Annotated in this window: 144 protein-coding genes, 6 pseudogenes and 1 riboswitch; of the genes and pseudogenes, 84 read left to right on the top strand and 66 right to left on the bottom strand. The window is 67.2% G+C overall.

Translation table 11 applies throughout. From position 1 onward, the window contains the following. The 16 genes and pseudogenes from RZ1_RS13445 to RZ1_RS13370 form a co-directional block, all read left to right on the top strand. Positions 1-639, top strand: a pseudogene (locus RZ1_RS13445) (insoluble domain protein); the annotation flags it as partial. A gap of 103 nt (positions 640-742) precedes the next feature. Then, positions 743-1,858: a DUF8176 domain-containing protein gene (locus RZ1_RS13440; RefSeq protein WP_072812546.1), complete on the top strand. Its 1,116-nt coding sequence runs from the start codon at positions 743-745 to the stop codon at positions 1,856-1,858. Further along, entirely contained in the window at positions 1,855-2,628 is a 774-nt protein-coding gene (locus RZ1_RS13435; RefSeq protein ID WP_072812545.1) for a hypothetical protein, read from the top strand. The genes RZ1_RS13440 and RZ1_RS13435 overlap by 4 nt, the downstream gene beginning before the upstream one ends. After that, positions 2,625-3,197: a hypothetical protein gene (locus RZ1_RS13430; protein WP_072812544.1), complete on the top strand. Its 573-nt coding sequence runs from the start codon at positions 2,625-2,627 to the stop codon at positions 3,195-3,197. Before RZ1_RS13435 ends, RZ1_RS13430 begins: the two co-directional genes overlap by 4 nt. A gap of 28 nt (positions 3,198-3,225) precedes the next feature. Beyond that, positions 3,226-3,519: a hypothetical protein gene (locus RZ1_RS13425; RefSeq protein WP_072812542.1), complete on the top strand. Its 294-nt coding sequence runs from the start codon at positions 3,226-3,228 to the stop codon at positions 3,517-3,519. A gap of 13 nt (positions 3,520-3,532) precedes the next feature. Further along, positions 3,533-3,916: a hypothetical protein gene (locus tag RZ1_RS13420; protein WP_072812541.1), complete on the top strand. Its 384-nt coding sequence runs from the start codon at positions 3,533-3,535 to the stop codon at positions 3,914-3,916. Continuing rightward, complete coding sequence (locus RZ1_RS13415; protein ID WP_083583674.1) at positions 3,913-4,521, top strand: DUF8175 domain-containg protein; 609 nt, start codon at positions 3,913-3,915, stop codon at positions 4,519-4,521. The genes RZ1_RS13420 and RZ1_RS13415 overlap by 4 nt, the downstream gene beginning before the upstream one ends. Then, positions 4,518-5,363 carry a DUF8175 domain-containg protein gene (locus RZ1_RS13410; RefSeq protein WP_072812536.1) on the top strand — a complete coding sequence of 282 codons (846 nt, stop codon included), beginning with the start codon at positions 4,518-4,520 and terminating at the stop codon, positions 5,361-5,363. Before RZ1_RS13415 ends, RZ1_RS13410 begins: the two co-directional genes overlap by 4 nt. Before the next feature lie 269 nt (positions 5,364-5,632). Beyond that, positions 5,633-6,910 carry a hypothetical protein gene (locus RZ1_RS13405; protein ID WP_244899330.1) on the top strand — a complete coding sequence of 426 codons (1,278 nt, stop codon included), beginning with the start codon at positions 5,633-5,635 and terminating at the stop codon, positions 6,908-6,910. Continuing rightward, positions 6,907-8,412, top strand: coding sequence for an SCO6880 family protein (locus RZ1_RS13400; RefSeq protein ID WP_072812534.1), 1,506 nt, complete (start codon positions 6,907-6,909; stop codon positions 8,410-8,412). The genes RZ1_RS13405 and RZ1_RS13400 overlap by 4 nt, the downstream gene beginning before the upstream one ends. 19 nt (positions 8,413-8,431) lie before the next feature. Further along, positions 8,432-10,192, top strand: coding sequence for a putative type IV secretion/conjugal transfer ATPase (locus tag RZ1_RS13395; RefSeq protein ID WP_072812532.1), 1,761 nt, complete (start codon positions 8,432-8,434; stop codon positions 10,190-10,192). Next, complete coding sequence (locus RZ1_RS13390) at positions 10,189-10,503, top strand: hypothetical protein (RefSeq protein WP_072812530.1); 315 nt, start codon at positions 10,189-10,191, stop codon at positions 10,501-10,503. The genes RZ1_RS13395 and RZ1_RS13390 overlap by 4 nt, the downstream gene beginning before the upstream one ends. Further along, complete coding sequence (locus RZ1_RS13385; RefSeq protein ID WP_072812529.1) at positions 10,500-12,131, top strand: M23 family metallopeptidase; 1,632 nt, start codon at positions 10,500-10,502, stop codon at positions 12,129-12,131. Before RZ1_RS13390 ends, RZ1_RS13385 begins: the two co-directional genes overlap by 4 nt. A gap of 14 nt (positions 12,132-12,145) precedes the next feature. Next, positions 12,146-12,694, top strand: a complete 549-nt coding sequence (locus RZ1_RS13380; protein ID WP_072812527.1) for a hypothetical protein — start codon at positions 12,146-12,148, stop codon at positions 12,692-12,694. A 15-nt stretch (positions 12,695-12,709) separates the two neighbouring features. Continuing rightward, positions 12,710-14,779 (top strand): type IV secretory system conjugative DNA transfer family protein, encoded by a 2,070-nt coding sequence (locus tag RZ1_RS13375; RefSeq protein ID WP_072812525.1) that lies wholly within the window; start codon positions 12,710-12,712, stop codon positions 14,777-14,779. 2 nt (positions 14,780-14,781) lie between these two features. Next, positions 14,782-15,360, top strand: a complete 579-nt coding sequence (locus RZ1_RS13370; RefSeq protein WP_072812523.1) for a DUF4913 domain-containing protein — start codon at positions 14,782-14,784, stop codon at positions 15,358-15,360. 287 nt (positions 15,361-15,647) lie between these two features. On the opposite strand, the gene RZ1_RS30945 is transcribed toward RZ1_RS13370, so the two are convergent. From RZ1_RS30945 to mobF, 4 genes and pseudogenes are all read right to left on the bottom strand, one after another. Then, positions 15,648-16,148: a hypothetical protein gene (locus RZ1_RS30945; RefSeq protein ID WP_238072146.1), complete on the bottom strand. Its 501-nt coding sequence runs from the start codon at positions 16,146-16,148 to the stop codon at positions 15,648-15,650. Positions 16,149-16,181: 33 nt separating this feature from the next. Continuing rightward, positions 16,182-16,277: pseudogene (locus tag RZ1_RS31860) on the bottom strand (DUF2510 domain-containing protein); the annotation flags it as partial. 136 nt (positions 16,278-16,413) lie between these two features. After that, a complete protein-coding gene (locus tag RZ1_RS13355; protein WP_072812521.1) occupies positions 16,414-17,529 on the bottom strand; it encodes a hypothetical protein in 1,116 nt (371 codons plus the stop codon). A 48-nt stretch (positions 17,530-17,577) separates the two neighbouring features. Beyond that, positions 17,578-21,855, bottom strand: a complete 4,278-nt coding sequence (gene mobF / locus RZ1_RS13350) for a MobF family relaxase (RefSeq protein WP_083583673.1) — start codon at positions 21,853-21,855, stop codon at positions 17,578-17,580. Between the two features lie 247 nt (positions 21,856-22,102). Between mobF and RZ1_RS13345 the strand changes: the two genes are divergently transcribed. The 5 genes from RZ1_RS13345 (at position 22,103) to RZ1_RS13325 (ending at position 28,337) form a co-directional block, all read left to right on the top strand. After that, on the top strand, positions 22,103-22,666 hold the full coding sequence (locus RZ1_RS13345) for a hypothetical protein (protein ID WP_072812519.1): 564 nt from the start codon (positions 22,103-22,105) through the stop codon (positions 22,664-22,666). 10 nt (positions 22,667-22,676) lie between these two features. After that, a complete protein-coding gene (locus RZ1_RS13340) occupies positions 22,677-23,246 on the top strand; it encodes an HNH endonuclease (protein ID WP_072812517.1) in 570 nt (189 codons plus the stop codon). A gap of 194 nt (positions 23,247-23,440) precedes the next feature. Then, positions 23,441-24,091 (top strand): DNA methyltransferase family protein, encoded by a 651-nt coding sequence (locus tag RZ1_RS13335; RefSeq protein ID WP_072812515.1) that lies wholly within the window; start codon positions 23,441-23,443, stop codon positions 24,089-24,091. Beyond that, the gene (locus tag RZ1_RS13330; protein WP_072812513.1) at positions 24,088-25,755 is read left to right on the top strand and encodes an Eco57I restriction-modification methylase domain-containing protein; all 1,668 of its coding nucleotides are present in this window, start codon (positions 24,088-24,090) and stop codon (positions 25,753-25,755) included. The genes RZ1_RS13335 and RZ1_RS13330 overlap by 4 nt, the downstream gene beginning before the upstream one ends. Beyond that, positions 25,752-28,337 carry a DEAD/DEAH box helicase family protein gene (locus tag RZ1_RS13325; RefSeq protein ID WP_072812511.1) on the top strand — a complete coding sequence of 862 codons (2,586 nt, stop codon included), beginning with the start codon at positions 25,752-25,754 and terminating at the stop codon, positions 28,335-28,337. The genes RZ1_RS13330 and RZ1_RS13325 overlap by 4 nt, the downstream gene beginning before the upstream one ends. A gap of 141 nt (positions 28,338-28,478) precedes the next feature. Here RZ1_RS13325 and RZ1_RS13320 read toward each other — a convergent pair whose 3' ends face one another. The 3 genes from RZ1_RS13320 to RZ1_RS13310 all read right to left on the bottom strand — a co-directional run bounded on the left by RZ1_RS13320 (position 28,479) and on the right by RZ1_RS13310 (position 32,627). Then, positions 28,479-29,561, bottom strand: coding sequence for a PDDEXK family nuclease (locus RZ1_RS13320; protein WP_238072130.1), 1,083 nt, complete (start codon positions 29,559-29,561; stop codon positions 28,479-28,481). 237 nt (positions 29,562-29,798) lie between these two features. After that, on the bottom strand, positions 29,799-31,475 hold the full coding sequence (locus RZ1_RS13315; RefSeq protein WP_139281839.1) for a hypothetical protein: 1,677 nt from the start codon (positions 31,473-31,475) through the stop codon (positions 29,799-29,801). Positions 31,476-31,532: 57 nt separating this feature from the next. Continuing rightward, a complete protein-coding gene (locus RZ1_RS13310; RefSeq protein ID WP_139281838.1) occupies positions 31,533-32,627 on the bottom strand; it encodes a hypothetical protein in 1,095 nt (364 codons plus the stop codon). A 626-nt stretch (positions 32,628-33,253) separates the two neighbouring features. Between RZ1_RS13310 and RZ1_RS13295 the strand changes: the two genes are divergently transcribed. After that, a complete protein-coding gene (locus RZ1_RS13295) occupies positions 33,254-33,886 on the top strand; it encodes an HNH endonuclease (protein ID WP_072812501.1) in 633 nt (210 codons plus the stop codon). Positions 33,887-33,985: 99 nt separating this feature from the next. Here RZ1_RS13295 and RZ1_RS13290 read toward each other — a convergent pair whose 3' ends face one another. After that, positions 33,986-34,552 carry a hypothetical protein gene (locus RZ1_RS13290; RefSeq protein ID WP_169917947.1) on the bottom strand — a complete coding sequence of 189 codons (567 nt, stop codon included), beginning with the start codon at positions 34,550-34,552 and terminating at the stop codon, positions 33,986-33,988. Positions 34,553-35,131: 579 nt separating this feature from the next. Between RZ1_RS13290 and RZ1_RS13285 the strand changes: the two genes are divergently transcribed. The 3 genes from RZ1_RS13285 (at position 35,132) to RZ1_RS30530 (ending at position 36,421) form a co-directional block, all read left to right on the top strand. After that, positions 35,132-35,935 carry a DUF8548 family protein gene (locus RZ1_RS13285; protein ID WP_238072131.1) on the top strand — a complete coding sequence of 268 codons (804 nt, stop codon included), beginning with the start codon at positions 35,132-35,134 and terminating at the stop codon, positions 35,933-35,935. A gap of 4 nt (positions 35,936-35,939) precedes the next feature. Continuing rightward, on the top strand, positions 35,940-36,173 hold the full coding sequence (locus tag RZ1_RS13280) for a hypothetical protein (protein WP_072812498.1): 234 nt from the start codon (positions 35,940-35,942) through the stop codon (positions 36,171-36,173). 77 nt (positions 36,174-36,250) lie between these two features. Then, the gene (locus tag RZ1_RS30530; RefSeq protein ID WP_169917945.1) at positions 36,251-36,421 is read left to right on the top strand and encodes a hypothetical protein; all 171 of its coding nucleotides are present in this window, start codon (positions 36,251-36,253) and stop codon (positions 36,419-36,421) included. A 138-nt stretch (positions 36,422-36,559) separates the two neighbouring features. Here RZ1_RS30530 and RZ1_RS13275 read toward each other — a convergent pair whose 3' ends face one another. The 7 genes from RZ1_RS13275 to RZ1_RS13240 all read right to left on the bottom strand — a co-directional run bounded on the left by RZ1_RS13275 (position 36,560) and on the right by RZ1_RS13240 (position 50,715). Then, the gene (locus tag RZ1_RS13275) at positions 36,560-37,558 is read right to left on the bottom strand and encodes a DUF4192 domain-containing protein (RefSeq protein WP_072812496.1); all 999 of its coding nucleotides are present in this window, start codon (positions 37,556-37,558) and stop codon (positions 36,560-36,562) included. 368 nt (positions 37,559-37,926) lie between these two features. Then, on the bottom strand, positions 37,927-38,505 hold the full coding sequence (locus RZ1_RS13270; protein WP_139281836.1) for a hypothetical protein: 579 nt from the start codon (positions 38,503-38,505) through the stop codon (positions 37,927-37,929). 811 nt (positions 38,506-39,316) lie between these two features. Next, positions 39,317-40,264 carry a Fic/DOC family protein gene (locus tag RZ1_RS13260; protein ID WP_072812490.1) on the bottom strand — a complete coding sequence of 316 codons (948 nt, stop codon included), beginning with the start codon at positions 40,262-40,264 and terminating at the stop codon, positions 39,317-39,319. Between the two features lies 1 nt (position 40,265). Then, a complete protein-coding gene (locus tag RZ1_RS13255) occupies positions 40,266-40,454 on the bottom strand; it encodes a hypothetical protein (RefSeq protein WP_072812488.1) in 189 nt (62 codons plus the stop codon). A gap of 83 nt (positions 40,455-40,537) precedes the next feature. Further along, positions 40,538-49,615 carry a helicase-like domain-containing protein gene (locus tag RZ1_RS13250; RefSeq protein ID WP_072812486.1) on the bottom strand — a complete coding sequence of 3,026 codons (9,078 nt, stop codon included), beginning with the start codon at positions 49,613-49,615 and terminating at the stop codon, positions 40,538-40,540. 95 nt (positions 49,616-49,710) lie between these two features. Next, positions 49,711-50,343, bottom strand: coding sequence for a hypothetical protein (locus tag RZ1_RS13245; RefSeq protein WP_029547294.1), 633 nt, complete (start codon positions 50,341-50,343; stop codon positions 49,711-49,713). A gap of 183 nt (positions 50,344-50,526) precedes the next feature. Next, the gene (locus RZ1_RS13240; RefSeq protein WP_037202561.1) at positions 50,527-50,715 is read right to left on the bottom strand and encodes a hypothetical protein; all 189 of its coding nucleotides are present in this window, start codon (positions 50,713-50,715) and stop codon (positions 50,527-50,529) included. A 194-nt stretch (positions 50,716-50,909) separates the two neighbouring features. On the opposite strand from RZ1_RS13240, the gene RZ1_RS13235 reads away from it, so the two are divergent. Further along, positions 50,910-51,101: a hypothetical protein gene (locus tag RZ1_RS13235; protein ID WP_029547292.1), complete on the top strand. Its 192-nt coding sequence runs from the start codon at positions 50,910-50,912 to the stop codon at positions 51,099-51,101. A 36-nt stretch (positions 51,102-51,137) separates the two neighbouring features. Further along, positions 51,138-51,761, top strand: coding sequence for a Fic family protein (locus tag RZ1_RS13230; protein ID WP_072812484.1), 624 nt, complete (start codon positions 51,138-51,140; stop codon positions 51,759-51,761). A gap of 831 nt (positions 51,762-52,592) precedes the next feature. Here the strand turns inward: RZ1_RS13230 and RZ1_RS13225 are convergent. Next, positions 52,593-52,919: a hypothetical protein gene (locus tag RZ1_RS13225; protein ID WP_139281835.1), complete on the bottom strand. Its 327-nt coding sequence runs from the start codon at positions 52,917-52,919 to the stop codon at positions 52,593-52,595. Positions 52,920-53,035: 116 nt separating this feature from the next. Next, on the bottom strand, positions 53,036-53,500 hold the full coding sequence (locus RZ1_RS13220) for a hypothetical protein (protein WP_072812481.1): 465 nt from the start codon (positions 53,498-53,500) through the stop codon (positions 53,036-53,038). 526 nt (positions 53,501-54,026) lie between these two features. Between RZ1_RS13220 and RZ1_RS13215 the strand changes: the two genes are divergently transcribed. Continuing rightward, positions 54,027-55,013 carry an NYN domain-containing protein gene (locus RZ1_RS13215; protein ID WP_072812480.1) on the top strand — a complete coding sequence of 329 codons (987 nt, stop codon included), beginning with the start codon at positions 54,027-54,029 and terminating at the stop codon, positions 55,011-55,013. A 1,373-nt stretch (positions 55,014-56,386) separates the two neighbouring features. Here RZ1_RS13215 and RZ1_RS13205 read toward each other — a convergent pair. Further along, positions 56,387-59,767, bottom strand: a complete 3,381-nt coding sequence (locus tag RZ1_RS13205) for a DEAD/DEAH box helicase (protein ID WP_072812476.1) — start codon at positions 59,765-59,767, stop codon at positions 56,387-56,389. Between the two features lie 488 nt (positions 59,768-60,255). Continuing rightward, positions 60,256-60,376, top strand: a riboswitch (SAM riboswitch). 31 nt (positions 60,377-60,407) lie between these two features. Here RZ1_RS13205 and RZ1_RS13195 point away from each other — a divergent pair. Both RZ1_RS13195 and RZ1_RS13190 read left to right on the top strand, forming a co-directional pair. Further along, on the top strand, positions 60,408-60,866 hold the full coding sequence (locus RZ1_RS13195) for a mandelate racemase/muconate lactonizing protein (protein WP_072812475.1): 459 nt from the start codon (positions 60,408-60,410) through the stop codon (positions 60,864-60,866). Positions 60,867-61,062: 196 nt separating this feature from the next. Beyond that, positions 61,063-62,940, top strand: coding sequence for a hypothetical protein (locus RZ1_RS13190; protein WP_139281834.1), 1,878 nt, complete (start codon positions 61,063-61,065; stop codon positions 62,938-62,940). Positions 62,941-63,159: 219 nt separating this feature from the next. Here the strand turns inward: RZ1_RS13190 and RZ1_RS13185 are convergent, their stop codons facing one another. Together RZ1_RS13185 and RZ1_RS13180 are read right to left on the bottom strand one after the other, a co-directional pair. After that, positions 63,160-63,906 carry a CBS domain-containing protein gene (locus RZ1_RS13185; protein ID WP_072812471.1) on the bottom strand — a complete coding sequence of 249 codons (747 nt, stop codon included), beginning with the start codon at positions 63,904-63,906 and terminating at the stop codon, positions 63,160-63,162. Between the two features lie 216 nt (positions 63,907-64,122). Next, the gene (locus RZ1_RS13180) at positions 64,123-65,136 is read right to left on the bottom strand and encodes an HNH endonuclease (protein WP_072812469.1); all 1,014 of its coding nucleotides are present in this window, start codon (positions 65,134-65,136) and stop codon (positions 64,123-64,125) included. Positions 65,137-65,167: 31 nt separating this feature from the next. Here RZ1_RS13180 and RZ1_RS13175 point away from each other — a divergent pair, with 31 nt between their 5' ends. The 3 genes from RZ1_RS13175 to RZ1_RS31330 all read left to right on the top strand — a co-directional run bounded on the left by RZ1_RS13175 (position 65,168) and on the right by RZ1_RS31330 (position 68,143). After that, positions 65,168-65,470 (top strand): nucleoside triphosphate pyrophosphohydrolase, encoded by a 303-nt coding sequence (locus tag RZ1_RS13175; RefSeq protein ID WP_072812468.1) that lies wholly within the window; start codon positions 65,168-65,170, stop codon positions 65,468-65,470. Positions 65,471-65,626: 156 nt separating this feature from the next. After that, positions 65,627-67,195: a DUF4236 domain-containing protein gene (locus RZ1_RS13170; RefSeq protein ID WP_072812466.1), complete on the top strand. Its 1,569-nt coding sequence runs from the start codon at positions 65,627-65,629 to the stop codon at positions 67,193-67,195. 339 nt (positions 67,196-67,534) lie between these two features. Then, positions 67,535-68,143: a hypothetical protein gene (locus RZ1_RS31330; protein WP_238072308.1), complete on the top strand. Its 609-nt coding sequence runs from the start codon at positions 67,535-67,537 to the stop codon at positions 68,141-68,143. A gap of 307 nt (positions 68,144-68,450) precedes the next feature. On the opposite strand, the gene RZ1_RS30525 is transcribed toward RZ1_RS31330, so the two are convergent. From RZ1_RS30525 to RZ1_RS13150, 4 genes are all read right to left on the bottom strand, one after another. Beyond that, on the bottom strand, positions 68,451-69,365 hold the full coding sequence (locus RZ1_RS30525) for a hypothetical protein (protein WP_169917943.1): 915 nt from the start codon (positions 69,363-69,365) through the stop codon (positions 68,451-68,453). 1 nt (position 69,366) lies between these two features. Further along, positions 69,367-70,074 (bottom strand): hypothetical protein, encoded by a 708-nt coding sequence (locus RZ1_RS31325; RefSeq protein ID WP_238072232.1) that lies wholly within the window; start codon positions 70,072-70,074, stop codon positions 69,367-69,369. 330 nt (positions 70,075-70,404) lie between these two features. After that, positions 70,405-70,539 carry a DUF294 nucleotidyltransferase-like/CBS domain-containing protein gene (locus RZ1_RS31320; protein WP_238072231.1) on the bottom strand — a complete coding sequence of 45 codons (135 nt, stop codon included), beginning with the start codon at positions 70,537-70,539 and terminating at the stop codon, positions 70,405-70,407. A 45-nt stretch (positions 70,540-70,584) separates the two neighbouring features. Further along, entirely contained in the window at positions 70,585-70,764 is a 180-nt protein-coding gene (locus RZ1_RS13150) for a hypothetical protein (RefSeq protein ID WP_029540249.1), read from the bottom strand. A gap of 544 nt (positions 70,765-71,308) precedes the next feature. Between RZ1_RS13150 and RZ1_RS13145 the strand changes: the two genes are divergently transcribed. Together RZ1_RS13145 and RZ1_RS13140 are read left to right on the top strand one after the other, a co-directional pair. Next, positions 71,309-71,800 carry a hypothetical protein gene (locus RZ1_RS13145; RefSeq protein ID WP_072812463.1) on the top strand — a complete coding sequence of 164 codons (492 nt, stop codon included), beginning with the start codon at positions 71,309-71,311 and terminating at the stop codon, positions 71,798-71,800. Between the two features lie 203 nt (positions 71,801-72,003). Next, positions 72,004-73,140, top strand: a complete 1,137-nt coding sequence (locus tag RZ1_RS13140) for a hypothetical protein (protein ID WP_139281833.1) — start codon at positions 72,004-72,006, stop codon at positions 73,138-73,140. A gap of 443 nt (positions 73,141-73,583) precedes the next feature. Here the strand turns inward: RZ1_RS13140 and RZ1_RS30855 are convergent, their stop codons facing one another. The 3 genes and pseudogenes from RZ1_RS30855 to RZ1_RS13125 form a co-directional block, all read right to left on the bottom strand. Next, complete coding sequence (locus RZ1_RS30855; protein ID WP_174565205.1) at positions 73,584-73,805, bottom strand: hypothetical protein; 222 nt, start codon at positions 73,803-73,805, stop codon at positions 73,584-73,586. Between the two features lie 124 nt (positions 73,806-73,929). Further along, positions 73,930-74,388 (bottom strand): annotated as a pseudogene (locus tag RZ1_RS13130) (ATP-binding protein); the annotation flags it as partial. Between the two features lie 711 nt (positions 74,389-75,099). Then, a complete protein-coding gene (locus RZ1_RS13125; protein ID WP_072812458.1) occupies positions 75,100-76,908 on the bottom strand; it encodes a hypothetical protein in 1,809 nt (602 codons plus the stop codon). Between the two features lie 876 nt (positions 76,909-77,784). On the opposite strand from RZ1_RS13125, the gene RZ1_RS13120 reads away from it, so the two are divergent. From RZ1_RS13120 to RZ1_RS13110, 5 genes are all read left to right on the top strand, one after another. Further along, on the top strand, positions 77,785-78,492 hold the full coding sequence (locus RZ1_RS13120) for a site-specific integrase (RefSeq protein ID WP_445009301.1): 708 nt from the start codon (positions 77,785-77,787) through the stop codon (positions 78,490-78,492). Further along, a complete protein-coding gene (locus RZ1_RS31315) occupies positions 78,489-79,004 on the top strand; it encodes a hypothetical protein (protein WP_238071897.1) in 516 nt (171 codons plus the stop codon). The genes RZ1_RS13120 and RZ1_RS31315 overlap by 4 nt, the downstream gene beginning before the upstream one ends. Next, positions 78,995-79,309, top strand: coding sequence for a hypothetical protein (locus RZ1_RS31310; protein WP_238071898.1), 315 nt, complete (start codon positions 78,995-78,997; stop codon positions 79,307-79,309). The genes RZ1_RS31315 and RZ1_RS31310 overlap by 10 nt, the downstream gene beginning before the upstream one ends. A gap of 1,039 nt (positions 79,310-80,348) precedes the next feature. Continuing rightward, the gene (locus tag RZ1_RS30010; RefSeq protein ID WP_139281832.1) at positions 80,349-80,768 is read left to right on the top strand and encodes a hypothetical protein; all 420 of its coding nucleotides are present in this window, start codon (positions 80,349-80,351) and stop codon (positions 80,766-80,768) included. 578 nt (positions 80,769-81,346) lie between these two features. After that, on the top strand, positions 81,347-82,486 hold the full coding sequence (locus RZ1_RS13110; RefSeq protein ID WP_072812456.1) for a TerD family protein: 1,140 nt from the start codon (positions 81,347-81,349) through the stop codon (positions 82,484-82,486). Positions 82,487-82,656: 170 nt separating this feature from the next. Here the strand turns inward: RZ1_RS13110 and RZ1_RS13105 are convergent, their stop codons facing one another. The 8 genes from RZ1_RS13105 to RZ1_RS13070 form a co-directional block, all read right to left on the bottom strand. Continuing rightward, positions 82,657-83,769: a DUF475 domain-containing protein gene (locus RZ1_RS13105; RefSeq protein ID WP_072812454.1), complete on the bottom strand. Its 1,113-nt coding sequence runs from the start codon at positions 83,767-83,769 to the stop codon at positions 82,657-82,659. A 111-nt stretch (positions 83,770-83,880) separates the two neighbouring features. Next, positions 83,881-84,456: a TerD family protein gene (locus RZ1_RS13100; protein WP_072812452.1), complete on the bottom strand. Its 576-nt coding sequence runs from the start codon at positions 84,454-84,456 to the stop codon at positions 83,881-83,883. 338 nt (positions 84,457-84,794) lie between these two features. Continuing rightward, positions 84,795-85,928 carry an IS630 family transposase gene (locus RZ1_RS13095; protein WP_218020462.1) on the bottom strand — a complete coding sequence of 378 codons (1,134 nt, stop codon included), beginning with the start codon at positions 85,926-85,928 and terminating at the stop codon, positions 84,795-84,797. Between the two features lie 335 nt (positions 85,929-86,263). Then, positions 86,264-86,527 (bottom strand): hypothetical protein, encoded by a 264-nt coding sequence (locus RZ1_RS13090; protein ID WP_072812449.1) that lies wholly within the window; start codon positions 86,525-86,527, stop codon positions 86,264-86,266. A 39-nt stretch (positions 86,528-86,566) separates the two neighbouring features. Further along, positions 86,567-86,788, bottom strand: coding sequence for a hypothetical protein (locus RZ1_RS30005; RefSeq protein WP_072812447.1), 222 nt, complete (start codon positions 86,786-86,788; stop codon positions 86,567-86,569). Further along, on the bottom strand, positions 86,789-87,733 hold the full coding sequence (locus tag RZ1_RS13080) for a hypothetical protein (protein ID WP_139281831.1): 945 nt from the start codon (positions 87,731-87,733) through the stop codon (positions 86,789-86,791). After that, positions 87,726-91,694, bottom strand: coding sequence for an FtsK/SpoIIIE domain-containing protein (locus RZ1_RS13075; RefSeq protein WP_072812444.1), 3,969 nt, complete (start codon positions 91,692-91,694; stop codon positions 87,726-87,728). The genes RZ1_RS13080 and RZ1_RS13075 overlap by 8 nt, the downstream gene beginning before the upstream one ends. A gap of 444 nt (positions 91,695-92,138) precedes the next feature. Next, complete coding sequence (locus tag RZ1_RS13070) at positions 92,139-92,675, bottom strand: hypothetical protein (RefSeq protein WP_072812442.1); 537 nt, start codon at positions 92,673-92,675, stop codon at positions 92,139-92,141. 906 nt (positions 92,676-93,581) lie between these two features. Here RZ1_RS13070 and RZ1_RS30000 point away from each other — a divergent pair. The 8 genes from RZ1_RS30000 to RZ1_RS13030 all read left to right on the top strand — a co-directional run bounded on the left by RZ1_RS30000 (position 93,582) and on the right by RZ1_RS13030 (position 101,897). Beyond that, entirely contained in the window at positions 93,582-93,875 is a 294-nt protein-coding gene (locus RZ1_RS30000; protein ID WP_139281829.1) for a hypothetical protein, read from the top strand. 258 nt (positions 93,876-94,133) lie between these two features. Beyond that, the gene (locus RZ1_RS13065) at positions 94,134-94,724 is read left to right on the top strand and encodes a DNA-binding response regulator (protein WP_238071903.1); all 591 of its coding nucleotides are present in this window, start codon (positions 94,134-94,136) and stop codon (positions 94,722-94,724) included. Next, positions 94,721-95,908 (top strand): sensor histidine kinase, encoded by a 1,188-nt coding sequence (locus RZ1_RS13060; RefSeq protein WP_072812440.1) that lies wholly within the window; start codon positions 94,721-94,723, stop codon positions 95,906-95,908. Before RZ1_RS13065 ends, RZ1_RS13060 begins: the two co-directional genes overlap by 4 nt. A 47-nt stretch (positions 95,909-95,955) precedes the next feature. Continuing rightward, entirely contained in the window at positions 95,956-96,945 is a 990-nt protein-coding gene (locus RZ1_RS13055) for a DUF8320 family protein (RefSeq protein ID WP_238071900.1), read from the top strand. Between the two features lie 249 nt (positions 96,946-97,194). Further along, on the top strand, positions 97,195-97,575 hold the full coding sequence (locus RZ1_RS29995) for a LuxR C-terminal-related transcriptional regulator (protein WP_238071901.1): 381 nt from the start codon (positions 97,195-97,197) through the stop codon (positions 97,573-97,575). 1,145 nt (positions 97,576-98,720) lie between these two features. Continuing rightward, entirely contained in the window at positions 98,721-100,295 is a 1,575-nt protein-coding gene (locus RZ1_RS13040) for a hypothetical protein (protein WP_139281827.1), read from the top strand. Positions 100,296-100,689: 394 nt separating this feature from the next. After that, entirely contained in the window at positions 100,690-101,538 is an 849-nt protein-coding gene (locus RZ1_RS13035) for a cutinase family protein (protein ID WP_072812436.1), read from the top strand. 179 nt (positions 101,539-101,717) lie between these two features. Then, positions 101,718-101,897 carry a hypothetical protein gene (locus tag RZ1_RS13030; protein WP_139281826.1) on the top strand — a complete coding sequence of 60 codons (180 nt, stop codon included), beginning with the start codon at positions 101,718-101,720 and terminating at the stop codon, positions 101,895-101,897. Between the two features lie 132 nt (positions 101,898-102,029). Here the strand turns inward: RZ1_RS13030 and RZ1_RS13025 are convergent, their stop codons facing one another. Both RZ1_RS13025 and RZ1_RS13020 read right to left on the bottom strand, forming a co-directional pair. Next, on the bottom strand, positions 102,030-103,049 hold the full coding sequence (locus RZ1_RS13025) for a hypothetical protein (protein ID WP_072812433.1): 1,020 nt from the start codon (positions 103,047-103,049) through the stop codon (positions 102,030-102,032). Positions 103,050-103,055: 6 nt separating this feature from the next. Then, on the bottom strand, positions 103,056-104,222 hold the full coding sequence (locus tag RZ1_RS13020; RefSeq protein WP_072636212.1) for a site-specific integrase: 1,167 nt from the start codon (positions 104,220-104,222) through the stop codon (positions 103,056-103,058). Positions 104,223-105,019: 797 nt separating this feature from the next. Here RZ1_RS13020 and RZ1_RS13010 point away from each other — a divergent pair. The 4 genes from RZ1_RS13010 to RZ1_RS12995 all read left to right on the top strand — a co-directional run bounded on the left by RZ1_RS13010 (position 105,020) and on the right by RZ1_RS12995 (position 109,681). Beyond that, positions 105,020-105,727, top strand: a complete 708-nt coding sequence (locus tag RZ1_RS13010) for a TnsA-like heteromeric transposase endonuclease subunit (RefSeq protein WP_003942661.1) — start codon at positions 105,020-105,022, stop codon at positions 105,725-105,727. 168 nt (positions 105,728-105,895) lie between these two features. Then, complete coding sequence (locus RZ1_RS13005; protein ID WP_228802182.1) at positions 105,896-107,788, top strand: TnsB C-terminal domain-containing protein; 1,893 nt, start codon at positions 105,896-105,898, stop codon at positions 107,786-107,788. After that, a complete protein-coding gene (locus RZ1_RS13000) occupies positions 107,785-108,849 on the top strand; it encodes an ATP-binding protein (RefSeq protein ID WP_174565203.1) in 1,065 nt (354 codons plus the stop codon). The genes RZ1_RS13005 and RZ1_RS13000 overlap by 4 nt, the downstream gene beginning before the upstream one ends. Beyond that, complete coding sequence (locus RZ1_RS12995; RefSeq protein ID WP_003942649.1) at positions 108,818-109,681, top strand: TniQ family protein; 864 nt, start codon at positions 108,818-108,820, stop codon at positions 109,679-109,681. Before RZ1_RS13000 ends, RZ1_RS12995 begins: the two co-directional genes overlap by 32 nt. Positions 109,682-109,858: 177 nt before the next feature. Here RZ1_RS12995 and RZ1_RS12990 read toward each other — a convergent pair whose 3' ends face one another. Beyond that, positions 109,859-110,875 (bottom strand): S1C family serine protease, encoded by a 1,017-nt coding sequence (locus RZ1_RS12990; RefSeq protein ID WP_072812429.1) that lies wholly within the window; start codon positions 110,873-110,875, stop codon positions 109,859-109,861. 788 nt (positions 110,876-111,663) lie between these two features. Between RZ1_RS12990 and RZ1_RS12985 the strand changes: the two genes are divergently transcribed. From RZ1_RS12985 to RZ1_RS12935, 11 genes and pseudogenes are all read left to right on the top strand, one after another. Then, positions 111,664-112,167: a YflT domain-containing protein gene (locus RZ1_RS12985; protein WP_005203454.1), complete on the top strand. Its 504-nt coding sequence runs from the start codon at positions 111,664-111,666 to the stop codon at positions 112,165-112,167. A gap of 3 nt (positions 112,168-112,170) precedes the next feature. Continuing rightward, positions 112,171-114,051: a molecular chaperone DnaK gene (gene dnaK / locus RZ1_RS12980; RefSeq protein ID WP_072812428.1), complete on the top strand. Its 1,881-nt coding sequence runs from the start codon at positions 112,171-112,173 to the stop codon at positions 114,049-114,051. A gap of 8 nt (positions 114,052-114,059) precedes the next feature. Then, positions 114,060-114,584, top strand: a complete 525-nt coding sequence (locus RZ1_RS12975) for a nucleotide exchange factor GrpE (protein ID WP_072812426.1) — start codon at positions 114,060-114,062, stop codon at positions 114,582-114,584. A gap of 6 nt (positions 114,585-114,590) precedes the next feature. Continuing rightward, positions 114,591-115,529, top strand: a complete 939-nt coding sequence (locus RZ1_RS12970; RefSeq protein ID WP_072812424.1) for a DnaJ C-terminal domain-containing protein — start codon at positions 114,591-114,593, stop codon at positions 115,527-115,529. Then, the gene (locus RZ1_RS12965) at positions 115,526-115,855 is read left to right on the top strand and encodes a chaperone modulator CbpM (RefSeq protein ID WP_005259200.1); all 330 of its coding nucleotides are present in this window, start codon (positions 115,526-115,528) and stop codon (positions 115,853-115,855) included. Before RZ1_RS12970 ends, RZ1_RS12965 begins: the two co-directional genes overlap by 4 nt. Further along, a complete protein-coding gene (gene clpB, locus RZ1_RS12960) occupies positions 115,837-118,467 on the top strand; it encodes an ATP-dependent chaperone ClpB (protein WP_072812422.1) in 2,631 nt (876 codons plus the stop codon). Before RZ1_RS12965 ends, clpB begins: the two co-directional genes overlap by 19 nt. A 14-nt stretch (positions 118,468-118,481) precedes the next feature. Beyond that, complete coding sequence (trxA, locus tag RZ1_RS12955; RefSeq protein WP_072812421.1) at positions 118,482-118,934, top strand: thioredoxin; 453 nt, start codon at positions 118,482-118,484, stop codon at positions 118,932-118,934. Further along, entirely contained in the window at positions 118,931-119,197 is a 267-nt protein-coding gene (locus RZ1_RS12950; RefSeq protein WP_005180064.1) for a UBP-type zinc finger domain-containing protein, read from the top strand. Before trxA ends, RZ1_RS12950 begins: the two co-directional genes overlap by 4 nt. Then, complete coding sequence (locus RZ1_RS12945; protein WP_072812419.1) at positions 119,175-120,902, top strand: FAD-dependent oxidoreductase; 1,728 nt, start codon at positions 119,175-119,177, stop codon at positions 120,900-120,902. Before RZ1_RS12950 ends, RZ1_RS12945 begins: the two co-directional genes overlap by 23 nt. Before the next feature lie 13 nt (positions 120,903-120,915). Continuing rightward, a complete protein-coding gene (locus RZ1_RS12940) occupies positions 120,916-121,356 on the top strand; it encodes a DUF1931 family protein (protein ID WP_174565206.1) in 441 nt (146 codons plus the stop codon). Between the two features lie 195 nt (positions 121,357-121,551). Further along, positions 121,552-122,201, top strand: a pseudogene (locus RZ1_RS12935) (PAS and ANTAR domain-containing protein). A 129-nt stretch (positions 122,202-122,330) separates the two neighbouring features. Here the strand turns inward: RZ1_RS12935 and RZ1_RS12930 are convergent. After that, positions 122,331-123,427 (bottom strand): annotated as a pseudogene (locus tag RZ1_RS12930) (hypothetical protein). A gap of 1,003 nt (positions 123,428-124,430) precedes the next feature. Between RZ1_RS12930 and RZ1_RS12925 the strand changes: the two are divergent. From RZ1_RS12925 to RZ1_RS12885, 9 genes are all read left to right on the top strand, one after another. Further along, positions 124,431-125,006: a TlpA disulfide reductase family protein gene (locus RZ1_RS12925; protein WP_003939272.1), complete on the top strand. Its 576-nt coding sequence runs from the start codon at positions 124,431-124,433 to the stop codon at positions 125,004-125,006. Then, a complete protein-coding gene (locus RZ1_RS12920; protein WP_010596783.1) occupies positions 125,003-125,821 on the top strand; it encodes a cytochrome c biogenesis CcdA family protein in 819 nt (272 codons plus the stop codon). Before RZ1_RS12925 ends, RZ1_RS12920 begins: the two co-directional genes overlap by 4 nt. Next, the gene (resB, locus tag RZ1_RS12915; RefSeq protein WP_072812415.1) at positions 125,818-127,443 is read left to right on the top strand and encodes a cytochrome c biogenesis protein ResB; all 1,626 of its coding nucleotides are present in this window, start codon (positions 125,818-125,820) and stop codon (positions 127,441-127,443) included. The genes RZ1_RS12920 and resB overlap by 4 nt, the downstream gene beginning before the upstream one ends. A 4-nt stretch (positions 127,444-127,447) precedes the next feature. After that, positions 127,448-128,407 carry a c-type cytochrome biogenesis protein CcsB gene (gene ccsB, locus RZ1_RS12910; RefSeq protein WP_003939275.1) on the top strand — a complete coding sequence of 320 codons (960 nt, stop codon included), beginning with the start codon at positions 127,448-127,450 and terminating at the stop codon, positions 128,405-128,407. A 435-nt stretch (positions 128,408-128,842) separates the two neighbouring features. Continuing rightward, complete coding sequence (locus tag RZ1_RS12905) at positions 128,843-129,226, top strand: hypothetical protein (RefSeq protein ID WP_139281825.1); 384 nt, start codon at positions 128,843-128,845, stop codon at positions 129,224-129,226. A gap of 235 nt (positions 129,227-129,461) precedes the next feature. Continuing rightward, positions 129,462-130,184: a M23 family metallopeptidase gene (locus RZ1_RS12900; protein ID WP_100055653.1), complete on the top strand. Its 723-nt coding sequence runs from the start codon at positions 129,462-129,464 to the stop codon at positions 130,182-130,184. A 255-nt stretch (positions 130,185-130,439) separates the two neighbouring features. Next, the gene (locus RZ1_RS12895; protein ID WP_072636214.1) at positions 130,440-131,144 is read left to right on the top strand and encodes a thioredoxin-like domain-containing protein; all 705 of its coding nucleotides are present in this window, start codon (positions 130,440-130,442) and stop codon (positions 131,142-131,144) included. Next, complete coding sequence (locus tag RZ1_RS12890; RefSeq protein ID WP_010596787.1) at positions 131,144-131,875, top strand: DUF305 domain-containing protein; 732 nt, start codon at positions 131,144-131,146, stop codon at positions 131,873-131,875. Before RZ1_RS12895 ends, RZ1_RS12890 begins: the two co-directional genes overlap by 1 nt. Positions 131,876-131,952: 77 nt before the next feature. Further along, positions 131,953-132,204 carry a DUF4229 domain-containing protein gene (locus RZ1_RS12885; RefSeq protein WP_231386050.1) on the top strand — a complete coding sequence of 84 codons (252 nt, stop codon included), beginning with the start codon at positions 131,953-131,955 and terminating at the stop codon, positions 132,202-132,204. 20 nt (positions 132,205-132,224) lie between these two features. Here RZ1_RS12885 and RZ1_RS12880 read toward each other — a convergent pair whose 3' ends face one another. The 3 genes from RZ1_RS12880 to RZ1_RS12870 all read right to left on the bottom strand — a co-directional run bounded on the left by RZ1_RS12880 (position 132,225) and on the right by RZ1_RS12870 (position 135,093). Then, positions 132,225-133,460: an Nramp family divalent metal transporter gene (locus RZ1_RS12880; RefSeq protein WP_072812409.1), complete on the bottom strand. Its 1,236-nt coding sequence runs from the start codon at positions 133,458-133,460 to the stop codon at positions 132,225-132,227. Positions 133,461-133,552: 92 nt separating this feature from the next. Further along, positions 133,553-134,476, bottom strand: a complete 924-nt coding sequence (locus tag RZ1_RS12875; protein WP_003939281.1) for a cytochrome c oxidase assembly protein — start codon at positions 134,474-134,476, stop codon at positions 133,553-133,555. Positions 134,477-134,520: 44 nt separating this feature from the next. Beyond that, positions 134,521-135,093, bottom strand: a complete 573-nt coding sequence (locus RZ1_RS12870) for a copper resistance CopC family protein (RefSeq protein WP_244899329.1) — start codon at positions 135,091-135,093, stop codon at positions 134,521-134,523. Between the two features lie 174 nt (positions 135,094-135,267). Here RZ1_RS12870 and RZ1_RS12865 point away from each other — a divergent pair, with 174 nt between their 5' ends. Beyond that, a complete protein-coding gene (locus RZ1_RS12865) occupies positions 135,268-135,927 on the top strand; it encodes a DsbA family protein (RefSeq protein WP_003939283.1) in 660 nt (219 codons plus the stop codon). Then, positions 135,924-136,562: a vitamin K epoxide reductase family protein gene (locus RZ1_RS12860; RefSeq protein ID WP_072812405.1), complete on the top strand. Its 639-nt coding sequence runs from the start codon at positions 135,924-135,926 to the stop codon at positions 136,560-136,562. Before RZ1_RS12865 ends, RZ1_RS12860 begins: the two co-directional genes overlap by 4 nt. Positions 136,563-136,632: 70 nt before the next feature. Here the strand turns inward: RZ1_RS12860 and RZ1_RS12855 are convergent, their stop codons facing one another. The 7 genes from RZ1_RS12855 to RZ1_RS12825 all read right to left on the bottom strand — a co-directional run bounded on the left by RZ1_RS12855 (position 136,633) and on the right by RZ1_RS12825 (position 144,137). Then, positions 136,633-137,253, bottom strand: coding sequence for an Rv2732c family membrane protein (locus RZ1_RS12855; protein WP_003939285.1), 621 nt, complete (start codon positions 137,251-137,253; stop codon positions 136,633-136,635). Positions 137,254-137,301: 48 nt separating this feature from the next. Further along, entirely contained in the window at positions 137,302-137,835 is a 534-nt protein-coding gene (locus RZ1_RS12850; RefSeq protein ID WP_072812403.1) for a hypothetical protein, read from the bottom strand. 28 nt (positions 137,836-137,863) lie between these two features. Then, positions 137,864-139,630: an aa3-type cytochrome oxidase subunit I gene (gene ctaD / locus RZ1_RS12845; RefSeq protein ID WP_003939287.1), complete on the bottom strand. Its 1,767-nt coding sequence runs from the start codon at positions 139,628-139,630 to the stop codon at positions 137,864-137,866. Between the two features lie 110 nt (positions 139,631-139,740). Next, complete coding sequence (locus RZ1_RS12840; protein WP_003939288.1) at positions 139,741-140,688, bottom strand: M56 family metallopeptidase; 948 nt, start codon at positions 140,686-140,688, stop codon at positions 139,741-139,743. Beyond that, positions 140,685-141,047 (bottom strand): BlaI/MecI/CopY family transcriptional regulator, encoded by a 363-nt coding sequence (locus RZ1_RS12835; protein ID WP_003939289.1) that lies wholly within the window; start codon positions 141,045-141,047, stop codon positions 140,685-140,687. Before RZ1_RS12835 ends, RZ1_RS12840 begins: the two co-directional genes overlap by 4 nt. Positions 141,048-141,084: 37 nt before the next feature. Further along, the gene (locus tag RZ1_RS12830; protein WP_072812556.1) at positions 141,085-142,011 is read right to left on the bottom strand and encodes a M23 family metallopeptidase; all 927 of its coding nucleotides are present in this window, start codon (positions 142,009-142,011) and stop codon (positions 141,085-141,087) included. 134 nt (positions 142,012-142,145) lie between these two features. Beyond that, positions 142,146-144,137, bottom strand: a complete 1,992-nt coding sequence (locus tag RZ1_RS12825) for a bifunctional copper resistance protein CopD/cytochrome c oxidase assembly protein (protein WP_072812401.1) — start codon at positions 144,135-144,137, stop codon at positions 142,146-142,148. A 209-nt stretch (positions 144,138-144,346) separates the two neighbouring features. Here RZ1_RS12825 and RZ1_RS12820 point away from each other — a divergent pair, with 209 nt between their 5' ends. Both RZ1_RS12820 and RZ1_RS29990 read left to right on the top strand, forming a co-directional pair. Continuing rightward, positions 144,347-145,276 carry a cation diffusion facilitator family transporter gene (locus tag RZ1_RS12820; protein ID WP_003939292.1) on the top strand — a complete coding sequence of 310 codons (930 nt, stop codon included), beginning with the start codon at positions 144,347-144,349 and terminating at the stop codon, positions 145,274-145,276. 16 nt (positions 145,277-145,292) lie between these two features. After that, on the top strand, positions 145,293-145,595 hold the full coding sequence (locus tag RZ1_RS29990) for a hypothetical protein (RefSeq protein WP_139281824.1): 303 nt from the start codon (positions 145,293-145,295) through the stop codon (positions 145,593-145,595). Positions 145,596-145,769: 174 nt separating this feature from the next. Here the strand turns inward: RZ1_RS29990 and RZ1_RS12815 are convergent, their stop codons facing one another. The 5 genes from RZ1_RS12815 to RZ1_RS12795 form a co-directional block, all read right to left on the bottom strand. Next, positions 145,770-146,216: a Rieske (2Fe-2S) protein gene (locus tag RZ1_RS12815; protein ID WP_003939293.1), complete on the bottom strand. Its 447-nt coding sequence runs from the start codon at positions 146,214-146,216 to the stop codon at positions 145,770-145,772. A gap of 46 nt (positions 146,217-146,262) precedes the next feature. Then, entirely contained in the window at positions 146,263-147,528 is a 1,266-nt protein-coding gene (locus RZ1_RS12810; RefSeq protein ID WP_072812399.1) for a ZIP family metal transporter, read from the bottom strand. Next, a complete protein-coding gene (locus tag RZ1_RS12805; RefSeq protein ID WP_238072399.1) occupies positions 147,525-148,622 on the bottom strand; it encodes a multicopper oxidase domain-containing protein in 1,098 nt (365 codons plus the stop codon). Before RZ1_RS12805 ends, RZ1_RS12810 begins: the two co-directional genes overlap by 4 nt. A 304-nt stretch (positions 148,623-148,926) precedes the next feature. Next, positions 148,927-150,420 carry a multicopper oxidase family protein gene (locus RZ1_RS12800; RefSeq protein WP_072812397.1) on the bottom strand — a complete coding sequence of 498 codons (1,494 nt, stop codon included), beginning with the start codon at positions 150,418-150,420 and terminating at the stop codon, positions 148,927-148,929. Between the two features lie 15 nt (positions 150,421-150,435). Then, positions 150,436-150,717 carry an SHOCT domain-containing protein gene (locus tag RZ1_RS12795; protein WP_072812395.1) on the bottom strand — a complete coding sequence of 94 codons (282 nt, stop codon included), beginning with the start codon at positions 150,715-150,717 and terminating at the stop codon, positions 150,436-150,438. Between the two features lie 211 nt (positions 150,718-150,928). On the opposite strand from RZ1_RS12795, the gene RZ1_RS12790 reads away from it, so the two are divergent. Beyond that, the gene (locus RZ1_RS12790; protein ID WP_010596926.1) at positions 150,929-151,258 is read left to right on the top strand and encodes a cupin domain-containing protein; all 330 of its coding nucleotides are present in this window, start codon (positions 150,929-150,931) and stop codon (positions 151,256-151,258) included. 153 nt (positions 151,259-151,411) lie between these two features. On the opposite strand, the pseudogene RZ1_RS31855 reads toward RZ1_RS12790, so the two are convergent. Then, positions 151,412-151,567, bottom strand: a pseudogene (locus tag RZ1_RS31855) (DUF3703 domain-containing protein); the annotation flags it as partial. A 185-nt stretch (positions 151,568-151,752) separates the two neighbouring features. Here RZ1_RS31855 and RZ1_RS12780 point away from each other — a divergent pair. The 5 genes from RZ1_RS12780 to RZ1_RS12760 all read left to right on the top strand — a co-directional run bounded on the left by RZ1_RS12780 (position 151,753) and on the right by RZ1_RS12760 (position 155,906). Further along, positions 151,753-152,136 (top strand): ArsR/SmtB family transcription factor, encoded by a 384-nt coding sequence (locus RZ1_RS12780; RefSeq protein ID WP_072812393.1) that lies wholly within the window; start codon positions 151,753-151,755, stop codon positions 152,134-152,136. Beyond that, on the top strand, positions 152,133-154,085 hold the full coding sequence (locus RZ1_RS12775; protein ID WP_072636216.1) for a heavy metal translocating P-type ATPase: 1,953 nt from the start codon (positions 152,133-152,135) through the stop codon (positions 154,083-154,085). Before RZ1_RS12780 ends, RZ1_RS12775 begins: the two co-directional genes overlap by 4 nt. Positions 154,086-154,128: 43 nt before the next feature. Further along, on the top strand, positions 154,129-154,644 hold the full coding sequence (lspA, locus tag RZ1_RS12770; protein ID WP_072812391.1) for a signal peptidase II: 516 nt from the start codon (positions 154,129-154,131) through the stop codon (positions 154,642-154,644). Next, positions 154,641-154,988 (top strand): DUF3703 domain-containing protein, encoded by a 348-nt coding sequence (locus tag RZ1_RS12765; protein WP_072812389.1) that lies wholly within the window; start codon positions 154,641-154,643, stop codon positions 154,986-154,988. Before lspA ends, RZ1_RS12765 begins: the two co-directional genes overlap by 4 nt. Positions 154,989-155,375: 387 nt before the next feature. Beyond that, the gene (locus RZ1_RS12760) at positions 155,376-155,906 is read left to right on the top strand and encodes a DinB family protein (protein ID WP_072812552.1); all 531 of its coding nucleotides are present in this window, start codon (positions 155,376-155,378) and stop codon (positions 155,904-155,906) included. Positions 155,907-156,567: 661 nt separating this feature from the next. On the opposite strand, the gene RZ1_RS30520 is transcribed toward RZ1_RS12760, so the two are convergent. Together RZ1_RS30520 and RZ1_RS12750 are read right to left on the bottom strand one after the other, a co-directional pair. Then, positions 156,568-156,711 carry a hypothetical protein gene (locus RZ1_RS30520; protein WP_169917939.1) on the bottom strand — a complete coding sequence of 48 codons (144 nt, stop codon included), beginning with the start codon at positions 156,709-156,711 and terminating at the stop codon, positions 156,568-156,570. Between the two features lie 233 nt (positions 156,712-156,944). Further along, on the bottom strand, positions 156,945-157,280 hold the full coding sequence (locus tag RZ1_RS12750; protein ID WP_072812387.1) for a hypothetical protein: 336 nt from the start codon (positions 157,278-157,280) through the stop codon (positions 156,945-156,947). Positions 157,281-157,834: 554 nt separating this feature from the next. On the opposite strand from RZ1_RS12750, the gene RZ1_RS12745 reads away from it, so the two are divergent. Continuing rightward, on the top strand, positions 157,835-158,320 hold the full coding sequence (locus tag RZ1_RS12745; RefSeq protein WP_072812385.1) for a hypothetical protein: 486 nt from the start codon (positions 157,835-157,837) through the stop codon (positions 158,318-158,320). A gap of 339 nt (positions 158,321-158,659) precedes the next feature. Here the strand turns inward: RZ1_RS12745 and RZ1_RS12740 are convergent, their stop codons facing one another. The 4 genes from RZ1_RS12740 to RZ1_RS12725 form a co-directional block, all read right to left on the bottom strand. After that, positions 158,660-159,520 carry a coiled-coil domain-containing protein gene (locus RZ1_RS12740; RefSeq protein ID WP_072812384.1) on the bottom strand — a complete coding sequence of 287 codons (861 nt, stop codon included), beginning with the start codon at positions 159,518-159,520 and terminating at the stop codon, positions 158,660-158,662. Positions 159,521-159,708: 188 nt separating this feature from the next. Then, entirely contained in the window at positions 159,709-160,020 is a 312-nt protein-coding gene (locus RZ1_RS12735) for a hypothetical protein (RefSeq protein WP_072812550.1), read from the bottom strand. Positions 160,021-160,160: 140 nt separating this feature from the next. After that, positions 160,161-160,682 (bottom strand): hypothetical protein, encoded by a 522-nt coding sequence (locus RZ1_RS12730; protein ID WP_072812382.1) that lies wholly within the window; start codon positions 160,680-160,682, stop codon positions 160,161-160,163. 911 nt (positions 160,683-161,593) lie between these two features. Next, complete coding sequence (locus RZ1_RS12725; RefSeq protein ID WP_072812380.1) at positions 161,594-161,776, bottom strand: hypothetical protein; 183 nt, start codon at positions 161,774-161,776, stop codon at positions 161,594-161,596. 570 nt (positions 161,777-162,346) lie between these two features. Here RZ1_RS12725 and RZ1_RS31295 point away from each other — a divergent pair. Then, entirely contained in the window at positions 162,347-162,601 is a 255-nt protein-coding gene (locus tag RZ1_RS31295) for a hypothetical protein (RefSeq protein WP_139281823.1), read from the top strand. Positions 162,602-163,083: 482 nt separating this feature from the next. Here RZ1_RS31295 and RZ1_RS12710 read toward each other — a convergent pair whose 3' ends face one another. From RZ1_RS12710 to RZ1_RS12690, 5 genes are all read right to left on the bottom strand, one after another. Continuing rightward, the gene (locus RZ1_RS12710; protein WP_072812375.1) at positions 163,084-163,881 is read right to left on the bottom strand and encodes a hypothetical protein; all 798 of its coding nucleotides are present in this window, start codon (positions 163,879-163,881) and stop codon (positions 163,084-163,086) included. 889 nt (positions 163,882-164,770) lie between these two features. Further along, the gene (locus RZ1_RS12705) at positions 164,771-165,583 is read right to left on the bottom strand and encodes a TIGR04255 family protein (protein ID WP_083583667.1); all 813 of its coding nucleotides are present in this window, start codon (positions 165,581-165,583) and stop codon (positions 164,771-164,773) included. A gap of 357 nt (positions 165,584-165,940) precedes the next feature. Further along, positions 165,941-167,011, bottom strand: coding sequence for a DUF2637 domain-containing protein (locus RZ1_RS12700; protein WP_238072226.1), 1,071 nt, complete (start codon positions 167,009-167,011; stop codon positions 165,941-165,943). 133 nt (positions 167,012-167,144) lie between these two features. Then, positions 167,145-167,297 (bottom strand): hypothetical protein, encoded by a 153-nt coding sequence (locus RZ1_RS31290; protein WP_006933579.1) that lies wholly within the window; start codon positions 167,295-167,297, stop codon positions 167,145-167,147. A gap of 149 nt (positions 167,298-167,446) precedes the next feature. Continuing rightward, positions 167,447-168,229 carry a ParA family protein gene (locus RZ1_RS12690; RefSeq protein ID WP_072812370.1) on the bottom strand — a complete coding sequence of 261 codons (783 nt, stop codon included), beginning with the start codon at positions 168,227-168,229 and terminating at the stop codon, positions 167,447-167,449. Between the last annotated feature and the right edge of the window lie 17 nt (positions 168,230-168,246).

Genomic DNA, 168,246 nt, shown 5'->3' with positions numbered 1-168,246 from the left:
TTCTACACCTCGGTCGGCGTGGATGCCAGCCGTGCCGATCGGGTCGCTGCTGCGCAGATCGGTGCGACGGTGGCCGGTGCTGCGGCGGGCGCTGCGGCCGGGGCGGTTCCCGGCGCGCTGATCGGCGGCACCATCGGCGGTATCGCCGGGGCTGCGGCCGGTGGTGTGGTGCCGCTGCCGATCCCGGTGCTGCCCGCGGTGACCACCGGCGTGGCCGGGACCGCGGCGGGCGCCGCGATCGGCGCTGCGGTCGGCGCGGTCCCCGGCGCGGTGGTCGGCGGGGTGGCCGGTCTGGCGGCCGGGACCGCCTTCGGTGCCGGGGACGACGAGGGCCAGCCCATCGAGGTGCAGCTGCCGGATGTGCACCAGGAGGCGCTCACCGAGCAGGCCGATGCCACGGTCGAGCAGTGGCGCTCCTCCGGTCCGGTTGGGCAGGCCGCGGCCGACGCCGTGCGCAGCGTCGTGACCACCGCTCCGCAGGTCGATTCGCAGGTCCGCGAGTGGGTGAAGGTCCAGCCCGGTGGCGAAGGTGTCGTCGCGGGAGCGGACACCGTGCTGACCACGTTCTTCGACGGTTCGCTCGGCACTGCCGCCGAGATGATCTCGACCGCGGCCGCGGACGGCATCAACCCGGCCTGACCTGCCCGAACATCTCGCCGGTGGGGGCGGGTAGCTCCGCCCCCACCACCCGACGACGGAGGACACATTGTCGACCGGCAATCGAGGACAACTCTTCCCGGACGTGACCGAGCGGTACGGGCCGGAGCCGACTGCGAGCGACGAACGAGAGACCGGATCGGTGCGCATTCCGATCCCGGACGAGACCCTCGACGCCGCGGGGGTGCCGGCATCGGACCTCCACCCGGTCGATGCGGCCTGCGTCCCCGAACAGCCTGCTACCGACGACGAGTCGGTCATCCAGACCGACCTCGAACCGATCGTCGCTGCCGAACCCGCAGCCGAGATCTACCCGGCCCCGGTCCATCCTGCCGATCACTCAGCCCACGGCCCTGCCGGATACGACGATCAGACCCCGGCCGACGACGAGCACGGCGGGGCCGGATACGGCGATACGGCGACCGAGGTCGACCCCTATGCAGGCGCCCCGGAGTGGGTCCGCGCCCACATTCCCCGTGGCCCGCTGATGATCCCCGAACGCACCCGTGGGGGATTGAAGTCCGCGATCGGCCGTGCCCGACCTGCTCGCCCGACCCCTGCTCGCCCGACCCCTGCCGCAGCTCCGGCTGCGGCTCCGGTCGAGGTCGTCGAGGAGACGACCACCCAGCCGGTCACCGACAGCGCCTCTGCGGCCGCGACCGCCCGCCCCGATCGATCCCGCACCTGGATGCTCGGCGGCGGCGGTGTCGCGGTGCTGGCGGTGGTCTCCGCGGCGGTGGTCACCGCGACGGTCGGCACCACCGACGAACCGCAGGTGCCGCCGCTGCCCTCGCCGACGGCGGTGTCCTCGTCCACCACCTCGACGTCGACGGTCGCGGCTCCGGCGTGGTGCGCCCCGGTCACCGAGCCCGGCCGGGTCGTCGGCAACGGTCCCGGTGGCCGCGATTCCGGCCCTGCGGTGATCCAGGCGTTCGAGTACGCCTACTACGTCGAGCGGGACGGCAAGGCCGTCGCGGAGCTGATGGTCCTGCCGGGCACCGATATTCAGTCGTTCATCGACGCCGTTCCGGTCGGGACCGAGCACTGCGTGAGCGTGCTGCCGACCGAGGACCCGAACCGCTGGTCGGTCGATGTGCTGCTGAAGTTCCCGCCCGTGGGAGACGAAGGCATCCACAAGCAGTGGATCACCACCCTGCCCGCCGACGGCGGGTTGAAGATCGCGAACGTGGAGAACCGATGAACAACGTTGTTGCTTTTCGTCGTAGCCCGACAATCGAGCAGCCCGAAGACCTCTCGGCCATCGTGGTGGCCGGCTCCGGCGCAGCGGCGGCGACCACCACCTGCTTCGGCCTGGCCACCGCCCTGCGCCTGGGCCTGGGCGCCGACGTCGCCGCGATCGACGGCACCTTCGGCGGCGGGAACCTGCTCGACCGGGTCGGCGTCGAACCGATCGACTCGGCGCGGGCGATCCGCCAGCTCGGCTCGCGCATGGCTCTCAGCAGCGCCGGGGCCGTGGTCGTCGGCCACGGCGACGCCACGGACACGGCGCTGGTGGACAGCCTGCTCGCCGACCGGCATCTCGCCCGCATCCACGACGTCGGTACCGCGTTGCGCTCGCGGCGTCTGGCCCCGTTGCTCGAGGCCGGGGCCGCGATCGTGATCGTCGCCCCGCCCCGCTCGGAACCGCTGGCCCGGATGCGCGACGGTCTCGAATGGCTCATCGGCACCTACGGCCACGGCGTGCTTTCGCGCACGGTGGTGTCGATCTCGCACCAGATGCCGCACCGCCTGGTGGATCTGGCCCCGATCCGAGAGCACCTGGCCCCACGGGTCGCCGGATTTGTCGAAGTGCCCTTCGATGCGGCCTTGGCGCGGCCGGGCACCGTCGATCACCGCCGCCTGTCGGCCGGGTCGATCGACGCCTGGACCGACGTGCTCGACGCGTTGGGCCGCATCGAGGCCGGCGACCGCGACACCGATCACCAGGCCGGGGCGGGGGAGCCGGCATGAGCACCCGCGAACGCACCAGCGTCGAGGTGAGGGTCGATCCGTACCCGGTGGCTGCGCCCGGACCGGCGGTGTGGCTGCTCGGTGCGCACGGCGGGGCCGGGGTCTCCACTCTCGCCCGGTACTGGGACTTCGCCGAGGATGCTCGGCATCAGTGGCCGTGCGGTGACGCCCGGGAAGCCGAATCGCCGTGTGTGGTGGTGGTCTGCCGCGAAACCATCCAGGGCCTGTCCAGCGCCCACGACCTGATCCTCGAGCACCGCCACCGCGGGTTGGTGTGCGAGCTGCTCGGCCTGGTCACCGTCGCGAACGCGCCCGGTCAGCCCCCGAAGGAGGTGCGTCAGCTGCGCTCGATCGTCACCGGCGCGGTGGCTGCGCACTGGGCGATCGGCTGGCATCGCTTCCTGGCCTCGGCGGCCCGGTCGAGCCTGCCCACCTGGCGCGCCCTCGACGGCGTGCCGATTCGAACCAAGGGAGCCGTGATCGCAGTTCCCGAGGACGTGATCGCTGCCGGCGTCGGCATCGTCACGGCACTCCAATCCGCCCTGCCGACCTTGTGGTCGGGGCAGTAGCCAGCACCTTCGAGCAAAGGACATTTGCATGTTCCAGACAGTCGTGGACACCGCGATTCTCGCGCAAGGCGCCGTGAATTTCGACATCAACCCGGAGGTGCCGCCGGGCGCGAACGGCCTGCTCAAGCTGCTGAACTGGCTGCTGTGGGGCGTCACGCTCGCGTGCGTGGCCGCCCTGATCTTCTCGGGCGGGAAGTTCGCGTGGGAGAAGTGGCAGCACGGATCCGGGGACTCACCGAAGATGCTCGTCGGTGCCCTCGTCGGCGCGATCGTCGCCATCTCCGCCAACCAGATCCTCAGCGCCGTCACCAGCGCGGCATAAGGCGGGGTCAGCGATGCAGGTGTCCGCACAGGGCGTGGTCAGCCCGCCCCCCGACGTCCTCGACGGGTTCCAGACCCTCCTGGGGTACGCGGCCGGGATCGTCTTTCTCCTGTGTGTGGCCAAGGTGATCTTCGTCGGCGCACGCCTGGCGTGGGACCACAAGCACGGGGCCGGCCTCGAATCCCCCACCGCTGCCGAGTTCCTGGCAGCGAACATCGGCGCGATCCTCGCCGGCGGTGTGGCCGCCACCCTCGCCACGATCCTGCTGGCCACCGCCCAGGGGCCCCAGGCCCACCAGCTCGGAGGCGGCCATTCCCCGACCGTGATCGAGCAGCTCGAACAGATGCAGCAACAGCAGCAACAGCAGCAATCCGGCAACGAGGAGAACGAACGATGATGCGTCGGGGGGCGCGGGCCGCGGTGGTCGCGGTGGCGCTGGTGGCTACCAGCTGCGGGGGATCGGACACAGGCGAGAGCCCGGTGTCGCTGACCGATCCGCCGCAGATCACTCGGTGGGTGACCGTCGGTGGCATCGAGGTGCCGATCGGCACCACCGACGGACCTCGAGGCGGTGAGTGGGAGCCCTTCGCCGGGTTCAGCCACACCCCGCAGGGCGCGGCCCTGGCGGCGATCACCCAGTCGGTGCAGCTGGCCACCGCGTCCGATCGCACCTGGCCGACGATCCTGGCCGGGGTGGCCGCCCCCGGCGAAGGCCGCGACCTGTACGCCGCCCACCGGGCGCTGGTGGAGTTTTCGGGCACCGATCCGGAGATGGTGCCGACCATCGTCGGCTACACCATCGGTGACTACAGCGACACCGCCGCCACCGTCGACGTCGTGCAGCGGTTCTCCGACGACTCGCTCGCCTCGGCGACCACCCAGGTGGTGTGGATCGACGGGGACTGGCGACTGAACCTGCCCAGCGACGATACCGCCGCCACCATCACCGCTCTCGACGGCGTGCCGTCGGAGCTGGTCGATCTCGAGGAGACCCGCAAGTGAACGAGCAGAACACCACCGACTCGACCAACGAGAAGAACACTCCCTCACTCGAATCCGAGAACGAGCGAGCATCGGCGGCGACCAAACTCACCATCGGCTTGGCGGCGGTGGCCGTCATCGTCGTCGTCGGCGTCGTGGTCAGCCTCGTGATGGTCTTCCGAGGTGATGACGCCGAACCGTTGGTCTCTCTCGAGCCGACCACCGGAGGCGCTACCACCTCTCAGGTCGAGGACGGACAGTTCGAACCGGAACCCATCTTCGACAAAGCCAACCGCGTCATCTACGTACCGCTCGAACCCCACGGGGTGATCCTGTCCGACACCCTCACCAGCGGAAACCGGCCCGCCGATCAGGCACCGAGTGGAGTGATGCTCCAACGCATCCACGGCAACATGGACCTGCCGTTCTCGACCTCCGACGGCCCCACCGGATTCACCGACAACGGTGTCGCCACCGGATTCTCCCGCACAGCCCAGGGAGCGGCGTTGGCCGCTGCTCATTACGGCGGTTACTTCGCCTCGGGCGCAGACCGAACGGACATGCTCGTGGAAGCCGGTCTGCTGTCGGACCCGAATGGTGAGGTGGCTAAGGCCAGTCTTGGCATCCCAGACAGTTCGCCGGCCTCGGCGTTGCCGATGGTCAAAGTCCTGTTCAATCCGGACCTGACACTCGTGCAATTCGGACGCCCCGTACAGAAGAGCGACGGTTCGACCGTGATCTCCTACTCGAAACTTCCTCTGGTCTGGCGTGACGGGGCCGGATGGGTTCTCAAGATCGATCCGGTGGGAATGGGAGAGGGCACCGAACCCATCGACGCGGCCGGGTGGTCGTCGTGGTGGTGAAGCACTTACTACGCAGTGCTGTCGTCACGCTCCTGACTCTGTTCGTTGCTCTCTCAGTCGCCACCACGGCATCTGCGCAGGAAACCGACTCGACCGAGGGCACCTCGGGCGGGACAGTCGAGGACTACGTAGACGATTCCGCCCCCAGCGGCACGGAAGTCGTCACCGATCTGGTCGCGTGCGCACTACCCAGTGCTGCTGCGATGTCGGATCTGACCTCATGGGCTAATGACGCTCTCGGAGTCAATCTCCCGACCTGTAAAGAGGGCGTGAGCGGCGCTCTAGATGCAGGGTCTCTCAAAGTCCAGAACAAGCTCGACGAGATAGCTGCGGGCGCGGTCGAGAAGACTGCGTTGTGGATCGGCAATGCGGGTGTCGCGGTGTTGAAGTTCGCGCTGGGATGGTGGATCACCGGCACCGAGATGGACGGGGACACCTTCCAAAAGACCGTGGCCACGGTCAACGACTACACCTTCTACATCCAGGTCGCCGCCTTGTCGTTGTCGCTGATCCTGCTCGGCGGGCGTCTGGCGCTGGCCCGATCGGGGGCGATCCGCGACACCTCGGAAGAGGGCCTGAAACAACTGGCCCGCGCTGCGGTGCTCGCCGGGGGAGCAACGACGATGATCGTGCTCGGCACCCGTCTGGCCGATCAGGTGTCGGCCTGGTTCATGGACAGTGCGGTCGGCTCCGATCCGTCCCGCCTGGCCGAAGCGATGGTGACGATCCAGCTCTATGCGGGTCCGGCCGGTGTCGGTTTGCTGTTCTTGATCGGCCTCATCGGGATGCTCGGCGGGTTGGTGATGGCGTTTTTGATGCTGCTGCGCACCGGCATCCTGGTGCTCATGGCGGCGGCACTGCCCATCGCGGGTGCGGCCGGGGGCACCAAGGTCGGCAGCCAGGCATTCGAGAAGATGCTGGCCTGGACGATCGCGTTCCTGCTGGTCAAACCGGTCGGGGCGTTCGTGATCGGGGTCTCGGCGATCCTGTTCCTCGAGGTCACCCCCACCATCACCGATCCCGAGAACGGGGACGGGTTCATGGCCCTGTCCGGGGTCATCACCTTGTGCGCCGCCGCCCTGGTGCTCCCGGCGCTGATGCGGCTGATCGTCCCGAACGTCGGCGCACTCGGTGGCGGCGGCAGCGGCATGGCAGCCGCGGCCGGTGCGGCGGCGGTCGGCGCGAAGGTCGGCGGGATGCTCGCCACCGGCGGTGCCAGTGGCGCAGCGTCCGGAGCGGCGACCACGTCGTCGACGTCGACGAGCATGGGCACCCCGCCCAGCGGCGCCCAGACCGGCGGCGCACCATCCGGTTTCGGTGCGGCAGGCGGGGGACCGGCCGGCAACCAGCAGGGCACCCCCTCCGGTGGCGGTGCCGGCGCGGCTCCGCAGGGCAACCAGCAGGGCACCCCCAGCGGCGGCGGGAATGGTCAGCCCGGCGGCAACACCTCCGGCACTCCCGGCGGCGGATCCTCCGGTGATGCGGCCGCGGCCGCGGTGGCGTCCGGTGCCGGTCAGCAGTTCCACCGAGGGGGCTTCGAGCAGTGAGCGAGGAGAAGACCTACAACACCTACGGCAACTGGCGCCGGCCTCGGGAGACCGGCCTGCTCGGGGCCACCTTCGGCACCTCGATCGCCGCGATCGCGGCTGCGGCCCTGGTCATCATCACGGGTCTGTTCTTCGGCCTGAAGGTCACCGTGCTGCTGGCGGTCCCGGTGATCGTGTGCTTCATCCCCCTGGTCATCTCCCGCGACGGGCGGTCCGGTTACGAAAGGGCACTGATGCGAGTCCAGTTCTGGCGGGCACGCCGTCGCGGTGAGCACACCTACGCCTCGGGCACGTTCTCCCGCGTTCCCGGGCGTGCGTACCGGCTTCCCGGGGTGCTCGCCGACACCGACCTGTACGAGGGCATCGACTCCGACGGGCGCACCTTCGGGATGATCCACATGCCCAGCCGGGGTGCCTACACGGTCGTGTTCGACGCCTACCCGCAGGGCGCCGAGGCCGTCGATCAGGACGTGATCGATCACTATGTCGGCAACTGGGCGCAGTTCCTGTCCGCGGCGGGGGAGACCTCGGACATCCTCGCGGTGGTCACCACCGTCGAAACCCTGCCCGAGACCGGCATCGAGCTGTACGAGACGGTCCACCAGAACACCCGCGCCGACGCCCCGCCGCTGGCCCGCGACGCGGCCTACCAGCTCGCCACCGGACTGACCACGGGCGGTATCCGCCTGGCAGCCCGCATTGCGATCACCTTCGAGGCCAAGACCACCGAACGCAGGCAGGACCCCTCCGAGCAGGCCGTCGAGCTCGGCCGCCGGCTGCCCGCGCTGACCGCGGCGGCGGCGCGGGCCGGTGTGCCGTGCTCGCCGATGGATGCCGACGAGGTCATGGCGTTCGTGCGCCGCTCCTACGATCCGGCCTCGCTCGTCGATGTCGAGGCCGGCCTGCACTCCGGCGACGGCACCGGCTTGAGCTGGGAGGACTGCGGTCCGCGCACCGCCCTGGAAAGCCCGGACGGCGGCAAGTACGTCCACGACGGCGCGGTGTCGGTGACCTGGGAGATGCGCGAAGCCCCCAAGGGCGCGGTCACCGAACGGGTGCTGCAAAGGTTGCTGGCGCCGAACGATGCGGTGCCGCTCAAGCGGGTGTCGGTGCTCTACCGGCCGCATTCGGCCGGCGATGCCACCGACATCGCCGACCGCGACTACCGCAACGCGATGGCCGAGGCCCACGGCGGCTCGCTCAAGAACGGCTCGATCGCCTCGGCGAAGTCGCAGATCGAGGTCGCCGCCACCTCGCAAGCCCGCATGGAGCAGGCCCGCGGTGCGGGCATGGTGCGCTTCGGGGTGCTCATCACCGTCACCGAACCGGCCGGCAGCGCCGATGTGCCGAAGATCGACGCCCTCATCGAAGACCTCTCGCGCCAGAGCCGGCTGACGATCCGCCGCTCCTGGTGCTGGCAGGCCGCCGCGTTCGCGGCCTGCCTCGGTGTCGGGGTCATCGCCCCGGACCACACCACCATTCCCAGCTTCCTCAGCAACTGACACGCAAAGGGCTATAGGCATGAGTGCACGCAACGCCACGAGATCGTCGCGGCTGCTCACAGCGGAGAAGATCGCCAAGACTCTGCTGTCGGACGACGAGCTCTCCCGCCTCGAAGAGCAGGCCGCCACCGCAACCGGACTCAAGAAGGCATGGAAGAAAAGCCTGGTCACCCGCCAGTACAGTCGCCGGGCGACGGTGGAGCGGTTGACCCGAATCAACACCGACGGCTTCGACCGCCAGGTCGCCGATCTCGACGCCCGCGGGTTCGACGGCCCCGGCGGGGGCCGGATGTCCACGGTGATGCCCCCGGTCGAATACCGCGGCACGAGTGTGCAGGTCGCCGGGATCTATCCGTGGATCGTCGGCGCGAAGGCCCCGCTGCTGGGCACCCCGCTGGGCCGGCACCTGACCACCGGAGCCGCCGTCGGTTTCGATCCGCTCTACGCCTGGAAGATGAAGGCGATCACCGCCCCGTCCTGCTTCATCTGCGCCCTCAACGGCTTCGGCAAATCCACCCTGCTGCGCCGCATCGCCCTCGGCGACATCGCCCGCGGCACGCTCGTGCTCGTGCCCGGCGACGTCAAGCCGGACCTGCGGGTGCTCGCCGAGCAGGTCGGCGGGCAGGTCAGCGAGGTCGGCTACGGCACCGGCGCGATCAACCCGCTGGGCCGCGGCCCGATCGGCGACGCAATCGAACAGCTCCCCGCAGGCTCCCTGGAGCGGGAAAAGGCCGAGTTCGCGCTGCACGCCCGCCAGCTCAACATGATCTGCGCGCTGCTCGAGATCGTCCGCCGCGGCCCGCTGCAGGACTTCGAGGAAACCCTGCTCGCCTCGGCGATCCGGCTGCTCTACGCCCCGGGCTCGACGTTCGACAACAATCATGCGGCCCGGATCGAGGACCTGCTGACGCTGATCGCCTCCGGCCCCGACGAGCTGAGGGACGATGCGGTGGCCGACACCGCCGAGGAATACCGCGGTCAGATCAAACCGCTGCTGCGCTCGCTGCGCGCGTTGGTCAAGGGCCGGTTCGGAGAGACCTTCAACCGGCACAGCACCGTGCGGATCGATATCACCAAGCCGATGGTGGACCTGGACATGTCCTCCGTCCCGCCGGGGGACGAGCTGATGCGGGCCGCCGTGCTGCTCGCCGGGTGGAACGAGGCGTTCGCGGCGGTGGAGGCGGCGCACATCCTGGCCGACAACCAGGTGCCCGGCGCGAAGTCGATCGCGGCGCACATCATCTTGGACGAGGTCTGGCAGGTGATCCAGACCGGCAGCTCGGCGGTGGCCCGCCTGGACGCGGTGCAGCGGTTGCAGCGGTCGATGGGTGTGGCGCTGACGCTGGTCACCCACTCGCTGGCGGACTTCGAGAAGGTCGGCGCGCTGGGCATGATCGAACGCTCCCGCGCCCGGATCATCGGCCCGGTCCCCGAAGCCGAACTCGACCGCCTCGCTCACTTCATGACGTTCTCGCAGGCCGAACGCGCGATGGTCACCGGCTGGGCCAACGACACCACCAACTCGGTGGAGGAGAAGAAGACACTGCGCCAAGCCCGACGCAAGGCGCTGGCCTCGGCTGACGGTGCTCCCGGCGTGGCGGACAGCACGCGCACCGCGGCCGGTGTCGGGCATTTCCTGCTCAAGCTCGGCGAAGGCGCGACACCGGGCACCCCGTTCAAGGTGTGGGTGCCCCAGGCGGAGAAGGACTCCGGGATTCACGACACCGATGCCCGTCTGCGGGCCGCCGACGAGGACCGGGGCACGGAGTTCGCAGCATGAGCCGGCGTGGCCGTCCCGGCCGCCGCCGGTACACCCTGGTCGATGACCTCACCCGTGAGGCCGCGATCGAGGCGGTCCTTCAGCGCATGCAGGCCGGGGACAGCTTCACCGCCGCGACGCGAGCCGCCGCGGCGCAGCTGGAGGTGGCCGAGACGACGGTGCGGGGCTGGGTCAACCGCTCCGGCCGCCGTCCCCGCCGCACCCCGCAGCAAGTCGCCGCCCTGGAGGCGGAGCTGGCGTTGGCGCAGGAGCTGAACCGGGCGTTGGTGCGCAAGCACGCAGCCCTCGCCGAGGATCTGAGTCTGCGGTGACCGACAAGGGGGGCACCGGGCTGATCGCGCTGATCCTGGCGCTTACGCTCATTCCGTTCTTCCTGCTCCTCGTGCTGGTGATGGGGATCCAGGACGAACAAGACCGCGAGAACGGCACGACCTGCCTCGGCCCCGGTTCGGGTGTGGGGTCGGGGGACCGGCTCGCACCGACCGGCTCGTTCCTCAAACCGGTCGATCCCTCCGCCGTCACCCTCACCTCCGGGTTCGGTGAGCGGTGGGGGACCCAGCATCAGGGCATCGACCTGGCCGGCGCCGTCGGCACCCCCATCTACGCCTCCGCGGACGCGGTGGTGCGCCATGCCGGCCCCGCCAGCGGGTTCGGGCAGTGGGTGGTGCTCGACCACACCCGCGGCGGGCAGTTGGTGTCCACCGTGTACGGGCACATCGACACCTACACCGTCGAAGTCGGTGAGCAGGTCCGCGCCGGTCAGCAGATCGCGACCCTCGGCAACCGGGGGGAATCGACCGGACCGCACCTGCACTGGGAACTCTGGCCCGGCGGCTGGGGCACCGAAGCGGTGGATCCGCTGCCGTACTACGAAGCCGCCCCCGCCCCGGGACAGTCCTCGGCCGGGCCGACCACGCCGGTGCCGCCGGCCCCGCCGCGGGGGAATCTGGCGCAGCCGTTGCCGCCGTCGGCCGGCTCCGAGCAGGGCCTGCAGGTCGATGCGAAAAAGGTCGCTCGCGCAGCCCACCTGAAGTTCGGCGACCGGATCGGGGGTATCGGCGGCTGGCGCCCAGGCGGCGGTGACGCCACCGACCACACCGAAGGCCGGGCCATCGATGTGATGATCCCGAACCACCGCTCCGGCGACGGGGTGGCGCTCGGGGACGAGATCACCGACTACATCCTGGCCAACGCGGAGTTCTTCGACGTCGAATACGTGATCTGGCGGCAGACCTACTACCCCGTCGGCGGTGCCCCCAGCCTGATGGAGGACCGCGGCAGCGAAACCCAGAACCACTACGACCACGTGCACATCAGTGTCCGGGGGCAGGGCACCGACGAGAGGTTGGTGTCGTGGGGAGCGCTGCCCGGCGGCCGCGGCAACGCCACCGCCGCGGCCGCCGACTGCCTCATCTCCGGTGAGGGACTGGGCGACCGGCTCGCCGACGGCACGGTGCCGGACGAGTTCGCGCCGTGGCTCGAGCGGGCCGGGTCGATCTGCCCGCAGATCACGCCGTCGTTGCTCGCCGCCCAGCTCGCCGCCGAGAACGGCTTCCGCCACGGCACCGACGCTCCGGTGTCGGTGACCGGGGCGAGGGGACCGGCGCAGTTCATGCCCGGCACGTGGGCGTCCTACGGCCGGGACTACGACGGCGACGGGAAGGTCGATGTGAACAGCATCGGCGATGCGGTCATGGCCCAGGGCCATTACATGTGCACCCTCGCGGCCACCGTCGACGGCGCGATCGCAGACGGGGTGGTCTCCGCACCGAACGGGCGCACCGAGCTGTATCTGGCCGGCTACAACGCCGGCGAAGGCGCGGTCCTGGCCTCCGGGGGCTTCCCGACCGGGCACACCGACTACGTGGTGCAGACCCGCCCCTACGCCGACAAGATCATCGCCGCCGAACCGCAGTACCGGGCGATGAGCAACCAGTGAAAAGAGGTACGCCCGTGAGGATCACACGCATCACCGTCGCGGCGGTGTGCACCGCGGCCGCCGTCGCGTTGGCCGGCTGCGGCAGCGACACCACCCGCGACCAGCACGTTCATGAGGGCAGCGACGACCACCAGGTGATCGAGCCGCTCTCGCCCCAGCAGACGGGCGCCGACCAGACCGCGATCACGGCCATGGGGATGATCCTGTCCTGGCAGCCCGCGATCGACGAGAGCAAGGCCGACGCGCTGATCCGGGCCACGGCGTATCTCGGTGGGGACCTGCTCGCCGTCGCCGAATCCGGCACCCGCGCCGAGGTACGCCCGGACCCGGACTGGCAGCAGTGGGCGGCGTCGAAGGACGCGGTGGCCGCGACCTGTGTGCGGGCCGACTCGACCCCGGCCGCACCGGCCGGGATGCGCACCGTGGTCATCGATCTCACCTGCACCCAGACGGTGCTGCACGCGAGCGGGCGCAGCACCCGCCTGACCGCGCAGACCTGGCGCACCACCACCGTCCGCACCGACGACGGGTGGCGCCTGACCGACTACCGATTCCAGCAGTAGAAGGGGCGCACGACCATGGCACAGACGCGACGCGACCGGCCCCGTACCTCCTCGGGCGCCGACGAGGTGATCCTCACCGCGTTCCCTGCTCTGGTGGTGGTGGCGTATCTGCCGACGATCGCCTACAACACCGGCGGGGGCCACGATCCCACCTGGAATCCGATCGGCCTGCTGTTCGCTCTGGCGCTGGGGGCGACGAGCTGGCCGGCCGGGGCGACGACCGTCCTGATTCTCGAGGTGGTGCTGGTCGCGGCGGTCGCCGGGGCCGGGTGGTGGGCGCTGCGCCGGTTCGGGGTGCTCGAAACGGTCGAGGGCACCCGCTTCGAGAAGCAGATCGATCGTCTCGCCCGCACGATGGTCGATCCGCGGGAGGTCGACGAGGCCGACCCGACGTACCTCGCGGCCAGTACCGACCGGCTCGCCCCGGCGATCCCGACAGACCATCCCGGCTACCTCGGTATCCCCCTCGGTGACACCGTGGTCGGGGGTCGCACCCTGCGGATGACCTGGGAATTCGTGGCGATCGCGTTCGCCGGCGCCCGGATGGGCAAGTCGGCGAGCTTCGCGATCCCGGCGATCTGCCACGCCCCCGGGGCGGCGCTGGTGGCGTCCAACCGGGGTGACGTGTACTCGCACACCGTCGGCCTCCGCCGCCAGAGCGGGCGGGTGTGGGTGTTCGACCTGCAAGGGGTGAGCACCGGTAACCGGCAGCAGCGGGCGAGCTTCTGGTTCGATCCGCTGCGCAATGTCACCGACCTGCCGTCTGCTGCGGCGGTGTGCGGTTACTTCATCTCCGCCGCCACCGATCCCGGTGCCCGAGTCGATGCCTACTTCGACGGCAACGCCCGCGACCTGTTCGCCTCCTACCTGCTCGCCGCCGCCCTGGCCGGCGGGGACATCCGGCACGTGGTCGAGTGGCTGACCCACACCCAATCGCAGATCCCCCCGGCGGTGCTCGAGCAGCACGGCTACCCGGAACTCGCCCGCACGATGCGCGGCAAGCAGGCCGTCAACGCCAAACAGCGCGACGGCTTCTACGACATGGCCCGGCGCTTTTTGTCCCCGCTGGACGAACCTCGCTACGCCGAAGCGGTCCTGCCGAACCGCCGGGTGGTCATCGGCACCGATGGGTCCGGCCAGGTCACCATCAGCGACGGTGAGCACGTCCACGACCTGCCGGAGTTCCTCGCCGACGAGTTCGTCGCCCGCACCGACACGATGTATGCGCTGTCCAAGGACGGTCCCGGCTCGTCCTCGGCGATCTCGAGTGCCCTGGTCGGGCAGATCCTCACCTGCGCCGAGGAATACTCCGAGCAGCAGGACTCCGAACGGATGCCGCTCCCGCTGACGGCGGTGCTCGACGAGGCCGCCAACATCTGCAAGCTCGAAGACCTGCCCCGCTGGTACTCACACTTCGGCGGCCGCGGCATCATCCTCATCACCTTCTTCCAGTCCCCCTCCCAGGGCGAGAAGGTCTGGGGCCGCGAAGCGTTCAAAGCCATGGTCGATGCGTGCAGCGTGATCTGGTACGGCGGCAACGTCGAAGACGACGCATTCCTGTCCGGCCTGGTCGATGCCGTCGGCACCCACTACGTCGACACCGAATCCCGCAGTCGCCCCGCCGGCTTCTTCTCCAGCAGTCAGGCCAGCGTGTCGAGCAGCTGGCAGAAGGAAACCATCTTCGAAAAGCGGGACCTTCGAGCACTGCCGAAAACCCGCGCCCTCGTCACGATCGGTGGCTCCACCCCGATCCTGGTCCGCAAAGCGTTCTGGGGTGGCTCCCCGTTCGCCGAGAAGATCCGCCAGTCCAAGCAGGAAAGCAAGCAGCTCGGCCCCGCCCAGCAAAAAGCCCTGCCCGTCGGGGAATCCGATCGGCCGGTCACCGACCGTTCACCGATGACCTTCGCGGACGGCTTCGAGTACGGAGTACCGGAACAGCCGGCTGCAGGCCGTCGTCCACCGCGACGCGCAGGGGAGGACGACCAGTACGACACGCCGGAACAGGCACCCGTGGCTGACGAGCCGGTCGTGGAGCCCTCCCGCACAGCTGCCCTGTTCACATCCGAGTTCATGTCGAAGGAATAAGCATGGTGAATCTGCCCCGAACGACCGACGATCGATGGGATACCGGCAACGACGCCGGAGACGGAGACGAAGCCGACACGACCGAGCAACCGGCCGTCCCGGAGCCCTCGACGCAGCCTCAGCACACGATCGTCCCGGAGCCCTCGACGCAGCCTCAGCACACGATCGTCCCGGAGTCCTCGCAGCCTGCGACCCATCCGGAGCAGGAGAAGAAGCAGCCGAAGTACACGAACGTCATCGACTGGGTGAACGGATTCTTCCTGCCGGTGATCCGCCGCCGGATCAGCGACAACGACGGTGGATTGTCCTGGGACCCGCGGTGGTGGGCCTACCCGGAGGTCGTCGCCCGCCTGACCGCGCTGCACCAAGCCTGGGAAGAAGCACGGATGTCGGACTCGATGTCCGCGATGTCCTCGTGGTGGATCCAGCACCTCGAACCACATCTGAGGGTCATCCTCGACGGCGACACCGGACCGATGGCCAACGCCAAATCCGATCGCAGCTTCATGGGCTGGCCCGCCATGCCCGCCGACCCGGTTCCGCCCGAGCTGGTCGACAAGATCATCAGCCAGCACGACTAGGAGACAGCAGTGATCCGAGCGACGACACGACGATCCTCGGCCGCGCCGGGCCGGGACGAGGCATTGGAAGGAGTGGCATGAAACTGGCCCTGTCCAAGGGGCCGTCGGCAAGTGGGGGGTCGCGGCAGGTGAGGGTGCCGTCGTCGGCGCGGTCCCGCAGACGGCCTTACCCCCGCTCGGTGGGGACACTCCTCGTTGTCGGCGTGTGACTGCGTGTCGGGGGCTGCAGGTCAGTTCCGATGCGGCCGGTACCGCCGCCAGAGTGCATGGGGCTGTGAGCGAGCGTGTTACTTCCTGCGGGTTTGTTTGGCGACAGTCAGTCCCGTCAGACACAACACTGCCGACGACAGCGCGGTCAGCCACAGTCCCCATCCAACCTGCGCTCCGATGGTCCGGTCGAACACCTCCGTGGTGGCCGAGGTGACGTTCATGATGTTCGGGATGGAGATCACCAGGCAAATGACCCCGGCGCCGACGCCGATCCATCGGTCTCCGATGCGCGAGATTCCGCCGCGGGACAGGATCGAGAACATCGCGATCATGGACACAATGCCCAGGACCAAGGTGACCGCCCCGTCACCGCTGATGCCGTTCTTGGACATGGCCATGAAACTCACCCACGGTCCGATGCTTCCGATCACGATACCCACGCTTGCTGCCAGAGCACCGATCAGATTCGGCATGTAGTTCGTCGTGGACGTCGACGCGGCCGGGGCTGCGGATGGTGCGATCGGATTGCTCGTCGTCGCTATGACCGGGGTCGCTATGACCGGGCCGGTGTTCCCCATGGCGTCCACGGGGCTAGTAGTGCTCGGGGCGGGCGCAGCAGTTGTCTTCTCGGTCCAGTTCCGCCCATCCCACCACCGGAGTTGGGCGGGGGTTGCGGGGTCCGGATACCAACCGGGAGTGGGATTCATCAGGCATCGATCTTTCGTTCTGGTTTTGTACGCAGATCGTGCGCGAGTTACCTCACCGTTACGTCCGTAACCAGGCGTAACGGACACCCGAGGCGATGAGCACGGTCCGACTACCCCCTATCGGGACGGGAACAGGTCAGTACGAGAGTGTCGCTTCCTGGCTGTGTTCGACACCATTGTCGGGAACGAACGCGGTCTCGTTGGTGTGGTCGGGTCGTCGTTCGGTGTTGAGCATCTCGGTCACCGACCGGGGGTGGCTGCTCATCGCAGCACCGATCGCATCGAGCAGTTCCTGACTGAGCTGGTTCAGATTGACGGGTGACAGGGGAGGGGCGACTTCGTCGTCACCGTTGATCGGGCCGACCGCGGTGGCCAGACCTCGGCCGGCGGACTCGAGCACCGCTCCGATCTTGCCCAGATCCCCGCGGTTCGTGGGTGCGGGTTCTTCGACCCGTTCGAGCTGGTCGGATACATCCGCTTCGTGGCCTTCGACCACCGGTTCGGTGCGTGTATCAGGGCCGCTGAACGCGGGCGAACTGTCCGCGGCCTTGTCGAAGTTCATCTCTACGGTGTCGGCGTCGGCGGCGCGGGCGAAGGATTCGGTCACCGATTCCGGCACTTCCGAGGCCCGTTCAACCGAGAGGTGCTGTTCGGACAGTTCGGCGAGCTTGTCGAACGACGGCACACTCCTGGCGGCGACGTAACTCAACGCGAGAGCTGCGGCTGCGTCGAAGGCTCGATTGTCGCTGTCCCGGTCGGCGGCTTCTTTCTCGGCCATGCGCCGCTGGATCTCCTCCGGGGGCATCTGCACCTGTACATACCGCTGCTGTTCTTGGCGGTACTGCTGTGCTCGCAGCGCTTCGAGTCGCGCAGCATTCTCCTGCGCCAACTGCTCCCACCTGCGGGTGTTCTGCGACTGCGCGCCCAGGTGTCGAGTGGTGGCTGCCGCTGCCAGAACCTGGATGGTGGTCTGCTGCGCGGGCTGTCCACGGAACGCACCGAGAACGTCGCGCATCGACTTCGGTGTGGGTGCCGGCCGGCCCTGAGCGCGTCGATTCTCCGCTGCACGGAGAAAACCCACGAGGTCGACAACGTCCTGGGTGGCCTGCGCCCTGGCCGGCCTGCGCTGCGGCACCGCCGGCACACCGGCCGGGGCCGCGGTCTCCGAGGACGGCGGAATCGAGGCGTCGGTGGGGTGGGCCGACCGTCCGCGGTTGCGCAGAAACCGTCGCTTCTGGTCGTTGTCCGCCATCGTTGTTCTCCTTGTGCCATTCGGGGTCGGGGGTCGTAGCCGGCGGGCTTACAGTTCCCGTTCTGGACCGGTGTCGTGTTCGAGCGGGTCGCGGTCGATAGGGGCGTTCGCCGACGAGTCCGCCTGGGTCTGTCGCGTCGGGTTGCCGGTGGTGTAGTCGGTTCCGCCGGCGTTGCGGCGGGCGAGTTCGGCGTCGATCTGACCGAGGATGGTGCGTTCGGTGGCAATCGATTCTTCGAGTCGGGTGATGCGGTCGGTGATCCGGCCGAGGGCCTGGTCGTCGGTGGCGCGGGCGCGGGCCTTGGCAGCTTCGGCAGCCCGGTAGTGCTGGGCGCCGCGTTCGATCACGGCCCAGCGACGCTCGAGTGGTGCCACCTGTTCGGCTGCGGCCACGGCGGCGCGAGCGGCATCGATCTGCTGTTCGGTGGCCTGCGGGGAACGAGTCAGCGCGTCGAGGCGGGCGCGGGCAGCACGCACCGCCGCGATGTTGCGTTCGTCGATCTCGACCTGCGCCAGGGACCGCTCGACGGCTCCGAGAGCGGACGCCTCGCCTCGTGCCCGGTCGAGCTCGTCCTTCGCTAACGACAGCAACATCGCGTCTTCGGTGAGCCGGCCCCGGCTGAGCGCCCGTGCCGAATTCAGTTCGGCGTCGGTGTAGCGGGCGTACGGACCGACCACCTCGTCGGTGGCCGGGGCGGGCCGGTTCAGTCGCTCGATGTTCGCCGCGATCGTCGTCTTGCGTGCCTCACGCAGATACGCCATCGGGTCGTTCTCGTCGACGGGGGCGTCGGCCAGCACCCGCGAGATCGCGATCTCCCGCACCGTGGACTCCCACAGTCGCACCCGACGAGGGTCCGTTCCCCGCTGGCCGACGGCGACGATCCACGGGGCGCTACGTTCGAGTGCGGCGGTGGTGTAGGAGTCGATGAACGCGTGCATCTGCTGCTCGCACGAGCGGGCGTAGGCGGCGAGGATCGGATCGGTGTCGGCCGCGGCCTCGGTCAGCGCGGGCACGCGGTAGGCGGCCACCGCGTCGGTGCGGCGGCGCGGCAGCCGCGCTCCGTCCTCGGCATCGATGCGCTCTTTCAGGGCGCGGGCGATGACCCGGCCGGGGGAGTTGCGGTCGGTGTCGATCCGCCCGGCCTTGCCTTCGGCGCTCATCACCGACGCTGCCTGGCGCAGCAGGGCCTCGGTGTCCCAGCCGAACGTTTCCGACCGGGCGACGTAGGTGACGATCTGATCCCACCCGCCGAGGCCGTGCACCCAGCCGAACTGCTCGTCGGTGAGAATCCGGCTGAGCAGCTGTTCGGTGTAGTCCTCGTACAGCTCCCCGAGGGCCAGCATGTAGCTGTTGGTGATCGTCGACCAGGACGCGGCCTTGCGCTGTTCGTCCTCGATCATCTGATGCACGGTGCGCTGCGAGCCGTCGCGAGCGATGATCTTCGCCAGCAACCCCATCGCACCGGGATGCTCGTCGGGGTGATGTTCGAAGTCCCAGTCGGGCAGCTCGTCGTGGGCGGCGTAGACGATGTTGGTGTGCTTGCCGCGGCTGAGCGCCACGTACAGCGACTGGCGATCCATGTTCGCCCCGGCGAGCACGTGGCAGCTTCCCACCGTCATGCCCTGCGAGCGGTGCACGGTGGTCGCGTAGCCGAGTTGCACGTTGTCGGTGATGTAGTCGGCGGCGACGGTGACCTGCCCGCCGCTGATGTTGTTGCGCAGCCGCAGCGAGCCGTCGGCGCCGATTGCGGCCACGGTCCACAGGTCGCCGTTCTTCACCCGACCGGCCTTCTTGCCGTCGGAGTCCTTCACGACGTACTTGGAATTGTTCTTCCGTGTGACCACCACGTCCCCGACCGCGGCCTCGAGACCGTCCGCGAGGACGATGCCGGGGCCGGTGACGGTGCCGCCTGCGCGGTAGTAGGCGGCGGCCTTCTCGTTGAGCTGGCGCACCAGATCGTTGGTCGGGGCGACCATCAACGCGACCTGGCCGGCCTCGACATCGGCGACGTAGGCGTCGAAGACCAGATCGGCCAGCTCGTGCGCCATGCCCTGCCGGATGCGATTGTTCTGCTCGTACCACTCGAGCACCGTCACATCGCCCTTGCGCAATTGCAGGCTCGCCTCGGCCTCACCAACGGTGGCGAAACGGTGGACCTTGCGCAGGAACGGGGCGTTGGTGCGATCGGCCAGATCCCGCAACACACCACCGGCCTCGACGGAGGCGAGCTGCTGCGGATCGCCCAGCAAACGCACCACCGCCCCGGCGTCGGTGGCGATGCGCGTCAGGTCCGCCAGGTCGCGGGCCGAGGCCATGCCCGCCTCGTCCACCAGCAGAAGATCACCCCTGCCGATGCCGGTCGGGATGCCGACGCGGTGGCGGGTGAGCACGTCGGCGATGGTGCGTCCCTCCACCGAAATTTCCTCACCGAGCACTTCGGCGGCCCGGGCCGACGGCCCCAGGGCGAGGACGTTTCCGTTGACCGCTTCCCAGGCGCGGGCGATCACGGTGGCCGCGGTGGTCTTGCCGGCGCCGGCCGCCCCGACCGCCACGGCCACACGCGTGCGGGCGGTGAGGAAGTGGGTGATCATCGCGAGCTGATCGGCACCGAGCTCGTGCCCGTTCGCCTGCTCGATCCGGCGCAACGTGCGGCGGATGATCCGGTCATCCACGGTGTGTTCGTCGCCGGTGTCGGCCTGCTGGCGCATGAAGTCCTCGGCGTCGAGAACCGATTGAGCGGTGTAGCGCATCTGCGCGCGATCGACCAGCAGACTGCGCCGCCGCCCCCGCTCGATGCGGTCGCTGATCCGCTCGGGCAGGTGGTATTCCTCGACGTCGATGGGCAGGCAGTAGTCGCGCAGGGCGAGTTCGAGTGCATCATCGTGAATGGCGCGCAGCTGCTCGTCGTCGGCGAAACTGAACTCTCGCAGTCGTCTCTCGATCTCGGCGGTCACCGAGAACACCGTCCACGACCCGACCTTGTGCGAGAGCGTCTCGACGACCTCGTCGACGAGGGCCGGCACCTGTTGCGGAGTCAACACCGGTCGGCGGTCACGTTCACCGCGGACAGATTCGACTAGCTCTGCGGGATTGTTCCCGGCGAGAATCGCCTCGGCCCGCTCACGCCATTCGGCCCGCAACTCGGCCAGGGAACGTGGGGGATTCTTCGCGTTGCGGGTGTCGAGGGTGGCCTGTTGCGCGTGGGCGTACTGCACCTTCTTCGGTGGATTCTTGCCGTAGCGGGTCTTGTAGTCGCGGGCCAGTTCTTCCTGGCGTGCCTCGATCGCGGCGCGGCGGGAGAACTCCTCGATCAGGGACGGTGGGATGCCGTCGACCTCGTAGACCGGTTGCTTGCCGACCGGTGTATCCGCTCTCGGGGCGAAGGTGACACCGAGCGTGCGGGCCACCAGATCGGCCACGCGGGTGTTGTACTTCTCCGACGCCGCGACGTTCGCCTTGTAGAGAATCGACCCGTCGATGGTGGTCCATCGGCCTTCGGCATAGACACGATTGAGCACCGCGCTGTGGGTGTGCAGGTTCGGGTCCGCAGCGCGATTGTCGAAGTGATCGAACCGGGCGATCAACAGCCCTTCGGCCTTGACCTTGCGCTCACCGCCCTTCCCGCGGCGGGTGTAGATCACCTGATCTTCGATCCACTCCAACGCTTCGTCCACGGCCTGCTTGTGCGCTTCTTCGACCGCGGCCTTGACCTGCGCGTCGCCGAGGCCCCACAGCAACGAGATGGACTTCATCGGGGTGAACACCAGGTCGTAGCCGGCCACCGGCTGACGCGCCTTGTTGTACTGCTCGGTGATGAACTGCCACACCTGTTCGTCGCTGAGCAGGTCCGCCTTCTCACCGTTTTCGCGGCCTAGGTGCTTGCGGGCGGTGGCGAACTGGATGTCCTTCTTCGCCTCGGTGGTCGGGTACTCGCCGTGCTGCGCCTTGTACGCGCTGCACAGGTCCTCGACGTCGTTGACGTACTCCTGGCTGTTCTCGAACCACGAAAACGCCCGCCCGAGGGCGGTCTCCCTGGACCAGTTCAGGTGCACTTCGGCCGACGCTCCGGGGCCGGGCCTGGTGTCCAAGGCGTTCGGGGTGCGGGCCGCACCGAACACCGACCGCATCGCAGATTCGGTGACCTCGGTGCCGACCTCGACACCGACCTTCTCGGCCAATTTGCCGCACCAGATGCCGGGCGGAGTGCCCTTCGCGACGTAGTAATCGACCGCATCGGGCTTGCGGGACTCGGTGGCGTCGCCCTTGGCGACATGCTTGGTGAGATAGACATAGCCGTCCCCAGCATTGAGCTTGTGGACGGTCATCACGGCGCCGATTATGCCACGTCGCACCTTTAGTGCATAAGGTGTGTAGAGCTCTTTTTGGCGAACGGAGTTCGGTCCGAGGTCTGACAGGACCTCGATGGTCCTGTCAGACCTCGGAGCTGCGTATGTTGGGCGAGTGGGCGTCAATCTTTGCCGGTGTGGTGACCGGATCTGGACGTCGATGGAGCGTCCTAGATTCCGAGCGTCGGCCGCCCCGCGACCGGCGCGAGCCGCTACACTCCGGCCCATGGCCTCGACGTCCCACTCGGCATCTCGCCGCTCACTTCGTCCGCACACGACGCCGAACGTTCGGGAAAACGCCCGCCGTCAACGGGAGCGACTGCTCGCCCGTCAGGCGGAACTCGAAACGCTGGCCGGCCCCATCCACGAAGCGACCGACAAGCTGTCCAAGCTCGAAGCAACGGTCGCCTCTCGGGCACAGGCTCCGCTGAAGAAGATCGAACGGCTCGAGCAGACCCGGGATCGTCGCATCAAGAAGATCCAAGAGCAGTACGCGGCGAAGATCGCCGAGATCCAACGGCAGATGGAAGCCGGCACGGAGACGTTGACTCCGCAGGAGCGCGAGCAGGAATCATCGCTGCTGCGCGAGTACGCGGAAGCGATCGTGACGTTCAGTCGCAGCGCCTCGGCGTCGGAGCTGGCACCGTTGCTCGGCGTGAGCACCCGCGAGGCGAAGAAGCTCATCATGCAAGCCAAGGCAGATCTCGGTGTCGCCGATGCCGCCGAGTCGGCTGCATCCTCGTCCGAAGACAAGCAGGACGACAAGCAGACGGCGCCTGCGGCGTCATGATGCTGCGGTCATGACTGACGATGTGGAACCCGCGCTCGACATCGGGTTCCCGGATCTCGACGTCGAGTTCGTCGCTGATGAGTCGGAAGATCGAACGCGGCGGGTCCGAGTGGTGGACAACTCGCTCCGCCCGTCGAAGGCGAACATCGCGGCGTTCTGGTCGAAGGTCGTCAAGTCCCCGACGTGTTGGTACTGGGTCGGTGCGATCAGTGCGCCCGACGGGTACGGCCGGTTCAACTTCCAACGACAGAACCGACAACGCACGATGCTCGCGCATCGCTTCTCGGTGGAGCTGGTGCATGGGCCTCTGGCGCCGGATGTGGTCTGCGAGCACAAGTGCAATGAGCCGCTGTGTGTGCGCGTCGGGCCTGAGCATCTGGTGGAGTCCACGCACAGCGAGAACGTGCGCTACGCGATCGCTCTCGGCCGGCTGGCCGGTCATGCACTATTCGACGGACAGGGACGCACGCGCTACGAGCGGTCTCTCGCCATCCGTGAGGCGTTGCGGGACGGGTATGACGCAGAAGCACTGCTCCACGCGAAGATCAATCCGGGGGATTCGCAAGGAACCTTGTTCTGATGGGCCGGCATCGATAGGTGTTGGCGAGGACTCCGGAACGAACTCAACACCTTGCATGCTGATGCGCGCCACCTGCGGTAGGTCGCTGTTGTCTGCTAGCACGCACCGAACTCATCAGGTTTATCGGGCGAGTTCCGCCCTCTCTGGACGGGCGCTTAATCTGACGGAGACGAACATGAAATGAGGAACGCCCAATGAACCTGCGCGACGCAGAGAGCCTGGTCAAGTCCAAGCAACGCGTCATCGACCACGGCGAGGTCTTCACCCCTGCCTGGATGGTGGAGGACATGCTTGACCTCGTTAAGGCGGAGTCCGAGCGCATCGATTCGCGCGTGCTGGAACCTGCCTGCGGGGCTGGCAACTTCCTCATTCCTGTCCTCGCTCGCAAACTCGCCACCGTGCAGGCTCGGCACGGTAAGAGTGATTTCGAGAAGCGCCACTACGCGCTGTTCGCCCTCATGTGCACCTACGGCATCGAACTGCTCGCCGATAACGCCGAAGAGTGTCGGGGCAACCTAGCCGAAATCTTTAGCGCCTTCCTCGGCGTCGAGGACGAAGACGAGTGGGCTCGGGCCGCCCGCGTCGTGCTCGCTGTCAACATCGTGCAGGGCGACGCCCTGACGATGACCCTGCCAAGCGGACGCCCGATCACGTTCCCCGAATGGGGCTACCTCGGAAAGGGCAAGTTTCAGCGCCGCGACTTCCGCTACGACGATCTGACCCAGCGCGCCGCATATGAGGCGGAGGGATCGCTGTTCCAGGACCTTGGACAGGACCTTTTCACTCCGGCCAAGACATATCCGACGATGACGGTTCGCGACATCGCTGAAGTGAGCACCACGTGAGCCAGGCACCCTTCACCTTGCGTGGACACAACCCCGACGTCCTGACCTGCATCGCGAACCTCTCCAATGATGAGGTATTCACCCCACCGGAGATGGCGAACACCATCCTCGACCTCCTTGCGGAGACGTGGGCCGATGCCAACAACGGCGCAAACATCTGGGCGAACCCGAACGTCACATTCCTGGACCCGTTCACCAAGTCTGGAGTCTTTCTTCGGGAGATCGCTCGCAGACTTATCGGAGGTCTCGCCCTCGTCATTCCAGACTTGGCTGAGCGCGTCGACCATATCCTCACTCGGCAGCTCTATGGCATCGGTATCACCCAGCTCACCGCGCTCCTGGCTCGCCGCAGCGTCTACTGCTCCAAGTTCGCCAATGGCCCGCACTCCGTCGCCAAATCCTTTACCACCGAGGACGGCAACATCTGGTTCGAGCGCACCGAACACACCTGGGGAGGCGGCAAACGGGAGTTCCGTGCCGACCCGCTTACCGGCGAGGAGATCACCGTCCAGACCAACCGTAGATGCGTCTACTGCGGCGCTGGCGAAGACGACTACGCACGTGGCGACGATCTCGAGACCCACGCTTACGCGTTCATCCACACCGACAACATCACCGCTCGCATTGCCGAGCTGTTCGGAGACACCATGCAGTTCGACGTCATCATCGGCAACCCGCCTTACCAGCTCAGCGACGGTGGGCACGGCACAAGTGCGGCACCGATCTACCAGTTGTTCGTCGAGCAAGCAAAGAAATTGGAACCGCGTTTCCTGTCGATGATCGTTCCGTCACGCTGGTTCGCCGGCGGCAAAGGGCTCGATGAGTTCAGGGAGTCCATGATCAACGATGACCGCATACGGGCAATCAACGACTACCTCAGCGCGTCCGACGTATTCCCAGGAGTCGGACTCAAGGGCGGAGTTTGCTACTTCCTCTGGGACCGCGACCACCCCGGGCTCTGTAAAGTCACGACTCACTTCAAGGACTGGCCTACAACAACCGCAACGCGTCCGCTCCTCGAACCGGGTGCGGATGTCTTCATCCGCTTCAACGAAGGTCTGTCCATTCTCCGCAAGGTCATCGCAGTCGAGACCGGGCAGGATCAATCCCTCGCCCTCCCGGAGGGAAGGCGATTCGATCAACTCGTCAGTTCCCGAAAGCCGTTCGGGCTGGAAACGACGTTCAAGGGCAAGGCGACCAAGCGCCCCGGAGACCTACGGATTCACCAGAACGGCGGTACCGGATGGGTCGGCAGGGAGTCGCTACCGAATGGTTCCCATCTCATCGACAAGTGGAAGCTTTTTGTGGGGTACGCGGCTCCAGGGACCGGCAACAAGGACACCTATCCTCACAGGATCATTAGTACGCCGTTCCTAGGGGAACCCGGAAGCGTCTCTTCGGAAACCTACCTCTGTATCGGCCCCTTCGGCTCAAAGGCCGAGGCCGAAAGCGCCCTGTCGTACCTTCGCTGCCGACTAACGCGCCTCCTTATCCTCCTCAACAAGTCGAGTCAGCACGTCACGCGCAAGGTCTACAGCTTCGTCCCAATGCAAGAGTGGACGCAGCAGTGGACGGACGACGATCTCTACACCTACTACGGCCTCTCCGAGGACGAAATCGCGTTCGTCGAGCAGGTAGTTCGTCCGATGGACGCCGTCGAATGACAAGGGACATCGACGAGCTCCTCCCTGCAAAGCCATCTGCACGCCTTCGCATTTACGCCTGGACGCCCAATGATCCGCCTGCGGGGTATGCAGGGCTCGTCAAGGTCGGGCAGACGACGAAGGCGGATGTGAACACTCGTATCCGCGAGTCCCAGGGGCAAATGCAGCAGGCATACACTCTGCACGTCGACGAGCCCGCCGATCGAGACGACGGCACCACTTTTCGTGACTCCGATGTGCGCCAGCGCCTCATCGAGAAGGGCTTCGATAACCCGATCTTCGGGTCGGCACGCGAATGGATGCGTTGCACTCCCAACGATGTGCGCATCGCTATCACCGAGCTGCGCACCGGCAAGAAGTTCATCGGCACGCATCATGAGACGTTCCCAATGCGCCCTGAGCAGGCCCACGCCGTCGAACGAACCCGTGAGTACTACGAGTCGCTCTGGGGCGAAAACCCGAAAGCAGTGCCGCGGTTCTTGTGGAACGCGAAGATGCGCTTCGGCAAGACCTTCGCCGCCTACCAACTCGCCAAGCGTCTTGCTGCCCAACGCATCCTGGTCGTCACGTTCAAACCTGCCGTCGAGGACGCATGGCAGGCCGACCTGAAGTCCCATGTCGACTTCCAGGGTTGGCAGTACCTCTCCGCAGCAGCAGGCGCAGATCCCCACGCGGCAAATCGAGATCAACCGCTGGTGTACTTCGGTTCATTCCAGGATCTCCTCGGCCGTGACAAGGCGACCGGAATGATCAAGTCCAAGAACGAATGGGTACACACCACCAACTGGGACCTGGTGATCTTCGACGAATATCACTTCGGTGCCTGGCGTGAATCCGCCAAGGAACTGTTCGAGGGTGAAGACGAGAAGGTCGCGAAGAGGGAACTCGCCGCCGAGTACAACGACGGCCTTGTTGCCTTCGACGAGGAACTCGACGAGTTGGGCAACAACGAGGACGACTTCCTCCCAATTACCACCCGCGCCTATTTGTACCTGTCGGGCACCCCCTTCAAGGCCCTGGCAACCGGTGAGTTCATCGAGGAGCAGATCTTCAACTGGACTTACACTGATGAGCAGCGTGCTAAGTTCGACTACGCCGTCAACCACCCCGACGAGTGGAACCCGTACGGGGCTCTGCCCGAGATGCGGCTGTTCACGTACCAGATGCCCGACGAGCTGATCGCCGTTGCGAACCAGGGTGAGTTCGACGAGTTCGACCTCAACGCTTTCTTCGAGGCCACCAGCACTGGAGCGAACGCCGAGTTCGTCCACAAGACCGATGTCCAGAAGTGGCTCGACATCATCCGGGGCGCATACCTTCCCACTCAGATCGACGCAATGCGGATGGGCACCCGCCCGCCCTTCCCCTACTCCGATGCTCGCCTGCTGCCCTACCTCCAGCACTCGTTCTGGTTCCTCCCCACCGTCGCCTCCTGCGAGGCGATGGCGAACCTGCTGGCAGAGCGGCAGAATGTGTTCTGGCACGACTACCAGGTCCTCGTAGTCGCCGGCCCACAAGCAGGGATCGGACTTGAGGCCTTGCCACCGGTACGCGCGGCCATCCGCGACGGACACGACACCAAAACCATCACCCTGTCGTGCGGGAAACTCACCACCGGGGTCACGGTGAAGCAATGGTCCGCGATCCTGATGCTGCGCAATCTCAACTCCCCGGAAACGTACTTCCAGGCAGCGTTCAGGGTGCAGTCACCGTGGTCGATCAAGAACCCCAACGGTGACGACCCGAGCAAGGAGGATGTACTCAAGCCGGTGTGTTTCGTGTTCGACTTCGCCCCAACCCGCGCGTTGCGCCAGATTTCTGACTACGGGGTGGGGCTCTCGCCGGAAACCTCGAACCCTGAGCAGGCCGTCGAGGAGCTGGTGAAGTTCCTGCCGGTACTCGCCTACGACGGCTCGAACATGACCCAGGTCGATGCGGGCGGCATCCTCGATATCGCGATGGCGGGGACATCGGCGACATTGTTGGCCCGCAAGTGGGAGTCTGCGATCCTGGTCAACGTCGACAACGAGACCCTGCGCCGCATTATGAACAACCAGGCGGCAATGGACGCGGTGATGAACATCGAAGGGTTCCGGGCCTTGGGTTCGGAGATCTTCGAGACCGTCGTCAACAAGAGTGACGCCGTCAAGCAAGCCAAGAAGGAGCGGGGTGAGGATCTCACTCCGAAAGAGAAGCGGGAACTCACAGCGGAGGAGAAGGAGTACAAGTCCAAGCGGAAGCAGATTCAGGAAAAACTGGTCAAGTTCGCCACTCGCATTCCGGCGTTCATGTACCTCACCGACTTCCGTGAGAACACGCTCCAAGACGTCATCACCAAACTGGAGCCTGACTTGTTCAAGGCCGTCACTGGTTTGAGCGTGGCTGACTTTCACCTACTGGTCAACCTCGGCGTCTTTAATGCCACTCATATGAACCAGGCCGTATTCGCCTTCCGCCGCTACGAAGACGCCTCCCTGTCGTACACCGGTATCGATTCTCATCCGGGCCTGCGCCACTACGGTCTGTACGACACCGTCGTTGCTGCCGATGAGGAACCTTGCCGCTCGATAGACGGAAGTTGACATATGAGCGCCTATCGGCGGTGAACGCCCGGAGGCGTTATCGAGGGGGTAATCCCGTTTCGGTCTGGTCCTCTGACGCTCCTCGATGTTCGGTCACAGAGCTGCCCGGGACCGGACCGACTATCGGGAACCTGCCAGGGCCTACGGCGTCGGAGGTTCGGTCTCTGCCTGCTTGGCGATCTCATACAAGGTGCGGCCGTTGTACCGCCACACGTCGCCACCGGGGATGGCATCCATGTGGATGGTGGTGGCACGTTCGACGATATGACGGGCAAGTCCGGTGGGGGTCCAGGTCGAATCCGCCGGGTCGCCGGTCCATTGCAGTGGGCGTTCTCGGTTTCGGACCCACGTCGCATATCCCCGGTCCGGATTTTCGGCGATCCACTGCTCGACCTTCTCCACGGTAGGAAGATTGACCACGCCGCGCAGGCTCAACTCGAGCCGTGCCCCTTCGGGAATCACTTCGTTGTCGTGCAGGATGTAGGTGGAACGGGCTCGCATTTTTCGTTCGGCGATCTTGGTGACGACGGTGTCTGCACTGGCGGTCCCGGGAGTCAGGATCCGGACGGCGGGGTCGTCTGTTGGATACAGCCGGCGGAACACCACGCAGGGAAGTCCGTTCGCTGTGTCCGAGGGTTGCAGGAACACATTGATCGTCCGCATCTCGATACTCAGATTCGGAGTCAGATCACTGAGCCACTTGACCGTGGTGTAGGTCTGAGCGGTGAAATCCTCGGCGAGCAGGACAATTTTGGGGATGGTGAGGACATCATCGTCCCATTCTCCTTCGACGTGCCTGTCGAGTAGGTCCTCGGCCTCGGCGGCGGAAACCGCAGTCGCATAAGTGCCAGTTCGGTTGAGATAGTCGGCGTGGACCTCGGCGAGGGTGTGCTTGTCGAAGCCCGCCACCAGCGCCGCATACGTGATGGCCTGCAAATGAATCCGCGAGTCGCTGCCGCGTTTGAGTTCGACGACTACGAGCTGCCCCGAGCTGTCGAGCCCGAGGATGTCGAGGCGCTCTTTGGCCGAGTCCCCGAACTGTGAGGACCACTTGTCGTATTGCGTGGTCACGATTCTGATGTCACCACCGAGGACCTGCGGATTGTCGACTACCCATTGTTCGAGGTGCACGGTCTCAAGGAGCCCTTGAGTCGCCAATCCACTCGGGGTCATCGGCGTCGTCGTCTGCCCGTTCACCATGAACATGTGGATGTCCGAATCCATGATGAACAGTGTGCACTACAGGCTCGGGCACCGTATCGACTTGACTTCCACGTGCGGGACGAAGGGTGTTCGTCGCGCCGTGCCGGCCGGACGGCCTCCAAGGTCACCGGAATCGATGACAGCAACAGCACATGCGAGAACGTCGCTACTGTCACCGGGTTACGGTGTGGTGGCGCCGGAGATGGCCACCGAGTAGTTGCTGTCCGGGGAAGACCGTGTGATTCCACTCGCGGCTCGTTAACTACTTTGCTGGTCGGACAGTTCTCCGAGAACATCGGCCAACATCGAATGCTTCGACAGGCGCGTGATCAGCTCGTCCGCACCGGTGGCGCCGCCGGTTTGGTAGCCCCGGACGTACGTGTCGTGAGGCCCCATATAGCGCCGTAGGTGCCGTGGGGCACGATCGACGGCGTCCTCCGACGGCTCCTTCTCCGGTCCGAGATGCCGGATGTGCGCGGTCACCGCGTGTGGCCGCGGTGGGATGCTGCGGCCGTGGGCGACATCCGTGACGTGCTGCGTGAACGACGAGGTGGGGGTGTAGCGATAGATCGAAGGAGTGCCGGCGGAGCGGCGCGTGAACGACGCCGCGGCGGTCGACTGCTTCTTCAAGCTTATCGCCCCGTCGACATACCAGGCGACGGCCATCGCCAGTGCGGTGCGGATCCCGGGTTCGTCGAGACAGCGTCCGACAAAATCCGTCAGGTCGAATCCGACCAACACCCCTTTTCTGGCTCGCCCCACCCACGCGTACGCATCGTCGTCGGCAACCACCAGCAGAACTTGCCCGTCGCTACCACCGTCGAACCACAACGGGGTGTCCGGAACCTTGGTGAGCCGGCCTGCCGCTGCCAGATGACTGACGCGGTGCAGCGTCGCATCCAACAGCTCCTGTTCGGCGGTCTCGCCGACATCGCCTTCCACCTGGAACGGCGAGGTGCCGACCGACACGAAACCGAGACCGAGATGTGCTGCTCTGTCGAGGAGTTGCCGCAGTGGTGTGCTGTCCTCGACGTCGAGAAGAGGCAGAAGCCATGGTGCGGCGTCGAAACGCCAGGACGGTGTGGCATCGTTCCAGGCGAGATCCCCTACATCGAGGCCTTCGACAGCCAAAGCCGACAACGCGTACGCGCCGGCCAGTACGCGGTCACGGCGCCGCTCCAACGCAGTGGCCTTCGCATTGTGCGCCACCGACTGCGTCAGTGCGTCGTGCAGCAATTCCGTCGTCCCGGACTCGTTTGTCAGACGCGACGAGGCCAGCAGAGCGGCGGTGACCGCCATGGTGGGTGCGTCCTGAGAGGATGCGGAAGCTTGCGCGAGCCTGCGCACATCTTGTCCGGTCCGAACGGCACGAACCCGGGTGCAGTTGATCTTCGCGGCGGACATTCCGTCGTCGTTGGTGCGGCCGGCATACAGTTCCAACAGCCGCCGCGCACGGGGTTCGCTCAGTTTCACCGCCGCGAGATAACCCAGAGGATGGTTGTTGACCGGGTTGTCGGTGACCAGGTATCGACCCAGGCCGACGGCCGCTCTGGCTCTGTCCTGCGGCATGCCGAATTGCCCCGCCAGCAACGACCGCGCTGCTGCATCGCTCGGCTGACACGAACGTGTGGCCAGCCCCAACAGCGCGGAGATACCCACATCCGCGCGCCAGTCCGACAGCTGCAGATCGCGTGCCAACGACTTCGAGACCGACGTGCTCACCACTGGCGGCACAGGCCAGTCGTAGCCGTCGAGAAAGATCGACTCAATCGCCTCACCGGTCATTTGTGCACTATACGAATGTCTTTCGCGGTCGCGCTGGCTTCCCGTGCTTCGCGTCGTAGACGCCCGGTGGAGTCGGATCTGCTCCAGCTGGGACGGTACCGTCCGGCTGGACCCCAAGGCATGGTGCTGTGGTAGCTGCGGCAACGTCACCGAGTCGTCCCCCGAGTCGAATCTCGACGCCGACCGGTGCAACAACCTGCCGGTTCGTCAGGTGCCCGTCCGGCCGACCGCGACGATGGTGTCCGGCTCGATTTCTCTCAGGCACCCGTCGTCACGGAGCACGGCGTAACGCGTGTACCCGCCCCAGGCCGAATCGACGTCCTCGATGATGAGCGTGCCGATCTGCATCTCGTGTGGGTCCTCGACGTCCGGCGGATGCATGTGCGGGCGTCGGCCGTCGAAGTTGAACAAATGCGCGGCGACATAATCGCCGGCGTGGGGATCTTCTTCGTCGACGAAGCGGCGATCGACGTTGTAGTGCCAGTGGTAGCCGCAGACGCCACATCCCCATCGGGGCGAGTCCGGACCGATGGCGCATCCGCCCATCGCCAACCACGGTTTGTCGTCGAGCCACCCTGGCCCCGGTGGCATGCCGTAGACGACCTCCTGGGTTCGACATGCCTGGCAGCGCGGGCACGTCGGTTGCAGCGAGAACCGGTACTCCACGAAGCTGGTGAATCCTCCGCCGGTCATCGCCTGGTGACACTGGGTACACAGCGCGGCCGAGCGGTCCGACCACTGTTCATCGGCGGCGGCGTGTGCGTCGGGGAGGTGCACGTGGACCCGCTCACGAGCGGCGGCGCCGCGCAGGTTCACCCGGTCACCACAGACAGCGCAGACGCCGCCGGATTCGAGCAGGACCCGGGCAGAGCGGGCCGACGAGAGCTGCGGGTCGTGCCGATGCGGGTCGGCGAAGGGGCGCGGCGGATTGCCGAATCGCTCCTCATACACCGACAGTCCCTCAAGCAGGCGGTCAGCCGCGCCGTCGTCGATCCGGCCGGGTGCGGTCGGCAGGGTGATCGACAGGGCTGCCTCGATGTCCGGCACCGAGGGTAACGTCAAGCGACTCTCCTCGACGACCTCGAGAACCGTTCCGCGTCGGGTGGGGCCCATGCGCTCCACGCACAGCACCGTGCGGGGGTCGGTGTCGAGAACTGTGATGATCAGATTTCCCGCGGCCACAGCGGAGGGGATCAGCCACGGTCGATAGGGCGAGCGCGGTTCGAGATAAGCGATCACCGCGTCCTTCCATGGTCGACCTTCGGCCAGGAACACGCGTTGACCTCTGCTGCGAGCGAGCATGGATGCATTGTGTGACAAGGGCCCGACAGATTGTCGGGGTCTCAGGTGCGAGAGCCTGCACTCGTGGAGCAACTCGCCTGCCGCGATCACGGTGACCAACATCGGTACGGGACCCCGCGTGTTCCGGTTCGGAGACCTCGATGCCTTCTACTCGCAAGAGCGTCGCTTCAGCCCGACCATCAACATGCTCTCACCTCTTACCTACCCGACACTGAACCCCAGGGAAGCAGCCTCCGAGGAGTTCTACTACGAGACGAGCGGAACGGACCATCTATTGTTCGAGGCTTCGTTGACGCTGTTCTCCGAAGGGGCCCGGATTTGGCTACGGTGATCGCACCGTCACTGCAAACCCACGTTCGCTCGGTGCCCGACAGACCGGATCACCGGCCGCAGACGTCCGGTGCCGCCGTAACGCTCTCCGGAAGTGCGAATGTTCACCACCGCTGCGATCAGGTTGTTCGCTCGCTGGCATCCCTGATCGGAACCCGAGAAGCGATCGGACCGGTAGGTGAGATGCCCGATCGCCGACACGGACCACGTACTGGCTTCATCCACCGAGCTCGCTGGCACTTCCCGCCGGATGTGCGGAGAGCGGGTAGTTGGGGAGTGGCTCTACGATCGAAGATGTGTCGAATCCCGAATCCCGATCTGCCGAAACGGTTCCGGATCCTGCTGTCATCAAGGGCGACAAAGCCGATATTCTCGCTCGCACCGTGGCCGCGATCGATGCCGGTGATCTCGAGCAGGGTCGGCAGATCCTGCGTAGTGAGTATCCCTTCAGTCCGGTGGCGAAGAACTCGCGTCAGTACACCGAACGCCAATGCCTGCGCGTGTTCTACCGGGACGGCTTCCTCGACCGCTATAGCGGCGCCAAGCTCGTGCACCCGGCTGCCCTGCGCACACTGTCGCTGATCCTGCCGGAAGAGTTCCCTGCGCATCCGAACTGGCAGATGTCGCAGTCGCACTTCGCGTTCTGGGAGTTGTTTCCGACCATCGATCATCTGGTTCCGGTCGCCCGCGGCGGCGTGGATGCGGAACCGAACTGGGTGAGCACCTCGATGCTACGCAACTCCGCCAAAGCACACTGGACCCTCCACGAACTCGGCTGGAGCCTCACCGCACCCGGGAACCACAGAATCTGGGACGGCCTGTCCGGCTGGTTCGTCGGCTACGTCGAAGCCCGTCCGGAGTTGATGGCCGACAAGTACCTGGCCCGCTGGTTCCGCGCGACGATCGATGTGCGCTCCACCCTGACTTAGCGCGTATGCAGTGATCACTACCTGCGGATAGTCCCGGCGGGCCGCTCGCAAGGTCCGGGTGCTCGTGTGGTCCGACAGGTCAGACGTTGTGGATCCTCCCTATCCGGTGCGGGTCTGCGCCTGGGCCGCGGCGGTCGCTGCCAGGTCGACTGCCTGGGTCTTGCCTTGCCCGCTGCCCAGCAGGGACCCCGGCCGATAGGTGACCTGCACGATCGATGCTCCCACTCGAGCGCTGACCCAATAGCTCGAGCTCGCAGGCACATCCGGATACCGGACCATGGCCGTGGTCTGCATGCGAGCAACAGACTCGTCACCGACCGCAGCGTCGAAGGGTTCCTGGCCCTCCTGAAAGGAGTAGCCGGCAGTCCCCGCGCCCATCTGCCAGGACACACACCGCTCGACGACGGCTCGATACGCCGCCAGCGCTGTCGCAGCGGCCTGCTCGTTCCGGTACACGAACGCCTGGCTGGTGATCGCTTCGACTTCTGCTGCCTGGTCGAAATACCAGCCGGCACCGGCCTGGTCGGTCATCTCCTCGGTGCGCAGCGTCCAGGATTGGTTGCTGCACTCCGGTTGCGACGCGGGCTGCCGCTGCGTCGACTCGGGGTCACCATCGTCATCCGGTTTCCATCCCGCTCCGGGCAGCTGGTCCGGCGACAGAACCATCTGGTCCGCGGCGAGAGGGGCCGGCGTCGGGGCCGCAGACGTCATCGATGTCGCGGAGGTCGGAGTAGCCGACGGCGACACCGCGCCGCTCGTGGAGAAGGCCGCTGACGTCGGGGTGGTCGATGATGGCTCCTGCGTCGCCGTGTCGGAGTCACTGCCGGACGAGCACCCGGACAATCCCAGCACGATCACGCCGGCTACAGACACCGTCGGTGCCCAACGCCGAGTTACTCCTTGACCGGTTCTCAACACGAAGCACAAGGCTAATCGACCACGCTTCTGGCAGGCCCGAAGCTACGTCGAGGCGAGTTCGGGCCAGCGGTACGCACCTACGAGGTCGACGAACTGGGACGCCTGGTCGTCGTCGATCCCGACATCGCCGGCCGCCATCGGCTTAAGCGCGTCGACGGCCCCGGGGCCGGATCGACGTCGACGCAGGCAGGTCGCGTCGGCGGATTGCTGAGTGAGTTCCGGTCGGTTCGCCGCCGATGATCTCGGTGCTGGTGTCGTTCGGTCCGGTGCCGCCGCGAAGGGTCGATGACCACCTTGTGTGTCGCCCGGATCGATTACGGTGCATCCATGTCCGCAGCTGCTGATCTGTCGCCGGTGGTCGAGGCCGTCTGTGGTCTCGACCTGCGTCCGCGCCAGCGGCAGTGGGTGAGCCTGAGTTTGTGCATCGTCGATGCGGTCTACAGCATCGGCGCCCACTACGACCGTCACGTGCTGCCGGTGGTGCGCCGGGTCGCCGCCGATGCCGGCATCGAGACGCCATCCGTGCCGCCGCCGGTCACCGGCCTGGCCGACCCCTTACCGCTGGAGCGGTTCTTGGATCGCTACGACACCGTCGACGCGCTGCTGGCGGTGACGAACAACCGGCAACGCACCTCACCGCGTGGGGGCATTCTCAAGGCCGAAGCTGTGCTGCAGTACGCGACGATCCTCCACGAGCACGGGATCCGGACACTCGACGACGCTCGCGTCCTGCTCGACGACCCGCAGCGGCTCGACACGGTGGAAACCGCGCTGCGCACCGTTCCCGGCGATGGCGGGTTCGGGGTGCGCCGCGGCTATCTGTGGATGCTCGTCGGCGACGAGGACACCATCAAACCCGACCGCATGGTGCTGGGGTGGCTGGCCCGCCACGGCGCCGACGTCAACGCCGCCACGGCCCGCACGCTGCTCTCCGAGCTCGCCACCGAGGTCAGCAGTGTGCTCGGCCGACGGGTCACCGCCTGGGAGATCGACCATGCCATCTGGACATCGGCGCGGTCGGTACGCACCGAACTGCACACCGACCCGGACGAGCCCCTCTCGCAGGATCGGTCGATAGGCCCGGATGCTCGAGGGGTGGATGCGGCCGGCGAGCTCGCCGATTATCCGTGACCGCTTGGACACGGTCCTGGCCACCCTCGGTGGACAGTCGTCCCGTCGCGTGATCGTCGACCTCGACGATCCGGACGAGCCGGATCTGCATTTCGTGCTGACCGCGGCGCTGCGGGAATGGGCCGACGATCTTCGACACCAGGTCCAGGACGATCCCAAGCATCCGAACCGAGCGGATTTCCTGCGGTGGGCCGAGGCTGCGGACCGGCTGCACGAACGCATCGACGAGGCCCTGTAGGACACCCCAGCCTTCCCCGGCCGCCATCTGCAGGCGGCTGATGGCCCTAGGACTGCGGGCCGGACGAGAGGATCGACATGGTGGAACGGTCACACGTGGAGAAGCAGTTGTACGACGCCATCAAGCACGGAATCCGCCCGAGTGAGAGCGAACTCGAAGCGATCGTGGGTGGCGAGAGTGTTCCCCGGTCGCAGTCCTCGGCGGTCGATTTCGGGTTCCCCGACGATGCGGAGCGGGACGAGTTCTGACGGTGTGCGCGTGGCTATGCTGTGCGTTGTAGGACGTGCGCAAGCGTCGGTCAGGCTCGATGCCTGATCGACGTTCCTGCGCAACGGGCGAGGCCCCCGGAACTACGGATTCCGGGGGCCTGGCTGTGTGTTGTGCCGTCAGAGCCAATCACTGCTCGGGGCGGGCAGCTCGACACCGAACTTCTCGCGGGCGATGTCGACTCCGGTGCCGGACAGCGTGCGCATCTGCCTCGGGTGTAGCCCCGTCGAGAGTGCCTGCTCGACCAGTCCGAGCAGGCGCGTGTCGGACAGGGGATGCCGGGCGGCCTCCTCGCGGGCTGCCTCGAATGCGCACCCGGCGTCCGGTCCCTGGAAGTTCACATATGCGAAGAACCCGGCGACTGTCAGTGCCGCCACCCGTTCGGCGCCGTACAACTTGCGGGCGACGGCCGCCATCGTCTCGGCCGCGGTGGCCGGGTCGATCACTGCCAGTCCGAGGATCGCATCACGTGCCGTGATGCCGGTGGTGACGAGCAACCCGACTCGCGCTGCGAGTGCGGCCGTCGGCTCCTGACGCTCGCGGACGGCGTCGGCCAGCTCGCTGATGACGCTGCGCGCAAAGTTCTCCCCCATCACCTCCTTCGTCATCCGCGCCCGGCGGCGGTCGGTCGTCGTCGCGCCGTCACGCCGGTAGCGGGCCACGATCTCCTCGCGGGTGCGGGTGAGCTGCTTGCCGGTGAAGACGGTCGCGGCGGCAGCCGCGGTCGTGGCCGGATCGACCACCGTGCCGGTCTCGAAACTCTGCATGTCGGTCCATGTCTGCCCGCCCTCGATACTCGGGGTGTAGTAGATCCCCTGCACCTCGACACCCAGCCCGAGCATCGTCGCGCTCACACGGTTGCCCTCTGCCATCACCTCGCGGAAGGTGCGTCCCTTCGCCACGACGACGACGATCACTGCGTCGGACTCGCCGCTCCGGACAATCGTCTCGGCCGTCAGTAGGCGCCCACCCGTCCCGAAGTCGGTGCGGACCATCCACGTGACGCGGCCCGCGCTCGAGAAGACCAGCACGATCGACTGCTCAGGCACGAACGACAGAACGGTGGGGACAGCAGCGATGAGTTCGCCGATTCCCTTGATCTGAATGCGGTCGGACATGGCCTCTCCTCATGGTCGCGGCGGACCTGCGCGGCCCGCCTGATCTTTTGCCCTTCTGGCATGGAGATAACGACCGGCCTAAGGACGCGGAGTGCAATCCCTGGGACGAAAAGTCTCGGGGGAGCGAAGCGGAGGAGAGAGTTTTCGGGCCGTCAGGCCGCGTAGCGCCCAGGGGTTGCGCGCAGCGGCCGGCCGGTCATGATCGGAAGGCAAGAAGGGCAAAGAGAGAGTCCTTTTCAGGGCGGAGCGCAGCGGAGCTCGATTCGGTGGACACCGAAGGTGGCCCGCGAAACCTCCGCGTTCCACCGTCGAGGACTGAGACCGCGAGAGATCGCCTCCGGGCAAACGCATCGATCACATGTCGGGGTTCACTGCCAGAGAGGTCGGATGCTGACGGCCCAGACGACCAGGATGATCGTGGCGATGGCGCACAGTACGGATGCGATTGCGAACGTCAACTCGCGGGGGTTTCCGGCGAGTTCCCGCAGTTCGGCGCCGATGGTCCAGTCGCTGTTCTTCGCCTGGGTGATCGCGCACAGGGCGACACCGAGTAGAAGGGCGACGGATCCGATGCACAGCAGCCACAGTCCCCAGCCGACTGAGACAAACGTCTGGTCGTCGCTGAACAGTGCCTGACCCCGCGACAGGTCGACAAACCCCGTTACAGCGCAGACGACGCCGGCGAGCATGGCTACCACGAACGGCCAGAGGGAATCCCATACGGCGCGGAGCAGCAGGCTCGCTCCGGCGACGCAGCCAGCAATCAGGGTGATCTTGCCGTCCGTGCCGTCGGTGCCGTTGAAGGTCAACGAGTTGACCGGAGTTTGCGCTACTCCCCAGGGGCCGAGGCTGGCCACGATGAGGACGAGGCTCGCGACGCAGGCCACACCGTACCCGGCGATATTTAGGGTCGACATCGCGGATCGAGGCAGTGCAGCTGTGCTCATCTTCATCCCTCCGGCCGGCTGTGATGGCGACGATCGTAGTGGCCTGCACGTCAGGGGAGCCGTTCGGCAATGTGATGCGGGCGCGGCGCGAGGGGGCCGGCGTGTGCGCTACAGTCCCGATCAGCGGCGAGCAAGGGGCCGCTACCTCCCTCATCTCGGCTCGAGGATTCTCCGGAATCCCCGGCCCGGACCCGGTGGCGGCGTTCACCGGGTTCGGAGAGGTAGCGGCCCATGCGCGCTGACGAGCGGCGGCAGGCCGATGCTTCCCGAAGACCGCCGTTGGCGCCCCTCCATCGACCTGCCGCGCCCCGATCATAGCGAGGGTTCGAAAGTATGTGCGAAAATCGGGGGGTGGTGGCGTACGAACGCGCTCCGCAGATGTGCCCAGCGGGGCATGATCTGGGGCCGAATCGTGTGGCGGTGGGGTGAATTCCTGTTCGCGTGAGACGGCTCGGCGGCCGTCGGGGGTGATGGGCCACCGGACGTACCGCTGTTCGTGTGGGGCCGAGATCCTGATTCCGCCACATACGGGGCCGATGCTGTTCGGAGTGCAGTGGCCCGCAAGGGAGCCGGGAGCCTCGCAGAGGGAGCGGTAGCTACGCGGCAGGGATGGTCGTGAGGCTGCCGCGCCACCGCTGCGCGCCGGCTTGCCCTCGAAGCAGTGACGGACCCGATCGAGGTCTACCGAGTCGGCGGTGACGGCAGGACCGCGCGGATACGGGCGTGCGGTTTCCTCCGCCACCTCGCAGGCGTTGCCGCACCCCCTCACTATTTCGAATATCTGCTCTTTCCGTCTTATTCGGTATTCGAACTACGGGTCGAGGTTGTGGCTCGTGTGGTGACTATGGGGCAGGTCCACGGTCGCGGCGGGGGTGTCTGGCGCGGTGGTGCCGGGGGTTCTTGCCCGGGCGGGCCGGGGGTGGCCGAGGGTCGCGGCGGCGATGGCGCGTAGGTCGACGCCGTGGTCGATGATCGGGCCGACGGGGATGGGGTCGGTGATCGCCATGTCGAGTACTTCGCGCATGAGGCGGGTGTCGCCGATCTGCATGTACTCGAAGCGCCCCCAGACGAATTGCTCGCGGAGGTCTCCGAGCAGAGGGTTGCTGGCGAGGTCGGCTCTCTTGACGGCGATGAAGCGGTCGGTGTGAAGGGTGTAGCCGGCCTCGGCGCACAGCTGCCGGAAGAACGCGAACTGTGTTCGGGTGTTCCCTTCCCGGAACGGGTGCACGAAGTTGATCCGTGCCCACACTTTCGTCAGCTCGTCGAGGAACTGTTCTCGTCCGAGTCCGCGCAGGTTGTTCTTCGCTGTGACGCGGTCGAGAACAGCGGTGGCGGCCGTCAGGACCTCGCGGGCCTTGAAGTACGAATGCGGGATTTCGGTGACGGGGCGTCCGCCGGCGCGCACGGCGGCGACGTCCGGCCCCATCTTGACCATCGGCCAGTCCCGTGGTGCGGTGCGCAACTGGCCGGCCCAGGGGTAGACGTCCTGGAACAGGTGGTGGTGGATGCGTTGGAAGTGTGGCAGGTCGAACCGGCCGGGGATCGGATCGTCGGCCAGCTCCTGCATGCGCATGTAGCTGATGACGCCTTCGGTGCGGTGCAGCAGGTCGGCGTCGGGGATGCCGTGCGGCCATTTCTCCGATCGCAGGACCAGGCTTTTCATCACGGCGCGGCTGGTGTCGGGCATTCCGTCCGAGTGCCAGTCGACCGTGTCGGGGATGAAGTAGTCGAGCCATTCGCGGGAGTAGCGCGGGGCCATGTCAGTCGATCTCGTAGCCGGCTTCGCGCGCCATGATCTTGGTGACTTCTTCGATGGTCGTGGTGCCTTGGATCAGTTCGACCAGCAGTTCTTTGTCGCCCTCGCTCATCTCGCGGCCTTCGATGGCCATGATCGGTTCCATCGCGGCGACGGCGGCGCGGGCTTCGGCTTCGGTCTTGCGTGGTGTCACAGGTTCTCCCTGGTCGGTGGTGGCGGTGGAGCAGGACCGGGATGCGTCCTGCCCCACCGGTGGTGCCGAGGTTAGAGACGCGGTCAGACGGCGCGGCCGTCTTCCTCGTACCCGCCTCCGTATTCGGCTTCGTACTGCCGTGTCGGGTCGATGTGCTGCTGCTGTTGCGGCCCTGTGCCGTGGGGATTCACCTTGTGCAGTGGGCGAACGTCGCCTGCGGCACGCAAGCCCTGCACGAGGGCCTCATCGAGCTCGAAGGTGTCGGTGGCGGCGCTGACCGTCTCGGTCGGCTCCACGATCGCGTCGGTGGGTTCGACCACTGCGGCGGTCGATTCCACCGTCGTGGGGGACGCGGCGTTGTCGAGGCGTTCGCGGCGCTCGAGGCCGGCCTGGTGGATCGCCTCGCGAGGGATCTGCCGGTCGGCGGCGAACTTGTCGACTACGCGGATGCCGAGGCTGAATGCCTCGCCTCGGGTGTTCACGGCGTCGCGTTCGATCGCGCCGTTGCCGTCCCACGCTTCGAGGTGCCATTGCCGATCGTCCCAGTACACCCGGGCGCCGGGCCGGCCGGTGCCGGCGTCGAAGCCGTACTGCCAGAGCGCTTCGGTCTCGTCGAGAGCCACCCACGGGTCGGCCTTGCGACCCGCTTCGCGCTGCTCGGCACCGGCGAGCCATTGCTGCCGGGCGGCGGCCATGCGCTCCGGCACCGAGGCGATGAGGTCGGCCTTGCTCATGTTCCGGTGCTCGGCCCAGGCATCGGTGGGGTTCAGGTCGAGGGTCCACTGCGGGTACTGCCCGTCGGCGGCCCGGCGCTGCTGGTCTTCGCGGGCTCGGCGTAGTGCTTCGGGGGAGTTCTCGCGGGCGTTGACCTCCAGGCGCAGCTCTTCGGCCCGCAGTTTCGCGGCGTCGAGTTCGTCTGTCTCGGTGAACTCGAGTTCCGGTTCGGCCTCGGCGTCGGCGAGCCGGACCCGGTTGTGTTCGATCCTCGCTTCGATGACCGGCACCTGCCGGGTGGCCTTCTCGGCGAGATTGCGGAGGGTGGTCAGCATCCCCTGCGCCCCACTGGCTTTCTCGACCGCGTTGAGGAACCGGTCGCGTTCGTACCAGGCGATCTCCTCGCCGACGGAGATGTAGAACTGGCCGAGGACCTGGGTGTAGCCGAGTTGCAGCGGCACGCCGTTGATGACGCCGAACACCACGTCGTCGTTGCTGCGGGTCACTTCCTCTTTGAGCCGGATCAACGAGCTTCGCAGCGCGTCGGCCAGGTCGGCGGTTTCCGAGTCGGGGATCGCTGTGTGGGGGAAGTGCCATATCTTCGTGGCGCGGTCGTCGATGCTGGTCCACGCTGTGAGCTTGTCGACCATCGCCCGGACGTCGGGCAGGCGGTTCTCGTCGGTGGTGATGGTCTTGCTCAAGGCCCGGATCGCGGCGCTGCGGGCGGCGTTGGCGTTGAGGACGGCGTCGCGGCGGGCTTCGAGTTCGGCGACCTGTTGGTCGGCCTCGACCTGCGCGACGAAGACCGGGTCGCCGGTGGCGGCGGCCTTGCTCTGTGCCCAGGAGACGGTCAGGTCCCCGCCGAGGTCTTCCATCGTCGGTGGCACGTCGGCCTTGCGGATCATGGCGACGAAGTTCGATTTGCGGGCCACGTACTGGTACATCATCGCGTCGAAGGAGCGGCGGGCGACCATGTTGACCACCTGGACGGTCTGGTGGACGTTGCCTTGGCGGATGATGCGGCCGAGGCGTTGTTCCATGTCGGCGGCGGTCCACGCCGGGTCGAGGTTGATCATCTGTTTGAGCGCCCGCTGGACGTTCAGGCCGGTGCCGCCCTTTTTGGTGGAGGTGAGCAGCACCCGGACCCGCCCGTCCGCACACGCTTGGACCAGCCTCGCTTTGGCCTTGGGGTTGTCGTAGTCGTGCATGAACGCGATTTCGTCGGGTTTCATGCCCCGAGCGATCAGGGCGTCGCGCAGCTCGGTGTAGAGATTGCGGGCCTTGGGGCCGGCGCCGGCCTTGGGGGTGCCGCGGTCGCAGAACACCAGCTGGAACACCCCGGTCATCTCGGGGCCGTACTTGTCGGCCGGGATGCGCAGATCGGCATGGTCGGTGTGGACCTGCCAGATCAGCTCGGCGGCGTGTTCGATGCGGCTGTGCTCGGGGTCGGGTGGGGCGAGGTTCGCCAGCGAGGGGTGCATGGTGAGGTTGCGCCCGTCGGTGGCGATCTTGAGGCTGTTGTCCAGGTCCATCCGATCGCCCTGGATCATGCCCATGCGCACATCGAGGTCGGCCATCGCGTCGATGGCGTCGGGGCCCATGTCGAACTCGACGATCTGCGGTGCTCCGCCGTCGAGGACGGGCAGGCGCACCGGGATCTGATCGGCGGTCACCACGTCGCGGAACTGGTCGAGCATCGCCACCAGCTGGGGGACGTTGGCGTATTCGGCCATGCGGGTGCGCATCTGGATGCGGGTGGCGGTGATGTTCATCTCCGCCACCGACACCGGCTTGGCGAAGGTGCCCGCCCAGTTGTCGATGCGCCCCAGGCCGGCGGCGTGCAGCAGGTCCGGGCGCAGGTACTTGGTCATCACCCAGATCTCCGACAGCGAGTTGGTGATCGGGGTGCCGGTGGCGAACGCGAGCGCCTTGGCCGGGGCGTGCGGCATCCCCTGCTCGGCGCCCCGGGCGCGGGCCTGTTCTCGCAGGTACTTGGCTTTCATCTCCAGGTCGGTGGCGCGTTGGGAGCCGGTCGGCACCGACAGGTCGGCGCTGTTGGACGGGCGGGTGAGGTTCTTGTAGTCGTGGGCCTCGTCGATGAACAGGAAATCGCAGCCCGATTGTTCGAAGGTCAGCCCGTCGTCGGTGGCCTTGGCGTCGATGATCTTCTCGATGCGGCCTTCGGCGGCCTTGATCGCGTTCTCGATCTGCTTGACCGTGAACTCCGCGCCCTGGCTGTTGGCGGCGTCGAGAGCCTGCCGTAGTTCGGCGATTTCGCTTTCGAGGTACTCGATCTGCGCTTCGCGGCGCATGGCGATGCGACTGAACACCGACTGCGGCACGATCACCAGATCCCAGTCCCCGACCGCGGTCTGCCCGACGAAGCGTTGCCGGTCATCGCGGCCGCCGAGTTCGGCGGCGACGAGGATGTTGGCGTTCGGGTAGGCATCGCGGGCCTCGACCGCCCACTGCGCCAGCAGGTGATTGGGCACCACGATCCAGGGTTGGCGGATCTGTCCGAGGCGTGTGGCTTCCATGCACGAGGCGGTGATCGTCAGGGTCTTGCCGGCTCCGACCACGTGGTCGAGCAGGATCGTCTCGTCGTGCAGGAACCGCTGCACCGCTGCGGCCTGGTAGTCGTAGGGCGTGTATTTCGGGTTCAGGCCGGGGAAGGTCTTGCTGCGTCCGTCGTGGACCGGTTTGACGAACGAGTTGTAGCGCTCGTTGAAGGTGCGGGCCAGGCGCAGATAGCGGTCGCCGTCCTCCCACAGCCACTTCTCGAACCGCTCGGCCAGCGCATTCGCCGAGGCGTGGGCCTGTTCGGTGAGCTTGACGTTGAACCGCGGCTTGGGGGAGCGCTCCAGCTCGTCGGCGGTCTTGTTGACCTGGATGGGTTTGTTGTTGGCGAGCAGCTCGAACATCTTCACCCCGGGGAGCCGGCCGGTGCCGTACTTGTCGGGATAGCCGCTGGAGAACTCGTGGCGGCTTTTCTGGTCGGTGGAGATCTCCCAGCTGCCGCTGATCGCGTCGTGCTCGACGGTGAGCCGGTCCGGGCGCAGCCCGAACTCCTGGATCAGGAACGCCCGGTAGTCCTCGATCGGCACCCAGGTCGCGCCGATGCGCACCCCGATGTCGGCGGGGTCCACATCCGCCGGCACCACCGATTCGAGGGCCTGCACCAGCGGGGCGTAGCGGGGATCGGTGGCCGCTTTGACCTGGGCGAGGGTGAGTTTGTCGCGGACCTGCCCGGACAACGCGACGGTGGCGAGTTCCCACTGGTCGTCGGCGTGCAGGGACGGAAAGATGCGGCCCTGGGCCTGGTCGAGGGTGTCCTCGACGGACAGGTTCAGCAGCTCGGCGACCCGGTGCGGGGCGATGTGTCCGAGTTCGTCGAAGCAGATCGCCAACGCCTCGTCGAGGTCGGCGGCGCCGGTGGCCTTGTCCTTGAACGGGGTGGTGTCCTCGGTGAAGATCGCCGTCTTGGTCGCCACCGCCTCGCTGCCGTCGAAGCGCGACTGGAAGTTCTCGATCGCCAGCACCATGCCCAGGCGTGGATCGCGGGCGATCGCGCCTTGCAGATGCGCGGAGTAGCGGCGCGGCTGCGGCTGCTCGGCCGCCCTGTCATACAGCTCCTCGTACACCTCGTCGGGGATCGACCCGGTGTAGGGGCCGGCCTCGGCCGGGTCCAGCCCGTCGGCAAGGGCTTCCTCGCGGCCGGTCTTGATGCGCCACTCGGTGATCGCCTTGTCCAGGCGAGCGGCGATCTTCGCCTCCGACAGCGGGGTCGGGTCGGTGAGCTTGAACCGGTTCAGCGGCCCCCACCGGCGCACATAGCCGTCGTAGAGCGAGTTCAGCCGGCCCCGGATCACGTCACGGTCGGCGACGGTGTGGCGGCGGGAGCGGCTGGCCTCGGACAGCTCCATGACCGTCTCACCGAGAGCGATGAGCACCTTCCACTGCTGCGCCAGGTCCTTGCCGCGGCAGCCGACCTCGGCCCAGCCGCGGCCGAGGGTGAACTGCTCGAAGCGATTCTCGGTCTCGTGGAATCGCATCGCACCGGGCAGCACCTCGTTCGAGTCCAGACCGGCTCCGGTGCGCAATCCCGGCGTGGTGAACGCTTCGACCTGCACCGGATCGGGGGCCTGCGCGGTGAACCCGAGACCACGGGCGACGGCCCGGTCGATGAGCGGATCGAGCTGGGTACGCAGCTGCTCGCCCAGGGCGGCGCCGGTGTGCGGGGTGACCCGCAGCGAGCCCCCGGCATACATGCCGCCCCCGACGGTGAGGGTGCCCAGCACCCGCTCCGGGTACTTCGCGAAGTAGGGGTTGATCCAGGTCCGCGCCTGCTCACCGGTCTTGGCGTCGACCGCGGCGACCTGCACGGCGGGCTGTGCCCAGTCGAGGGTGTCCTCGGTGGGGGCGGTTCCGTCCTCGCGGCGGCGGAAGATGAGCACGTCGGTGACCACGTCGGTGCCGGCCTGCCGGTCGAACGCTCCGGTGGGCAGACGCACCGCACCGATCAGATCACCTGTGGCGGTGATCGCGGCGCGCTGTTCGGCGCGTTTGGCGTCCGAGGTGAACATGCTCGTCACCACGGCGACGTAGCCACCGGGCGCGGTCAGGGCGAGGGATTTGGCGATGAAGTGGTTGTGGATCGCCAACCCGCCCGGGTTGTGGATCGGATCGACGGGCGCGAACTTGCCGAACGGGACGTTGCCGATCGCCCCGGTGAAGGTGCCGGCGGGGGCGAAGTTGCGTTCGAAGCCGTGGTTGCGGATCTGCTGCGAGGGACACAGGTAGTGCGCGATCTTCGCGCTGATCGGCTCGATCTCGACGCCGACCATACGCACCTTCTCCGGGGCGGTGCCGACGAAATGACCGGCCCCGCAGCCCGGTTCGAGCAGCAGCGCCCCGTCTGGCAGTCCGGCGCGCTGTACCGCCCGCCACAGTTCGGCGACGATCGCCGGGTCGGTGTAGTGGGCGTTGAGGGTGGTCTGGCGGGCCTGCGCGAAGCCCTTGTCCCCGAGCAGATCGAGCAGTTCGGCGTGCTCGTCGCCCCACTGCGCGAGGACCTTCGCGCGGTTGTCGAAGACCTCCGGGACCGCTCCCCAACCGGACCACTGCGCCAGCACCGCCTGCTCGTCGGCGGTGGCCGGTCGCTGCTGCTCGTCGAGCCGACGCACCAGACGCAGGGCGGCGATGTTCGCCCGCGCCCGGGCCTTCGCCCCGGACGGGACCAGCACCTCGGTACCGAGGGTGAAGTCCTGCGCCGCCGCGGTCGGCGGTGCAGGACGCACCACCGGGGTCTCGACCTGCGGGGCGGTCTGCGCGGCCGCGGCGCCGGTCTCCGGTTCGGCCTGGTCACCACCGGTGTCCGGGGTAGGAGCGGTGACCTCCGCGACAGTCTCGGATAGCTCGGCCGCGGCAGTGGCGTCGCTTTGCGGCTGCTCAACGGCGGTCTGCGGCTCGGCGGACACATCGGCAGCGGCGTACTGGGCGGCGGTGGCCGGGGAGAGGTAGACGTATCCGCCGGATTCCTTCCGTGCCTTGACCAGACCACCGCCCCGCCACAGGGGGCTGGTCAGCGGCTCGCCGTACTCGGTGTCGGGAACGACCAGCTCGTCGGCGTCCGCGGCCGCCTTGATCGGCTCGGCGACAGCTTCTGGTTCCGGTGCCAACGCGGGTTCGGGGGCGGGGGCCGGTGCAACGATCGGCCCGATGTGGGCGACCGTCGGACGATCGGTGAGCATCCACGAGGTCGTCGCCGTGTCGGGGCCGGCCGGGGCCGACGGCTCGGTGGGAGCCGATTCGACCTCTTCGAATATCACCGCGCCTGTGTCATCGACCGCAGGCGCTAGGACTCGGGGGGACGGCGGCGGGGCCTCCTCGCTGACCTGCGGTTGCTCGGTCTCCGTGGCGGGTTTGTCGTGGGTGTCCACCTCGGCTTCAGCCTCGGTGTCGGTGTCGGTGTCGGTGTCGAGTTCGGCCTCGGCCTCGGTGGTGCGCTCCGGGTCGAGCTGTTCGGCCTGGGGGTCGGCTGCGAGGACGGCGCGGGCTTCGGCGATCGCGTCCCGCATCGTCAGCTCGGGACGGGGCTCGCCGTCGACGTAGGTGATGTGCTCGCTGCTGTTCTGCGCCCACCCGGAGCGGATCGTGACGTGCCGGCCGTCGGAATCACCGACGACCACATCTCCCGCCCCGGCAAAAGTCAGGTCGGTAGGGGTGAGGCTGTAGAGGTCCTCGCCTGCTGCCCGAATCTCACGCAGAACCTTCGGATCCGCATCGTGACCGAGAGTCCACTCCAGGTCGACCCCAAGGGATTCGAGCAGCTCGACCTCGGCCGGGACATCGCTGCGCAGCTGCTCGATGATGCCCCGGCGCACGTCCTCGAGGAGCGAGTGGGCAGCAACGAAGATGCCGGACTCGTCGTACTGCCACAGCAGATCCGACCGGGCCTCAGCGTGGTAGAACTCGTTGTTCCGGGCGTAGGTGATCGCCCTGGTCACCACGGTGGCGCGGGCCTGGGCGTAGGGCCGGTAGATGCGGTCGATCCACTCCGGGATCGGCTTGGCGCGGGCGTCGAGCAGCGCACCGATCGCCACCCGCGGATTGTGGCCGGCGGTGGTCGACGTGCTGCCGCCGTCGAGGGTGTATGCCCACCCGTGAATCGAGTAGTGCTGCACCCTCGATTCCACATAGTCCTGCAAGCGCAGCTGCCGGAATTCGCCGGTAGCGACGAACAGGGCGGACACGTCCGGTGCCTGGGGTTGGGGCAGGTTCGGGATGATGTTTCCGCGCAGCTCGGCAGCCAGACGCTCGGTAGGGATGCCGGCGGTGGCGGCGATCAGATCGGGGCGTTCCTCGGCCATGACCGCGAACGCGGTCTCGATACCGAACTCGATCAGATCGGTGCGGGTCCACATCGGCTGCCCCGCCCACGACCCCACCAGCGGGTCCCGGCGCAGCTGCAGGGTCATCCACGCCGTCCACTCCCCGGCGGTGGCCTGGTCCCAGGTCAGCTCGGGTCCGTGGATGCGGTCCCATTCGGCATACGCCCGCTCGTACAGCTCGGCCGGCAACCGGTGATGCTCGAGCAGAACCTTCGCTGCGGCCTGCCGCAGCGGCGAGCCATCACGGGCGGCTTCGGCAATCAGGGACTTGGCCTCGTCACGGGCCACGGTAGGCAGGTAGTCCGGGCGCCGACCCTCAACGCGTGCGATGAGCCTCGGATCGACGGCGACCTCGGCGACCAAGGCGCTGCGTTCCTCGGCGGTGGCCTCACGGCGTCCCTGCTCGACACCGGCGAACCACTGGGCGCGGATCTCGTCGCGGGCCTTGCGGCCGCGTACCGTCTTGATCGCGGCGGCGATCTGCGGGTCGGTGTCCGGCTGCGGCAGGGTCAGCGGATCGCTGGGGTCGTAGGCGGCGCGACCCCGCGCCCACCACTGCTCGACCTCGACCGTGGCGGCCTGGTCGATGCCGTCCTGCACCGCATCGACGTGCACGCTGCGCTGCTCGGCGGTAGCGAGCTCGGCCCGCTCCTGCGCGTCCAAAACGTGCTGGGTGGTGTCGAGGAAGTCCTCAGTGACGGCGCGGTCCTCGCTGGCGCGGGCGCCGACGATCGTGTCGGCGACCTCGGCGGTGACCGGATGCTGCACCGGCTCGCCGGTGCGGGCCTGCCAGTACGCCTCGGCGGCGCGGCGGCCGAGTTCGCCCCAGCGTTTCGGATCCGCCAGGATCGACCGGCACACCGCGAACATCTTGTCCGTGAGTGACTGGCGATCGGTCATCAGGTCGGCCAGCGCGACCTGGGCCTTGACCTTGAAATGCCCGTCGGCCCAGGAGAAGAACTGCGCCGCAGTGTTGACCTCGGGGTTCGCGGCAGCATCGGCCTCGGCGTCCAGTTCGGCGAGACGCTCGAGCAAACGACGTTCGACCTCGCCCAACGGATCGATCACCGGCGTCTCGGCCGGGGGTGGTTTGGGTGCCGGGGGAGTGTCCGGTGCGGCCGGTTCGGTCGGTTCGGTCGGTGTCGCGGCCGGGAGGAACATCGGCCCTGCGGGCCGGTCGGTGAACTGGGCCTGCGGGATGTTGTCGGCCAGCAGTGAGGCGATCAGGTCGTGGGCCTGACCTTTGGTGATGTCCTCGTCGACGACGAACGGCACGTGCGTCTCGCGGGCGAGGCGTTCGAGGGTCCGCAGCTGACGGGCGGTGGCGGGGTGCTCCCGCCAAGCCGGTTGTGCAGCCGCGACCTCGCGCACCGTTTGCTTGGGGACGCTCTCCGGGTCGATCCCCAGAGCGTGCAGCTCGCTGCGCAGCTGATTCTCCCGGCCACGCAGCTCACGCCATTGCCCACGGAGACGTTCGAGTTGTTCGGTGCAGGACGCAACGTTCGCAGTGTTGGCTGCGATCCCGTCGGGCAGTCCGCGTTCCTGCGCAGTCGCCAATGCTCGACGCGCCGAAGCGAGCGCACAAGAGGCATTCTTTCCCTGGCTGCGCAGGTCAACGAGTTCGTCGCGGACTCGCGCCCATTGCGCCTGGATCAGAACGGCAGATCCGGGTCCTGCGGCGGGTTGCGCCGCATCTCGTCCTCGATCAGTGCCGCCAGCTCGTCCGCGATCGGATCGCGGGAGGTCATCGGCACCGGCAAGTTGTCCTCGATCCGCTGCGCGACCAAAGCCTCTGCCAGCGACAGAAACCATCCCGGCTTGTCCAGCCACACTCGCTCGGCCACTCGCACCGCCGTGGGGTTCGGCTTCACGTTCTGTGTCCGCCACCGATCGGGGTCCTGCGCCGTCCGGGCCGCTTCCCAGTCCTTCTCGGCTTCCTGCTCGGCCCACGCCGCGAACTGCTCCCGCGCTTCCCGGATTTCCGGTGTCACTTGCGGGTACAGCTCGCCCTCCAGCACCATCTCCCGCGCTGCCCGCCACGCTGTTTTCTTGGCGCGTACCGCGTCCTGGTACGTCGCGTCCGGGGTCGTCGGGGTCGCCTGTTCGAACTGCTCGGCCGCGTCCTCGGTCATCTGCTGCAAGCGCAGTGCTTCCCGGTCGATCCGCTCCTGCTCGGTCGCCGGGTCGATCCCCAGCCACTCGACCAGAATCCGCCTGGTCTCGGCCGCGATCGTCAGGTCGATTCCCTCGACCTGCGCCCTGAATTCCTCGCTCTGCGGTGCCACTGTGTCCTCCCTGATCCTCGGTCTCGAACGTGTCCTGGTTGGCGTTCTCGTCCGCCACGCGACCTCCTCGACTGCGCCCGATTCTGGGCGGAGTTCCCCCCGATTCCGGGAACGTTTCAAGATCAATTCTATGCGATTACTGCCCACGAAATGCGTCTTGAACTGCGGTTACCCGACGTTCTACTACCCGGTCCGCGATGCCCGGGGAGCGGCCGCAGCGACCGCCACCACGACGATCAGCGGAAGAATCAGAAGCCCTCCGACGCCGGCCACCACCGCCCGAACCGGGCGGCCGTAACGGCGATACGACCTGTGCGCGCAGAAGAGCGCGGCCAGGATTCCGAGCACATTGAAGATGAGCAGCACAACCATTCGATCCCCCTACCTCGGTGGGCGTGACAGGCGCATCCGCCGTCTCGTCCAGCTGTGCCTACACCAGGGGGCCGACAGCGCCGCGGTCCGCATACGTCCGCAGGCCGGCACAGCCCGTCTCGATTGCTCGCTGTCGCCACCGGCTGCCATCATGGGGGTACAACGGACCGGATCGAGACGGAAGGGAGCACGCCGTGACCACACACGACGTTCGGGCACTGGTCGCACGGTGGCGTGCGCTGCCCACCGAGGAGAAGGTCTATCGGCGGCGCGCCGCCGTGGTCGATCACGTGATCCACAGCATGGCAATGGAAGGCGAGCCGGTCTCCGACCGGTGGATCGAGCAGGCACGGCACCGCCAGCGCGCCATGCTGGACTCGCACTGATCGTGCACGCACGGACCCGCGCAGCAGCGGTGACCGGTGGGTGAGCCGGCGGAGCCGGTCGATACCGGCAGCACCCGCCAGTTCGAGACGCTGTTCGGCACGAAGACCTACCACGAGGTCGCCGACCTGATCGCCGAGCCACTGCGCCGGCTGCTCGACGAGGTGGCCTCCGGTCACTTCGCCGACGAGGCGATGGACGTGGATCTGCTCCGCGAGTTCCATCGCCGGATCCTGATCGACGTGATGCCCGACATCGCCGGCCGGTGGCGCAGGAAGCCGGTCCGGGTGGGAGGCCACTATCCGCCGGAACACATTCATGTAGACCGGGAGATGCGGGAGCTGTTCCACAGCTTCACCGGCCGGCTCGACTGCTGCGCCGGCGACGTCGAGCGTCAACTCGAAGCCCTCGCCTACCTGGAGGCTCAGGCACTGCACGTGCATCCGTTCGAGGATTTCAACGGCCGAGCGGTCCGAGTGATGGTCGCCGAAGCCATGCGGCGGCTGGACTTTCCCGTCCTCGAACTCAGCGTCGAACGCGACACCGCCCAACATGCCCGGTATGTGGCGGCGCTGCGGGAATGGGATCAGCACAGGTCGTTGGCCCTGCTGTGCGAATTCTGGCGGGACGTTCGTTTCGCATCGCTGGACGATCAGGACTGAGGGCCCTGCCTGCGACGCAGCGTGGAGCCGGGGGAGTAGGGGTGCCGCCCGTGAGCTCCGGTCGAAGATGCTGGACACGCACGCACAGGGATCCCGAGGGAATACGAACGCGCCTGTGCTGCGGGTTAGGTCGAGGACCTCGGCCACAAGCGGAACAAGCGCCTACCGAGTGCGCAGACCCGAGGCGGTGGTGTCGAACTAGAGGCTTGGCCCATCGCGACGCAAGGTTGCATGCGTAGCGTGCATGCAATGCACGCATGCTTCCGGCAGCATGCGTCGACCCATTCCGTCGGGGACCCCGACACCCTCCCGGTAGGGGATGATCCGGTTCCGTCAGGGAAGCGCCGACGGGACTCCGGGCACGGAAGATGACAAGAGCCGGCCCGCACTGCGCAACCCCCCTGCACGGCGCAGTCCGAGCCGGCCGCCCTGCAGTGTCGCAGGCTCGGTCGAGATCGGCGAGATCGAACTGAGAAACCCCGCCGGAGAGAGTTTGGGGGGCAACTCCGGCGGGGCCTCGGTCACCGTGCAGGGGGATGACGGTGACACGAAAACTCTACCGAACGGACACCGACGCCGTGAGGTTTCCTGCCCGTACCTGCCCATGGCTGGGTAGCACCGGGAGTCGAACCATCACGCCCCGCGCGACGCTGCAAGCTCGTGCCGCCGGCCCGAGTCCGTGCCCGCGGCCGCGATCAAGGGGGGCCATTTTCGCCCCGATTCGGCACCCGGGTACTGACGTGCGCTGCGGTGTCGATCACGGCGCTGCGAGGTGAAGTGCCGCCGACCAGCTCCAACCGTCCATGATGGATAATTTCGTTTATCCATCAATCATGTTCCGGTGCAGTAGTTTTCGGTGGAACGACCGGACGAGAGATGCCGTGGCACCGGTTCCGCACGTCGTGCCGACACGCGGATTCGGTCGCGTTCCGGACTGCGACCGTCCCAGTCGATCGATCCGGCCGTGTCGGCGGCAGCGAACAGCGCCAGGGCAGCGTCCTTGCGGTGGCGCCGAATCCCGGGTGGTGCTTCTGCGCCGTGTCGCGCACTGTCGGGTACACGATCCTCGTTCCCGCCGGCAACGAGGGCCGGGTTGATGTCGTCGACGCTGCGCCGCGGGGTGAGGTTGTGGTCATGGTCGACCATGGGCAACGGCACGGACGCATTCTTCCGGGTCACCGGTTCGGGTCGTCGCACTGCGGCGCGTTCGGTTCACCGTACCGGCCGGCGTGGTGTGCGGACCGGGTCGATCGGTGGAGGCAGATCGTCGCCCGTCAGGTGGTGGGTTCGCGCCGTGGCGGAAGGGTGTCGGGGAACTCGTAGGAGCAGCCGATCTCCTCGAGCGACGGTGCGCCGGGAACGTCCCGGAACCACGACACGCACACATCCGCTGCGAGTGCGATGTCGCGGGTGAACAGGTACCCGTCGGTGCAGTCGTCGAAATGGTCGTCGAAGAACCATCGGTCCAGGTCCAGGGCGTCGACCGCGTGGCTGTCGAAACGCAGTCGGTCGAGCACCGTTCGGGAGCGACGTACCATCAGCACCCCGTCGGCGAGTACATGCACCTGGGAGCACACCACCGGCTCGTCCACATTGTCGTGGTCGTCGTCGAAGTGTACGTAGTCGCTCGGTCCGAGGTCGATGATCAGCCCCGTCGGCTGGTCGGTGAACGACTCGACGAGCCAGTCGATCATCCCGTCCCACGTGGCGATCTCCGGTACGTCGGTACTGTCGGCCACGGACAATCTCCTTCGGGTGCGTGCGGCAGGCGTCACGGTCACGTTATCGCCGCCCACCGACAACGCCGCCGCGCCGGGCACCACCGACGGGCCCGTGCATGTGCGCTCGCGCAGCACCTCGTTCCCGTGAGAGACTGCGCCGATTTCACATGAAAACCCCTGTGGCGCAATCGGTGCGAAACGCCGATAATTGAGATTATGTCAACTTAAACCCCTGCATATTGCATCCGATGCATCATTCGGCCTTCCCTGCGGCGTCGCTTCGGTACCTCGACTGCCGTGTGCAGACCGTCCGTGACCAGCGGAGAGGCAAGGTTCTGCGTTCCGGCTACCCGATACCAGTCGCACACCGCTAACCGCGCGTACGCGGCATACCCGCGAGTCCTACCAGGACGCCGGGCGCGAGCATCGACTGCAGGCAGGCTTCGCGGTGGTCGAGGCTGTCCCGTGCTCCCACCAGTGAAAGGGGCGCATGGGCTGGTCACAGTGTGCCGTCCCTGTCGTTCGTGCATGTCATAGTGAGCGCATGCGGTCGACCTGCTCGCTCTACATCGATGCCGGATATCTGCTTGCCTCGGCTGCAACTCGCGTGACCGGCACGTCGCTGCGCAGCGGGATTCACGTCGACTACTCCACGCTGATCAGCTCGCTGGTGGACACCGCGCAGGACCGGTCGGGGCTGCCGGTGTTGCGGGTGTATTGGTACGACTCGGCCCGCAACGGCATCCCCGACGCGCAGCAAGAACGCATCGGTGAGCTTGCCAAGGTCAAGCTTCGTCTCGGCCGCTTCGGTGTCAACGGCGAGCAGAAGGGCGTGGACCTGCGCATCGGCCTGGACTTGGTGGCTCACGCCCGCAACGGAGCCTCGGATGTGTTCTTCCTCGTCTCCGGCGACGATGACCTGACCGAAGCCGTCGAAGAGGCTCAGGTGCACGGAGTTCAAGTCGTGCTGCTCGCCGTCCCGACCGCGGTGGGCACCTCGCACGGGGTCAGCCGGCACCTGATCCGCGCTGCCGACGAGCTCGACGTCATCGACGGCGGCGTCGTCGATGCCGCGGTGCTCAAGGTCGACCGTCAACCGGTGCCCGCACCGATTCCCACGCCACCGGCGCCCACGCCCGCCGTGGTCCCGGCGGCCCGGCCGGCTGGCCGGACCCCCCTGGACGTGGCGGCGCGGGTATCGGCCTCGTCGGCCCCGCGCCGGACCAGTGTGCTCGCCTACAGCAGCACCACCGGCTCCCCCGCTCAGGTACTGCCGGGCTACGACCGCAACGACGAGACCGAGGACGAGCACGCGATCGACGAGGTGGTGATGCGGGTGCTGGCCTCGTTCCGGGAAAGCGCCACCGCCGACGAGAAGCTCGAGCTCGACCGGGCCAGGCCCTCGATCCCGCGGGAGATCGACCGGGCCCTGCTGCTCGACGCGTCCGTCGCGATGCAGCACTACGACCTGGACGAGGACAGCCGGTACCGGTTGCGGGCCCGCTTCTGGGAGAAGTACGACGAGGGCTGAGACCCACCCGTAGGCATCTCCCAGATCGTCCGCATCCGACCGGATGGTCGAGGTGCATGTCCGAATCCCCGCACATCCGAGAAAGAGGCTGCACATGGCAGGTGGCAGGAAGCGGAAACGCAGTCAGGACCCTGCACGGGTAGTCCGCACGAAGAACGCCGCGCGTCGCGTCAGCACTGCCGGCACCGCGCGACACCGGTATGTCATCAAACGCGCCAGCAGCGGCCGGTGGGAACTGCGCATCTACGAGCGGGAGACCGACAGCCCGAAAGATGCACCCGCGCCGTTCGCCTCGCACATCCTCACACGCGACACCAGAGCCGAATGTGCCGCCATCGCGCGTGCCTTCCAGAACCTCGGCGACAGCTACAATGAGTTCAGGAACGGCTACCGCAGCCGACTGGACCAAGCTGTCGCCGATGCCGCCGCGGCGTTGCACACGGAGCAATCCCGGTCGGCGCCCTCCGGCGCTACCCGCGCCCCAGCTTCCCCCAAAGGGGCTGGTATTGCGCCCCCGGCCCGCCACTCCGGTACGAGCCCCGTCCCTCACGGTGGAGAGAAGTCCCCGGCACGGCGACCCGGCGACGCGGCATCTCCTGCTTCTACTCGTGGGATGTCGCCAGCTGCACCCGATGAGCCACGGTCTCGTGACGACCACGTACCGTCTCGACGTCGGAACGGGGCGGTCCCTCCACCCCCGAGGGCGAACCCAGCGTTCGCGCGTGCCGTCGCCGAACGACTCCGTCGGCCGGTGTTCGTCGACGCACGCGCCGGGCACTACCACGCGCACGACCACTGCGTTTCCAAGAACACGGTGCAGCACCGGTGCACCGCGGAACAAGCTCATCACAGCCGATTGGCTCCCTGCCCGAAATGCACCAGGTCACTGGTGCGGTTCCTGAACCGATGCCTGGGAGTGATAACGGCCGAAACCCGCATGCGGCATCCGCTGCCCCCGTTGACACCTCATGCCGCGAAGCCGGCACCCAAGCGCCCCAAGAGTGCTCAGCGGAGCGCAGGACACTCCGATACCGGGCGCCGACACGATCGTGCGGGAGGTCAGGCACGAGAGATCCCCTACGGGCGGCCGTCCCGTGCCGACGATCTGCGATTCAATCATCGTTCACGTCTGGACTGGGGTAGCGCCTCGTACGGTCAGAACCCCGAAGAGTTCCTCGGCAGCCCTACCGACGACGACAACGACTGGCGCGGCAACAGCGCGCTCTACGAATAACGCTCCACCCCCCTTGGTGACTTCTGCGCCCTTTGCGACGAGTGACGGCCGGTCGTACCGTGCTGCTTCCGGGCGGTCCCTCACTGCGCCGCGCCGGTGTGCATCGCGTGGCGCGCAGCCGCGGGGTGCGGACTCTCCGCTACGACTGGGTGAATTCCTGCATCCAGTCGCAGAGCGGCGTGACGGTGGCATCCGGGTCGTGTTCTCGCTCCTGCACCGTTCGGATCACCGGCGGGAGCTCCTCGGGAACAACAGGTTCGACCTGAACGAACGGTTCCTTCGTTGGGGCCGCCAGGTGCCACTCACCGGAGATCTTCACCAGCGCCACGACCTTCTCACCCGATATCGCGGCACCGGTGTCGAACTGCAGGGCACCGACCAGCGCCGCCAAGGTCAGTTCGAACTCGTCGTCGCAGGCGTGACCGGAGCGCAGCACCACCGCGGCCGGGCGCGGAACGTGACTGTCCTCAGCGGCGAGAAACGCCCGTAGGTTGGCGCGCAGGGTGAGCACCGCACGCTCGGGCTCAGCCTCGTGTTCGGCGAGGGCCAGCGCCACCGGACGCAACTGCGGGTCGGGCGCAAGCAACGGCAGCAGCGACATGCGGCGCTTTTTGCGTTCACTCGACAGCAGGCGCCGCAGCCCCGAGAACTTCTTCTTCACCACCACGGCGACGACGGGCAGGTCGTCGACCAGCCGAGCCGCCTCCACCAGCGGATCGAGTCGTGTACCGACCGCATCGTCGGGTAGCTCGACCACGACATTGCGGTACGCGAAGTCCCCGTCACGGGTGTAGAGGAATACATCCGCAACCATCGAGCCCGCCTCCCTGCCCGGGGGCAGCACGAGTTCGATCCGGTCGAGCACCGGGCACACGGTGGACACCGCTCGGCGGGTTCCGATACTGCTCAGCACCGTCACTCGGGACTGGGCGGTCGCCGCCGTGACGGGCAGGGTGAGCCGGTCCGGCACGGCGAGTTGCAGATCGGCACGACTACGCACGACCTGCGCGAATTCCTCGGTCGAGACGTCGACGTCGCGGGGCCGAGCGTTGATCCGGTCGGGGCTCGAGTAGCCGTTCTGTCGGGCTCGACCCCACAGATTCTGCATGCGCATCCGCCGGTTCTCCGGATGCAGCGTGCGTTCGAGCATCCCCAGCAGACGACCGGAGCCTCGCTCCGGGCGTGGGGACAGGGTCCACCACGACAGGCGGCGGGCCAGATCACCGGCCACCGCCGGCGCCCATGTCGCCGACCCGAGGTAACCGAGGGCGCTGATCCACGCGAGGTACCGCGGCATCTCGTCGATCGCGCGCCGGAAGTCGGCCAGGGACATCCCACGTGGGGGCTTCGCGTGGAGCCTACGGGGATCGCGCAGCGCCAGATGCGCGGCCGCCAGGCAGAATCGAGACCCGAAGTGGCTGCCCAGACGCGAGGTCACCCGCCGCGACCACGACGAGAGCGCCTCCTGGACCACCGCCTCGTAGGTTCTCTGATTCACCGGCCACTCTCGAAGCGAGCGAACGCCGCCCGCCGTCATCTGCAGCACGTACTCCTCGGCCTCGGCCGCGTCGGCGGGGACCGGGACTTCGGCCAACGCAGCCAGGAGCTCGGCGGCGGACTCGACATCGATCATCAGCCGTGAGGTCAACGCACCGATCTCCGTCACCGCCAGGCCGTCCTCGGATTCGGTCACAAATCCGCGGCGGACCAGGAAGTCGAGGGCCTCGTCGACGTCGTAAACCTCACGGGCCTGGGCGTAGGCGAACGTCTCCTGAAACCAGGTCGACGCGTCGGATCGGTGTCGGACCGACCGGAGCAGGATCTCGGCAAGGACGGTATCGGCCAGCCGGTCGACAACCCGGCTGCGTGCTGTGTACCCGTCGGCGAGTTTATGACGCCAGAGGGCCTCCTGGTCGCGTGGTACCAGCATGAACCCGAACCCCTCGGGTTCCTGCCCGGCCCGTCCTGCCCGGCCGAACATCTGCTGAGCCTGACTAACCTCCAGAGCAGAGATTCCCAGCTCGAGATCCCGGATCACCACGAACCGGGCGGGGGTGTTCACCCCGGTCGACAACCCGGACGTGGCGACGAGAACGCGGATGTCTCGCTCCTTGAACGCGGTCAGCGCGCGCCCGGCCCGGGGCGCATCGCGAAAGTGGATTCCCACCCCACGCGCGAAGGCCGCATCGATCAACTGTTCGTCGTCGACCTCGCGGAACTCGACGCCGGCAACAAGCGCCGCGGTGCGTCGCACCGCGTTCTTGCTCCCACAGAAGACCAGGACACCGCCCTCTGCCGTCGCGGCGCCGCCGCCGACGGTCATCGACTGCCCGGCAGTATCGACCAGCTCGCCGAGCAGATCCCGCAGAGCCCGGTCTTTGGCGGCTTCGTGCAGCTCCCGTCGTTCCTCGACCGCCGGGGCGTCGTAGGCGACGAACTGGGTGTTCAGGATTGTCGGCCGCCACGCCGACCGGATCAGCTGAGCACGAAACCAGGAGGCGAGCTCGTCGGCATTGGACACGGTCGCCGACAGCGCCACGATCCGGGTGCGGGCTTCGGCGGCACGCAACCGGGCGATGAGCGATTCGAGGGTGGCGCCGCGTTCCGGATCGCCGACGAGATGCACCTCGTCGATGATCAGGCAGCCGACGCTGCCGATGAACTCGCGCAGCGAGGACCGCCGGTAGAGTGCCTCGAACTTCTCCGTCGTCGCCACCCACAGTTGCGCCTTGCGGACCGCCTCACTGGACATGTTGGTCTCGCCGGTCAGTTCGATGGCACGGATCCCGTGCTCGTTCCACCGCTTGGCGGTCTCACCGATCTCGGCGGCCAGAGCGCGTGCCGGCAACAGCCACACCGCCGGCCTGCCCTCTCCGACGATCGACCGCAACGCCGCAACTTCCCCGATCAACGTTTTCCCCGCGCTGGTCGGAGCCACCACCATCACATGCCCCGGACTCGACAGCACCACGGGCACGGCCTTCGACTGCAACGGATTGAGCCGGTCGTAGCGTGTCAGGAACTTCTGGAAATCCGGGGGGATCAGCACCGAACTCGGTGTCCACTCCCCCTCGCCGACGCTGACCGCCTCCCGATTGTCCAGCAGCGTGCGGAAACCCGCTTCGAGGTCGTCGATCTCCTCGGGGGTGTCGAAGACCGAGCCGGAGTTCTGGTTGCGCTCGATCTCGGTACGCGTGAAGTTCATCGAGTGGGTGACCGCGATGTCGTCGGCGATCAGCTCTTTCTCGTGGATGTACCGGACGCTGGTCAGGGAGATGTCGGCGCGGCGCAGCTTTCGCAGCACGGCGTCGTTGGACGCTTCGGGCCGGCAGAGCACCAGGACATCGACACCGCGCTGCTTGGCGGCGATCACCGCATCGAGGAGACGACGAGCCTGAGGGGAGGTGTCCCACCACGGGATCTTGATCCATACCCTGCGCTGGGCCGCGGTGATCAGTTCGAGCACCGTGTCGTAGAGGCTGTTCCCGCCGTCGTAGGTGGTCACACGCAGCCGCCGCACCGCATGCCCTCCTCGACTGCCTGACACCGTTGCCGTGCAGGTCAGACTACTGTGCCCGCCATGCGGCGGTGGTGGCGGCTCCACGCGGTCACGACGTCGGTCCCGTGCACCGGCAGCGGCGACATCCACCGGACGTCCTGAAAATGCTCACCACGCTCGCAGCCCTGCACGGACAGGTCCTCGACGACATTCGCCGCAAGGCCGGCGAGAAGCGGGACCAGCGCGGCGGCTTCGCCGACCGGACTTGATCGACCGAGGGCCCCGGATCCAGGCCGGTTCACCGGCGCCACCGCACCAACACCGGTGTCGTCACGCCGTGCTCCCCTCGCGCAGCTCGAGTTCGCGACGCAGGAACGCGACGTGTTCCTGACCCGGATCGAGCTGGTAGTACGAGAGTGTGATTGCGGCGGTGCCGGCAGGTCAGGACGAGCAGGGCGTCTGCTGACAGGACGCCGTCATGTCGGTCGCTCTTGCTATCGTGGCAGCAGGTTCCAGAGTGGCAGTTGTCGGTACCTGGCCGGCTGCCCGGCAACCCCGTCTCCATCGACTGTGGGTGCCCCAGGGGAAGAACCGGTTCGCGCGGTAACCGCCGGCGGACAAGTCGATGGAGGCCCACGCCTCCGGAAGGTAGAGGGGCGCGATGTCTTCGCACCACGACAGCGACACCTTGCGAAACGCGCAGGCGAAGTGGGAACCGATCCCGCCCGCCCGTCGGCGCGAATGGTGCCGGGTCCTGCTGGAGTTTCCGCCGATCTGGCTGGGCACGATCCCCATGATCGCCACCCAGACGGCGGTGCTCGACGGCGGGTACACGAACATCACCGACTGGGTCGACCTCGCCAAACGCGCCGAAACGGTGGGATTCACGCCGCACACCTGGCTGATCTTCCGGCTCGAACTCGACCGCGGCTATTTGGCCTTGGAGTTTCCGAACCATCCCGAACATCGCCCGAAGCGGCCGGGAAACGGCGGTCACGACACGACGATCGTCGACCCCGAGGACTTCGCGGCCTGGCCGAAACTGTACGAGTCGGGACACCGCGCCAGCGCGGCGACCAGACGGGTGTTGTCCGGCGAGGTTCCGGGCTTGTCCCCCTAGGTCCTCGCAGCATGGGTAGGTGCTTGGCCGCCGATCGGCGAAGCCGTCATCTGCGCTATACGCAGAGTACGTACTGCGTGTCCATTCTCGTCGACTGCCCGGTCACGGCCGATAGCGCTTCGTATTCCGCCTTCGGCGCCGAGGGACAGAGCTAGAGTGAGCCGCCGACCTTCCCGTGGGACAGGAGGACACGCCTGTGGTGCAACGACTTCGGTCCGGTCCCGTGACCATGGCGATGCTGGTTGCGGCGACGCTGGTGGCAAGCGGATGCGCACTGCTCCCCGGTGCCGGTCGTTCCGACGAGGCATCGGGGACGCCGGAGCCGTCTTCCTCGACCTCGGTGGCTCTGTCGGACAGCGAAGCTACCGACGTCCCGGTCACCGACGCCTGGACCGTGGCCGTGCCGCCCGGTGCGGGGCCGGCCGACTCGACCCTCACAGTCACCCCACTCGATGATGCGGACATACCCGGTGTTCTTGCCCGCGCGGAAGTGACCCTGTCCAGCGGTCAACCCCAGAAGCCGCTGACGTTCAGATACCGACTACCGGAACCGCTCCCGTCCGACGAACAGCTCTTCCTGATCAGTTACGACGCGCACGCGTCGAACTCGGCCGAACCCGCGGCGACACAGGTGATCGAGCCGCAGATCAGCCCTGATCGCCGCACCGCGACAGCTGAGGTCACCCACCTGAGCATCAAGGAGTGGCTGGTGGCACGCGTCGAAGACGCCAACCACTTCCTCACCTCCGCGGCGGGCCTGCGTGCACGCCCGCCGTCCTGCCCATCCCAACCTCGCCCGAGATGGATGGACGACGTCGTGTACGTAGAGGACAGGAACGCACCCATGCTCGTGTGCACCGGCTCCGACCCCCACGATTCCGACACCGCGGTCGTCAAGATCCGCAACAATCGCGGCGTTGCACTGATCGTCACCGCACCGGTCACCCCGACCTGGGCGTTCGTCGATCTGCATTCCGGCCAGATCAGCGCCCTCACAGCGGAAGTACTGTCCGCCACCACAGACGCGATGGGCGTGCCGGCCGACAGACGCTCCCGCACCTGGGTCCTGCCGCCCGGCGGCGGCGTCGACCTCGGATTCACCGAACAATCCCTGGCGCCACTGAACGGCAGCTCGACGATCACCGCGACCGTGTCGACCTCGTCACTGGCGTACGGCGTCCTATGGAACGCGATCGAGGAAGCCGCCGACGATCCTGCCGTCTTGACGGCCCTGGAACTCGGTGTCATGGGCGTGTGCGTCACCGACGGGCTCACCACCACCGTCAGCGCTGCCGACCTCGGTGCCCTCACCGGCGGAATCGCATCGCTCGTGATGTGCGGCGTCGAGAGAACCCCCGACATCCTCGCCGAGATTCAGGGCCGACTGTCGACTCAGATGTGGGATCAGCTCACCGAGAAGGGCATCACCCGCACGGCCGCCGTCGTCGCGGGCAAACTGATGGCGCTCCTGGGGATCGGCAAAGCCACCGTCGTGGCCGGCGATCTGATCTCGACCCTGGCGCTCTCCAGCGGCGCCTACGAGATCACCCTGTTCACCCAGGTGAAGCCGCCGCCGGCGACCGCGGAATCCATCTGTGGGGGCAGGGTTGAAGACACCCGCAGCGTGCCTCACCCGCACCTGGGCACTGTGCAGGTCTCCACCGTCCTCAATGGCGAACCAGGTCTTGATGGAGGCGGATGCGTCGCGGCCATCAGCTCATCCGGACAGATCCTGACCCGGGTCGATCTCGCCGTCTACGGCGACGCACTGGACTTCGCCGAGCCCACCACGGACGCCACCGGCAACGTCTTCCTCACCTACAACCCCGGGCGATACAACGGTGTCCTGACCCTCGTGCCCCACGTCGACGGCTTCGAGACGATCGAATGGGATGACGGATCCGGACCGAACTACGCGAGCACCAGCCACGTCTATTACTACGCCGAGCTGGAAGGGCCGGGGGCCGATGGGCAGTACACGATTCGCCAGTTCGACAACGACTGCAACCCCAGCTGCGCTGCGGGCACCATCACCGACCGGATCCTTCGCTGGGACGGACGCGCATACTCGTGACCAACGCGTTGATGTCGAAGAATGTGGCGTCGCCGAGCTCCGCAGGGGCGTCCCGACGTCAGGGAACGTTGTCAGCGGATTCCCCTCGAAGACACCCGCGGCGCCCCCGATCCCCGGTGCGTAACCGTGGGCCTCGTAGTCGAGCGCGGCATACCGGTTACCGGCACCTGCAGGCGACCAGTCCCCCAATCCCCGCCCTGTCCCCCGCGACACCGCGTTCTACAGGCCCACTGCCGGGAGCTGAGCGAGCAGGTATGCCAGATCGTCGCGCACGACGACACCGAGCGGTTTCTGCGTCGGTAGACCCAGTTCGCTGACGATGACCGCGACCAGTGTGCCGGCTGGGTCCTCCTTGCGGAACCCGTCGATCACCGCGGCGACCGACACGGTGCGCGCGAGGTGGACGACCAATTCGGTCGGCTCGACAAAGTCGAGCACTTCTCGCACCAGAACCTGATCCACCAGGACCTCACCGGCGTCGCTGATCTGCGCCGCCAGCCATCGGGCGACGGCGTTGGTGGTCAACAGGCCGAGGTATCGGCCGTCCTCGTAGACAGGCAGCTGAGAGTACGAATGCTCGGCCATCTCGTACAAGGCGTCGCGAAGCGGCTCGTCCGGGGCCGCGGTGCTCACCACCGGTGCTCGCAGGCACCGTCCGATCTGGGCTGGGTGGAGCAGCTCGTGGTGGATGCGGCGCAGTCGGTCGACGGTGTCCGGGCGCGGTGTAGCGATGGGAACGTCGCCGCGGTACGGATGGTGGACGATCGCGTTGCGCAGATCCCGGAACGCGGTGAGGGCGGGTTCGTAGCGGCGGACAAGTGCGTCCCGAGTGCGGGTTTCGGCGATGATCTCGCCCATGGTGCGAATATGCCCGGGCAGCGAGTACTTGTGTCGTAGATGCTTTTCGATGTCGGCCCACAGGTCGAGAAACTCGCGGGCCGGATCCTGAGGACTCGATGCGTCCATCCTCTCATCGTGATCCGAGGCCGACGCCGCCGTACTGGATTCGGGTGCTCTCGACCGAGACGAGATCCTGCCCGGCACACGGTGCCGGCCGCCGACCCGTCAGGACGTTCGGCGGTCGCGCGGTACGACGCCCCAGGTCCAGGGGCCGCATCACCCTGCTCGCCTGCCTCGCTTCGGCGTCGGCCGGAGATCACCGAGCCGGCGATGGCGGTGCCGTCACCTCATCAGTCCCTCGGTGACGTGGTTCCATACCGCGCCGACGAAGTCCCGCCGCTGCCGCCGGCGCGCCTCTGCGGTCGGACCGGTGGTTCCCATGGTGATCTCCAACGTGCGCCGCAGCGGATGCGGTGATCCTGCAATCGCGTCGTTGCGGTCCAGCAAGCGCTCCACTTCTTCGGCGGTGGGTAGCCGGTTGCTCTTCGCCAGGTTGCACGGTGCGCACGCCAGGACCAGATTCCAGACGTGGTTGAGGTCGGGCCCACACCAGCTGCCGGTGTTCATCCAGGAGAACGGGAAGACATGGTCGACGTGGATGTCCGCATCGAGCCGGTCGAGCTCCTGATGACAGTAGAAGCAGCGACCGTGCTGGAAGCCGGCGATTGCACCACGCACGGAGGTCAGCGGCACCCGCCGCGCCGGCGACACCACCACCGCTCCCTCGGCATCGATCTCCACGCCCCGGTCGATGAGGGTACGGCCGATTGCCGCATCGAACGACGCTTCGACGATCGACCACCGCGAGTCCAGTTCACGGCCGAGCACATCGTCGGCGGCAGCGACGCGGTGCAACTCCGGCGTCAGCCGCACAACCCCGTTACTCCCCCGGCCCTGCACCCGGTAGAAGGCGTGCGCGACCTCCCCGATCCCCCGCAGATTGTGGAACTTCTGCATCACCATGCCGGGCATCGACCTCACCGCGGCCTCGACCAGTGCCTCCGTGGGCCGTCCCGCAGCCGACGACGCCGACCGCTCCCGCTCCAGGATTGCCAGGAAATCGGTGTCGCGAAGCTCGACGGCGGCCGGAGCCTGCGGAAAGCCGCCCTCCCGCGCGAGCAGCGCCCAGGCGTATCGCTCGGCCAGCTCCCCAAGCGCCACGGCATCGCGCCCCTGTTTCGCCAGCTCGAGCAGCGCCGTCCCGAGGGCGAACTTGTACGTGCGGGAATTGACCCCCATCAGAACGGCCTGACGCCACGATGTGCGCGGTGTCGGCTCGACGCTGTAGAACGACATGCGGCCAGTATCACGCGTGGAAGGGACACCGATGGGAAAGCTGGTTCGCGACCGGATACCGGAGATCATCCGCGCCAGCGGCCGGACTCCCGACACCCGACAGCTCGACGCGGACGCCTACGAAGGCGCGCTGCACGACAAACTGGCCGAAGAGGCCCGGGAACTGCGCGAGTCCGGTTCGCCCGAGCACGTGCTGGAAGAGGCCGCCGACGTCCTGGAGGTCCTGACCGCGGTGGCGGCATGCCACGGCTACACCCTCGACGACGTCCGCCGCAAGGCGGAAGAAAAACGCGGCGAGCGCGGCGGATTCACGGACCGGATCTGGCTCGAATAGCCAGCCACGACAGCCACAGAACCCTCCTTTTCCGTCGAGGCGATCCGACCACGTTCATCCGAAGTCCGAGCAGGCGCGGACCGCGGAATCCCCCGACATCATGGGTAATCGATGATCATCGGCATGAGTCTGCGTCGCGGCGGAGGGAGGAACGACATGGGTTTCGGTTTCCGGCTCGCACCCGGGGTGCGGCTGCGGGTGTCCTCGCGGGGGGTGAGCGCCGGACTCGGCCCGCGGATCGCCCGAGTACACGTCGGGACACGCGGTGTCGGTGTCTCCAGCGGCCTCGGACCGATCAGCGGCTACACCTCCTTGACCAGCGGCCGAGGCGGAACCTACACGACCGGCTCGGGGTGGACGCAGACCGCCGAACGACAGGCGCAGCGAGAAGAGCGACGCCGCGCCAAAGAACAAGCCCTCGCGGCGGCCCGCGACGACGTCGAGCGCATCGACAACCTGCACCGGGTGCACTTCCCGCCGGCGGCGCGGCACACCGTGCCCCCTCCCGCCTATCCCTCCATGCAGGTCCGCCGCCGAGGGGTGCAACAGCGATACCGGGACCTGATGCAGACCCGTTCCCGGTTCTCCCTGTCCGCCCGGGCGGAGGCGAAACGACTGGCCGCCCAGCAGATCGAGTTCGAAACCGAGCAACAACACCAGTCCCTGCTGCGGTGGCAGACCCAAGCTCAAGCCTGGTGGGACCAGCAGTGGAGCCGGCTCGTGGCCGGGGAGCGTGACACCGTCCTGGACGTGCTCAACGACGCCCTCACCGACAACGCACAGCCCTCCGCGGTCGTCGACTACCAACATGGCGAGGTCTCGGTGGTCATCTGGGCCCCACCGTTCGAGCAGACACCCACCCGGCACCCGGACCTCACCCCCGCCGGCAACCCGACCGTGCGCACCTACACCAAATCCGCGCGCAACGCGCTGTACCGCCGCTGGCTCGCCGGACATGTCGTGGTGACCCTCAAGGAGATCTTCGCCGTCGCCCCGTCGGTGATACAGGTCCGCTCCGTCGTTGTCCGCCCCGCACCGACCCACGGCTACGAGTTTCTGCTGGCCGGGGTGCATTCCCGGCAGGTGATCGAAACCGCGAACTACGCCGCAGACGGTGCCGAAGAGATCTGGCAGCGGGGAACGCACCTGCGCGTCGCCACCGGTGGGCGCACCAAGGAACTGATCCCCCTCGATCTCGACGACGAACCGGACCTGCGAGCCCTGCTCGGACACCTCCAGCAGGGAGCCGAGACAGCACCACCGGCCGTCGACGACCCGCCCGAGGACCCCGAGCCGGCCGTCCAGACCTTCCGGCTGCGCGATCTCATCGGACCGCTGAGCTCGCTCGAAGCCCGCGATCCGGCAGTGACCTCCGTCCCGGTGGACTATCCCGGCCCGGACCTGTCGGCACTGGCGCGACAGACCGGTGTGCCCATGCTCGCCACCGGTCAGGGCATGGGCCTCAGTCTGGGGATGCTGCAACCGGTGAACGGCCGGATCCGGGTGAGTGCGTTCACCATCGATGCCGGAGCACCTCCGGCAGCTGACGTCGCACAGGACACCCGGCACGGTGTCACCTTCGGATATGTCGCGGACGGTGCCCTGACCCGCTGGCCACAACTTGCTCACAGCCCGTCCTGCGTGGGCCTGTGGTGGACCACCGACGGCGCCGGCCGTCAACTCGTGCACATACTCTTCCGGCCCGATCACTTCCCGTCCGCCTGATCCGGTGCCCGAGCCCAGTCTCAGGCCGATCCGCGGCGCTTCCTCATGGCGCGAATCGGCGCGGGGCGGGGGCAGTCGTCGGTGGACCAGCGTTCTTGATCGCGGGGACCACTCCAGCCCGCGCTCATGCTCACGGCACGTGGCAAGTCGGGAAACTCTTTCGGACACCGATTCCGGCTTGCTCCTGTCGATCTTTGTGCCGTGGGACAAGCATCGCGACGACAGACAGTGGAACACTCACGGCGGGGTGCGCGATAAGCAGAACATCCGGATCGGACCACGAAACCGCACTCGCGCGTATTCGTCCACGGGACCGCCGGGCCTGTAGGGAGACTGCCCGTGAACACCAAGAGCGCCCTGATCGCAGTGGCTGCACTCGGTACCTTCGGCGTGACCGGCTGCAGCACCGACGATGCGGTCGCTCCGCCACCGGCGACCACCACTGTCACCGTAACCACCGAGGCCTCGACAACCCCGCTCACCACGACGTCCACCACCACCACCGACGCGCTCCCACCGCCGCCGCCCGGTGAGCCGGCACCCGAGCCGGTCACCTTCTCCTGCGGCGATCTTCCGATGTACCAATCGGGCACAGCCATCTATTCGGACGGGAGCATCGGCTACGAGGCCACCTGCGACACCTACGCCGCTCCGGAACCACCGACCTTGTGGTACTGCGACTACCCGGGCGTGGCGGTATACACCGATGGGTCCTCGTCGTCGACCGACCCGGCATGCACCCAGCCCGCCCCCGGAACCAGCGAAGCGGAGACCGGCGGCGATGCCACGTCGTATCCGTACAACGCCGACGAAGATCGCAACGGAGACGGGGTAGTCCAGGGGTACGAACGCTGCGGTCTCGCGTGCGGGGAAGCCCCCACCAGCGGCGACATCCAAACCCAGTACGGCTGCGAACAGGGGTACATCACCGGACCGCAGTGCAATTGAAAGTGTCGGGAAACATCGGGGCACGGAAATCTCGGCAGGATGCGCAACGCCGAAACGCGAAGACTCGCCCGCACGACCCGGATACATACCCGTCCACCCCTCGCTTCGCCAACCCCGTGACGCACATTCGTCCGGCTCCACCGGGGAAGTCCGTCGAAGCTACCTCGCGACCTTCCGGAGGTGCCGTTCCCCGCATCCGGGCTGTGGTCGTGGACATCTCGCCGCACCAGCGGAGGATCCGACCCGGCCATTTCCCTTTCCGGAAGCTGGCTCGACCACCCGCGGCATGCGGCCGCGGAGGCGGAGGTCAGCAGGTACTGCCGACGGTGAGGGCGGCCAGGCGCGGCGCCAGCCAGGAGGCTACGCGGTCGAGGACGGCGATGCCGTCCTCGAAGACGCCCGAGGTCGGGACCGCGGCCACGGCGATGGCGACCTGCCCGGCCGCGGTATCGGCGACCCCGAACTGGCGGACCAGGTAGCCGCCGGAGGGGTTCGGCCCCCAGCCGCCCTTGAACCGGGCGCCGGGGAGCGCTCCCAGCCCCCAGGATTGATCCGGCGAGACCTGCCCCATCAGCGTCAGAACCTCGTCGGCGGCGCCACGGCAGGGCAGCGAGGCCGCGAACTGTGCCTGGGCGGTCAGCGGCCAGATCGTCTGCCCGAAGGCGGTGAATCCGGGGCGGGTGACCTGGGGTTGGACCATGGTTCCGGGGTCGCCGAACTCGGCCAGCACCCGCTGTACCGCGGCCGCGGCCGCCGTTCCGGAACCGAGGTCGTCCCACATCGCCTGGGCGGCATCGTTGTCCGAGGCGGTGATCGCGGCGGCGGCGTTGCCGGCTTGGGCGGGATCGGCGGTCAGCGCGGCGATGGCTAAGGGCACCTTGATCGTGGACCAGGCGACATCGGTCATCACGGTGCCACCGGTGATTACCTGCCCGCCGCCGACCGGGACGATCGCCAGACCCACCTGAGCGGGCAATTGCCGGGCGAAGGCATCGAACTCCTCCAAACCGCCGCCCACCCCTACCCCCACGCCCGGACCGGCGGTCGCAGGGGGAACAGCCGGAACGGGTCCGACGGACTCGGTGATCGTCTCGATGACGATCACATCCGGTTCGTCGTTGCCCGGTGGTGGGCTGCACGCGCCGACGGCGGTCGTGACCACGGCCGCGACGGCGACCGCAAGCAGGTGAGTGCGCGTGTTCGAGCGCCGAAACTCGGCCATGTCAGTACAGATACACCACGGCGTCGTTGCCGCCGGTGCAGGTGACCACCGTGTTGCCCGAACAGGTCATCGTGTAGGTGCGGCCGGTGACCGGGCTGTAGGCGTCGACCGACACGACACCGCCCCGCACACCCTGGCGCAGATAGGCAGAACGCACCTCCTCGGCGAACTCGCACGAGGTGACACCGCTGCCCACTGCCGAGGTGCCGAAACTCGGGCTCGTGAACACACTCGGACACGGCGTGGAGTACGCCGGCACGCTCTCCCCGGTTGCCGGTGCCGGGCCCGCGCCACCCTGGGCCGGGGCCGGGCCGCCGGGTGCCGGCACGACCACGGTCGACGTCGAGGTTGAGGGCCCGGACGCCCTGCTGTCGTTGACGATCTGCGGCCATAACCACAGGTAGCCGACCAGACCGAGCACGATGACGGCGAGCACCGCGACGACGATCCACACGGCCGCGTTGGAGTTCTTGGGCGGCGGTGCCGGATAGCTGGGCGGCGGCCCGTAGGCCGGTTGTTGCGCATAGCCGGGCGGCGGGATCTGCCCAGGCTGATGGGGCTGCGGGATCGGCTGGGGCTGTTGCGGCGGCATGTATCCGTCGCGGGCATCGTCGATGCGCGGGTACTGGGCGGTCGGCTGATCCTCGGGCGGGGGCCATCGGTAGTTGTGCTCGCCTGGCTCGGGCCCCCACTGCGGTGGCTGAGTCATATCCTCTGATGGCCCCTTCTTCTACCCCGACCCGCGCCGGCAGGTCGACTCACCGGACGCCCTGCCGGCCCGGCCCTCGAGCACGCGCTCCCCGGAGAAAATACGTGCGTTCCCCGTTGTCAGCGCTCCCCGGGTCCCATTCGTTACCGACCGTCTTCGATGCGAGCGTGCTCGTCTGTCACGCGTCACCGCCCGAAGCCCGGGTGAAGTGGTGCCTGCACCGCCGGGCGGACTCACCCCGTGCGTCCTCGACGCGGTGTGAACCCTCGGCCTACGCCACCACCCGCGCGTCGTTCCGGTCGTCAACAAGCTGGCTGGCGTGGTCGGCCGTCACCGGGCAACGGCGTTGGTGGTCAACAGGCCGAGGTAGCTGCCGTCCTCGTAGGCGGGCAGCTGGGAGAAGCTGTGCTCGCCAATTTGGTGCAGTGCGTCGTGTAGCGGCTGGCCCGGGGCGGCTGTGATCACCGCCGGAGCTCAGAGACACTGTCCGATCTGGACGGGATGGAGCAGTCAGTGGTGGATGCGGCGCAGTCGGTCGACGGTGTCCGGCCGGGGTGTGGCGATGGGAACATCGCCGCGGTATGGGTAGTGGACGATCGCGTTGCGCAGCTCCCGGAACGCGGCGAGGACCGGTTCGTAGCGACGGACGAGTGCGTCCCGACCACGGGTTGCGGCGAGGATCTCACCCATGGTCCGAACGTGTGCGGGCAACGCGTACTTGTTCCGCAGGTGCCTTCGATTTCGGTCCACAAATCGAGAAACTCACGGGCAGGGTCGCGGGAACTCGATGCGTCCCTCCCCCATCGTGACCCGCCCGGCAGTTGCTCCATTTACTGCGCGGTGGGCAGCTGGTTGTGCTTCGCCACGGTGCACGGTCCGACCGGGTCCCCGACGTGATTGAGGGCGGGGCCGCGGCAATTGCCGGCGTGCATCCGGAAGCAACCGAACCTGTGGTGGACGTGGATTCCGTGTCGAGCTGGTCGAGTGGGGGCAGTACAAGCACCGTTTCGCCAGCTCATGCATCGCGTGCCGAGGTGAACGGGTACGCGGGAGTCGACGCCCATGAGGCTGACTTGACTCCAGGCACGTGAAACGCCTGCCCGTGCAGCCCCGAGATTCGGAACGGGGAGGGTGGAGTCACGGGCCTGATCTGGTCCGGAAAGCGGGTTTCGGCAGCGACATACCACAGTCATCGATACCTTGGGCCGAAGGATCCACACGCCCGGAGGTCGAGATGCCGAAAAGAGCCGCCAGTGGGCGCACGGTTGCACTCGAGGAAGCCATCGCCGACGCGGGCGACGAACGCTTTGCCACACTCGGTCTCCCGGACGAAATCGCGTCGGGTGAGCTCAGGTTCACCTTCATGTTCGACACCGGTGACGGCTTCTGCGCACAGGACATCACCTTCGCCTGGGACGGCGGTTCATGGGTCACCTGGTCCCAAGACATTTCCGAACACGAAGGTGACCTCTCTGCCGGCTCGAGCGCCCCCGCCTACGGCTGGGCCTGCTGGCGCAACGGAACCGATCTGCTCCTGGCCTACACCTGGCCCGAAGTCGGCATCGATGGGTGGGCGCACATTCCCGGTGGCGCGCCGGGCGACGACGACGAGGACCCAGAAGAAGCTTTGCACGAACCGCAGGCATGGGTCGAGCTGGCCAGAGCGATCGTCAGCGTCCTCTACGGCAACGAATCACCCAGCCGGACCGGGCACACCTACGAATAGATCGGCCGGTCGCGACTGGACGCGGAGTCCCCGCCCCATCTCGCTGCACGACCACATTGTCGGCGTCGGCACCGGCAGGGGAATCCCGGTTTCGTCAGTGGTCTACGACACACTCGCGGTGCTTGAATGAAGAAGTTCTCTCCAGTAGCCGGGATCGGTGGCCGAGGTGGGCCGCCCTCCCGACAGTCCAGGAAGGACTACCGATGGCGCGTCGAGAGCGAACAGTTCCACAGCATGATCCGGCCACCTCGCTCAGGTTCACCACGAAGGTCGCGTCGTCCGGGGTGAGCAGCGCCGACACCGTCAGCTACCGGTATGCGGTCAAACATGCCGCCAGTGGGCGTTGGGAGTTGCGCATCTATCCGATGGACACCGACAGCGGAGCGCGGGTGCCCGAACTGTTCGCCTCGCATATCGCCACCCGCGACAGCCGGGCCGAATGCGTCGCCATCGCGCAGGCGTTCCACAACCTCGGTGACAGCTACAACGAGTTCGGACACGGCTATCACAGCCGATTCGACCATGCTCTCGCCGATGCCATCACCGGCTCGCCCGAGCGAATCTGCCCGCCGCCGGCCGGATCTGCCACGACCGTCACGCCGCGGACCCCCGCGGCGGCATCGGCGGCGACCCCCGCGCCCGGAACAGTCTCTGCGAACGACGCAGCAACCGGGCCACGGCGCGGTGGCAGGAACTCGACGTCGTCTTCGAGCAGCCGCTCCGCCGCTCCCGTAGCGCGGACCTCGGGGCAGGCTCGAACGCGCCAGGCACCGCGGCAGCCCGGCGGTCCTGTGCGCTCCGGTGACGGTCCGACCACCTCTCGACGGCGCGCTGCCGCGCACCTTCTCACCCGGCGGGTGTTCGTCGAGACCGGTGCCGGCCGCGTCCACACGCTTCCCAATTGCCGTTCGTCGAAACCGATCCACTACTGGTGCACGGCTGAGGAAGCCCACTACAGCCGGTTGACTCCCTGCCGGGCATGCGGGGAAGGCTTGGCGAGCATGTTGCGGGCAGTCCTGGGCTCGATACCCGACCACGAACGACGGAAACTTCCGCTGCCTCCGCTGAGTGGTTTCGGCGAGAAGACGAAGCGGAAGCGGACCAAGAGCCGACGGAACTCGCGCAACACGACTCGGGCCACCGACCGGGACGTCCAGCCCGGGCGGTGGACGACCCGCACCCCCTACGGGAGCCCGGCGCGCCTCGACGATCCGCGCTTTTCTCATCGCTCCCGCCTGGAGTGGGGCACGGCGTCCTACGGCCAGGACCCGGAGGAGTTTCTCGGCAGCCCCACCGACGACGACAACGAGTGGCGTGGCGGCAGCGCGTTCTACGAGTAGCGCCGCGACAGCAGACAATGGATGCCGACACAGCGGCACGCCCCGATGTCATGCGATCCACCAGGGCGTCACCGCTTCCAGGCCAATCAGCGATCGGCGTGTCCGGGTCGATCTCGCCGACAAAGATGAGCGGGCCGGACTGGGGTTGGGACGCGGTGCGGGCTGATGTCCTCAGGAAATGCCTGCGCCTGCCCCGCATTCGATTGCGCATCGCACGAGATCAGGGACAACCAGTCCCCAGAGTGCGTCCCGCCAGCCGAGACGGACACGGACGGAGAGTCATCGGCAAGCGGACTCTATCTCGGCTCACGGTCATTACCGGTTCGGTTACCGAACCGCGTTCGGGCTTTCGCGGCCCGACAACTGGGATGTGTTGTTGCGGAGCCAAGGCCCGCACAACGGTTAGGGTCCGGAAGACACGGTCACCGGGCAACCCGCGGCGCTCACCGGAAGGAACGCACATGTACGAGGTCAAGGCCACGCACCTCACCAATAGACGAGGCTTGGCCTGCGAGATCTACCCGGATGTGTTCGTCGTCCAGGGCGGCGCTGTGCTCTCGACGTATGCCGGTCCAGCCAACGGGTACTGCCCGTGCGATCCCCTGCCGCCAGATGTCGATGCCGTCTTCGAGATCGACGACGCGCAGCTCGGGCAGGCGGTCCATTGGGCAACCACGATCTATCGACCCCGGTGTCGACCGTCACGCAATTCCCCAGGGGTCTCCTTCACGTAATTCCCCATGCTCGGGCGTGCTGAGTCGAGGGTAACCCGAGCGGCGGGCATGCGGATCAGGTTGCGTTGGCGGCCCGGTTGCCGGGTCGTTTTCGGGGTCGGTAGGACGGTCCGTCCATCAGGGTTTGATGGCTGGTGTTGATGAGCCGGTCGAGGAGGGACTCGGCGACGACCGGGTTCGGGAACAGTGGATACCAGTCCTTCGGGGCGCGGTTGCTCGTCAGAATCAGCGGTTTGCCGGCGATCGCCCGGTCCGAGACCAGATCGTAGAGGTCGTCGGACTGGGTGGTGGTGTGCTCACGCATCGCGAAATCATCGATGATCAACACCAGCGGCCGGGTGTATTCGCGCATCCGCTGACCGATCGTGCGGTCTGCATGGCCACCGGCGAGATCGGCAAGCATGCGGGAGCACTTGACGAACCGCACGTCCCCACCACGGCGGGCGACATGATGGCCAAGCGCTTGTGCCACATGGGTTTTGCCGACGCCAACGGGCCCGTAGAGGTAAGCCGACGAGCTCCAAGTCTCCTCTGTCGTTCTCGGCTATGGTCGCGGGGGGATTCCACCCCCAGACTGCGGTATCGATCTGCAGTTCCCGGACCTGCTCGAACTGCTCATCTAAGCCTGTGCTGGAGCCAATTTTTGGAAAGATTCGCAGTAGACGTGCATCCGGATCGAACCGAACCATCTCGGTACCGCGCAAGTCGCCCTTGCTCGACGTGCTTGCGTTGTCGAACCACATGAGCACTAAAACCCTACCGTCGTGACGCACCTCTACCTGTCCGCGGTCCGACTCGTACTTGGTTGGCTCGCCGTCCATCCTCACCCCGTTCTCCGCTGGACGCACTCGGTCACACGTTGACGACTCCGCTTAGCTTGACCTTGTCATAGACGCGAGGTACGCCCTGGGGGCGGAGCCGGTTTGGCGCGTAGTTGGCGGCCACGTACTTCCTCGCCAACGGTGTCGATCACCACCGTTCCCACCCGATCGTGTGTGGGTAATCCCACCTATGCGGCCTCTGCTGCACGTCGCCGCCTTCTTCCACGTCCATGGAAAATACTGTCGAGTTGCAGTGAAAACTGACAAGACATGCCATCGCACTTTGACAGATCTCGGGCATGTTGGCCGCGCCCGTCAATATAGGCGCGTCACCGTATGCTGATCCCTCCGACGCTGTATCTCCGCACGTTTCGACTGGCTGGCCGAAGGTCGATGGGGAGCTCCTAGCTGTTCTCGCCGAGCCGGCGATCGAGGGCCGCTGCAATTCTGAGGATGTGCTTTGAGACCGGCCGAGGCTGCCCGTGCACTTCGAGAAACTCTTGCATGGACAGCGGCATGGGGAATTTGCGCCACGCGTACAGGAACGTCACTACATCGCCGGGCAGGTGGTCACCGATTCCTTCAAGAAGCTGGAGGTCTTGAAGCCGCAGGACCGTGGGCCGCGCGACGCGTCCCTGGAACTCTGCAAAGACGTGCTGCGCCCGCAGACCGTAGTCGAGTTCGGTCAGCATCGAGCTCGGCGTGCCCGAGTTCGGTACCACCACGAACGGGATGAAGATCGCGTCCGGCTGCGGCTGGCCGGACCAACCGAGTCGGCGAACCAGCCGCATGACCGAGGCGAACTGCTTGAACTTGCCGTCGGTCAGGATTTTGTCCGCGTCAGCGTCGTAGGTCTCCCCGTCGCCGAGGCCCTGAGCGAGCTTGGCGTTCAGAGGATGGTGTGTCGCGTCCACCAGGATCGCGACCGGTCCGGCGCGTAGAACCCAGTCACATACCGAAGGCTTCTGCCCCTTCTTCTCAGTCCATTGGGCTTCCAGCTCAGGTTCCGCGACCAGGGCGTCGACCCTTGCGCTTCGCGTCGCGATGCGGGCGAGGGTGCCTCCCACAATGTCCTCGAACTGGTACTTGATCCCTTCGTTGAATCGCTTCACGCTCGTCTTGTCGCCTTCGCTAGTGAACGCTGCCATGACATCGAGCTGAGCGGGATCACCGAAGAATCGTTCAGTTGCCCAGTTGGCGCGAAGGATCAGGAGGTTACCGTCGCCGAGGTCAAGGAACGGGTACCGGGTGAATGTGTACCTCTGCAGCTTGACGTCCCCCCGCGCCCGGTCGGCCGCGAGTTGCTCGCGGTATCCGGAGAGGTCTAGCGCCATGTTCTCGGCGATGTAGCTGCGCATCCGCTCGTCATCGGTGAGGTCGTTGAGACTGACCACCGTTTGGCCGGCGCCGATCGCTTTGGCAACAGCGACGCCAGCACGGAGGAAGTCGTCGATAGCGATCCCGGTTGCATCCTTGAATGTCTCTGCGGGAGCCGCCCCGAGAGAATCGTGGACCCTGGCGGCCCACGGCGAGTACCAGAAGTCGAATGCGTCCGCCTTGAGGCATTCGATCTTGCGCGGCGTATTGAACAGCGCAGCCGCACTCTGGTCGTGGAGGGCCTGGTGCAATACAGACTGCAGGACCTCGGGGGTCATCGCCTTGTACTTCTCGTCGAGCGCCCTGAACTCGGCGGGGGTTGGCGTGTCTGACTTGAACTCGGCGTTCAACTGCTGTTCGGTCGCGATAGAGATCAGCAAGCGGACCAACTCATCGGCGGCCAGCTTCCTTGACGCCGTCGAATCCGCCTCCAAGAGCTCACGCATGAACTGGACCATCACCTGCGGGGCAGCGAAGATGTTTCCCTTGTTGACTTCCGCGCGCACGGCTGGCATCCAGTCATCCGAAGCGGGTAGCAGCAAATCGAGATGCAACGGCTTGAGGTTCCAATGCGTGGTAGACGCGACGTCCCACTGCGCCTGGATGTCTGCTGCCCGGGCGAGGGCATCCGCCACGTCAATCTCCGCGAGGAGTGCTCGACGTTCGTCCTCACTCAGTGCGGTGATTCCCACTGTGCCTGCGACGATGACCATCGGCTGGTTCTGCTGCATCAAGTCAAGTACTGGTCCGGCCTCCGGAGGTAGGCCCGTCAGGTCCGGCATGGGAATGGTGTAGCCCGTGTTCGTCTGCTGGTGCCCAGCCAGCTCGATTCCCAACCTGCGCGCCCTCCGTGTTCGCCTGTTCGCCACCAGACAAATATTTCATGCCAGGCAGGGCGGCGGTCGGACCGTGCGGCGGGTCACCCGAGCTGCTCGCCGACCCCGGTCTACGGCCACACGTCGATGAAGAACGTTGGCTGCGAGAGAGTTGGAGGCGGCCGACCACACCTCCGCTCACGGCGTGGGAGACGCAGAGGGTCTGATGCGTCGGCTGCGTGGAGACGAGGATAAGGACCACCGCCAACTCCCGAAGGAATCAGCAGTAAATCCAGCAAGTATCCGGCGCCGAGACAGACTGATGGAGCGAATCAGGCCAGGTCAGAGTCGGTTGCTCGCTGCTACGAGCTTGCTAAACAAGGCGAGCAATCTTGTCAATCTTCGCTGCATCTCGACAAATTCGCAAAACATCCAAATCGGCCATACCAGGCGACCTGGGGTTTGTCACTCACAGTTAGCGCGCGGTCGGTGACGAGAATCGTCCTTCCCGCACCCTCTCCCACGAAAACGCACCTCAGCGCGTTTTCCGCTGCCGAACTGTCGGAGCACCCCCGGTAGGGCGCCCGGCGAGACTCTCGACCAGGACGACACCCGCCCCAATGCCGGGATGTGGCCTCTTCTGACCCCCGCACCGGCCGCGGCGCCGCTGCTCGCCGAGCCGGTGCGGACCCGGATCGAGGCGTCGGTGACCGCGGCGCGTTCCGCCGGCACCCGCCGCGCCTACACCGCCGCCTGGCGCCGCTTCACCAGCTGGTGCGGCGCCGAAGGCCACCCCGCGTTGCCGGCGCATCCGGCGACGGGGTCCGCGTATCTGGCTGTCGCCGCCGACACCCTCACCGAGGGGCGGCGGGCGTACGCGCCGTCGACCCTGGCCAAGTGGGTGGCGGCGATCGCGCACCAGCACCGCACCGCCGGCTACCCCTCCCCACCAGCCACGAGCTGGTGCGGGCCACCGTGGCCGGCATCCGCCGCGACTACGCCACCGCCGGCGAACGCTCCCGTACCCCACGCGCCCCGCTGCTCACCGCCGACATCGTCGCCATCGTCGCCAAGGCCCGCGCCGAGGTCGCCGGGTGGGCGGACGAGGTCCTCGAACGCCGCGACACCGCGATCCTGCTGCTCGGGTACGCCGGGGCGCTGCGCCGCAGCGAACTCGTGGGCGCAGGTCGTTGCCGCGTTCGACACCGGCGACCGGCCCGCGGTGATCCGGCTGCTCGGCATCGCCCCGCTGTTCGACGCGCACCTCTGCCGCGGCTCCCGCCCGCGCACCGCCGCGAACGCACCGCTGCTGCGGGCGATCCGCAAGACGGCAACCTCTCGATCACGCCGTTGTCGGGGGCGGTGCACCAGGCGATCCGCCGCCGCGCTCAGCGTGCCGGCTACGACCCCGAACTCGTCGCCCGGCTCGGCGGGCACTCGCCGCGCGCCGGGTTCGTCACCCAGGCCTACCCGAGATCCTCGCCGAGTCATCGAGATCGCACAGGATTACCCGCATATCAAACACACCACTCCCGCGATGCTCAAGGTCTACGCCCGCGAACACGCCCCCTGATCAACAACGCCGTGACGAACCTCAGATTGTGACCGGCGAACACCTCTGCGACACCGCGGCCGCCGCGATGGACCCCGCCGAAGAACTGCCGGCCCGGGACCGGCACCCATGGGCGCTGTTCATCGACTGGTGCACCGCCTTTGGTTACGAGGTGCTGCCTGCCGACCCGCTCACCGCGGCAAAGGCCGTCCGCGTCAACCCCGCCGCTGTGGCCGCCCAGCGCCGGCGGCTCACCGTCATCAACATCCTGCACACCCGCCCCGGCCTGCCCCCACCGGGCCGCAGCGCCTTCGTCCGGCACCTGCTCGATGCCGCACGCCGCGACCGACTGACTCAGATTGCCGACATTGTGGCCTCGCGGATACCGGGGATCCCCATCACCGCGTGGCCGCAGGGCCTGTTCGGTCGCCGTGAGCGGTTGCTGTTGGTGCTGGCTACCGCTGGGCTCGGATTCGTCCAGATCAGACGGCCGCGACGTGGGACATCGTCTGCACCGACGACACGGTGCACGTCGGCACCGGTGACGGCCACCGTGTGGAGCTGACGAGTGTGGTCGCTGGTGTCGATGTGGTGGCGGTGTACCGGGACTGGGCCGAGATCCAGTCTTTTCTGGACGAGCATTCCAACACTCGACTGCTCGCTCAGCATCTGTTCGAACCGGTCACGGCAGATGTTCCCGATTGGTGCCAGACGTGGCCGTTGCCGATCGACCGCTGGGGCCACACCCCGCTGATGCCGCTCACCATGACCTCCCAGTCCGTCGCCTCCGTGGTGCGAGCACACCTGATCGGCCCCAGGGCCTGTGCACCGCCCGTTGCCGATCCGAGCACCACAGCCGGATCTGGATAGGCGGGACGAGTTGATTACTCAGGACGTCACACTGGATCCCGATTACTACGAGCGCGGCGTCGCCGCCCGGAAGCAACTGGGCGACATCGCTAGTGTCTTCGACGAGGTCGAAAACCAAGCTGACACTGTGCCGGGAACGCAATTTGGCATCTTCGCCAGCTGGCCTGGATAAACCGTCGTGAATCTAAGAGCTCCAGAAGCGGCTATTCCGCTCCGTTGGTCGGTCGCTACCGCCGCTGGATTCTACTTACGATTTCGTCTCGAACCAGACGATGGGTCCGTGAGCCCCCCATACAAAGCCGGGCCATCCGCAATTGGCGACGGAGACTTGTCCTGCTCGCACCCAAGCACCGTAAGCGGTGACTTGCCCCCCATACCAAGTCTTGCATCGCGCTCCGGCTCGGACGTATCCCGAGCCGCCCGAGCATTGTGCGTAGGCTCGGTTGTCGGTTCCTGCCCAGAAGTTGCAGCCTGTCACCGCGTTCGCAGCGGGAGCCAGCGCTAGCGGAGCCCCTATGACAGCAGCGCATAGGGCCATGGAGGCGACACCTTGTCGGATCCGCTTCATTGTCTTCATTGTGTAAATCCTTTCTAGTGAGTTGCTCGTAGTGGACCGTATTTCCTGACGAAGGGAAACATCTGCTCTCGTGAGAAATTTCATCTGTTTGGTCGATAATCTGACCTGGCGCCAGTGCTTCGAGGTGGTCTGGCTGAACAGTTCGCAGGCTCCTTCTACATTGATGCCAGCGCGAAGGTGGACTGCTCCGAGCTCACCGTCGTCGGGAAGTCCACTCATAACGACCGTGGGAGAAACCCCATCGGTGACGCTGCTCGGTCCCCGGTCAGCTCTGCCGATGCGTAAGAACCGTATGCAGCGCCCCGGCGAGCTGGACATCGATGGGGTCAGCGGCCAGATGTCAGCTTCGGCCGGGTACAGCGCACGACGGCAGCATTCCATGCAATGTCGCGGCGAGAAGACCGGCTCCTGTGAAATCCTCTATGCTTCCTGCGTCCTGAGCAGATCTACGAGAGGATCCCGATGACGACATCTCAGACGCGGCCGGGGGATATCGCATCTCGTGCGGTGGGGTTACTTCTGCTCGGTCTGGCCACCTGTGCGTTGTTGTGGCTGTTCGTCAATGTTGGCGATAGGCCCACGGGCCGTAACCATGCAACAGGCGAGACGTATCTCCCGGATGGGCTGTACCTCGCCACCGCTTTGTCTTTGTTGATGGCCTTTGCAGTGACAGTAGCATCGGATTTTATCTTGGGGCGCTCCGCCTGGACCGCTTTCGTGACTGGATTCATTGTCGGTGTAATTATCTTCTTTTGGAATATTCCGTGGAGTCAGCTGGACTATGGGGCAGGGGAAATGTTCGGTATCGCCATATGGTGGCTACCGCCAATTCTTGGAACTGTCACATATGTAGGAAAAGCCGTCATAAATGAATTTAGATAGGCGGAAATAAGTCCTTGCGCGGGCTTGGTGTAGAGGGTTTTGCTGAGCGCTTGCATACCGATCGGCGCTAGGCTCTTCTCCGCCGGACGGGCGTGGCTACCACATCGTCCCTCCATGGTCGCATTGGCGAATCTGATCGAGGCACCTGTCTGCGTGGGAGCACCACATCCAACAGCCCCAGAAGGACACTAGCTGGCCTTCTCCTGCTTTTCCCTGCACTTCGGAGCCACACGCGGACCATCGACGGTCATAAGCCGTGGACCAGCGCAATTTCGTACCTACCCGTTGCGTTTGCTCGGGCAATCGGATCCGGGTGCGAATACCCCTAGGGATCCTTTCGAAGTACCACCGATGGCCAGCTTGGGATGCAGTTCGTGAGGGTAGTGACTGCGTCGTGTACGAATAGTTCGATACCACGACCGTTTTCGAGGATCGAAGGGTCCTCCAGAGGATGGGCATCCTGTCGGTGGCCCGACATCGGCCTCGCCGAAACAGGTCGCCTTGATCAGTTCCGTCATGACTTGTCGGCGGCACTGATCGTCCCTCCGAACCGCAATCCCGAGAGGAATGACTGCGCTGTGACCACCTTGACGCGTGGTGCCAACATTGGCATCGACACTGCGGCCACGACCCTTGCCGTCACCGGCACCGCGCCGGGCAGTGTTGACTTGTTCGTTTTCCAGCTCGGTGACAATCGCAAGGTCCGTAGCGATGACGACCTGGTCTTTTTCAACAACCCGCGGTCCCCCGAGGGCGCAGTCATGCTGGTGTCCTCGGGTCAGGTACGGGTAGATCTGCACGCCGTACCGGCGGCGGTGGCGAGGATCGTGGTCGCGGTCGCCGTCGACGGGTCGGTTCCCGGTCCGCTGTCGTCGGTTCCGTCGCTGGCGGTGACGGCCAGTCAGGCCACCGGTGCGGTGGTGACGGCGCCGGCGGTGGGCTTGACCACGGAACGCTCGGCGGTCTTGCTCGAGGTTTACCGGTACAACGGGCGCTGGAAGGTCCGCAATGTCTCGGCCGGCTGGGAGGGCGGTCTGGCGGCGTTGGTCACCGAGCACGGCGTCACCGTCGACGACGCCCCCGCTGTCCCGGCTCCGGCCGCGGCTCCCCCGACGCAGGTGAACTTGGCGAAAGGCAAGATCAATCTCGACAAGGGCCAGCGTGTATCGATGGCCAAGACCGCAGCAATTACCGCCACGGTTTCGTGGAATTCCGAAACCGACTACGACGTGTACGCCCTTGTGTTGTTCCGGGACGGCCACGTCGAGACTGCCGCGCAGTTCGGCACCGCGGACAATCCTTACTTCACTCCGGTCGTCGCCGCAGGCGCAGTCCGGCACTGTGGTGACATCGGCCGGGACGCCGGCCGACGCGGCCGCGCCGTGGAGAAGGTCGAGATCCGGCTCAACGACGACATCGTGTGCGTTGTTCCGGTGGCGTACTCGGCCCAGTCGAACGGAACCGGCTCGTTCCATCGCTACAAGGTGTCTCTCGCCGTGGACAACGGCGCCGGCGATGTCGTCACCGTCGATGCGCGGCACGCGCAGCGGCACGACAACATCTACACCTGTGTACCGGCGATCGTGTGGAACAGAGCTCACGGCGTCGAAATCGATGCTGTCGAACTTTACAGTCGACCGAACTCCGAATACCGTCCGCTACTCGACCACCGCGGCCAACTGACGATGGATGCGGGACCGCTGAATCTCTACAAGTGACGCCCGTTGGCATCGCTTGAGGGCTGGTGGGCAAGCCAGCGAAACGGCCGGCTTGCCCAGCGACCCTCCAGTGATGCCGCAGGGCCCGCATCGGACCGAGCCCGGCGGCATCACCACATTTACCGCTGTCACGACCCCAGAGGGAGGCCGCGGCGTGAACGGTGACGGGGTTACACGGACACCGAGACCCGATCGGCGGTATCGACATCGTCGTCGGGATTGCGGCGCTTACGGGCGATGCTCGAGACCAGGGCGGCCACGATGAGGACGACCCCGACCAGGCCGGTGACGATCTCGGAGACGTGGGTGCCGATCGAGTACAGCAGGATCAAGGCGAGGGCACCGATGGCCCAGTGGGCGCCGTGTTCGAGGTACACGTACTCGGACAGGGTGCCCTGCCGGACCAAGTACACCGTCAGGGAGCGCACGAACATCGCGCCGATGAAGCCCAGGCCCAGGGCGATGATGATCGGGTCTGCGGTGATGGCGAACGCGCCGATGACGCCGTCGAAGGAGAACGACGCGTCGAGCACCTCGAGGTAGAGGAACAGGAAGAACCCGGCCTTGCCGGTGGCCTTGGCCAGCTCGGTCGGACCGGAGCGACCGGCCTGCGCGTCGTCGTGTTCGACGTTGAACAGCTCCCCGAGTCCGTTGACGGCGATGTAGGTGATCATGCCCAAGGCGCCGGCGATCATGACGGTGGAGGTCTGATCGTCCGGGGCGATGTACACCGCGGTGAGCACCAGCAGGGCGGTGGCGATGACCACTTCGAGCTGGTCGAGCTTGCCGATCCGTTCGAGGGGACGCTCGAGCCACGACAGCCAGGTGATCTCCTTTTCCTCGAGGACGAATCCGAGGAAGAGCATGAGCAAGAACATGCCGCCGAACGCGGCGATCTGCGGATGCGCGGCGGTGATGAGCGTTTCGTAACTCGGGGAGCCGTCGGGGAAGTACGCGGCACCGTCCGGCGGCGGGTTCAGCGCCAGATCGAGGGCGGCGACCGGGCCGAGACCGGAGGCGAGCCAGACGATGACCAGCGGGAAGACCAGCCGCATGCCGAACACGGCGATCAGGATGCCGACGGTGAGGAAGATCTTCTGCCAGAACTCGCTCATCCGCCGGAGCACGGTGGCGTTGATGACGGCGTTGTCGAAGGAGAGCGAGACCTCGAGGATGCCGAGGATGGTGGCGAGCAGCAGCGCCTGCGGCCCGCCGTAGAGGAACGCCACCACCAGGGAGACGACCGTGACGGCGAACGAGACGCCGAAAATGCGCAGAACCACAGAACGTGGCCTTTCTGTCTGAGGCGGTCGTCCCGCCCCGCACTGGGCCGAGCGTCGATGCTCAGTGCGCCGGTGCGGCGGCGGGACGACCGAAGGAAACGGTCGCGTCGGTCAGATGTTGACGCCGTAGTCGCGGGCGATGCCTTCGAGCCCGGAGGCGTAGCCCTGTCCGACGGCGCGGAACTTCCATTCGGCGCCGCTGCGGTAGACCTCGCCGAAAATCATGGCGGTCTCGGTGGAGGCTTCCTCGGTCAGGTCGTAGCGGGCCAGCTCGATGCCGGTGTTGCGGTCGACGATACGGATGAAGGCGTTGATCACCTGACCGAACGACTGGCCCCGCTGGACCGCGTCGTGGATCGACACCGGAAAGAAGATGTTCGTCACCTTCGGGTCGAGGGCGATCAGGTCGACGTTGATCGACTCGTCGTCGCCGTCACCTTCACCGGTGAGGTTGTCGCCGGTGTGCTCGACGGCACCGTCGGGGGACTTGAGCTGGTTGTAGAACACGAAGTGCCGGTCGGACAACACTTTGCGATCCGAGCCGGTCAGCAGCGCGGAGGCGTCGAGATCGTAATCGGCCCCGGTGGTGGTGCGCTGGTCCCAGCCCAGACCGACGGTGATCGCAGTCAGATTGGCTGCCTGCTTGGACAGCGACACATTGCCACCCTTGGCGAGAGTAACACCCATGAAATGGACTCCTTCGAGTTGACGGAACCCTCCGAATACCAATGCACTCGCAGGGAACAGAACGGTGAGGCGATCATGCCCCCGCTAGACCACCCAACAGAAGATAAGGGGCCGCTCCAGCTTCCCGGTACCCAGCCCGCGCTGAGTACCGGATTCGAGCGTGGATCCGGTAGCTGCCATAGCCGCATCGATGCCGACAGGACGACGCGGGACCGATTCTACGAGGCGGAATTGGCGCACCCGTTGCGGCAAGGTGCTTCGACTAGTGCGGTCCTACCCGGTCGGAGCACGCATTCCACAGTTGTCTCTTCGGCCGTCACGTTTCGGCTAGTGCCGCATCAGGCTACGTTTGCCCTGTTGACGATGTCCCGTAGCCGTTGATCTTGGGCATGCTTGTTGCGCCAGATGATGTAACGCCGAATCATCGATGCCTGCTCGCGGTGGCTGCTGTGGTCGGTGCCGTCGAGCGCGAAGTACCGCAACGCGGTGAACTGCGCCTCGATCCTGTTCAACCACGAACTGTTCGTCGGGGTGTACGCGATCTCGACGTTGTTCGCCTCCGCCCACTCGATGACCCGCCGACACTTCTTCGTCGTCAGATGCGGGGAGAAGTTGTCGCACACGATCGCGATGCGCACCGCGGCCGGATACAAGGTGCGCAGGTACCGGCAGAACTCGAGGAACTTCGTGCGGTTCTTCGTCGTCTTGACGTGCCCATACAGCTTGTCCGCGCCCAGGTCGTAGGCCGCGAACAGATGCCGCACCCCGTGCGGACGGGTATAGGTCGCCCGCCGTCGGCGTCGCGGTTCCCGGTTCGGGTCCTTGTGCTTGCCGCCACGCTCGGCCCACTGCCGGCCGGGATGCGGCTGCAGGTTCAGCGGCCCGAACTCGTCGAGGCAGAACACGACCTCCGGCTCTCCGGACTCGGCGACAACCTCACCGTCGGCGATCGCATACAGATGCTCGACCCGAGCTTTCTTCACCGCGTACCCGGGATCCCGAGATCTCTTCCACGTCTTCACTTTTTGAAAGGAGACACCCTCCTCGCGGAGCAGCACGCGCAGAGTTTCGTGGCTGATGTCGTCGACCACCCCCTCGGCGACCAGGAACTCGGCGAGTTTGGTCAGGCTCCAGGTGGAGAACGGCAGATCGTGCTCGACGGGGGTGGACTTGGCGATCTTCTTGATCTCCCGGCGTTCGGGAAGAGTGAATTTCTTGGGCCGTCCGCCGGCATACTTCGGGTACAGCGAATCGAATCCGTCGGTGTTGAAGTTGTGGATCACGTCGCGGACACGGTCGGCGCTGGTGAAGCTGATCTCGGCGATCTTCGGGACCGGCATGCCCTGAGCGGAGAGCAGGATCATCTGGGCACGCCGCCAGGTCACCACCGATCCGGTGCCCCGGCGCAGGATCCGCACCAGTCGTTTACCTTCGTCGTCATCGAGTTCTCGCACTCGTACTCGTTCTGCCACCTGCCCAGGCTGACCGATGCCGTAGCCGACACTCCGCATCTGGTCGGCGTGTCGGCTGCAACGGGGCAAAGGTTCACGGGTGCGGCACTAGGAAGGAAGGTGTGCCGAGCACTCGCTTCGGTGGTCAAGGTCTGAGCGATAGCCGTCACCACAGAAAGCGTAACCACCATCGGTGCCGTGCATGCTCCGACAGCCTCCTTTGGCGCCGGACAAGTGCGTAGCTGGCGACAACTCCGGGTCGAACTTTGAGGGGAGGTGGTATCGCAGCGCACCGCAACATTAGGCCAGCCACAAGTCGCCTCGATACTGAAGGTCACATGGGTTCCTGTCATACTTCAGCGACCCAGGTATTGGTCCAATTCGCGGGCCTTCCGGTCCAGGTGCGCTTTGAGTTGGTCGGCGTTGCGGTCGAATGCATCGAGGGTGCGCAGTGTCGATTCCAGTTCTCGCTCGAACTGATCTTTCATCGAGTCCTTCCACTGGGCGCTGCGCAACGCACCGCGAGTGCGAGCGATCGCCTGCTTGATCTCCCTTTGCGTCCGATCGATGTCGGCGCGGAGTGTGCGCAGTGAGCTGGGATCAGCGTTGACGCCGGCCATGTCGTCTCCTCGGTCTCCGGTGGTTGTCGAGTGTGTTGGTCAGTGCCCGTCCAGGGTGCCCAGGATCCGGTCGATCTCGAGGTCGAATTCGATCAACGACGCCTGAAAACGATGGTCTGCCGCATCGAGGTCGGCCAGTTCCCGGTCTTCGATCCGCTTGAACACCACGTCCCGCCATAGATCTCCTGCAGCGGATTCAGCGGCGCGACGGCGGTTGATGTTCTGGGCATGGATTTCCCTGCTGCGGTGCAGTCGGCTCATCTAGTCCACCACCTGGCCGGGAACAGAATCTAGACCCAACCGTCGGGCTACCCAGACGCGGTGGAATCCATTCGCGATACGAAAGGTCCCGTTCACCTGTCGGGTGAAGCGTGGAGCTTCCGACGCACCGAAGAATCCGGTGTAAGTGTCGGAGTAGCTGCGATTGCCCATCAGTCCATCGCGAGTGTCCCGATCTCGGAAGTAGTCCAGGCTCTTGCCACGAGCCAGTGCTGGCAGGACAACCTGCTGCAGTGCTGTGAATCCCCACTCGAGATCCTCAGGAGAACAGTCCATCTTGAAGTCCTCCGGACCTCCCACCCGGCTGTCCGAATCATCGATCAGCGCCAGCGGCACCAGCGAATAGCCGTCAGGGATGCCGGGCGGTCTGTACACGATGTCGCCCGTCGATTGACCAGGACCGCCGGTACCGACGGACCAACCGCCCCCGGTACTGGCTCCGGACGACGTGTGGCGGCCCCCACCGCCGAACGCCACCGTATGTCCGCCCCCTGGGCTGGTGTGCAATGCGAATTGCTGGTATATCCCCAAATCTGTGGCGATCTGCGCTAGTCGCCTCTGTGCCTGGTCGTTGACATGCGACACCGCGGATCGATATCGGGCACTGTCCTGGTCGTATTGCTCCTTAGCGACCCGGAAACGCTGCAGACACCCTTGGGCGACGGTCAGCCGCACCTGGGCTCGGTTCACCTGCCGTCGTTCGACGCTACAGTCGGCGTCTTCGCCGCGCATGCACGCCGCATAGGCGTCCTCGGCCCGCTGTAGTTCGAGCCGGCGCCGGTCGAGTTCGGCATCGATGTGCCGGAGCACGGATGCGGCTGCGGACGCCGCTGCCGCTCTGACCTCATCACCGACGCGGGTGTAGCTGTTCAAGTCGGCACCCAATCGAACTACTGCGTCGGGGTCGACATGCGCCGCGTCAGACATCGCTCGTATCCGTCGACTGCTCCGCCAAGGACCACAGCCACTGCGTTGTCTCCACAAGGGTCTTATCCGGAACGGGATCCTTCGGAAGACTGAACCGACGAGTCACAAGCTGCCGACCAGTGTCGAAATCGTCGTACAGGAACTGCGCCGGAGTCAACTTGGCGGCGGCTGTGGAGTCGGCCAGAACCCGCGAATCGGACTCGTTGAGCGGACCGAGTAGCTTGTGGGAGAACTCGCGGGCGGATGCGTGGTCGAACCGCCGCTGGAATGTCGCGTATCGATCTGCCCACGCCAGGACATGCACCCCTACCTCCGGACCATCCCGCAGGATCGCCGCCAGGATCTTGGATGGCGACTTGTCGTCGTAGTCGTCGGGATTCAGGTCGCGTGCTCGCTGCAGACCCGGTAGTACCAGCACTCGGCCACGGCCACGGAAGTCGTTGAGGGCATGTCGCTCCATGACCAGCTCATTGAGTTCGGACAGCAGGGACGGGAACTGACGGCTGTGCGTCAGACGGGCGCCGTACGCAGTGAATCCCTTGAAAACCTCGTCCCATGGTGAGGCCATCGCGGCGAAGTCGACGGCGTCGACGGTGATGCCGGTTGCCAACAGTGACGCCGTCATCAGTGCGAGCGAGTCGAGCGCATCCGGACTGATTACCAGCATATTCCCACCGGCGGCACGGGCAACCCGCATACACACCGGGTCAGCCAAGGACATGGGAGCACCCACGGGCAACACCAACTCGCCAATGGGCGATGAACGAGTAAATAGCGACGATGGCTGATCTGTGATCGGCGCTTCAGCATTCCCTTCGAACACCACTGGCCGGCGGGTGAATCCACGCTGTTGGGCCAATGCGTGCAGGGCTGAAATTACGTCCTCCCGATCCTGTCCCGACCAGTACGCGCATTGGAATCGGTTGTTTGCATCGCGCACTCCTCCCTTGGTATTGATGATGCCCTCGCCGGGCTTGTCGAGCAGTTGAGCATCTACATTGCCGTCTGCGAGAAGAAGCTCGGAGTCTTTCGACGAGCTCGACAGAACCAGTCGAGTCTTGATCTGATCAAGGGCCACACGAATTTTCTGGGCGCTTCCGGACACGGATTGAGACGCAAGGACTGCGTGAACGCCGAAGGCACGTCCTTGCCGGATGACCCGTTCGATCAGCGCCGCAGCCTTTCGGCTGGCCTCGTCTTCTTCTTCCAGCATCATGTGGAACTCGTCGATGACCAGGATGATCCGCGGCAGTTGTTCGCCGGACTGACTCCGGTAGGTGCCGAAATTGACCTCTCCGCCGCCCACTGCTTTGAAGAGTTCTCCTCGCTTCTCGATCTCCTCGTCCAGGCTTTCGAGGACGCTGATACCGAAATCACGGTTGGTTTCGATCGCCACGATGCGAGCGTGAGGCAACAGCCCGGCTGCGTATGGTTTGAACTCCACGCCCTCTTTGAAGTCGATCAGGTAGAACTCGAGTTCTTCCGGCGGGTACTGCATCGCCCAGCCGAGAATCAAGGAGTGCAGCAACACTGATTTTCCGGAACCGGTACGACCGCCGACGAGTGCGCCTGGAAAATCCCCGGAATCGATGCGCAGTTCCGCAACATTTGAAGCGCCCATGCGCCCGAATCGGGACACCGCAGCATTGGCGGAATGATCGCTCCACCAGGTCTTCGGATTGTGGGGATCGGCGATGACCTGGTCAGGTCGAGTCCCCTTGGCAGCGGCGCGGTGCGCCTCGGCCTGTGCGAGTGCGTATACCTTGGCCGGGTCGACTTGCACGTTCGCCGCAGCGTGCATCTGGCGTTCGATATGTGCAAGGAGATCAGCCAACTGCTGCTCGGTAGGCGGGGTGTCCGATGTCAGCTGCCAGATGATGTCCGACAGATGCACCGGTCCCTTTCTGGATCCACTGGTCGGAAGACCCAACGCTTGTACGATCTCCGGGTCTCGGCCGCTGGTCATGGCCGAGGCTAATGCGCTCAGTTCTGCTGGTTTGACGGCCTCGTGTGGTGAGGTGGCCGCTGGGACAGTGGCAAGGAGGAACACACCGGCCCGCCGGCCGACGTCAGCCAGACGGCGTAACCTGGTCAGGGCCTCTCGGTCCCAGTTCTCGCCGTCCTTGGAGAACGATTTTGGATGATCGAACAGCAACACCAGCCGGTACGGCTCGGCGACCTCACCGGCCTCTCGATTGTAGCTGGTCAGTGTCTCGTGCGTGCCCTGTAGGTATTTCTGCGTTACGAACGCAACGTGGTTTTCTAGTTCTATCAGCAATTCGCTGATGTTGTGGCTGCCCCATATCTTGTCCCCGAACACCTTCGGGCCTGCATCCCCGAGACCGTAGAGGAAATTCAGGGAAGCGCCGAGTTCAACAGGGTCGACTGCGTCGATCTTGACCCTTCCGGCCGGCAGCAAGGCCAGCATGTCCAACACCACGTTTTCGACGATGCGCCTGTCGTCCGTGACGAAGCCGCCGCATTCGTCGAGATCCACGATGTAGGGAATCGAATGGACTGCCCGGGACAGAGGAAGGTCCGTGCGCTTGCTCAGTGTGGTGGAGGTCGAGCGGCCCGGATTCACGCCCAGGTCGTAGTTGACGGAAGTGGCGGCGACCTGTCCGAGCGGAAAATGTAAGGTGCCCACGCCGGTGGTCAATGCAGTCGCGGCGACATCCGACAGCCATACCGGGCGGATCGTATGGTGTGGGTGAGGCAGCGTCGCACGGGCGCTGGCTTCCCAGGTGCGAATCGCTGAGTGTCCCGACGACTCGGCCTTGCGCACAAATGTCGAGAACTCGTCTTCGTAGATGGCTTGGTGTCTGCGTGCAGTTTCATCTTCGAGGGTAGTTACCGCCCTCTTGTAGGAGCTGAGCAGCGCGCGGGTCGCGTTCACCAGCTCTGACATCAACGTTAGGCGGTTGGCCTTGAGCAAGACGGGTCCGGATTGGACGATTTGCTGAATCAGCGCGTTGCCTTCGTCCGTCCATCGGTCTGGTGTTGTCGGCGCGTTGGTGTTCGGATAGTCGCTCAGCTGATCCCACCCATTGGGAAGTTTGCTTCGGTACTTGTGGTACAGGGCCGATCGAAGAGTCTCCATCGTCTTGCTGAGCTGCTCGGAGCGACTGGAGTATGTGTGGTCGAGGGCGGTGATCCGGCGGTCGATTTCGGTCTGTGGGTAGGTGCTGGCTATGACCTCGACCAGCCGTGTGAGCATCGATGAGATCTCGGTCAGCCGACGCTGAGCGGATATGTCGACGTCCAAACGGCGGGCCCGTTCGACTAGCTGCGGTTCTGCTGCGGGCCCAACCACCGGGGCGCTCCGCGCTTGCGGGGCGACGGCCGGTTCGGGAGTGATCGGGAGTGGGGAGGCAGCTGGCGAGGAGTCGAGTGGTCCGGCGGGGCCATCCTGATGTGCGGGTGTAGAACTGATTTGAGGATCAGCTGGGGTGTGCGGTGTGACGTCGGGGGCGTCCTCGATCTCGATTCCTAGATCCTTTGCTGCCCCGGCCAGTCCATCGTCATATCCTTGGCCGACGGCGCGGACCTTCCACTGGTCGTTGCGCAGGTACAGTTCGACGGCGATTACCACGGTCTCGTTGTGTGACGGTGCGACCAGGAACCGAGCAAAGGACTCGGAGGTGTCGGCTCCGGCCGTCACCAGGCGCACCTCGAATGCGGGAACAGGTCGGTCATCGGCTGACAGCAACACAACAACCTTTTCCGCGTCGGGATCGGCGCGTCCGAGTTCGCAGTCCAGGGCGGTACCGGCCGCTATGAGTGCGATTCCGGTGGGATGCGTCGGCGCGTTGTAGAACACGAAGTCTTCGTCCCGGCGGGCCTTGCCGTCTTTCCCGACTACCACCGCGGAGACGTCCAACGGCGTTGCCGCTGTGATCGCCACGCGCACAGCGGTGCCGGGGAGAGGCATGTTCTGTCCCTTCACCAATTCAGCCAGCACATGCCCTCCTAATTTGCGCATCAGCAGCCCTGTGATGTTAGCCGTCCTCCCGGCAGGGGGGTGTCCATCGATCGGTGAATTGCGTATTGCGGAGCCGTGAGAGTGTGTCGACAGTGGGATTTCCTGCGGCTGATCAGAGACCACATGACCGCGAAGCTGAGCGGCGTCTTCGCCCCCTACCGGCGCAACATCCATCGAGATGGTTGACAGCCGCATCCGAGCGCAGCCTCTTCGGCGGCGAGCGAGGTTTCGGCACGCACGCTCCACTCGATCATGTTGTTGCTGACATCGCCACGGATCCTGCCGCATCCGCGGCAGCCCCCTCACGTACCAAGCGGAGGTGAGAGTGCCAGTGGGTCTATGAGAAAGACCCACGGGCACGATGCGAGATGGTGGCGGCTCCGATGACGGCCTTTGGCCACTGTCCCGGAGACCGGTCGAAGGTCACACGATCGGACAGTGGACGGTGTAATCCCAATCGGTGCCGCTGAGACCGGTGACACGGACCAATACCGACGTCGCATTCCCAGCCGGCACATTGATCATTGCCGAACCAGTTCCTTCGTTGACGTTGTCGCCGATATAGCCGGTGTTGTGGAGCAGGGCTCCTTCGTAGAAGACCTCGATCTGGTCCGGGACGTCGTAGGTCTCAAAACGCAGAACGAACGACGTCGGCCCCCCTCTACCGAGCTGATGCACAGTGTCGGTGATGCCTTCGCCGCCGGACAGGGTCGATTCATCGCACCGTTGGGTCGGCGCAAAGAGCCCGCTACTGCCACTGCCGACAATGCTGCTGCCGAGGTCGACGACGCTGCTGCCAAGGTCGACGACGCTGCTGCCGGTATCGCTGCTGCCAGCGCTTCCGGTCAGCGGGCTCGTAGACGCCGTGGCAGGAGCAGCGACGGAGGCCGCGGCCAGAGCTACCGCGATGCCGACCGCGTTGCGGACCCGGACGTACTGAACTGCTGATCTGCCTAACATATTTCCTCCGCAACTCGCTGGCCACACGCTTTTCGGTCACCATGCTCACACCAATGCTGATCGCCGGACATCCCCCGTTCGACCGACATGTGCCGATCCACAAGGCATATGGTGAGAAGCACCGCAGTTAACAAACGACTGGCCGGCCGGAGTTCTCCCGGCCGAAATATGACGCCACAGAGATTAACGTCAGCGCGCGACGCTCACGATCGTGAACAACCTAGGGAAGTCAATCCCGACTGGAACAGTCCCCCGGTGACCACAGCGACATCGGCGAACACCCACACCAGCGGCATGCTGTCGAGGTTCTGCCTGCGCTCACCACTCTCGTGCGTAGCTGCGACGACTACCCATTCGGAACTCGCGCAGATCCAGAAGGGACTGGCAACTCGGTGTTCTCGGCACGCCAACCCTCATTTGGTTTGTCCGAAGATGGTCTGCCCGAAGACCCCGTCGCGCTCGAACCGCCTACTACAAGTTCGAGTCATTCATCGCCGCGCCCACCCGCAGGTTTCGGTAATTCATTGGACACATGTGTCCTTGCGTGTCACCCGTTCGAGCGATAGCGCGTTTCGGTATACGAGTGTGAAAATCATAGCTGTATCGGTCTATGTGAAAGGGGATCAGAATGAAGTTCTTGCGCAGGATGGGTCGGGCGACGTGCCCACGTTGCAATGGAACGGGTGGGCACAGTGATTTCGGAAATTGGGTCAACTGCGCGGCGTGTAAGGGCACGGGGCAGAAATAGGACGTGAGTGGGGCCCGCGGATTTTGCGGGCCCCGCCCTCACGAGTCCAAGCAACAAGTTTGTCGGGCTGTCCCTCCGATTCGCGGTCCCGCTAGCTTGATCTACTCATCCTAGGTCGATCAACCGCCATTCGCCGTGCGAGCGCAAGGAGAATCGTCATGGATTCCACGGAATTCCTGCTCTACTGGCTTGTTTTCTGTACCGTCTATTTCTTGATCAGCATCCCTGTCGTGAAGAACTATTATTGGAAGAAGCACGGTGTTCCGATCAAGATTATCAATGGTGGTTGGAATGCGTTCTTCAGCGGAGCAACGTTCCTGATGAGCATCTGGCCGCTAATTCTTGTTCTTCCACGGTACAAAGATCCCGAACCGTGCCGCCATGTCGAGCATGTTCGTGCACGTGCCGAATACGCTCGACTTTCAGAGGCATACGCGCGCGAGCGGAGGTAGCCGCGGAGTCTCTACGTCGGCGCCATCGTCGATCCGGTCCGCGGCGGTAACTGCGACGGTGTACGTGCGCCGCAACCCCTTCGATTCGAGCTACATGAGGGCGGCGATGAAACACTTTCGGTGCGGGAGGCGATCAGAGTGTTCGTGAGAATCCGACGTCACGACGGTGACACATGCCTCTCAGAGCCACTTCGTCGACTGCCCCGCCGAATCGGCGCCGTCGAGGACCACGAATCGGTGGTGTCGGGCTTGTCGGCGATGCTTGCCGACCAGGCCGATTTGACGCTGGTGGCCTGTGCCCCGACTGTCGACGAGTTGTTGGCCGTGACATCCGATCTCGATCTAGTGATTCTCGACTTGCGGCTGAGCGACGGTTCCTCGCCGACCGGGAACGTGCAGCGGTTGACCGCGGGCGGCATCGGAACTCTGGTATTTACCGGCGGTGAGGACCCGTACCTGGTGCGCTTAGCAGCGGCGGCAGGGGTACTCGGAGTGGTACGCAAGTCCGAGACCAACGCGGTGGTGGTGCAGGCGATTCGCGCTGCCGCCTTCGGTGAGCAGGTGGTCACCACCGACTGGGCCGCCGCCATCGACAGTGATCCGGCGCTGTCCGAGGTCGGGCTGAGCCCCCGGCAACTGCATGTTTTGGAGTTGTACGCCTCCGGGGAGACGACGGAACGGGTCGCCCGCTTGACGGGTCTGGCAACGCCGACCGTGACCGAGTACCTGCAACGAATTCGCACCAAGTACGCCGAGGCCGGTCGCCCGGCACCGAGCAAGACCGACCTGTACAAGCGAGCGCTCGAGGACGGTTATCTGCCGATCCCCAGACGCCCGGACCGGCGATGACCGTCGGAGACGCTGCGGGTTCGGAGTCCTCATCGGATCGAATCGTGCGGGCCTTCGCGCAATTCATCGGTGCCGGCTACATCTTCTATCTGCTGCTGTTGCTTCCGAACATCATCTCCTTCGCCGGCTACCTGTGGACATGGTGGACGCCGGTGGCGGTGGCAGTGGTGTTCGGGTCCGGTCTCTGGCTCGGCGCCGCGGGGGTGCGCGAAGGCGCGGGCCGGATTCGGACGGTGGCCGCGGTCGCCGCGACGGCATACATGGGAATCGCACTGACGTGGCCGTTGGCGTGGGTCGGGCCGCCGAGTCCGGATCGGACCGGCTTCTGGTTGGTGCTCTTTCCCGGACTTGCCGCTCTGGCCGCAACACTGGCATGGCCCGCCGGCATCGCGGTCGGATACCTGCTCGTAGCCACTGTCGCGGTTCAGGTGTTCAACCACGGCTCGCATGTGGGCCGGGTCAATGGCCCCCTCCTCCCGGACATCATGTTCGGATTCATGTTCTGCCTGCTGTTCGTGGCGGCGGCCATCATGGCGCTGCGGACGGGACGGATCCTGGACGACACCCGGGCCACTTCGCACGAAGCCGCTGCCCACGCAGCGCGTGCCGCCGCCCGGCTGGCCGAACGCAAGCGGTTCGGGGCGCTGATCCATGACCATGTGATGGCGACATTGTTGTCGGCGGCCCGCCTAGGCGCGGGCCCGGCGGTGTCGCGTCAGGCCAAGCACGCGATCGTGCGTTTGGACGAGTTCCGGAATCCGGCACCAGACGACGACTTTGATGCCAAGACCGCCGTGGCGCATCTGCGGACGTCTGCCACGGCGGTCGCCCCTAGCATCGCGGTTCGCGCGGATCTCGAACCGCAGGCGATGCCCGCATCGCTGCCCGCCGAGGCGGTGCGCACGATCGGCGCCGCCGTGAGCGAGGCGGTCCGCAACAGCATGCTCCACGCCGGGGAGAAAGCCGAGCGCTCCGTTAGCGTACGTATTCGACCGGGACAACTCAAGGTCGAAGTCCTCGACAATGGCAGGGGGTTCGACGTGTCTGCGGTGTCACCACATCGGCTGGGGGTCGCGGTCAGCATTGTGGGGCGCCTGCGGCAGCTACCCGGAGGCGACGCCGTCGTGGAGTCGCAACCGGGCAGGGGGACGCGGGTGCTGCTGTCGTGGCGGGCAAGCGAATGAGACGGCCACCCGCGGATGGGACCCGGGATGTGCGGGAACTGTTAGGCATGCACACCCGCACCGCCCTCGCCCTGGTTGCCTTCTACGCCCTTACCATAGCGGTGCTGGCGTACACCTTCCGCGACGGCATCGAGCCGTACTGGCCCGTTGCGCTGGCCGTGGGGGTAGCCAGCCTCGGAGCACTGTCCTTGGTGACGGTGCCCGGCGACCCGCTCCCCCTCGCAACGACGGTCGCGCTCGCCTGCATCGGGCCCGGCACCTCGGCGATGGTGTTCGCGGTCCTGCCCGTCCCCATGGCCCATCACTGGCAGACATGGCCACTCAGTGCGGCCACAGCCATCTACACCTTCATGTGCGTCCGCGGCCGCACACTCGCGGCGTGGGTCGGATTCCTGCTGATGATCGGAGTCTGCATAGTGTGGGCGGCCGCCACTGGACAGGGCGGACTCCACGGGCTGGCCATATCGGTGATCAACTTCGCACCGCTGCTGATGTCGACCTTCTTCGCGCTCACCATCCGGCCGATGGCTCGCACAATCTTCGAACTGCGCAAGCGATCCCTGCACAATGCCGCAGCCGAAGCTGCCGCCGACACCATGATGCGCGAGCGCGACGCACAACTCGCTCGTCTCGACACGCTCGCCCGACCACTCCTCGACCGCATCGCCACCGCCGACGAACTCGACGAAGCAGACCTGTTCGAATGCACCCTGCTCGAGGCTCAACTGCGCGACAGTCTGCGAGCACCCGCGCTCACGGCCACCCGCGTCGCGGCCGCCACCCGGGCCGCGCGCAGCCGCGGAGTCGAGGTCAATCTCTTCGACGAGCACGGGCTCGACGAGGTGACCACCGACATTCAAGACAAGCTCCTGGCAGCGATCACTGCCGAAATCGACACCGCCCGGACAGGGTCGATCACTGTCCGCGTCCTACCACCTGGACGGCCGAGCCTGGCGACGGTCTTGACCAGCGCCGACACTGGCACACGTCGGACCGAGTTCGGTCAGGACGGCCACGCGCGCCCACCATCCGATTAATTCATTCCTCGGTGGCGCGTGTATGTCTCTGCGGCGGTGGAGAATCAAAGCGAATCGGTTCGGTGGGCAGAGCGGAACCGAAGATGGTGTGCGGCCGCCCCGGAATATTGTTGTTTTCTTCAAGTAATTATGACCGTGGTTTGCAGGTCGAGGAAGATCGGTCTGGTCGCGCACCTCCCGGCGACATACGGTCGGACCTCGAAACCAACTGCCCGAAGAGGCATGCGGCATACCCCGCGAGGAGATACCGTGACCAGCACACTCGACCACGTCCCCTATCGAAGCGTCGCAGAACGCGCGGCCCTCGGCGGAGAGTTGGACGCGTTGTATCCGCCACCCACTCCGCGGTCCCCGGCAGTGCTTCGATGCCATCCTCCGCTGTCGCATCGACAGACGAGCGTCCTTCGCCCCAAGCTGTCGTCCCGCGAAGTCGAGGTTCTCCTCGAGTGGCTGCGCAGCGACTCCAAGGGCGTTGTTGCGAGCCGACTGTATGTCACCGAAAGCACGGTGAGCACACACCTGATGCGGATCCGACGGAAATACGCCCTGGTAGGACGCCCCGCCTCCACCAAGGCGGCACTCGTAGCGCGGGCCGTGCAAGATGGCCTGATCGCGCTCGACGAACTCTAGCCGCCGACTCCTGAAGAAATGAGCCTCCAACCCTCCCCTGCCGACATCGTCTACGCGACCGTCCTCGGATCAGCACCATGGGTCTCGCTCCTCGCGCTCGTGCGGCCCCACCCCGATGCCAATCCCGCAGCATCCTCTGCCGGACCCTCCACATCGGCTGCACCACTGCGAACGGCAGGCACGGTGCAGGACGACATCATCGACCTGGTGTCCAAGGTGCGGCACCAGCCTCTAGACGATGCGATGCGCCAGTCCGCCCGAGTACTCCTGATGGAACTCCGAAGTCGGTGACCCATTTCCGGTTCGGCGCCTCGGTCGTGAAATCACGATCGACCAGGTCAGACGCACGTTTGGTCTCCTTCTCGCCGGGAATCGTGGTGCGGTACCGACGGCCGCGAACGGCTCCGGATAGCCCCTCGTCGCGCATGAGTCGGTCGACGGTGCACGCCGCGACCTCGTGGCCCCGCCTCCGTAGATCATGGTCATCTTCCGTCGTCCGTAGAGGCCCTCGGCAGTTCCGACGGTCCCACGCAGGGCGTTCGTCAGGTGTGCGTCGGTGACGGTGCGCTGCGAGGGTGGGGCGGTTCCAGTTCCGGTATGTGCGTGGGCCGACCTGGACAGCTATGTGCGTGGGCCGACCTGGACAGCGCGCTCGGTGAACAACACCGCTCGCTCACGCTGCTCGGCAGGGTGACGCTTGGACACGATGTGCATCCTCTCCCAAGAAAGGAAGCGGCATCAAACCGCATCAAACCTGTGACGGTTCAGACGTCTTGGAGTTGAAAGTTGTGTGGCTGGCTGTCCGTACCCAAGAACGTGAATGCTGGCCTACGCCAGCAGAGGCCGGCGGTGCACCGCCGAATTTGGTTGTGAAGTCGTTAGCTACCCTGTCCCCGTCCGCAACTAATAGCGGACTCCACAGGTTCACGCCCGAAATTGCACTGAGGCGGTGGTCGATCTGCGCGGAGGAAAGTGCACTTGGGGGACCCTGTCGCCGGGCGGTCGCGGGAAAATTAGCCGGGATCCGGTGCTAAGTGGTTGGATTTGCAAATTGCGGTTGATTTACCGGCAGCCTGCCAGTGGGCCACGGATCCCGAAAGGCCGTCGTCGATGAGCATAATTCGGTTCTGATCGTAGGAGGATCTATGAGGTCGAAGTGGCTCGGCAACTCAGCGCTGCCTGCAATCGCCGTTGGTGTCGTCGCGTGTTTGCTTGCGTCGTGCTCATCCGAAGTGGCGAGCCCCCCTGACAGCGTGACGGTCAGCGAGGGCGGCTTCGAGGTCGCCCAGGGACCGATGACGATCACCGGGCCGGCCGGCGTCGCGCCCATCGGCAGCACAGTTACAGCCTCCTCATCAGACAAGGCGCTGCCGAATGACGTACACGAGATGGTCGAGGTTTTCAGCGCTCCCGTCGAGGTAAAGATCGACAATGGCAACACCCAGCCGGCCGTCCCCGTGACCTTCTCGTTCAAGCTCGACGGCGCCGAAGCACAAAGACAAGTCGACGCCGGCCACATACCGGTCCTATTGCTACAGTCCGAGGGAAGTGATTCAGTCGACGTACTCGAAGCGACTTGGAACCAGGACACCCAGACCCTCACCGGCCAAGCTCCCCACTTGTCGTTCGGATGGCCAGGATTCCTGAAACCCGATGCGATCATCAAAGAGGTGGGCGCCGCGTTTACGTCCGTCTTCGGCCTCAGCTTCCCGAAGCCGGACTGTGTCGGAGAGTCCGCTGACTTCACGTCAACCTCGTACACAGTCAGCCCCGTATCGGGCGATGTGGCGTGGACGTGTATTCGGCTCAACAAAGCCGCTCAGGAGGGCACGCTCGGCATCGACCTCTACTCGAATTCCCCGTACATCTGGAAGGTACAGACCAATCCGGACCCGATAGAGACTTCTGGGAGTCTGGGCGATGCCGAAGCGATTCCGGCTGTCGCCCTCTACAGGGAGATCTTGGACAACGATGCAGACAGTGACAGGATTCTTCTTCCTGGCCAGTCAATCTCGCTGGACTTCGGACAGTACAACATGTCACCTAAGTCTGGCGTACTGAGCTACGACCTTGGAGTCTATCTGGTTGGCCTCACCGGCTACGGCATCGGCACCGTGATGAGCAAGTTCGCGCCTGGGAAGTACCAGCGAATTCTCGAAGACAAAGCAGCGATCCAGTGTCTGATCGATTTGAGCGAGACCTTCAATGACCTGCAAGGGGGCCTCACAGGCGCTCGCATGGGCGATCTAGTCAAGGGTGTCATCGCCTGCACCGGAGCTGTCGGCGGATCAGTTTTCGGAGCCATTACTGGCCTGTTTGGCGGCGCCGTGATGGGTCCGCTGGCATCGCTGGTCAATCCGCGACTCGCTGCGCAAAGCGCCAGCTTCGAGGTAATCCGCACCACGACTGACCAGCCTGCAGCCGCTGCCACGAACGCCGGAGCTCCTGGCCCCGTCGTCCAGAACACCCGATGCGGCCAGATAACCGACCCGCGGAGCGGCAACACCTTGACCGTAACTATCAAGTCCTCAAACGTTCCACTCGAATGCAGCGAAGCTGAAGCGACCTTCCGCGAACTGCTCGCCACGATCAACGACCGGACCTGGCCTGTGCGGACATACACATGTGGTGTCCTTGGTGCTGGCGAGCAGGAACAGTACGGCTACGTCATCACCTGCGACGACGCTGCAAGGGGCGCGAAGATCGTCCTCGGGAAGTGATACGCAATGTATCCGTAGGGCCACCGTTCACGTCGTATCGATTGTTCCGCCGATTAGCATGCAACCATCTTCACCACGTACGCGAGAAGCCCACGATGAACCGCAGGCACGCCTCGTCGAGATCAGTCAGGCACGAGGGCGCCATAGGTGTTGACTTCGGGCTGTGAACGGACTCTGAATAGCCGATCGTGTCTCCGCCAGTCTCCCAGAGTTCCCTATCAACAGGTTATAGTCCTCCGAACAGCTGACAGGGCAGCAGAAACCGAACGAATCTGGTATCAATGTCCAACAGCCCGGTCGAGACAACAATCGATTGGGTCGAACTTCTCTCTTACTCAGAAGAATTCCAAGTTCTGACGCCGTCTTGCTTCGCTCGACAGAAGGAGTCACCGAAATGCGCTTCAGTCAGGCGAGCAGAGCCGGGCTACTCATAGCCGCCCTGGTCGCTTCCTTGATGTCATGGTGGGCCCCGTCCGTTGCCAACGCTGCGCCGGACCCTGCTAGATCGTCCATCAAGGAAGCTTGCAATAACGCGGACTTCATTCTCATATCTGCACGAGGATCTGGGGAAACTGGTGTAGGCGGCACCATGTGGTCCGTATACACAACCATGGCGGACCATATTTCTCGGACAACGAACGGAGCATCGAAGCTCAACCTGGTCAACGTGGATTATCCTGCCCGGCACGTGTCGAGTGCTGCTCTCGTCGCCGTGGGAAGCAACTCGTACTTCGACGGTATCGCCGACGGTTTCGTCAAGACCTCACAGTACCTACAGCAAGTCCAGACGTTGTCGGAGTGCTCGCACGTAACCGTATTCCTCGGCGGATTCTCGCAAGGGGCAATGGTGATGCATCGAATAATTCAAGCCTATGACCCCTCGCAACTCGCCCGATTTCACTTCCTCTCCGCGATCCTGGTAGGAGACGGCGACCGAGTCGCGCACGATGGAACACACAACTTTGGAAACGCTGATCCCGGTATCCAGGGAATCGGGCAGGCATTCCCCTTCCTCTCTGCCAGCAAGCCGGATCCGATCGACATAAACAATGACACTCCTGTCTTCAGCGTGTGCAACGCAGGAGATCCGGTATGCGCACTGTCAGTCCGAATACCGCCATGGTGCCCGAGTTGCGCCGGCGCATATACGGCAGCCGCGATCATGAGGGGAATCGCCGTGCACACCTCCTATGATCGCTCCGCGGCGTTGGCGCAAGCGGCTCGTGCGGCGACCTTTCGCTAACCGAGGAAGGAAGTGACCGCTATTGAGGCCACGCCCGTGGCGAGGCAGCACGTTCTCGCTATCCGCAGTTCACCGCTGGACGTCGCCGGGTCGGTCTCTCTTCCCGTCAGGCATGGGACCCGCATAGCCAGCAGTGGAAGCAGATGAAGGTCGCGCTGCCCCTGGCCGCAGGAAAGCCCTTGCGGTTGGTACCTCGTTACTGGGCTCGTCCGACACTGTTGGTGTCCGCAGGCCGCTACTACGACACAAGTGTGCTCAGCCTCGCTCAGGCAGAACGGAGCATGGTCACCCTCGGTGGCAAGGTCCTCAAGACGCCGAAGGACCTGCTTCGCACCCAGCCCGGCCTCAAGCGTGGGTGAAGCACCAACCTGGCCGTCACTCATCGAACGCACAGCCAGAATGCCGATCTCGTCGCGGTATTCCGGGAATTCGTCCACACGAAGTGGGGGGATGGACCGCAAGCAGCCTGACCTGATCGTGACGTGGCCGCCTTACAGCCCGTCGAGCACGGTGAGCAGTTCCTCGAGCAGGGCGTCGGCGCGATCTTCGATCTCGTCGAAGACGTCGGCGAGACCGTCCAGACTGTCGCGGGCCTGACGGCGGGCTGCAACACCTCGTTCGTAGTAATGCGGATCGAGGTCGGTCTCCGACTCAATCTGCACAGTCGGCTCATCGTTGCAATCGCTCTGCTTACGCAGCGGCAGCGGCGCACGGGCCCGTACCCGGCCGGACAAATGCTCCCGGACGATCGAGGCGATGGACTGCGCGGTCATCGGTTGCGGCATCAGCGGTAGGTGTCCCCAGCGGTCGATCGGGGTCAGCAGGGGTTGTCGGGCTTGGCGGTCGGTGAGCGCGACCTGCTCGACCTCGATCGGGTCGGTCAGGTGTTGGGCGAGCAGATCGGTGTTCGGGTACGCGTCGAGAAAGGCTTGGACCTCGGCCCACCTGCAATACATCCCCACCGCCGGGCTCGCGGCGGCGGCGGACTCCGTTGGAAGACATAGCCGTTCCCCGCTCTCGGTGGTGGCGACGAGGGTGCCGGCGTCGACGGTGATGTCGCCGCGGCGCAGCCGGGCCAGCCGGGCGAACGGCATCCCGGTCGCCGCCAGGGCCAGGAGGAGGGCGTCGCGGCGGCCGAACAGCCCGCTCGGCCAGCCGGTGGTGGGCAGCTCGGCGGCTTTGTGCAGCAGGAGCGGGGCGAGTCGGTCGTGCCGGGCGGCGCGGGCGGTGTCGAGGCGGCGGCGGACGGTTTCGCTGCGGCCGGGCGCCGGGTGGCCGCGGCGGGTGTGCACGGTGTTGATCGCCGACACGCGCCGCCGCTGGGTCGCGGGCGCGGCGGGATGCTCCCGCAGGAACACCGCGAGCGCCTCCGGGGTGGCCGGCAGGCACGGGTGGTCGGTGGCGGTGCACCAGTCGGCGAACAGTGCCCAGTCGTGCCGATAGCGTGCCGGGATCCGCAGGCCGGACACCGTTTCCGGGGAGTCGTCGAGTCGCTCAATCGAGGTACTCATGCCCGTTCACAGCCCCAGGTTGGTGACGGCATTGTTGATGAGGGGTGCGTGTTCGCGGGCGTAGACCTCGAGCATGGCGGGGGTGGTGTGCCCGGTCTGGCGCATGATCGCGTGCGCGGAGGCGCCGTTGCGGAAGGCCTGGGTGACGAACCCGGCCCGCAGCGAATGCCCCCCGAGCTGCTTCACGATCTCGGGGTCATAGCCCGCCGACTCGGCGCGGCGGCGGATCGCGTGGTGCACCGCCGCCCCCGACAAGGCGGTGTCGGAGAGGTGGCCGTTCTTACGGATCGACCGCAGCAGAGGTGATGCCGGGACCATGCGGGGGCGGGTGCCGCGGCACACGTGCGCCGCGAGCGGCTCGGCGCTGCGCAGCAGCCGGATCACCGCGGGCCGGCCGCCGGTGTCGAACGCGGCGACCACCTGCGCCCACCGCATCCACGCGCACGGCGGGCAGCTCGTATGGCTGGGGGTGAACGGCAGGGCGCGGACGGTGCCGCGGCCCTCCTGGTCGGTCTTCGATTTGCGCAGTTTGATGTGCAGGCCGTCGAGCCGGTGCAGGCTGATGTCCCCACAGGTCAGGGCGACGAGTTCGCTGCGGCGGAACGCCCCCGCGAACCCCAATAGCAGGATCGCGGTATCGCGGCGTTCGAGCACCTCGTCCGCCCAGCCCGCGCTGTTCGCGCGGGCCTTGTCGACGATGGCAAGGATGTCGGCGGTGAGCAGCGGGGCCCGCGGGGTGCGGGGCCGGTCGCCAGCGGTGGCGTAGCCGCGGCGGATCCCGGCCATCGTCGCTTTCACCAGGTCGTCGCCGGTGGGAGCCGGGTGTCCGGTCTGGCGGTGGTGGTGGGCGATCGCGGCGAGGCGATGGGCGAGGGTCGCCGGGGCGTAGGCCCGCTCCCCCGCCTCGGTGACGGTGTCGGCGCAGGCGATCAGGTAGGCGGCGATCGTGACCGGATGCGCCGGCACCGCCACATGGTTTTCCGCGGCGCACCACGCGGTGAAGGCCCGCCACGCCGAGGCGTAGGTGCGGCGGGTGCCCGCGGCCCGGGAGGCGGCCACCGACTCCGCGATCCGCGCCGCCGCGCCGGGTGCGAGGTCCGGCGCCGCGGGCCCCGCCGGGGTCCCAGGCACGACGAGCTGGCCGTCTCCTGCGTCGTTCGTCTCGAGATCCACGGGTGGCGACGCTACCGGACGGCTCCGACAGGGTTGTCCTCGCTCAATCTATCTGACGCAGAACGCGTTACCTGAGCTGCGATGCCACAACTTGGTTGGACGGCCGCAGGATCGAATCGTCCAAGTTAGTTGTCGCACATCGTCGAATCAGCCCACCGTTTCGGCGGGTCGAGTCCGGGCACCGGGACGATGCCTGATGTACCGCGTGAGCAGCGAATCGAACACGCCGGCTGGGACTGCGCCGTCGGTGACGGACTCCTCGATGAGACCCCCGATCGCATCCTGTTGACCGGGTGACTCCATCGTGAGCACCCGATTCCGCCACGCGGTGTCAGCCAAAGACGTCGTGAGCGCAACGACAATCGGGTAATCGGCTGCCCCGCAGATCGCTGCGGTCAGATACCACCGGTTGGGGTTGGGCTCGAGAACTTCCAACCGAGCCCCGAACCGTGCAACCGACACCGCGTGTCGCACAGCGTGGTGACAACTATCTCGGACGACGCCTTCCGGATGCGACACCTATCTCGGACAACGCACCGACAACGTGGACAAGGACAAGGGTCCCGGCGACCGAACACGCTCACCTCGGGGTTTACGGCGATGGCTGCGTAAATGGGAATTTACAGCGTCGACACCACACAAACCAGGAGTGACATACCCTCAGGTCGTTGGGGCGCCCGATTCGACCGGTTTTGTAGGTTCTCGCGATCGGTGTCAGTTTCTCAATTTCGTGTCAGTTGTCTGTCAGCGGCGTGTTGGTTTCTCATTTTCGTGTCAGCACGAGTGAAGCTATGTAGGTGCCGCGAAGCGGTGAGGTCGAGGTCAGGTACGTGCAGGGCAACGGTGGTCCTGTCGCGACGACGGTCGCCGCCGCGGATCCGCTACGAATAGTGCGCGGTTTGCCGGTTCGACGAGTGCGAAGTCATCCTCGACGGAGGCATTACGCGGGCTGGTTCTGGTCAGCGACCAATCGTGACCACGTGCTCTACGAGAGCCGGTTGGAGCTCGATCGGCTGTGGTTGGCCGACTTCGCTCCGGGGGTAATCCGGATGGCGGCGCAACCGATGTGGATGTGCGGCTCGGACGGGACGAGCACACGTAGGCACGTTCCCGACATGCTTCTCGAACATGCTGATGGTGGGTTCACGGTCGTGGACGTCAAACCGGAAGAGTTCGCCCGCCGCGAGGAGGCGGCGCAGGTATTCGCCTGGACTGGGCGGGTGTGCGCCTCGCGGGGTTGGTCGTACGAGGTGTGGACAGGCGCGGACCCGGTGGTGCTGGCGAATATCCGGACCATTGGCGCCGCGCGCAGAACGGGCTCGATAGATACCACGACCGTGGCGTGCATCGAGGCGGTCGCCGTGACCGGAATGACGATCGACGAGGTGGTCGCGGCCGCAGACACGCAGCGGGGCCGCATCGCTGTGCTGGCGAAGTTGTGGTTCAGGTCGTGGACGGCGGATCTTACGGTACCGCTGTCCGGGCAAACGGTCTTGACCTGGTGAGAGGACGACTTTATGACAGAAATCCTCGATCTCCGTCCTGGGATTCGGGTCTGGTTCGGGGGCGCCTCGTGGGAGGTCGTCGCCCTCCATGGTCTTGAGGTGACGCTCCGGTCAGGGCCGTCGTTGCAAAGGGTCGCGGTCACCGAAATCGCTGCCCACGCTGTGGCAATGGCCCATAAGGACGACTCCTTCGATCCCACAGCGGTGGTGCTGTCGTCGCTGACGACGTCGCAGCGCCACAAGCTCGACGTCCGAGCCGGGCACGTGCGCAGCGCGCTCGCCGCGGTCAACGATGACGGGACCAACCTGGAGTCGGTGCTAGCGGCCAAGGCGAAGGAACTGGATGTCTCGGTGCGCACGCTCTACCGCTGGATCGCGGGCTTCCGGGCATCGGGGGTCGCCGGGTTGGCCGACACCCGCATTCGCAGCCGATATGCAGTCGGCGTGGACCCGCGGTGGGACGCGACGTGTCTTCAGGTGCTGGACGACTATGTCGAGGCATCCACGCCGACCATGGGAGTTGTCATCGACGCGGTTGTCCGCAAGTTGGAGGCAAGCTTCGGCCCGGGAACGGTGCCGCTGCCCAGTAAAGCCACTGCTTACCGGCGTCTGAAGGTGCTGGCGAAGGGACGGCATGCGTTCGGCAGTGCAAAGGGACGGCGGTCGGTGGCCGATCGTCCGACCGGTGTGTTCGGTCGGCTCCGTGCCACCCGGCCCGGCGAGTACGTGGTGCTCGACACCACGCCGCTGGATGTGTTTGCGATGGAGCCGATCACGATGCGCTGGGTCGGGGTGGAGTTGACGGTGGCTATGGACCTGTTCACCCGCTGCGTGCTCGGACTGCGGTTGACCCCGGTGTCGACGAAAGCGCAGGACGTCGCGAACGTGCTCTACCAATGCATCACCCCAGACCGCCAGCGGGACGACGGCGGGTGGCCGTATCACGGGGTTCCGCGGAATCTGCTCGTCGGCACCGAGGAACCCGACGGCGTCTCCCAGCAGCGGGTCGGCGACCTCCCTGCCTGTTTACCGGAGGCGATCGTGGTCGATCACGGCAAGCAGTACCTGTCCGATCACGTGATCGGGGTCTGCGCGCGGCTCGGGATCACGGTCCAGCCGGCGATCCCGCACAAGCCGACCGACAAGCCCACGGTCGAGAGATTTTTCCGCACGCTACGCGAATCCGTGCTCCAGCACCTGCCCGCCTACAAGGGCCCGGATGTGTACTCCCGCGGAAAAGACGTCGAGGACAAGGCGTTCTACTACGTCAGCGAACTCGAGCAGATCATCCGCGAGTGGGTCGGGTCGGTGTATCACCGCACCCAGCACGACGGGTTGTGTGTGCCGGAGATCCCGCGGGCCGAGTTCTGCCCGGCCGAGATGTTCGAGATCGGGGTCGCGAAATTCGGGTGCCTGCTGTTACCGAGCAGCCCGGACTTGGCGTACGAGTTCCTCGATGTGCGGTGGCGGATGATCCACCACTACGGGGTGGAGGTCGACGGGCTGCGCTACGACGGTGCCGGGCTGAACCTGTATCGCGGCACCCGGTCCCCGTACGGCGGTGTGCACGCCGGTAAGTGGCCGATCTTCGTCGACTCCCACGACGTCCGGCACGCCTACTTCCAAGATCCGGACACCAACGCCTGGCACCAACTGGTGTGGGAACACGGGGCGTGCCTGAACCAGCCGTTCAGCGCCGATGCCGTCGACTACGCCAAACGCGTCAGCATCCGCGAGCACCGCCACCTCGATCCGCACCGCGCCGTGCAGGACCTGCTGCTCGCGTGGAGCCGGGAGGAAGTCGAGACCCGCCGCGACCGCAGCCTGGCCCGGCGGCTCAGCGCGCAGCGGCCCACCCTCGACGGCGAACGGACGTCCGGTGCCGCGCCGGACGGCGAATCCGTGCGGGAGGACGCGTCGCTGCCCGGGGTCATCGATCTGCTCGAGCACCTCGCCCAACGCTCGACGAGCCCGGTCGAGCTTCCCGACGACCTGGACGTGTTCGAGCAGTACTACGCGCAGCGGCCGGACGAGGAGGTATTCGGGGTGTTCGACGAGTGAACCGATGGGCACGATGGTTGGCGGACAACGGCACCGCCCGCTACCAACTCTCCCGCAAGAAGGGATGGGATGCGTTCGTGCACTCCGCACCGCGCGAGTCGTTCGACGTCCTCACCCGCACCGAAATGACCCGGCTCAGCGGTGAGGAACGGGAGGACTACAACGAGGCCCGGATGGTGTGGAACGCGAACCTGCCGACGATCAAGACCAGCCAGCTGACCGCCGCGTACTCGGTGATCGATCAGGTCCTGGCCTCCGGGCGGCGGGACGGGGACAAGCTGCGCGGGTCGGTGGTGATCGACGCCGAACCCGGTTTGGGGAAGACGACCATCGCCACCCGGTACGCCCGCGACTTCCACCGCCGCGCCTACCGCCGGGAGGGCCCGGTCACCTTAGGTGGGCATCAGCGGTTGCCGGTGGCGTTCGTCCCGCTCAGCGCCGGCATCACGTTGAAGGGTCTGAACCAGCAGATCCTGCGGTTCTACGGCCACCCCGCCGTCGACCGGGCGTCGACCTCCAAGCTGGGTGCGTTGGCCGTCGACTGTGTCACCAGCTGCGAAACCCGGTTGGTCGTGCTCGACGACCTGCACTTCGTGGACTTCAAGCATCGCAACGGCATCGAGGTGTCCAACCACCTCAAGGGTCTGGCCAACGAGATGGCGGCGACGTTCGTCTACGTCGGAGTTCAGCTCGCCGAGAAGCGGTTCTTCGATGAAGGGCAGCTCGGGGAACAGGCCGCCTACGCGCAGACCAGCCGCCGTGCCACCCGCTGCCCGGTCGCCCCGTTCGCGGTCGATACCGATCCGGGGCTGCGGAGTTGGATCAGCCTGCTCCGCACGTTGGAGGGGCACATCAAGTTGGCCGACGCCCACGAGGGGATGCTCGTCGAGCAGGCGAAGGTGTTGCACCGGCGCACCCAGGGCCGGATAGCGTCGCTGACCAACCTCATCGACCGCGTCTGCTACCTGGCGATCGCCTCCGGCACCGAGACGATCACCCCGGAGTTGATCGCCGCGACCACCATCGACAATGCCGGCGAATCCGCCGCCCGCACGGCCTGACCCCACACCTTCCACCGCGCCCCCGGCGGCGCGGCTGAGGCCGATTCCCGGCGGTTACGACATCGACCGCTGGCCGATCACCGTCCCGATCCGCCCCGGCGAGGCCATCCCCGGATGGCTGCTGCATTTCGCCTCCCGGTACCAGCTGTCTCCGGCGCAGTTGTTGCGGGAGTTCGGCTTCACTTCCCGGCCCGCCACCGTCGACCGTGTACTGGACCAGGTCGCCGAGTGCTCGCGGGAGATCACCTGGTGCCTCGGCCTCGCGCCGCGGGCCTTGTCGCCGGCATTGTGTGGTTGGCCGGCCGAGGCCTCGCTCGGCCGCTACCTCGCGCACCGCCGCGGGATCCGGCACCACTTCAGCGGGTCCCGGTTTTGTCCACGGTGTCTCGCCGAGCCGGACTGCATCTGGCAGAGGCAATGGGCGCACCCGTTGCTTCCGATCTGCCTGCGGCACCGACTGCGGTTGCAGACCCGGTGTCCCGGTTGCGGGCAGGTGCCATTCTCCGACACCACCTGGCTCGGCAGCCACGGCCCGCCATGGCACTGCCCCCAACGGTGTCCGCGCGAGAGCGCCGATCGGAAGGTGCGTCCGTTCTGCCGGCACGACTTGCGCGACGCCACCGTAATCGAGGCCAACGACGACCTGTGCACGGCCCAGCGGTATCTGACCGCGCTGGCCGAGGCCACCGACATCGACGATCCCACCTCCCGATACGACAGGACGGCCGCGACGACCCGATTCGAGGCCTTCTGCGACCTCGCCGCCGACAAAGTCGGCATCGAGGCCCTCGTCACCCTCGGCGCCCATCAGGAGCGTCAGCAAATCCGATGAGCACAGGACAGTCCACCCAGTTCGTGGCTGACCCGAAGTTGAAGTTGGTATTCCCAATTTTGTGTCCCAAGGACACGCGGACGGTAATGCTGCTCAACGCCTGCGATACCCGCAACGCCGGACCGCCCGCAACACAGATCCCGCCCGCCCCGTTTTGGTCGTTCTTGGAATAGTCGTTCAGCTGGCGGGGCGGTCTGTCACTGTGACCGAGATCTGCTGGGTCTCGCCACCGCGGAGCACGGTCAAATCGACTCGATCGCCCGGGTCGAGGGCACGGAGCGCCGCGATGAAGTCCTCCGCCGACTCGATGTCGTGGCCGTTGACCGCGGTGATGACATCGCCCGGCCGGATACCCGCCGTCGCAGCCGGACCGAGCGGGACGACCTCGAGGACGACGGCACCGCTGGTGCGGTCGACTGCCAGTTGTTCGGCGATCTGCGGGCTCAGCGTGCCGGGCTGAATGCCGACGTACGGATGCTGGGCAGTTCCCGAGGCCAGCAGTTGGTCTGCGACGTCGACGACATTCGCCGCGGGGATGGCGAAGCCCAGAGCCACCGCACCCGCCGACGGGGGAATGTAGGCCTGGCTCATCCCCACGACCCGCCCTTGTCCGTCGATCAGGGCACCCCCGGAGTTACCCGGCGAGATCGCGGCGTCGGTCTGGATCAGGTCGACCAGCGGCGCCCCGGGGGAAGCCGACCCGGGGATCTGACGGTGCAATCCTGAGATGATGCCCGAGGTGACCGTGGCCTCGAACCCCAGCGGACTGCCCACGACTACGGCGAGCGCGCCGACCTCTGGCAACGCTGTCTCGAACGTCGCCGCAGTCAGATCCGTGCGGTCCGCTTGAAGGACCGCGACGTCGGTCACACGATCGACGGCCCGCACGTTCGCGGACACCTGTTGCCCGTCCGCGAAGGCCACACTCACCTGCCGGGCACCCTCGACCACGTGGGCGTTGGTGACGACGGTGCCGTCGGTCTTGTAGACGATGCCGCTGCCCACACCGGACCCGGTAAGCACGGTGACAACCGAGGCCTCCACCTGCCGGACCAGTGCCGGCAGGTCTACGGCAGGTCCCGCTGAGGGCGTCGAGGTGGTGGGAGCCGAGGCGCCGCATCCCGCGAGGAGGAGGACCACGATCGCGACCAGCGGCACCCAGATCGAGGAACGTACCGTCGACGGTACGCGCATCAGCCACCACCTCCGTGAGGAATCGGTCTCCTACTTGCACCTGCCGCGAGCGGGCCCACCCGATCAACATACCCCCGGCGGCGCCCGAGACCGGTCACCGAACCGCTTCGATGCACCCAGGCAACCGGCATCGACGAACGGCAGCGCGCATGCTCCACCACTGAGAGCCAAGATGCTTCGTATCTTGTTGCGCTGCCAACTTTTCATACAATTCTAATCTGGAGCGTCTCCGATTCGGTTGCCGCCCAGTGGAATCCGGTGGGCATGGCTCCAGTGGATGGATAAACCGACCGTTCGGAAAATGGATTTCTCCCGCCGGTTTCTCTCGGCGCCAGGAACTTGTCGTTCCGCCATCGAGCACCTGCTCCTGTACGTGAGCATGAAGGAACGGCTATTGCCAGCGTGTCAGCGACTGTACTGTCATTGCGGAATTCGCTTCCCGCTTTCGACTTGTGCGGGCCTTGCCACTCACCGCGTCGGCTGCGAAGATGACTGCATCGGGAGTTCTACTCGTGGACGCACCGCAGTAGTGGCCGGTACCCGGAGTTGCGTGTACCGGTCGCCTCGAGCGGGTTCCGGCGGACATCTATGCCCAGGGCAGGTATGGACGCCATTGCGCCTCTATTGTCGACGCCCGATAGGCGAATTGTGTTGACCGCCCGAAGGCGGATGAAGAACTCGCATTGCGGTTGGGCCGTTCGTGAGCCCAACCGGTTGACCGACGGCCGGGCCGTACCGGTACGCACAGGCTCGGCGAAACCCCACAACATCGACGCCGAGGGGGCGTGATGTCAGAGTCCAGTGGCGGAACCTCCGCCGTAAGTCCACACCCACCTGCTCGCCAGGTGATTGCGACATTCGACACCTATGCCGACGCCGAGAGCGCCGTCGACTACCTCTCCGACCAGCATTTCACGGTAGACAAACTGGCCATCGTCGGTCGCGACATCGAGCTGGTCGAGCAGATCGTCGGCCGATTGAACTACGGCTGGGCCGCTCTGCGCGGCGCCGCCGCGGGCGCGCTGACGGGTGCGCTGTTCGGCTGGATCTTCGGGTTACTCGATTGGGTCCAGCCGCTGCTCACGGGCCTCGCGCTCGCCTTCTACGGGTTGGTATTCGGCGCCGTTGTCGGCGCTCTGCTCGGCCTGCTCATGTATGCGCTGCAGGGCGGCCGGCGCGACTTCACCTCAATCCAGTCATTACAACCACGTCACTACGAAGTCCTCGCCGATGTCGAGGTCGCGGACGAAGCCGTCCGCTTGCTCACCGGCCGGACCGATCGAAAGGAATGAGTCATGGCGACTGCTGTGGGTATAGACCTGGGCACCACCAACTCGGTCATCGCAAGCTGGCAAGGCGGCGAGCCGGTGGTGATCTCCAATGTCGAGGGTGCGCGGACGACGCCGTCGGTGGTGGCGTTCACCGAGAGCGGCGAGCGCCTGGTGGGTCAGCTTGCCCGACGGCAGGCGATCTTGAATCCGAAGGGCACGATCTACTCGGCGAAACGCTTCATCGGACGTCATTTCGACGAGATCTCCGAGGAGGCCAAAGCGGTCAGCTTCGACGTCGTACCGGGCGACAACGGTGAGGCACGATTCGACGTGCGAGGTAAGAAGTACGCACCAGAGGAGATCAGTGCCCTGGTGCTGCGCAAACTCGTCGACGACGCCAGCAAGTTCCTCGGTGAGAAGGTCAAGGAAGCGGTCATCACCGTTCCGGCCTACTTCAACGACGCGCAGCGCAACGCCACCAAGGACGCCGGCCGGATCGCGGGCCTCGAGGTCCTGCGGATCATCAACGAGCCGACCGCGGCGGCATTGGCGTACGGCATGGACAAACAGACCCACGAGACCGTACTGGTCTTCGACCTCGGCGGCGGCACGTTCGATGTGAGCCTGCTCGATGTCGGCGAGGGAGTAGTCGAGGTTCGCTCGACGGCCGGCGACTCCCACCTCGGCGGAGACGATTTCGACCGGCGCCTGGTGGACTACCTCGCCGACGAGTTCCAGAGCGCGGAGAACATCGATCTGCGCAAGGATCCACAAGCGCTGCAACGACTCTTCGAGGCGGCAGAGAAGGCCAAGGTCGAGTTGTCCTCGGTAACTCAAGCCCAGGTCAACCTGCCCTTCGTCACCGCAGACGCGAACGGCCCCAAACACCTCACCACCACGATCATGCGATCGAAGTTCGAGGATCTGACGGCAGATCTGGTGGAACGCTGCCTCGGTCCGGTAAAGCAGGCGATGAGTGACGCCAAGGTCACCGCCAACGACATCGACGAGGTGATCCTGGTCGGTGGTTCGACACGTATTCCGGCGGTGCAGGCACTCGTTCGCCGGCTCACCGGCGGTAAGGATCCCCACATGGGCGTCAACCCGGACGAGGTCGTGGCGCTCGGTGCCGCGGTCCAGGCGGGCGTGCTCAAAGGTGAGGTCTCCGATGTGCTGTTGCTCGATGTCACCCCGCTGTCCCTCGGCGTCGAGACGCAGGGCGGGGTGATGACCAAGATCATCGAGCGCAACACGACGATCCCGGCCCGGCGCAGCGAAGTGTTCTCCACGGCGGAAGACAATCAGTCCGCCGTGGACGTCGTGGTGCTGCAGGGCGAACGCGAACGGGCCGCCGACAACCGGGTGCTGGGCCGGTTCCGGCTGGAAGACATCCGACCTGCGCCACGTGGCGAGGCGCAGGTCGAAGTCACTTTCGATATCGACGCCAACGGCATCCTCAACGTCACCGCCCGCGACAAGGACACCGGCAAGGAGCAGAGCATCACGATCAGTGAGCAGGGCAACCTGGACCAGAGTGACGTCGAGCGCATGCTGGCAGAGGCCGAACGGAACCGGGGTGAGGACGAGGCGCTGCGCAAGGCGGTCGACGCACGTAACGCGCTCGATTCGGTTGCCTATCAAGTGGAACGGCGACTCGCCGAACTCGGTGACAGTGCGCCACCGCACGACAAGGCGCGGGCCGAGATGCTGATCGCCGACGCCAGGAAGGCGGTCAAAGACGGTGCTTCACCCGCGGAGGTAGAGCCCCTGACCTCGGAGCTCCAGCAGCTGCTCTACGGGCTCGCGCCGGTCCAGGACGGCGGCGACGGACACCAGGCCGGCGGCGCAGAGGCTGCGTCGTCGGATGACGACGACGTGATCGACGCCGAATTCGATCGAAGCTGAGGCACACGATGGACAGATCTGCTGATCATTCGACGACCGAGCCGGCTACCGACGGTACCGACGGGGATCAGACCGAGACGGCGCCTGATCGCACCGACACGGGGGCCGAGTTGGCTCAACTCGAGGACCGCTGGCGCAGAGCACTCGCAGATCTGGACAACCTGCGCAAGCGGTATGCCAAAGATCTCGACCGTGAACGCGCCGCGGAGGTGGCGAAGGTTTCCGCGGCGTGGCTGCCGGTACTGGACAATTTGGAGCTTGCGCTGGCCCATGCGGGCAGCGATCCTCAGACCGTCGTCGAGGGTGTGAAGGCGATCCGGGATCAGGCGGTGCAGGTGCTCTCACGGTTCGGCTTCGAGCGCCACGACGAGGTCGGTGTGCCGTTCTCCCCGGAGCTCCATGAAGTGGTCAGTGTGGTGGCCCAACCCGACCTTCCCTCCGGGACCGTGGTCGAGGTCTTGCGCCCGGGCTATGGAGAGGACGGGCGGCAGCTGCGTCCCGCCACCGTGGTCGTCAGCCGCCCCGAGGGGTGAGCACCGATGGCGCGTGACTACTACGAAGTGCTCGGGGTCCCGCGGGGCGCCGGCACCGACGAAATCCAGCAGGCCTACCGCAAGCTGGCCCGCAAGTACCACCCCGACGTGAACAAGGACCCCACTGCGGAGGACAAGTTCAAGGAGGCCAATGAGGCCTACCAGGTGTTGTCCGACCCGGACACCCGGAAACGCTACGACCGATTCGGTGACGACTTCCGGCGTGTGCCCGAGGACTACGACGAACGGGTCCGGGCAAGCGCCGGTGGGTACGGCGGCGGGTTCGGCGGCGGCGGGTACGGCGGTGGGGGCGGGGGCAGAAGGGTGCACTTCGGTCACGGTGTCGGTGGCGAGGGCGGCGTCGACTTCGAGGACCTCTTCGGGCAGATGTTCGGCGGCGGTGGCGCGTACGGGCCGATTCCCGGCGCCGATCAGGAAGCGGAACTGGAACTGCCCCTGGAAGAGGCGTATCGGGGCGGCAAACGCACTCTCAGACTGGACGGCCGGCAGTACGACGTCGACATTCCGGCCGGTGTCCTGGACGGCCAGCGAATCCGGCTGGCCGGGCAAGGCGGCCGGGGCAACGGCGGCGCGCCGCCCGGGGATCTGTACCTCGTGGTGCGGATCAAGCCGCATCCCCGGTTCCGCGTCCAGGGCCGGGACATCTACGTCGACCTGCCCGTATCGCCATGGGAGGCGGTCCTCGGGTCGACCGTCGTCGTTCCCACCCCGGGTGGCGAGGCGAAAGTCAAAGTGGTGCCGGGCTCGTCGACGGGACGGAAGCTTCGCCTGCGCGGAGAAGGAATGCCCAATCCGCGGGGCGCCAACGGCAACCTCTACGCCGAAATCAAGGTGATGGTGCCGCCGAAACCGACAGCACGCGAACGCGAGCTGTTCGAGCAGTTGGCCACCGAATCGAACTTCGATCCGAGGAAAGACACATGAGCACCCCGACCCCGGTCACCCAGTACGTATTGGTTCGCCGTGCCGGTTTGTCGCCAGATGCCTTCGCCGAACGTACCGGGCTGCACCCCGACCTGGCACGAAAGCTTGTGGCTCTCGGCCTGCTCGACGCCCACCGCGACGCCGGCGGCGAGATGTCGTTCGAACCATCCGAAGTGGTCCACGCCGCCCGCATCCAACGGCTGCGGACCGGCCTGGGCCTGAACTACTCGGCAATCGGGCTCGTGCTCGATCTGCTGGATCGAATCGAGAAACTCGAAGCAGCTTCCCGCAGAAGGAGGACACCCCCATGGACACCGGCAGCCTGACTGAAAGGTCACGAGAAGCCCTGCAGGAGGCCCAGAACGTCGCGACCAGAATGGGTCACACCGAGGTCGACGGAGAGCACCTGCTGCTCGCGTTGGTCGATCAGCAGGAAGGGTTGGTACCGCGACTGCTCGAGCAGGCCGGTGCGAACGTCGATGCCCTGCGATCCGATCTGGAACGTGAACTGTCGCGTAGGCCGAAGGTCAGCGGCCCCGGTGCGACGCCCGGTCAGGTGATGATCACCCAGCGCCTGGCCAAGCTGCTCGACGCTGCCGAACGAGAGGCAAAGCGACTCAAGGATTCTTACGTGTCGGTGGAGCATCTCGTGATGGCCCTCTCCGAGGAGGGGTCGACCAGTGCGGCCGGACGGGTTCTCACCAGCCATGGGGTCACACGAGAGACCTTCCTCGCCGCCTTGACCACAGTGCGCGGCAACCAGCGCGTCACCTCGGCCACCCCGGAGGGGGCGTACGAGGCGCTCGAGAAGTACGGACGCGACCTCGTCTCCGAGGGGCGGGCAGGCAAACTCGATCCGGTCATCGGGCGAGACGCCGAGATCCGCAGGGTAACGCAGATCCTGAGCCGGAAAACGAAGAACAATCCGGTGCTGATCGGCGACCCCGGCGTCGGCAAGACCGCGATCGTCGAGGGACTCGCCCAGCGGATCGTCCGCGGCGACGTGCCCGAGGGCCTGCGCGACAAGACGATCTTCTCGCTCGACATGGGTTCCCTGGTGGCCGGTGCGAAGTACCGCGGCGAGTTCGAGGAACGGCTGCAGGCGGTGCTGTCCGAGGTGAAAGCGGCCGAGGGGCGCATCCTGTTGTTCGTCGACGAGTTACACACCGTCGTCGGCGCAGGATCGGTCGGCGGCGAGGGATCTCTCGACGCCGGCAACATGCTCAAACCGATGCTCGCCCGCGGCGAACTGCACATGATCGGTGCCACCACTCTCGACGAGTATCGCAAGCACATCGAATCCGATGCAGCATTGGAGCGTCGATTCCAGACCGTTCTCGTCGACGAGCCCAGTGCCGAGGATGCAATCTCGATTCTGCGCGGACTTCGAGAACGCCTCGAGGTGTTTCACGGCGTGAAGATCCAGGACGGCGCACTGGTGGCCGCCGTGACCCTCTCGCACCGGTACATCACCGACCGTTTCCTTCCGGACAAGGCGATCGACCTGGTGGACGAGGCGTGCGCCCGGCTACGCACCGAAATCGATTCGATGCCCGCCGAACTCGACGAGCTCACCCGGAAGGTGACCCGGCTGGAGATCGAAGAGGCCGCGCTGTCCAAGGAAACGGACGCGGCCAGCAAGACGCGCCTCGAGGAGTTGCGTAAGGAGCTGGCCGATCTGCGGGCCGAGGCCGACGCCCGGCACGCTCAGTGGGAGGCAGAGCGCCAAGCGATCCGTCGGGTGCAGGAGCTGCGGGGAGAGCTGGAACGATTGCGCCACGAGGCCGAGGAGGCCGAACGCAATTACGACCTCAATCGGGCCGCCGAGTTGCGGTACGGCGAGATCACCGCGCTGGAGCGCAGGCTCGAGGCGGCGGAGGAGCAATTGGCTACCAGGCAAGGCCGCAATCCGTTGCTGCGTGAAGTGGTCACCGAAGACGAGATCGCAGAGATCGTGGCCGCATGGACGGGTATCCCGGTCGCTCGACTGCAGGAAGGCGAGCGGGAGAAACTGTTGAAGCTCGACGAGATCCTGCACGAGAGGGTCGTCGGTCAGGACGAGGCGGTGCAACTGGTCGCAGACGCGGTGATCCGGGCGAGGTCGGGTATCCGTGATCCGCGCCGGCCGATCGGTTCGTTCATCTTCCTGGGCCCGACGGGCGTGGGGAAGACCGAGCTCGCAAAGACGCTGGCCAGTGCCCTCTTCGACAGCGAAGACAACATGGTGCGCCTGGATATGAGCGAGTACCAGGAGCGGCACACGGTGAGTAGGCTCATCGGTGCGCCCCCCGGGTACGTCGGGTACGACGAGGGGGGTCAGCTCACCGAGGCGGTGCGCCGCAAGCCGTACTCCGTGGTGCTCTTCGACGAGATCGAGAAGGCCCATGCCGACGTCTTCAATACCCTTCTACAGGTGCTCGACGACGGCCGGATCACCGATTCTCAAGGCAGGCAGGTCGATTTCCGGAACACGGTGATCATCATGACCTCCAACATCGGATCCCAGCATCTCCTCGACGGAGTCACAGCCGACGGCGAGATCAAGCCGGACGCCCGGGAGCGGGTGCTGGCGGAACTGCGCGGGCACTTCCGTCCCGAGTTCCTCAACCGGGTCGACGACATCGTGTTGTTCACCCCGCTCACGCTGCCCCAGATCGAGCACATCGTCGAGCTGCAGCTCGCCGATCTTCGGAACAGGTTGTCGGAGCGCCAGATACACTTGAATATCACGCCGGAAGCACGCCGGCTCATCGCCGAACACGGTTTCGACCCGGTCTACGGTGCACGACCCCTGCGCAGGTATATCGCCCGTGAGGTCGAAACCAGGATAGGTCGTGCGCTGTTGCGCGGCGAAATCGAACCGGGCGGCACCATCGATGTCACGGTCGATGACGGCGAACTGTCCGTCGCATATACGGAACCCGCCATCGCGGCCTGAGAAGAGGTGTCGTCATGGGATCCGACAAGGTGAAGTGCCCACGCTGCGGCAAGATCAACAAGGTGCCGGCGGCCGGGGACGGAAGACCCCGCTGCGGGAACTGCCACGAGCCGCTGCCCTGGATCGCCTCGGCAGGGGACGGCGACTTCGCGGAGGTCGCCGAGAAATCCTCGGTGCCTGTACTCGTCGATCTCTGGGCGACGTGGTGCGCTCCGTGCCGCATGGTCAGCCCCGCGCTCGAGCAGCTCGCCACAGAACGCGCAGGTCAGATCAAGCTCGTCAAGGTCGACGTGGATGCTGCACCCCAGACGGCCGAACGTTTCACCGTCCGTGCCGTTCCGACTCTGCTGGTGATGGACCGAGGTGAAGTCCTCGCTCGTCAGGCGGGCGCCGCTCCGGTACCGGTGTTGCGCACATGGCTCGATCAGGCGCTCTCGGAAAATGCAGGCAAGGAGGCGAAGCCATGACCTCGGTCCATGCCGACCCGCACGTGACCGCGATCCGGGCCGTGGTGCCCCGGACCCCACAGGGTTGCGAGGAATGTCTTCGCCTCGGCACCCCGTGGGTGCATCTGAGGCTGTGCCTGACGTGCGGACACGTCGGTTGCTGCGACTCCTCGCCGGGCAAGCACGCGAGCGCGCACGCTCACACCATCGGCCATCCGATCGTCCAGTCGATGGAACCCGGTGAGGATTGGCGTTGGTGTTATGTCGACCAGAACTTCGTCTGAGGACGCCGCACCCGCCCGCGACAGTCCGCCGGTCGACGACGAGACCCCGGATGCGGTCGGAGCATTCCCGCGGCTGACGGACGACCAGATCACGACGCTCGAGGTCGGTGGCACGCGTCGATCGGTTCGCGCCGGCGAGGTGCTGATCCGAGAGGGCGCGCCCAGCAACGACTTCTTCGTCATCCTCACCGGCAAGGTCGCGGTCATCGACGAGGGCGACGAGGACGGCGAACGCCGGATACTGCGCGTGCACGGTCCCCGCCGCTTCCTGGGCGAGCTCGGACTGCTGGAAGGCCAGGTGGCGTTCTTCACCGCCGAAGCGATCGAGAACGGCGAGGTCCTCGTCGTCCCGGCCGAGCGGGTGCGCGAGCTCGTCGCCCACGACCTCGTGCTCAGCGATCTGATCCTGCGGGCCTACCTGGTGCGCCGGCACCTACTGATCGGGCTCGGTTCGGGGTTCCGAATCATCGGCTCCTGCTATTCCCCGGACACGTTGCGGCTTCGCGAGTTCGCGATGCGCAACCGGCTGCCCCACAAATGGATCGATCTGGAGCAAGACGAACGGGCGGAGCAACTGCTGCAAAGCCTGGGTGTCGCCCCAGAGGACACTCCCGTCGTGATCTGGCACGGCGAGAAGGTGCTGCGCAATCCGACGAACGCCGAACTCGCCCGCATCGTCGGGCTCCCGGTCCCGGACTCGGTCCCGGACGCAGCGCACGACGTGTGCGACCTCGTCGTCGTAGGTGCCGGACCGGCCGGTCTGGCCGCGTCCGTGTACGGCTCATCCGACGGGTTGAACACGGTGACACTGGAGTCGATCGCCGCCGGCGGCCAAGCCAGTACCTCCTCCCGGATCGAGAACTACCTGGGCTTCCCGGCAGGGGTCTCCGGCGCCGAATTGGCGGAGCGCGCCATAATCCAGGCCGGGAAATTCGGCGCCCGCCTCCTGGTGTCGGCGGACGTCGCCGGCCTCGGCTCCGAGGCCGGGAACCATGTGCTCCGGCTGGCGGACGGCGGCGCGGTTCGCGGCCGGGCCGTCGTGCTCGCCACCGGGGCGCGATATCGCAAGTTGGCCGTTCCGGGGATCGAGGCACTGGAGGGGACGAGCGTGTACTACGCCGCGACCCATCAGGAAGCGCGGATGTGCGGCACCGACCCGGTGGCCATCGTCGGCGGCGGAAACTCCGCCGGACAGGCCACCGTCTTCCTCGCCGACCATGTCTCCCACGTTCACCTGCTCATCCGCGGCGGTGACCTCGGAAAGAGCATGTCCCGATACCTGGTCGACCAGATCGAGCGGCATCCGCGGGTGACCGTGCACCGGAACACCGAGATTCGTCAGGTCCACGGCGAGAAATACCTCGAAGAGATTGTGGTCGAGGACAATCGCACGGGCGACCAGGACACGATCCGGGTGCACGCCCTGTTCGTCTTCATCGGGGCGACGCCGCACACCGGGTGGCTGGCCGACACGATCGCACTCGACGACCACGGCTTCGTCCTCACCGGCATGGACGCGGTCCACGCCCGAGGAGACGGCAACCGGCCGATCAGCGCCGGGCTGTCCAGGACGCTCGAAACCAGCCGGTCCGGCCTGTTCGCGGCGGGCGACGTCCGCCGCGGCTCGGTGAAACGGGTCGCATCCGCAGTCGGTGAAGGAGCGATGGCGGTACGCCAAATCCATGAATACTTCGAAAGGAGCTGACGACATGCCAGTGATGGGCACCGTCAAATTCCAGCGGTTCTTCCGGGCAGCGGCCGGACTACAGGTCGACCGGAACGACCTCAAGCGCTATACGGATTTCATCGACGACAAGATCTACGACCTGATCCTGATCGGCAAGGCCTCGGCCAAGGCCAACCTGCGGGACGTGATCGAACCGTGGGACCTGCCGATCACCAAGGGGCTGCAGGAAAGCATCCACCGGTTCGAGAAGCTGGACGAGGAGATCGAACTACAACCTCTGCTCGACCAACTGGCGGCCCGGCCACCCTTGGACGTGGCTCTCTCCGAGGAGACCGAGCAACGACTGCCGCTGATCGCCGGAGGCCTGAGCGTGGCGCTGGCGCATACCTTCGTCACGGTCGAGCCGGACCGCAAGAACCCCGGGACCGCCGAATGGAGCGTCGTCTTCGACATCTTCCACCTACTGCTCTGACCCCGGGCGGCTGCCGGGGGCGACAGAGATCGATTTCCCACCCCACTGCGACGTCGGCGACTACACCGTCACCCAAATCGCAAACGTGCAGGACGTGTGCGGGTCCATCTCGGCCTTGGCCGTAGCGGGAAGTCCAGCTAGAGCGCACGCCTGAGAAGCGAGCGGGAGTGAGACGCCGTGCCTGGTGCGAGAGAAATTGGGGCGGATTCAGAGCAGGTGTTCGGTGGGGAGCCGCAGCGGGTCGGCAGCTTCCGATTCTTCCTCGACGGTCAGCGGTGGGAATGGTCCGACGCCGTCGCCCAGATGCACGGCTACCGGCCCGGGGACGTCACGCCGACCACCGAACTGCTGCTGTCCCACAAGCATCCCGAGGATCACCGGCGCGTCGCCCGCGTCCTCGAACGGATGATCAGTGACGCCGAACCGTTCAGCAGCAAACACCGCATCATCGACACCGCCGGCAAAGTTCACCTCGTCGTGGTCGTCGGCGACCTCTTGCACGACGACACAGACGCCGTGATCGGGACCACCGGCTTCTACATGACATCACCCAGTCCTACCGCAGCGATGTCAAGGAGTCGGTCGACGCGGCGGTCGCCGAACTCGCCGAGTCACGGGCGGTAATCGAACAGGCCACGGGCGCACTGATGCTGGTCTACGGGATACCCGCCGACCGCGCCTTCGACGTTCTCACCTGGTGTTCCCAGCAGACCAACACCCGACTTCGCACGATCGCCGAACAACTCGTCACCGGATTCGTCGAGTGCGAACCCGCTGCGGACCTACGGACCCGGTTCGACCACCTTCTGCTCACCGCCCACCAGCGAACCCGGCAACAGGGCTGAGTGAGTGACAGTCCCGCGGGGTGTAGGGAGTCAAACGAAACCTGGACCGGGCTGCCGACCGGTCGAGCACCCGATCTGGCACCCGCGCATCCGGGGACGGCTGGGTCGCGCGCGCTGCGCCGGCAATGATCATCCCGCCTCGTTCGACGGTTGTCGCGTCTGCTCGATGCGTTGCCGCTGCCGGACCCCGTACGCCGCCTCCCTGACGGCGGCGTCGTCCTCGAGACCCGACCCGAGCGCCCCACCGATGGTCGCGATGGACGCCAGCAACCAGGTGAGCGTCAGGTAATCGACGAAGTTCACCCGTGCCCGAGAACACTGGACAGCAGTTCCGGGGGAAGAGTCAGACACGCAGTGAACAGCAGCAGGCAGAACAGGGCCACATGCAGCACGACGACGCCGATGACCAGGGTGACCACGGTCGCGGTGTTGTACAGCACCGAACGATCCCGCTCCTCCGGCGACGTCGGCCGCTCCCACAGTTCGTGATCGAGGATCAGCCACAGAATCATCGCCACGATCGACAGGACCGTCGCCGCACTCATCCGCCATGGGCCCATCGTGTCGGCGAACAACCAGATCGTGTTGGTGGCCAGTGCGATCGCACCCGTGGCGAAGGCGCCGACGAGCACCTTCGACAGTCCGGTGACCAGTCGCCACGGCCGGTTGGCCCGCACCATCCCCGACAGCAGTCGCAGTCGCCGCAGTCCCGAGGGCGCCAAGTATCGGATGCCGTCCTTGATCTGCACACACGGGTACCGTCGCGCCGCGCCGGGAGGCATGAGTTCGGGTTCACCGAGAACGCGGGCGAGCGCGAGTTCGGTGACGGTGCGGATGCGGCGCTCGATCCGGACGCCGCCCACACCGGCGACCGAGATGGGTGCGAATCTGTGGTCGACGCTGACGTCGGCCACCACCGGCAGGGTGTCCTCCCGGCGCGGCAGATCGGTGAGATACACGACGATGTCTTCCTGTTCGGAGGACGGATCGACCGTGTCGATGACATCGGTGAAATCGGCTTGCTCGTCCGGCAGGTACGGTTTGCGGCGCACACAGGTCGTCCACCGGCGCTCGGGCCGGTCAGGGCTTTGCAGGCGTTCCGGCAGGTAGTCGGCGATGCGTTCGGCAAGAGCCGCTGGTTCGCCCGGATCCGCGATCAGCAGCACCGAAACCTGCTCACCCGCGGCACCGGAGTGCCCCGCCTGCAGATGCTCGTTCGCCGTCACCGCCTTCGCGTACCCGCCCGGTGTGTCCCCAAACTCCAGGCTGTGGGTGCGAGTCGATCACAGCGCCCGCCACGGATATCGGCTGCCAGTCCGTGTCCGGTAGACACCCCGCAGCGTCTGAGGATGCACCGCGGACACGACCACAACCCGCGGGATCTGGTCCGCTCGGTGCACCCCACTGATCGATCCATTAGGGGCAAACGGGCCAATGACTGGGCATCGATCTCCTTACGGGATAGCGACCGGGCTGAGGATTCTGACAAGTTCGTGGGAATAAGGCACTGACACGACGGCGAGAACCTGCAGGTCGGAGATCCGCGAAGTGACACCGATCCGCGGAACCTACAGGTTTTGTAGGTTCTTGTCCTGTGCCATCGGACCTGAGGCTTTGTCCAGCATCCGAGGCAAGTGAGACTCTGCACGAGAATTTCAGTGGTTGCGACCTGGGGATTCGTCAGTGCATGTCAGGGGCTCTCGTCACGAGAATGTCAGTGGCCGCGGAGAGAGTCCCGCCGGGATGTCAGTGCGGTGAGCTGGGGGTTTCCATCGGTGGCAGGGGCCAGCACCCTTCGCCCGCGGCGCGGACATCGACGCTGGAGGCCCGGGACGTACGCCGTGATGGATGTGCCGCCGACCCATTGCTCGACATAAATACTATGTGAAGTAGTATTTGGGCCGGACGACAACACCGAAGGTCCACACGTCCCCGGATCGCAGGGTCGATTGCGTTCCGCGACCCTGCGTGTGCAGGGCGATGTGGGCCGTGACAGGAAGACGACGCCGTGATCACGACGCACCTCGAGCCGCCGACACGACAGCGCAGTGCCCCCTCGGGATCGACCGGCGGACGGGACCGTCGGTGAGAACGGGGCAGCACACGGAGTCGGCTGCCGGCCTCGTGTGCGCAGCCACGTCCGCGGACCGGCCAGCCGATGCGTTGCGCGGCGGCCGGGTTCGGGTGAGGCCGCCGGTACAGCGAGCGCCTCGTCGACGATCGTGGCAGGTGCTGGTGCTGGCTCTTGTGGCGGTACTGGGGGTCGGCGCCTGCGGCACCGGCACCGACGCCGTCGCCCAGGGCGGCACCTTCGACTTCGTCGCTCCCGGCGGCCAGACCGACATCTTCTACGATCCGCCGGCCGAGCGCGGACAACTGGGGGCGCTGGCCGGCCCGGATCTGATGACCGACGGGGCCACGGTCGACCTGGCCGACTACGCCGGACAGGTGGTCGTGCTCAACCTGTGGGGTCAGTGGTGCGCCCCGTGCCGCAGCGAGGCCGACGACCTCGAACGCGCCTACGAGGCCACTCGGGCGCTGGGGGTGCAGTTTCTCGGCATTAACGTCCGCGACCCCCAGCGCGACAAGGCCCAAGACTTCGTCATCGACAACAATGTCTCCTACCCGTCGATCTACGACCCACCGATGCGCACCCTGACCGCCCTCGGTGGCGCCTTTCCCACCAGCGTCATCCCGTCCACACTCGTCCTCGACCGGCGGCACCGCGTCGCGGCGGTGTTTCTGCGGGCTCTGCTGACCGAGGATTTGCAACCGGTCGTCGAACGAGTGGCGGCCGAACAGTGACGGTGACCGTGCTCGCGCAAGGAGTCGGCTCGAGTTTCCAGACGGCAGCCGCGACCGGGCCGCTGCTCTTGGCGGTGGGCGCCTGTTTACTGGCCGGACTGATCTCCTTCGCCTCCCCGTGTGTGGTGCCCTTGGTGCCGGGCTACCTGTCGTATCTGGCCGGCGTCTCCGGTGCCGACGCTCCACCGCTCACCGCCGAGGTACGCACCGCCGGGGTACACGCTCCAGGACGGTGGCGGGTCACCGGAGCCGCGGCATTGTTCGTCGCAGGATTCACCGTGGTGTTCGTGCTGGCCACGGTCTCGGTGTTCGGGGTGATCGGGGCGTTGCGGCTCAATCAGGAGCTGCTCCAACGCCTCGGCGGAGTGGTCACCATCGTCATGGCCCTGGCGTTTCTCGGGCTGATCCCGGTCTTGCAGAAGGACACCCGCTTCGCGCCCCGGCGCATCTCCTCCCTCGCCGGCGCCCCGCTGTTGGGCGGGGTGTTCGCGCTGGGATGGACCCCGTGCCTGGGACCGACGCTGGCCGGGGTGCTGTCCGTGGCCGCGGGTACCGAAGGCACCACCGCCGCCCGCGGGGTGGTGCTGATCGTCGCCTATTGCCTCGGGTTGGGCCTGCCGTTCGTGGCCCTGGCCTTCGGATCCACCTCGGCCCTGCGCGGAGTCGGGTGGCTGCGCCGACACTCCCGTCACATCCAGATCGTCGGCGGCGTGCTGCTCCTGGCAGTGGGAACCGCGCTGGTGACCGGAGTCTGGGAGGTCTTCATCGCGTGGATCCGCGACGAGTTCGTCACCGGGACGGTGCTGCCGATATGACCGTCACCGACCGCGCTCCGGCCTCGAAGCCATCACCGCCGCCGGAACCATCACCGCTGCGCCGAGCTGTCGCCACTGCACGCAACCTGTGGCGTCAGCTCACTTCGATGCGCACCGCCCTGGTGCTACTGTTCCTGCTCGCCCTGGCCGCGGTCCCCGGGGCGCTGCTGCCGCAACGCAGCCTCAACGCCGGCAAGGTCGACGAGTACATCACCGCCCGGCCGATTCTCGGCCCGATCTTCGATCGGCTCGAGTTGTTCGACGTGTTCGCCAGCTTCTGGTTCACCGCCGTCTATGTGCTGTTGATGGTCTCGCTCGTGGGCTGTCTGATTCCCCGGCTGCGTGAGCATCTGCGCGCTGTGCGCAGCGCCCCGGTGCCGGTCCCGCGCAATCTCTCGCGCCTGCCGCACCATCATCAGGGGTTGCTTCCCGAGCCCACCGACCAGGCCCTCGACCGAGTCCTCGACCTGCTGCGAGGCTGGCGTATGACCACCTGGACCGAGCCCGGCCCGGTACAGGCGGTGTCCGCGGAAAAGGGGTATCTGCGCGAAGCCGGCAACCTGGTCTTCCACTTCTCGCTGGTCGGGCTGCTGGTGGCGGTGGCCACCGGTCGGCTGTTCGGCTACGAGGGGTCGGTGATCGTCATCGCCGACGGCGGGCCGGGATTGTGCAACACCTCCCCGGCGGTGTACGACTCGTTCCGCGCCGGAGCCGCCACCGACGGCACCGGACTCGATCCGTTCTGCCTCAAGGTCGAGGATTTTTCTGCCGACTACCTCGACAACGGGCAAGCCGAAATGTTTACCTCCACGCTGTCCTACCAGACCGGCACGGACATCGGCACCGACCGCTGGCAGCGGTACCAAGTGCGGGTCAACGAGCCGCTGCGTCTGGGCGACGAACGGGTGTATCTCACCGGTCACGGTTACGCCCCCCGGTTCACCGTGACCTTCCCCGACGGGCAACAACGCACCGAGACACTGCAGTTCGCCCCCGAGGATGCCACCACGTTCCTCAGCAGCGGGGCCATGCGGTTCGATCCGCCCGGCGGCACCTATCCGGATCCGGACGAGCGTCGCCGCAACCAGATCGCAATCGAAGGATTGTTCGCTCCCACGGCAGCCTTCAACGGCACCTTGCTCACTTCGGTGTTCCCCGACCTGCGCGATCCTGCGGTGGCCGTCGACATCTACAAAGGCGATACCGGGCTCGACACCGGCATTCCCCAGTCGATCTTTTCGCTCAATGCCGAGATGATCAACCAAGGCCGACTGGTCAAACAGGCCCGGGTCAACCTGCGACCCGGAGAACACACCACCCTCGCCGACGGCACCACCGTCCGGTTCGACGGCGCCGAGGAATTCGCCTATCTGCAGGTCTCCCACGACCCTGCCCAAAACTGGGTGCTGGTGTTCGCGATCACCATGATGGGCGGGTTGGTGGCCTCACTGGTGATCAAACGCCGCCGGATCTGGGTGCGGCTGCGCCCCGCCGGGGGCGGTACCGCCGTCGAACTCGGCGGTCTGGCCCGCACCGACCACGCCGGCTGGGGGCCGGAGTTCACCGACATCTGCCGACGCCTGGACCCCGGGGCATCGCCTGCTGCGAAAGAGGACCGCTAGAGCCATGCCGATCGACGACACCTTCGCTCGCTACTCCGACCTGAGCTTCGAGGCCGCCTTCGCCGTCTACCTGTTGGCCCTGGTGCTGTTCGTCGCCGAATTCGCCGCGGTCCGCACCCGCCGTGCCGACCCCGCCCTCGCCCCCATCGCAGCTGTCCCCCCGGCAGCCACCGGGCCCGGCCGGGTGAGCGCGCCGACCGGGCGTGAGCTAGCGGACCGGCTCGGCCGGATGGGCATCAGCGTGCTCGTGGTCGCCTGGGTCCTGCACGTGGGGTCGATGGTGCTGCGCGGGCTGGCCACCGCCCGCTTCCCCTGGGGCAACATGTACGAGTTCGTCACCGTCACCTGCGCGATCGGGGTGCTCGCCGGTCTGATCGTGCTGCGCCGCCCGGCGCTGCGGGTGGTGTGGATGTTCGCGCTGCTCCCGGTGCTGGTGCTGCTGTTCGTCGCCGGCACCGTGCTCTACGCCGACGCCGCCCCGGTGGTGCCGGCGTTGCAGTCGTTCTGGCTCCCGATCCATGTGTCGGTGGTCTCCGTCTCGAGCGGGGTGTTTCTCGTCGCCGGGGTGGCCAGCGCCTTGTTCCTGGTGGCGGTGCGGGCCGAGCAGCACCCGACACCCCGGCTCACCCGGGTGATGCGGCGCCTGCCCGACGCCCGCGCCCTCGATCGCCTCGCGTACCGCACGACGATCTTCGCCTTCCCGTTGTTCGGCGCCGGCGTCGTTCTGGGGGCGATCTGGGCCGAAGCCGCCTGGGGCCGGTTCTGGGGCTGGGACCCGAAAGAGACCGTCTCGTTCATCGCCTGGGTGATCTACGCCGCGTACCTGCACGCCCGCGCCACCGCCGGCTGGCGCGAGACCCGCGCCGCGTGGATCAACATCGCCGGTTTCGTGGCGATGCTGTTCAACCTGTTCATCATCAACATGGTGGTCTCGGGACTGCACTCCTACGCCGGCCTGAACTGATCCGCAGGACCCCGCGGGCCGGGCACGCTGTGCCGACCCTGTGGGCCTGTCGGAGAACAGCTGTCGAGGAGCGCCGGATGGACGTGGATGCGCCGTCCGTCCCTGCGCGGTGGCGCCGCGGGCCCGGGCCTGGCGGCGCTGGGGGCGCGCCGCGTCCAGTGGGGTGGGCGTTGTGTGCCGGCTTTCCACCAGACACCGGTGGTGGCTGGCGCCGATCGCGATCGCGCTGCTCACCGCTGCGGTGACGGTGGGTCGGCTTCGGCTACGGCTATCGCGCCGGCCTGGGTTTTTCCTGCCGTTGCTGCCCGTCGGTCACTGTCTACGTCGAGGCGGTTGCCGTCGGTGTCTTCGGGACGCTCGCCGCGATGCTCAGCCGCCGCTGGCGGGCCCGGATGCCGTTCGGCGCCTTCCCGTAGGCCGACTCGACTCGGGCCGGTGGACGGTCCACACGAGCCAGAGTCGACGACACCGGCGGTGACCGTGGCCGCGGTGCCGGGCAACGTGCCCACCCACAACGCCGCCTTCGGGCGCATCGAGATGACCGGCAGTTGCCGTGGCCCCGGGTTCGTGCCGTCGAACACGGGCCGCGCCGCGGTGGTTGCGGCCGGCAGCGGCGTCAGTGCTGTGAGCGCCGCCGACGGCACCGTCACCGACCGCAGTGCGATGTTCCCTGTCCACATCCTCGTCGCGGACCTGCCGCTGAATACGGAACCGACTTGGACGACCCGGCTCGGCGCGGTCCCGAGGCGCTCGCCGCCGCGGCCACGGTGGCACCGTTTCGGCCACCACGGCATGGTCACGGCGACCTCTAAATACTAAGCAGGGTAGTTTTTATTCGCCCGTTCGTATATCGTTTCGTTATCTTCACTGATCCGGGTGGCCCGGGTCAACCGCGAAACAGCATGTCAGGAGCAAGGACGTGGCACGACACCGCAGCGCATCTTCCCGAAGGGATCGGCAGGACCGTGATGCCGGCGTGATCTTTCGGGTGGCACCGACGGGCCGCGGCGGCGCTCGGCATCGGGCGGAGCCGACAGGGACCGGCCGTCCCGCGATGTGGGCGTCGGCGGTAGCCACCGGCGCCCTGATGACCGCCGGAGCGCAGATCGCGGCCCCCGGGGTGGCGGCGGCCCAGCCTGCCGTCGCTCCCGTGCCCGTAGCCCTGCCACCGGAGATCGCCGCGCTGGCGGACCTGCCCGAGGTCGGCGCGGCGCTCGACCAGCTCGCTGCGGTACCGGGTCTGCCCGAGGGGCTGCCCTCCGCTCTGGCCGCCCCGCCGGCGGCTCCGCCGACCGTCGGCGTACCGACCGAAACTGCTATCTCGGCCGTACCGGCGACGCCGGCTGTTCCCTCCTCGGTCGCGACGTCGTCCCCGCTGGCGGTCGCCCCGGTCTCGGGCACCTTGACCTCGTCCTTCGGTCCCCGTTGGGGCGCCACCCACGCCGGCCTGGACATCGCCAACAGCATCGGCACCCCGGTCTATGCCGCCTCGACCGGCACGGTGATCGATTCCGGCCCGGCCTCCGGGTTCGGCCTGTGGGTGCAGATCCGGCACGACGACGGGTCCACCAGCACCTACGGGCACATCAACGAAACGCTGGTCACCGTCGGGCAGCGGGTCCAGGCCGGTGAGCAGATCGCCACCGTCGGCAACCGGGGCCAATCCACCGGCCCCCACCTGCACTTCGAAACCACGAACCCCTCCGGAGCGAAGGTGGACCCGAGCGAGTGGCTCGCCCAGCGCGGCGTCCCGCAGACCGCCCTCGCGAAGGCCTGATCGGGACCGGACGCACCCCCGCCGCCATCCCCACCCGCGTCCTTCACGGGCGAGGTGGGAGCACGTTCTCATCAAAAACTAAGATTCGTAGTATTTACTGTGGCGGGAAGTGACCGCGGCGCATCGCGGCGACAGCGTCACAGAACCGGTGTCGGTGAGGAAGGCGGGTCCGTGGTGGGCGGTACAGGTAGGGCACCCCGAAGCAAGCAGTCGCGGGGAAAGCCCCGACCGGTCACCCTGTCCGGTGCGCGGCACATGCCGTGGCCGATGATCGGCGCCGGCGTGGTGGTCGTGGCCTTGATCGGGTTGATCGCCTACAACCTGGCACCGAGAATCGCCGAACGGGCCGAGACACAGAAGTACGTCCCGAACGCGGACAACCCCGACCCGTCCACCGCGATCGCTGGGATGGAGAAGGCCGACTACCCGGCCGGCACGCACGTGCAGGCCCCGCAGCGGGTGGCCTACGACCGGACTCCGCCGATGGGAGGCCCGCACGACCAGTACTGGGCCACCTGCACCGGCACGGTCTATCCCGCGCCGATCCGCACCGAAAACGCGGTGCACTCGCTCGAACACGGCGCGGTGTGGATCACCTACGATCCCGACAGGGTGGCCGGAGACGAGGTGGCCACGCTGACCGCGCGGGTCGACGGCCAGCCCTACATGCTGCTCTCGCCGTATCCGGGTCTGTCCTCGCCGCTCTCGGTGCAGTCGTGGGGCCACCGGCTTGCCCTCGACGACGTCGAGGACGACCGGCTCGGTCAGTTCGTCGCCGCGCTGCGCCGCAATCCCAACACCCATCCGGAAGCGGGGGCGACGTGTTCGACCGTGCCGGGCGGGTTCGATCCGAGCGCCCCGCCGCCGTTCGACCCCTCGCCGCCGGGGCCGGATGCGGTGCCGATGACCGCCGATCCGCAGTCCGCGCCCGCCGCGCCGATGCCCACCGCACCCCGGTGATGGTTGAGCGCGATCTCGGTGCCGAGCCGGCCGTCGAGCCGGCTTCCGACGGACGCCGCCCCCGGCGGGTCCCGACGGTGGTGGCGGTGCTGGCACTGCTCGGGGGGCTGGTGCTGGGCATCGGCGGCACCCTGCTGGTCGCGGGCCCACCGGCCCCGCCCGGCGAGGGCTCGATCGACGTGGGCTTCGCCCAGGACATGTCGATCCATCACAGCCAGGCCGTGGAGATGTCGGCGATGGCGTTGACCAACTCCACCGATCCGGCGGTGCGCACCCTGGCCTACGACGTGATCACCACCCAGCAGAGTCAGCTCGGCACCATGCAGGGTTGGCTGACACTGTGGAACCGGTCGCAGCTGCCCACCGGGGAGCCGATGCGCTGGATGCGCGGCGCCACCGGCGCACCCGAGTCGATGCCGGGGATGGACGGGCACGCCACGATGTCCGTGGCACCGACGCCGACCGGGTCCCGGATGCCCGGCATGGCCACCACCGCCGAACTCGGCACCCTGCGCCGCACCACCGGTCCGACCTTCGACACGCTGTACCTGCAGTTGCTGCTGCGCCATCACCAGGGCGGTCTGCCGATGGCCCGTTACGCCGGGGCCGCCGCCGCCGAGGCGGCGGTGGCCGCGCTGGCGCAGCAGATCACCGAGACCCAGGAAGCCGAGGCGGCAACCATGACGCAACTGCTGACCGCCCGGGGCGCTGCGCCCCTGCCGATGAACTGACCCTGCCCCTGCGGTGCGAGCGGTGACGCACCGACGGTACCGGACGAGGCGGGCCCGTGAGCTGGACGGAGCCGTCGATGATGCAACTGACCCGACTGGTCGTGGTCTATACTCTCGCCCGCCTGGCCGTCGTCGCCGCGTGTGCCGGCGCCGCCGTTCTGGGTGTGCGCCTGTTCGGCCTCACGGTCTCACAGACTGGGGCGTGGATCGTGGGTCTGCTCGCCGGAATGGCGGTGGCGATGGTGGCGCTGCGCGGGCTGCGTCGCCGGGTCCACGACGAGATCGTCGCGGTCGACACCCGGCGCGGGCATCGGCCCCACCGACGGTGACGCGGGTGGGCGTCCGTGCGTCAGGCCCGCACCGTCAGATAGATCAGCACCAAGTTCAGGGCGGTGATGGTTGCGGCGATCGCCCAGGCCAGCGCGGTGGTGACGCGATGGTTGGCGTCGGCGCCCATCAGCGCCCGATCGCTGGTCAGCCGCACCAGCGGGATCAACGCGAACGGAATCCCGAACGAGAGCACCACCTGCGAGAGCACCAGCGCCCGGCTCGGATCGGTGCCGAGCGCGACCACCGCCAGCGCCGGCACCAGGGTGATCAGCCGCCGCGCCAGCAGCGGGATCCGGCGCCGCAACAGACCGTCCATGATCAGCGCCCCGGCGTAGGCGCCGACCGAGGTGGAGGCGAACCCGGAGGCCAACAACCCCAGCGCGAACAGCAACGCCACCGTCGGGCCCAGTTCCTGGCCCACTGCCGTATGCGCCCCGTCGATCGAATCGACTCCGTCCCGACCCTGCAGGGTGGTCGCCGCCATGAGCAACATGGCCAGATTCACCGTACCCGCCACCACCATGGCCAGCCCGACATCCCAGCGGGTGACCTTGAGCAACAGCGTGCGCCGGGGGCCGGGTTGAGGATGGCCGTGCCGATCCCGGGCCAAACCCGAGTGCAGATACACCGCATGCGGCATCACCGTCGCGCCGAGCATCGCCGCGGCCAGCAGGATCGACTCGGCCCCGTCGAAACGCGGCACCAGCCCGTCGGCCACCGCCTGGCCCGGTGGGGGGGCGACGACGACGCTGGTGACGAAACCGAACGCGATCACCAGCAGCAGGCCGGTGATCACTCGCTCGAAACTGCGCTGGCCGCGGGTGTCCTGCACCAGCAGCAGGACCAGCGACACCGCACCGGTGAGCACCGCCCCGGTCAGCAGCGGCAGACCGAACAACAGGTTGAGCGCGATTGCGCCGCCGATCACCTCGGCCAGGTCGGTGGCCATCGCCACCAGCTCCGCCTGTCCCCAGTACGCCAACCGCCCCGCGCGGGGCATCCGCTCGCGCAGGGCCTCGGGCAGCGACATGCCGGTGACCAGCCCGAGCTTGGCCGACAGGTACTGCACCAGGGCAGCCATGGCGTTGGCCGCGACGACCACCCACACCAGCAGATACCCGAACTGGGCGCCGGCACTGACGTTGGAGGCCACGTTGCCCGGATCGACGTAGGCGATCGAGGCGACGAACGCCGGTCCCAACAGCGTCCAGCGGCGCCACCGGGCCGTGCGCTCCCCCGCGTACTGGATCAGCACCCTCGGCCTCCTCGATCGGATGTCCTGAATTAAAATTCAGGTGAGCCGAAAACTCAAGTGGCGTGCCTCCGGCCGGGTCGACCGGAGCGGGCTCAGCGCGGCAGGGAACGCAGATAGGTGTTGTAGTCGGCCAGGTCCTGCTCCGCCTGCACCGCGCCGTGGCGCTCGCGCACCGCCGCGGTGCGCCGCTCGTGCCGGTACCAGCGGCTCGCGAAGAGCACCACCACCGCCAGCGCGATCGGCTCGCCGTAGGACCAAGCCAGCGCCCCGGCCCACTGCTGATCGGCGAGCGGATCGATCCCCCAGCCCGGCGGCGGGGCGGCGAAGGTGGCCACCATCGGCACCGAGGCCATCATCAAGATCACTCCGAAGAACACGTGCAGCGGCATCTCGACGAACAGGTCGAAGAACCGCCCGAGGTAGCCGGGCCGGCCCGGCAGCGGACCGACCGAGAGGATCGGCACGATGAACAGCAGCCCGGTGAGTAGAAAGAACACCTCGAGGCCGGTGTGGCCGAGCCAGGTGCCGGCGACGGCGTCGAACACCGGGGACAGATAGATCCCGTAGTAGCTCGCCAGGAACAGCGGGATCGTCACCGCCGGACTGAGCAACCACCGGGCGCCGCGGCTGCGCAGTGCCGCCAACGCCGCGGCCGAGATCATCCGGGCGGGTCCGTGGTGGGGGGTGGTGCGCAGCAGCAGCAGGCCCGGGGCGCCGAGCACCAACAACGGCGGCACCGCCATCGACAGGGTCAGATGCTGGAACATCCACACGCTGAACAGTACGAACCCGTACCGTTCCAGCCCCAGGCCGGTGGTGGCGCCCAGAAGGGCACACCCGGTCAGGAACGCGACCGTGCGCACCGCCGGCCAGCTGCGCCCGCACCGGTGCAGCCGCCACCGCGCCCAGCAGTACCAGGCGGCCAGCACCGCCGCGGTGAGCGGCAGCACCGGCAGCGGTGGCGGATCCCACGCCAACAGCGCCCCCAGCGACGGCGGCGCCGTCGGCAGCGGCATCCAGTCACCCATCACCGACCGCCCGGTACGCGGCGCGCGCCCGCTCAGCCCTTGCGGAAGGCACGCAGCGCCACCCAGGTCAGGCCCGCGATGGCCAGTACACCCAGCACGCCGCCGAGCAGGGGCCACAGGATCGACGAGCCTGGCTGCGCGTCGCCGACCGCGGCCCGCGGCGTCTCGCCGGCTGCGGCCTCGGACGGTGTCGGCGACGTCGCCACCGACGGGACCGGGGCGGCCGCCGCCCCCGCCGCGGCGGTGACGGTGAACGTGTACGAGCCGGTGATGGGATGGCCGTCGGCGGAGACGACCCGGTAGCCCACGGTGTACTCACCGGGGGTCAGCGGTTCCAGGACCGCCACCTGCACCCGGTCCCCGGCGACGTCGACCCGGGAACCGCCGCGCTGCGTGCCGTCCCCGTCGGTGACGGTCACCGTGGCGAACGAGGCGTTGATCGGCTGATTGAACTGCAACTCGATCCGGTCCGGGGGGGCCGCGAGGGCCGCCTCGGCCGCCGGGGTCGAACCGATCAGGGCGCTGTGGGCCTGGGCGGGGCCGGCCCCGAACAACAGCACCGACACGACGGCGGCCACGACCGCGACGAGATTCTTCACAAGCACATTCCTCCTCGGCGCCCTGCCTGGCCGGCTGCGGGGCGCGGGTGTGGGTTGTCGGCGGGCGCGCCGGTGGGCGCTGCCCGGCGCCCATCCTACTCCATCTACTATGTGACGTAGTTTTACGGTTGGTCGGTGCTGGTGCCGGCCCGCCCAGGATGACTCGGGACGGACGAAGGCATGAAACTGACAACCAATGTGAAGGTCGGCGTCGCCTTGGTAGCGCTGTTCGTGGTGCTGCTGACGGTGCTGCTCTACACCAACCGCAGCCCCGCCGCCGAACCGGGCGGCGCCGGGGCCTCCGCGACGCCGGTGTGGACCGAGGAGATCCGCACCCTGACCACCGCCGCCGACGACAAGGTCCAACTGGTCGAATTCCTGGACTTCGAATGCGAGTCCTGCCGGGCGCTGTACCCGGTGATCGAACGCGTCCGCGCCGAGTACGCCGGGCGGATCGACCTCGGCCTGCGCTACTTCCCCATTCCCAGCCACACCAACAGCCATCTCGCCGCCCGCGTGGTCGAGGCCGCGGCCCGCCAAGGCCGGCTCGAACCGATGTACCGGCGCATGTACGACACCCAGGCCCAGTGGGGCGAATCGAGCCGGTCCCAGGAAGCGGTGTTCCGGCAGTTCGCCCAGGAGCTGGAGCTGGACATGGCTCGGTTCGATCGCGATGTCAACGATCCGGCCGTGGCCGCCCGCGTCGACCGGGATTTCGACGCCGGTCTGGCCCTGGGTGTGCAGGGCACCCCGACGCTGTTCCTCAACGGCGTCGAGCTGCCGGCGATGCCCAGCTACGAGGAGCTGCGCGCCCGTATCGACGCAGCGCTCGCGCAGTGAGCCCGACGCCCGCACCGAGCCCGTCGTCGCACGGGGGCGACCCGGCGCCGGACGGCCCGGCGGCAGGGCGCAATCGCCTCGCCTGGCTTCTGACCGTCTGCGGTGGGCTCGGGTTGGCGGCGTCGCTGGTGCTGACGGTGGAAAAGGTGGTCCTGCTCGCCGACCCGTCCTACCGGCCCTCGTGCAGCATCAACCCGGTCATCAGCTGCGGGTCGATCATGGCGTCCTGGCAGGCGGAGCTGTTCGGCTTCCCCAATCCGCTGCTCGGGATCGCCGGGTTCTCGGTGGTAGTGACCACCGGCGTGGTGCTGCTGGCCGGGGCCGTGCCGACGGGATGGTACTGGAGCGCACTGTTCACCGGACTGACCGCCGCGGTGACGTTCGTGCACTGGCTGATCTTCCAGAGCCTGTACCGGATCGGGGCGCTGTGCCCCTACTGCATGCTGGTGTGGCTGGTGACCGTGCTCGCCTGGTGGTACTGCCTGCTGCAGCGGGAAACGGCGGATCCGACCCGGCCGGGACGATGGCGGCCGCTGCTGCGCCGTCACCACGCGGTGGTTCCCACCGTGTGGGTGCTCACCGTGCTTGCCTTGATCACCGAGGCGTTCTGGCCCTACTGGCGGACCCTGCCCTGACCCTGGGGGCCGCCGGGGCCGGCTCGTGTCCGCACCCCTCGTCCGCGCGCACGAGCCGGCCGAGTGCCGCCTAGCGGTCTGCGGGCGGATCCTGCGCGTCGCGGCGAGGCGGGTCGAGCCGGTAGTGGAACTGCTCGGGCAAATGTGTCTCGGCGTCGCGGCGGGCGGCCTCGGCCTCGAGCATCGTCGACGTGCGGGCCCAGACCACCTTGAGCCAGTGGAAGGCGAGCATCAGGACCGCCGCCCAGCCCAGGAACAGTCCGGCGCCCGGGCCGGCGCCCCCGGCGGCCGGATCGAGGGTCTGCCGTGACCACACCGCCAGCACCGCGAACACCACCGCCAGGGTGCATCCCGCGGATGCCGCCAACGCCAGCACCCACCGTCGGGTCACCAGCGCCAGCATCGACACCCCGATTCCGAACACCGCGGCCAGGGTCAGGAAGATCCGCGAGGGCAGGGTGATCGTCTCGGCCACCGCCTGCTCGGAGCCGGCCAGCATCTGCCAGCCGTTGGCGCCGCCGCTGTGCGGCAGGGCGAACGAGACGGTCAGCACCACCACGGCTGCGGCGACCACCACCGCCCGCATCCCCGGATCGATCTCCGCGGCCGCCTGCCGTTCGGCGGCCGCCAGCTCCTGCCGGCGCTCGGCCGGGTCGGGCTCGGCGGTGGGCTCGTGCGGTGACTCGGTCATCGCGCCTCCTTCATTCGGTTCGGGGCCCGACAGCCCCGGGCAGGGGCGTCATCGGGGGTCGACGAGCAGCCGGGCCTGCGGTTCGTCCTGCCACACCTGCGAGACGACGGTGCAGTACGACCAGGCCGTGGTCGACCAGCTGTCGAATGCCTCGGCCGTGCCCGCTCCGGCCGCGATCACCCCGGCCGCGGTGAGCACCGTGCGGTTGGCCAGAGCCGCGGCCGGGCTGCCGAGCTCGGCGACAGCCCCGGCGAGCAGCCCGGTCACCTCGAGGACCTCGCCCGGTACGGCCGGCGCCGAGCCGGTCGTCAGGGGCGTCGGTGGCTGACGGTGCAGACCCGCCCGCAGATGCACCTCGATCTGCACGAGGACCTGCTCGAGCGCGCGTACGTGGCGGCGGAGTTTGCCCGGACGGGCGATGTGCGCGCCGGTGACCGGCGCCAGCCGAGACAGCCGCTGCGGATCCGGCAGCCCGGCATGGGTGAGCACGAGCGGGGTCAGATCCCGGATCAGCCAGTCGGTCAGCAGCGCGGTGGCGCGGGGGGTGGCCGGCACGGCGACCGCCGGGGTGTGGGGGTGCATCCTCGTCTTCCTTCGACCGTGGTGACGATCACCGAGTGGACGGATCGGTGCGGGTATCGGGCCCGGACGCGTGCTGCGGCGACGCAGGCAGCTCCTCGACTCGGTGCTGACCCGGCCCGACATGGGCCTCGGCGCGCAGTCGCGGCACCATGTGCGGGTAGTGCAGCTCGAACGCCGGGCGCTCGGACCGGATCTTCGGTAGCTCGGTGAAGTTGTGCCGCGGCGGCGGGCAGCTCGTCGCCCACTCGAGGGAGTTGCCGTAGCCCCACGGATCGTCCACGGTGACGACCTGCCCGTACCGGTAGCTCTTGAAGATGTTCCACACGAACGGCAGCACCGAGGCGCCGAGCACGAACGAACCGAGCGTCGAGACGATGTTGAGTGTGGTGAATCCGTCGTCGGGCAGGTAGTCGGCGTAGCGGCGCGGCATGCCCTCGTTACCGAGCCAGTGCTGCACCAGGAACGTGGCGTGGAAGCCGACGAACGTCAGCCAGAAGTGCCACTTGCCGAGACGTTCGTCGAGCATGCGCCCGGTCATCTTCGGGAACCAGAAGTAGATGCCCGCGTAGGTGGCGAACACCACCGTGCCGAAGACCACGTAGTGGAAGTGCGCGACCACGAAGTACGAGTCGGTGAGCTGGAAGTCCAGCGGCGGGGACGCCAGGATGACGCCGGACAGCCCGCCGAACAGGAAGGTGACCAGAAAGCCGATGGAGAACAGCATCGGCGATTCGAACGTCAGCTGCCCCTTCCACAGGGTGCCGATCCAGTTGAAGATCTTCACGCCGGTGGGCACCGCGATCAGGAACGTCATGAACGAGAAGAACGGCAGCAGCACCGCGCCGGTGGCGTACATGTGGTGCGCCCACACCGCGATCGACAGCGCCGCGATCCCGAGCGTGGCGTAGACCAGTCCGGTGTAGCCGAAGATCGGCTTGCGGGCGAACACCGGCAGGATCTCGGAGATGATGCCGAAGAACGGCAGCGCGATGATGTACACCTCGGGATGGCCGAAGAACCAGAACATGTGCTGCCAGAGCATGGCCCCGCCGCTGCCGGGATCGAAGATGTAGCCGCCGAGCAACCGGTCGTAGAGCAGCCCCAGTAGCGCCGCGGTCAGCAGCGGGAAGGCCAGCAGGACCAGGATCGAGGTGATCAGGATGTTCCAGGTGAAGATCGACATCCGGAACATGGTCATGCCGGGGGCGCGCAGGCACACGATGGTGGTCACGAAGTTGACCGCGCCCAAGATGGTGCCCAGGCCGGAGACGGCCAGGCCCACGATCCACAGGTTCGCGCCCATGCCGGGCGAGTGCAGCTCCGAGTTCAGCGGCGCGTAGGCGGTCCAGCCGAAGTCCGCGGCGCCGCCGGGGGTGAGGAAGCCGCTGACGGCGATGAGCGAGCCGAACAGGTACAGCCAGTAGCTGAAGGCGTTGAGCCGGGGGAAGGCCACGTCCGGGGCGCCGATCTGCAGCGGCAGGATGTAGTTGGCGAAGCCGAAGACCACCGGGGTGGCGTACATCAGCAGCATGATCGTGCCGTGCATGGTGAACAGCTGGTTGTACTGCTCGTTGGACAGGAACTGCATTCCCGGCACCGCGAGCTCGCTGCGCATGATCAGCGCCATCACCCCACCGATCGCGAAGAACGCGAACGAGGTCACCAGGTACAGCAGCCCCAGGACCTTCGGGTCGGTGGTGGTGACCATCTTGTAGACGAAGGCACCCTTGCGGCCCCGCCGCGGTGGCACCGGACGGGTGGCGACGGGGACGGGTGGGGGAGCGAGAGCGGTCATGTGCTGTCCGATCCGGGTTTCTGCGCGAGCGCACAACGATGAGGCACTCGACAGCCTACCCAAATACTATGAAGAATAGTATTTGGGGGTGGTGCGGGGCCCGCCGCCCCTCAGAGCACGGCCAGGACCAGGCACAACCCGGCCGAGGCGGTGGCGAGCCCGGCCAGCGCGGCCGCCGCGGGCACGGCCATCGACAACGCCGCCGCCGCCGCGTACGACAGTCGCGGACACCGCATCCGCCAGCTGGTGCGCAGCTTGACCAGCCGCAGCGACGTCTCGTTGCTCAGCCCCAACGTCCCGGCCGGTTGCGGCAGCGGGGAGGCCGAGACGGCCGTGAGCGCCGCGCACACCGTGGCGGCGCTGGTGGCGCGGGCGGCATGCTGGTCGGCGGTGAGCTCGACCAGGGTCTTGACCGCCGAGGGGGCCGCGGCGAACAGCGGCACGGCCGGGAACACCGCCGCGAGAATGTCGCAGGCGCTGACGAGGCGGTGATGGCTGCCGCGCAGGTGGGCCCGCTCGTGGGCGAGCACGGCATCGCGCTCACCGCTGCTCAGGCACTGCGACAGCCCGTCGGTGGCGACCACGAAGCCGGGCCGGCCGGCGACACTGTAGGCCATCGGCATCGGGTGCGCGAGCCACATCACATCGTCCCCCCGGGAGTGGGCGACGATGGAGATCACCTCGCGGTGGTAGTCGAGCAGGCGGGCCTGCGCCCGGGCGTGTCGCCGGCCCAGGATCACCGCCCGGGCCACCAGGGCGCTCAACGCCAACGCCCCGGCCCCGGCGAGGACTTCGGTGATCCACGGTTGGATGGCGTGCGAGACCGCGGACAGGCACCGCACCAGGGCCTCGACCGCGGACTCGGCCGGGGCATGATCGGGCCAGATCAAGATGATCACCGCCGAGACCCCGAAGAACAGCGCCCCGGCCAGGCTGCCCAGCCACGCCGCCAGCACCATCCCCGGCGGCAGCGAGGTCGCAGCCACGCGGCGCAGCATCGGCGGCGCGGCCACCGCGATCAGGGCGGCGCCGAGGAGCAGGACCAGAGCCAAGGTCATTGCTCGGGGGCCCGGCTGGTCCAGCCCCGGCGCAGGGCGTCGTACTCGCGGTCGGTCACCGTCTTGGCGAAGCGCAGCAGCACGGCACTGGGATCGGCACTGCTGTCCAGCAGCGCCCGCAGGGCCTGGGAGGTGGCTTCCTCCCGGCTGCGCGAGGGCGAATAGAAGTAGGCGCGGCTGCGCTTCTCCCGCTGCACCCAGCCCTTCTCGTACAGGTGGGTGACCACGGTCAAGATGGTGGTGTAGGCGAATTCCTTGCGAGCACGCAACCGCTCGACCAGATCGTGCACCGACTGCGGCTCGTCGGTCGACCACAGCTCGGTCATCACCTCGGCCTCGAGACCCCCCAATCCGTACATGACTCCCCTCGCGGACACTCGCCGATCATCGATGAACCTACGCACGCGCATCCGGGACGACCGGAACTCCGCGTGCGTTCAACCATGCCATGGGATCGGCCTTGCGACCGTCCGACGCCCACACCTCGTAGTGCAGATGCGGCCCGGTCGACTGGCCCCGATTGCCGACGGTGGCGATCTGCTCCCCGGCGCGCACCCGCTGACCCGCCGACACCAGCGCCTGGTCGATATGGCCGAACACCCCGATGGTGCCGTCATCCTGCAGGATACGCACCCACAAGCCGAACCCGGAGGCCGGACCGGCCTCGAGTACCGTGCCGTCGGTGACCGAGACGATGGGGGTGCCGATCGTGTTGGCGATGTCGAGACCGTAGTGGGTCGTGCCCCACCGCGGCCCGAAGTTCGACGTCAACGTGCCGCTGACGGGCATCAGCGTCTTCGGGCGCCGTGCCTCGGCCTCGCGCGCCGCCCGGCGCTCCTCCCGCACCCGGGCCCGTTCGAGCTGGTCGGCGAAATCCGCCAGCGTCGGCACCTGCGAAACCTGCAACACCTGCGGGGCCTGCGACGGCGCGGCCGCCGTCGACTCGTCGGGATCGGCCTGTCGCCGGTCGAGGGTGTGCTCGTCGGTGGCGGCGTGAGCGCTCGAGGTCGCCGCGGTCAACAACGCTCCGGCCGCCACCGACACCGCCAGCACTCGTCCGCCGGCCCCGCCCCCGAGCCGGCGGTGGGCCCCCCGCACCGGTCGCCGGGTCGCTGCGAGCGGCCCCCGCGGTGGCGTCTGGCCGACCTGCGCCGTGTGTGCGGGACGCTCGGTCAGCGGCGCCGACACCGCCGCGGCCTCGTGGTCCGCATCCGGGCCCCGGCCCGGCGCGTCGACGGGAGGCGGCCCCGAGGAGGCCTGATCCGCGGCACGCGGTACGGCCGGGAAGGCGAGGTCGGGCTCGGGTCTGCGGTGTCGGGCCAAGATCGCATCCTTGTGAAGGAACCCGCTCGCGGATAACGAAACGGTGACGGACACCGACACATTACTACTATTCCGCATAGTTTCAACAACGAGGCAGTGGAGCCCCGCGGCGGCGTGGTCGGGGCGCCGTGCGGTCAGCGGCGCCGGTCGGGTCCGTCCGCCTCGCCCCGAACACCGTCCAGTCCGCGCAGCATCGCGTTGTAGGCGGCCAGGTCCTCGTCACCGTCGCGGTCGATCTGCTCGTCGCGGCGCCGGGCGCGGCGTTCGTCGGCCGAGGCCCAGCGCACCGTCGCCAGCACCGCCGCCAGCAGCAGCGGCAGCTCCCCCACCGCCCATGCCAGGTTGCCGCCGAGGCGCTGGTCGGCGGCCAGGTCGTCGAAGAACCCCCGCCGCAACGAGGTGTAGTACTCGGCGGCGACGACGGTCTGGGCGTTGATCACCGACACCAGGAAGAAGGCGTACGCCGCCAGCGCCACCACCGCCGCGCCCACCCGGGCCGTGGGCGCCGGGGGGCGCGGCAGCGGATCCAGGCCCACGGTCACCCAGAAGAACAGCGATCCCACCGCCATCAGCCACACGTTGGTCAGCACGTGGGCGACGTGCGATCCGGCGAGCGCGTCGTACAGTCCGGCGAGGTAGAGCAGATAGAAGGTGCCCACGAACGCCGCCACGGCCACCGCGGGGTGGGTCAGCGCCCGGACGGGCGTGCTCGCATACATCGCGCGCAGCCAGTCGCGCGCCCCGGGGGCGGCCCCGTCCGGCCGAGGGCGGACCGTGCGGGCCGCCAGGGTGAGCGGGGCGCCGAGCACCAGACACAACGGGGCCACGACAGCGATCGCGGCGGTGGCCGCAAGATGCACGCTGAACACCGCCGGGGCGTAGCGCCCCACCCCCGAGGACGTGGCGAGCAGCAGCACCAGACATCCGAGCAGCCACCCGACGGTGCGCCGGAGCGGCCACCGCCCCCCGGCCGCCCGTACCCGGCGCACCCCGAGCAGGTAGAGCGCCGCGAGCACCACCGCAGCGGTGCCCAGCAACAGATCGAAGCGCCACTCGGTCAGCATGCGCACCGGTGTCGGTGCCCCGTCCAAGCCGTAGCCCAGCACCTCCTCGACCAGGCTCGGGTCCCGCTGCTCCCCCACCGGCGGCGGGGTGCGTCCCAACGCCACCCCGAGCCCGACCGTCACCGCGAGCACCGCCGACTCCACCACCGCCAACCGGGTGAACGCCCGCCGGTCCGCCGGGTCGGCGGCCAGCGCGGTCACCGCGACGGTGCGTTGGCGCCACCCCAGCCAACCCACCACCACCAGCGCCATCCCCTTGGCCAGCACCACGAACCCGTAGGCGCCGTCGAAGACCTGTCCCAGCGGCACCCGCACCGCGGCATTGACCACCCCGGACACGGCCATCACCACGAACCCCGCCGCCGCGAGCGCGGAGAACCGGCGCGTGGCCAGATCCAGATGCCCCCCGCCGCGGACGGTGTGCAGCACCAGTGCCGCCAACCCGCCGGCCCACAGGCCGACCGCCACCAGGTGCAGCACCAGACTATTGGTGGCCAGATCATGCGAGCCCCCTGCCGACGAATGCCCCGTCACCGCCCGCGGCATCAGGCTTGCCACCGCCAACACCAACAGCAGCGGCGTCCACCGGTGTCGCAGAACGAGCCGGCATCCCAGACCCACCACCGCTGCCAGCCCCGCCGTCCACAACCACGCGGTGGCCACCTCGATCTCCCCGACCGCCCGCAGAAACGGCAGCGGATCGGCGAAGACCACCCCCACGGGCTGGCCGGAGGTGTCCGACAACGACAGCGGCACCAGCGCCAGGGCACACCCGGCCCACACCGCCGCCGCCGCCCCGGCCGTGCGCACCGCCCGGTACCCGTCGACATCGAGCACCCCCGAGCGCTGCGGCGGCACCAGCACCGCCGCGAGCAGCAACGACCCCACCATGACCGCTGCGGACACCTCTCCCACCGCGGTGGCCGCCGGTAGGCCGTACCTCGTCAGCGCCCCCGGATCCGGCAACCCCAGCAACCGCAACACCTCGGTGCTCGACACCGCCGCCAGCATCGTGGCCACGACAGCCGCGCCCGCCGTCCAGCCGAGCATCGCCCCGACCACCGCTCTACCGTCCCCGGCGCTCGCCACGGCACAACCTCACCCTCGTTTGTCGTTCGCCCGTTCCCGCCGGCCGAACCCGCAGACCTGCACCTCGCCGCCGAAATACTAAGAAGAATAGTTGTCCGGCGTGGTCCCCCTCCGCCACCCCACGATTGCACATATGCATATATGACAATATGATCGCTTGTGCGTCGACGAAAGGAAGACCGATGAGCCACGGACACGGACACGGACACGGCGTCTCCCCCGCCCAGGCCGCCAGCGCCTCCGGCCGGTACGTCCGCCGGCTCTGGATCGCCGTCGCCCTCGGCCTGACCACCTTCGTGACCCAGCTCGTCGTCGGCCTGTCCACCTCCTCGCTGGCCCTGATCTCCGACTCCGCACACGTGTTCACCGACGTGTTCGGCATCTTGATGGCGGTCACCGCCATCACCGTCGCCCAACGTGCCCGCACCCGGCCGGACCGCACCTTCGGCCTGTACCGCACCGAAGTCTTTGCCGCACTGGTGAACGCCGCACTGCTGTTCGGCGTCGCCGGCTGGGTGCTCTACGAAGCCGTCCAGCGTCTGTCCGACCCCCCGGAGGTTCCCGGCCTACCCGTCACCCTCGTCGCCGTGGTCGGCCTGGTCATGAACGTCATCGCCTTCCTGCTGCTGCGCAAGGGTGCGCAAGAGAGCATCAACGTCCGCGGCGCTTACCTCGAAGTCCTCGCCGACATGCTCGGCTCGGTCGGCGTGCTGGTCAGCGGCCTGGTGACCCTGGTCTTCGGGTGGCGCTACGCCGACCCGCTCATCGGTGTCGCCATCGGCTTGTTCGTCCTGCCGCGGGCCTACAATCTCGGCCGCCACGCACTCGGCATCCTGCTCCAGCAGGCACCGGCCCGCATCGACGTCACCGAGGTCAACGCCGCACTCGACGCTGTGCCCGGGGTGCGAGAAACCCATGACCTGCACATCTGGACGCTGACCTCCGGCATGGAGGTCGCGTCCGCCCACCTGACCACCGAACCCGACGCTGATCCCACCACCGTGCTCGCAGCAGCGCAAACCCTGCTGGCCGAACGGTTCCACCTCGAACACGCCACCGTGCAGGTCGAGCCCCCTGAGAGTGAAGGTCGCTGCCGCGAACTGCAATGGTGACCGACCGCAAGGATCGGTGGGCCGGCCTCGGGCATACCGGCAACGGTGCATCGCACAACCCGGCGAAGGTTCGCTGTCGTGGGGCGCAGGCCAAGGCCGGCCACGTCGCCCGCGCCGCAAGCGTCCGCGCCCTCGAGCGCAGCATCGCCGCCGCCGAAGAACAACTCCCGCACCCGGCGCCGGGCCGCAGGGCCAGCTCGCCGCGGGGAACACCCTCGGGGACCGCACCCACACACGGTGGGGCTTCGCCGGCGGCCCGGTGGCCGACAACGACACCGCAGCCCTGGTCGCGGCGATCCGTGAGGTCTGGTCGATCTGATCGCCGACCGCGCTGGCACGACCGGCAATGGAACTGGCACGGCTGGGACGGGCACGGCACCGTCGACAGCGGCGCAGTCGACCGGTGACATGTGCGCCACCAAGGACGCCTGCGTCGAGTCTGAGTGGGGGACACACTACCGGCGCGTCCGCGACCGAGGTGGTTCACGCGGCTTCATTCTCCCGAGCGGACGAAAACCCGCCGATCGCGGTCAGTGATTTGTTCGGATCGGTTGACGGTGAGAACACCTCCGGTGCGGGTGACGGTGCGAGCGGGTAGCGGCTCGGGGGCGGGGCTGCGGATGACCGAACCGTCTACGATCGAGAAGCGGCTGCCGTGACACCGGCAGCCGATGAACCCGTCGGTTACCTCCGAAACCGTGCAGCCCTGGTGGGTGCACACCGCGGAGAAGGCCCGGAACACACCGGCTTCGGGTTGGGTGATGACGAGTTGGGTATCGGCAAGGACGATTCCGCCGCCGACGGGCACCTCGGATGCTGTGATCTCGGCGGGTGCACTCTCGTCCTGGCGCGGTTGCGTCGACGAGCATCCGGCGGCGGTGAGACAGCCGGCGGTGCAGGCCGCGGCGAGAACGGTGCGCCGGGGCAGGGGCGTGGACACCAACGTTCCTCCAGGTGTGCGGGCGGACCGGGTCCTCGGGACGCGGTCAGGCGGGGACGGCCAGACCGGTCAGGTACATCAGGGTCAGACCTGCTCCGATGCCGGCGAGCACGACCGGCGCCGCGCCGGGGCGCCCGGCCCGCAGTGTCGGTGCGATCTGCACGATGACCTGGATGATCGCCCCGGCCCCGACCCCGAGGAGCAGCGCGGAGACGTCGGTGTTGACGACGGTGGCGCCGAGCACCGCCCCGAGGACCGCGGGGGCACCGGCGAGAAGCCCGAGCCCGAGCAGGGCCGGCACCGAGGTGCGCTCGCGGGTCAATGGTGCGACGATCGCCAGTCCCTCGGTGGTGTTGTGCAGGGTGAAGCCGATGACCAGGAAGGCGCCCAGGGCGAGCTCGCCGACCGCGTAGGCGGATCCGATCGCCAGGCCCTCCCCCAGGTTGTGCAGGCCGATGCCGAGCGCGATCATCGCGGCCAGGCGGAGCGCGGAGGCATCGGCGGTGCCGGCGCGCTTGCGTCGGGCGCGCAGGTAGCGGTCCACCCCGGTGAGGGTCAGGAACGACAGCGTCGCCCCCACCCCGACCAGTGCGGGACCGCCGAACGCGCCGCCGGTGGCGGTGGACAGTTCGATGCCCTCGGCGGTGGCGTCGAAGGCGAGGAACGCGAGCAGGCCGACGGTCACGGCGAGGGCGAACTGGACGAGCGCGGGGCGGGCGCGGCGCAGCACGGGCAGCAGCAGCATGCCGAGCAGCACCGGGATGATGCCGACATAGGTGCCCAGCAGCGCCATGAGGCCGAAGAACCGTGGCCCGGGTGTCGGCGTCGGTGCCGCGGCGGGGATTTCGTGCTCGATCGCCAGGCCGGTGGAGGTCAGCAGCGACACCAGGTAGGGCTGCCCGGCGATCCACGGGTAGTCGAGGACGATCCGCTCGGAGTCGAAGCGGCCGAGGGCGTCGTCGGCCCCGGTGGCGGCGACGAAGACGTCGTTGACGACCACCTGCGCGACGGTCACCGGGTCGGGTCCGACGTTGCGCAGTGTCAGGATGATGCGTCCCGGCTCGAGGACGGTGCGTTCGACGGCGATGTTCTCGAGGGGTGGGCCGCTGCGTTCGGGCAGGGTCTGCCCGGCGACGAGCGCGAGCAGGGTCAGGGCGGCCAGGATGATCGCGACGACACCGGCGCCGGGAATCCAGCGGCCCCGCCCGCCGGCGGGTGCGGCCGGTGCCGGGGCGGTGCCGGTGTCCCCCGAGTCGGGGCTCTCGATGCGGTCGCCGGTGGCGGCCGGTGTGGGGTGGGGGTTCGGGGTCATTCGGACACCTCGAAGAATCCCATCCAGCCGAGGTCGGCGAACTCGGTCTTGTGTGCGTGGAACATGTATCTGCCCGGGTACGGGAATCGGAGTTCGCAGATGCCGCGCTGGCCCTGGGCCTGGACCACGGTGTCGGTGAATTCGGACGGTTCGAGCCGGGTGCCGGTGGGGTAGTAGTCGAAGAAGTTGCCGTGCAGATGAAAGCTGTTGACCGGGTCGTATTCGAGGACGTTGACCAGATAGATCCGGACCAGCTCGTTGCGCCGGACCTGGACCGGTTCGTGCATGTAGTGGAACGGGATGCCGTTGACGGCGTAGAGCTGGTTGCCTTCGCCGTCGAAGGTGGTGTTGTACCCGTGCATCACCATCACCATCTCGTCCGCCGGCGGCCGGTCCTGGGGTGGGTCGACGATGAAGGTGCCGTACATGCCGCGGGCGATGTGCTCGGCGAGCGGGCTCACATGGCAGTGATACAGGTGCACCCCGAACGGGATCGCGTCGAATTCGTAGGTGAACGACTCGCCCGGTTCGATCACACCGCGCCCCACCCCGGGCACCCCGTCCATCTCGGCGGGGTGGATCCCGTGGAAATGCATGGTGTGCGGATGCTCGGATCCGTTGGTGAACCGTACCCGCAGCAGGTCCCCTTCGCGGCAGCGCAGCGACGGCCCGGGGATGCGCGAGTTGAACGTCCACGCCGGGAACGTGATTCCCGGCGCGATCTCGATGTCCTCGTCGCTCGAGAAGATCTCCCATTCCCGCAGGGTGCGACCGTCCGGCAGGACCGAGACGGTGCCGTAATCGAAGTCGCGCAGGATGGCGTTGGGGTGGAACCCGTTGGCGGAGTGGTCCACCTGCCGACCGAGCCGGAAGGTGGGCCCGTTGATTCCGCCGCCGTGCGCGGCCGGGTTCGAGCTGTGCCCGCCGTGTCCGGCCGCGGGGCCGCCTTCCTGGGCTACCCGGTCCGCGGATCGGGCGATCCCCCCGGCACCGAGCACCAGGCCCGCGGACCCCGCCAATGCTCCCCCGAAGAGCACCTGACGGCGGGTCGGGGCGTTCACGAGATTGCCGTCGGCGACATTGTCCGGGCACACGAAACCATGCGAGTAAGACGAAGCACATCAAAAAGTTTGGCACACCGAAATCAATACTTCAATGATGCAAAACCAAGGGTGGGACAGGGGTGAGCGGGGTGTCTGAGGCGTTCCCGCGCCGCGGGTCACCGGCCCGCTGGTGCGTTCCTGCCGGGTGCGGATCGCCACGGCGGCCAGCAGCGCGACCCGGCCTGGCGGCGACGGCAGCGCCGAGGCGCTGGTCGCACCTTGGGAAGATCGCCGTCGCGTGGATTGGAATCCTCGAGGTCGAATGCTGGGCGGTGACCGAGGGGGGCTCGCGGGGTCAGCGGGCTTCGATGACGCCCATCATGCCGTTGTCCTCGTGGTCGAGGATGTGGCAGTGGTAGACGGTGCGGCCGGGAAAGTCGTCGAATGCGACGCGCACCGTGAGGCGACTGCGAGCCGGGATGTCGATCACGTCCTGCTGGTGGGGCTCTGCGATCGTGGCGCCGGAGGTGAGCTGCATCGGCCACACGTGCAGGTGCATGGAGTGATCCATGGGCGAGTCGTTGACCAGGGTCCACTCCTCGATCGTGCCGAGTCGCACGGTGTGGTCGGTGCGGTCGGGGTCGTACGTGCGGCCGTCGATCGTGAAGCTCATCCCGCCGCTGTGGGTTCCCATGCCCATTCCCATGCCGGTGCCGAAGACGAATGTACGGGTGGCGGCAATCGGTTCGCCGCGCAGATCCCGCGGCGGGGTCTGTGGCGGGATCGCCGCCGGTGACATCGTCGGCGGCCCGGTGACCTCGAGGTGGGCCAGAACGGTGCCGTTCGGATCCGGCTGGGGTGGGGACTCTGGACCGGGCATGTCCGCACCGCCGCGTCGCATCATGCCCATCATGCTCAGGGTGCCGCGGTCGACGGGCAGGGCACGGAGCTGCGCCGATCCGGGTGTGGTGTCGATCAGCACGTCGGCACGGTTGCCGGCGGCGAGGTCGATCTGCTGCACGGGCCGGGGTTCGCGGAAACGACCAGAGTCCAGGCCGATCAGCCGCAGGGATTGCCCGTCGAGTCGGAGTCGCAGATGCCGGCTGACACAGGCGTTGACGATGCGCCACCGTTCCCGGGCGCCGGGGCGGGTGGTCACGGTGGGCCGCACTTGTCCGTTGACCAGGATCAGGGCCCCTTCTCGCCCCAGCATGCGGTCCATCATGGTCGGCGCCGGGATGGTCCCGGCGTCGTCGATGCTCAGATCGGAGAGCACCAGGACCCGCTCGACGGTGGTCGGGATCGGGTCGGGGTCCTCCACGATCAGTGCCCCGTACAGACCCGCGAAGATCTGATCGGCGACCAGGTGATGGTGGTGCGGGTGATACCAGTACACCCCGGGGGGATGGTGGTCCGGCAACCGGTAGTCGTAGTCGAAGTCGGTGCCCGGCTCGACCCGCAGGAACGGGTTGTCGGAGTTGCCGGAGGGGGAGACGAGCACACCGTGCAGGTGCAGATTGGTCGGTTGCGGCAGCCGGTTGCGCAGCCGGACCTGCAGCCGATCCCCGGGACTCACCCGCAGGGTCGGGCCGGGCACGCCGTGGTTGAACCCGAATCCGGCAACCCGAATTCCGGCGAGTGGGAAACGTCCCGGTGCCGCCTCCAGGTCGAGGGACAGCGCGCCGCCGTTGCCGGCCAGCACCGGTGCCTCAACCCATGCGGCGGCGGAGACGGTCCCCGGTCGGGGCGTTCGGGTGGACTGCCACGCCAGTCCGAGCCCGCCGGCGGCGGTGGCGGTGACACCCAACGCGCCCAACTGCAGGGCCCGCCGTCTGCTGATCGGTTCCATGAGCGCGCCTTCGAGCTAGTCGTGGCCGTCGAGCACGCGCCGTCGTTCACGGTATTCCTCGGAGTCGATCTCGCCTCTGGCGTACCGCTCCTCGAGGATCTGCCGGGCCCGGCCCTCACCCGGCGGAGGGGGGTAGGTGCTGCTGGGGGCGGCGAAGTGGCCGCCGGGACCGGACGGTCGGGAGAGCAACCGGACCGCCAGCACCACCAGGACCGCCAGGCCGAGCAGCAGCAGCGCGGCGAACAGCCACATCCCCCAGCCGCCGTTCATTCCCCAGCCGCAGTTTCCGTAGGGCATCACCGCAGATTCCTTTCCGGGAGGGCCAGATCGACCGGCCACCGTGTGCCCGGCCTGCCCTCACGATACGCCCCGGGGCATACGGGCAGTGAGAATGTGCGGTCCGGTGCTGCCGGATGTGGCGCCGAGTGCGGTGTGCCGGCCACCCGAGGGTTCTACCGTGAGGGGCGGGGTGCGGCGGCGCCCGGGCGGCGGCACGGAGAGGAGTGCGATGAGGAAGCAGTCGCTGATCGCGGTGGCACGCCATCTCATGGCCCATGCCGCCACCGCCGCCAGCGGTCGGAGCGCTGAGACCGTCTACGGCGGCCACGAGCAGACGTTGCGGCAGACGGTCATTGCGCTGATGGGTGGGCAGTCGATGGGCGAGCACGGCAGCCCGGGCGAGGCGACCGTCTACGTCCTGCGGGGTCGGCTCCGCGTGAGCAGCGGCGACGCCTCGTGGGACGCGATGACCGGTGACCTTCTCGTCCTTCCCCGGACCCGGCACCGGCTCGACGCGCTGGAGGACTGCGCGATGTTGCTCACCGTGGCCAAGACCTGACCGGGGCCGGGGCCGGGGCCGCGGGCGCGCCGCGGCGGCGAGGCCCTCGGGAATCGGCATCGGGCGGTCGGCCCGGGGCCGCGGGCGCGCCGCGGCGGCGAGGTCCTCGGGAATCGGCATCGGGGCGGTCGGCCCGGCGCCGGCGCGGCCGGGTGTCGCCCTCGGGATGGCGGCCCGCCGCGGAGCCGGGGCGGCGACGATGATCCGCACCACCTGCCCGAGGGCCTCGCGGGGGTCGCGTCGGCGCAGCGCCGGGACGAACATCGCGACGTGGTTGCCGGTGTGGGGCCAGGGATACGGCTGGGACAGGATGGGGGCCCGCTCGAGGTGCCGCCCTCGAACCTCGTGTTCGTCGACCCGGGCGGGCGGCAGCCATCTGCGCCTCGTGCGGCCTCACGCACAACCCCCAGTCCGGGAGGTGAGCGCGTCACCGACTCGTCCCCTCTGCCACGACGCCCCAGAAATCATCGATACAGACCGGCTATCATCGTTGCATGACGATCAATAATGGGCTCGGGTGCAGGTTGTCCACCTGCGCCGGAGCGGGCCTCGATGCCGCGGTGGCGTTGTTCCACAGTCTCTCGGACGGAACCCGGTTGGCGATCGTGCGTCGTCTCGCCGGCGGAGAGGCGCGGGTGGCGGACCTGGTCGGTGAGCTCGGGTTGGCGCAGTCGACGGTGTCGGCGCACGTGGCCTGCCTGCGGGACTGCGGGCTGGTGCAGGGCCGCCCGCAGGGCCGGCAGGTGTTCTACTCGCTGACCCGCCCGGAGTTGCTGGATCTGCTGTCCTCGGCGGAAACCCTGCTGGCGGCCACCGGGAACGCGGTCGCGTTGTGCCCGAACTACAGCACCGACAGCGCACCGGGGGTGACGGAGTGAGCGAGGCGTGCGGCTGCGGCCACGACGAACCCCGCCCCGAGGGCGAGCAGGAGCACGAGCCGGAGAAGCTGTGGCAGGTCACCGAGATCCGGGCCGCGGCCGCCGCCGGGGTGCTGCTGGTGGCCGGGCTGGTGGTCGGCTGGAGTGGCGGACCCGACGTGGCGGAGCTGGCACTGTATGCGCTGGCGTTGCTGATCGCCGGCTACACCTTCGTCCCCGCCACCGTGAAACGGTTGGCGCACGGGAAGATCGGGGTGGGCACCCTGATGACGATCGCCGCGGTCGGTGCGGTGCTGCTCGGCGAGGTCGAGGAAGCCGCGATGCTGGCGTTCCTGTTCGCGATCAGCGAGGGCCTCGAGGAGTACTCGGTGGCCCGCACCCGCCGCGGCCTGCGCGCGCTGCTGTCCCTGGTCCCGGACACCGCCACCGTGGTCCGCGACGGCCGCGAACAGACGGTGCCGCCGGTGGAGCTGCGACTGGGCGAGATCATGGTCGTCAAACCCGGGGAGCGGATCGCCACCGACGGCACCATCATCGCCGGCCGCACCGCACTGGACGTCTCCGCGATCACCGGTGAATCGGTCCCGGTCGAGGCCGGCCCCGGCGACGCGGTGTTCGCCGGCGCCATCAACGGCACCGGCGTCCTCGAGGTCACCGTCACCGCCGACGCCGAGGACAACTCGCTGGCCAAGATCGTGAAGATCGTCGAGGCCGAACAGTCCCGCAAGGGCGCCGCCCAACGGTTGGCGGACACCGTTGCCCGGCCCCTGGTCCCGGCGATCCTGGTGGTCGCCGCGGTCATCGCCGCCGTCGGCAGCCTGCTCGGGGATCCCCGGGTGTGGATCGAACGCGCCCTGGTCGTGCTGGTCGCGGCCTCGCCGTGCGCGCTGGCGATCGCGGTCCCGGTGACCGTGTTCGCCGCGGTCGGGGCCGCCAGCAAACTCGGTGTCCTGGTCAAGGGCGGCGCCGCCCTCGAGACCCTCGGCCGCATCCGCGGGATCGCCCTCGACAAGACCGGCACCCTGACCCGCAACCGGCCCACCGTCGTCGACGTCGCCACCACGAACGGCGCCACCCGCGGCGAGGTGCTCGCGGTGGCCGCGGCGCTCGAGGCCCGCAGCGAACACCCCCTCGCCGCGGCGATCCTCGCCGCCGCCGATTCCGTGACTCCCGCCGAGCAGGTCGACGCCGTCACCGGCGCCGGGCTGAGCGGGCGGATCGGCGGAGCCGGCGTGCGGCTGGGGCGGCCCGGGTGGATCGAGGCGCGCGAGCTGGCCGCCGACATCGAACGCATGCAGCACGCCGGCACGACCGCGGTGCTGATCGAACGCGACGACCACCTGCTCGGGGCGATCGCGGTCCGCGACGAACTGCGCCCGGAGGCGGCCGAGGTGGTCGCCGGTCTGCGCCGGGGCGGCTACCGGGTCGCGATGCTCACCGGCGACAACGAACGCACCGCCCGCGCCCTGGCCGTCGACGCCGGGATCGACGAGGTGCACGCGGACCTGCGCCCGGAGGACAAGGCCCGCATCGTCTCCGACCTGCGCACCCGGCGGCCGACCGCGATGGTCGGCGACGGCGTCAACGACGCCCCGGCCCTGGCCACCGCCGATCTCGGCATCGCGATGGGCGCGATGGGCACCGACGTGGCCATCGAAACCGCCGACGTCGCCCTGATGGGCGAGGACCTGCGGCACCTGCCGCAGGCCCTGGCGCACGCCCGCCGGTCCCGGACGATCATGCGGCAGAACGTCGGCCTGTCCCTGGCCCTCATCACCGTCCTGATACCGCTGGCCCTGTCCGGGATCCTCGGCCTGGCCGCCGTGGTGCTCGTGCACGAGGTCGCCGAGATCGTGGTCATCGCCAACGGTGTCCGTGCCGGCCGCGTCCGCGCCCTCACCACCGCGGCACCGGCCACCCCGGCACCGGCGGACAGGGCCCACGCGTGAGTGGCGATCCGGCCACCCCGGCACCGGCGGACAGGGCCCACGCGTGAGTGGCGATCCGGTCACCACACCGGTCCCCGGGCGGCGGCGGGCTCGGACGGTGTGCGTGGCCGCCACCGCCGTGCTGGCGGCGGCCGCCCTGATCGTCGAGCCGCTCATCCGGGCCGTGTTGGCCGGGGGCCGGGTGATCGACCTCGGGATGCTGCAGCTGCGCCTGACCTACAACACCGGGGTCGCGTTCAGCCTGGGAAACCAGCTGCCCACCCCGGTGCTGGTCGCGGTGACCGTGACCGTCACCGCCGGCATCGCGGTCTACGCCTGGCGTACCGCACCGACCAGTTCCGCGGCGGCGGTGATCGGGTTCGCGGCGATCTCCGCCGGGGCCGCCGCCAACGTGATCGACCGCCTCGTCGACGGCAAGGTCACCGACTACCTCCACACCGGCTGGTGGCCGACGTTCAACCTCGCCGACACCTTCATCACCTGCGGTGTCGCTCTGCTCCTCGTCTCACTGTTCGTCGACAGCAGATCCGCCGGCACGCGGGAGGAGGCCACCTCATGAGTTCGATGCCCGTGCCCATCCAGGCCGCATACACCGACGAGATGACCGCAGCCCGCACCGCCGCGGACGACACGACCCGGTGGGCACACCTCGAACGCGCCCACATCCTGTCCCAGCCCTACCCGTGGCCGCACACCCGCAACCATCTCGCCATGCTCGTCCTCGCGCTGCGCCGACGCGACCGCCGCGAGACCCTCGGGCAGGTGGTGCGGATCATCGTCGCCGCCCCCGGCTCCGCGTCGGGCCGCTACCCCGAGGGCAACACCGGCCGCTCCGGTGCCGGGCTGATGACCCCGAGGCCGATGCCGGACGATCTGGCCCGCATCCTCGCCGGAACACCCTGAACCGCATGGGATCGGGCGCACGCGCGTAGCGGGCGCAGGTGGTGCCGGTGATCGGCACCCTCGCCGCCGCGGCCGGCGTGTTCGCCGGCACCGACATCGACGACATCGCGCTGACCGGTGTCGTTCGTCGCCTCGGCGAGCGGGGCCGGCCGCGGCCGTGACAGATCGTCGCCGGCTGGTACCTCTGCTTCCTCGCCCTCGTGGTGATCAGCGTGGTCGCCGCCTCGGCCTGGTCATCGTGCCCGACGACTGGGTCGGGCTCCTCGGCCCTGCTGCCTGGCGCTCGGGGTCCGGGGATTGATCACCCCCGCGCTGCCGCCCGGGATCCGGTCCGGGCGGACAATGAGCCGTACCCGGTTCGTGATGACACAGACCGCGGGGGCAGCCATGACGGACCAGCGGCCGGTCGACCGCACGGCGATCGCCGCCGACCTCGAACGCGCCCGGCGGACGCTGCACGAACTCCTCGACACCGCTTCCGCGACAGATCTCGATCGGCGCTCGCACGGCACCCGCTGGACCAACGAACAGCTGCTGTTCCACATGGTGTTCGGCTACATGGTGGTGCGTCGACTGCGGGTGCTGGTTCGGGTGTTCTCCCGGCTACCCGACCGTGTCGGGCAGCTGCTCGCGCGGGCCCCGGACGCGGCGGCCCCGGTGTTTCACGAGATCAACTACCGCGGGTCGTGCCTGGCGGCCACCGTGTTCGACCGTCACCGGATGGGCCGGCACTGCGACCGTGTCATCGCCGCACCGCAGCGCTCCCTCGCGAAGGAAACGGACGCGAATCTGCGGCGCAGCATGGCCTTCCCGGGGCGCTGGGACCCGTTCTTCACCAACGTGACGACCCTCGAACAGGTGTACCGGTACCCGGGCAAGCACTTCGACTTCCACCGCGAGCAACTCACCCTCGAATGACGCGCACCATCACCCGAGATCAACGGGTGAGCGCCCGCCGAAGATCGTCACCCCGAGACGGGTGGCGTCGCCAGGTCGACGACGATGCCACCGACCTGCGAGTGACCGTCGGCCCACCCTCGGGCGGTGGCGCGGTCGGCGAAGAAGTTCCGGTGCGTGCAGCAGGTGTTCCCGGAGGGCCGTGGCCGGCCGCGGCGCCGACGAACACCACCGCGTGGCCGGGGACGCGGCGGCGGCCTCGCCGTGCACGGTCACGGTGATGGAATCGGCGACAGGGATCGGTGGCGCTCGCCGGCCCAGCCCTCGGAGTCTCTATGTCCGCACGTACGCCTCGGTATCGTCCGACCATTCCCACACGTGACCGTCGTAGGACACGGGTCCGAATTCGTCGTCCGGATCGACCGGCTCGGCTTCCCCGGAATCGATCAGCTCGACCAGGCTCGCCGCGGCGATGGTCGAGGGCTTACCTGATCCGGCACCGGCGACCGCCGCCGCGAGCGGTGTCGGTCACGCCGCGATGTCCGCCGCGATCCACTCGCGCACCCCGTCGAACAGCCTCGCCTCGCCCTTCGGCGATTCGCAGCGCCCGTCAGCATTCGGCTTTTTCTGTATTTCCGTCTGGTTCGTATTCAGTGAGGTACGTCCACTTCCCTGCCGTGAGTCAACGGCGGTTGCGCAAGTACTCGACCCAGCCGGCGAGAAAGCCGCGTGCGTATTCGGCGGCGGCGCCGGCGTCGAGGTGCTCCCCGGCAGGGGTGGTGAACCAGGTCGCACCCCGGCCGCGGCAATAGAGAAGCATCGGCATCGGTGTCCCACCTCCGGGGGCGCACCGCCACCCTGCACCGTCATTCCCGGCGTGGCCCGGTGACATGCCCGGGGATGCGATGATCCCTGCACGCAAGCCGAAAGAACTGCTCGGATCTCAACCGGAGCCGACCGCCGGAATCGCCCGATCTCCCCGGTCACCCCCGAGAGGGGACATTCCCCCGGGGCTGTGTACGAAGCAGCAGAACCTGCCCACCGTGGGCGCCACACCGGTCAACCGGCGAACAGGATTTGGGTGATCTCCGCGTCGCGGCCGTAGAGGTGTGCAGCCTGTACCGTGGCCGCCGCCCGCACCTGGGTCTCGGACACCCGGGCCGCGGTGGTCACCCTCACCCAGCCCAACGTCGTGGCCGGATCCCGGTGCGAGCACACCCGCACCGACCAGTCCACCGTGCCCGCCTCACGCCGGCGCACCGACCCGGTCGACGCCGCCTCGCGTTCGGTGCCCGGCACGGCCGGAGCCCAGCGCCCCGCGAGTGCCTGGACCAGGTTTTCCAGTGCGACGGTGATCCACCGATTCGCGTGTGTCCGACGCTGTCGCGCGGTCATGACCCGGCCCGTCCTTCCCGGCCGCCACGCCCGCGCGAGAATGTGCCCAGCGCGACGAGAACTTAGTCTTTCCCGCTGCCGCGGACCGTCGCGCCCGACTTGCCGGCACCTGCAGCACCTTCACTCTATGCCCCGAGGTCATGACTTTCGCCCGTCCGCGTCCCGGTCCGGGCGTCTTCGCGCCGGTACGGACCCGCCCGGGTGGGCGCCGGCGCCACCGCGCACCGCGACGAGATCCTCCATCGCACGGATGGACCGACACCGCTGCCGGAATAGACGGTGTCACCGAGGTGTCGACGCGGGTGGATCGGGGCGTCACCGTGTCCCCCGGGCTCACCCTCACGCCTCGCAGAATCCCGCTCGGCTGGAGCTGCGGTGCGCCGTTCACCGTGAGGCGACCGGAACGTCCCGATGCCCCCCTCACAGCCCGAAACGGTCGAGGGCTTTCCTCGGCGCCGCACGCGACCGCACCGCAGACGCCCCCCGCCGCCCTCCCCGATCGGGGAGCGGTCCACCGAAGGTGTGAGACCGGCGACAGCCGGGCACTCTCGGATATGGAGCACGACCCAGGCGATGTCTGCCACGAAGCCGGCCTCGGCGGCCGACTGCTCACCTTCGCCGGCGAGGGCGAGTTGTCGATGCTGTCCGACGCGGTGAGTTCCCTGGTGTGCGCTCCCGACACCGACCAGCCCCGCTACGGTGACGTGCTCGAATGGATCGTCACCACCACCGCCGAGGTGATAGCCCTCAAACTGGATCCCCTCGTCCGGGGTGGTATCGCCGACTACGCCATCAAGATCAGAACTTCCGACGGGCAGATCCTCGAGATCGGTGAGTTACCCGCACCGGAATGCCACCTGTGGACAGCGGTCGTCGACGTTCTGACCGGAGACATCCGCCGAGCGCACCACCATCTGGCCCCCGTCATCCATGCCGCCGACCGGGACGAGCGGATCCGGGCACTGGTCGAGGCGGTCGCCTGGCTCGATCGACTGCTCGACATACCGGCATTTCCCGAATCCGATACCGCAACCGGATAGACCGTACGAGCGGCGCCACAGCGTCGCGGCCGACCAGGGCTGCGGCGCACACCGGATCGGTCGGCGCGAGGGATCACTCCGAGCAGTATCGAGGTAGTCCGGTTCCTGGACATCCACAAGTCCGCGAGTACGTGTGATTATTCGGAATTTCGGAATGTTCCCTGAGCGGCGGTATCTGTCCATGTGGAAGTGGGAGGTGGCGTGCCGTGCACCCTTTCCTTCCACGCCGGTCGAGGTGGGGTTCGGTACCACCGCAGACAGTACGGGCGGCCGGTGCGACGTGGTCTCCGCTCTCTCGACTGCCGGGCGGCAGACACAGGGATCATCCCGGATGGGGGGCTATCGCGGCTCGATCGGGTCCGATGCCGTAGCGAAAGCGCGCAGTTCCCGCAGTTCGGTGCGCAGTTCGTCGGCACGTTCGCGGGCGGCATCGACCTGGGCGCGGGCCGCGGCGGTCTCGGCGCGGGCGCCCGCGAGATCGGCGCGCACGGCCTCGGTGCGATCCCGCTCGGCGGCGGTGGCGGCGCGGGCGGCGGCCAGGTCGGCTTCGAGCCGGCCGACGGTGGCGGCGGCCTGATCGGCGTCGGCGCGGAGCCGGGCGAGCTGGTCGCGCTGCTGTTCGAGGAGGGCCTCGAGGTCGGCGGTTCGCCGACGGTGCGCCGCCTCCGAGTCCTCGAACCGGGTCGTCCACGCATTCAGGGCCGCGGCGTGGTCGGCGTGCAGGCGGTCGAGTTCGTCCCGCTGTTCGCGGCGGGCCGCGGCGAGTTGTGCGGTGGCGTCGTCGGCCTGCGCGAGCGCGGCGGCCGCGGCCGCGTCCGCGTCGGCGCGCTCGTCCAGGGCAGCGTCGAGTTGCTCGCGCAGCCCGGCGATCTCGGCACCGGCATCGGCGCGGACCTTGTCGGCGTCGGCCTGCACCCGGCGCAGGTGCGCCTCGAGCGCGGCCGGGTCGGCCAGCAGCGCGGTGGCCGCGGTGATCGACGCGGCCACCTCGCTCAGGCGTGCGAGGGCGGCCTGGGTTTCCTGTCGCAGCAGCGGCACCGCCTCGGCGAGGGTGGTCACGGCCGCGGCCGGATCGGTGGGGGTGGCCGCCTCGATCCGCTCGGCGCGGGCCGCCTCCTTCTGCCGTTGCCGCCAGGCCCGGACCCGGTCCGCGTCCGAGGCGTACTCGCGGCGCCGCCCTCCCCTACTGCCCTCGGTCATCGCCCCGCCCTCCGCTCGCGTCCTGAGCCCCGATCGATGCTACCTCGTACGTACCGTTTCATACGTAATATGATACGTACGAAACGATCGAGCCGAACAGCCCCGATCGCGGGTGGGCGGGTGACACCGCCCGTTCCTTCTCGCGGGGGCCGCGGCGGTGGTCGCCGCTCCTCCTCGGCTTGAGGGGGTCAGCACGCCGGGTCGAGGCCGCCCAGGTCGGGGAGGCAGTCGTCGACGGCGGCCGCGATCGTGGCGTGGTGTTCGTAGTCGTCGATCCACTCGAGCACCCCGCCGGGGTCGTCCTGGCCGGCGGTGACACCGATCCGCGCCTGGGCGTCGATCGTCAGATTCACGAACGGTGCGTGCGCCCCGGCCCGGTCGGTGTCGCGGACGAGGCGGCGCAGTGCGGCGGCGCCGGCGATCACCGCATCGACCTCGGTGGCGGCGGTGCCGGAGGCCTCGGCGACGGCCGGATCACAGGTGACGGTCCAGGTGTGCACGAGCGGGTCCTCCTTCTGGTCGGTACCGCTTCGGTGCACGCCAGTGTGCCCGGCCGCCCCGGCCGCGACCGGGGCGCACACAGGCGGTAGGGCCGGTTCTGTGGAGAACCGGGCCTACTGTGGACAACTCACTGGGGGAGTCAGCGGCCACCGCCCTGGGCGAGGGCCTTCTCGGTGGCCGGGAGCAGCACCGACCGGGCCACCTGCACGGTGCGGGCCAGCTCGGCGACGAACGCGGCGTGTCCGGCCTTGTCGAAGAACCGGAAGGTCAGCGGCCCGGCCTCCACGTCGACCCAGTGGACGTGACGGCGACGCTGCGAATCGAACGCCCCACCGGCGGTGACCTTGGAGGTGGGCACCTGGGACCAGTTCACCGTCACCACATGCTCGTCGGCAGTGAAGCGGTCCGGGCGCAGCAGGAACTGCTCGGGCAATGCCATAAGAAACCCGCCGGTGACGGGGCGGCGCAACACCGCCACCAGGCCCCGGGCGACGGCCGGGTCGGTGAAGACCATCCGCACCGCGCCGATGGTGGCGAACACCGCCGCGCTCGCGGTCAGCGCGCTGGTCACATCCAGCCGCACCTCCTGCGACGCTCCGGCGATCATGACGGTGGTGCGGGTGGTCAAGCTCGGGAAGCTCGGGGTCTGCGGCGGGGTCATGGTGACCTTCCTGCTGGAGGTGAGAACCGGCGCGGGTCCGCCTGTTCTTTTGCCCTTCTGGCAGGGAGCATTTGGACCGGCATGAGGGCCGTGGAGTGCAACTTCTGGGACGGAAAAATCTGGCCGGAGCGCAGCGGAGGAGAGAATTTTCCGGGCCGTAGGCCGCGCAGCGCCCAGGGGTTGCGCGCAGCGGACCGCCGGTCAAAATCGGAAGGCCAGAAGGGAAAAAGAAAGCCCTTCTACAGGGCGGAGCGCAGCGGAGCTCGATTCGGCGTGCGCCGCAGGCGCACCGAGGACCGCGCCCGAGGTCGACGACACCCCTGTCGGCAAAGCGCGCCGGTGCGCGCCACGAGATCACGGCCACGAAGGCTCCTGCACACCCCACCAGGGCGGGCCCCACTTCCTCTGGAGTGAGGCGGCGGCCGTCGTGCCGGCGGCGCAGCGCGCTCGTCCCTCTCCCCTGCGCCGTGCCGGTGTCGCTGGGGCATGTTGACCGGGTGACGGCCCGACGGCAGATCCTCTCACGGGGCGGGAAGGCTGTAGCCGAGCGAGGCCGGTCTGCAAAGCCGTTGCCGTCCGGAAAGGCCACAGCGAGAGGGTGTTTCCGGCCGGGCCGCGGCGCACGGAGCCTGGGAGGCACCCGCTCGGCGCGTTATAGCGCTACAACGCCCGAATTGGCGCCAAGAGACGTCCACGTTTCCGCCGGGCGCCACCATGCAAAGGTAGTTCCTGTGGAAGCCACCGCCGCCCCCGCAGCGGGTGAGGTTCGCCGTGGGCGCGGCGGATGGCGGTACGCGTGCGTTCTCCTGATCGACGTGAATCCGACCTTCGGGTGCGCGCGCCGGCAGGGCGCGTACCGACGTCGTCGGCGGCACTGAAGGCTGTGCCGGGGGTGTTGCTCCGGTCGGGGATTACAGGTCGAACAGGGAGAACTGGTCGGCTTGGGCTTGGGTTTCGGTGTCGCGGCGGTGCCGGTCGGCCATGGCGCGGGCGAGGTCTTCGGTGCAGCCGAGTTCGGTGGCGACCTCGCTCCAGTCGTGGCCGTCGTGGCGCAGCTGCCACGCCCACTGGTGCAGCTGTTCGTCGGTCTCCATGCCGGGCACCCCCTCTCGATGACCGGGGGCGCTCTCGCCCCGTGACTCGCGAGCTGCCGCGATCGTAACCGAGGCGGCACAGGTTCTTGGGCAGGCGCGCCGAGGAGGCTCCGGCCAGGTTGGGAGCCGTGCGTGGGTCGTGCCGGCAGGACCGGCCCCGGCATTCAGTGGGGCTCGGCGGAAAGCCGGTCCGGACCGGGCAGGTCGCGGACTACCGGCGGATGCGGGGCGGGCTGTAGTGATCGGCGACAATGCCGGGGGCCGGATACCGGAGGAAGAAGGTGTGATGCCAACCGTGGAGATCTTCGTCGACGAGGCGAAGACCAAGGACTATCTGATCTGCGCGGTGGTGGTGCCTTCCGAGGATCCGGCTCCCCGCCCGCAAGACGATGCGGACGCTCGAGGCCGCACAACCGCCGATCAGCTGCACCGCCGCGACGAGCGCCCGACAGAACCGGCGGATCGTGGCGGCCTTCGCCCGCACACCGGAAGATCCGGCAGGCTCACCTGTTCACCGCCCCGATCGCCGGTCGCCCGCACCGGCCGGTCCGTGACCGGTTGCTGGCCGCGTTGGCGGTGCACAGTACGAAGTTCGGGGCGCGCCGCATCCTGGTCGAATCCTGTGCCCAGGACGAGCAGGATCCCGCGGCGCTCACCGGCGCCCTCGCCCGAGTGGGGGCGCCCACGACGGTCCGGGCGAGGGTGGACCGTCCGCACGCACACGAGTTGCTGTGGGCCGCGGACCTGATCGCGTACGCCTACACCGCCGGCGGGCAGCTGCGGCGCGCGATCGACTCGCTGGTCAGCGCGGCTCGGGTGCGGTAGACAAGCGCAAAGACCGGGCGACCACGCAAAACGTGCGGGCTCCCGGCCTCACTTTCCTCGACTCTTCGCCAGGACACCTTCAACGATAGCGGGCCACTCCCCCACCGCCCCGCACCACGGATTCGAGGATGCCATGGGAACCGGGGCCGGACCGTCACGTGACACCGACCGCCGCACTACGCGGACCCCCAGGGAGGCTCGACACGGCGAGACACTTCCGCCTCCTGCGAGCCACCCTCAGCGCGGTCGTTGCATCCTCCGGATAGGCCGGCGCCCCGGCGACGGGGGGTGTAGCGCCGGGGCACGCGGGCCCCGCACATCCGAGGGGACCGTGCGCGACCCTGGCGACACTACACACACCCCCGCCGCCCCGTGTCCTGCGGCGGGGTGTCGGACCGGCGTCGTACGCTGCCAGGTGAACGCCCCGGCACCCAGCAACCTGGGCGTTCGCCCGTTTAATGAGCGAGTTGGCAGATCCTTCGCTACCCGATCGGTTTGCGCGAGTCGGACAGATAGTCAAGGTCCAAACTTTCGGTGGTCAGGTACCGCGAGAGCGGAAAGTCATCGACCGCTGCGAGTTCTGCCGTGACAGACTTAATAACGCAAGTGAGCCCCTGCTTGGATGAGGTTTCTTCACACTGGAGCGCCCAGGCCTCCGCGAGATATTGCCAGGCGAAATAGTTTTCGGTCGGGGTACGGCCGTCTCCGGTAAGGTACTCCGCGTAGGCGTTGATCTGGTGGGCGGAAGTCTTCCCGATCAAATTGGTCAGGGCGTCCGGGCACGTGCCGATGTCGTCGGGGTCTGACGGGACTAGGTCGGGTTCAAGGATGACGATGAGTGTCAGTTCATACGGCGATTTCGCCCAGTCCTCGCACTGCACTCTGAACGAGTGGACCCCCATCAAGGCTTGGCCAAGCGGTGACTGCTCCTTGCGTGCCTTAGACTGGAGGGCCTTCGTGAGCGGCTTCAGGCACTCGACTACTTCGTCGGGATAGGCGAAGCGGCCGAACCGGCGGGCGATCGAGAAGGCGAACTCGCGGATCTCCGGGTCCGTTTTGACTCCTGCTACACGCTCACACGAAAGCAGCGCTGTCTTGGACACCGTGGTGATTCCATCCAGGTCAGCAAAGAAGCCTGAGCCAATTTGCGGCACGGCTACGTACTGAGGCCGCTTCCCGGCCGCGGCCTCTCTCACGTCGTCGGGATGCTCCAAACGCACCACGGGGGCGATCTGGATGCGGCCTCGGCTCGGCAGTGACGCATCGCAGGACTGGCTCACGACAACTGCGCCGTGCGCTGTCTCGACCGGTCGAGGGTTCCAAGCCCAGTCGAAAACGAATGACTTCGCATCCCGAAATACATCCCCCTGCCGCCAGTCGCGACACGAGTCGCCGAGTTCAGGCGCGGCCACCATTGCCGCCTGATCCGATTCGCTTCCCTTAGCGCGACGCCGTTTGCATACCCTCCCAAAACTCCACACCACTATCGATCGACTCCGCCCACCTGCGTACGAAGGGGCTCACGGACCGCAGCCACCAGGCGCTCAGGACCGAACGGGGCACCCCAGGTCGGGCCGACGGAACGTTCACGGCGGAGACGGTCGACAATGCTCAAACCGTCCGACTCCACCTGCAGGAGGCGTGCCCGAACCTTCTCAGGTGTTGGCTGCGAAATCTCGGACTCGACACGACGAACGATCGCCGAGAACTCCCGCAGACGGCGTGCATTGGATTCGTTTAACCGGCCACCATTTGCCCACATGTGCACTGCACGACGAGAAACGCTTAACACCTTGCCCAACTGGTCCCATGTGAGCCCTGAGTGCTCCTTGATCCATGTGACCTCTTCGCGATCACTTCTGGACTCAGCATCCCCTACAACGCGCGAGACAACCGCTTTGGACGTCGGAGCCTCCAGTGGAGCAAGTTCACCCCGCTCGGTCCGGCCCATTGTCACGAAAGATGCAATCGGAGGGTTGTGGCCGCCAATTGAAGTCCCGTTCAAGCCGCCTAGCATGGCGATACTAGTCAGTAGAAGGGTCGCACCCGCCTTGCTCGCGTGCGGCCAAGGCAGCGCCTTGCATGACGTCGGGGCGTTGGTTCCAAACTCACTGAACTGGTACTCGGCAACCGGATCGCGGCAGTCGAGAACCTCTGTTGTGGGGGTGGTCATTGCTGCCCTCCGAAGGCTAAGAGGAACTCCTCGGTCACGGCCCAACGGAAGAACTGATACCCCCGACGCGCCAACGCTCGAACATCCTCGTAGAGGTTCTCGCCACGCTGGGTATTAGGTGCCGACTCGTGAAACGAATCCATGTCGAGCACCCATGTCGAGTAGCTGTAAGGGGGGCGCGCACTGTCGATACTCGCGCCTGCTGGAAGCAATCCCCAGCGCGCAAGGAAGGCCCCGCCGTCAAGGAACCGGTATTGCGCTTCACTGAGAGCCGAGACGAGCGCTGCCTCGGCATCCTGGGCCATTGAGACACCAAGCACCTCCGGTCGGAGAAGTTCCGGGAGTCGCTTCAAATGGTCTGGGTCGGTCAATTGGTTGGCGTATCGAACTCCGAGGCGTTCAATGTACGGCACAGAGACTTGCCGGTTCAGGGCTTCCCACGCCTCGGCGAGGCGGCGGGCGAAGTCGCTGCGGTGAACGTAGTTCGTGGTGTCGATGCTGAGGAAAGTGCCACTGAAACTGATCTGCCAGGCGCGGTCGGCGCTCATAAGACGCCACAGTCGTGTGGCGCTACGGTTCTCCCTGGCCCCTTCGGAGGTAACAGTCACAGAGACTTCCTGGCCGACCTCCATCAGTGGATACTGCTCGGCGAGCGCCGTAGCAATACCTGTTGCCACCGCATCCTCATTGATCGTGAACTGCGTGAGGTGTGGAAAGCGGATCTGCGCGATGGTGCGCACAAGCGGAGCCGAGGGCAACGGAATGTTGCCCGGCTCTTCGACGGCGAAGGGATGGGGGGTTGGCGCCATGCTTCACAGTTTACTTCACACTTCTGGAGGTTGGTGAAGTGGTGAAATTCCCATGCCATGAGATCTCGGGGCGGACGCGCCGCACCATGAGGTGTGCGCATCGCCCAGGAAGCGCCGGGGGTCACGACGTCCGCATCGATGGAGGTCACGCCTCTCCAGTCATTCCGCGCACGCAGACCGGAAGGGATGATATTTCCCCGCCAGGTCAACCCACAAGATGACTTGCATCTGACGGTCAATGCCCGCACCGACCGGTGGCATGAATACAAGTCGAAAGCGCAGTCCTGGCGTCACCGGGTACCGACCGGTCCGTGCGGCGGCCACACAGCATGACGCGTGGCCCAGATCGGCGCCTGGTCACACCGACACCAGTTGCTCCTCGCGTGCGGTGATCGCGTCGAGGGGAAGCAGCACCACCGGAGGGATCTCGAAGCCTTCGGCATAGGCGGCGTTCTTGAAGCGCTGCCAGCGTCGGCACACCGTGGACGGGGACGGGGTGTCCTCCAGCTCGGTGGCCACCTGCGCATAGGTCAGCTGCGGGCGGTCCAGCAGGATCGCCGCGACCTCCTTCTCCTCACTGCGCAGCGTGCACCCGGCCAGGAACTCGCGTAGGCCGTCGACCGTCTGGCGATAGCCACCGGACGTCGGCGCGAGAGTCGGCTCGGGCGGCGCCTCGATCGGGGCCGGGGCCTGCACGACGGCCTCCCCCGGTGCCTCCTCGTCGGGGCGCCCGGTGCCTTGCGGCTGCACCGTTGCAGGCGGGGCGGCAACAATGGAGGCATTGGTGTGCACGCGTGCACCGGGGTACTGCACGTCGGGCCCGACGGGTGCATCCACGGCGGGGTCGTGCACCCCGGGTGCACCGTGTGCAGTCGCGGGCGGCTCCTGGTGGGCGGTCGGGTGCGCGTCGTGCACCGCCTCGTTGTAGCGGCCGCGTTCGACGGCCAGCGCCCGCACGATCGTGGTGAACAGATGCAACAGGGCCAGGAACAGCAACGGCACGATCATGGCAATGCAGGCGGCGATGGCAGCCGGTTGCGGCTGGTACCCGACATCGACACCGGCCGCGGCCTGCGCGTGCCGCTGCCCGGCCAGGCGGAAGGCGTGGTAGCCGTTGCCGGCCACGCTGAGCAGGACCGTGCCCGTGGCCAGGGCCTTGCAGTACAGGCGGGCACCGCGGTAGTCGTCGTCGGTCCCCAGTGCAACGAGGGCAAGGGCGGCGGCGGCCTGTGCAACGTCGAGTGCCACCGGCGCCATCCAGGCCAGTTCGGGGCGCACGCCGATTTCCAGGGTGAGCTGGCGCAACGCGTCGAACGACAGGGTGAATGCCAGCGCTGCAAGCACCAGCGTCATCGCTGCAACAGCACCGAGGGCCGTGGTCTTCGAGTGCAATCGTCGGCGTGCACTCTGCACGAGATCGTCCTTCATGGCGAAGTTGTTCTTCCTTTAAGAGTGCCGTTGCGGTCGGGTCTTGTGGGCAGCGCAAACAGCTTGACCACAGTGCACTTAGCTATGCGCGCAACGCACGGCATGCAAGACATGCAACGCGTGCATGCGGTGGTCACAGTCCGTGCTTGTCGAGGTATTCCTCAAGAGCCTTGTCGGTAAGCGACGCCTCGCTGATCGTCCGATCCCCGGTTTCGTAGCGGAGCTTGTCCACTCCCCTGCGAAGCCGCGCTTTGAGGCTGGGGCGGATCCGCGTGTTGTGAGTCATGGTGAGACCCTCTGGTCCCTGCTCCCCCGCGGTGACGCTCGACGCCGGCCCCGCGGGAGATGGAAGGGGTGCAACATCCGACCGGAGAGGCCGCTCCGGGAGGTCTTCGGCCGGGTGAGTCTTGCGGATCGCCGGTTGCCGTTGAGCCGTCACTGTGCGCCTCCGGAAAGAATCGCGAGTTCGGTAAGGAGATCGCTGTATGCGGTCTGGAGGGAAAGAGCGCGTCCGCCACGGAACTGATGGATGGGCTGACGGAGGCTGTGGGCGTCCTGGCGGGCCGCCAACTCCGGAATGATCGTGCGAGCTACGAGATCGCCGTAGCTGTCCCGAAGTTCCTGCTCGCGAAAGATGTGTTCTCCGGTGTTGCGGCGCCGACTGAGGACTACCTTGTCGAAAGCCAGCTTCGGGTTGGCGCGTTTGCGGACAGTGCGGATGGTTTCGTCGAGTTTCTCAACGCCTTGCACGCTGTCGATTGTCGGCTCGGTGACGGCCACTACCCCGTCCGCGGCGATGAGGACCGCGAACAGCACTTTGCCGAGACTGGGCGCGCAGTCGAACAGAACGATGTCGTAGGGGCTTAGGTCCAGACCCTCGAAGGCGATGTCCAGGCGGAACACGAGATCGTTCGATCCGTCCGATTCGATCTTGCCCAGTTCTTCGTCCGCCGGGATGAGGTCGACGCCTTCCCACTCTGTTGCAACAACGGCGTCCGCGGCACTTCCTTCCGCCGTGCTGTTCATCAGGTGGTAGGTGGTAAGCATGCCTGCATCAACGGTGACGCCAAGGCCGTTGGTTGCGTTGCCCTGCGAGTCGGCGTCGATGACCAGGACTTTGCCACCTTTGGCGGACACCGCACTTGCGAGCCCGAGGGCCGTTGCGGTCTTCCCTACGCCGCCTTTCTGGTTGGCGATAGCGATTTTGCGCGGTTGCATTGCAAGCCTTTCGGTCA

Origin of the sequence: Rhodococcus zopfii NBRC 100606 = JCM 9919, assembly GCF_001895025.1 — a bacterium.
In the GTDB taxonomy this organism is placed as follows: Bacteria; Actinomycetota; Actinomycetes; order Mycobacteriales; family Mycobacteriaceae; genus Rhodococcus; species Rhodococcus zopfii.
The sequence above is the reverse complement of the archived record's forward strand: the minus strand, read 5'-3'. Positions and strand labels throughout refer to the sequence as shown.

What these genes read in the sequence shown, in the direction of transcription:
- RZ1_RS13270 (WP_139281836.1), bottom strand. Translation starts at nt 38,505, where the DNA reads ATGAGCACAGCTGCACTGCCTCGATCCGCGATGTCGACCCTAAATATC.
- RZ1_RS13215 (WP_072812480.1), top strand. Translation starts at nt 54,027, where the DNA reads ATGCGGTCGACCTGCTCGCTCTACATCGATGCCGGATATCTGCTTGCC.
- RZ1_RS13100 (WP_072812452.1), bottom strand. Translation starts at nt 84,456, where the DNA reads ATGGGTGTTACTCTCGCCAAGGGTGGCAATGTGTCGCTGTCCAAGCAG.
- RZ1_RS13025 (WP_072812433.1), bottom strand. Translation starts at nt 103,049, where the DNA reads ATGAGTACCTCGATTGAGCGACTCGACGACTCCCCGGAAACGGTGTCC.
- RZ1_RS12765 (WP_072812389.1), top strand. Translation starts at nt 154,641, where the DNA reads ATGAGTTCGATGCCCGTGCCCATCCAGGCCGCATACACCGACGAGATG.
- RZ1_RS30010 (WP_139281832.1), top strand. Translation starts at nt 80,349, where the DNA reads ATGACGACATCTCAGACGCGGCCGGGGGATATCGCATCTCGTGCGGTG.
- RZ1_RS13325 (WP_072812511.1), top strand. Translation starts at nt 25,752, where the DNA reads ATGACAAGGGACATCGACGAGCTCCTCCCTGCAAAGCCATCTGCACGC.
- RZ1_RS13290 (WP_169917947.1), bottom strand. Translation starts at nt 34,552, where the DNA reads ATGGTTCTGTCGCCGGACCAGCTGCCCGGAGCGGGATGGAAACCGGAT.
- RZ1_RS13140 (WP_139281833.1), top strand. Translation starts at nt 72,004, where the DNA reads ATGGCGCGTCGAGAGCGAACAGTTCCACAGCATGATCCGGCCACCTCG.
- RZ1_RS12855 (WP_003939285.1), bottom strand. Translation starts at nt 137,253, where the DNA reads ATGACCGAGTCACCGCACGAGCCCACCGCCGAGCCCGACCCGGCCGAG.
- RZ1_RS13035 (WP_072812436.1), top strand. Translation starts at nt 100,690, where the DNA reads ATGCGCTTCAGTCAGGCGAGCAGAGCCGGGCTACTCATAGCCGCCCTG.
- RZ1_RS30525 (WP_169917943.1), bottom strand. Translation starts at nt 69,365, where the DNA reads ATGGCCGAGTTTCGGCGCTCGAACACGCGCACTCACCTGCTTGCGGTC.
- RZ1_RS13090 (WP_072812449.1), bottom strand. Translation starts at nt 86,527, where the DNA reads ATGGCCGGCGTCAACGCTGATCCCAGCTCACTGCGCACACTCCGCGCC.
- RZ1_RS12790 (WP_010596926.1), top strand. Translation starts at nt 150,929, where the DNA reads ATGAGGAAGCAGTCGCTGATCGCGGTGGCACGCCATCTCATGGCCCAT.
- RZ1_RS13340 (WP_072812517.1), top strand. Translation starts at nt 22,677, where the DNA reads ATGACTGACGATGTGGAACCCGCGCTCGACATCGGGTTCCCGGATCTC.
- RZ1_RS12950 (WP_005180064.1), top strand. Translation starts at nt 118,931, where the DNA reads ATGACCTCGGTCCATGCCGACCCGCACGTGACCGCGATCCGGGCCGTG.
- RZ1_RS12760 (WP_072812552.1), top strand. Translation starts at nt 155,376, where the DNA reads ATGACGGACCAGCGGCCGGTCGACCGCACGGCGATCGCCGCCGACCTC.
- trxA (WP_072812421.1), top strand. Translation starts at nt 118,482, where the DNA reads ATGGGATCCGACAAGGTGAAGTGCCCACGCTGCGGCAAGATCAACAAG.
- RZ1_RS13040 (WP_139281827.1), top strand. Translation starts at nt 98,721, where the DNA reads ATGAGGTCGAAGTGGCTCGGCAACTCAGCGCTGCCTGCAATCGCCGTT.
- RZ1_RS13180 (WP_072812469.1), bottom strand. Translation starts at nt 65,136, where the DNA reads ATGTCGTTCTACAGCGTCGAGCCGACACCGCGCACATCGTGGCGTCAG.
- RZ1_RS13395 (WP_072812532.1), top strand. Translation starts at nt 8,432, where the DNA reads ATGAGTGCACGCAACGCCACGAGATCGTCGCGGCTGCTCACAGCGGAG.
- RZ1_RS13425 (WP_072812542.1), top strand. Translation starts at nt 3,226, where the DNA reads ATGTTCCAGACAGTCGTGGACACCGCGATTCTCGCGCAAGGCGCCGTG.
- RZ1_RS12885 (WP_231386050.1), top strand. Translation starts at nt 131,953, where the DNA reads ATGATGCAACTGACCCGACTGGTCGTGGTCTATACTCTCGCCCGCCTG.
- RZ1_RS12835 (WP_003939289.1), bottom strand. Translation starts at nt 141,047, where the DNA reads ATGTACGGATTGGGGGGTCTCGAGGCCGAGGTGATGACCGAGCTGTGG.
- RZ1_RS12730 (WP_072812382.1), bottom strand. Translation starts at nt 160,682, where the DNA reads ATGACCCCGCCGCAGACCCCGAGCTTCCCGAGCTTGACCACCCGCACC.
- RZ1_RS12900 (WP_100055653.1), top strand. Translation starts at nt 129,462, where the DNA reads ATGTGGGCGTCGGCGGTAGCCACCGGCGCCCTGATGACCGCCGGAGCG.
- ccsB (WP_003939275.1), top strand. Translation starts at nt 127,448, where the DNA reads ATGCCGATCGACGACACCTTCGCTCGCTACTCCGACCTGAGCTTCGAG.
- RZ1_RS31290 (WP_006933579.1), bottom strand. Translation starts at nt 167,297, where the DNA reads ATGACTCACAACACGCGGATCCGCCCCAGCCTCAAAGCGCGGCTTCGC.
- RZ1_RS30000 (WP_139281829.1), top strand. Translation starts at nt 93,582, where the DNA reads ATGGATTCCACGGAATTCCTGCTCTACTGGCTTGTTTTCTGTACCGTC.
- RZ1_RS12780 (WP_072812393.1), top strand. Translation starts at nt 151,753, where the DNA reads ATGACGATCAATAATGGGCTCGGGTGCAGGTTGTCCACCTGCGCCGGA.
- RZ1_RS13345 (WP_072812519.1), top strand. Translation starts at nt 22,103, where the DNA reads ATGGCCTCGACGTCCCACTCGGCATCTCGCCGCTCACTTCGTCCGCAC.
- RZ1_RS12865 (WP_003939283.1), top strand. Translation starts at nt 135,268, where the DNA reads ATGAAACTGACAACCAATGTGAAGGTCGGCGTCGCCTTGGTAGCGCTG.
- RZ1_RS13150 (WP_029540249.1), bottom strand. Translation starts at nt 70,764, where the DNA reads ATGGGTGAGATCCTCGCCGCAACCCGTGGTCGGGACGCACTCGTCCGT.
- RZ1_RS12840 (WP_003939288.1), bottom strand. Translation starts at nt 140,688, where the DNA reads ATGACCTTGGCTCTGGTCCTGCTCCTCGGCGCCGCCCTGATCGCGGTG.
- RZ1_RS12725 (WP_072812380.1), bottom strand. Translation starts at nt 161,776, where the DNA reads ATGGAGACCGACGAACAGCTGCACCAGTGGGCGTGGCAGCTGCGCCAC.
- RZ1_RS12965 (WP_005259200.1), top strand. Translation starts at nt 115,526, where the DNA reads ATGAGCACCCCGACCCCGGTCACCCAGTACGTATTGGTTCGCCGTGCC.
- RZ1_RS12975 (WP_072812426.1), top strand. Translation starts at nt 114,060, where the DNA reads ATGGACAGATCTGCTGATCATTCGACGACCGAGCCGGCTACCGACGGT.
- RZ1_RS13370 (WP_072812523.1), top strand. Translation starts at nt 14,782, where the DNA reads ATGGTGAATCTGCCCCGAACGACCGACGATCGATGGGATACCGGCAAC.
- RZ1_RS13195 (WP_072812475.1), top strand. Translation starts at nt 60,408, where the DNA reads ATGTCTTCGCACCACGACAGCGACACCTTGCGAAACGCGCAGGCGAAG.
- RZ1_RS13060 (WP_072812440.1), top strand. Translation starts at nt 94,721, where the DNA reads ATGACCGTCGGAGACGCTGCGGGTTCGGAGTCCTCATCGGATCGAATC.
- RZ1_RS12700 (WP_238072226.1), bottom strand. Translation starts at nt 167,011, where the DNA reads ATGAAGGACGATCTCGTGCAGAGTGCACGCCGACGATTGCACTCGAAG.
- RZ1_RS12995 (WP_003942649.1), top strand. Translation starts at nt 108,818, where the DNA reads ATGCCGGCGAATCCGCCGCCCGCACGGCCTGACCCCACACCTTCCACC.
- RZ1_RS13275 (WP_072812496.1), bottom strand. Translation starts at nt 37,558, where the DNA reads ATGTCCGACCGCATTCAGATCAAGGGAATCGGCGAACTCATCGCTGCT.
- RZ1_RS13170 (WP_072812466.1), top strand. Translation starts at nt 65,627, where the DNA reads ATGGGTTTCGGTTTCCGGCTCGCACCCGGGGTGCGGCTGCGGGTGTCC.
- RZ1_RS12985 (WP_005203454.1), top strand. Translation starts at nt 111,664, where the DNA reads ATGTCAGAGTCCAGTGGCGGAACCTCCGCCGTAAGTCCACACCCACCT.
- RZ1_RS13415 (WP_083583674.1), top strand. Translation starts at nt 3,913, where the DNA reads ATGATGCGTCGGGGGGCGCGGGCCGCGGTGGTCGCGGTGGCGCTGGTG.
- RZ1_RS13355 (WP_072812521.1), bottom strand. Translation starts at nt 17,529, where the DNA reads ATGGCGGACAACGACCAGAAGCGACGGTTTCTGCGCAACCGCGGACGG.
- RZ1_RS12940 (WP_174565206.1), top strand. Translation starts at nt 120,916, where the DNA reads ATGGGCACCGTCAAATTCCAGCGGTTCTTCCGGGCAGCGGCCGGACTA.
- RZ1_RS13145 (WP_072812463.1), top strand. Translation starts at nt 71,309, where the DNA reads ATGCCGAAAAGAGCCGCCAGTGGGCGCACGGTTGCACTCGAGGAAGCC.
- RZ1_RS13055 (WP_238071900.1), top strand. Translation starts at nt 95,956, where the DNA reads ATGCACACCCGCACCGCCCTCGCCCTGGTTGCCTTCTACGCCCTTACC.
- RZ1_RS13005 (WP_228802182.1), top strand. Translation starts at nt 105,896, where the DNA reads ATGGCCCATAAGGACGACTCCTTCGATCCCACAGCGGTGGTGCTGTCG.
- mobF (WP_083583673.1), bottom strand. Translation starts at nt 21,855, where the DNA reads ATGACCGTCCACAAGCTCAATGCTGGGGACGGCTATGTCTATCTCACC.
- RZ1_RS12945 (WP_072812419.1), top strand. Translation starts at nt 119,175, where the DNA reads ATGTCGACCAGAACTTCGTCTGAGGACGCCGCACCCGCCCGCGACAGT.
- RZ1_RS31325 (WP_238072232.1), bottom strand. Translation starts at nt 70,074, where the DNA reads ATGACTCAGCCACCGCAGTGGGGGCCCGAGCCAGGCGAGCACAACTAC.
- RZ1_RS13185 (WP_072812471.1), bottom strand. Translation starts at nt 63,906, where the DNA reads ATGGACGCATCGAGTCCTCAGGATCCGGCCCGCGAGTTTCTCGACCTG.
- RZ1_RS13320 (WP_238072130.1), bottom strand. Translation starts at nt 29,561, where the DNA reads ATGGATTCGGACATCCACATGTTCATGGTGAACGGGCAGACGACGACG.
- RZ1_RS13435 (WP_072812545.1), top strand. Translation starts at nt 1,855, where the DNA reads ATGAACAACGTTGTTGCTTTTCGTCGTAGCCCGACAATCGAGCAGCCC.
- RZ1_RS12705 (WP_083583667.1), bottom strand. Translation starts at nt 165,583, where the DNA reads ATGGCGCCAACCCCCCATCCCTTCGCCGTCGAAGAGCCGGGCAACATT.
- RZ1_RS12795 (WP_072812395.1), bottom strand. Translation starts at nt 150,717, where the DNA reads ATGCCCTACGGAAACTGCGGCTGGGGAATGAACGGCGGCTGGGGGATG.
- RZ1_RS13335 (WP_072812515.1), top strand. Translation starts at nt 23,441, where the DNA reads ATGAACCTGCGCGACGCAGAGAGCCTGGTCAAGTCCAAGCAACGCGTC.
- RZ1_RS13070 (WP_072812442.1), bottom strand. Translation starts at nt 92,675, where the DNA reads ATGTTAGGCAGATCAGCAGTTCAGTACGTCCGGGTCCGCAACGCGGTC.
- RZ1_RS30005 (WP_072812447.1), bottom strand. Translation starts at nt 86,788, where the DNA reads ATGAGCCGACTGCACCGCAGCAGGGAAATCCATGCCCAGAACATCAAC.
- RZ1_RS13175 (WP_072812468.1), top strand. Translation starts at nt 65,168, where the DNA reads ATGGGAAAGCTGGTTCGCGACCGGATACCGGAGATCATCCGCGCCAGC.
- RZ1_RS13285 (WP_238072131.1), top strand. Translation starts at nt 35,132, where the DNA reads ATGTCCGCAGCTGCTGATCTGTCGCCGGTGGTCGAGGCCGTCTGTGGT.
- RZ1_RS13375 (WP_072812525.1), top strand. Translation starts at nt 12,710, where the DNA reads ATGGCACAGACGCGACGCGACCGGCCCCGTACCTCCTCGGGCGCCGAC.
- resB (WP_072812415.1), top strand. Translation starts at nt 125,818, where the DNA reads ATGACCGTCACCGACCGCGCTCCGGCCTCGAAGCCATCACCGCCGCCG.
- RZ1_RS13310 (WP_139281838.1), bottom strand. Translation starts at nt 32,627, where the DNA reads ATGCTCGCTCGCAGCAGAGGTCAACGCGTGTTCCTGGCCGAAGGTCGA.
- clpB (WP_072812422.1), top strand. Translation starts at nt 115,837, where the DNA reads ATGGACACCGGCAGCCTGACTGAAAGGTCACGAGAAGCCCTGCAGGAG.
- RZ1_RS30530 (WP_169917945.1), top strand. Translation starts at nt 36,251, where the DNA reads ATGGTGGAACGGTCACACGTGGAGAAGCAGTTGTACGACGCCATCAAG.
- RZ1_RS12740 (WP_072812384.1), bottom strand. Translation starts at nt 159,520, where the DNA reads ATGACCGAGGGCAGTAGGGGAGGGCGGCGCCGCGAGTACGCCTCGGAC.
- RZ1_RS12990 (WP_072812429.1), bottom strand. Translation starts at nt 110,875, where the DNA reads ATGCGCGTACCGTCGACGGTACGTTCCTCGATCTGGGTGCCGCTGGTC.
- ctaD (WP_003939287.1), bottom strand. Translation starts at nt 139,630, where the DNA reads ATGACCGCTCTCGCTCCCCCACCCGTCCCCGTCGCCACCCGTCCGGTG.
- RZ1_RS12890 (WP_010596787.1), top strand. Translation starts at nt 131,144, where the DNA reads ATGGTTGAGCGCGATCTCGGTGCCGAGCCGGCCGTCGAGCCGGCTTCC.
- RZ1_RS13420 (WP_072812541.1), top strand. Translation starts at nt 3,533, where the DNA reads ATGCAGGTGTCCGCACAGGGCGTGGTCAGCCCGCCCCCCGACGTCCTC.
- RZ1_RS13260 (WP_072812490.1), bottom strand. Translation starts at nt 40,264, where the DNA reads ATGGCCCCGCGCTACTCCCGCGAATGGCTCGACTACTTCATCCCCGAC.
- RZ1_RS13065 (WP_238071903.1), top strand. Translation starts at nt 94,134, where the DNA reads ATGCTTGCCGACCAGGCCGATTTGACGCTGGTGGCCTGTGCCCCGACT.
- RZ1_RS12895 (WP_072636214.1), top strand. Translation starts at nt 130,440, where the DNA reads ATGCCGTGGCCGATGATCGGCGCCGGCGTGGTGGTCGTGGCCTTGATC.
- RZ1_RS12820 (WP_003939292.1), top strand. Translation starts at nt 144,347, where the DNA reads ATGAGCCACGGACACGGACACGGACACGGCGTCTCCCCCGCCCAGGCC.
- RZ1_RS12690 (WP_072812370.1), bottom strand. Translation starts at nt 168,229, where the DNA reads ATGCAACCGCGCAAAATCGCTATCGCCAACCAGAAAGGCGGCGTAGGG.
- RZ1_RS30855 (WP_174565205.1), bottom strand. Translation starts at nt 73,805, where the DNA reads ATGGACCGCCTGCCCGAGCTGCGCGTCGTCGATCTCGAAGACGGCATC.
- RZ1_RS12745 (WP_072812385.1), top strand. Translation starts at nt 157,835, where the DNA reads ATGGAGCACGACCCAGGCGATGTCTGCCACGAAGCCGGCCTCGGCGGC.
- RZ1_RS30520 (WP_169917939.1), bottom strand. Translation starts at nt 156,711, where the DNA reads ATGCCGATGCTTCTCTATTGCCGCGGCCGGGGTGCGACCTGGTTCACC.
- RZ1_RS13080 (WP_139281831.1), bottom strand. Translation starts at nt 87,733, where the DNA reads ATGTCTGACGCGGCGCATGTCGACCCCGACGCAGTAGTTCGATTGGGT.
- RZ1_RS13240 (WP_037202561.1), bottom strand. Translation starts at nt 50,715, where the DNA reads ATGGTTGTGCTGCTCATCTTCAATGTGCTCGGAATCCTGGCCGCGCTC.
- dnaK (WP_072812428.1), top strand. Translation starts at nt 112,171, where the DNA reads ATGGCGACTGCTGTGGGTATAGACCTGGGCACCACCAACTCGGTCATC.
- RZ1_RS13390 (WP_072812530.1), top strand. Translation starts at nt 10,189, where the DNA reads ATGAGCCGGCGTGGCCGTCCCGGCCGCCGCCGGTACACCCTGGTCGAT.
- RZ1_RS12850 (WP_072812403.1), bottom strand. Translation starts at nt 137,835, where the DNA reads ATGCACCCCCACACCCCGGCGGTCGCCGTGCCGGCCACCCCCCGCGCC.
- RZ1_RS30945 (WP_238072146.1), bottom strand. Translation starts at nt 16,148, where the DNA reads ATGGGGAACACCGGCCCGGTCATAGCGACCCCGGTCATAGCGACGACG.
- RZ1_RS12800 (WP_072812397.1), bottom strand. Translation starts at nt 150,420, where the DNA reads ATGGAACCGATCAGCAGACGGCGGGCCCTGCAGTTGGGCGCGTTGGGT.
- RZ1_RS12750 (WP_072812387.1), bottom strand. Translation starts at nt 157,280, where the DNA reads ATGACCGCGCGACAGCGTCGGACACACGCGAATCGGTGGATCACCGTC.
- RZ1_RS12970 (WP_072812424.1), top strand. Translation starts at nt 114,591, where the DNA reads ATGGCGCGTGACTACTACGAAGTGCTCGGGGTCCCGCGGGGCGCCGGC.
- RZ1_RS13430 (WP_072812544.1), top strand. Translation starts at nt 2,625, where the DNA reads ATGAGCACCCGCGAACGCACCAGCGTCGAGGTGAGGGTCGATCCGTAC.
- RZ1_RS12810 (WP_072812399.1), bottom strand. Translation starts at nt 147,528, where the DNA reads ATGACCCCGAACCCCCACCCCACACCGGCCGCCACCGGCGACCGCATC.
- RZ1_RS12875 (WP_003939281.1), bottom strand. Translation starts at nt 134,476, where the DNA reads ATGCCGCTGCCGACGGCGCCGCCGTCGCTGGGGGCGCTGTTGGCGTGG.